Source organism: Paenibacillus sp. CB74, from assembly GCF_055687625.1.
In genome coordinates, this window is record NZ_CM146009.1 from 1,613,544 (window position 1) to 1,844,229 (window position 230,686).

Consider the following 230,686-nt stretch of genomic DNA (forward strand, 5'->3'; position numbering starts at 1 on the left):
GCTGAAAGACGAAGCACCGACACACGTACCTCTTGAGACGCCAGCGAAAGTACTGCTTCTTCCGGTTTAGTGGAACTTATAGTTAAGAGTGTTCAAGAATACTTCCTGTGCCTGGCATCTGTTTCATTATTTGAATCTCCATCCCCCATGAAGTTGTTATATAGAAAAATCCAAGAGGGCTCAGCTCTCTAACTTTAACATCAGACTGTTCTGCAAAATACTTCAAAGCCTCTTCTAAATTGGTAACTGTAATAGCTAGATGAGCTACACCGATATCACTGGGTTTTAGGTGAACATTCTGTTGATCTGGCGTCGACCATTGAACCAATTCAATCTTTCTACCCCCGTATTGTAAAAATGCTGCCCCTTCTACAACGGAATTCTCGTGAACCCCGAAGCACCTCTTTAAACTATCGTCTTCAAATTGCATTCCTTTTGGCCGGAACAAGACTTCAAAACCCAAAATGTTAGTGAAGAATTCAACTGCTACTTCAATATTGGGTACTACAAATCCCGAATGTTCTATTGTGCCTTGGAAAATTGCGTTTTTCATATCGTTAAGCCCCTTTATGCTAGCAGATTGAGTTAAATAGCGTTTACCGATATAACAAAAGGGGCAGCCGATGTCTGCCCAAATCTCTAACTTTTAATTCGTTCCGCCCCTTTCGTGTGCTTGCTTTTTTAGAATCTTGCCGCCAGTTCAGCCGTTTTTTTCAATCCGGATTCGATAATCTCCGCAGCTTGGTCCCGATATTTAGCATGTCCTTCAATAACGACGCTCTCTGGATTTTTAATACCAAACAATAATCCGATTATATTCTTGACGTAGTTTAAACCCATGTCCAACGGGGCCACTTCTTCCGATGAGAAGTCACTGCCGCGCGCATTGAGAAGAGCAAATTTTTTGTCCCCAATCAGCCCTTCGGGTTGCCCTTCTGCCGTGTATCTGAACGTTTTCCCTGCTTGCAACAAATATGAAAGATAAGTGATGAGAGGGGCCGGAACTGTTAAGTTCCATAAAGGGAATGCAAAAACGACTTTGTCCACGGACAGGAATTCGTCCAAGTAACGGTTCGCGATTTCCGCAGCCAGCCGTTCTTCGGCAGTGGCTTCCAATCCCTGAGCATTCTTATAAAGTCCCGAGATGGTCTCATTGCCGTAATACGGCAGCTCCGCACTGTAAAGGTCGAGTTCTATGATGGTGTCCTGCGGATTGCGCTCCTTGTATGTTTTCAGAAAAGTATCGTACATTTGAACGCTCACAGCTTGTTCTGCGGGTCTGTTGTTAGCTTTGATGAATAATACACTTGTCATAAGGATAACCTCCAAAATAATAATTTTTAATATCTCAAGCTTCCATCTATTTGCGAGTTAACTTGTTAAATTCCAAGTCACTTATATTTAGCTGTAAACACCTCGCTTTTTTATCACCTATTGTTTTTACAACACATGTTGTATAATTGAATTATATTATTATTCAAATATTGTTCAACCAACAGTTTTAAACCGATGTCGGATATCCGACAAATAAGCGAATATGTATAGAAAATAGTAAAAAGAAAAGGAGATTTCTTATGGCTGAAACAAAAATAGATCCACGTATTATTCGAACACGTAGATTAATCATGGATGGATTTATTCACGTTTTAAAGAACAAAGAATTTAAGGATATCACCATCCAGGATATTACGGAAGAAGCAACAGTAAATCGTGCCACCTTCTATTATCACTTCATTGATAAATATGATTTATTGGAAAAAGTAATAAAAGAGGGATTCATGACCACTGTGTATAATGAAATCGTTGAGTATAGAGAGTTAAATCAAACAACGATCATAAATGTTTTCCTGTCCATCACAAATTTTCAAGTGGATTTATCAAAACAGTGTCGAAGCGGCTTCGAGACTTTTAAGACAACAATTGAAGTCATAATACAAAAAGAACTAGAGCTTTTATTTTACCAAATGTTATTAAAACAACATTCCACAGACAGCGATGAATCACTGAGAGTTGCAGCAGTCATGTTAAGCTGGGGAATTTTCGGGGCTTCAGTTGATTGGCAACACAATAACACTGTGCCACCAGAAGAATATATAAAAACGGCTATTCCTTACGTTATGCACGGACTTGATTTCCTTCATTCAAGATGAACACCAAAAAAACAAGTTCGAAATCTCGAGTTACAAACTGAAACTCGAGATTTCGAACTTGTTGCTGTTCCCTCTAATTGTACAGATTTTAAAAGCAGATGATCTGTAAGTAAGGCTATTGGATATGTTGAAATAAGTCATCAACCACTTGTCCATTTGATCAGCCTCTTTTTTTTGCTCTTCAATTCGTTGTTCAATATTCTCTTTGACAGTTAAACGTAATTGAATATCGATAAAATACACTCCTATATTAAATAATGGATTCAATAAATTGAAGCGTTAACATCTCAGATTCTCAATTATCGTGGTAACTCAACTGAGTACCCACACTAAGATATGAACTTGCAATTATAAACCGATCGGTTTATAATAAAACAAACGGTATAGAGAGTGAGGCGATTCATGAACAAGTCCCCTTTCGTATGTCTGATCCAAATAGCTTGTGTATAAACAAAAATATAACAACTAATGGAGGTATTTTCCATGGCAAAAGTGAATGTAGGCGCTGAGAATGAACAAGCAATTGAACTCTATTATGAAGATCATGGTGCGGGAAAACCAATTATTCTGATTCATGGCTGGCCTTTGAGTGGGCGATCCTGGGAGAAGCAAGTTCCTGCCCTAATTGAAGCAGGCTACCGTGTTATCACATATGACCGTCGTGGATTCGGTCAGTCTTCTCAACCTTGGGATGGTTATGACTATGATTCATTTGCTTCGGATTTGCATAAATTGATACTTCACCTTGATCTGCGTGATGCCACATTAGTCGGATTCTCCATGGGTGGCGGCGAAGTTGCACGTTATGTGGGAACCTACGGCACAGAACGCGTTTCTAAAGCCGTATTTGCGGGAGCGGTTCCTCCCTATCTCTATATAACCGAAGACAATCCTCAAGGCGGATTGGATGATGCAACGATTGCAGAGTTCCAAAACGGGGTAAAAGCGGATCGGCTAGCATTCCTGGATGGTTTTACAAGCAACTTTTTCGCTGCTGGAGACCGCACAGATCTTGTGAGCGAACCATTCCGTATTTATAACCGTGATATTGCAGCTCTGGCTTCACCTAAAGGCACACTGGATTGTATTGCTGCCTTTGCCCTTACGGATTTCCGTCAGGATCTGGAGAAGTTCAACATTCCTACACTGGTTATCCATGGTGATTCCGATGCCATCGTGCCTTTGGAGGTGAGCGGACAACGTACTCATGAATCCATCCCTGGTAGCCGTCTGGTCGTTGTTGAAGGTGGACCACACGGTTTCAATGCGACCCATTCTGAACAATTTAATGCAGCATTGATCGAATTTTTGCAAGATTAAATTTAATTCGACTGATCATTTAGTTAAAAGAACAAAATGAAAGAACAAGCAGAACGCCTCCTATAGAGGAGAACGTCCTGCTTGTTCAAAATTTTCATAGGATATGCATATGAAGAATGAACACTCTCGTGATCATTGGTAATACACCAAAAGAGCCACTACGCATAAGATTGACGGCTACTTGGTACATTATGAATCTGAACCGATTCGAAATTTGTATTGAATTTCGGATGTAAACTTGCACTTATAAACCGATCGGTTTATACTGGTACAAACAGTTTAGAAAGCGAGGAAATCTAATGAATAATTTAACTCCCCCATTCACTCTTGAGACAGCAATCCAAAAAACGCGTATGGCTGAAGACAGCTGGAATAGCCGAGATCCTCAGCGCGTCTCACTTGTGTATACTGAGGATTGTTATTGGAGAAATCGGAGCGAATTTATAACAGGCCGCCAAGATATTGTATCTTTACTAACTCGGAAATGGGCCAAAGAACTGGAATACCGCCTGATCAAGGAACTTTGGTCATTTACGGATAACCGTATTGCCGTTAGATTTGCATATGAATGGCGTGATGATAGTGGCAATTGGTTCAGATCGTATGGAAACGAGAATTGGGAATTTGCTGAGGACGGCTTGATGCAGCGCAGATTTGCTTCGATTAATGACATGCCGATTAAGGAAGAGGAACGTAAATTTCATTGGCCTCTCGGCACGCGCCCCGCTGATCACCCAAGCCTAAGTGAGTTAAACCTATGACTCGTACTGTTTTTGAAAAAGCGGATGTCATCCCTCTCGTTGCTGAGGTATTTCGTGAATTAGGTTATGAGGGTGCATCTTTGAGTAAAATTACAGCCCGTACGCGTCTATCTAAAGGAAGCTTGTATTATTTCTTTCCGGGTGGAAAAGATGAGATGGCTGCTGAAATTCTTGCCCATATTGATCAATGGTTTATCAAGAACATTTTTGAACCGCTCGAAAAGAATGAACCCCGGGCAGCCATTGATCATATGTGGCAAGAGGTCGATACTTATTTTCAATCCGGTCAGCGTATATGCCTTATTGGTGCATTCGCTTTGGACGAAACAAGAGATCGATTCGCTGCTGTAATTCGGCAATATTTTATAAGATGGATTGAAGCCTTCAGCGCGGCACTAGTTCAAACAGGTATCTCTAAAGAGACTGCTGACCAAATTTCAGAGGAAACCATTTCCAGTATTCAAGGGGGATTAATTCTGAGTAGAGCTCTTAATGATGAATCCTTTTTTGAACGTACGTTGGCAAATCTGTCACAACGGGTCTCAACTCATGTTTCCAAAAGCAACTCTGCTAACTGACACAAAATTGTTTTAATAGGAGGTCAATATCATGAGCAATTTTGTCGCTGATCAATTGGGATTTGTTCGCCGTCAGGCAGTTGATTATGTGAGGGATATAGTTGACTCTGCCTCGGAAATCATTCCAACTGGTTTGAAAAACAATATAAAATGGAATCTAGGCCACATGTATGTAATACATGAGAAGTTCGCGTTCCAACTTTCTGGGGAAGAAACCAAATATCCTGCTCATTTTAGCAAGTTGTTTGATCCAGGAACTAAACCGTCTGACTGGAATATAGAGCCTCCAACGATGGCACAGCTAATCGACTTGTTAACTGAACAAATTGAAAGGGTTGAAACGATCCTTTTAGGCAAATTGAAAGAAGAAATCAATCCCCATTACAAGTCTTCTACAGGACTTACTTTTACAAATGTAGAACAATTACTGAGTTTTCTGATTTACCATGAAGCCATGCACTTTGCAACAATTAAAAATATCAAGAGCATTATTGACAGTTAGTAATGTCCCTTCATTAAAACAAACAAACCGACCTTACATTCTAATTAAATCGGAATAAGGTCGGTTTGTTTATAAAGTGCAAAAAGATAGTAGATTACAAACCTGGGTTAAAATTTAATGTAACGAGTTTAAGCAGCCTAAACATGATCAGGAGTTAAGAATTACGTTTGAGTGACACAATTGATCCTCCTATCAAAAAAGCAGCTCCGTCAGGAGCTGCCTCATGTTATGCCTTATCTTGTAATTGTATCTGTTTCCGCTAACCGGCCAGCTTACTCACCGTCCGGATAAGGATTGATCTTCTGAATCGTTCCGTCTTCGTTGTATTTCAGCTCGGAATATTTAACGCACCGCTTGTGGTTGACGCCTTCCGACAGGGAGCTGTCGTGATAGAACAAATACCACTTGTCTTCAACTTGCACAATGGAGTGGTGTGTTGTCCAGCCGATAACCGGAGATAGAATCTCGCCCTTGAACGTGAATGGTCCCATCGGATTCTTGCCGATCGCATATACGAGCTTATGTGTGGTGCCTGTAGAGTAGGACAGGTAGTAATATCCGTTATATTTATGCATCCACGGTCCTTCAAAATATCTCCGGTCCTCATCCCCCGCCAGAATCGGATTCCCGTCTTCATCGACAATTGATATCTCAGCAGGCTTGCCCTGGAAGGACAGCATGTCGTCGCTAAGCACGGCAACTTGCGGTCCAAGCGCCGGCTGGTCATGAGCCGGTCCTTCTGCATCTGGCACGAAGCTGCCAGTCTGCCACTTCTCCAGCTGGCCACCCCAGAGTCCGCCGAAATAGATGTATGACTGATTGTCGTCATCCACCAATACGGCCGGATCGATACTGAAGCTGCCTTCCATATAATTCGGCTGCGGCGTGAACGGGCCTGCCGGAGACTCTGATGTTGCCACACCCAGACGGAAGATGCCGTCATGGTCCCGTGCCGGGAAGAACAGGTAATAGGTATTGTTCTTGTAAGCGGCGTCCGGTGCCCAGAGCTGCTTGGAGGCCCATGGAATATCTCTCAGATGCAGTGCTTCACCGTGATCGACCACCGGGGAATCGAAGTTGTCCATTGAGAGAACATGGTAGTCTTCCATTTTATACTGGTCGCCGTTATCGTTGCTCGGCTCATCATGATCGAGGTCATGGGAAGGATAGATGTAGATTTTGCCCTCGTAGACATGGGCGGACGGGTCAGCAGTGAAGATGTGGGTTACGAGCGGCTGGTGAGGCTTAGGTAGTTGTTTTTGATTCATAAGGCATCTCCTTTGGTATTGGAATAATAGAATTACGGGGTTGAGTTAATTCATTCAATGCATCGTACCCTCTCTCAGCAATTAAAGCAAGCGCTTACAATATATGATGTAATTCTACACTCCCCGCTAGTTTTTTCCTATACACATACTAAAGGTCTTCCCCCGATAAAATATACAATTCCCACATAGAAATTAACTCTTTTTTCAATCGCAATATCTATATATCGTTCATGTGATAGATAGCAACAAAAAGTCGCCCCGCATAGCGGAGCGACTTTGAAGAAGCACTCATTAAAATTTATCGATTATATTTGGTTTAATCCATCGAATCGGTTACTGCCCCTTTGGAAGCAGATGAAACTAATTTGGCATATTTGCCCAGTACACCAGATTTTACTTTCAGTGGAGGTTGTACCCACGCTTCCGCTCGAGCGGCTAACTCTTCTTCTGACACCTCAACCTTCATCTCCTGGATGTCACTGTTAATGGTGATCATATCCCCATTTTGGAGCAAAGCGATCGGTCCACCTACCTGTGCTTCAGGTGATACATGGCCGACTACAAATCCATGCGATCCACCCGAGAATCGACCATCTGTAATGAGAGCAACTTTCCCACCGAGTCCTTTGCCTACGATGAGTGCTGTTACGGAAAGCATCTCTGGCATACCTGGTCCACCCTTCGGACCACAGTAACGTATGACCACGACATCGCCTTCTTTAATTTCATCATTCATAATCGCTACTGTCGCCTCATCTTCGCTATCATACACCTTAGTTGGGCCAGAGAACTGTTGTATCTTCATACCTGACATTTTTGCAACAGCGCCTTCAGGAGCGAGGTTTCCGCGAAGCACAACTAACGGTCCATCTGGCTTCAGCGGATTATCGAGCGGACGTATAATCTCTTGACCATTCGGAAGTGGAGCAGCTTCCGCTAAATTCTCCGCCAACGTTTTGCCTGTTACCGTGAGGCAATCCCCATGAAGTAATCCCTCAGCAAGCAATAGCTTCATTACCCCTGAAACGCCACCGATATCGTTCAAATCCTGCATTACATATTGACCACTTGGCTTCAGATCCGCCAAATGAGGAACACGCAGGCGAATGCGCTCAAAATCATCCAAAGTTAAATCGACTTCTACCGAGTGCGCAATAGCTAGCAGATGGAGAAATGCGTTAGTTGATCCCCCCAGAGCCATAACAACAGTGATCGCATTCTCAAATGCTTTCTTCGTCATAATGTCTCTTGGATAAATCTCTTGTTCAAGCAGTGAGATGACCTGTTTACCGGCTGCTTCGCATTCCGATGCTTTATCCGCTGAAATCGCTGATGTCGAAGAAGAACCAGGTAAACACATCCCCATTGCTTCTGCAGCGGCTGCCATCGTATTAGCGGTATACATGCCTCCGCAAGCGCCTGGACCTGGGCAAACACTGCATTCTACCTTATGCAACTGTTCATCTGTTATTTTGCCATCTTGATATTGACCAACGGCTTCAAAAGCGGAAACGATATCCACTTTTTTGCCGTCGAGATTACCTGGTTGAATGGTTCCCCCATATACATAAACGGAAGGAATGTTCATGCGTCCAATAGCCATCAGACATGCAGGTGTATTCTTGTCACAGCCACCGATTGCAACAACGCCGTCAAATCGCTCCGCTCCGGTCACAATTTCAATCGAATCAGCGATAGCTTCCCGACTTGGTAGCGAGAACAACATCCCGCCGTGCCCCATCGAAATTCCATCCGAAACGGTAATCGTATTAAAAATCAGTGGAGCACCACCGTTATCACGTGCGCCCTGCTTAGCTTGTACCGCCAAATCATTGATGTGCATATTACACGGCGTTACCTCACTCCACGTACTCGCTATTCCAATCATTGGCTTTTTAAAATCATCATCCTGAAAACCAACTGCACGCAGCATGGCTCTGTTCGGTACACGGTTAGCACCTTCACTGATTACCTTGCTTCGAATACGAAGATCTTTTTTATTCTCCATGTTTTTTATTCCTCATTTCAAAGTATTTCGTACAGTTCCTGCATCGGTCGGATAAAATTTTGTTTCATTAGTATGTGAGCATCATCGCTATTTTTGCCTTCAAAAGCTTTAATAATCAAATCATGCTCTTCCACTGAAGCTAGTGTAGCCGTGATGGGTTGTTTTAAAAACACATATTTAAATCGCCTAATGTGAATCTGTAGAGAGGCATTAAATGTGGCTACATAAGGATTATCTGAGAGCTCCACAATATAGTTATGAAATTGCTCATCCACCTCCATAGCCTGATAAACTTGTCCATTTTTAATGGAACTAGCAAATTCCAAATTTATGGATCTTAGTTTCTCGATCTGTTCTGAAACAATAATTTGGGCGGTGATTTCAGCAGCTAAAGCCTGAAGAGCAGCCATCGTTGAGTACATCTTGAAAATATCGTTTTTCTCAATATTCGTTACTTTTGTTTCTTTTCCTGGATGCATAGACACGAGGCCTTGAACTTCGAGCAACTGAAATGCCTCCCGAATCGGTGTCCGGCTGACTCCAAGCGATTCAGCCAATTCCGCATCCATAAGCTTTTCACCTGGTTGCAGTGTTCCATCAATAATCCATCGCTGAATCTGAGAAAACGCTCTTTCTTTTGCAGACATACGGGCGGGTAAGGCAAAATCTTTGGGAATTGGCATGGTTTTCATCCTCATTACAATTAATCTTATATGCAATATATCGCATACACGATTGAGAAGCAAATATTGTTTGATGACTAAAAGAAAAACCGTCCAATTCCAATAAGGATTTTGGGCGGTTTATGATTTTGCCTATTTCGCTTGAACTGACTATCTACACGCTGTTCTAAAATACATTGTGATTGCTCTCTCGATAATGCTTTCATAGTATCTTTGTCTTACCAATACCTGGATTTATTTATTGAGATGCTTGGTTAAGAGCTTTTAAAAATACCTCTGTTGGTTGTGCGCCGGATATCGCGTATTTTCTATCAATGACAAAGAAAGGTGCTCCTGTAATCCCTAATTGTTTTGCTGTAGCTTCATCTGAACGCACTTCGCTAGCATATTTGGAGCGGTCATGGAGAACTGCCATGGACTCATCTCTGTTCATTCCAACTGATTCTGCAATATCTGCTAATGTATCATAATCGCTAATTAACTTGGCGTCCGTATAATAAGAATAGAACAACTTCTCTGCTAATTCCTGATCTTTACCCACTGATTTGGCATATTGGGTTAAACGATGCGCATCAAACGTATTGGTGGGCTGTATTTGGTCGATATTATACACGAGCCCCATCATTGCTGCTTGTTTTTCAAGTTCAGCATGTGCCTTTTTCGCTTGCTCGATACTCATACCATGTTTCTCAGAAAGGATTTGATGCATACTTTTGCCTGAGTACATGGATGTTTGCGGATTAAGTTCAAAGCTTCTATATTCAATGACCACTTCATTTGGATGAGCGAATTGCTCCAATGCAGACTCTAATCGTCGTTTACCAATATAACAAAATGGACAAACATAATCCGACCATATCTCGATTTTCATTTTGAATTCTCCCTCACTAACCACCTTAATCGGTGAATACTTCATTTTTATTGAGTTTATTTGTTATAAATAATAGGCATTTTTCTAATCAATTGGTTGTCACGAGCAGCAGAATACATGAATTTGGCAACATTTTCTCTGGAAACAGACATTTTAGCCGATTGATCTCCAAATGAATAGTCATAAGACTGCCCTGTGTATTTAACATTGGGGTTAATAATTCGAACGACTGTCCAATCCATATTCGATGTTTTAATTATTCCTTCTATTTTCTTCATTTCTGCATAACCGTTCGGAAGGAGAACTTTGGCTAATACACCTGGAAGTATCGTGGACATGTTTTTCTTATCGTCATCTGATTGCAAAGCTGGCGTCGCAAGTGTAATGAACCTTTTTTTGTTATGTTTCTTCATAGCCTTAATTATCAGTTCGTGTCCGTCAGCAATCGGCGTGCCTTTAAGCTTTCGTGACATATCGGAGGCTGGCCCCAATGTGCTGATTACGACATCAGATTCGGCAACGGCTTTCTCGATGGTTGAGCTATTCGAAAGTTCCCCTTGTACAAGACTCAAATTTGGATGTTTGAGGCTGATTTTTTGGGGGTTTCTAACGTATGCCGTAACGAAATCTCCGTGATCTAATGCTTGTTGGGTCACAAGCTGTCCAATTGCACCAGTTGCACCAAAAACAGTGATATTCATATTCTTTCCTGTGTCTCCTCTAATATAAATTATTCAGCTTACACTTTATCTTCAGTTATAAACTCTTCTACTCTGTCTCTTTTGCTGTACATGTCGTACCAAATATCAGCGATTTTATCTTGAACTCCTGAATTTGGCTGCATCCAAATTCCGATCGAAAGGTGACCTGCATAAACTCCTTTGTCAGCTAGTTCGCTGTTCAAATTAAAGATATAATTACGAAGTCCTGAAATTGCAATGCCGACATTACCCATCATCGGTACCGGGTGTACTGAAGCACCTCCCGTTGTAAATAACAGAGCACCGCTTTGCTTATCCAACATATCCGGAAGCACTTGTTTAACACTTGATAAAGCACCTAAAACATTATATTGAAATTGGTATAATGCATTTTCTTCAGTTACATCTAGTGTTGGCGCTACTGAGTCAAAGCTCGGCGTTGGACTGTATTCAAGAACATCAATAAATCCGTATTTCTCTTTAATAGCAGCAAATGCCATCTCAATTTGTTCTTTATTTAATATGTCCGCTTGAAATGAAGCAGCTTCGATTCCCAATTGTTCTAATTCAATAACTAGTTGGTTCAACTTTTCTTCATTTCGTGCAATAAGCGCTACGCGGAATCCATTTTGTCCGAATTTCTTTGCAATGGACATCCCTAAACCTGCTCCTGCTCCAACAATCGCTATCGTTTTCATCTAAAATCTCTCCTTTAATTAAAGTTAATTATCAACCAGATAAATAATGGTCAATGTGTTGTATATTTATCTTTTGTTTATTATGATAAATAAAAGGTCAGCATTCAATGTTTAATAATTTTGATTTTGAGAGATAAAATACAGTTTCAACTTAAATGTCGTATATCTAACAAAAAAAGTTAAGGGAATGAGCCATAATGAGCAAAAAAATCGATTTACGTATCCTTCGCTCCAAACATTCGATAAAAAAGGCGTTTATAGAACTTCTTAATGAAAAAGGGTACGAAGGAATTACGATTCAAGATATAGCCGATAAGGCGATGATTAACCGAAATACCTTTTACCTTCATTATCAGAACAAACCCGATTTGTTAAACGTATCTATGGACGAATTATTAGAAGAACTAAAGAGTACACTCAATCTTTGTTCGAGCAGCAAATCTCCTATAAGCGGCTCTATGCTTGAACAACTAATGCAAACCATACTGGAGAAAATTAAAGGCAATATTCCCTTTTATAAAGCATTGTTACTTGATGAGAATAGAATTTATGGGTTTCAATCAAAGATGGAGGAAATTATAAAAAATACAGTGGAAGATGGCTTGGATAATATGCCCCTTCAGATTTCAAAGGAATTATTACTTCAATATATCGCATCTACTTTTATGGGCATTGTAATATGGTGGGTTAAAAATGATTTTTCTTATACCCCAAGTGAACTTGCTTCTCAATTCGGAAAAATTCTCACTCACGGACACTTAAAAGCCGCAGGTATTCCAATAGATGATGAGTGATAAATGCTTGCGAACAGTAGCTGGGTAGATATCACAGAAAAGGAGCCCCTCGAATGACGGCTCCTTTTCTATGACTGCACTTTTAAAAAATAATATTGTACGCTTGAAGATAAATCAAAACATCTCCGCTCTTCGCTTTACCACTATCCTGCCCGTTAGCTTAATGGAATTGATAAATTTCGTAATTAACATGTTCTGTACCTTCAACCCAGCCTTATTTCTACTCGCTCTGTACTGTAAGTTTACAATAACATTAAGCTTTGCGAAGCATTTGTCTCTCACTTAACTGTGATAGCATATCTTTCGTCATGGTCTTTAAGTCGTAGCGGGCATGAAATCCCCATTCTGTTCTCGCAGCTGTTGCATCCATGGAGTGCGGCCAACTATCGGCAATTGCCTGTCTCTTCGGATCAACATCATAATCCAGGATGAATCCGGGAATCTCTTCCCGAATCGCGGCAGCGATCGCTTCTGGATCGACGCTCATTGCGGTGACATTAAATGAGTTTCGATGTATCAAACAGGATGAATCCGCTTCCATTAAATCAATGATGGCGTTCAGCGCATCCGGCATATACATCATGTCCATATTTGAGTCTTTGGCGATATAAGATGTATACCGACCACTCGTCACAGCTGCATAGTAAATTTCCACCGCATAATCCGTCGTTCCTCCGCCGGGAGGCGTCATATAAGATATCAAACCCGGGAATCGCAGTCCCCTGGTATCAAGACCATATTTGTGAAAATAATAATCACAAAGCAGTTCGCCGGACACCTTGTTCACGCCGTACATCGTATTAGGCCTCTGGATCGTATCCTGCGGGGTATTATCTTTCGGAGTCGAAGGGCCAAAAGATCCAATGGAGCTCGGAGTGAAAAATTGGCAACTGAGCTCCCTGGATATTTCAAGTGCATTCATCAATCCGCCCATATTCAAATTCCAGGCAAGCAGGGGCTTCTCCTCTGCCGTAGCCGAGAGTAGCGCAGCCAAATGCATGACGGTATCTACTTCGTACCGCTTGGCGATTTCAAACATCGCTTTATCATTTGTCACATCCAGCAGTTCGAATGGCCCGGATCGGGTGATCTCGTGGGATGATGACCTGAGATCCGTAGCAACAACGTGATCCGCACCATAAATCTCACGTAATTTAACAACTAACTCAGAACCGATCTGGCCCAGTGCTCCGGTCACCAATATCTTCTTCATAGACATTCCTCCCGAAATAGTCTCCCGCGAATGTAGCTAAATCAGCTTCATTTCTGTGCCAACTTTCTCATAAACGGAGATCACCTGTTCGAGCATCTCCTTAGTATGGGCTGCTGTCGGCATGTTGCGTATTCTTCCGGTTCCCTTCGGGACTGTCGGAAACACGATGGCCTTAGCGTAAACGCCTTCTTCATAGAGCCGTTTGCTGAACTGTTGGGTGGTTACTTCATCGCCAATGATACAAGGGGTGATCGGTGTTTCACTTTGACCTACATTATATCCAAGCCTGCTCAATCCATTTTTCAAATGATTGCCGTTCTCCCACAGCTTTTCAATCAGCTCCTTGTCATTCATCAAAATGTCGATCGAAGCGCTACAGGAAGCGATTGCAGCCGGAGGTAGCGATGTGGAGAACAGAAACGGGCGGCTTCTCAGCTTCAACCATTCGATCAGTTGTTTTTTTCCCGCCACATAACCGCCGACAACGCCAATTGCCTTGGAAAGAGTACCTATTTGAAAGTCGATACGGTCGGACAATCCAAAATGCTTCACGGTTCCTGCACCTGCTCCGAGAACGCCCGAACCGTGGGCATCATCCACATAAGTAATCAGATCGAATTCTTCTGCTATTTTCACGATTTCGGGCAGCTTTGCTATATCACCATCCATGGAGAAAACCCCGTCGGTGATGACCATAATTTTATGGTACTGACCGGATTCCTTGGTCTCTTTCGCCAGCCGTCTTAAATCATTCATATCCGAATGCTTAAAGCGAATTACCTTGGCTCTCGACAGGCGGCAGCCATCAATAATGGAAGCGTGGTTCAGCTCATCGGATAAAATCGCATCAAGTTGGTCCATTACCGCGGATATCGCAGCCATATTGCAGTTAAATCCCGATTGATACACGATAACGGCTTCCGTTTGTTTGAAACGGGCCAGTTTTTCTTCCAGCTCAATATGAAGATCCATCGTACCATTAATTGTTCTCACAGCCCCTGCTCCTGCCCCGTATGTCTGCGCCGCCTTAACAGAAGCATCAATCAGTCGGTAATCTGTTGCCAAGCCCAAATAGTTATTAGAAGACAAATTGATTAGGGACTTTTCGTCAATACGAATAACAGGACCATTTGCACCCTGCAGTGTATCGATGGAGTTATATAGACCTTTATTCTTTAAATCTTCGATGTTCGAACTTAAAAATTGGTCCAATGCTTGACTTGACATTTGATTCCCTCCTTAATATACGTTTGTCCTTGTACAGGAGACATGTCATTATGCGAAAAAACCTTGTTGTAAATGGTGTTTTACTGATTTCAATGTAGCATCTTTTTTGTTTATTGTACACATGTGGAGGACAAAAATTAAAGAAATACGCAAATATACATAGTGATTATTCCCCCTTCACCGGAAGTAATCGCTATTAAATTTTTGTTTATATCTTTTAATTAATCGATTTTCCCCAATGCAAACGGGTCCTTAAGTGCCAACGCAATGAGATGACTTCGAAGGGAAGCGCTTGCCGAAGTTAGGCTCTCCTGACCACATAGATATTCACCTAATCGGAAAAAGGAATATATTCTTGTCCATTTCGGTAATCGGTAGAAGTTCTTGTCTTTGATTCGGGGCAAGAACTTCTACCGATAACATAAAAAAGCCGCTAAAATAGCGACTTCAATTCAATGGGATCATGTTCTTGTCCCTCGACACTTGTTTCGTTGATTTATTTCCTTTTAGTCATTGAATGATCCTGCTCGATAGTTAAAATAAAAAGCAGCCAATCACATTGATCAGCTGCTTTTTTCATATTATTGAGCTAACGTTTCCCGTCTTACTATACTCTATAACGTAAAGTTATATGGAGGCAGTACTACTCATATTCTAAAGAACTAACTGTATGGATTAAGAATCGCGAGTATCTGATGATCCTCCCATTTTCCATTAATATGAACATTCTGTCGAGCAATACCTTCTTTTTGAAAACCAACCTTCTCAAGCACTCGAATTGAGGCGATATTATGCGTCATTGCCCCTGCTTCAATTCTATGTAATTTTAATTTATTGAAGCCATAGTCAACGACTAACCGAACAGCCTCAGTTGTGTAGCCTCTACCGTTACTTTTTTGATCTAAGTCGTATCCGATGTATGCACTTTGAAGTGGGCCCCGCATCACGTGGAAAAGGCTTACCGTCCCCACTAACATATTATCGGTGTTTGTGAAGATTCCAAAATTATATGCTTGGTCATTTTTTCTAGCTTCGACCTGCTTTTGAATATACTTAAGCTGTCCTTCTATCGTATAGAAATCGTCGGTGCGTATCGGTGCGTAGATTTCAAAAAAATCACGGTTTTCTTTCTGCAACTGGAGTAGTCCAGCAGCATCATCGACGGAAATATCCCTAATATGTATGTTGACGCTTCTCAAAGTAAGCACTCCTCTTATAAATATTTGTGTAAATGATAGCATAGGTACTATTCAAATTCAAAAATATAATCCCGTTAAATTTAAAACTAACCTGCCCATTAAACTGAGAATTTTAAGAGTTTTAGAATCCAAGACATCAAGCAAATTAAGGGATTTAAATATGCTCTTGTCCATTCCGGTAATCGGTACAGATAAAATAAAAAAGCCGCTAAATTAGCGACTTAAGTGGAAACATGTTCTCGTCTCGCGACATTCGGTCAGTGCTGCCGAGTATCTTCGCTCAGTTGATTACATTTCAGCAAAACTGCAACCGATCCCCGGTCGTATTATATTCCTCTCCATTTGGTGCATTAGCTTTCTTAAGATCAGACGTTCTTCCTCAGAAATGGAGTGAAGCAATTTTGCTTGTTGCTCCCTCCATTTTTTATTGACTGGTTGCTCTAATTCTTTCCCTTTTTCGGTCAGATAAATACGCATGACTCGCGCATCTTGTACATCCCGTTTGCGATATATAAATCCATTATGCTCCAGTGATTTAACCATATTTGTTACTGTTGGAGGCTCACATTTTAAGTGTTCACATAGCTGCATCTGTGTTACGCCGTCACCTGTCCACAGACGATAGAGCAAATTATCCTGCCCTACATAAAGATTAAGTTCCCGCAGTGATTCACTATAATTACGACGCATTTGGGAGGAAATCCGATCTAAAGACTGTCGAATGTCACAGTCTACTGCATCTGTCATATATGATCCCTCCCTTTAAACTGATTAATATTAAGCAAACTAAATGTATCACGACGTTATTTTAGGAGTCAATTCACTTTCAAGTCAAACACCCAGGTGCTAAGGACATCATTTCTAGCAAATATCTCTCTGGGAACCGTACTGCATGTGACCCAAAATTTCAAAAAAACGACAGATAGACATTATTGCGTGTCCTCATCTGCCGCTTCTTCTATATTAGTATCCGAGTTATTGATTTAGGAATTATACATTTCTCTATTTAGGTTGACGATTTCTTTATGCGAATATCCACCAGAAGCCGCGATCAGCTTCTCCATAACTTTGTCCCGCAGAAATGGGGCTTGTTCTTTTTTGGCCTTTTGAAGTGCTTCACTTAATTCCTCTTGGGTTAGTTCTGTGCAATATGCTGGTGTTCCTGGCTGCTGTCTCCATGAATCATTTAAACTCCCGCTATCCACTGTATCGAAACCTAATTCACTGACTATGCTCATAATTGTTTGCTTTTGCTGAAGATCATCACCGGCAATAGCTGCCGCAATGCGATGACTGCTTCCTTCCGGTGTACCCTCATGTTCTAAAGTATAGGCTAACAAATTATTAAAAGCTTTGATAATTGATCTGCCTAATTGTTTTGTAACCCAGACACTTTCAACCATCCCATTCTCGATGTCATCAATTTTCACTCCCATTTGAGGATAGTAATTGGAAGTGTCGACTACAATAACTTCATCCGCCGCTTTTTCAACTACACTACGAATATTAGGCAGCGCATGAAGAGGAATTGATATAATGAGAACATCAATATTGGAAATGACATCCTCTACCTTTACAGGTATTGCGTTAATAGGTTTCCCTTTCAACCGTTCTATATCACGAGCATCTGCAATTTTCACATCGTGATTATTATTTACCAACTTTTTCGAAATAGATAATGCAATGGGTCCTGCTCCGATTATTCCAAATCTCATTTTTTTGCTCCCCTTTTTGATATTCCATTTTGTGAGTCATGTTACCTCATAGCATAGTTCTTCATTTTAATTGTTTGATAAGGTGTGCCGTGTTACTTTTTAGCAAATCCTTGTTTGTTCAAATAGTCCATCATTTGAGGTAGGATACTTCTTTGTAGATGATCCTGAATGTGGTCACTCCATCCTGTTACTTTTTTGACTGTGAAAGGAGCTCTTACCGGACGATTCTCATAGTATTTCAACATGGTTTCGTCATAGCTAGCCATTATATCTTGATCGAGTGCCTGATACTGATTTTCAAGTAAAACCATAGATTGAGGCAGACGAGGTTTCAGTTCAGGTTTATCTCCCGTGGGACTGCCTATGCATAATCCCACCAAGGGAATCACATAGTTCGGTAAGCCCAACAAGTCTGATAATTCCTCAATATTAGCTCTGACCGCACCAATAAAAACACCGCCTAGTCCCATGGATTCAGCCGCAGTTAATGCATTTTGTGCGTCGAGCCCGGCATCGAATGAACCAATCAAGAGGAATTCAATATATTCGATATCTACATCCGGAGCAATTTGATGGTTTCGGTTAAAATCCGCACAAAAAATCCAAAACTCTGCCGCCTCTTCAATATAAGGTTGATCAACACAAAGTTTTCTCACCTTTTTTCGTAGAACCGGATCAGTGATACGAACAATGGACACGGCCTGCAAAAGACTGAACGATGAAGTTTGATTGGCGGCCTTAAAGATCGCATCGACTTGTTCCTCTGCTAAGGGTTGCGATGTGTACGTACGATACGATGTGTGATTATGAAGCAACTCAAGTGTGTGATTCATGTAATCTCTCCTTTATTTGTTTATTTCAATACCCGCATCCCATATTCGTATGGAACGCCCATGTTCTCTCGAAGGGTTTTTCCTTCGTATTCAGTGTGAAACAAACCACGTTTCTGTAAGATAGGCACAACCAGCTCTACAAAATCCGCAACGCCATCAAAAGCTATATCGGGGACGACCGAAAAGCCGTCACAAGCTTCAGCCAAAAACCATTCTTCTAAAAAATCAGCAACTTGTGTGGGTGTTCCTGCAACGACAGGATGATAATTAATGACCCCATGGGCAAGAACATCGCGAATGGATAGCCCTTGCTGCAGTAATTGCAAAGCTTTTGGTGATCTTGGGTCCATTGGATGAGCATATGCATGTTTCAACAAGTCAGGAGGTACTGGTTTATCAATATCTATCGAGTTTACCGACAAGGCTAAACCGATCATAGAACCGAGATAACTTACCCGACTAGGAATCTCCTGAGGATTAAAGCTCATAAGCTGTTTTCGACGGTTCAAGGCTTCTTCTTCGGTAGATGCCAGCGAAAACATAAAACCAGCAAACATCTTGATATCATCAGGTTCTCGCCCAAAATGAACGGCACTTTGCCGAATCGCTTGTCTTTGTTCACGAGCAGATTCGATATCATAGGGATTCGCGTACACGCCCGAGGCATATCTCCCAGCTAATTCTAATCCCTCACCTCCTCCTCCCGCTTGGAAGATAACAGGTTGGCCTTGTGCAGAAGGGGGAATTGGCAAAGGACCACGAGATGCATAATATTGACCTTGAAGGTTTATTGGCTTGATTTTGTCCATATCAGCGAATTGCCCTCCCTCTACATCAAGTGTCCAAGCATCGGACTCCCAACTCCCCCACAAAGCCTGAACAATTTGTATACTTTCATGTGCTTTGTCATACCGCTCTTTACGGTTGGCAACTTTGGCACCAAAATTTGCAGCAGCTGAGGGGTCGGATGTTGTAACCGCATTCCACCCTACACGTCCTTGACTAATTACATCCAGTGCTTTGAACTGACGCGCAATGTTGTATGGATAGTTGAATGTCGTAGAGAGTGTAGCAACAAGTCCAATGTGTTTCGTTTCTCGGGCTACGGCCATTAGAGCCAACGTTGGATCCATTGGGAACGCAGGCGTCTGAGGGCCTAAGTTCACAGTTAATGAAGGAGTGTCGGCAATAAAAATCATTTGAAACTTCCCTTTTTCGGCTATCTTCGCCCGTTCTACATAACTATCTATATTTGTATAAGCTGCTGGGTCAGTGCCAGGCACTCTCCAAGCGCTGAATTCACCGCCGTATCCCGAAACCATCTGTAGAGCCAATTGCATCTTCTTATTTTGTTGCATATAATTCTTCTCCTTCATTCATTCCATATAAGCAAGTAGTGGATTTACAATACACAATTAATTTAATAGTCTAGCTTGCTAACGATGACATTGAAAAATATAATAATTACTTAGCATGCTAAATATATAACTAAAAAATAATATTATGTTATAAAACAAAATTAAATTGTCTTGGTTGTTGACCCAATCTTAAGTGTGTTCGTTTGTTTTGCAAAGAGGGCAATATAAATGAACATAGTACATCTTTCTGTACCTATAGAATAGGAGTGATATCAATGCGGGTTTGTAATGAAGGATTTGAGCAAGAGTTCATCGATGGAAATAGTGATATGTACGCGATAGCCTTTACGCAAAATGTTCTTTCCGGACGATGGAAGTATTTTATATTATGGTATCTAAAAGATGAAACACGTCGCTATTCGGACATCAAAAAATTCCTTGGGGATCTTTCTCAAGGCTCACTTACCAAGCAACTTAAGGAATTAGAGAATGATGGCGTTATTCAACGTGATATTTATCCGGAAGTTCCTCCACGAGTCGAGTACTCGTTGACAGAAAAGGGAATGAAGTTACTTCCAATTCTTGAAAAGATGGAGGACTTCGGTAAAGAATTCGGTTGAAATTTAGCAACTTGATCCGGTTGCCTTGAAATATACGATTGGGAATGTCTGACACCATAGCTAAAGGCTAAAGATTTTAATTTCTGTGCATGACTCTATTTTACACAATGAAAAATAAAGGATCGATTTTTAGAATTTGCGTGTTCAAATTCCCAATCGCCATATGTTTCAATTTCCGAAAACCCTGTTTGTTTCAGCGACTCATCCAATTCTCCTTGATTTCGAAATCTGATCTGCATTTTTTCATGAACTAGGACTTCGTCTGTTTTTGTATTTTTCACAGTTTCATAAAAAGTATAGATATCTCCCTCAAACCCTTCATATTCTGTATAGATTTCGAGAGGGTCTCCACTTCGCATATCTTTAGCCAAGTCAGGAGTCTTGTCCTTCTCCCACTCTTCCCACACTTTTGCCAAAGGGTTTCTAATATCAAAAATAAAGTGACCGCCAACGTTTAGGGATCGAAATACGTCTGAGATTACTTTCTTCCAACTATCATCTGTAAGAAATACCTGTGCAACATTGGCAGTCATAATAACCGCGTCATTGGTATTGATTTGTAAATTTGAGCTATCTCCTACAATCCAATTCACTTTGTCTGCATTATCTTTAATTCTCGCTACTTCAATTGCTTCTTCATGGGGATCAATAGCTGTAATTTTATAACCGTACTGAACAAGATGAGTCGTCCATCTTCCTGTTCCGCAGCCTAAGTCAACGATAGACTCTACTTTTAATATATTTGGTAAGGCAAGGAAAAACTCGTCGTCTTTTCCCCAATGGTTAATCTGGTCATATACAAATGGAATCATAGATGTTGTTCCCACTTTCTGTAGCATTTTTACTAGTTCATCAGATAAGAAATGATTTAGTCAATTAGAGTCAAAGAAATTGTTAATTGATCTATGAATTACCTCTCACTTCGTACGGATTTATGATTAAATGCGTCCACAAATAAAAAGCGCCCCGAGCAATCGCCCGGGACACTTTTATTTATAAGTTTATTTCCAATTATTTTGAAGACCACAGTTCCATACGCTGAGCATATTTCTCGTTAATGATATCTTCCACTTTCTCATCGCCAGCCTTCTTCATATCCTCCAGCATCTTGTCAAATACAGTGTTGGCTTCAGCTTCACTTGGAGCAATAATGGCTCTCGTAATACTCTGATCCATATATCCTTCACCTTCTGGGGCGGTCAGTGCTTGAGGTGTTAGCCCATCCGGATTCAGGTTATCATACTGCGCTGTATCCCGAACGGAATCGCCAAGACTCTTAATGGCCAGTTCATCCACTTCACTACGATGGAATGTGACTGCCATAACATACGGCTGTCCATTCGGCTCCAGACCATTTTTGATAAACCATAACCATTTACGAACGCAGCTTTTTTTCTAATAGGTTCGTCAAGCATATAAGGGATATGCGTAGTTCCCTCAAATAATGTCTGTTTGAACTCTTGATTAGGAACTGAGTGAAAGAGTCGAACGCCCAGCACATCTTTCCGTTCTTCTAGATCATCGTATATACCCAATAACGGAATTCGTTCCATGCTCTGGCCTCGCCGTCCTGAATGAATTCGATTCGAATATGCAGCTCCTTTTTTCCTCTGGTATAGGATTCAGGGATTACAAACTCATCATCCAACCATCGTTTATAGGGATTTCGGTCCGCCGTGTACCACGTTCTTTCTGTTACTTTCACCCCATCTACATGAACGAAGGCCCGTTGTCTGCCTGTGATCTGATCACACCGCCGCCGCATTCTTACGCCTCTGTTGTCCTCCCTGATACGGATTGTGAATTCACTATAACCATCTGTCTCATGACCTCTATCACGAATTATGATATCGTCTTGATCCCCTTCATAAGCTGAATCCAGAGTATAGTAACCGCGGCTGCCTTCTGTTTTGTAATCATGGTTCCTCTCCGATAAGGGATCGCCAATATCCATTTCGTCCGTCAGAACCATTCCCGGTTCGTCCACACCATAGTAGAACAGAATGCCTGAATGTTCGAGATACTGATTGTTATACTCGCCTGCTTCGATACCAAATACGAGCTCCGTCTGAAAGGGATACCAGTCACCGCTGCACATTCTGACCATGGACCATGGGTTGTCAGGGATTCCGTCATAGGCGCTGGATGGATTACATTCAGGCGGCGTGGGAAATCCCCAACCATAACATACCCAGCTCTCGGAACCGTCGCTTTCAACTTGTGGTGTCGCATTGCCGTCAATGTGGATACGGACATCGCCTTCACAGCTGATAGTACCTGGTTTACGGGTAAAGCCTGTTACGTGTCCAGCCACCATATGTCCTTTTCCCTTGATTTGACCGATGATGCTGTCAGACCCTTCTGTTGCCAAACGTTCATAATATTTCGATGTGCGAAAATAACCGGTTCGACCCTTCTCATAAACCGCGTTTCGCTCTGCTGTAAATTCAATGTGTAATTCGGATAACAAGGCGTCACGGTTTCCTTTGTTCACCAGTTCAATTACCGCATGCTCCCAGTACGGCATGGAGAAATAGTTATAGAATAATCCGTCCCTTCTTCTTCCATGCGACAGTACACCGACAGGATTGAATCCAAGCTCGTTGCCAAAGAATACACCTATGGGGCACCAAATATCCGGTTGTTCATGTTTATCCCAGCTTGCTTTGATCCAGAGGTGTTGCAGGTCTTCGGATGCAAAGGAGTGGGGATCGAACGCAGCGCTTATCGAGGCGATACTGCCTTGACCCACCTCTTCCAGAATGGTTCGTTTCTCTCCTGCTTTAACGGCCAGCATTTCGTAATATCGGGATTTGCATATCACGGCTGTTTTGGGATCTTCACCAACCCGAGACCACATTTCGATCAGCGGGGCATAGTTTTCTTTTCCGGTGAACGTAGATATTTGATCAGAGTCATCATAGGAATGATAAACGACATGGCCCCAACCGCCATCCCCTTTGGCTGCTCCTTTTAGTTGAATATCCGAAGTAATCCTGCATGATTTCTTGAAAGGCATAGGCACATAACTTCGAACGACGCGTATCGGTCCACGCCCATTGTCCTCGGGTCCAATATAAACGTCTGCCAGTGGAGTTACGAAAGGAAATTTACTCCCGAATTCGGAGGCCTTAATTACAAATTGGGGCGTATCTTCGCCATCAAAATAAAAAGAAAAGGTCGGTTCCGGACTCTCGGGATAACGGTGTTGGACAAAATTATAGATGCATCCTGGACCGCAATAATCAAAAATCACCCATTCCTCCTTGTCCTTATAAAGCCACCAATCCCAGTCCGCATTGCGTCCTTGCTTGTCGATGCTTCCTTCATAGTGAACCTGCACGCGGTCTTTTAGTACAGGAAGCAAGTCGAACCTCTCCATATTGCCAATCCCTTTAGGCTGTAAATGGGTCGTCATATGTCTGCAACCTCCGAGTCATTAGATGAATACCTTCCAAAGTCACTAATTATTTCCAATCCTGTCATCCTCTCTGCTCAGCCATACAACGGGCCATATGCAGCACAAGCACGATAGTCTGCACCCTCATGATCTTTTGTGCCAAATGCTGTCCAGGCGCTGGGCCGGAAAATGCGCTTTACTTCAACATTGTGCATGTTAACCGGAATGCGCAGTATGCTCGCAAGTGTAATCAAGTCGGCTCCGATATGGCCATAGCTTACAGCACAATGGTTCGAACCCCAGGCTTCCATCACGCTGTAGACGTCATCAAATATCGGATCACCTGCTACCCGATTCGGGACAAACCATGTTGTTGGCCACGTTGGTGTCGTTCGCAGATCCAGTCGTTGATGCACTTCCTCTGGCAACTCCAACGTATACCCTTCCGCAAGCTGAAGCACCGGCCCCAGCCCTGCTATGAGGTTAATGCGTACCATGGTGACGGGCATCCCCCCACGCGTTGTATAATCGGTAGAATAGCCTCCGCCTGCAAATTGGTCCATATAGGTTGGTCGCCAGCTAACCGCATTGAGGCAGGCATGAACATCCTGCTCATCAATCTCCCAGTGAGGCTTCATCGCAGGCTGATCGTCGCGAAGCTGCTCCCCCGTTCCATCAAGCGCCGCCGGTCCCGAATTGATCAAATGTATGAACCCTGCCGCAGCCAAGCCATCCGGTTGCCAGTCTGTCACGCGTTTCACAGCTTCCGGACTCCAGAATGCACGAACATCGGCAAAAATCTGGGCAGTATGCGACAAATAGTGATTGAACAACATGGTGATGGCGTTCAGATTGTCGTTTTCGGTGGCGACCATATAGGGTTCGCGAATGCCATTCCAGTCGAATGAACTGCATAGAATCGCTTCAAGCACATCTGCACTGGGAAGGTGATCGGTCCATTCACGCTGTCCCTGGAACCCGGAAGCAATGGCGTTATAACCATACGCCTCCTCTTCGTATCCCATTTCGGCCAGTTTGGGATTGCCAATCATCAGATCACGCACAATCAACGTCATGCGAATAGAAGTTTTCCAGTTCTCCTTTTTGCTCTCTGGATCAATTTGAACCGACTCCGGATTGGGATCAGGCCCTTCCTTGCAATGAAGATCGGCCCAAGCCATAGCTGAGTGGAATTCCTGCTCGTCATAGATTTGCTTCTCCAGCCTGCGCGTAACCTCAGTCATGTCCACATAGGCATTGCGCATACCCAGATAACGCTGGTAGAAATCTTCGTCTACAATACAACCTGCGATGCCCATGGAGACGGAGCCGATCGACAGATAGGATTTTCCTCGCAGCAGTGCAGCAGCCAGACCCGCACGAGTGAACCGGACCAGTTGATCCCGAACATCCTCTGGCAGTTTGCGTTCCTCCAGATCCTGAATATGTCTGCCGTAGATTTTGAAAATGGGCAGGCCTTTCTGATTATGCGCCGCATGCAGCGCAGCCAGGTAGACCGCACCGGGGCGTTCAGTGCCATTGAATCCCCAGACGGCGTGCGGCAGGGTTGGGTCCGTTTCCATCGTTTCAAGTGGATAACACCAACCGTTTGCAACTGTGACCAAGACCCCGACGCCTTCCTTCCTGAACTGTTCAGCACAACGGGCTGCTTCGCTCATTCCGGAGATGCATGTATCAAAGATGACAACCTGCACTGTTGAGCCGTCCGGGTTTCGGAGAACGGAGGTAATCGCAGCAGCAGCTTCGTGCGCCAGTTCCATCGTGCTTTCAGCCAGCGTAGCCTTTACAAGCTTGCGGCGATCCACGATTGGGCGAATGCCGATCTTTGGAAATCCGCTCTCATAACGATGCTTCATATCCGTCATCTGTATTTCCCCTTTGCTTCATATTTTATCGGATCGTATCGATAGGGACGGAGAAGATGTGTTGTCCCGGGTTCAATGTGTGAGAACGGCGTAGATTGGCGGCGTTTACCATATCAGGAGGCACGACAAATGTGGCTGTAGTTCCTTCAGGGATCGTCACCTCCATGTGCAGACCTGCCTCGTCTTTTTTCCATGCTACCGCAATGGTTCCATGTGCCGTCCTGAGCGAAGCACTCACCCTTTCCAACTTGGAGGGAATCATCGGCTCAATCCATATTTTTTCGTAACCGGGTGAGTCGGGCCTAATACCAGCCAGCCGCGTGTAAAAAGAAACGCTGATGCCCCCGAACATGGCGTGGTCATGGGAATGCATGCCACCTTTCTCGCTCCATTGCTCCCAGAGCGTCGTTGCTCCGCGCTCAATCTGGTATCCGAACCCGGGATATTCCTTTTTGCTCAGAAGCTCATAGGCAACATCGATGTATCCGTAGTCCGCCAGCACGTCAATCAGATATCTGGTGCCATAGATACCGGTATGAAGATGACCGTCGTGTTCCCCAATAGCTTCCACAAGCCGTTTTGCGGCTGAGGCCCGCTCTTTGACCGGCACCATGCCAAAAGCGAGCGGCAGAAGCTGAGCGGTCTGGGAACCGCTGCTGTAAACGCCGTTCCCCACGTCCCATTTTCGATGAAAGGCCTGGTTGATATCCCGAGCCAGCGTCGAATAATGTTCATGATCTGCGCTCAAGCCCAGGATCAACGCCGTTTCGGCAACAATGGACGTGATTTTGTAGTAAATACTTGTATTCACCAGTTCGACTTCGTGAAAGTAATTTTCCCAACCATCATCATTGGGAGGACACCAGTCCCCAAAGCCCTCCTTCACCTGATGGTCTGGCCATAAGTGATGCAGATGGTCAATATATGCTTTCATGGACGGATAACGCTGGCGTAAAATATCCAGATCGTTATAATGCTGATAGAGACGCCAAGGAAGAAACACTTTGTCCCCGCTCCAGTCCGGGTTGGTCATGCTTTCTTCAATATCTCCGAGCCATTTGCGATAATAATTCTGCATATTGAAATGGTGCATGCCGGCTTCCTCAACAACAGCAGAATCCATGAGACAAGGCGTACGTTCATCTCGCTGACAGCAGTCCGTGGGTATGCTGACCAGATTGTTGAGGTATGACCAGCGAATATTACTGTAGAGCTGATTGAGCCCTTCATCTGAACATTCAAAGCTGCCTGCCGGCTCTACGTCTGCATGAATGGGAATGGCCTGAATGGAGAGATGATCTGTTTCACCGCTGACTTCCACATAACGGAAGCCGTGATACGTGAAGCGAGGTTCATAACGTTCTTTCGCCTCTCCACGGAGAATGTATGTGTCGGTTGCTTTGGCATTTCGATTCGTCCAGGGATCAATGTTGCCTTGTTCATCGACTAGCTCGCTGTATCTCAACTGCACTTGACTGCCTTCCGCTCCTGTTACCTGAATGCGAACCCACCCTGCCATGTTCTGACCAAAATCGTATACGCCCACGCCCGGACGTGGCCTGAATACAGCGATGGGCTCGATCGGGTTGTGAGGTACAACAGGAGGTTGGATGTTCGCTTCAAGCTTGCCGACAGGTGGTTCGGCAGTTACAGCCCTCGACCAATTTCCGTTTTCAAGAAATCCCGGTTGATCCCAACCGATGTACTCCTGTCGTGCATCATAGGACTCTCCGTCATAGATATCATTCGAAAGTATCGGGCTTGACGCGAATGACCAGGATTCATCCGTTATGATGGTACGCTTGCTGCCATCCTCAAACTGGAGGTCCAATTGCAGGATAAAGGTTTTATCCTGATTCCATTTCCATCCCCACCGTGAATAATTGAAATGGTAACCATTCCCGAGCCACACGCCGAGTACGTTATCTTTGTCTTGAAGCAGATGGGTCACGTCATAGGTGTCATAGAGCATTCTGCGGGAATACGGCGAATTGGCTGGAGCCAGAACTCGGTTGTCCGCCGGGTTCCCGTTGATGCAGAGCTCATACCAACCTACCGAATAGATGCGCAATCTGGCTTCAACTGCGGACGATGGCAATTCAAATGTTTTGCGAAACAGAGGGCTGTCAACTGGAATGGGTGCCTCACAGATCGACAGCATATTTTCCTCAAGCACAAGCCCATTCCCCGAAGGGCTAATCGTATCTGTGGTAAAATGAGTCGTCTTCGGATCATAAAAGCGGTTGGAGTACAGCACGCGGCCATCACTCCCGCTGAGCTTTAGATCACGGAAGGTTGCCTTTTGCCCGTCAGTCGTCCGGAATGCAATCGTTCCTTCATAAGCTGCTGCCATGCAGCGATGCGTGTAAAGTTCATCGATGGATACTTGCCATTGCCCGGCTTCCGTACTTATCTTGAGTGATAAACGTTGAGGAAGTTTGTGCAGTGCAGGTAAAACCATCTTCCCCAGAACCTGGCGTACGTTTTCTTCAACGCGGTATATGCACACGTGCGTCTGCTGTGCATCTTCTTCAGGCTCAAGCAGTTCAATACCACAGTGATTGCCTTCGTCACGATAACCGAACAGAAATGCTGCACCGCCTTCTTCCACGCTGAGAATGACTTCCGCCTGATATGAAATCCAGTCATGAGGCTGGACTACCGGGCGTGTAATCCACTGGGCACACCATTCGTCAGATACTGATTTCTCCTTTGTTTCCGCCATGTTCTTCATGGATGTCATGTTGTCGCTCCTTCCTGTCAGTCAGCACGATTTACTTGTGATGGGCACGCCACTTCGGGATATCTCAAACGCATTCCAGGCACTTACCGTAATGCCGTCCAGCATCACGTCAGGCCCGATTTCAAACGGGATGCGTCTCTCTTCTCCCGCAAGCAGTCCAAAATCATTGTCATCCAGATAACAACTCCACTCGTCTGGAAAATGGTGAATCATCACTCGAATCGCAGGCACGTTTCCCATGTTTCGAATGACAATAAAGCCGTTCTGGTCTTGGGTCTCGACAGACCATTCAAGCGCAGTGCGCGGAAGTTCACGCAGCGGTGCATCGGAGAGTTCGGCGTACAATGCAAATGCCTGCTTGGCCTCATCGTCAGGATATTCGTTTGCTTGATGGCGGTGCTCCCTCTCAAAAGTGATCAGCTCTGGAGTCTTCGGCTGGGCATTGAACCAATACCACTGATCGGACACAAGATCTCCATTGCTTTCATGAAGCGTGACGACAATCAAGAACGGCCGAATTGCTGATTCTTCCGGCAACGTGACTTCCAGTTGATCGATGCAGCTCGCCAGCCCGGTCTTCACGGTTAGCGCCGGATAATTCCACTTCCTCACCTCGCTTAATTGACTGTCGTACATCGAGACTTGGATAGCTGCATTGATAAGGGCGTTACGCGAATCGTTCACGACGTGCAGTGCTGCGCGGAATATTTCATCTGGCTGCCACGCATCCAGTTTGGTGCAGGTGATGAAGGCATTTTGCGGACGTGAGACCTGTTTGGCACGATAATAGGAAAGCTTGGCTGTTCCGTAATAATCGATCACCGCCCACGAATGTCCGGGAAAACAATCCGTGAATTTGTAGTACCAGAAGCCGCTCTTATCTCTTCCTGTTCCCGCCCTCTGTACATCAGCGGTCAGTCGAATCGCATCACCTTGAGCAGTCTGAGAATACGTGATGTAGTCCTGCCAGTTGCGGATCGGTCCGTACGCCGCGTAGCGCATGACTTTAATGATGTCCTTCAGACCGAACTGGTGAAAATGCGCTTTCCAACCCCTGCTATCTTCCGTTGGAGGAAATGACGCCAACGCTTCTTCCGGCATATAGCGCAGACAGCTTGAAACATTGGTCTGACTTGGAATGCCGAATTCGCCGTAAAACACCGATGGCATCGCTAACGTTGCCTCATCCAGGGATTCACCCCCGTGATATACGTTCCAGTTATGCACACTTCCGCCCCATGGATCGGTTCGATGGAACGGACGGGATGGATCGTATCCACGGCATCTTTTTCCGACCAAAAATAATCCTTCATCTGCACCGCCATGATTGCCGTTCTCATTGCCTCCCCCCCACATGATCAAGGAAGGGTGGTTTCTGAGCCGTTTTACTGAAATTGTGGTCTGGCGGTCAATAACGCCAAGGTCCGTCAGTGGTGAATCGGGAGGACCCCAGCAGAGCGGGAATTCCTGATAGACCATAATGCCTTTTTCATCACACAGATTATAAAATTCGTCACTTTCCACCAAGCCGCCGCCCCATGCCCGGAGCATCTGCACATTTCCCCTGCGGGCGAGCTCCAGCAGTCGTTCATACTGCCCATTCTGCTGGTCAAGCATGGCATCAGGCCAACACCAGTTCGCGCCTTTGATGAACATGGGCTCGCCATTGATGACAAACTGCCAGCGATATTCCGTTTCCGGTGCTGCATCGTTCAGAGGACGCATTTCAATCGTACGGATGCCAAAAGACGTGTGAGCTTCGCCAACGTTAATGGGTCCAGAATTAGATCCAGATAACACAAGCTCATAGAGAGGCTGTTCCCCGTAACCCGTCGGCCACCAAACCTCGGGATCAGTCAGTCTGATTACGGTACTGAATTTGCTGCGGCCATATGGCACTTCAATGGAATACGTAAAATGGGTATCCCTTTGGCAAAGTGTCTGCTTATCAGGGTCAAATGAATCCACACTCGTTTTCGATTTCTTCGATCGGATACAGCCTTTGATGGATAATTCCACTTGCTCAACGAGATTACTCTCAGCCGTAAACTCCAAGTGAAGCACAGCTTCATCCGAGGTGTGGGACAGGGTTACAACATACGGATCAAGCAAAGCGATGTCCGGTTCGGCCACCACCCGTACATCCTTCCAGATGCCGAGTGAAATCAGGTGTCCATAATGCCAGCCAAAGCCCGGACTGGGCTTCATCAGGCCGTTCCAACTTTGAGGTGCAGGGTCCAGTCGAACAACAACCACATTGGATTTATCATGTCGAACCAAGTCTGTAATATCATGAATTGGGCCGCCAAACATGCCCTGATGATGTCCCAGTGATGCGCCATTAAAAAATACGGTGCCCGAGTAGTCGATCCCGTCGAATTGTAAGGAGAGTCGGCCTCCCACCCATTCTTCAGACAGTTCAAATGACGTAGCAAACCACCATTCCTTGCATTCCACGCGTGTCCTGCGGAACCAGACGGGGGTCTCTTCAGGCATACCGTGATTCTCCAGTTCATCGATCGTGTTGGTATTCCAGTGTGGATCATCGAGCAGTTCCTGATCAACCAGGGCTTTCTGCACCGTTGTGGGCACGCTAACTTCCAGCCAATCGCACCGATCGTGATCCGGTTCGTACCAGCGTTCCCGCATGCCTTCACTTGCCTGGGCTTTTCGTCCAAACCAGCCTGTCGCAGGCGCCGGATCTCCATGATCAGCTGCCTCGCCTCCCTTCATACGCCAGATTCCGGACAAAAGTAAAGTTTCTTTGAAGGCAGAATTGCGAGCGTTGTGGTGATTGGTATATGTGAAATCAGCTGATGGCTCTGCATCGGCATGGCGGGGTGCTATTGAAATGTGCACTTTGTCTGTCGTACAGCGGATTGGAATGTGGCTGTCCTTCTCCACCCATGCATCCCCATGCAGCGAGGAACGGACGTAGGCCTCGTCCTGAACTTCGTCCAGAAAGCGTTTACCTTCATCTGAACGGTAATATGAGATGTGTGTCATCGTGCTAACTCTCCATTCTTGATCAGTTTCGCTTTACATGTGCACTCATAATGTCCTGTGTACCAGTATTGGTCGGTATCCTTCAGGTGCTTCCATCACAATTGCAATTTCTTTCGGAGCACATACCTCCAAATGAAACGTGGACTCGCTACCTTCCTCTTCCCGAATCTCCCATTTCACGTCGATCCTTCCGTTGCCAGGCAGAGGTACAGCTCCTTTTGCCCATTGCAGATTGCAAGGCTGGGGGGCAACCTTAACTTGTGTCCAACCGTCTGCAATCGGGCGAACCCCGAGCACGGATGTTCCCAAAAAGTAACCTGGTGCTGCCGACCAGGCGTGGCAATGACTGCGTGTCAGGTATTTCGGATGGGGCCGATTCTCGGCAAATCCCGGATACATCTCCCAGCAAGTGGTCGCCTCATGTTTCACCATTTCCCCAAACTTCTCTCTCATGTCCCGGAGCATTAGATCCGTCTTGCCGTGCATCACCAGCGCTTCATAATAGAAAAACGTCATGAACGGACTGCCTATGGCTACAAAATCTTCAGGTGGCGATGTTAAATATGCGTTGAGCTTCTCCTTTCGCTCATCAACTGCAATGCCGGTAACCAGCGCCATGACCTGCGTCTGCATACTATAGGTGCTGGAAAGAGAGCCATCGGCATGAATGCAGTCCATATAAGCCTGCCGCTCCTCACTCCATAGATGATTGTTTATGGCGCGGGTTACTCTTTCCGATGCGGAACAGTAGTAAGGGCTGTCTTCTGCGCAACCTGCCAATTTGGCCAGTTGGGCCGCATCTGCCAACGTGCGCGCAAATATCGCATTTTGATGGGTGACCGTTCCGTCGTTCGGCTGCTCCAATGGTGCCCAGTCCAACAGATTCCAGGCTTCAATGAACAATAGTCCTCTGGCATCGATATGTGAGATATAGTGATCAAGCGTGAACTTTACCTTTGGCCAGATTTTCGCTGCAAAGTCCCTGCTTCCTGTATGTCGGACATATTCAAGGCAAGCGGTGCCCCAGAAAAACGTCCAGTTTGGAATCACGCTGCTCCAGCCGCTAGGTACCTGATTCACATATAGCGGCGATTGCCGGCTTGATCCCGGAACAAGCTGCAGACCATGTTGTACGATATCTGTTGCACCGAATACATAGTAGTTCACGAGCGCTTCATTACGGCTGTCGCCAACCCAAAATACCTGTTCATACGTGGGACAATCCACAAATGTATCTTCCATGCACAGTAGGGTAGTATGCTTGCTGATCTCCCAAATGTCATTCAGGATCGCGTCCGAACTATGGAATCGGCCGATCTCTGTCACCGGATAGTTGCTTTGTACAAGGCTAATGCCGAACAGCCGTACTGGTCTCGTATTTCTGTGTATGGTAAGCATGAGATAACGAAGTCCGCGCCGAATCGGCGATTCGTAGCGTTGTCTGCCTTCGCGGCATACGTAGCGAAGCGTATTATCTACACCAAAGGTATCCTGTCGCCAGTCGCCGTCCATATACTCGAAGCCATACGCGTCGATGACGGTGCCTTCCCCCGCATCGACCTCGAATCGCAGATAGCCCGACCATTCGCGGCCAAAGTCCAGAATCAGCTCCGTGCTCCTTCCGCCAGAGCTTGTCGGCACGATTGCCGGCTGCCGATTGGCGACGCATACCTGCTGCAAGTCCGCAGGAACGGGACGCGCCTGCTCCTGCATCTTCCAGATGCTGGACACAAAGATTGAAGCTTCCGAGCTAAGCCTCTCGGGAAATGGCTTCATCCAGCTGCGGAATGGAGCAAGTTCAGGGATGGAAGCCAAGCTGCGGCATCGCAGATATACCTCGGCATCCGGAAATGCCTTCTCGTCCAAAGGCCTACCGCCTCCAAAGCCCTGATATGCACGGATGGGATCATGATCCGGCTGGTGGTCGATATGCACGAGGGTGGCAAACGGACCAATCAGGACAAACGGTGTGTTGCCTATTGGCGCATCATCGAATGGCGATACAACCGTAAACGGAACATCGCAGTCGATTCCAAAGTGCAGTCCTCCGCCATGATCCTGCCCTGCCAGCTCGATTAGCAGCAGATTCTCTCCCTGCCGCAACCTAACTCGCTGAAGCCTGCGCGGCCGTTCTCCCTCCATATCTGATGCAGGGTAATATGAGCCGTTAAGCGTGATGCCGCGCAGAGCATGGAACGCGCTGAAAAATCCGACAACTGCTTCGGCTTCGCCACTTGCCCGAATGACCGCTGCGACATAACCGGCAAAGGATACCGGATTGGCGTGCATCCGACTTGTCGGCTCCATCGCTTCGCGTACATCGAGCACATGCGTCCAGGACACAAGAGATGCTTCTTTCAATGATTCCACTCGGACAGGCCATACTTCTTGCTCCGTCAGTTCCGGAATATCACTTGCGACCAAGCATTCCCATGGCGCATCGCCAGGCGTGCCAAGGATGCGGGCAGGAGTCCAGATTCCTTGCTCTTCGAGCGGCAAGGTGTCAACTTCTTGCCAACGATCATTCCAGCAGCGCGCATCCATCTGTTCGGCAAAGCCAAGCTGACAGGACATGCGTGCCGCCCTTCGTTCATATCCATCATGCAGAGCGGTCTGCCAGGATGCATCCGTACCCACGATGAATTCTTTTCTCAGGTAACTCCCATCAGCCTCATAGCGAACTGACTCCAGTTGAGCGAGAAGTCCGCCCCTTCCCGGCAGATACGCAAACGTAGCTACCCCATAGCTGATAACAAGTACAGCCAGCGTATTACGACCGGAATGCAGCAGATGGCCCACTTCATGCACGTGATAGTTAAGTTCAAAAGGCCAAGAGCGATTGGGTCCTCTTCCGCACAGCACTCCGTTGACATATAACACATATCGGGCATCTGCTGTGATGGTTACCTCGGCGCTTCCATGGTCCCCATGATGCCATTCGAATTCCCGGCGAAAACAACGCCATTCGTTGCGCGGCCAGTCCTCGCCTTCTCCCCAGATCCATGAGGCATGCCACGTGAATGCTTCCGTCTGAACAGCACTCTCTTTCCGTTCCGTCGGCAGATCCCTCCCGCCAGTCGATAAAATGTGCTCCACGGCTGTATCAACTCCCGTTTGACTGAATGTTTTAAAAGAAAAGGAGCTAAAACTTCACAGCTTTAGCTCCTCTTCGTGACGCTTGTCGTTACGAGCGAAGTCGTATTACAGCCCGTGAGCTTGACGAAGCCGCTGCACTTCGGCGTTATACCAGGCGGTAAACTCATCTGCTCCTGCTTTTTTGAATGCCGCAAGTGCAGCCTGTTTATTTGCTTCGAATGCCTGTTCATCCTTGGAAAGAATCACTTTGGCCGCTTCGCGCGCTGCCAGTTCTTTAAGTTCTGCTTCCTGTTTCTTCAATTTGTCGTCCAAGGTTACGCCTGGAACGGTGTTCCGCTGTACGATCTCCTCGTCCGTCATGCCGTCCATCCAGGTGGTGAACGTATTTAGTTTGCCTTGATCGATCCAATTTTTGAATACTTCTCCCGAGTAAGAAGCGCCATAGTGTTCTGCAAAATCTTTCTCAAGCGGGGTGGCCGCTTTGGACAGCGCCTCCTCCGAGGTAAAGAGGTCGACTGGCATCTTGTCATCGGGATTGACCATGTCGCCGCCCAGACCGATGATGTTGCGATCCAGTGAAAGTCCAGTTGCTTCGTATGGAGCTCCGCCTGCTGCTTTCAATGCGAGTGTTTCGTCCGTAAGTGTCGGTTTGCCGTCTACCATCTTCCAGTGCTTGCCTTCTACGCCGTTATACATGGTGCGTGCACCTTCATAGGAGTATATATAATCGAGGAATTCCATCGCTTTTTCAGGATGTTTGGATGTTTTGGATATGCTGTAGGCTTTATCCTGCCATCCGAGCGGATTGACTGCACCCGTCCAGGCCAGTTTGCCGGCAGGTACAACGAGATAACCTTTGCCATCCTTGGCATGCTGTGCATTGAAATCTCCCATCGCCCAGGTGGCGGGGCCAACAACGATCTGTCCTGCAGTTGCCTTAGCCATGTAGTCATTGTTCTTCATCGTCAGGGAATCCGGATCGAGCAATCCTCTGCGTTGAGCCTTGTTATAAAAGTTAAGTGCAGTCCAGAAGTTGGAGGATTCGTCGGTCAAGTTGCTGATGAAATCGCTACCGCCAACTTTGGCTGCAGTCAGGTCGCTTGTCGTGCCTACATTCTCGGTAAAGATAATTGGCGGAATCGTATAAGGCCATAATCCCCAATCTTGCCACATGGACACGCCGTACACTTTTTTGCCGTCTTCGGTCTGCGGGTGCTTTTCCACAATTTTTCCTACAACGTCCAGCAAGTCATCCATTGTGGCCATTTCCGGGGTGCCGATCTCCTTATACCAGTCCCAACGAATCGTCGGGCCTATGGTAATTGGCGCAATGGAAGTGCCCGGTTTGGATTGCACTTGGGGAGGCAGGAAATACAGGTTTCCGGTGCCGTTGCTCCAGTTCTTTTTGCTGTATTCGACCACAGTACCGATGTTCGCCGTAATGTCTTTGCCGGATGTAGCGAGCAGATCGTCGAGCGGAACGATTAGATCCCCTTCAATTAACTGTTTTTGATATTTGTTCACGTCTGTACGTACCAGGTCGGGCAGATCGCCGCCAGCAAGCAATACATTGAATTTGTTTTCGTCTGCTTCAACGTATTCAATTTTGACACCGATCTTCTCGGCAATAGCCTTGGCCACTTCGTTGTTCTGCTGCGTATTCCACTTGGAGCCGGTTTCCATGATGAGCACTCGCAGCGTCACGAGGTCTTTGTCCGAGCCGGTATCTGACGAACCGGTTTCCCCCGTGCTGGTCTGGCCTCCCGAGCCGCTGCCCGTACAAGCTGCCAGCAGCAAGGACGTCATCATGAGCAGTGCAATTACTTGGCGGAACGACTTTTTAGTTCTCATGTCATAACCCTCCTGTTTCTTCTTCTATAATTATCGGCGATTGCCGGATAATCCGGTGTGATTGCACCATATACAACCTTAACCCTTGACGGCTCCCATCATGATGCCTTTGACAAAATACCGCTGCAGCATCGGATACACCAGGACAATCGGCAGCGTGACAAGCATCGTAATGGTCATGCGAATGGACTGTGGTGTGAGCGTCCGGACAACATCGCCGCGGGTCAACTCATCTGTCGTCATGTTGGACAGGTTACTGGACTGGTTCAGGAAGTTGTAGAGTACCAGTTGCAACGTTTGCAGCTTCGGATTTTCCACCAGGAAAAAGTTGTCGAACCAGGTATTCCACTGACCTACGGCGGAGAATACGGCAATGGTGGCGATAATCGGCATCGACAGCGGGAAAATAATGCTGCGATAGATCCGGAAGTACCCGGCCCCATCGATCTTGGCCGATTCCTCCAGGGATGCGGGTAGCTGTTCGATGAACGTTTTGATCAAAATGATGTTAAAGCCCGACATCGCGCTTGGAATGATGTACAGCAGGAAATTATTCTGCAATCCATACGTTTTCATCGTCAGATACCATGGGATAAAGCCTGCATTGAAGTACATGGTGATCAGTACAAAACGGTAAATGATTTTGCGGAACGGCATCTCTTCTTTGGTAATGAGATAGGCAAAGAAGGAACAGCTGAACACCGTAATCAACGTTCCGAGCACGGTCCGGGAGACACTGACAATGGCTGCGTCCATGATACCCGGCAATTTCACCGTCGCTTGGTAAGCTTCAAGGGAGAAGCCGGCTGGCCAGAAATATACCCCTTTCTGAACCTCGATGGGATCGCTGATCGAATAGATGAAGATATAATAGAACGGATAGATGGTGATGATGACAAGCAAGGACAGCACGATGTAATTAAAAAGGGTGAACGTAAGGTCTTTCCAATCGGTATGGCGGACGGGACGAAGCGTCTGTCCTGCGGGTTGTGTGCGCATGTTTGTTTTGCTCCTTTCCCTGGGGTCAGACGATGCCTTGACCGCGAACTTTCTTGGATAGAATGTTGACGCTGAAGAGCAGCAGAACGCTAATTACCGTTTTGAAAATGCCCACAGCCGTCGAGTACGAGTAGTCACCTGTCACCAATCCGAGCCGGTACACGTAGAGGTCAAGCACTTCGATCCGGTCTGCAATCATGACGTTGCTGAATACGAGATATTGCTCAAACCCTGCGGACAGCAGGTTGCTGACAGAGAGCAGCAAAAGCACAATGAAGGTCGGCATGATGCTCGGTAGCGTAATGTGCCAGATCGTACGCATGCGCCCGGCGCCATCCACCTTGGCTGCATCATACTGTTCGCTGTCGATGCCAACGATGGCAGCTAGATAGATGATGGCGCTCCATCCTGCGGACTTCCACAGCAACAGCAAGGTTTGCACCGTCCATACCCGGTCATAGTTACCAAGAATATCCACGGGTGGACTGCCGATCCCCGTTTTCATCATGATGGAATTGACGGCTCCCTCCGTACTGAACATGCTGAATGCGAGGGAAAATACGATGATCCAGCTAATATAATTCGGTAGTGTAGAGACGGTCTGCACCAGCCTTTTGAACCAGCCGGAGCGGACTTCCGAGATCAGTATGGCAAGCAGCATCGGTACGGGAGCGGTTGCAATGGACAACAAGCTTAGTGCCAGCGTGTTCGCCAGCACGGGTCCCATCCGTGGATCATCCAGCATGTTGCGGAAATTTTCCAGCCCCAGAAAAGGGGTTTGTTGAAGTGGGATGCCTGGTTTGTAATCAAAGAATGCGTAGATCCATCCGAATAAAGGTACGTAGCTGAAGGCCAGCGTAAACAGTACAAATGGTGTAGCCAGAAGCAGGAGGTGTATGCCGTCCTTGCGATTCAGCTTGCCGGTCCTTTGGGTTACGGCTCTGTTCAGGGTCTTGGTACGTTGCATATGAATTTCTCCTTTGTACGTGTGCTTTCGTATTGGCTTATTCATATGATAACGCTTTCTTGATGGCCCTTGAATGAAAGATCCCCTGATTTGCTTGAAAAAAACAAAGCTGCCTTCCGAGCCGACTTGAACAATTTTGAGACTCCGCTTGAACGAATAAGCAGTGCTCCAATATGCAAAAAACGCCCTCATGTGCTGCCTTTCGGCGAAGCTCACGAGAGCATGGATCATTCGAAGCCGCAGCTCCTCTTCTATAATCGATGTACAGGCAAGGTAACGATGGCCTCTGCGCCCTGATCGGCCGGAACGAAATGAATGCCGAAGTCCGGTCCATAATACAAACGAATCCGTTTATTGACGTTATTCAGTCCGATTCCGCTCCCCCCAACAGTGGATTTGGGCGATTCTCCCTTAGCCAGCTTTTCGTTTAACTTTAAGATGCTCTCTGCATCCATTCCGACGCCGGAATCGGTGACCCTCAGCATCAGACGTTCCTGGTTGACTGAGGCCGTAATTCCAATCTGAATGGCAAAATCTTCACTCTGTCTGCCGGAAGCAATGGAATTTTCCAGCAGCGGTTGCAGGATAAAACGTGGCACCTGACAATCCATCCACTCTTCATCCACGTCCATTGTAAATGTAATATTATTGTTGAATCGCATATTAATGATCTTCAGATAATTGTCCAGATACGACAGTTCGTCCCGCAGAGAACACATGGAGTCTTTGCTGGAGAATACGGGGCGCAATATATTGCCCAGTGCTACAATCGTATTTACGATGTTGTCCGCCTTCACAATGACAGCCATCCAGCGGATCATGTTCAAGGTGTTATACAGAAAATGCGGATTAATCTGATACTGCAATGCCTCCAGTTCCAGCTCCCTCTTTTTCTCCTGAATCTCATTGTTTTTGTCCACCAGTTCTACCATGCTGAGCGACATCTCATTAAAGCGGCGAATGACCGTGCCCAGCTCATTATTCGGAACGTGATCGACGGTAACCCCGAGTTCACCGCGGCTCATGTCTTTCATTTTGCTAGACAATTGGTTGAGGGGTTTAATGATTTTGCGAAGCCAGAAATAGGAGGCTATGAATATCGCAAGCACACTAATCGTGAACACGAGTACAAGCATTCGTTGAACGCCCAGAATCTGGTCTGCGTATTGACTGAGCGGAATTTCCTTCAGCAGGTACCACCCGCCGTCATGGAGTTTGTAATATACAACCTGCATGCTGCGTCCGGCTTTTTCGTCATCCAGGCTTCCGTAGGCCCCGTCCGTCAATTCCGCTCCCGGTGTGAAGTGGCTCTGCGTCCCTACCCGATCCGCCTCACTGGCCGAAATGATTGTTCCGTCAGCGCTGGCGATATACATATCGCCTTCTTCACTATTGAGCGCCGTAGCGTAGATGGATGATAGATACCGTTCATCGATATTAAAAATCAGGGTGGCGCTTGTGGTTGGATCATAGATGGCACGCGTGCCACGCATCAGGCTGATCAGGTAACCATCGTCCTCTCCGGTCAGATACGGATTGTAGAATGATTTTTTGATCCCGGAATGCATAACCAGATGAGGATACTGTTCGAGCGTTTGACGGAAGGGCTCGGAAGTAAAGAAACTCTGCTGCCATGCGTCCCGATCGTAAACGAGCGTCCGCTTCTGACTGCCTCCTACTGCCCCGAGATTGTCCGCCGTAATATAAATCGAGTCAATATAGTTGTAGTTGTCGATGAAATCGGCAATGACCCGCTGCACGTCGTTTTTCGATTCGAGAAATTCCTCTTCCGTTTTCTCTGAAATTTTGTACAAAAACTGCTGAATGTGATCATCCCGCAGAAAAAGCATGGATAGGCGATCGATCTCTTTCACCAGGCCGCCTATGTTATGGTCAAGCTGTTGGAATTGCTGGTAGAGCAACCGTTCGTTCTGGATTTTGATCATGTTCTGCATAAAGGAATAAATAAAATAAGAAGCCCCCGCCAGTACGGCGAGGCTGATGACCATAATATACAGAATAAGCTGTGTTCGGAGCTGTCTGGAGACAAACAGGGATTTGACGGATGTTCTCATTCATGTCACCCTCTGTCTTTGAGCGTCGTTTGGCGCCGATATTCGTTCGGATTAAGACCCGTAATTCTTTTGAATACCTTGCTAAAATACGTATACTCGGGCGAAAAGCCGACCAGAGCCGGCACATCGGACGAGCGTAGTTGATTTTGGGCAAGCAGGTCCTTGGCACGTTCAATCCGATAACGGTTCACATAATCAATATAAGTGATCTGCAGCTCTCTCCGGAACAGGTTGCTGAGATACCCCATGCTTAGACCTACATGGTCTGCAACCATCTGGAGACTGATGTTTTCGGTATAATGACGTTTGATGTACTCAATGGCGCGGGTAATCTCATCACTCATTTGTAAGCGCTTGCGAATTAAATCAACCAACGTGTCAATATAGATAACGACCTGGTCAAGCATATCCGGCATCGTGTCACAGATTTCCAACTGTTCGGTCATGCTAAGCAGCAGCGTTTTTTCATTGTTATGATCATATACATTCGTATTAATCCATTGCACAAACTGGTAAATGGTGATCTCCATTGATTTTCGCTCTTCGTTCATGCCGCGTTCAATCTCATCCAGGAATTCGTCGTATTCTTTCTGTTTGAGCGACGGAAGCAATTCCCGAAGAGGTGTAAGGCTTCGAAGCCGTTCAAGTCGTTCAAGCACGCCCGAATGGTCTGCACGCCCTATTCCTTGATGATGTTGTCCGGGGCCGGTGATGAATTTACGCTGCAATGCGCGTTGTGCCTCGGCATATTGTCTCGGCAGCGAGTCATATCCCCCGTTGATGCTGCTGATCCCGAACGAAACAGTACTGTTGAAATAATGACGGATCGTATCCTGAACATGTTCGAGCAACTGCCGAAGTTCCTGCACGATGGATTGTTCGGACAGTATATCGGCATAATGCAATACAAGCGCGTAATGCCGATCGTTGATCTGAACCGCCTCTCCCCGTTTATAACCGGACATAATCTCGCTTAAAATGTTTAACAGCGACATCTTGACCAAGTGGCCGTGTTCATCCCGAAAACGTTCCTTGAGCGAGGCATATCGATCCACTTCCATTACACACACGACGAGACGAACGGGCGAAAGGCGCAGACCGCTCTCCGAGACGAATCTGGCGAATTCCTGCGTTGAAAAGATGCGATAGAACATAAAATCTTTAAACATCTTTTCCTTCACAAGCTCCATATCCGGAGACGCCGTCCCTGTCTTTTGCGATTGGGGTGGGATATGCTGCTGATCCAGCTCTTCCCTGACCCCTGTTAGTACCTGCTCAATCTCTTCTTCGGTCATGGTTAGTTTAAGAATATAACTGGACACATCCAGTGTCAGTGCTTTGCGAGCCAATTCAAATTCTTCCAGACATGACAGCACAATGACGCGTGTATGTTTGTCTTGCTTGCGGATGTTGGAGATCAGCTCCATGCCATCCATTCTGGGCATACTGATATCGGTAATGACCACATCGGGTTTCTCGCGCTCATAATAATCCCATGCGGCCAGGCCATCCGGGAAATCGGCCGTAACCTCCAAGCCGTATTTGCTCCATTCGACGGAATTTTTCAATCCGATGCGAACGAGCATTTCATCCTCTACGATCATCACCTTATACATGCATTAGACCCCCTTCAAAATCAAAATCCAGTCATTCCCTCTTCCGCTGGTTGGGGCTGCAAAACGTTTAATGCCTTGATTCGGTATTGTAGAATCTGAATCTGAAGAAACCTTGGTTGTATCTCCTGTTCTGGGGCAAAACCACATGGCATTTGTTTTCTTGCCCTCAATATACCCCATGACGACATCGACGTACAAGCCATTGGGTAGATAAATGTAAGCGTTATATTTACTCTGCGCAGCTACGGCATGATTTGCGCCTGCACGGTTCTGATGAATCAGATTCGAATTGGGTCTCCAATCCGGGCCCAGCTCCCCTTCGAGTAATGCACGCGCATGGCGCATCTGCTCCGCACCAGGACGATGCAGTGCTTCCCGCCAGGACATAATGAAATAATCCCCTTGGCTGTTCGATTCCATGAGATCATGCGGACCTTGGTACATTGACCATATGGAATGGTGTCCATACGTATGACCCAGCGCACCGGCAAATAAAGCGTAATACGCAGCTTTCCTCACATCTGCTGCATCGAAATAACCTTGTTCACCCCGGAAGCCGACAGGGATATCCTCGTAACATGGCTCGGCATCAAGCGTGGGTTTCGCCGGCTTACGTTCATAATCTTGCTGCACACGTCTATCATTGGTAATCTCCCGCTCCCCGTGTCCGGATTGAATCATGTTGAAATCAAGCCACGGCTCATCATGCAGTTGGCGAGAAGATGACTCGCATCCCGGTGGATGGAACGTCATTAGTTGCCGGGCACCGCCTTGTTTCAGCCCCTGTGCCATGGACGTGACAATGTCGAAATGACGCTTCGTCTCCAGAGGACGGTCTCCCCCCAGTACCCAGATAATCTGAGGATATTCAGCGTATCGCTCTCCCAGCCATTTTCCGTAATCAAAGGCCGTTTCCGGTGAAAATACTTCTGGGCCTTTCCCCCACTTCCTGTTGAACTTGTCACCCCAAGTCGGGAGCAGTGCAACATACAGACCCAGATTGCCTGCAAGTTGAAGCATAGCGTCTACATGATCCCAATAGGAATAAGGTCCATCGGTATCCGGACGGATTGGTTCAGGTTGACCGTTCTCGTCCATATGAAAAGGCAGTCTGCCTTGAGCATTGCCCGTTGTGGTACCGCTGAACTCGGCCAGCAGCACCGTTTGAATGACCGTGAAACGCTGGTTGGCCCTTGTACGAAGGTACAGTTCAGTCTCTTCCCGGTTCAAACGATGCAGAAGTTCCCAAGCCGTGTCACCAAGCCAGAAAAAAGGGACTCCTTCCGACGTTTCCAGATAGCGACCGGTGTCGGAAACCTGAAGCGCAGTGATGGTAGAGTATGGATTAGTTGACATGTTATTGGACCCTCCCTATTTTTACAGTTCCATGGGCATTGCTATGACGATCATTTTCATGTTTCTGACGAAACACTCTCTAATAAAAGCATAAAATGCACATTTGTATTCGTAAAGGGCCTTTACCAAGCAGAATCGTTCAACCCGGCTTCGTTTTGTTCAACCTCAGCCGTTATTTTTTCAACTGTATCCATGGATAATTCAAATCTTACTTATATTGTAAACGCTATCATTTTAAGTGCCGCAAGTCGACTGTCTTAAACCACCTCATGGAGTAGCCCTTGCGGTAAACCATGAAAAAGGAGAGCTGAAATGAAAAGTAGATCCGGTCGTTTAGCTTCACGATGGGCAATTCCGTTCCTTATATCCACCATGCTCGCTTCGTTTGTTCCCGCTCCTTCCCTCATTTATGCGGATCAGAACGAGAGCCAGAATCTGAACCGTACCAGCCACACAATTACGATGGATACGAGTGATGTGATTCAGGATGATTTTCTCGGCGTCGGCGTCAACACCATTCCTACGGCCCTCATGCCCGGGCAAACTCAATACGGCTATTCGGAAGCCCACTGGGAGGTAGACAACAAGCGAATTCAGACCATTCAGCCCAAGGTGGCCAGAGTGTGGTTTCAGATCGACTGGATGGAACCCGCGAAAGGAACCTATACATGGGACAGTGCCAAAATGAAAGCTTTCTACAAATATCTCGACGCCTTCAAGGCTGCCGGAACCGAAATTGAGCTAAACTTTGGTTGGAAAGTCGGATCGACTGTGCATGACTGGTTCACAATACCGGGCATTGATCCATGGACGAGTGCGCCAGCTGACTTGGATGCTTATGCCGCTTCTGCCTCTGCCCTGCTGGAGGAATTGATACTGAACCGCGGTTACGACAACGTGAAGTATTTGACGTTTTATAACGAACCGAACGGCAGTTGGGACTTTGAGGCTCCCGGTGATCAGAAAGCCTATTATGCCGAAATGGTGAATAAAACGAGTGCCAGGCTGACTGCGGATGGTCTACGCGATCTGATCGAAATCTGGGGTCCTGAAGAGACGGGCGCTCCCGCCTGGATTGAGTACATGAAACAACATGCGGATGATGCCATCGATGGATACAGCTTCCATGTATATGGGGAATCGTATGAAGGGCTCGGCAATGCCTTCGCGCTGCGGAAAGGGTATGTTGGCGACAAGCCGCTCCATCTGACCGAGTTCGGGTGGGCAGATGATCAGGCGAGCAATTGGGATGCGGGATATGCGAACTCGGTCATCCAAACCGCCAATATGGGTGTGAAATCAGCCCTCATGTGGCAGTTAAACGGGGTTTGGACCAATGATCCTACCGGCGGAACGAACGGCACATATACGATGTGGGATGCGCTTGTTCTGGGGCTGACCCCTCGCAAAACATTTTATATCGCAGGCATGCTGAACCGTTATATTCCCGAGCATAGCGAGGTTCTGGCTGTGGACACGGGCGGTTCGAACGATGTACGCGCTGCGGCGTTCAGAGGCGACGACGGCAATTATACCGTGCTTGTGGAGACCAAAGCCGGCACGGAAAAAGAAATCAAGCTGAATTTTGGCGATACTGCGGTGAATCAAACGTTCCGCAAATTTGTATACAACAACGATATTGTTCAAGAAGCCAACGCGGTTCTTCCTCCGGTTGCAGCAACTTTTCCAGGAGGGAATTCGTTGACAGACACCAACGTGGATGGAGATTACAATGTGATCATCTACACGACCCGACCAGCCGAGACCCAGGTCAAGCTGGATGAAGTTAATCCTACGGTTCGCTCAGGTGACTCCATCACGCTTGGGGCAGAAGTAATTGATAATACCGGAAGTGTGACTTGGAGCGTGGTTGGACAAAACAACGGCACCATTAACAGCAGCAGCGGCGTATATCAGGCACCTCAGGTGACGGATGAAACGTTGATTGCCGTTCGTGCAACCAGCACGGCCGATCCATCGGCGTATGGTGTCGCCCTCGTACGCGTCCTGCCTTCTTCACAGGCGGGTAAAGTTGAAGTTCCAACATTCAGTCTGGATCGGCATATATTCCCTAGCTCCGAAGTGCTCTATCTGGAGACAACGACGAGCGGAGCGCAAATACGGTACACGACAGACGGCAGCGAGCCTACAGCCCAGTCTTCCCTGTATGTCAGACCGATTGTTCTGAACGAAGGTTCGCTTGCACACTACAAAGCCAAAGCATTCAAAAATGGGTTGCAACCATCCGGCACGGTGTCCTCCCTGTATCAGATTGGACAAATCAGCAGCGCTCCGGACGGGTATAAGCTGTGCATGATCGAAAACGGCGGAGAGTGTTATTTTCAGGGGAAAGCGGTTGTCGCATACGGTGCAGACGGATTATTTAATTATTCCATTCAGGAAAACGGCGTTGCCTGTACAAGTGCCATGCTGGGCGATCCGATTCCGGGTGTAGACAAGCGATGCTTTGTTAACCTCGAAATACCGGATGAGCTTCCTGTGGTCACGTTCTTCAACGCTGGTTTTGAAAAACCGGCTACCACATCGGCCAGACCGGGACCCATGACCAACGGATGGGTGTTCGACAGCCGCTCCGGCGTACAGCATAACAACGGTCCATTCCAGGCTACTGCTGCGCCTCAAGGTGTACAGACAGGTTATCTGAAAACGGATGGCGGCGTCTCCGGCACGATAAGACAGTCGATCCATTTCAAGCCGGGAACATACCAAATGTCGTTCAAGGCGGCCAAACGCACCAGCTTTGGCGGCACGCAGTCCTTTGACATCTATTTCGATGATCAGGTTATTGGCTCGTATCGGCCTGAATCCAGCAACTTCCAAACTTTCCGAACGGAGCCCTTCGAGAGCGCTGGGGGCAAACACACGATCAAGTTTGTAGCCACAACGACGGATGGTGACAATACGGCTTTTATCGATGATGTACGAATTACGTTGCCACAGACTCCGGAAGACCCTTATATCACCAATTCGAGCTTTGAGTCACCTGGAGTTACTGATCCGTCTGGCACGGTGAGCGGCATAACTGCTGGATGGAGCTTCAATGATCAGGCGGGGATATTGCGAAGTGGCAGCAGCATGACTTCTACTCCAGCACCTGCCGGGGTTCAGGCTGCATTTGTTCGAACTCAGGATGGCGTTCATGGTTCATTTCAACAGTCGCTGACGTTTCCAGCAGGCAGCTACGTCATGAACCTGAAAGCTGCCGCTCAGAATGCAGGGCAAGCTCAACCGGTGCAGATTGAAGTGGATGGGCAAACGGTCGCAACGATTACGCCGTCTGGCAGCACCTACGAATCCTTCACTACGGATTGGTTTACCGTTGAACCTGGATCGCATACGATTCTATTTTCCGCAACAGGGACAGGCACAGGTGCAACGTTTATTGATCAGGTTTCCATAGAAAAGGTTGCCGTTCCTGACTATGCCGCTCTGCAACATGGCGGATTCGAAAGTCCAACCGTCACGTCCCAGAACGGAGTAGCTGTGGCAAGCGGTGACGGCTGGAGCTTCAAAAACAATGCAGGCCGCATTCGCAATGGCAGTGTGTTCGGTGCTTCCAACGCGCCTGAAGGCACGCAAGCTGCATACTTGCAGACCCTGAATGGCAAGCAGGGCGAGTTCAGCCAATCGCTGATTTTCCCAGCAGGCCACTACGCCATTCAATTTCAGTCTGCGAAGCGGAGCAGTTTTGGGGGGCAACAGTCCTTTGATGTCTACATGGATGATCAGTTGCTCGGTTCATTTATACCGACAAGCGGTGCTTATGCCGAGTTCACCACGAACTCCTTTCAGCTCAACAAGCCCGGAAAACATCAAATTCGGTTTGTGGCAACTTCGGGAACCGGGGACAACACAGCTTTCGTGGATGATATCGTGATTACTGCTCTTCCATAGAAACATAAGCACCAATTCATTACCTTCCATTAGGATAAGGAAAATCGTAACCACGCGCTCGGTGAGCTGTATCTTAAATTGTTGGAGGCTATCTAACGATTGGAGGTGCAGTTCATAGCGGGTGGTTTTTGACAATTCCTCACATCCACTCTGTTTGCCTGGTGACGAAGCCGTCGATTGACCTGTTCTATGAAAGAAACTATACTATTCAGCAAAGAAGGTGAGTAGATTGAAACAAATAAGTAGTCGCTTTTCGATGGCCGTCCATATTCTTTCCATGATCGCGCTGGACCCGCTTTACAGTACAGGCGATCGAATTGCGCGTAGCATCAATAGTAACCCTGTAGTCATTAGAAGGATCATGGCCCAGCTCAAGAAAGCGGGTTATATCGATACAAAACCAGGAGTTGCAGGGGCCTCTCTTCTGATATCTCCTGAAAAATTAACGCTACTGGATATCTTCCAAGCAGTCGAATCGGTGGACGGAGACCAGCTTTTCAAAATCCACAAGGATACGGACCCCAATTGTTCTGTAGGAATGAACATTGAATCCATCCTATTACCCCAATTCTCTAATGCACAGAAGGCTATGGAGCATGAACTTGCTTCTGTTACCCTAGCTCGAATTGTGGAGCAACTACGGGTAAAGGAACATACAAAATAAAGCTGCTCCTCTAATGGAGCAGCTTTATTTTGTATGTATTGATGTTGCACCAATTCAGACAGAAGCTGCCTCAGGCTCAACATATTCAATAAAACTGCCATCTGGATGTTGAACAAAAACGCTTGGACCAATAGGACCATGCTGATCTCTAACGATAAGGGTATTTTGTTTTGTTAATTCTGCCTTCAATTCGTCCATGGAATCGACATACACCACTGCTCGAAGTGATCTGGCGGGCTCCAAAGCCTCTTGACTTCCAGATACAATGACGTAAGGATATACTGTGGCTAAAGATAAGCCTGCCTCGGGAATATTCCACGTACGATCCATAGATCGATTCGCAAGAGATTCATAATATGCAACGGTTACCTCCAATTGCTCGGTAAAAACGGGTATAAAATGATTTATGATTTTCATATGAACCTCCAATTTTGATTTTTTTAAATATAACCATAATGGTTATAACTTATTTAGTTATATATAAACATTCTGACTTTGTCAAGCTTTCAACAAAGATTAACACGGTCAAAACGTGGTCGATAAAATAAAAAAAGCCGCTAAAAAAAGCGACTTTAATGAAAAACACCCTAGAGAAGTTCAAAATGAAGTTGAGTTTCAGATAAATCAGTAGTCCCTTTCGACTGATTTGCACCGTATCCCAATTCTAGAACTGCAGCAATACGCTCGTTATTCAGTACACCAAACACTTCAGTACGGCTCGATTCGTACATCCAGTCATGCAATGTACAGCGCACACCCAGACTCTGCTCATATGCTAGCAAGCGGAAATTTTGAATTAGGCAGCAGACAGCTGCAAAGTCCTCTTCCTGCTTATGTTGATCTGACTCTGCATTCACCAAGACCAGAAGATACGCAGGTGCTTGCTCCTGTAATCCCTGCATGATGTCCCCATACGGGTTATCAACAAAGATAAATCGCCACGGTTCTCGGAGTCCATCATTTGGCGCCCATACGGCGTGATTGAGCAACTCAAGAATTAGGTCCTGCGATACTGGTTGATCCAAAAACTCACTCGGGCCGCCCATGTCTCCTTCCAGATCTGACAATTTCATTTTTACAACCTCCTCTTCTATGTAGACTGCCCTCGTAATACGGTCCACTTTTGCTCGGCTGGTGTTCTTTTCCGACTTCTTGGTGCTTTGTCGAAATATCCTATATGAAGAATGCCAACGAATCTTTCATCATCACGCATGCCAATTCCTTTGAAAAAACCTTCATGCTGGATCATGGACTCTGTATCCCATAACATTCCTAAACCATGTTCCCAACCCATCAGTTGGAAGCACTGCATCATCCCGCAGGCAGCAGCATAATTGCGGTCATTGGTGAGACGATCCGGTCCTACAGTCGACATCACAATGACGTGTGCAGGAATATCGGTAACTCTCTTTTTGAACACATCCAGAAGTTTCCCGGGAATCAGTTTGCCGAGTTTGCTCTGCGACATCTGTTCGAGCATGCAGTCCACCAACCGTTTGCGCGCTTCTGGAGTTCCGGCATATACCACACGCCACGAGCCAGCCTCATCAAATGGTTGAAGCCGATTAGCCTTACGTAGTAATTCAACAACTAACTCCTGGTCCACCGGCGTAGAGTTACATTTACGAATGCTTCTGCGCTCCCTGATCAATTCCGCCAGACTCACATGCTTCACTCTCCTTCGTACGATCTGGATTCAATATTGATGCGACTGTCTTGAAGAAATTGATGGATTACGTTTAGCTCTGTTTCCGAATATTTGTCGAGCGTACGATAGAAACGTTCCGCCTCATGTACATGCAGACGTTCATGCAGTTCAAAGATCTTTTTGCCTTGCGGTGACAACCGGAAATAACTCTCCTTCTTGTTGTCATTCATTTTTGTGCGTTTGACGAATCCTTCTTCCAGCAGTTTGTTGCCAATTTTGGTGATACTTGCTTTGGATAAATTCATCGCCTCGGCAATACCTGTGTTGTTAATAGGCTCATGCTTTCCTATGCAATCTATCATATGAACGGCGGTCAAATGCTGAGGAATGTTCTCGATGCTTTCTCGCTGGGCGACACTTAGGAAATGCTCAATTTCTGTATTCTTGTGGTTCTCATATACATGTAAAAAACGGATAAATTGGTCATGAAGCAATTGTTTTGTTCGATCTTTTGAAGTCATCTTGTGATCGCTCCTTATTTACTTGTAAACAAAAATATCACTTTAATAGTATGGTGTTTAAGGATAATTAATTTTATTTTGTTTACTCGTGAACAATATAACATGAATGATAATGATTATCAAATAAATTTTCTGACCTTGCAATATCACGCTAAAGTCCGGACAGAGACCTGCCTTAAAAGGAATATCTTATCTTTTTAACCTGCCCATTCCGAACCTGGATTTCCACCCTGGTCAACAAAAATCCGCTAAACTTTTCTGATTAACGGGTTTTTAAAATTCAATCTTTTTACATACAACTGTTGTAGAATCTTATGGCGCGACATTCTTAATCTTTAAAGCTTGCATTTTTTTGTTTCACACGCTCTATGCATTCGTTGTAGCAGCTTCTAACGTCCTATTTTATATGCAGCATCAATATTTGCTTGTTTATTCCATCAAATCTGTTACTGCACCTTTTGAAGCAGAGGAAACTAATTTGGCATATTTGCCGAGTACACCGGATTTTACTTTTAGTGGAGGTTGTATCCACGCTTGCGCTCGAGCGGCTAACTCTTCTTCTGTCACCTCAACCTTACTTTCCTGAATGTCACTGTTCATGGTAATAATATCTCCATTTTGGAGCAAAGAGATTGGCCCGCATACTTGTGCTTCAGGTGATACATGGCCGACTATAAATCCATGCGAACCACCAGAGAATCTGCCTGATGTTATGAGAGCAACTTTCCCACCGAGACCTTTTCCTACAATCATCTAATCGGAAATAGAATCAGCCAGGTATTTTGGTTGTGTCCCAATGCTGTACTGATACTGATAGAAGACGACTAAATAAATCATGTGCTCCAGTAACCGATTTCTCGAAGATCTCCTGAATACACAGCATATTTGCACCTTTTCAGTAGAAGGAAACATATATACGCCAAAGAACAGCACCCTCTGCATCTACAGAATGCTGTTCTTCAAGTAACGTTCTCTAAATATTCTGAACGTTCTGTATATTTACAAAACGTGTACTACAGTTCCATCGTCATAAATGTACTAATCCCATCTAGGATATAATCTGCAAACGGCTCACAATACGTGAAACCAAAACCTTCATACAGCTTGCGAGCTGATCCCTTTGTATCCACGGCTTATGGCTGCTTCAATAATGTGAGCAAGAACATTTCTAGCTACACCTTTGCGCATATGATTCTTAGCTGTTCGCATCGATTTGAGTTCTGCATGCTCTTTGTCCAATTCCTTGATAGCCCCACAGCCAAGCAGCTTTCATCTTCCCATGCACACCAGAAATTAATTCCGGGCTTCTTCAACCCGTCCAGATTAAGGGCATGAACGCTTTCTGGTGGGAAGTCCTCTGCCATTCCTTGCAAATGTTCTGCAATTAATCCAATCACCTGTACCCCACTCAAATCATCTACACGAATATCCATTGTATCCATTCCTGCGTAATGTTAAGTATAAACTACATCCGTTAGCCTTCTGTATTTCACATTACTTACATGACAGAATCGGAACCGCGGGGGTGGTAGTCCTGTCACTGTATCGACCAAATTCAGATGTAATAATATCTGTACTATTTACCTCCAGGAAAACTCCCCAGACGGCGACTGTATGATTTCGAACTCTCTACGTCTGTCAGGGTGAAGCAGCAACCTAGCCTTGGACCAACTCAGGGATAGCCAAACAAATTAATCGGCTTCGTCATGGTTTCATTGGGCCTGCAATTTAATCCGCAATGTCTGCCCGAGAGTATCTTGCATATTAATCTTTAGCTTCACCGTGGGTGATAGCTGTAGTACCTCGATCTGATCGTCTTTACCCAGTATTCCTGCTGCTTCTGCATCCAGCTCTAGTTCAATATACCCCTGATTCTCCAGCGTAGGATCAGACACTGAAAGCTCAATCGTATCCGCCTCCGGATTTTTTCTAATCATGACAGAGGCTTGCTTATTCGAAGTAACGCCATTTACCGAAGTCAGAGTATCCGTCCAGAAATTATACCCGGCAACGTTAAGCGTATTCTCTCGGACCGCCTGAACCGTCTTAGAATTGGCGAGAACGGTGACATCCGGCGAATCGGCGTATTCTTTTGTTTCCTGTTTGCTTGCATTTGGCAAAATCATATATTCATACTGACTGTCAGCAGGATTATTCCCATGATCAATCCACATGGTCAGGAAATAATTCTGTAGCAGTTCGGTAGGTAATGTTGCAGAAGGAGGATTGCTGAGTTTAATGTCGGACCATCTTCCCTCTTGAATTTGTCTGGTCAATCTGATCGGTGAATGATTCGGGAAGATATAACCAATGTTCGAACCTATCACATTTCCCTCCAGATAAGCCCATGATGGATTCTCTATCTCTTCATTTACTATGGTCCCATTCAGAACTTCACCATCCACGTAGAAACTGTTTGAATTGTCTTCTCTCAACTTCCGCTGCTCAATGACGGTTTCTACAGGAAGGTTATCTGTGCTTGTAATGCCAGCACCTAGCGCAACAATTTCATTGTCAAAAGCGAACCAGGATTTCCGCGCCTGCATTTGTGTGCCGTTCTGAAGCAGTTCCATGCCTGTAACGCCGAAAGTATCCAACGTTGTGCCGCCCGCCCAGGAATTAAGCGGGACGGTCTCGCCATCCCCATATTGATAATTGCTAGAATTTCTTGTCCGCGAGACAACCGTTGTGCCTGGAAGTCGGCTCCAGTTCACCGTTGCCCAGAAGCTGCCTGTATACTGGGACAGATCCTGGTTGTAGAGATACGTCATCCCGTCACCAGTATACCAGCCTTTAGGATTCTCTCCGTTGGTAAGCTCATAGGTAGCAATACGCTTTGAACTTTTACTGACCCCGAACAGGAAGTCTTCGCCCCGATGTACACTACGAGCCATGCCACTCAACTCATAGTGTGCCTGAACATCGGTGGCAGGAACAATCGCAGGATCCTCCACCCAATCCCTGATCGTATCTGCCAAATCCAGTGGAAACTGATAGTATGATCCGCCCCTACTCAGCTGATACTCTACATGATATTTCACCAAGCTCTTTAATTGAAGCGATAGCTCGGCAGGAGATGTCACTGCAATTCGGGAGATACCTGCCAGAATGTTTCTGCCGGAGTAATAGGCATCTGCTGCCGGCCTGACGATTGCGCGTCCTCTTGTCATATCAATAGCCTGCCCTTTATATAATACAGGAGCAAATCCTTCGTCGATCCACCGATAGACATTACTCATTTCGGGAACAATCGGCTCCCAGGTGCTTCCGTTCAGCAGAAACATCAGGTTCCCGATCCCCTGTATCAGAACCTCCCCATAACTTCCCGTATAGGCTATCGTGCTGTGCTGCACATACGAGCCGTCTTCATAGAAGCCATCGCCTGCAGCTGTGTACTGAAATAGCTCACTCATCCCGTTCCTGGCTTGAATTAGCCGGTCGTAGTTATGTTCGACAAGCCCCATACGGACTTGAATCAGCATGATATCGGAGCGGTTGGCACCTGTCTGTGTAAAAGAAGCGGAAGTGATGTCCCCGATATAATGATCGATGCTTGCCGTATTCCTCAGAATTTGTTCCGGTGTCAACTCGTCATACATCAGGATCAGAATATCGACCAAACGATTGGGAACGCCGATATCCCAGTTCCACCAGTTCCCGAATTCGGTGCCCGTGTCCGTGTACAACTTATCCAGCATCCAGTCCATGGCTTGAAGCAGATCGTCCTTTAGCCCGGAATTATGGTATAGAGATGTTCCTCTTGTCTGATAGGCTAATGCCATTGTCTTCAATCGGGTATAGTGGTTGTTGATAAAAGTAGAATCACTGGCAGAAGCAGGCAGGTCATTCCAGAGCGTTGTGCCTCCCGATGCGAGTTGCATGCTATCCCAGTATTGTTGAGCTGCAGATGCATTGGCCTGAATAATGGTTTGCACTGCTGTTTCATTAACATCCAGAGAATTTTTGCCGATCAGAGTCTCCTTCCAACGCTGCCTGATTTCATCATATTCTTCGGGATTTTCTGGCTGGGGAGCAACCACCTCAAGTGTAACTGAATCTCCCACTCCGTTAACTGTGTTTGCGGACACCGTAGCTGTACCGACGCCAAGTGCCTGTATTTTTCCATCTGCAGCCACACTTACAATTTCCGGGTGATCCGATACCCAGCTTAGCTGTGATTCCGTTGCATTCGCCGGCTCAACATTTGCGATGAGTTGCAGGCTGTCGTATTTGGAAATTTGTGAGGGTGGAGAGGTTATGGCAACAGAGGCGACAGGAATATAGGGAGTAATAATAACGGTAACCTCTGCAGAGATCGTCGGATCGGTTTGTGATACTGCTGTAATCGCCGTCGATCCGACCGATATTCCGGTGATTTCACCAACGGCATTTACGGTGGCAACAGCTGGATTGTTGGAACTCCAGCTCAATGCCTGATTTGTTGTATTCTGGGGATTAAATACAGGCTGCAGAGTTTGCTTGCTTGTTACCGCCAGATTAATTTCATCCGGCAGTATGATGCCGAGCGGCAGCACCGGTTTGGTCACTGACACTGGAACCGCAAGCGAATAATTGCCCTCATAAGTGCTTACATTCACTGTAGTGCTACCTTCTTTGAGCGCATGGACCGTGCCATTAGTCACCGTGGCCACATCAGGGTCATTCGTACTCCAAAGTAAACGCTGGTCGGAAGCATTTTGCGGAAAGGCCGTAACCACTATATTGGTGCTGGCACTCACCGGCAGCTCAAGCTGTGCCACTGAAGTACTGATTCCCGTAATTGGAACGTATTCCGCGAGTTTCAGGTCATCGACCATCCACTCTGCCTGCATCCCACTTTGAAAATACTGATTCAGGTATATATGTCTAATATTCATCCAGACGGAAGGCAGCAAGGCTTCTCCTAAATACTGATCATTCAGGAAATAAGTTATGGAGCGTGCTGAATTGTCTATGAACATTTTTATTTTGTACCATGAATTCTTCTCGTAATGTGTTAGGAACTGGTTGCTGACATCCCTTATTTCTCCCGCAGCATTGAAGGTAAGGGCTGAAATATTGGTAGTGCTTGTAGCGGGGGAAGGCGCATTCAGGCTTCTGAACTGAATCTCCCGGCGATGTGTAGTACTGTTCATATAAACCGACGCTTCAAAAACCAGCTTTCCGGCGATGCCGGAATTGCCAGCTTCCGTTCCGCCCAGATTATTTCTTCCGGTACTCACGTTTTTGGTATTGGAAACGATTTTGAGACTGTAATCCTCGCGCTGGGGAGCATTTTCTATAGTCACATAATTTGTTTCTGCCAAAGAATTATAGATGCCCCAACTTCCGCCGACCGAGCCGCTGTATGTGGAGCCGTTATAGAGCTTTGTATTCTTGGCATTTCCGCTTTCATCATAGTTAACATTTACGTATACGGTGCCAGCGGCGAACGCCGATGGCAAGGCTGTAGGGGGAATGATAAGCGACAGAACCAGCAGCATGATGATCAAACGGAAGAAGAACGATTTAATGAATGGCTGATTATACACTTGCATACCAACCCCTCCAAATTTCTGATTTTGCGTCAAAAGCCTATAAATGCAGCAAACGAAATTCTAGCCGCTTCAAAACATCAGGAAGAATGAACATTTATCGATTTATATCCTTGAACGGAATCAGGCTTTTCCCCCGCTCATACCAATACCCGGGAATCTGCTTTTCCAGACGCATTAGCGCTTCAAGATAAAAATAATCCCCCCAGATCATATAACCATCCAGCCCGTAGCTGCCCCTGACATGATATGATCCATGATCGATAAGGCCTTCCTTTTCCTGCGCCATGCTCATTGAGGACTCGGCTAGTGCCGTCATAGTCACCAAGACCGCATCTTCTAATCGCTGCCTCTGCGGATCGTCAGGTGCTAAATGTTCCAGTAGTTCCAGCATGCCACAAGCTGCAATAGCGGAAGCGGAGCTGTCCCGACTGGTAGAGCCGGTCACGGGAACATCAAAGTCCCAATAAACGATGCCGTCAGCCGGTATTCGTTCTATGAAATAAGCAGCCAGGCGTTTCGAGGTTTCCAGAAAATTGATGTTTCCCGTGTGGCGATAAGACAGAGCAAATCCATAGATGCCCCAAGCCTGTCCACGTGTCCATGTAGACCCGTCACTGTAGCCTTGATGTGTTCCCCCTCTCAGCGAATTTCCGCTTCGGTCAAAATAAAAGGTGTGATAGGACGAGTCGTCTCCCCGCACAAGAAATTTCCTTGACAACTCGGCCTGTCGGACGGCAACCTCCGCATAGCGGGGATTGCCGGTTGCACTGGAAGCCCAGTACAGCAGCGGGAGATTCATTAAACAGTCGATGATGATACGCCCCCCATTCTCCGAATCATCTTCCGGCCCCCAAGCCTGAATGAGCCCAGATGTCTCTCGCCAACGTCCCAGTAGATGATCAGCGGCTTGCAGTGCAAGCAGTTTGTGCCGTTCATCCTCTTCAACGATCCAGCCCGCGAGTGCGGATAATCCATATAGGAAGCCAATGTCATGATGTTCAAGTGCATGTTGGGCCTGAAGCCGGCGATGAAAGCTGGCAATCTGGCTATTAGCCTGCAAACGCAGATATTCGTCACCGCTGTACTCGTAACATAGCCAGACTATGCCGGTCCAGAAGCCTTCGATCCAGTCCTCGTTATCACCCCATTCATAACACTTGTCATTGGAGATATGGGGGAACTTCTGGTTGTACCGGGACAAATTTTGTTTTGTTTTGAGGACTGCATATTCGATGGCCTCATGCCATTTTACGTTCGTTACTAGAGTTTTCTTCACAGTTCTCATCCTTTCACAGAACCGGCAGTAATGCCCGAGATAAAGTATCGTTGGAAGAATAGGAATACAGTGACTACCGGAATAAGTGACAGTACTGTACCTGCCATAATTAATTGGGTCTGCGATGTGAACTCGCCGTTTAGACTGGCCAAGCCGAGCGGCAGTGTCTTAAGGCTATCGCTGGTAAGATAAATAAGTGGAGCCTGAAAATCATTCCACACCCAGGAGAAAGCGAAGATTCCAAGCGTTGCTAACGCCGGCTTGGCCAGCGGCATGATGATTCTCGCAAAGATGCCAAATTCGTTGCAGCCGTCAATCCGCGCCGCCTCAGAGAGTTCCTTCGAGATTCCCGACAAGAACTGGCGCATTAGGAACACGCCATAGGGACTAAAGATTTCCAACAGGATCAGTGCCCAATGGCTGTCGACAAGGCCTAGCTTCTTAATAACGAAATACTGCGGAATCATAATGACCTGATAAGGGATCATAAAGGCTGCAAAATACATGATGAACAGTCGGTTCTTCCCGGGGAAATCCAATCTGGCAAAAGCGTAACCAGCCAGAGAACAGGTAATCAGCTGCCCCAAAGTAACCAGGATAGAGACCTTCAGAGAGTTGAAATAGTATAATGGAAATGGAATACTGGTCCATACCTCGACGTAATTCTCGAAGTGAAATACCTGCGGAATCCACTGTATCGGATACTGGAACACTTCCTCCTGCAACTTGAAGGAGGTGGACAGCATCCACAGAAAGGGTACGATCATAACCAGAGATATTAAGATCATGAACAGATGCGCCAGAGATTTAGGCACTGCTCGACCTAGTAGTTGACCCATCGTTTCTCCCCCTTAAATTGAACATAAGTAATCGCCAGAACGATCAGGAACAGCACGATGGCCTCAGCCGAGGCGTAACCAAATGCGGAATTGCGAAATGATTGAACGAAGATATCATAGACGAGCAGCTTCGTGGAGCGGCCCGGACCACCACCGGTCATGACATACACGAGATCAAATGACTTGAACAGATTAATAATGCAGGTAATGATGACAAAAAACGTCACTGGAGATAACATAGGCAGTGTTATATTGCGGAAGCGCTGCAGGATATTGGCACCGTCAATGTTGGCTGCCTCGTACAGCTCTTTGGAAATTCCCTGCAAGCCGGCTAGGAACAGCAGCATATAGTAGCCAGCCATCTTCCAGGCAGAGACAAGTATAATGCTGAGCAAAGCCCAATTCGAGCTGACCAGCCATCCGGGGGGCTGCTCCATAAATTTGCTGAGGAACATGTTCAGTGGTCCGAGCGTTGGATTGAAAATGGCCTGCCATACCACCGCTACTGCGATAAACGATGCAATATGTGGGAAGAAGAATGCCGCTCTGTAGAGCGACATCCCTTTCATTTTCTGGTTAACAAGCAAGGCCAATGATAGAGATGCAATGATAACGAGCAGGCAGGAGCCAAAGGTGTAGAGCAACGTATTCTGTAAAGCAATTCGAAAGTTCTCGTCCCGCACAAGCCGGAAATAATTATCCAGCCCGTTCCATTTCACCGGATTATACCCGTCCCATTCTGTGAAGCCAAGTCCGAACGCCATCACACTCGGAATAGCAATAAATAGCAAGAACCCTAGCAGATTTGGGAGCAGAAAGAGATAGGCTGTTCTCGCTTGCGGATGCATCATCCTTTGCCACAATGACGTTTTTTTGCTTTTTTCCAACAGGCTGGTTCCCTGCGTCCCTAGTGTGCTTTTATTCAAAGAAGACATTTCATCACTTCCCACTTCTTGATCTATTGAATCTCTTGCTCTCTTCTCTTCTTGATGTTTTCGATTGCTTCCTCAGGTGTCAGCTCGCCCAGCAATGCTAATTCTCCTTCTTCTGTGGCGATCGTGTTCATCTGGGTAATCCCCTTGCGCAGTTCCCGTTCCGGAACAGATATAATATTGAATATGGCATCCATGTTCACCGCATCATTGGTAAAGGTTGCTTTGTACTGATCCTTGACACGATCTGCTGAGGAAGCCGGTGTCTGATATTTTGCCACGATCTGCTGTCCTTCTTCACTGGAAATGAAGCTGATCCACTTCTTGGCTTCTTCGGGATGCTTGGACTCCGAGTTCACGGCATGAACAACGACTGCAGTCATTGTTGTGCCCTTCTGCACTCCCGGCGGATGAGGAACATACGTCATCCCCCAGTTAAAGTTGAGCTTATTGTCCTTCTGATCCTGTTCCAGCATGCCTGGGAACCAGGTTCCAGTAACAACCATGGCATATTTCCCAGTGAGGAAAGCCGTTCTGTAATGTGCATTGGTTGCTTTATTCTCGGCTACGGAAGGCTGCGCACCGCTTTCTGACAGCTCCTTGCGGAGCTTGAGTCCTTCCACATAAGGGGTCAAGTTGTCACTGTAGAGCGAGCTTCCCAGTTGCTGTCCATAGGAGTACCAGGTCTGCGGCCAGTCCGGCATAAAGGAACCGTAAATTTTATCTGTCCCGCTTCCGCTTGTCATCTTCTTGGCTAGTTCAACATATTGCTCCCAAGTCAGGTCATCGCCGGGATATGCAACTCCCGCTTGATCAAAAAGATCTTTATTGTAGTAGAGCGCCCAGCCGTCCGAACGGAATGGCAAGCCGTAAAGTCTATCGTTAATTTTCAGATCGTTAAAAAAGGATTGAACACCGGAAAGCTCTGTGTTGTCAGCAGTCGCAAGATCATCGATTGCCAGCGTGCGCCCCGACGAGGCCAGCTTGTAATATTCATCCAGACTCTTAAAAGCAAAAGCATCAACCTCGCCACCGCCTGTCAGCGTTACGGTTAGACGTTCGCTGTAGGTGTTTGCATCACTTTTGGTAAAATCAATGGTGATGCCCGGGTTCTTCGCTTCGAACGCTTGAGCCAGTTCATCATACATCCGCTCTGAGGCGCTGTCGTTCCATAGCATGAACTTGATGGCTACTGCTTGCTTCGAAGTTGATGAATTCACTGTCGTATTATCCATTGTGCTCGATCCGCATCCGGCCAGTATTATTGCACTGGTCATAATTCCAATCAAAGGTTTAAACCAATTTCTCATGTAGTCCCCTCCAAGTTCGAATGTGTGAGTATTTCTTACTTGACGTAACTATAATAGAGTTCTAAACTTTTGTCTTTGCACAAATCTCAGCACAATTGTTGAGTTATTCATATTTTTGATAGCGCTTTCTGTTAACTTAGTGTAAGTAAATATATCTTATATATAACATTTAAAAAGAAAAAAAAGGGGGGGTTCCCCTTGGTTAGTCAATTATTCAGTTTTGTGTTCTGTTTTACAGATCCCCGCGGTATTCTGAGGGCGTTTTTCCTGTCATTTTTTTGAATACCCGTGAGAAATGACTGAGATTATGCAGACCTACCTGCTCTGCAATCTCCTGTATGCTTCCTTCCCTGCGCCTGAGCAGCTCTTTTGCCTTTTCCACCCGAAAGCCAGCTACGAAGGACATAGGCGTCTCTCCAGTCTGTTCCTTAAACAGCGTGGAGAAATAATTTGGATTCAAATGAACAGCACCGGCCAAGCGCCCAAGCGTTATCTTCTCTGGATAATGTTGCTGCACATAGCGGATCGCCGATTCTACATCTATGGTCACCGAACGTTCATTATCCTGCATAACGGTCCTTAAGGCAGCTGACATACGCTCCATGAATTGTCTGGCGGTTGTACAGGAATGGGCAAGGCTGATGGTTTCCCCCCAAGCTGCAATATGCTCACGATGAAAATATCTGCCGGGAATATTCCGCGTGAGCAGCATCGTTAGCGCCTGAACCAGCCGCTTAGGATGAACGCTACGCCGCTCGGCGTCCTGCATCAACTGATCTAAATAATCCATGATGGCATTCGCATTGCCGCCCGCCAGCAAAGCAATCAGATTTTTCTCCTGTTCAGCCTGAAGTACCGTGACGGACATTTGATATATACGCTTGTGCTCATACTCGACCATATGGTTCCAGCCCGTATAGAATAAGTCCGCCTGCAATTCCTCAGCTTCACGGTATGCCTTCTCCCACTCGTTCGGTCCGGCTACTCTGGAACTGATCAGTATGCCCGTATCTTCATAGCGCTCTAGCAGCAAGTGCGGCGCTTCAATCTCGTCCTCGAGAATCAGATGCAGTCGCTGCTCGGTGTCAACGAACAATCGCCTCTCCGCAATGACGGCCGGATAGGGAAACCACTCCAGCCAAGCGTGAATATCCGTCTGCCCCCATATTTCCCGATCTATCAGCATAATAATCCATCTCCAGCCTGCGCACTCCCGCGCACTTAACCTGAACTGTTTCAGCCAGGCGGATGGAGACTGAAGCTCAAGGATCCGGACTTCAGGCCGTGATGCTACCAGTAAACTGGCCCCCCCGCGTTGCTCGGAAAGCTTCTTGTGAAAGGTATCATATAGCCGCTCTAGGCAGTGTTCAACCTCTCCAGATGATAGATTAAGTTTGTCCAAATACTCAAACACACCGTAGCGTATGCCTTGCCTAGCGAGTCCAAAGTCGGTATGACTGCTAAGTATACAAATCAGCACTGTCGGTGATATCTCGCGGATACAGCCGATCAGTTCCAGCCCGTCCATTCCCGGCATGCGAATATCCGTAATCACAACATCCGGCTGTAGCTGGATGAACATTTCGAGTGCGTCTCTTCCATTACTTGCCTGGCCCGCAATCTCAAATCCGTATTGCTCCCAGGGTACTGTTCTTAGCAGCGCCTCTCTAATTAGCCACTCATCTTCTACCAGCATCGTTCGAATGGACATGTTTTCGCCTCCTTATGAACACAACTTTTTCTAGATTATTGTCGCTTCGGCAGCGATATCTCCACCTGAGCGCCGGATCCTGGAGAGCTTTCGAATTGCAAGGTTCCTGCTCCACCGAAATACAGGGCAATGCGTTGCTGAATATTGGACAACCCAATACCGGAATATGTTTGCATCTGCTCTATGTTCTTCACTTCTACGGTCGCTTCGAGTGGACGACTGGCTGTACCGGCTCCGTTGTCGGATACGGTGATGGTGAAGGTGTCGGATATATCATAAGCCTGTATCCAGATATGAATGGCCGCCTCGCCGTACATACCGTGATAGATACTGTTCTCCACCAGCGGCTGCAAAGTAAAGCGGGGAATGTGCTGCCCAAGCAGTGCGTCTGGTACATCAATCAGGACATGAATGCGGTCCGGGTAGCGAATCCGCATAATGGTCAGGTAATGCTGCAGTGCATCCAGTTCCTCTTCAACAGTCACGAGCGGGTTCTCCGGATATATTTTTGATGATAGAAAGTATCCCAGAGCATGGACGACCTCACGGATCTGCTCCATCTGTCCGTGTAACGCCAGCCCACTGATCACCGCCAGTGTATTCTTAATCATATGGGGCTGAATTTGCGATTGCAGTGTTTGCAACTCTAGCTCTAGCTTCTGTCGCTGCTCCATCTCCATACGCTCATGCAATTCCTTCAAATCGGAGGTCATGCTTAGGAATGAACGCTGGAGCATATCAAGCTCAGGATCGGTGCGAATCAGCGGAACATGCGTCCATTCTCCTGACCCGATCCTTCTCATGACACGGACCATCTGCTTAATCGGCCGCAGAATTCGGCCGGTGAACAAGTGTCCGAGTAGGATGGAAAGTAATGCGCAGAGTCCGATGACCACTAACAGAATGTTGCGGATTTGTCCAAGTTCGGACAGGAAATTCTGATAGGGAATCTCCTTGACGACGACCCAATCATTCAGAAGCTTGGCGGATATATAGAGAGAATTATCCATGCTCTTACCCTGATTCAGTACGGTGGTGACTTTACCGTAATCCGCTGAGACCGCTTCTTGGAGGATTGCAACAGGCGCGGTTGCTTTTGGGGGAGAATATACCAGCGACCCATCCGTTTTCGCGATGATAAACTGGTTATTTGAAGCAAGATCGTCTACCAAGGCCGCCACAGAACTCGAAATCATTATCTTCCCCCACTCTGTGCCGGTCTCTATATCCGTATATCCGGCCTCATAAGTGAGCATAGGCTCAGTCGCGCTTGACGGATCGAACGCCAGATGCGGAGTTACCCACACGAACCGTTCGCTGCTTCCGGCTTGCAAAACTTTTTTGAACTCCGCCTTGCTGTCGAGATAGTCGACTAGCCTGCTGCCGTCCGCCCCCCAACTTGTGAACACTTTACGGTTATAGCCGTAAATTAGGATGGAGGGCGTTTTTTCGAATTTGGAAAAGACTAGTTTGCTCATCAATTGATTGAACATATCCCATTCCTTGATGTACCGCTTTAGATCGTCTGGTGAAGATTCTGGATCAAGCATCTGGCGGACGCTTTCCTCCTGCCCGAACGATCCAGCAAGCATCTGGTACATGGACAGCTCACTGTTTAGAGAGGCAACTGTCTGTTCGAGTAAACGAGACTGGATTTCCATAGCCTGGTGAATGATTGTACGTTTGGAGGCATTATAACCAGCCCAGCCGATAACAATCATGGGAAGCACACCAAAGAGCAGCAAGATCAAGATAAATTTGGATCGCAGGGTCCATCTGGTAATTTTTGAACTCACAACCTTCCACCCCCTGTAATACCGAGAAGTTTTTCTGTTAATCCGTGATGATTGAGTAAATAAATTTAAGTATGTGTTATATGAGCGTGGACTTCAAGGTAAAAAGAAGGAAATGGTTCAGCAATGAGAAGAACGCATTTAGCCATCTTGGGACAAGAACTTGTAACAATAAAATAAAATAAACAAAGCCGCTAAAATAGCGACTTTGTTTAGTCTTACGTACATATTAAGGATTTTAGTCTAGCTCGAACACGAGTGTATGTGAGCCAGTTGCGATTCTACCCATTTTTTATTCGTATATGGTTTGCAGGCCCCGCTATTCTATTCAGTGGCTACCCCAAGCGCTTTGTTCCGCTCTTTAAACCTCTCGTTATGTGACGATACATAAGCCATTCTCGGTGCTTCGGGATCTAAATATTGTTTGGCGCTGTTAAGGGCTAGAGCTGCATCGGTGAATGCCCCTGCAATCAGGTTGAGCTTGCTGTCGTAATTGGCAAAGTCGCCAGCCCCGAAAATGCCCGGCAAGTTGGTCTCAAGTTTTGGGCTAACAAATATGTTCCAGTCGTCCATATCCAGTCCCCAATCCTTAATCCCTGTAAAATCGGATTTCAGTCCGTGGTTGACGATGACCTCGTCAACTTCTAGCTCGTGCGAGTCCCCTGATTCGATGTGGGCAATCGTCACCCGTTCAATTGCCTTTCCATTGCCGCTATATAATTGCGTAACTTCATATGGCGTAAGCACATCGGCGGAGGACTCCTTCATTCGAACAACGTTTTTTTCGTGTCCGCCAAAGTGGTCCCGTCGATGTACGACCGTCACCTGAGCAGCGATGGACACCAGCTCGTTCGCCCAATCGACAGCGGAATTTCCCCCTCCCGAAATAAGTACTCGTTTTCCTCTAAAAGGCTCCAGTTCCTGCACCGTATAATGCAGATTGGACACCTCGTAGCGCTCAGTCCCTTCCAGTTCCAGCTTAGCCATTCGCAGAATGCCGCGACCAATCGCCAGAATGACTGTGCGTGTCCAGTGTTTCTCCCCTGTTGCCGCCTCCAGAATGTAAGTCGAATCCGCTTGTTTCTCCAATCCGACAATGTGCTGGCCGAATACAATCGTTGGGTCGAACGTTTTTGCCTGCTCCGATAATTGGGTGATTAACTTCTCGCATAGGATTGGGGTAAATCCTCCAACATCCCAGATCATTTTCTCGGGATAAATGAGCATCCGCCCTCCCAGCTCGTCTTTCGCTTCTATTAACTTCGTCTTCAAATCACGCATTCCACTGTAAAAAGCAGTATACATTCCCGCAGGACCACCGCCGATAATTGTCACATCGTATAATTCAAGCTGCTCGTTCAATTGAAGTCCTCCTCCTGAGGGCGTATGTACATGTCCGCACATATGATAATCATTATCAATACTATTTTAGCTTCTACAGTGTGACAATAACAATGGACAAAACCGACGGTTGCTTTATACAAAACAAAGAGTGCTGAGCCTTTGGCCGCGAGGAAAACAAACTTATGCTAACGATCGCAGGATATCATCTATTTTTTTGCCGTTAGAAATAATACCGTTATTCATCCAAGTTAGAAAATCTACCTCATATACGCAGTTGTTTCTTACAGCGGGAAGATCGCGCCACTCTGGCTGTTCCAGCAGGACCCTTTCCATCCCTTCTTCTTGGCTATGCCACTTATCAAAAGTAATGAACAGATGGTCCGCGGTTAACGTACTCAGTTCCTCTACAGAGAGAGTGAACATACCCGGCTTATTCGATTTTGAGGCTATACCTACTGCGGAATGGGCGCGTAAGCCAACATCACCATAGAGCACCGTTGAAACAAAACCTTGTCCTTCTTCTGTATATTGGATGATCTGGTCCGCCGAGATACGCAAAAAAGCGACTGTTTCACCTTTCATAAGCTGATTCAGCATATGGCTCGCGTTCCGTGCTTTGAAAGCATAATTTGCAATCGCATCGTCGGCCAACTCCATCCGGCCAAAATAATCGGCGACGGTACGCAGCAGCGTACGCCAATTCGTGGTCTGCTCTCGCAGGATGCACGTGTTGGATATACGTCGGTACTGAGAATATTGTTGTTGCTCGTAACGATCCGCAAGCATTATCAGATCCGGCTTATAATAGGTAAGCTCGTCAAAGTTGCCGCTATTCTCGTCGAACGTCGGAATGTGGTTTAAACCTAGATACTCTTGTTTTCCCCATTTCTCATGTCGATATTGGACGATCGGTTGCATACCCAGCGCAACGAGAAAATCCTCCAGATACGGTGCCACTACTCTAAGCTCTCCCTTGCGGCTTCGGCGGTATTGTCCGGGCGAGATGCCTACCGTCTGCTTGAAACGACGACTGAAATAATATTCATTGTTGAATCCTGCATTGAGCGCAATATCGAGCAGTCTGTCATCGGCGCATGCCAGCCACTTTTTGGCTTGACTAATCCGTACTTCATTCAAGTACTGAAGCGGTACTTGACCCGTAACCTCTTTGAACAGGCGAGTATACTTCCAGCGATCAATGCCTGCAATGGAAGCCAGCTCCTCGACGGTCAGAAGCTCACTGTAATATTCATGGATGTGCCGTATACTGCGCTCTACCCCGTGACGCTCGATATCCGTTCCTTTATCTTCAGTTGCAGGTGCATTTTGGCGGAATAGAAAGAGCAACAGCTCTTGGAATTTAACATATCGTTGGAACAGCTCCAGCTCGCCTGTCGCTCCGCTAAGTCCATATAACTCATCAAGCAGCTCCATCGCTTTCGCGAAGGGTGTGCAGGCAAGCTCTTGCTTGTCCGGCAGCAAACTTGAAGCTTCATCATTGCCGATCATTGTGAAGCACACTCGGTAATAGCTGCAGTTTATGACCTGTTGATCAATAGAGAAAGCTGTGTCAGCATCCTGTAAATAGCATTTTCCCTGACCGGTTCCATTCATGAGAAAGAAGAGTTCAAAACCTTCTTTGTCGTTTCGGTTTCGATCCTCGTCTTCGCCGTCCCAGTCACTCGTCTCTACTTGTTCGCCCACTACAAAAAAGCGGATCGATCGTAGCACATATTGAACTGAAGGAGCCGTCCACGCTTGTTTGCCCTCTTCAATATCCATTCTTACTATCCATCGCCTTTCAATTGATATTCATTCTCAATGTATATAGTGTAAATTAAAAAGAGTCACCCTTCAACCTTCGTTGAAAAGTGGCTCTTCCCTGCTCCGTTATGGGGCAAGCAATCGAAGCAAATCATCCATCTTCAGCCCGTTGGCTGTAATGGCTCCCGTCTGCCAATACGATCTCTCAACGGGATATACATGGCCGTTCTTAAATGCAGGAACCGTCTGCCATAACGAATTGGCCTTCATTTCTTCAAGCGCTTTTGCGTTACTCTCTTCCTCCCATGTTCCGTTGGACGGCAGCAAAATAATATGGTCCGCGTCAAGTTCCGGAATAACCTCATTCGACAAGACGATGTTGCCCTCCGTCATTGCCTCGGCAAATGCGGGAGCCTTCAGCCCAAGTTCCTTATACAAGATTTCTCCGACAAACGTGTTATGGATGCCGAAAATATTGATCGATTTGTCCGCGACGTTCATCCGCAGAACAACAATCTTCTCATCGCCGATCGCTGAGTTCAACTTTGCTTTTACATCGGCAATGTGAGCATCATAATCGGCAATAACCTGTTCTGCCTTCTCGCTGAGACCAAGCAAATCAGCAATTAAGGTCAATGTTTTGCGCGAATCCGAAAGTACGTCGTCCGGCAAGCGAAACGTCGGTGCAACCTTGGAATAAAGCTCGTATTGTTCTGCATCGACCTCTCCGGCGCCAATGATTAAGTCTGGCTCGGCCACGAGCAAAGCCTCGATATTTCCGGTCACATCGAACAACGGCACATCCAGCTTCAAATAATCCTGCTTGCCCCACATCGGGTTATAGTATTGCACAATAGGCGTTACCCCAAGCGCAACCAAATAATCTTCACGGTAAAGAGCCGAGACTCGCTTCGGATTGATCGGAATCTCTACCTCTCCGAAGCCATCGGTTACAACGCGTGTTTCCATCTGAGATGGAGCTTCGCTGGTGGCTGCGGTTGCCTGTCCGGCCTGATCGGTAGACACCGTAGCCGCACCCTGTTTGCTTGCCGATGCGCAACCTGTCACTGAAATTATGGCTGCTGTTATAAGCGAAATCCACCTAATTTTCATAAATACTGATCTTGCCATGTCTGCCTTCACTCCCGTAAGTTTTATGTATTGTAGCAAAAATAATGCATTCATAATGATAATCATTATCATTTTGCTTGAGTAGATTTTACCCCATATCGGATTGCATGCTCAATATACATTCTACAAGATCGGCTTTATACAAACTCGTCATTTCCCTATTCAGATACAAGATCAACTAACCCCAAAATTGTTCAACCATAGTTGATATAGAAAATTCAAATGAAACAAAAAACCGTTGATCATCACTAGATCAACGGTTTGTTCGTTGCGGAAACATCTGTTTCATTACTGTTCTTTATACACGCGTACATAATCCACTTGCATCGTCGCCGGGATATCAGATGCGTTCGGAGTGCGGCCGCCGTCAAAGTTTCCGCCGACTGCCAGGTTCATAATGAGGTAGAACGGCTCATCGAAAGGTGCATTCGGATTGTTCGGTGCAGCTGCGGAATACCACTGCTCGTTAGTGACTTTATAGTAAAACTTGCCGTCTACATACCATTTAATGTTGTCCTCTTCCCAGACTACTGAGTATACATGATAATCATTGGCAAAAGTTTGCCCTGCCGGGAAGTGATAATCGCCGCCCGAATACTGGTTCGCGGGCCATTGTCCACCAAAGTGTATGGTACCGCTTACGGATCCAGGCAGACGGCCTCTCGCTTCCATCACATCAATTTCACCTGATGCAGCCCAAGTACCATATACCGAGTTTTGTGGAAGCATCCACAGTGCTGGCCATATGCCATCACCGGTAGGAAGTTTGGCACGAAAATCGACTCTGCCGTACTTCAAGGACAGTTTATCCTTGGTGTTAATCTTTCCAGAAGAATACTGTGCATACCGATTAGGGTCCTGCGGGAAAGATTTACTGTCGTTCATAGCTTTGATATTCAGCTTTCCGTCCTGTACATATACATTTTGGGTGCTGTTCGTGTAGTGCTGTAGCTCTGCATTACCCCACCCCCATGTACCGGGATCGTTGTTGAGATAATATCCTGTTTCATAGTTCCATTTACTTGTATCCAGCGTAGTTCCGTTAAACTCATCCTGCCAGATGAGGTTCATGCCCGCGATAGCCGGGTTGGTTGGCGTTCCGATGGAGATATCCTCTTGGTCAGATATATCCGGACGCGGAGCATTGGGATTGCCGATAAAGGTATAGTTGACGAAGTTGTTGCCAATACTTCCGCCCGCCTGACCGTTCAGTGGATAGCCGATACGAATCTGCATATTTTCCTGGATCGGCTGGAACCACAGGCCATAGACGTAATCGGCCCAGTATCCCCACTGGTTGGCATCGGACATATTGTTGTACCCATTACCGGAGTATGCAAATTTGCTCTGGCTGGCGTTACTCAAATCAACCCATTGTCCATTGATGTTAATTTGGTATACAAAATTGCCCAGTTCCTTGGCGATTGGCGCCCCCCCATCAATTTTCGGAAGCGGAACCCCAATGGAACCATTCGCATCTGCTGTGAAGGTTGTTCCTTCGTATGGCGTAATGACATATGAATTTCTTGTAGGTTCATTAAACGTAATGGTATAAACAAGGTTAGCCGAAGAAGTCTTTGATTCCAATTTGACATTGATCGACTCCGTTACGTTAAACCAGTATCCACCGCCGCCATCCGTGAATTGGCCAAAATTTTGATCGTAGATCCAGCCGCTGGCTGCGTTATTGTCAATATCAATCCACGTGCTGCTGTTTACAGGTTTGACATATACCTTCAAATCATCCGCAACAGCTTCATAAGTGACCGCAGGATTATTGTTGAACGTTGGATATGTAAAACCTGCACCGCCGGTGAAGCCTGCTGTGATCTGTGGACCTTGTGTTGCATTCATCGCTGTGATGGTTGTTTTGTTGATGTTTTGAAATACAAGTTGATACTCCAGCTTCACACCATTTGCTTTGGAGTACAGTTGAATCTCGGTTGTTGCGGAGAGGGTGAACCAATAGCCATTGAATCCGCCATCGCTCCAGTGCCCCCAGTTTTGGTTATAGATATATCCGCCTGCCTGGTCGATATCAACCCAGTTGTTGCCCACTTTCACATTAACGCCTACATCACTGTAAACATCATTCCATGTCGCGGAGCCACCATTGAACTTAGGCATAACAAATCCGTAGCTGGCCTTGCCAACCCCTGATTTTGAAATGACAGGTCCGTCTGCGGGTGAGAAGTACTCCATTGAGGTTACGGTAGTTCCCGCTGCCTGAACCTTTGAAGCCGGAAGTATGCCAATACTAGCCAGCATCACAACCACAAGCAACATACCGAGTACCTTTTTCATAAACCGTTTCTCCCTAAAGTGAGATGGATTCATAATTGCCCTCCTTTAATAGAATAATAGCTTCTCCCAATCCATACGTATTAAGGTAATCGCTTACATAAGGGATATCTTTATTCTATCGAATAGGTTAATTTGCTGAAAAGGTACAATTGTTTTTGTGGTATCCCATTTTTTTGGCTTTTGATTCAATCTGCCTTCTGCCGCATCATCTGTCGGTACTCAGTGGGTTGGATCTGCATCACATGTCGGAACGCACGTGTAAAGCTTTTATAGCTTTCATATCCAACCATAGCAGCCACCACAACAATTTTATGATCAGTTTCGGCGAGAAGCCGCCGCGCTTTATCCAGACGTACATCCCGTAGGTATTCAGCAAAACCTTTACCCATATTCTTCTTAAACAGATTTGAAAAATAAGCATAATTAAGCGATACATGATTGGATACCATCGCAAGATCCAGCGGTTTATGGTAACTCTCGTGTATAAAACGAATGGCTTCATTAAGATCGTTCGAATGGCGATAGCTGCATTTATAGTCATAATAGAACTGATTCAGCCGAAGCAGCTGCTGTTGTAGTGCTTGTATATAATCACGCATCCCTGGATAATCAAAGAGATTACGCAATGATTCAAGGTCCAGCGCTTCCTCCCCCATATAAGGGCGGATAACTCGTTCGTATTCCTCCATCATTTGAATGGTGGCTGCGCAGAGCTGCTGGGTATAGCGAATAGGATAGCGTTGCAATACCTTTTTGTGAAATAGTGCAGAAATACCCTGAGTCATTATTCCACTGTTATCTGTTCCGATTGACTGGAAGAGTTCATATAAGTCTTCATAGGGAAGTTGCCACTGCTGCTCCATATGCTTAATATGTGCTGGGAAGATACTATACTGATCAGGAAACAGGTAACTGTGGCGATAGAGCTCAAGCACTTGGGTATAGCTGTGTGGTAGTTCTTTTAACCCCTGAATCGGGTTAGTCATGGCTGTTATGGCATCGATCTTTCCTTCCTTGAGTGCTGCAGAAAAAACACTTGGATCTATGGACGCATCCACCGCAAGGATCAGGTATGGGCGATGTTGCAGGCAAATACAACCTTGTCTGCCGAACACACGATAAGCAATGGCTTCCATGCTATGGACGCTGCTGGCTCCGGGCTGCTTAATGCCAACTTCTTCCTTCAGCAGGGCTAGGCGATAATTACGCCATAATACATCATTTTGTTCCTCAATCTGAAGAATCCATGTATCATCACTTAACGCACCTTGCATAAACATTCTTAATTCTTTACTCTCGGTCTCTTGGGCGAGACGGGATACATGCTGCATATTATGCGTAAGTGCCTGCCGTGTCTGGATCTCTTGCCATATATGCTCAAGGGAATTGTGCAGATCCTCTCGTTTCAAAGGTTTTAGCAAGTAGCCCTTTGCCCCAAGTCCGATCGCTTTTTGAGCATATGTAAATTCACTATAACCGCTGATAATGAGGTATTCCACATCCATGTATTCCTCTTTGCTTTGAGCCATGAGTGCCAACCCATCCATATCCGGCATCCTAATATCGGTAATAACGATGTGAATGCAATGCTGCCGCAATAGGCACAGCGCCTCCATCCCGCTCGCGGCACAATATATGTTGTTCAGCTTCAGAGGAAATTGATGCAGCATGGCCTGCAGGCCGTCACGAATGTGTTTTTGATCGTCCACAATCAGGATATTCATCATGCTCTACCACCCTCCAAGATTTTCATTTTCCCAAGGCAAGCGTATCGTTACACAGGTATATTCGCCTTGCACACTATCAATCCAAAGACCGCAATTCTTGCCATAATGAAGCTGCAACCGCTTATTCACATTTTCCAAACCAAGTCCGCTCCTGCGGGTAACCATCGGCGTATCCGATTCGCTTCGCAGTACTGCCTGAAGACGTTGTAACATCGCAGGCTCTAACCCTTCTCCGTCATCTTTTATGTTAATGAATAGTAGACAGTCATTCTCCACAGAAAACGTAATTTCTATAGATACGCTACCGCCTGAAGGTGCTCCGTGATGAACTACATTTTCAACGATGGGCTGCATACACATCTTGGGAATGGCGTAGCGAAGTATCTCCTGCGGAAGATCTGCCGTCATAATGATATTGCCACCTTCCATGAAGTTGATAAATTCAATATAACTTTGGATGTTGGCAAGCTCGTCACGAAAAGCAACAGTATCGCTGCGCCACTGCATGCTGTAACGTAGCTGGGAGCCGAGCGACACCAATGAATTGGCTATAGCAGGTTGCCTCTGTACCTCTGCCACCATTCGAATGGATTCCAGCGCATTATATAAAAAATGGGAATTGATCTGCGAATGCAGAGAGTGTAACTGTGCGTTTTTGGCAATTACCTGCTTATCCACGACCTGTGTCATCAGGCGTTTGACTTCATGTAACATTTTATTATAATTCACCGCCACCTCATCGATTTCATCTCCTCTTTCGTTCTCATCAAGGCCTGTATCAATCATTGCATCCAGCTCCCCTTTCCGTACCTGACGCATTGAAATGAGTACGCTGTCCAACCGCCGGAAAATACGCCGCGTCGTTTGGGATACAAGTAGCATAATCAGCAGTAATACACATAATGTAATCGTCACCACATATGCATACCAACTGCGTGGTCCCTTCATCAATGCCTGATGAGAAGCGATATCGACCACATAAGTGTTCAACGGAGCGATGTATCGATACAATACATAGTAACTCTGATCTCCCACCCGGACCTGAAGCGGGCTTTCCTGCGGCGATATATCGAGCTGACGATGGATACTGCCGAGGATCTCCTCCAGCCCCAGCCCGTACTTCTCCGAAAACTCATGCTGGGGGTTGTAAACATACTGGGGAGAATCGCTTGCGTTCATCAACACCGAAAAGAAGCCCCCCTTGTTCTCTTGTAGCAGGTCGCTGAAAAACATGCTGTGGGGAACGCGCACTTCCATAATGCTAGGGCGCTTTTGTTCCTGCCCTTGAAGGCGAACCAGACGATAGTAGGATAAGGTGTGCTCACCATCCCTAAAAGAAAATAAGCGGTAAGCCGCACCGCCTTCATCCCGAAGCTTTACCCAATAATCCTGTGGCGAAAATTTCTTGTAATGATAGATTTCAGGCCAGATTTCATACAAGTTTGGGTTATCGACGTAAAAATTAAGTTCACTGATCATTGCATTACTTTGAATGATATTGAGCATTTGCTCAAACTGGTTTTGCTTAAACTTCACCAGGCGCAGTCCATCCACAAGCATATTGGAATGAATAAAATCCACAAAGGACTTTTGAGTGAGGGCTGTATTGGAAGCGTTCTCAATCATGTCCATTCTTCTGCGCAATTGTTCATTCAGCCATGTAACGTGGCTGTTGCCTGTCGCCATAGCGTCCTTATATAGCTGGGTTTCTTGCATGCGGATATACACAAAGGATATCAAAATAACAGGTATGGCAATCATCAGGCTAAATGCGAGAAACAGCTTTTGGGATATACGGGCATTGCGATAAAGCTTCCTCAATCTCGTCAGTAGGTATTTCATTCGGATGTATTCACCACCTTTGTTATACCGTATATTACTAGTTATTATGTCGGTAACAATGTATTAGGGAATGGTTATCTGGCTATCTTGGATTTTCGCAGTTCCAGTTCAGCTTGGCGATATTCCATTACCTGGTTAAAGCCGTAGTTCACACGACGTATCAGAAAATTTTCGAAAATTTTGTCAAAGGCAGCTTCATCCTTCGCTGTAATCAGTTCTGGCAGCACCTCTTCCCAATTCTGAGAAATACGTGACCAGGCTAATGCTATATCGGAATCCCCTACAGGATCGAGTCCCTTATAGATGCCGCTGTCCAGATCGGCGTGTTGGTTAGCGAACGCCTCCATTTGCTTAATGGACGGAGTATGCTCGGGTCTCCACGGGTTGACGAAAGCAGGGTTTCGCAGCATCCAGTAGGTATCCATAATGCCATATTCCTTTTCCAGCCGCTCCCGATCCGTGTCATACAACTGGACCATTGCCGCTGTCAATCGGGGTTTGCCATTCTCCATCGTCCAAGTTTCACCTTCTTTGCCCAAAAATAAATCTCTTTGGCCTTCTTCGCTGGCCAGATAGGTCAAAAAACGGATGGCTCGTTCAGGGTTTTTCGTGGATTTGCTGATCATCGTAACCATCCAGCCATCCATGCTGCCAGGGAACATTTTGGCGGATTCTCCCCTGCTGCTCCGGGGTCCATCTACAGCAATATAGGTTGAATTTTGATTCGTAAGGACTTCCAATTTCGAATTGAGGTCCGATATGTCTGTCCATTCCCGAATCATCATAAAATATTGGGCATGGCTGGTTTTTTCCTGCACCTGTGCACTGGAGTCGACCAGAAAATCAACATTAATCAAGCCCTGCTCGTATGCAGTACGAAATGTTTTCAGCCACTCGATATAATCGGGATCTGTCATTCGGTCGTATACCTTTCCGTTCTGTTCATGGGGGATCGCAAGCAAATTTTGCAAGTATTCGGTCATTCCATAGGATGCATTTCCCTGTGCCCAAAACGGACTGATTAGTTGGCCTTTATAAACCGAATATTGATTCTTCAACAATCGCAATGCATTAAGAAAACCTGTCGGCGTGCTAAGATCCGGTTTGCCCATCGACTCATACAGATCTTTACGTACGAGAAAGGTTTGGTTTGCTCCCGTCAAGCCGGTTGAACGCATCTGTTCGGGACTGTACGCATCATTGGGAATGACATAGGTATGACCGTCCTCCTGCCGATACCATTGTAGAGCACCATCATCTGCTACCTTGAAAAAGTAAGGATCATACTGGTTGGCCAGCTCATCCAGGGCATAGATGAGATGACTCTCTCGAAGTTTGATAACCGCACTCTCCCAGGAGCCAATGGTTATCAAATCCGGCAGACGATCGGTCGTCAACATCCGTGATAACCTCTCGCTTGGTTCACCAGTTAATACTTCAAATTCGATATTGACCCCTGTTTTTTGGGTGACATATTTGGAAGTCAGACTCTCACCCCAAGTGTGCCCGTACCATTCGGCTCCAACGAACCACGTTAGATTGACGGGGGTGGTATCTAGCTTCCATGACGGTTCTTGCACATTCAGATTAAAATGCTGGCTATGCTCTGTGAAGTCAGCATTTGTCGTAACACCCCTATCTTCCGCTTGCTCTGACTTGGAACAAGCAGCCAAGCCCGACATCAGACACATCATCAACAAGGCTATAATAAAAGGACTTCGAAATAAGAACATTTAAGTGCCTCCTTTCTATACTGGCCATCTTCAATCCCTATCTGCACCAGCATTCATACCTAGTGGTGGTACAACCGATTTTACTATCATTGGATTAAAATGGAAATGCCTTCATGATCGATTCTCGGATCATCCGCAACATTCCCCCTAATAAAACATAACTTGTAATAATTCAATGGAAGGGAGACCAATGCGTGTATCTAATCTGGATACTTATTGTCGGTGGGCTAATTGGCTGGTTAAGTGGAAATCTGATTGGACGGGACGTGCCGGGAGGCGTACTCGGGAATATCATTGCTGGTTTTGTTGGATCTTGGTTAGGGTATGAACTGTTGGGACCGAGGGGGCCGGTGGTGGGTGGATTTCATATCATACCCGCGATCGTTGGCTCAATCATTGCTCTCTTGATTTTCTATGCTCTGGCCCGTGGTGGAGCGTTCCGAAGACGTTAACAGGCGGAGACGTAAACCTGTTGTATATTGGATAATCCTGATCAGAGATGCTGCGACATCAGCGACTTTCATCAAAAAGGCCCGAACCGATAATCTTAGAATGATTAACGATTCGGGCCAACATCAATAATAATCCTTCCATCGTTATAGCTGACTTGAAAAATATCTTCTTGATCCAAGAATTCCGTTTGAAAGCAATAATTCCTGGTGAAAAATCTATGTCATCAAACATAATTATGCCCCCCTCACGTTTGCTAGCGTATTAATGAAGAAGTCATCCGGATCGGTTTGAGTAAATTGGTCGTGAGGGCAGCCGATTAATTTGGTCGGCTGCTTCTTAGTTTTTTGTTAAACTATAATTTCGCCGTCAGTTCAATAAAAAATTTTCACCTTTAAGATATTTCCTAAAATAGTTCTGAATAACTGATGGGAAATTTTCCGCTAAGGATGGTTGTTCATTTGAATTTAGAGAGTGGAATGCAAAAGTCCTAATTATTGACCAAATAAAAAATGCTTCTAATAACTCGAAATAATTCTCTTGTAGTTGATTTACTTTGCTATACGTTGAAATAAATACTTTCCTATTCTCAGATGAAAGGTGCATAAATGTTTCAGCCATATCAAATAAATAAAAGCCATAGCCACAATTGGAAAAATCTATGGGTCGAGGAGTATCCTCATAAAAAACATAGTTACTCTCATGAAGGTCAGAATGAATAATTCCCCAGTTACTTGGCAAACGTTTATGATTTTGTATCACATTTGCTATTTTATGGGCTGACTCCTCCACATAAACAAATACCTCACTTGAGATAAGCTCCAAATTTACTAACTGTTTTAATTGATTAAGTGATGAATATAAATGATCAGAATTGTATATTGGTCTATTAAAGCCTTCAGGTGGATTCCACTGCATAGAATGTTTATGGAGAGCCGCCATTAAGAGAGCCAAATTTTCAGTTTCATTACTTGTTGGCTCTCTTCTAAGCACACTTCCATGAATCCAATGATGAATAGTCACCATGATTGTATTTTCGCTAAGATCAGTTGATATTTCTGTTACCAGATCACCTTGAAAATTTCTGACAGGGGCAGGTACGACGAGATTTGTATCTTTAACCAAAGCTTCAAGCCAAATAAGCTCTGATGCAACATCCCCTTTTGAATGAATGGAAATCGTTGAGATATGGATTTTGATAAGATACTTTTGATTATCATCGTTGGTCTGAACTTGAAATGTAACATTATCATTCTTTCCGAGATACACAAGTTTTTCCCAAATGATTGGGTATCGATGTAAAGCTTCTTTCGCTACCTTCGCATAATCTTCCTCAGAAAGCATAGTATCCACTCCAGTTAATGTGATTTTTACTCCACAATTCTACCAAGCAGACTTTATCTTCTGGTGATAAAAATTGATTGTAACTAAACTTTACTGCTCAGTAATTGAATAAAGCCGCCGATCCTGTTGATCGGCGGCCTTCTTTGATTTTATGGAACTATTGTTTCCCTTGAGTTAATGAACCGTCTGGCTAATTAAACCCACCTCGAGAATGGATGATTTGTCCGGTGATCCATTGGGAGTCATCGCTTGCCAGAAAAGCAATCAGGCGGGATACATCTTCAGGAAGACCGATCCTGCCCATCGGAAATCCCGGTAGCAAGGCTTTTTTTACTTCTTCTGACATCCAACCCGTATCAGTAGGACCGGGATCAACCGCATTCACAGTAATGTGAAACGGAGCCAGCTCAGCAGACAGACATTCGGTAAAGGTGGAGACAGCGCCTTTTGTTGCGGCATAAGCGAGATTGCCAGGCATCGGCCCCTTACCCTGACCGGATGTAAGGTTGATGATCCGGCCACCGCAAAGGACCTGCCGGCCGGCCAGTTCAGCCTCCAGCATACGCGCAAATTCGGCCGATAGCATGAACGTGCCTCGAATGTTCATAGCGCAGTGCGCATCGATCAGTGATGCATTCAATTGACGGAAATCAGCTGATACGCTGTACGTAGCGTTGTTGACGAGAATAGTCGGCAGCCCGACAGCCGACCGGCACGCATCAAGCACTCGCGCCGGAGAAGCGGGATCGGTAAGATCGACCTCCATATGCGCTGCCTTAATGCCATACGAGCGAAGTTCTTCAGCGAAGAGATCCGGCCAGTTCTTGTCGGCATCTCCCGGATTCTCTGTCTTATCGTAATCGTACAGATGGGTATAGAACACATTAGCGCCTTCTTGCGCCAACGTGCGGCAGACGGCGGTTCCGATCCCACCAGGGCGGCTTGTGCCTGTCACGATAGCCGTTTTTCCATATAGTTTGCTCATTTTATTTCCTCCGTTTAATAAGGGAGGGAGAAATCCATTTTTCGTTGGAGATGGAATTCCTGGGTAAAACAAAAAACGGATACATCAAGTATCCGCGCCCGGGTTTGATCAAACGGTTCCTCGCGTCCCTTGAATGATTGCAGATCGGCATCACAAACGAGGCGTGTGGTTATAACCAAAACACCAAGTCGAGCGATCCAGTTTAGATAATCATTACAAGGAAGTCCACATTGTCCAGCGAGTCCCCTTTCCTACATCTCCACTTCAAATATTACGAGTCAGACTCAATTACTGTCAAGATAATAAATACGTGGGATTACAGTTCCAGTGAATATGGTTGGGTGGTCAAGCATCCAGCTAACCTGCAGACTGTTTCTTTTTGGACTGTAAATTGATATTCGATTTTTACAACTTCAATTCATATCGTATATCAGGTAAATTCTCTTCATTTTCTTGTCCTCTACCAGTGATTTCAAAACCATTATTCTCATAAAATCTTTGGGCATTTTTATTAACTTCAAATGTATATAAAGTTAAGTTTCCAGTTGCTTGTGCTTTTGCTTTATTAAGCAAGGTTCGCCCTATTCCATTCCCTTGATAATCAATATGAATATAAAGTTGGCTTATCTCAGTTTCACTATAGGCAATCATTCCAACTACTTTTTCATCAATTAACGCTAAATCTATTTGATACTGTTTAGATAGGATATGATTTAAAAAATATAGATGGTTTTCGAAGCTATGGGTTTCAGCCTGGCCAATTGCCCGTTCCTTGCTATCTCTCCACATTTTCACGGTATGTTCAGCATACTTGGGATTATAGTTAGTTACTTTAATTTCAATTTTTTTCATCAATATACCGCCTTAAATAGAAAGATTTCAAATGATGAAGTATTTACTCTATTCAGTGCCAACTATCTTCATCCTATTATTTCCTTTACATATTTATAGCACTCTTGGACTAAGTTATGTAAATTATTCGAGTCTAAACATCAATAACATTCATTCTATAATTATCCCTGATTTGAAAAATATCTTTTTGATCCAAGATTTCCATTCCATTGTAAGAATAATTCCTGGTGAGAAAGCAATTTCATTAAACATGAATTATGCTCCTCTCACTTTTGTTTTAAATATTGCAGTTTTTGTATGTCTCATAATCCAAACGACCATCCCCCGGTGGAATACCGAGTAACGGTCGTAGCTTAAATCTCGCCTTTTTGTCTACTTTGACAGGGTAATGATCATAAATAGTGACTTTTACTTTTACTGAACTAATGTTCTTGTCCTTATCCAATTTTTTCTAAAGATTATATTAAATCAGTGTTCCTATGGCCCCCAGTTACCTCTGCATGCTCATCTGTTATATGCGTTCATTAATTCTGATCAATAATTTCTTTAAGATTTGCTTCTCCTCGTCATTTAGGGCTTGAACAATTTCATCCTCTACTTTTTGAAATGAGTTATTAAAGTCTTCAATCAAGTCAACCGCTTTTGGTAATACATAAATATTTTTTTGCCGTTCATTATTGGCCGGGATTTTCCGTTCGATGAAACCTTTTTGCTCTAGACCTTGAAGCATGCTTGTAACACTTGCCCCACGCAGATGAAACCGATCTGCAAGATCCTTTTGAATAATATGATTATCTTGATTCTCATAAATATAATCGATTACTTTTCCTTGTTGAGAACTTAATCCTAACTCTTTTATACTTTCATCCGCTCTTTTCTTTAACTTAAGACCGATAATTTGAAACAACTCCATATAAGGCGTATCTTCTCGGGAATGCATGACCGTCCATCGTCTCCTCTCTAATTGTTAGGAATCTAATTGTAAGTAGCTAAAATATACAGTGATCCCAATAGGCTTGTCAAACGATTATTAGACTATTGACTGTTAGATACCTAACAGTTATACTGCGAATTGTTCAGTCACAAACACATTAGGAGGATTTATGATGGAGAAATTAAATCAGAATGCTGGGTTAGAAAAAATTACTGCGATTACGAATGTACGGATCTTTGATGGATATCAAATCATTGCTCCCAGACATATTGTCATTAAAGGGGTGGCCATTATTTCAGTGGGCGGAGACATTCCAAGCGACGCAACAATTATCGATGGAGAAAATGCGACATTAATACCCGGCCTGATTGATGCACATGTCCATACCTCAATTGGCGGATTACGGGATGCCTTAAAATTCGGCGTTACAACAGAACTCGAAATGAACGGCGACTTTACTAAAAGAGGGCGCGAAATTCAGCTAAAAAATGTCGATGACATCGCAGACGTCCGATCTGCTGGTACGGCGATTACCGCTCCTGGTGGGCACCCAGATGAATTACTGCCTGATGGAGATGAAATACCTGAATTCGTATTAAAGGAACTGGAGAAGTTATCGGAGGAAGACCGGGAAGCCATGTTGGCCGCCTACGCTCACGATCACGACGAAATACCTCAAGTGACGACGGTTGAAGAAGCGATCAAACATGTGCATACCCAAGTGGAGAATGGATCCGACTATATTAAGATCATGATTGAAGAGGGGACGGTTATGGGTGCACCTGGCCTGCCTGTTCTAAGTGATGAGATCCTAAAAACAGCCGTTACTGAAGCCCACAAATTCGATAAGTTGGTTATTGCCCACGTTTTGACGGCTCTTTCATCGAAAGCAGCCATCGATTTTGGAGTCGACGGTTTGGGGCACTTGTTTATCGACAGACCCGAGTACACGTCCGAATTGGTCAAATCCATAGCTGATTCTGGAGCTTTTGTTACACCGTGCTTGGTGTTGAATTCATCGATTATAGGTAATCCGGCATCGGAATTGGCTAATGATCCACGAGTTCATTCCAAATTAAGTCCAGATTGGATCGATATCTTGAACTCAAGCTTCAATACGTTCCCACATGGAAATATGGAGAACAGCTTTAAAAATGTGATGGATCTTCACCGTGCCGGAGTTGATATTCTTGTAGGGACGGATGTCGCACCGGTTCCCGTTCCGAACCTTGGTGGCCTTGCTCATGGGGCCAGTGTTCACCACGAAATGCAGCTGCTGGTGAAGGCTGGGTTCACTCCGATCGAAGCTCTTCAGTCGGCTACTTCCAAACCGGCCCGTTGCTTTGGTCTACATGATCGTGGCCGGATTACCGAAGGTGCACGTGCTGATCTTATTCTCATAAACGGTGATCCGATCACTAATATTTCAGATACATTGTCAATCCAATCCGTGTGGTTCAATGGTTCGCGAAAACTAGGCTAAAAACTAGAAGATTATATCTTCCTAATTGTAAAATCACTAAGAAGAGGGAATGCAAAATGCAGTCCCTCTTCGACTTTAATCTACCCTCCCCCTCTACTTAAGGAGCATACAGCTTTGGATTCAACGGGACTTTGGTTTGTCTCCTACTGAGATGGCAATCCTCTTTTGCAGTATAAATAGAAAACCCATGTTATCTTAAAAGACAGCACGGGTCCTGAGAGTTGTTCAATTCGTTTCCTTGTTGAAATGATATTGTTGGATGTTACTCCATCCGCTTACATCACATTGTGCATAATCATTATCACCCACAGCAACCATCGTACCATCCGATTTCAATCCAATTGTGTGGGCACAGCCCGCTGAAATAGCTCTAATGTCATGCCAGCCCCTTACGTCGCATTGTTGATGTTTATTAGAACCCACAGCAACCATTGTACCGTCAGACTTAAGACCAACGGTATGATAACTTCCCGCTGCAACTGCGACAATATCGAGCCAACCGCTTACGTCGCATTCCCCTTCATGATTTCTACCCGTAGCCACTACCTTGCCATCCGATCTAAGCCCAACCGTATGAAGATACCCTGCCGAAACAGCCAACATGTCGCCCCAGTCGTTTACGCTACATTGGTTATATTTATTGTTACCAACTGCTGTTACCGTACCGTCTATTTTTAGACCAACTGTATGCCAGTCCCCCGTCGTGACCGATATAATATCATGCCAGCTGCTCACGTTGCATTCCCCTTCATTATTTCGCCCCACCGCAACCACGGTGCCATCTGATTTAACCCCAACAGTACGGCACCAACCTGCTGAAATGGTTACGATATCGCGCCATTCGCTTACATTGCATTGATCATGCTTATTCCAACCTATAGCTGTTACCGTACCATCAGATTTAAGACCAACGGTATGAGCATTACCTGTGTTCGTAGCCATATGAACATTACCGGCATCAACGGCGACGATATGGGACCAATCGCTTACATCACATTGACCGTATTTATTATCACCCACGGCTATGACTGTTCCGTCAGATTTAAGAGCGACGGTATGACGGCGACATGCCGCTACAGTACAGTTACGGAACCCTTCTGTCTCAAACACTGCTACCTTCCGTGAATTGTAGTCCATAACTTTCCTCCCCTCCACCCATTAAAATCCTCCGTTGTTCAACGGTGAGTCACCAATGTACTACTCTTATTCAACGTTGTATTATAATACTCCTGGCTGTCAAGATAACGGAACCATGCCGTGCTATCCAGACCATTCCTCTGAAGGATAAATTCTTGTTTCGGGTCGGAACAATATGGATAAATATGTCTATCTGTATGTAACTGAATCGTGAGTTCTCTCATTTTATATGGTTAATATGCCAATCACAAAATTTAAGACAAAAAATACCGACCCTTCAATTTCAAAGGTCGGTTTACCCAAAATCGGGAGAAGAAAACAATGGTTATAGCTGTATTATATCCACCCTATGCCGTTATATACCGTATTCTGCTCTAACTCTATGTTTATCTTGGCATATCAGTAATATCAACGCTCATATGTTCAGTAAGCATTAAGGTCACATCCACTTTCACTTTGCTCCACAATAGAGTCATTTTGTGAAGGTAACCTCTTACCGAATAATTTACTGTTAAACTCAGCTCGGATCTCTCCTCTTCAATGATTTTTATATGATGTTCCTTTAAACTTTGTTTTGACTTGTACATCTCTAAAGCAATTTTCTTTTGAGTACCGTCCAGGTAATCAATATACACCGATTTCATCTTAAAGTTTGAAGCGTATATTTTATGCTTATCTACCTCCAGAGCACCTAAAAGATACGGAAGCTCAACCAGCCTCTTGACGAGTGCAAGTTCCTCAGAAGTTTGTCTCACCGTACACACCTCCTCCTTCTTCAAACTTTACAGTGACCAGTTGATCAAAATCGACCCATTCAAATCCATTATCCATTTCAATTTTTATTTTTTTTCCAAAGGCACTGACTGAAGTGACGATCCCGTGTATATACCGATTGCCTGACTCATGAAATACTTCAAAGGTGGCTTGCAACGTATAGTTGAGGGACATATCTATATGTTGAGCAATAATCTCCCACTCATCTTCATGAATCAGAGGTTTCGCTTGAACATGAATTTGAGTACGATGCTGTATAATTCGTTCTTTATGTTGTGGAAGCATCATGCGGCTCGATTCCCATAATCCATTGGCCTCCAGTTTTTTGCTCATTTGTAATGCCCCCCAATTTTAGATGCTCGATCGATCGCTTGGCCCGCAGCCGTAATGGAGCTCGCTCGAAGAATGGCAATGTCGCCATATCGATCCTTGATGTTGTCCATCACCTGATCAATGGCTCGTTTCTGCTCTTGATCATCGAAGAAAGATAGTTGATATGTATCCGCATTGGATAATTGAGATAGGGATACGCCTACACGGCGCACAGGTTGCCCATCCCAATGTTGATGGAATATGCGTTTGGCTATTTTGCACACATCAACGGTTATGTTTGTAGGATCAGACAGTTTAACCTGCCTGTGAAAACCCGTTGGGTGATCAAAATCTGCTCCCGATACACTCACAGATATGACACTACCCATCAGCCCCTTTTTACGGGCTCTTCTGCACACTTCTGTACAGATATCGAGAATAACCACTTCAATCTCCCATGCTTCTGTGAAATCTCTGGGCAGGGTCATTCCGTTTCCGATATCCTTTTGTGTATTGTGTGTGTTGACCGTTACCGGCGAATTGTCGAGTCCATTGGCAACCCTCCAGATGACTTCTCCATTAACACCCCATTTGCTTCTTAATTTGGAAAGAGGCGTATTCGCCAGGTCTTTAATGGTTCGGATACCCATCTTCCAGAGATGTTTTTCCATTCTTGAGCCAATCCCCCACATATCGCGGATGGGCTTATCTCCAATGTGAAGATGTAACTCCTCTTTCTTTAAGTGAAAAATGCCACCTTCCGCTTTTTTAGCAATCATATCGCAGCACAATTTACTGATAATTTTGTTTTCACCAATGCCCGCTCTGGCGTAAACCCCTGTTTCGTTATAGATTTTGTCTTGAATTTGTTTGGCCAAATCGATTGGATCATTACCAAATAAATGCATAGACCCTGTAAAATCAGCGAATAATTCGTCTATACTGTATGGCTCAACCAGATCGGTGAATTCCTCAATAATGGACATGATTTGGGTGGAAACTTCAATGTATTCTTGCATGTGAGGTCTGACAATGATCAGTTCAGGGCACTTCTGAAGAGACTGCCAGAGTGGTTCTGCGGTAGATACCCCCTTAGCTTTGGCTAATGGACAAGCGGCAAGAATAATGCCAGAACGTCTTGCTGGATCGCCTGCAACGGCGAGAGGTCTATTTTTGTATTGGGGCATTTTTGCCTTTTCGACTGAAGCATAAAAACTCTGCATATCAATGAGCATGATGGTTCGCTGCTTAGTCCACACTGAAATCACTCCTGTACATTTAAGAACGTATGTTTGTATATATTATAAACCGAACATGTGTTCTTTATGCAAGAGGTAAATATTTATATTTGGCATAGGACCAAGTGAAGGATTCAGATCATACTAGGTTACGCCCGCAAAAAAAAGTCGCTAAATTAGCGACTTCAACGGGAACATTCTTATCCTTTATGAAATTTCCAGATGCAATAGCGGGAACGGATTACCAGAACCATCGAATTCGGAGCGTCCGATCTGTACAAACCCCATTTTGCTATAGAATTGTGCAGCTCCAGGATTCTGTTCGTTGACATCCACCTTTAGGTGGCGTCCTTTGATCTTGATGGTATGTTCGATCAGCAGACGACCAACTCCCTGTCCATGCTGACTTGGATCGACGAATAACATCTCAATAAAGTTATCTTGCAACCCGATAAAACCGACAGGCTGATGTTCTTTATCTAGAGTTTCCCACACCTCGACTTGCCGTTCCTGTAATACTTTGCTTACCACATCCCGATAGAATTGAATGTGTTGTTCCTCCAAAAATGTATGTGTTGCTCGAACAGCTCTCTCCCAAATCTGAACCAGTCGTTCCTGATCTTGCTCCCGATATGACACAATATCCATCTCAATCTCTCCATCTCTCTTTAGGGCGTGTCTCAAAACTCGCTGAAGTGCATCTTTCACCGCCTTTTCGCCCCCTGCTGCGTCACTTTCCCTTGACGTGCCCCGGCACGCCTGCAGAAAACTTTCTTGCTTGGAACGAAAATTCGGCAAAATCTGCTCCTTTCGGAGTTTTCAGACACGCCCTAGTTAATTTAAATCACTGTTTCTTGCTTAGCTTTTCAATAGCCAGTTCTTCCTCTGTTACGAAGAATATATCGTTCCCCATGTTGCTTTCATAGATAAAATCTCGAAGACTTTTGCTGGTATAACCGGAAAAATCACCAATAATCGCAATTTTGGTCTGGTAATTGATGAACTTTTGCAACACTTCACCTGCCAGCCGTGTTTTCAGATCAAAAAACACTTCACTGACAGCAGATTTGTTAACTATAATACGGTGACAATCGGCTTCATATCGAACCGTAGCCATAAGATCGATAGCGGATTGAACATCGGTAATTAATTCTTTATCACTCGTAACGTAAGCAATAAATACTCCATTTTCATTTATTTTTCTGATATTCATGTCTTCTTTTCCCTCATTCCTTATATTGAAGAACCCAATATCTTGATCCAGGTTCACCTTCTTCTACAATAGCTTTCCAGCCTTGCTTTTTATAAAATGTGAGTGCTTTATGATTATCCGAGACACATTTTAATGTGACAGGCGTTCCCAGTTCGACCACGGATTGCTGAAGTAACTGCTTTCCCACCCCTTTGCCGGCAGCACTTGGGTGCACAAACAAATTATGAATAAAGCGGTCAGGTACATATAGTGACGCAAATCCAAGTACTTGATCGTTGTCCTCTCCCAAAAGAATCTGTTCTTCCGATGTATCCCGGTCAAAATCTTCTAGACTCATCTCATCGGCATTGGCCCAGTGAAAGCTCTCCCGCCGGGAATCCAAATAAATATGTCTCAATTGTGGATAGTCTGCAATACGGGCTTCTCTAATGATCATCCGATCATTCCCCCATTTCCTCTGTGTCATCAATGTCGTTGTTACCTGGAGCCGATCTTTACCATTTGTTTGGCCTGCACACGACCTGCCTGTAACAAGTCATCACTGAACTTCGCATCACTAACTGCCCGTGCCAGTGCAACGGTACCTACCATACTGCTTACCAACGCATAACCATCAGCGGTATTCATCCCAGCCATAGTTGTAATAAACGCGATAAAACGTTGCAACTCCTGCGTGTAAGCTTGTCGAATATCCTCCGATAGTTGGGAAATCTCTCCCGATAAAGCTGGTAAGATACAACCGACTTCTGTCTGATCTCGGTGCAGGGAGCTTAAATAAAAATCAATGACAGCCTCAATCGACGTCAGATCTTCGTTTTTGTTTTTGTCTGCAATGCTCTGTAGCATTGCAATGGTATCACTAATGGCGAAATGACAGGTCTCCATCACAAGCTGATCTTTATTTTCAAAATGGGAGTAAAATCCCCCATGTGTCAGTCCAGCACCTTTCATAATATGTGGAAGACTAATATTCCGCACGCCATGGGTTCGAAATGCTTTGGCCGCACTGGTAATAATATGGTTCCGAACTTTGAGCTTGTGCCCTTTTGGATAAGGCATCCCTACTTCTCCCCCTTATATAAGTCTGTATCTGTGAGTGTATTTTAAAATATTATAGTTATCATATTATTTAATGTCAATTCATATATCACCATCTTCAGCAAAGGGAGAGTGATTATAAATGGAGTATTGACTCCCTTAAAATATGATGACTATAATATATTACGATCATCATATTTTAAGTTTGGAGGTACGAATCATGAATTTATTAGAAGTCGTAGATACGCTGGTCATTGGATCAGGGCCTGGCGGTTATGTGGCTGCTTTACGTTCGTCACAACTAGGCATGAAAACAGCCATTGTAGAGCGCCAACAGATGGGAGGTGTCTGTACGCATGTAGGCTGTATTCCTTCCAAAGCGCTCATTGCTGAAGCGGAGCGTCTTCATATGCGCAGACAATGGGGAGCTGTTGACGGAGCTTCTTCTTATCAGGAGGCTCAGGTGTTCAAGCAAGCTGTGGTGGATAAGCAGTCTGGAGGGGTTCGGTTTTTACTCAAAACGGCGGGTGTGACTGTTATCGAAGGAGAAGCTAGATTAACTGATGCGAATATCGCTGAAATATATCACGCTGAACAGGGGGCGCGTCGAATAAGCTTTAAGCATCTCATCCTGGCTACCGGTTCCCGTCCGATTGAAATAAGCTCTCTTCCTTACGGCGGACGGATTCTCTCTTCCACTGAGGCGCTATCGCTGCCCGACATACCGGAGCGTCTCGTTGTGGTTGGCGGCGGTTATATTGGCGTGGAACTGGGTCAGATGTTTGCGAGATTTGGAACTAACGTTACGATGCTCGAGGGCGGTGAACAGATTTTGCCGGGATTCGAAGCAGAGCTTGTTGCACCTGTCGTTCGTCAACTGAAAAAGGACGGGATAACCATCTTAACCGAAGCTAAGGTTACAGGGGCAGACCAATATACGAGTCACATCGATCTCCACTATATGCGTCAGAATGAACACCATGTTGTTCAAGCTGACTATGCATTAATTACGGTGGGCAGGAAACCGAACACAGATGGAACCTTGGGTCTCGAACATATAGGTCTGTCCCCTACTCCACAAGGCTTGATCGAGATTGACAAGCAGTGCAGAACATCCATCCCGCATATCTATGCCATTGGAGATATTGTTGAAGGCCCTGCTTTGGCTCATAAAGCTTCCTATGAAGCAAAAATTGCAGCAGAAGCTATCGTGGGTAAACCCTCTGTCATCGACTACAAAGCTATTCCGCTCGTTGTGTTTTCTCACCCGGAGATTACGAGCGTTGGTCTTAGCGAAGCGGCATGTAAGCAAAAATCAATTCCTGTTGTCGTTGGCAAATCTGTTTTCTCCATTAATGGCCGTGCACTTGCTCTGAAGGAAACCGAAGGATATGTCAAAATCGTTGCTCACGCTGAGTCTGGCCTTGTATTGGGTGCACAGATTGTCGGGGCTGAAGCATCTACTCTTATATCTGAGCTTTCCCTTGCGATTGAGATGGGAGCAACAGTAGAAGATATAACCATGACCATTCATCCGCATCCAACGCTAGGCGAAATCATCATGGAGGCCGCAGAACAGGCCCATCAGAGAATGGAAAGAAGGTAACCGGAGTCGTTTGATTACGGTTGGAAAGTTGTATGTGAACGAATTCATATCATAAAGAGAGTAATTAGATAGGGAGAGATTATCTTGAAGACTAAATGGAGATTATATATCATCATAACTTTGATCATTATTTTGGCAGGCGGTTTGTTGATCGCGAAGGGGACAGACGCCGTGAGTCAGGCTGAAAGTAAAAAGCAGGGAATATTGAATACGGAACCTAACACTGAAGGGTTTTATGTTGATCTGTATATTCCAGAATCACAGATTAACCAGCTTCAGGCAGATCAAAAGGTAAACGTTCGTTTTCCATATCTGGAGAATCTTCTTGTAAAGGAAGGTGTGGTTACGTCGATCGCCCCCTCTCCTCAATTCGCCAATCTGCGAATGACGCGGGAAAAAGGCCAAGCAGATCTAAGTATGTTTCTGATCCGGATCTCTATTCCAACAAGTACAGATTTGCTTCCGGGAATGACTGCGGAGGTGCAGCTTGATGAAATCACTGGCTGATGAATGGAAGCACATACGCGGGAGTAAGTGGATCATTATTATTTTTGCTGCCCCTCTAATTGCCGCTGTATTTTTCGGGCTTATGTTCTCCCGCAATCAGTTGAGCGAAACACCGGTTGTCGTTGTGGATGAGGATCACTCTTCCTATTCAAGGCAACTTATTGAAGAAATCAATGCTTCTCAATATATGAAAGTCACAAATGTGTTTGCCAATCGCCTCTCTCCGGATACGCTGCTGGCGAACGAGAAGGCAGTGGCAGTCATTTTCTTGCCGGAAGGAATAGAGCAACGTAAAGACCAGGGATTGCCCTCAAGTATCGGGGTATGGATGGACAACACCATGCCTTCTAGCCTGAGTGGTATTCGGCCTGCAATTCAAGAAATAATAACAACCGAAAATATGACGCTTGCTGTATCACGTCTTGCTCAAACCGGCATGGACATCGAATCAGCAAAAGCTCTGGTATCCCCGCTGTCTCAAGCGCAGCGCATGTTATATAATCCCAATTCAAGTTATATTGGTACCATGGTGATCGGATTTGTAAATATCATTATACTGATGCTCACGACGGGTGCAGCTGGCGCGATCGCTCCCCGTCTTCGGCAAGAGGGTAAGCTTATATCTGAGGGGAGTTCCCCCTTCCAGCTGTGGATTCGTGTCTTGCCCTATGTGATATTAAGCACCTGCTCTTCCCTGCTCAGTTATGGGATGTTAAAACAAGTGGGACATATGCGATTTGAAGCGGCACCGTATGTCTTTATCATTCCTTTATTGCTGTATTCGATGGCATTATGTTTGCTCGCGATGTTACTCGGTTATTCTGTTCAAAACGTGTCCAGGGTTGGTGCCAGAATGAGCTTGATCCTATATCCATCATTTCTGGTAACAGGTATTCAACTGACGCCGCTTGCATTTCCAACATTTTTTCAGGTTACAGCATGGGGTTTGCCTATGAATTGGCTCAATCGTATGATTCGTGGAATGGCCTTTAGACACGGTGAGTTGACTTTTTATAGTGTAGAGCTAGGAGCCTGTATACTGATTATTGGTTTGGCTTCATTAGGTATAGGATTATTCCTGCGAAGAGAATCACAGGTGCTAACGTCAACCCTTGAAGCAAAAGCAGTTTAGATTGGACAATCGCCGTAAGCCTGTAAAAATAATAGGCTACGGCGATTTATGTTAGAATCAAAACCAGAGAAATGAAGCCGCCACCACCTGCAAGAGAACATTACACAGAAAAAGTGAGGTTTATGATATGAAGAAATCAAACGAAGTATATTGCGTGACTGAGCGCCTTGTTATTCGCAATTTCATTTTGCAGGATGTACATTCGTTCTATCACTACCGGGCTAATCCAGATGTTTCCCGTTTTCAATCCTGGGAAAATTATACGCTCCAAGAAGCTGAAGCATTTATTAACAAACAAATAGTACATTCCCCTAACCAGCCCGGGACCTGGTTCCAATACGCCATTGCTCTAACGGAGTCGGATCAATTAATCGGCGATTGTGCCATTCATACACGTGCAGATGAACCTCAGATTGTCGAGCTCGGATTCACTCTTGCACCTGAATTTCAAGGCAAAGGATACATGAATGAGGCACTTTGTGCCCTGATGGACTATGTATTTGGCGCTCTAAATAAACATAAGCTGATCGCTTTTGCCGATGTAAGGAACACCAAGTCGATTCAAGTGTTAGAGCGATTGGGCATGAGACGTGAAGGACACCTGCTCGAAAATTACATGTCCAAAGGTTTCTGGATAGATGAGTTTCAATATGCAATGCTGCAATCGGAGTGGTTGAACAAACAACAATAAAGCTGGAGATGATCGTTCTTTTTCTACAGGAGGAAATGACATGTTGAAGGAAAAGTATGCCACAGAGAACGGCTCTATTTTTCGAAAGCTGGCACTCGGTCTAGTACTGATGTTTATGCTGATTGTACTGATCTTCTGGTGGATCTATCGATTAAATGTGGAAGATATTCAACGAGAGTTAGAAAAGAATAAATTGGGCGAAGTGCGATTCATGTCCTCCCAGCTATCAAATCAATTTGAACAGGTATTAATGAATGCGCTAACATTATCAGAGGATCAATCCGTCAGAGGTTATACATATGTTCTTCATTACGGAAATGATTTTGCTAAATACAAGGCCAAGCTGGAGCTCATTGAGAAGCTGGCTTTAAACAGTGCTTCCACCTCATGGAACAATACCATTATTTTGTATTATCCGGATCATAAGGACACGGTATCTTCTGATCCACAGTTCTCGTTTCGATCATTCTCCATGTCTCAAGACCCGCTCGATCAATGGATATTACATATGAACAAGGATGGCACAGGTTATTATTCACATCTCACCAAGGGACATCGAGGGCCGATGTATATCGAGATCAGGATCTCATTAGACGTCTTGCAGAAAATGATGTCTGATTATACATCCGGAACACCAATGCTGTATGATTCCCATTTTCAAACAGCCATTCGCGGTTCAGGCTCCCTTCAACTTGCCCAGGCGGATGCTCAGGTTGTTCCACAGCTCAGAAATGACAGTGGTTTCTTTGAAATTGCCTTTCAGGACAGGAATTACTTCATCACGTATATGAAAGCACGTATTCTGGATTTATACTTTATCGACTATCATCCAACCAATCAGCTTCAGCAATCCATTTCACGTAACAATACGTTGTTTGTGCTGGCACTTGTGGCCCTGCTGCTTCTCTCGCTTTTGTACATCATGGCTCTGCGTAATCAGATTCAACAACCCATTATTCGGTTGCGTAAAGCGATCGACCGGTTTGACCGTGGAGATTTCTCCAGCCGGGTCGACGAAACTCAGATTCTGGAATTCAAAATCCTGGGTCGATCGTTCAATCGAATGGCTGAGAATACGCAGACATTAATTGAACAAGTCCTTCTTGGCGAGCTTTCTGTCAAAGAGGCCAGACTCAAGCAGTATCAGGCTCAGATTAATCCCCATTTCCTATACAACTGTCTCAACTATATTCAGAGCAAATCGAGTGTAAAGGATTATGAATCAGTCACAGCCATGACCTTGGAACTGGCTTCCTACTGCCGTTATATTCATCGTATTGAAGATATGGATTCCACGCTAGGTGAAGAGCTACGTTTTGTGAATCATTACATGTCGATTATTCATATGCGAAAAAAAACGATTACTTTTGATATCGATGTACCCAAAGAGCTTCTCTCGGTACGTATCCCTCGTATGATTTTGCAGCCACTTGTTGAAAATGGGGTCAAACATGGGATTGAACCCTCCATGGGTCCAGGGCAAATTACGATTCGCGCGGAGCAGGACCAAGAGGTCATCCGTATCATCGTTGCAGATAATGGTGTGGGCATGCCCGAAGAGCGACTGTCGCTGATCTGCAAACACATGGATGAACTAACCCGCCCGGAGGAACAGATCGGAACTGGAGTTCGAAATGTCAATCAGCGAATCAGACTCACATATGGCAAACGGTCGGGCTTGTCCGTTCAATCTGGCCTATATGAAGGTACCCTGTGCATGATTACGATACATAAGGAGGATATTGCAGATGCATCAGATTCTGTTGGTTGACGATGAATCCTATGTGATTGACGATCTTGAGATCTCATTTCCATGGGATGAATATCGGATTGAGCGTATTCACAAAGCATATTCCGGAATGCAGGCCTTATCCATTCTGGATGAACAGACCGTAGATATCGTGATTACGGATATTTCAATGCCGGTGATGAACGGACTAGAGCTGATTCGGCAGATCAAGGCGGCTAGACCCAACCTGCCCTGTATTTTGCTTACCGGTTATGCCGAGTTCGAGTATGCGAAAGAAGCGACCAAACATGGGGTTGTTGAGTATTTGCTAAAACCGCTAGATGTCGAAAAACTGGCGGCATGTCTGGAAAAGACGGTACTTTCCATTGAGGAGCACATTCGCAGAGCCTTGTCCTATGAACAGGCGATGAACTCGTTTCGCGAGCATCTGCCTTCGTTGAAGGACAGGCTGCTGAATCAGTTGATTGAAGGTAATCGTTATGCAGAAGATGCTTTGAACGACAAGTTGGCACACTATCATCTGCCCTTCCATGCCGAAGATGAAGTTCAACTCGTTCTGGTACGGCTAGAAGAACATTTCACCAGGCATACGACGAGCAGCCTGCAACTGTTTGAATACGCTGTGACCAACATTGCATGTGAGTTATTTAATACAGCTTTTCATACCTGGCATTGCAGGGATCGTTATGATTATCTGGTTTTCTTGTTGAAGGTAAGTCACTGTAAGCAATTGCCGGCACAGGATCAGATTGAGGATCAGAATCAGGGTCTCACGCATATTTCCCTACAGCTGCATCATAACGTCAATGAATATCTGAAAGGTGGCATTTCCGTTATCCTGAGCCAAAAGGGTAAACTCCAGCATGATATCCGTGACATGTATGAGCAAGCCCTGTCCGCTCTCAAAAAGCAGGTAGGTAACGGTACAGGGTACTTCCTTTCCCTTCAGGAAAGCTATCGTCCCGTATCCATTCGTTCCTTGCATATTTTATATGAACCACCAACCTTCAATCATTTGCTTGAAACAGGACAATGGGAAGTATTCAAAGAACGTCTGCACCGAATTGAGGCAGGTTATGGCATGCTGCCTGAACAAACCGAAGAACATCTGGACGAGATTCAGATTATATTGTTGTCAGCCTTTCATTACATTGCCCACAAAAATCAAGCGCTGTTATCCGATCTGGCCGGAAACGAATGGGTTCCACGTGTGCCTTTTCGGTCCGTATCCCAGCTTACAGATTGGGCCGAGAACATGCTTGATCGACTGCGCATGAAGCTGGAAGAACAGTCTTTAGGTGAGCAACATGACGTCATTCATCAGATCAAGACGTTTGTTTCCGCCAATCTGCACTCCCTTAGCCTTCAATCGATCGCAGATCATGTATGTTTGCATCCGGTTTACGTCTCCAAGCTGTTTAAACAATTTCAAGGCATCAGCTTGAGTGAGTACATTTTAAGTGTCAAAATGGATCTTGCTCTCTACCTGCTTAACCACTCGCAGGATAAGGTATATGAGATTTCCGATAAACTGGGCTACGCCAACTCCCAATACTTCATCAAGGTGTTTCGCGATAAATTCGGTATGACGCCCCAGGATTACCGGGAGCAATAAAGCAGATTATCATGAAGAAAGTTAGCGTAAAACAAAGTAAAAAACCGCACTACATGTATACAGGTAAATAAAACTCCTTATACATGTAGTGCGGTTCGTTTTTTATTTTATCGTGTCATACCATGCGTTTACTTCTTCCGTGATCTGTTTACCGCCAGAAGACATGTACTGTTGCACGAATGCATCAAAATCCTCAACAGGTGCTTGGCCATAAATGATTTTATTCAACACTTCCTTTTCCAGCTTGCTCAGCATATCGCCTCGGGAAACTTGTGTTTTCGTGGGAACACCCGTGAACATTTCAGGCATGATGATATCCTTCTGGTCGATGACAATCTTGGCGGCCTTAATCTGTTCAGGGATGCGGTCTGCCAGGTTTTTCTCATACTGAGTGGTTGGTTCTTTCCCACCTGCAAGCTCTGCCAGGGTATTCATCATCAGGTTAGGGATAATCGCGCCGTCAAACGTCAACGTATAACGGATCGCATCAATCCAGCCACCAGGAATTTTATCGCTTTGCAGTTCTTTATAAACGGTTCCGTCTGGAGCGATGTCATAATCATAACCTTTAGCAAATCCGTGCACGAACGTTGTGCTGTCCGGATTAGCCCAGTGATCAAACAAATAGTTCTGATATACAAAGAATGCATCTTTATGTTCCATATCCTTATTAATGAGAACGGCTCCTGTACTTATTGGCGTTCCATGTCGTCCCCTCTTCCCGTCAGGGCCGGCCGGAAGTGGATATGCTTTATACTCGGCATCAGGCACGTTTTTTTGCAGATCCGGGAGCGGCCAGCCTGTCATCCAGTAAGGGCCAACGATTATACCGGACTTGCCTGCAGTAAACGCCTCCGTTGCTTTGGGCTCATCATAAAGCCCCGCTTCCTTATCAATGTATCCTTTTTCCATCCATTCTTTCATTTTCGTCAGTGCGGGTTTCATCTCAGGCTGGATGGAGCCGTAGGCAAGTGAACCGTCTGCGGCTTTGTTCCACTGATTAGGCATCGCTCCAAACATGCCAAAAATCCAGCCGGATTCCGACATCCAGGTGTTCAAGTCATTCTTGAAACCTACAGACAAAGCAATGGTATCCTTCTTGCCGTTGCCATCCGGATCTTGATTGACGAAGGCATCCATGACCGTCTCCAACTCGGCTAAGGTGGTCGGTGCTTTCAGGTTTAACTTCTTGAGCCAATCTTCGCGAATGTACATGACGGGATCATTATTGTAAGCGTTCTCCAGAATGGGAATAGCCATTCGTTTACCATCACGGACATACGGATTCCATACGTTTGGATCTTCCGCCATCGCTTTTTTGTAAACATCGGAGGCATATTTATCAAATAATTCCCCCGCATCCGTGAATTGACCCGATTCGATCAAATCACTGATTAGCGTGGAGTCACCACGGAAAGAGATAATATCCGGCATTTTCTGTCCCGAGGTTAACATGAGACGAAGTTTGGTCTGGTACGCATTATTCTGTTCACTCACCGTCCATAAGTATTTAATATCGATCCCCAGTGTATCGTGAGCCCACTTCGTATGAACGTTATTTTCAATATTTTCCCCATTTTTGAACTTCAAGCTGCTGGTGATCGGAAATACAGTCGAGATGGTAACCGGCTCAACATATTTACCATTTTCAAACGGAGCGGAATAAAATTCATTACTGTCGCTAGGCTTGTTCTCTGATGTCGATGCATTGCTGCACGCTGCGAGCACACCAGATAACATTGTAGCAGCCATCAATATGCGAAGCGGTTTTTGCCATGTTTTAAACATGTTGTCTCCCCCATATCATTCTAAATTGGTTAGATCTGAATCCGTCTTACTCTTTAACAGCACCAAGAACAATCCCTTTAACAAAAAAGCGTTGCAGTAAGGGGTATACAACCAAAATCGGTGCCATGCCAATGAATATCTGAGCGGCCTTGATCGTCCGTTGTGAGATGTTCTCCAGGTCTTCGGGCCGCACGGAAACTTTACTGAAGTCCTGCTGTACGATGATCGTCTGGAGGAAGGTGGCTAATGGATACTTTTCGTGATCCGTCAGGAAAATCAACCCATCGAACCAGGCATTCCAGTGCCCTACCATGGAGAACAAGGAGAGTGTAGCGATGGCTGGCATCGACACGGGCAAAAAGACAGAGATCAATGTTCGAAAGTAACCCGCACCATCGATGAAGGCAGCCTCCTCCAGCTCTTTGGGAACGTTGCGGAAGAAATTCAATAAAAGAATCATGTTCCAGACAGATACCGCTCCGGGAAGAATAAGCACCCACATCGTGTTGAGTAAATTGAGTTTCTGGATAAGAATGTAGAATGGAATTAATCCTCCGCTGAACAACATCGTAAATACAAAATACCAGGTGTAGATGTTACGCCGCTTGAAGCTGCGATTCTCCCGAGATAAAGGGTAGGCCGCTAACGTGACAATAACCATACTCAGGATTGTACCCAGCACAGTTCGCTGTACAGCAATCCATAGGGAACGAAGGAAGTTCTCATTGGCCAATGTTTTCTCATAAGCATCTAGCGTAAATTCTACCGGAAAGAGTCCAACCAGATTCGCATTGGCAGCTGCTTTACCGCTGAAGGAGACCGCGAGAATGTGAATCAACGGGACTATACAGAGTAGTGATAATAAAATTAAGAACGTATAGTTAAACACAGTGAATACTTTGTAAGGCTTCGTTTTGTAATACATGAGGTGAGGTCTCCTTTCTAGAAAATACGGTAGTTCGCAAATTTATACGCTGCACGGTATGCAATCACGATCAACACGAATCCAACCACCGATTTGAAAAGTCCGACTGCAGCCGAGAATCCAAACTTGCCATCGATGAGACCTACCCGATATACAAAGGTGTCGATGATATCACCCTTATCGTAAACGAGCGGGTTATACAGATTGAAAATCTGATCGAATCCTCCGTTCAGGATATTCCCGAGGGACAACGTTCCTACCACGATCATGATGGGAATGAGAGCCGGAATCGTAATGGACCAGGTTTGCTGCCAGCGACTTGCTCCGTCCACCTCAGCTGCCTCGTACAGTGCTGGATTAATGCCTGCCAGCGAGGCAAGAAAGATAATGGCACCGAACCCAAATTCCTTCCAGATATCACTTGTAACAACGACGATTCTAAACCAAGTGCCATCCCCAAGGAAAAAGATCGGTTCAATACCAAACACGGCCCCGAGAAACTGATTGATCATGCCTTTCGTTGCAAGCATGTCCAGCAAAATTCCGCCTAGAATGACCCATGACAGAAAGTGCGGCAGATAAACGAACGTTTGTATACTCTTCTTGAAGGTTTCCTTTCGTACTTCGTTAAGGAGCAAGGCAAAGATCAGCGGTGCAATCAGACCTCCAATCAGTTTCAACCCCGCAATAATCAGGGTGTTCCAGATCACCTGCACATTCTCCGGCATACTGAACAGGAATTGGAAATGCTCAAGTCCAATCCAGGAAGACTTGGCAAACCCGAGCCAGGGCTTGTAATCCTGAAAAGCAATGACCAATCCACCCATCGGTATGTACGCAAATATGAACGTCAGGATAACTGCTGGCAATAACATCAGATCCAGTGCCAGCGTTCGCCTGGAGCCTTTATTGCGTTTGGTACGCCGGGGACTCGGACGAATCACATCGGCTTGGGACGGTGTATTGGCTTTTGCATTACTCATTCGTGTGCTCCCCCTCTTTCTCTATTGGTTTCAGAGACATCAGCCAAGGTTCTGTATGATCTCTGTAGGTTTAAGTATAGATTGGCTTCCTCCAAGTCAACATGATAAAACCATAGCTTCGATAACAAATTGTTAATATGACTTGTCGTTTGCACGAAAAGAACCCTCATACCTATGGATCGTTCTCTCCACAAGTACGAGGGTTCTGACTATACAGTGATACCTAACGAAGATTTAATGTTTGTCTTTTCCTGCAAAAGAGAGAATGCCATACTGGGACGTATTTCTCCAGCTTTCATTCGTTGTATCATTCCACTTCGCTACGTTTTGCTTGCCCTCCCCCTGGTTATCATTAATTTGAAGCTCGAAACCGATCACATCTCCTGCTTTGGGTGTCAGGGACTGCAACTTGATTCTGGCTTCGACCAGATAGCCTTTTTTGGTTTTCTTCACCGCACTTGTGAACCGTCCAGGCGAGGCGCTGCCTGCGAAGGTCCCCACGTTGTCTGCGCTGACTCTGAATTGGGCGTCATCATATTGGAAATACGGTGTGCGCTGGTGATTTTCGTCCAGGAAAATCTCAACCGAATCCTGATCCCATGGATTAATACTATCCGTGATAATGTTTGGGTCTGTAACGTCGATCAGCAGATACAGATACTCATCTGACCACAGCGCACGAGCCACAGCCTCAGCGCCTGGCTCTTTATTCAACCGTTTTATTTCAAAAGGAACGGCCTTATTCCACACCGCCTCTTTATGCCCGTCAATCTGAACTTGAGCTTGCACAGCTTCTACTGATTTTGGCATAGGGTCAAGTTGAATCACGCCGTATTTGCTGGTATCTGTGTCCTGAGATTGTGTGCGGTCGTTCCAATACAGTGCTTGATTCGGTTGCTCTACACCTGCACTGCCGTCCGTCACACGGATATCGAAGCCGATTTCGGAGCCGGAATTCACCTTTACATGACTCCAAGGAATGGACAATTCTACCTGATACCCGCCTTTCGTTTCTTTTACACGAGAAGTACGTACATCCTTACCCTGATATTTGCCTTTACGTGTAATTACAATATGTCGGTCATCTCCTTCGTAGGAGGAGGTCTTGCCATTATTAAAATCAACAAAGATGTCTACGCGGTCATTCTCATCGACTTTCGCATCTTGTACATCGACCAGAAGATAGAGGTTTTTGGGGTCCCATAAGGTACGGAAGCTGGCTGTACCGGATGACTCTCCCTTCAATGATGTAGACACGGCTTTATTCCATAGTGGGTCATGAAGCGTTTTTTTGTTATCGGGTTTACCCGAAAGCGAGATGGCTCTCTGTGTCAAAACAGGCAAGCTGGACTCATCCACAAGTCCCCAGTAAGCTTTTTTGGCTTTCAGTTCTGAATCAAACAACATCGCCTGGTTGTTGTAAGACCTCTCATCCTGAAGTCCCCACAGGGTTACGGAAGAGATCTGATCTTTGTGTTTTTGATACAGATCCATTAATTCCTTGTAGCGATAAGCCTGTTGTACAGCAACTTCAACGGGCATCTCTTCACCAAACGGGATTCCGCTATCTACATCCAGTTCCGTGATCTGAATATCCAGTCCAAGTCCAGCGAACAGGTTGATGGTTTTCTCAATTTCTTCTACGGGCGGGGAAGCCAGATTATAGTGGGACTGCAAGCCCACACCATCGATCAGTCCTTTTTCTTTCAGTCGTTTGACCAACTGAACCATATGCTCTCTTTTCTCAGGGACTTCTGTGAAGTATTCGTTATAATATAGTTTGGCGTCCGGATCGGCTGCACGAGCGAATTCATAGGTTTTTTCAATATAATCCGGTCCGATGAGTTCATAAAAAGGGCTCTTACGTAAACCACTGGCATCACCATTACTATCGGCAATCGCCTCATTTACCACATCCCAGGCATCAATTTTCCCTTTATATCGGGTCATGACGGTTTCAACGTAATCCTTAATCCGGGCAAGTAATAACTCCCGGCTTGCAGGTTTGCCCTGAGCATCTTTCAGCATCCATTCTGCAGCATCAATATGCCACAGCAGCGCATGTCCGCGTACACCCATATGATGTTCCTCGGCGAACTTCACATATTGATCGGCAGCCTCGAATTCATATACTCCTTCGGAGGGCGACATGTATCTCGGTTTCATTTCATAGGTTGCAGTCAGGCTGTTAAAGTGTTTCGACAGCAGTTGTCCATATGCGCCATCCAGCTGCCAGCGATATGCCGCTGCACCAATGGGAAAATCATCTTTATACAAATCTTTCAGAGATAAAATATCTTCTTCAATCTTCGGTTGCTCGGATGGAACAAAGGATACATCATCCACATAGAACGATAACGTATCTACGCTATCCTCAGAGATGTAAGGCGTTTCAATGAATAGTTTCAGCTCAGCAGGGTCATCGCTGTACTGGAATGTTCCAGTGACCTTATGCCAAGTATTCCATTGCGCTTTAGCGATCTCCACGCTGCCGATCGAATTCCAACTTTCGGCATTCGTTTTTTTATACGCGGTGAGCTGCAACGTTTGATCGGTAGCTGGCTCTTGTGTCAGCTTGACATATGCTGTAATTACATATAATTGATTACGCTGAAGCAGCTCTTTCATCGAGAACATGGGTCCATGATAGGAGCGTTCACGATTGGTAACCAACATGCTTGACTTCCCTTCATGTGCTTCCTTTTCTGTTACTGTGAGGTTTTCCGTACCAATCCGTGCAGTCCATCCCTGAAGTGTACCATCTTCAAAATTGGTGCTGAACTGTCCTGCTTCTGTACCTGTGACTTCATTGGCTGCGTGTGAAACATTTGAAAATGGAAGGGTGGTTAAAACGAGCAGTAAAACTAAAAAACCAATATTCCATTGACGTAATTGTTTCATGTGATCCTCCTTTTCATTGATTATCCAATTTCTAGATGATTTAACAAACATCCAGATAAATGGATTATATTTCTTTTGTCATCGCTTACATATAACAAAAATCGAATAATGATAACAAAATGTTATCATCTGCTATGTAGTGCGTCATAAACTATGCTGCATCAGAATGTCTTCCGATCGTTATTACTTAGAAATCGCATCGGTGATATTTCCTCCAGCTTCAAGAACTACGGGTAATTCAACATGATCTTTGTTCTTGTTCTCGTATGTTGCAATAACCATTTTAGTTTGTTCATTTATAATGAAGCCTCCCTCTATAGCTAATCTTGGCTAGTGATCTGATTAGGGTTATTTGAGTATATAACCGTTGCATACCTTACTTCGTTGACAAATAGAATTGCAATTGTTAGCATAACCTGAGTTACAGAGACAGGAGGTTATCCCTATTCAACCCCGAGAACGCCAAGAGAATGAGCGTAGCGAGCTGCGAGAAAAACGTCGTTTAAGCATCATTGAAGCTGCCATTTCTATTTTCACACAGCAAGGATTCGAAAAGGCCACCATGCAGGAAATTGCCAAGGCTGCGAGCCTTGGCGTAGCTACTGTATTCCGCTATTTTCCCAAGAAAGAACATTTGATTGTTGCCGTTGCTTCACATATTGTTCAATCCGAAGTGATTATCTTTGAAAAGATTGTGCATGGAGAAGGAACCTGTTACGAGAAATTAAACGAAATATTCGATGCCCTGATCTTCTTTCAGCAAACAGAGCATCAACAAAACTCCAAGTTGATTGAAGCCTTTGAATGTTACGTGGCGCTTTCCAAAGAGCCTGTAGAGCATATGGAATTATATCAAACGGAATATAACAAAATCATTGGATTATTTACCGAATTGGCAGCGTTGGGAGAACAGGATCGTTCTGTCCGCACCAGTTCAAATTCCGTCAACAACCTACTTACGATGATGAATGTATTCGGAACATTTTCCAAGAAAATGTCCATGCTGGAAGGTATCGATGCATTCAACACTCGTGTAGACCCATCCGAGCAATTCAACTTACTGAAATCTCTTTTTCTAGAGTCTTTGAAACCTTGATTTCAATTCGTATGAACGTTGCAGACAGATTCATGAAATCCGACGGAGAAGGCGCTGCAGTTTGTGCAGCCCCCTCATCCTCTACCTTTTTACAGGTGAGTTCTTCCCAATAATAGGTTGATCAAAACCACTGGTATCTTTATGGTTTTCTCGCATAACCGATTCGCCTTCTACATCGATGTTAGGCAACAAGCGATCAAGCCATGCGGGGATATACCACGCGCTTTTTCCAAGAAGGGTCATTATAGCTGGCACAAGTGTCATACGCACGATGAAAGCATCGACAAGTATGCCGAATGCCAGAGCTAATCCCATGGATTTGATAATGGTATCTTCGGCAAAAATAAAGCTGGCGAACACCGCGATCATAATCAAACCTGCAGCAGTAACGACAGGTCCACTATGCTTTATCCCGCTTTTTACCGATTGTCGTGCATCTCCGGTCTTAGTGAAGTCTTCACGCATTCGGCTGACGAGGAACACCTCGTAGTCCATGGCAAGACCAAACAGAATTCCAGTGACTAGAATGGGAAGGAAACTAAGCACCGGTCCAGGCTCAGGGATACCGAACATACTGGCCAGATAACCATCCTGAATGACCCAAATAATAAAGCCGAGTGTTGAACCTAGTGTAAACAGAAAACCAAGTACAGCCTTAATCGGTACAAGCAAAGATCGGAACACGAGCATGAGTAGTACAAAGGCCAGACCCACAATCAATAAAGCGAACTTAGGTAATGCCTGTTGCAATTTCTCCGAAATATCAATGTTAACCGCAGTCCCTCCTGTAACCATAATCTCGACCTGTTTATTGTTTTGTTGATCGGCTTTTTCACGTATAGTCTCCACCAGTTCAGTCGTTCGAATATCGTGCGGGCCTGTCTCAGGTAATACTGTAATGATGGCTGCATTTCCCGATGGACTCGGTATTGCGGGTGTTGCACTAGAGACATTCGGCAGATCGTTGATGTAAGCCGTCGCTTGAGCGATTGCTGCTTGAGGATCGTCACTATGATTAGCTTTGGCGACAATCACGAGTGGGCCATTGAACCCTTCACCGAATCCCTCAGCCATGAGATCATATCCACGACGCTCAGTCGTTTCAGTCGATTTCAGGCCATTATCGGGCAAGCCAAGTTGCATATGCAGAAAAGGCAAGGTACACATCGTTAAGATTGCAATACATAGAATGGTAGTAAGCCAAGGCTTTCTTGTGACAACTCGACTCCATGCGTTTTCGCTTGTTTTCTCTTTTTTGCTCCCGGACCATTTTCTCAGCCAACGATTTTCGCGGGACGGACTGATGCGGTCTCCTGCTCCAGCCAATATGGCAGGTACGAGAATGATCGCAATGAGGACAGCTACAAATACGCTAATAGCAGCCGCAAGTCCCATCATCGTAATGAAGGGAATTTGTACGACGGATAACCCCACTAGCGCGATAATTACAGTCAGTCCTGCAAATACAACCGAGCCTCCTGCTGTTGCGTTAGCCTGAGCGATCGCTGTTTCTCTGTCATATCCTTCTGCCAACTGCTGACGGTACCGTGACATGATAAATAGTGCATAATCAATACCGACTGCTAAAGCAAGCATGACTGCTAACGTAATGGAGAATGATGACATCGATACGAAATTAGAACCAATAATGACAGTCATTAGACCAATTCCGAGTCCTATGACCGCTGTAAGTATGGGTAGTCCTGCTGCTAGAAACGAAGTAAACGTAAATGCTAGAATCATGAAGGCAATCAGGATACCAATGACTTCGGATATGCCCCCAACTTCTATTTCAGAAAAGGCAACACTGCCTCCTATCTCTGTTTGAATCCCTTCCTTACCGAGCCACTCTGCAATGTTCAACACATGCTCTTTCGAGTGCTCATCCACTTCACTGGCAGGTTTAGAATACGTAATGTCCGCATAACCAATCTTTTTATCCGCACTTAGAGTCATTGACTCAAATGGGCTAGCTACAGATTTGACTGATAAATCCGTCTTTACATCTTTCAGGGCTTGCCGAATGTAATTTTTATTTGCCTCGGAAGTCAATGAATCATTTTTCGCTTTGAAAATGAGCCTGATCTGACCACCGTCATCTGATGATGGAAACTCTGAGTTTAGTACTTTCGCGGCCTGATCCGACTTCGTCCCTGGTATAGTCATTTCACCCGTAAACGAAGTACCCATACCAAGTCCTAAAGATGCAAGCACAATAAGAAGTGTTAGTCCCATCGTAATGACCATTTTCCGTTTTCTCGTTGACCAAACCCCGAGACGATACAACCATTTTGCCATAACTTATTTCTTCCCCTTTCACTTCCACAAAAATCCAAGAGCTATCTAAGGAAATGCTCTGTATCCTCATGTTAACGAAATAAAACCAAAAAAAAATCGTACGAAAGGGCAAGCCTTTCATGTACGATGGGGCATAGAAGGGATATGTCATAACGGGCATACTATTTTTTATCTTTGATTACGAAAGGGTGCCTTACAGTTATAGGTTTACAAGTGTAAGATCCCCTTCTCGACAGCTACTGCAACAGCTTCTGATCGCGAATTCACTCCAAGTTTGTTGTAAATGTTGGTGAGATATGCTTTTACTGTTCTCTCGGCAATACCCATATCAAAAGCAATATCTCTGCTGCGTAAACCACGAGCCACGGCTTGTAAAACGAGTAACTCTCTCTCACTAATCAGAGTTGACTCCTTGTCAATTAATAGTTGTGGCTGTGTTTGGGGTTCTTGAGCAGACTTCGTATGAAACGCAAAGACTCTTGACGTTATTTCAGGTTGAAGTAGTGTTTCTCCACGAATGGCAGAATCCAACGTTCGAAATAATTGTTCTCGGCTCGTATCCTTGAGCAAGTACCCTTTGGCTCCAAGAGAAAGTCCTTCGATCATCAAGTCATCTTCGTTGTAAGTCGTTAGAATAATCACAGGTATACGAATGTGTTGCTCGTTCATACGTTTCAAGGTATCCAAGCCACTTAGTCCCCCCGGCATATTTAAGTCCAGGAGAATGACATCAAGTTTTTTGTCTAACATAATTCGGATAGCTTCTTCTCCTTCCTCAGCCTCTCCGACAATCAGATAGTTTTCACTGGTCTCCAATATTAGTTTAAGTCCTTCACGTACCACCCAATGATCATCTACGATGAGTATGTTATATTTCATTCAGACTTCTCCTTTTTCAAGTGGAACACGAAACAAAATAGTCGTTCCTTGTTTTCCGCTTTCAATCTCAATGTTGCCACCGATCAACCTGGCCCGTTCATTCATCCCGATCAAGCCATAGTGCCCGGATTGTTTTCCGATTCGGTCTACGCTAAAGCCCCTTCCGTTATCTCGTATAATAAGATGGAAATCTTCTTTCTCCATAGCCATGTGAATGATTACGCTCGTTGCCTGAGCATGTCTGGCTATGTTCATTAGCGATTCACTTAAAATGTGCAATACGTGCTCCATGCCTACTTTGGATATGAAACTCGGAGCATTCCCTTCCAAAACGACTTCAATTCCGGTCGCCTGTTGGAAACGTAGCGTCTGTTCCTGTATTGCTTCTCCAAAGGTAATAGCCGGTGTGGCCTTGGTTCGAAGGTCATCAATGGCTTTGCGTGCATCAGCCAATGTTTGGCGTGCTTGGCCCATTGAACTGCGGATAATCTCGTGGGCGCGCGGAAAACTCCCTCGATTCATGTGCTCGTCGACGGCCTCCAGCTGCATTATAATACCGGCGAGTCCTTGAGCCAATGTATCATGCAGATCTCTTGCCATACGTTGTCGCTCGCTTGTTAGCGTCAATTCCTCTACTTTTTGATGAGCCTTCTCCAGCTCATGCAGAAATGTTAATGTTCTAACACGAGCATTAACCTGACGATAGAAAAGCACCGCGTAGGATACCACAACAACGATCATCATTAACAGTAATAGAATTAACAAGGCAACATCTGTACCCGAACGTGTAAACAGGGTTACCGTGCAGAATAACAAATATAATACGAACGCAACTAACACAATTTTTGCCGTCTCATAGTATATGGCAAGGGTCTGTCCAATCAATACGGGAATTAAACCAATCAATACAGCAGGCATACCGTCTGGCATTAACATGGCACTTCCGTAAATCAACCCTGATTGAAGAAGTATGTAGAGTAATTTGGATCGTTGTATAAGTTTGTTTACTTCCCAGTACACCATGGTATGAATTAACATTGCAGCTACAAAGATAATACTGGGTACTAATATAGGGGCTGACATCGTTTGCAGGATCATAGTAGCCATGGCAACAAGCCAAAGCCAGATGATTATGGGAATACGTGAAGACGCAATCGGGTCCGTTTCTTCATTTATTCCGGCCGGATTCGTCTTCTTCCGTACTATTTTCATGGGATCACCTCTTGTATAAGTCATTATAGTCCAAATCACCACCTAAAAGATGTACGATCGTGCATGCCCTTTCGTACATCCCTTTTTATAATGAAAATCGTCCACAAGTTAGACTTATGGACGATAACTTTGAAGAATTATGCGAAACTTGCCAAAAGGGTCCTCCCTCCGGAAAGTTCCTATATTTATAGCAATTCAGAAGGTGAATTGAACCAATGATTAGAGTGTGATTCCACCATCTGCGAGGATGATTGATCCTGTCATATAACTGGAATAATCAGATGCAAGAAACGCAACGATCTGGGCGAGTTCTTCTGGCTCTGCGTAACGCCCAATCCGCATATTCGGAAACTCTTCAGGTACGTAGCCACTCTCCTGTAGCGATTGGGGAACCGCAGCCGTTAATGTTGTAGCTACCCCGCCTGGACAGATGGCATTGATACGAATACCTTTGCGTACATATTCAAGGGCCGCCGCTTTGGTCAAACCTGCAACGGCATGCTTGCTTGCGGTGTATGCAGCCAGACTGTGTTCAGCACGAATAGCCGTAGTGGACGCCGTATTAATGATATGCCCGTATCCCTGTTTATCCATAACCTGCAAGGCATATTTCATGCCTAAAAAGATCCCTTTCACATTCACATCCATGATCCATGTAAATTCTTCCTCGGAGATATCCTGGAAACGTTGGAATTTCTGGAGTATGCCCGCGTTGTTGAATGCCACGTCAATTTTTCCATAGGTTTCTACTGCTTTTTGAATATAGTTTTGAACATCGCTCTCTTTGGATACGTCAGCCTGTACAAAAGTAGCTTCGCTGCCATTTTCGCGAATCAGTGCTAACGTTTCTTTCCCTGTCTGCTCATTGAAATCAACCAGCACAAGCTTCGCTCCCCGAGATCCCATCATTACCGCGCTCGCTCTACCTATTCCACTCCCAGCTCCCGTAACAACGATCACTTTACCTTCCAGAGAAATACCTTCTTTATTTCCTGTCGGTGCAACAGGTTCTGGCTTCTGGGCTGTTGCTTCGAACGCAATGGCTGCAAGTTCCTGCTTCAAAATCTGAAGAGTAGATAAAGGAATATCTACCTGAGGCAATGCGGCTAGTTGATCCAACGTAAAGTTAGTAGCCATCTTGAACGTTGGTTCCTTCACGAATTCCGGCAAATGCTTCTCCAGTACAGCAAACGATTCTGCGTTGTTCAACAATTCACCAATTCGGATATTCTCGTCATAACTCATGAGGTTCATCTCTCCAATATATTGATTAATTTTGGTTAAATCTACTATTTCGATTAGTATACGACCGGAAAAGCTTTGAGTCCCCGGATGATCATTCCTGGCCTCCACTCCAGCAGTGCCGCATCCGTATTTAACCGGATCTCCGGCATTCGTTGAAGTAAAGCGTTGATCGCAATCTCGCCTTCAAGTCTCGCAAGTGGAGCGCCAAGACAATAATGAACTCCTTTACCAAAAGCAATGTGGTCATTAACTTTGCGAGTAATGTCAAACGCATCAGGGTTTTCATATCGACTGGAATCCCGATTCGCTGAGGATAAAGCGACCAGCATCATGTCTCCTTGGCGAATCGGGATTCCTTGAAAATCAACATTTTCCGCAGCCCATCGAACATTGCTAATTTCTGCGGGCCCGTTAAATCGCAGCACTTCCTCAACGGCCGCTTGAATCAGATCCGGTTGATCCATAAGTAGTTGCTTTTGCTGGGGATGTTCCAGCAACGCCAACATGCCATTCCCAATCAGATTCACTGTGGTTTCATGCCCTGCTATGATAAGTACGAACACAAGTGCATATAATTCCTGCTCTGTTAGTTTGTCACCTTCTTCCTCTATACCAATGAGATCGCTGATGAGGTCTTGTTGAATATGATTGCGCCGCTGCGTGATCAGTTCTTGTAAGTAATCTACAAAAGCCTTCATCACTTCATCGCTCTCCTGGTTCATCTGCGGATTGCTGACACTCTCCATAATGGTGTTGGACCAGGCTCTGAATTTGTCTTGGTCCTTCAGCGGAACACCTAACATTTCACAAATAACGATAATGGGCAGCGGGAAAGCATAGTCCTCGATCAAATCAAACTCCCGAGTGTTTCCGGCCTGAATCTTGTCCAGCAATTCATCGCTTATTTCCACAATTCGTCCCCGGAGCCTCTCAATCATGCGGGGAGTAAATGCCTTCTGAATCAAGCGCCGCAGTCGACGATGATCTTCTGGACCAACACTGATCAGATTCCGTGAGATAATCGCCTGATGCGGAGGAAGGGACTCCTCCGTTTCATCGTTCCTGTTATCGAGAACCCCGGTTACAAAGCGACTATCCTGCAAAATGTTGACGGCATTCTCATATCGGGTAACCATCCACGCAGCATGCCCACTTGGCAGTAATAGTCGATGGACAGGCTCTTCGGCACGCAGCTTTTCGTAGACTGGGAAAGGCTGCTGAATGAAAGAATGATCCATGAAATCTACTTTGGACTTGGAACGACCTTGATTTTCATTGGTAAACATCACATCACTCCTTAAAATGATAGTATTAATATCACTACAATATAAAGACTATCATATTTAACGATTCACTTTCAAATAGGTTCATTTAATCCCAGTAATACGCGATAACTTGCATCTTCCTAAGGATTTAAGCGTTCTTCCAGTTCTTTTACAATTTGAGGATACTTCTCATCCAAATCGTACTTGCGCAAGCAGAGATACGTAAGTACGAAGATCACCAAAGGAAGATATACCGTCAGAACCAGGATGCTGGTAATCGCTGAATCCGCCTGTGTTATTAACGCTCCATCGTAATTGCCCAAGGCAAGAATCCAGCCGATCATCGCGGCAGCCAGGCCCATACCAATTTTAACGCCAAAGCTGTTTGCGCTATTGACCATCCCAACTAATCGTTTACCTGTCTTCCATTCACCGTATTCCACGGTGTTGTTCACCAACACCCCGCCTACAGCCATCATTGGAATGGTTGCCAGTGTCGCGATACCGCCAAGTACTATAGCTGCAATAAAGTTATATGGCATGAAGCAACGAATAAGTGATGAAACGATCCCAAGAATCATGCCTATCCGTGCAGTTCTGGTAAGTCCGAATTTCTTGATCATGGGTCCCACCATAACAAATCCCAAAAAAACCGGGACTAATCCAACTGCCCCCATGATTCCGATCAGGTTCTCATTCCCGAGAATATACTTGGTGTAATAGATTCCTGTTGAACCATTAAGTGTATATAGCATGTTGATTAATAACTGAGCAAACAGCATGATGACCCAGTATTTGTTCTGGAATAAGAGCTTGATGCTTTCCCAGAAGGGAATGTTATCGCTTTCAACAATACTTATGCCAGCATTATTTTCTTTGGATGCTAAGAAGGTCAGGATCAAGGAAATGAAAGATACAATACCCAGAACAACCGCAACGATAATCCATGCTTTTTGATCCCCACCGAGCATATTGGTTAATGGAATTAATGCGATAGCGATAATCATTCCGATAATATATCCAAAGATGGTTCGGGTAAGGCCCATTTTACCGCGTTCTTCTACACTTCTGGTACGGATCGCCATCAAGCTTCCGAAAGGGATCGCAATTCCCGTATACACAATGGCTGAAGCAAACGCTACTGTAGCTAAAGCATAGAAGGTTTTTACCGTTGATGATGCCTCGGCGGGCACTGTGAACAGTAATATGATAGATGCCAGGGTTGGTAGAGCCATCCATAGAATCCAAGGTCTGGCCTTTCCGTATTTGGATTTTGTCGCATCAACGATTCTACCCATCAGCAAGTCTGCTATTGCATTGATAAATTTGGTGATGAGCATAATCGTACCCACTGTGGCAGCTGCAATCCCTACCTTATCTGTATAAAAATAAGTTAACATCCCAATCAGTCCGTTGATGGAGTTTAAGGCAACTTGCGCTGCTCCGTCGCCTAAGTAATGGTAAGGGCGCATTGTTTTCTGGATTCCTTGGACATCAAGGCCCAATGCCCTGGACTTCTTACTTCCCTTTACAACTGGTGGATTAAGGATTTCCCGCTCTGCTTTCATTGCTGTTCCCCCTTATTTCATTCGCTTCATGGTACCGCTTTCAAACATTATTTTAGTCCTCCGCAAAACATAAATATGGTAACTTCATTTTTTTTTTAGTAATTTTATGTTGGGACTTCGCTTTTTTTATGCGCTATAATTTCGGTATGCAAAAACGAATTTCCGTAATACAAAATGGCGCTGCTCGTTTCCAGCAGCGCCTTCTATATTCTATCCTTTCCCCTTCACACCTAGGAGGCATTGAGCATTTGAATGACTCTTCTAAATAACTGTTCAGTCTCCGGCGGAGTATTGGCCAGCATTTCGCTTACAGATAAATCATAAGCATATTGGATCATTGGGTGATCCAGCATACCGGGAGCGTGCTCGTTTAACATTCGAACTGCTGTGGGTTCTTCCACAATCTCTTTAAGTGTCGAATCCAACGTAAACCGTTCTCTTTCGAGACTGGTTTGCGTCGCATATTCGAAGCTGTAAGATCCGGAACCAACCTCCACAGGCACAGGTTTCTCAGGCAGTACAATAATGGCTGTTGTATTTGCTGGTATCGTTACATTTACAATAATGTTACCCGCCCTGCATGACCAAGAGCTTTTTATCTCTCCGTATACCGAATCAAAAGCAGCATCTACCGAACTGATTCCTCGGATGAATTGAGGTTTTATTAGAATCTTCTTATAACCTGCTTCAAGTGAATTAATTCCTGCGAGTTTTCTGTACATCCATTCACCAATAGATCCATAGGCGTAATGATTCAAGGAATTCATACCTGATGTATCGAAATCACCATTAGGCAGAATAGAATTCCACCGTTCCCATATCGTGGTAGCCCCTTTTTTTACGGCGTACAACCAAGATGGGAAATCCTCTTTCAGAAACAAGGTACCAGCAAGGTCATGCAGGTCATTGTCTGATAAGGCATGACACAGATATGGAGTACCAACAAATCCTGTCGTGAGATGGTTTTTATGTCTTGCAATATTGCTCTCAAGCGTCTTGCGGATTTGCTTCTTGTACCTTTCCTCGGCAAGGTTGAAGTGTAGCGCTAACACGCAGGCCGTTTGAGTTTCGCTGACCAGTCTGCCAGTTGAAGAGATATATTCTGCATTGAAAGCCTGTTTGATCTGGCTATGCAATTCTTCGTAACGGACGGCATCTTCGGTTATGTCCAGAAGCTTGGCTGTCTTTGCAACCAGTTCGGTCGAATATGCATAATAAGCGTTTGCTACCAGATAAACATCTGTAGCTCCTGTTCTATCGTTACTAATCTCCTCTTTGTCTAACCCTAACCAGTCCCCATATTGATAACCAGTCTGCCATAATCCATTGGTTCCACAACGTGCAGTAATATAATCGATCCACCCCTTCATGCTGTCGTATTGTTCTCGCAGCAATCGAAGATCTCCATAGGTTTGGTACATGACCCAAGGGACAATAACAGCGGCATCGCTCCAGGCAGCGGCACCTTCCTGATTTCCAAGAATGTTAGGAATGACATGGGGAACCCCATATTCCTCCGTCTGTTCAGAGGCAAGGTCGCGCAGCCATTTCTTGAAGAAGGAAGCAACATTCATATTGAAGGCAGCGGTCCCGGCAAATACTTGTGCATCTCCTGTCCACCCTAGACGCTCGTCTCTTTGAGGGCAATCCGTCGGTATATCCAAAAAGTTACCTCTTTGGCTCCACTGAATGTTGCTTTGCAACTGGTTCACCATCGCATTGGAGGTCACGAAACGGCCTGTTTCCTCCAGACTTGAATGCAGCACGCAAGCTGTGAATTGATCGAGCTGGATCTCATCTACCCCTTCTATGGCGATATACCGAAATCCATGGAAAGTGAAATGAGGGCTGAAAATTTGATCATTACCATTACAGATCAATCGATCAATCGACACTGCCTGCCTTAACGTATCCGGATAGAAATTTCCCTCCTTATCAAGAACCTCCGCATGCCGTATGGTTATCGTTTGACCTTTCCGCCCTTTGGTTCGAAGCTCTACAAACCCAGTAAGGATTTGCCCGAAATCAATGACACATTCTCCTTTAGGGGTTGTAATCAACTGAAGGGCAGGAAGCCTTTTTGTGATTTTGACAGGTTCACTTTCCTGAGCGACAAGGCGATTTTTATCGAAAGAAGCCGTTTCCACATGGAAGGACTGACTTTCATGAAAACAAGAATCATAAGTCTCGCCCATGTAAATTTCACTTGAACGGATGGGTCCGGTAGTCACCTGCCAGGTTTTGTCGGTTGCAATGATCTCTTTTGTTCCATCCGTATAGACAATGTGGATTTCCGCGAGTGCAGCAACTCTATCTCCGTAATGGTTGGGAGTACAAGTAAAACCAAATATGCCTTTATACCAGCCATTCCCCACCGTAATCTCTATTTTATTCTGGCTCTCCAGCATCCCGTCCAAACGGTAAGTCTGATACTGCAATCGCTCGTTGTAATTCGTCCATCCAGGTGCAAAGTAGTCTTCTCCTACTCTTGTCCCATTGATCGCAATTTCATAAACACCGAGGGAAGTGGTATAGATTCGGGCTTGCTGAATTTCCTTTTCGACAGAGAATTTTTTGTAGAAAACGGGTGGAGCACTTTCTTCGCTCGGGAATGGATGTGTAATCCACTCTGCCTGAAAGTTGCTGCCGTTCAGCAACCCGGTCTCAAAATGTCCTTCCATAACTGCGTGATTACCTTGGTTATCCCAAACTTCGACTTGAACCTGATACAAAGTCGAGGCCTGTAAACGAGGACCAGCATATTCCACTAAAACGGAGACGTCTTCATCCCTCTTTCCAGAATCCCAGATTTTCTGCAAATCTTGTGTGACACTTATTCGGTAAGCGGATTGCATTACGTCCTGTTCAGTAGAAACTAATTTCCATGAGAATCTTGGGTTCACTGTGTCCAGTCCAATCGGATTAAGCATGTATTCAATCCGGAAATCTTTTAATTCCATGAGATGACCACCCTTCAACATAGATCTCACACACCTAAATGTTAACGCTTACTAAAATATCATAAAGAATTTTCCTCATACAATATGGTAATATCATTGTAATTTTATAATTTTGATGTGATAAAATGATTGAAAAAAGGAGCAAACACAAAATGGATCTAAAACGTCAATGTAAACTTATTGCAGAACTTTTTGATATGTCCATCTTCTTTGTAAGCTCCACCGGAGAGGTTCAATTCGAACTGATGGGTAATCGAATACTTAATCCGCTGTATAAAAATGATAAACAATTCTTTTTTTCAGTGTTGGGGTTTGATCCATCCGTGTGTAAAGAAGATCCTTCAATTGTAAGAACGATGTTTTTTGAGAACTACATTTTAATTCGTATTGGTAACGAACTGAACGATGAAGGAACCATCATTTTAGGACCTTGCCTTCCATTTAGCTTGAGTGAACATAAAATAAATGGGCTCATTAATGACACACATCTCTTTGCCAACCGGGAACAAGTATTTCATTATTATCAATCTGTTCCTGTGATACCTCATGAGAGGCTAATCAACATCACGATCTTGGTTAATCAAATGTTTAATCACGAATTGATCGAAGCTGAGGATGTAGTACAGGACTATTTGCGCGGTATTCATATCAAGGAAAAAGAAATACAAGGTTCCATAAATTCTTCAAAAGGCTATGATGAGACGCTCCATCACAACCCGCTAAATGAAAAGAAATTGTTAACGATCGTTAAGGAAGGTAAATTGGATATGCTCAAACACTTTACACAACTTGGTCATGAAAATACAGGGGTCCTGTCCAAATCAAGTCATATCCGTTCTAAAAAGAATCTTGGCATCATCGGTATAGCACTTGCAGCCAGAGCAGCCATTGACGGGGGGCTTTATTCGGAGATTGCTTTTTCGGTAAGTGATATTTACATACAGCGCCTCGAGGATCTACGGACCGATAAAGAAATCGATCAATGTTGCTTGGAAGCATTTTTTTCGTTAACCGAGAAAGTCTCTCAGGTTAAAGAATCGCAGCATTCTAAAATCGTAACACTTTGCAAAAATTATATATATAACCACCGTTATTCCAAAATTACACACGAAGAAATTGCTGAACATGCCGGTATTAGCCCAAACTATCTATCTGTACTATTTAAAAAAGAAGTTGGGATTCCCGTGAATGAATATATTCAACAGATCAAAATTGAGGAAGCTAAACATATGATTCAATTTACCATCACTCCACTTTCTGAAATCGGGTCCTTTTTGAGTTTTACGGATCAGAGTTATTTCACCAAAATCTTCAAAAAACACACAGGTAGAACCCCGAAGCAGTATCAACAAACGCATCATATGATACAGGAATAAGCCCGACTATGAGGGCTTATTCTAATTATTCATGCATTCAACGGTTAACAGCGGATAAGATAGTCTGTAGTGTTTCTTCTGTGAACTGACCGCCGCTCATAAGTGCTGCATTGTGCAATGTGGTACCCATAACTAATTCCTGCATTCCTTCACCCAGTCCTGCTTCATTCCCGTCATATTGCCCCATCGCACCCATAATTTCAGCTCCAACGGGATGTTGCAGTAACTCTCCGAACGTGGAATGTCTGGTAATTGGTTTCGTAATCATTACGCTCGATTCTACCTCGATCGTTTCAACGAGTTCAATCTCTCTTGAAGATTTTCCGACCATAATGTCGAATTTACCTGTCTCCACATGCCAATCTTTCAGCTTAATATCGTAGTAAGCAAAGGCTCTTTTGTCCAGTTCAAAATGTACGGTAGTCTCTTCACCAGGCTGAAGTGAAACTTTGGTATACCCCTTCAATTCCTGAAGTGGCCGTGGCACCGTTGATTCCACATCACGTACATATAACTGAACGGCCTCTTTTCCCGCTCTTTCACCCGTGTTTTTAATTTTTGCAGTAACCGTTACACTGCTGGTATCTTTGATCTGTTTATGACTAACCTGTAGATCACTATATTCAAATTGGGTGTAGCTCAACCCGAAGCCAAATGGAAACAAAGGCTCCACATCTCTTGTATCGTAATGACGGTAACCTGTAAAAATACCTTCTCGATATTCGGCAGTCTCGCCGTCTCCGGGGAAATTCAAGTACGACGGATTGTGAATCAGCTTTTTAGGGAATGTCTCAGCCAGTTTTCCGCTTGGATTTACGCTTCCAAAGAGAATATCAACGATTGCACCGCCCAAAGCCTGTCCTCCAAGGTATGCCTCCAATACAGCCTTAACTTTATTCAGCCAAGGCATTTCAATAGGCCCTCCGTTGCTCAATACAACAACAATATTCTCTTGAACCTCCGCGACTGCTTCAATTAAAGTTCTGTGACTTTCCGGCAATTGAAGGTGTTTCCGGTCGAAACCTTCGGACTCATAACGTTCAGGCAGCCCGGCAAATATCACTGCAACCCGTGCATTCTTTGCGGCAGCTACTGCTTCTTGAATGAGTTCTTCGTTTACAACATCTTCGTCTAATCTATAACCGGCGGCATACGAGATGCTTGCACTGTCAGTGGCTGTTTTAAGGATTTCTTCATAGATGTTATCCAGCTTCGTCGGCATAATGTGTGAACTACCACCGCCCTGGTAGCGTGGTTGTTGCGCAAATGCTCCGATAACCGCGATGGAATCTTCAGTTTTTAGAGGGAGAATGTTCTCTTCATTCTTAAGCAGGACCATACATTCACTTGCAATCTTTCTGGCCAACTGGTGCTGTGCCTCTACATCAACCGATACTGACTTCCTCAGGCTATCTACAGCTTTGGATACAAGTGACAACAATCTCTCAACAGACTGATCCAGCACCTCTTCGCTCAGCTCTCCCGATTGAACAGCCTCAATAATTTTCTTGCATCCTATTCCGTTGCTGGAAGGCATCTCAAGGTCCAGACCGGCAGCTAGTCCCTGATCCCGTTCATTGACAGCCCCCCAATCCGACACCACTACGCCTGCAAATCCCCATTCTTCCCGAAGAATCTCAGTCAATAACCGGCTGTTTTCGGAACAAAAATCACCATTTACTCTGTTATAAGCGGCCATGACAGTCCATGGCTCACCCTCTTTCACTGCATATTCAAAGCTAGCCAGGTAGATTTCCCTTAGAGTCCGTTCATCCACCACCGCATCGACAGACATACGCTTATATTCCTGGTTATTTACAGCGAAATGTTTGATGGAAGTACCCACGCCTTGGCTTTGTACGCCTTGAATATAGCTGGCTGCCAAAGTTCCCGATAAATAAGGATCTTCAGAATAATATTCAAAATTTCGGCCGCACAGCGGGGAACGCTTGATATTCACACCTGGCCCCAAAACAATCGAAATATCCGCTGCCACTGCTTCTTGTCCGATTGCTTTCCCCATCGTATCGGCAAGTTCACGATTCCATGATGAGGCAACTCCGCTTCCGGATGGGAAGCAGGTAGCCGGTATACTTTTGTTTAAGCCTAAGTGGTCTGCGCTCCCCTCTTGTTTTCTAAGTCCGTGAGGGCCATCTGTCATCATAATAGAGGGAACCCCAAGGCGGTCGATGGATATGGTGTTCCAGAAATCTTTACCTGAGCAGAGTTCTGCTTTTTCTTCCAATGTCATTTGACTGATGATTTCTTTCAAATTAGGATTCATTCGCTCTCCTCCGTTGGTAAACGTTAATAATGTAATCGGTTACTTCATAAGAGTAGAGCAAATGACCCTGAATATATGGTAAGATCGTTTTCTTTTTGGAAAAATAATATCTTATTTATAATGTGTGAACTCCGTAAGTGCTGACCTTATTTCTGCTTCATAAACGAATTCATGATTACTCCAAAGATTAAAGGAATGGAGTGAGTCCATATTAATTTTTTGGCAAAAAAACTGCACCTCCGATCTGTTAGTTGGTGTCTAACAATTGGGGTGCAGTCACACTTTGGTCAGCAGCTTTCTTGTTTGTATTCAGTTAACGTTCTTGTCGTCTAACTTATGCAATAGGAGTGCCGTTAGGGATTTCAGTATCCGGCGTTAACAGAATAACATCTCCTTTTTCCGGGACTCCGCCCAAAACTAATACCTCCGATTTGAATCCAGCAATGCGCCGAGGAGGAAAATTGATGATTCCTACAATTTGTCTTCCTATAATGTTCTCAGCCTTGTAACGCTTCGTTATTTGTGCACTTGAGGATTTCATCCCGATCTCCGGTCCAAAATCAATCTTAAGCTTAATCGCAGGGATCTTTGCTTCTTCAAAAAACTCCGCTTCCTTAATCGTTCCCACACGAATATCTAGTGCTGTAAAATCATCGATCGTTGCCAATGTTTGACCTCCCCAATGTTCTAGTTTAATGCGCTGGACGAAACGGTTTCAGGATTCGAATCCCTTCCTCAATGGATCCCTCCATCAGTTCTAAGAGCTGAGGCACAAGTTCTTGCATCCGCGGGGCGTTCAGGTGTCGATCGAGAGCATCCCGGTTTTCCCAGCGCTCGTGGATGATGAATGTACCAGGCTGGCCTTCTACCTCGTGAGCCTCATAGTCAATGTTACCCTGGTCGTTCCGTGACGGGGTGACAGCTGCAGTCATAAACGCCTTCATCTCGGCTTCTCTCCCTGCCTTGGCTCTCGCCTCCCAGAGTACAGTAACGTAACGGTTATTGGTATCGTTCATGTTGATTCCTCCTATGTTATCAATAATGCATGTTTAAACGGTTGTTGTGACATCAGTCATACTCCCGTTACTGCAGCTTCATCTGGCTGCGGAGCATCCGGTCGAGAAGTTTATCCGGGAGAATACGAACCAGTCGGGTCAGCAGTGCCGAATCTCGGCCAGCCGTATAGCGAGTGCGCGGATTACTTGCGTGGATGGCTCGTGAAACCACTTCTGCCACTTTCTCAGGAGGAATACCGCTCGTTGCCCACGATTCAGCCTGCGCCTTCACGGCGTCAAAAAGGCGGTCATGTCGTCTGTGCTGATCGGGCGTCATCAACTTGGACAGCCGATTGGCTGTCGTAACCCCTTTCTCCGACAGGCTGGTGCTGACACCGCCCGGAGTAATCATGATAACTTTGAGTCCGAACGAGGACATCTCTCTGCGGAGGCTGTCATTGATCGCTTCCATCGCGTATTTTGCAGCTGAATAAATTCCGAAACCGGGCATTGAAATTTTGCCGCCAACGGATCCGATATTCACTACGCGTCCGCCGCTCTTCAGCAAGGCGGGAGTAAGCGCCTGAATAACCGCAACTTGCCCGATCACGCTGACTTCGATCTGACGGCGTAATTCATCCAGCGGAACCATCTCAAGAGGTGCATTAACGGCAATGCCAGCATTGTTGACCACGGCGCGCAACGGGCGACCAAGCGGATCTTGCTCCACTCGTTCGGCTAGCGTCCTTAGTGTGTCGATAGCAGTAATATCGAGAATGACCGGTTCGATATTTTTTTGTTTGATTTTGTCGGCATCTTCCTGACGGCGAACCCCAGCTAAAACGTGGAATCCTTCAGCGGCAAGCTGCTCCGCGGTAGCCCTGCCGATTCCACTTGAAGTACCTGTGACGACAACCATTTCTTGAGTTTTATATCGCATTGTAAACCTCCCGAGTTTGATAAGTTATGAATCACTGTATAGCACTGTTATACGGTCATTATAGCACCGCTATATAGAGCTGTCTATAGCGGTGCTATATATTTTTCATATTGTAATCCTCCTGCGATCTGACATCATTAATGACGGGCACAGCGTGATATACTTCGACGCTCACGACATACCGTAGCGCGAGGAATGAGCTCATCGAAACCCTTTGAAAATGAAAAAGATCGCCATCCTGCTTGGATAGGCGATCTCTCTTATGTGCTACCGTTTGTGGTTCATCATCTTTACCATGAAACAAAACAAAGCCCACATAGGGGCTTTGTCTGGAGTCTCCAAGCTTTTTCATCGATCCCTCATTTTGAAGCAGAATCCGGCATTGGGATCAAGATGATCTGCATCACGCTTTCTCGAATGAGATCAACGACGTCGGGCTGGGGTGGGGGTACCTTGCGAATTTGGGACGTCACATACAGCCATGAGGCCGTATTGGCAGAAGCCCAGACCAGATCTGCCGCAGTTTCGGCTGAAACAGCCAGTTTTCCTGCGGCGGCAACTCTTTGAACATTTTGCACCAGTGCTTGATGTGACTGATCTGCCGCCTCGATATGGGCGCCCTCTAGCAGCCGCCCCATCATTGCCGCATATATTCGAGGACGGGCTGCCGCGAAGCGGACATAGTCATCCCACCCCTGACGAAGCGCCATCTCTGGAATAGGTGACTCCACTGCGGCAATTTTGCTTTCGAATAACTGTTTGAACGCTTCCACTATAGCTGCACTCAGGAGTCCATCGGCATTACCGAAATGGTGGTAGAGTGTAGGAGCCGTAACCTGCGCGATCGAAGTGACAGCTCGCGTCGAAAATTGGGCTCCGCCCTCTTCTTCCAGTACCTTAAGAGCAGCTGCTAATATTTTGTCATATGTGCTCATAACTTCTATTATAGCAGTGCTATATACGTATGTCCATGACGCATGTTGTACTCCTGAGACTATGAATCCCGTTTGAAATCACAACAGGGTGAAACTCTGCCTCTTTAAGTTTTAATCGAATCTATTGATCAAAAGGTAGTGCAGGTAATTCATCAATTTTCATACGGAGTAAACTATACGGTTTTTGTCGCAGATCTTTTCCATAATGAAATCTTGCCTGCCTATGTAATTGATTCACAATTACATATAAGTATTGATCCGGACCAATAGAAAACGTATCTGGCCATAAAATTCGGGGATCATGGGCGATGGTTTCCATGATTCCATTCGGCAATATCTTGCGAATGCTATCATTCTCATAATCTCCAGCATACACGTTTCCTATTGCGTCCGTGATCATCCCATCCGATGCTCCCTTTTCTCCCCAATACTGCACAAGATCACTTAATTTGAAATCCGGTATCGTTCTGTCTCTTAACGATTCGGTTGAGATCGAGTATAGTTGGCGACTGGTTAATGGACAATAGAATAACATTTTCCCATCAGGGGAAATGGCTATCCCATCAGAGGCCAAGCGAAAGGGAGATGTCGAACCATCCGCGTTTCGATTCATCAAAATTTTACCTTCCACTTTCGGTATAAAATACGGGTCGGGTGAGGTTGAGCTTGCTCCATGCAACCGTCTATACGCATTGCCGTTTTCTAGATTTACGACGATAATAGCGCCTGGACCATTGGAAGAAGAATCTGTTATATATGCGTAACCTGCGTTACCTACACGAAAGTCAAATCGGACATCATTCAGATACGTTGTTGGTAAGACAACATCATCTGCAAATATATATACTTTTCTTATTGTATTTGTTTCTAAATCTACCGCGACTAATTTTGCCCCTCCTATAATTGGCTCAGAAAAATTAGGTGCAGCCGTATCCAGTACCCACAGGGTTCCTCTTCCATCTGTAACAACACTTTGCACACTAATGAAAGACATAGCGTTATTCGATGGGGTACTCAAGTTCGTTTCTAAGTTAGGATATGGCTGCAACTGACCCTCAACAATTTCCGCTACCGTAAATCTAACGTCATCTCCCCATTTCGGAAAGCAAACAAAGATACGCCCGGTTTCGGATACACTAACGCCTGTAGGCATAGCCCCGTAAAAGGAATGAACGAGTTCTAACTTACCAAAATATTCTTCCATAGGTAACATAGGCTGTATGATGTCCTCCTCAACATAGTTGGATAGATATTACCTATAATTATGTTCAAGACTTTTTCTAATGCCTGGCCCTTAATCATTCTTTTTCAACCGTGATTTTGAAATTGTCCCATACATCTAAAATACAAAAAACTTCGGCGTGAGCCGAAGCATGTGACCGTAACTATATGTGTTCTAGGAAAATTGCTTCCTCCGATCGTCAACGCAGGGTAAATCCCCATGCAGAGAGTATCGGAGAAAATACGGAATAGAAGGAAAAACACTGACAAGCTTATCAGTTCTAGGACCGTTTTATTGTTGGTCCGGGAGACGTAATGCGTTTGCGGAAGTTTGCGCTTGATCTAAAAATTCATCTGCTCGGGTCAATTGCTGCCGGGCTTTTTCCAACGCTTGTGAATCTGTTGCATTAGATTCATTTAACGAGCTTATTGCCTGATTTAAAGCTGTCTGCACTTCAGAAACCGCATTAGATGCATGCTGCTCCAGTGTATTTCCACTCGAGTTAAGGGCACCTTCTGCCGGTTTTCTTGCATTTTCGGTGGCTAGATCAATTTTGTTTTTATTGGGCACAGTGAGTCCTCCTCCCTTTTGCAAGATCATATAAAACACAAAAATAAGTATCGGATTAAGAAATTGTTTATATTCCTGCAACGGTATGGGAATATTCGGATCTTGCATCCCCCTCAATCCATTTTAGTATAAGATCCGATTCGTTGGAAAATCTAACGTTGATGAAAAAAAAGGAGGTGATCAGTTCTCCATGAACAACCCAACACTAGCGCCGCACGAATCGATGGAACTGCATGAAGCTTTAAACTTCAAAACACTGTGCATCGCCAAGTCAAAACTGATGCAAGGTCTGGTCTTTGACCAAGAGCTAAAAGCTTTAATGCAGAAAGACGTCACTGAGTCCATACAACAGATCGCCGAGCTGCAAGCCATTTATGCCAAAGCTCCTTTCCAAGCGCCTGTTCCGAGTAGTCCGACACCTATAACACATTAAGGGGAGCTCAAATGAATACCGATTATTTAGACCCGATTAATTCATTAAATATGCCGGAAATGGCAGATATGACTTTTGCCATGGACTTCCTTGTTCGTGCCAAGGAAGGTGTGCGTAATTTGTCCATCGCCCTGACGGAAACGGCTTCACCAGATGTAAGAGCCCTTCTGCACACTCAGCTTAAACAAGGAATCGCAATGCACCAGGAAATCTCGGAGCTCATGATTCGCAAAAAGTGGTTCCATCCTTACGAGCTAAACGAACAGTACCAACTCGACCAGCTTTCGGCGAACAATACGGTGATGATCGGCCAGATGAATCTGTTCCCGGGTGATACGTCGCGTAAAGGGATGTTTGATCGGACCCCAGATGAACATATTGGAGGACATAACGCATGAAGGCGGTAACGTATCAAGGGGTTAAAAATGTCGTGGTCAAAGAGGTTCCGGATGCGAAGATCGTGAAACCGGACGATATGATCGTAAAGATCACCAGTTCCGCCATTTGCGGTTCTGACCTTCATCTTATTCACGGGATGATCCCTAACCTTCAGGAGGACTATGTCATCGGACATGAGCCGATGGGAATCGTAGAAGAAGTAGGCCCTGGCGTGACAAACCTAAAAAAAGGCGACCGTGTAATCATCCCGTTCAATATCGCATGCGGAGAATGCTTTTTCTGCAAAAATCAGCTGGAAAGTCAATGTGACAACTCCAACGAACACGGGGATATGGGCGCATATTTCGGCTACTCAGGAACGACCGGTGGATATCCTGGTGGTCAAGCGGAGTATTTACGGGTTCCATTTGCCAATTTCACCCACTTCAAAATTCCTGAAAACTGCGAACAACCAGATGAAAAGCTAAGCTTGATCGCTGATGCCATGACCACGGCATTCTGGAGCGTAGATAATGCCGGCGTAAAAAATGGAGATACGGTCATCGTGCTCGGCTGCGGCCCAGTTGGACTCCTGGCCCAGAAATTCTGCTGGCTGAAAGGAGCAAAGCGGGTCATTGCCGTTGACTATGTCGATTACCGCTTGCAGCATGCGAAGCGAACGAACAACGTCGAAATCGTAAACTTCGAACAAGATCAGAACATAGGCAATACGCTCAAGGAAATGACCAAAGGCGGCGCCGATGTTGTCATTGATGCAGTAGGAATGGACGGCAAGATGAGCGATCTTGAATATTTAGCCAGCGGTTTGAAACTGCAAGGCGGTACCATGAGTGCATTTATCATTGCATCTCAGGCTGTCCGCAAAGGCGGAACCATTCAAGTCACTGGGGTATACGGTGGACGTTATAACGGATTTCCACTTGGTGACATCATGCAGCGAAACGTGAATATCCGTTCCGGACAAGCTCCGGTCATTCACTATATGCCATATATGTACGAGTTGGTTACGTCTGGCAAAGTGGATCCTGGCGACATAGTTACACACGTCATTCCCCTCAGTGATGCCAAGCGTGGTTATGAAGTGTTCGATACAAAAACGGACAATTGTATTAAAGTCATCTTAAAGCCTTAAATATGGATAGATACATGGAGGACAATTCGAATGAATTCCAAATACGCATTGCATGAGGTTCTCGAGGTACATGAAATTGCTGCATTCAAGACGGTTTGCCTGACTAAATCCCAGACCATGCAAGCTCTCGTAACCGACCCGGAGCTCAAGCAAATTTTGCAACAAGATGCGATATTATCACAACAGCAGCTTCATGAGCTTGGTGGAGTGCTGACTAAAGCGACTGTATAGGAGATAACCAAATGAACCCAATATTAGAACACATGTCAGGCCTTCATACGCTAACGGATGATGTGATTGCAATGGATTTGTTGATAAACGCCAAGAGTGGAGTCAGAAATTATGCCATGGCTGTGACCGAATGTGCCACTCCCGAAATCAAGCGAATTCTGATGAAACAGCTCGATGAAGCGATAGACTCTCATGAGAAGATATCAAATTACATGGTACAGCATGGCTTATATCATCCCTTCCATATTTCAGAGCAAATTCAGCTCGACCTGAAAAACATTCAAACGGCTATCAACATTCCGTCCTGACAGCGCCTAAGTGCTGCCGGAGATTTCTAAGTGCATAATGTACCCTGTGTCCATAATTTAGTAATGAAACAAGGGGGGGAACCATTCCACCCTTGTTTCTGCTACGTCACGATACATACTTAAAGAAACGTCCTCGACTTGATCACTCTTCCACCCTCCCTGTTTATAATCCACACATCCAACAACGTCTCATGCATTTGTTTAGTGCCAGTCTCCAATCAGCGGATCAATTTTCGTTTCCAAGCCTTCGCTGTGTTCTTTTTATATGAATTTCAATGTATACAAACTTCATAAATTCCTTCGTTTTTATACCACTCCTTCTTCATTTGCGTCCTGTAGTATGACTTACATCGGGATAACGAAGGAGCAGAACGAATGAAGAAAACGATGATGTTAAGCTTACTCATAGTCTTTACAGCAGGAATGATCTGGTGCAACTGGGGGCTTTTTAGGACAGGTCTGAATCAACCTCACTCTATAGCTGGTCCTAGCGGCTGGCAGGAAAACAGGCTTATTGCACATGCATTTGGTGGAGTTGACGGTGCCAGCTACACCAATTCTTACGAGGCATTTATAACCAATTACAATAGAGGGTACCGTTTGTTCGAGGTTGATCTTGTGCAGACGACGGACGGGAAGCTTGTAGCCAGACATGATTGGTCGCAGAAGCTACAGCCCGACTTGGCTGCTCATCGCGGACGAAACGTAACCAAGCTTCAGTTTGCGAACTCGCTTATTATGGGAAGATTCCACCCTCTTACCCTGCCGGACATCCTGCAGCTGATGCAGCAATATCCTGATTTTGACTTAATTGTGGACACGAAAGCAGGCAGCAAAGCGCAAATTCAGCAGCAGTTTGTGCATCTAGTCAATGAGGTTCGACGTACGGATCCTGCACTGCTCAACCGGGTTATACCTGAAATCTTCAGCCCGAAAATGTATGACACGGTTATGGGAATCTACCCCTTTCCAAACAAAATATATTCACTTTACAAAACTGGCGCCTCCGCCGAAAGTATTGTAGAATTCGTAAGGGACAAACAACTGACAGCCGTTGCCATGCCTGCATACCGCGTGTATCTAAACCCCAATTTAGTTCCAGCACTGAATAAGTTTGGGGTAAAAAGTTATGTTCACACGGTCAACAGCAGACCGGTTATGCAGATTCTGTCCAGGTTTGGGGTACATGGGTTTTACACAGATCAGGAAGAATCACCAGAGGAGCTGATGCTTGCAGACGCTCCCCCCGGCCATGTTGAATTTTCGGGATACATGAGTTCCGGATTAGCAAGTATAAGAAATATCGTGATGAAGGTGAGAAATAATGGCTATCAATAACATTCTTGTTGTAGACGATGAACCGGAAATTCGAGAAGCGCTCGTTATTTATTTGAAAAGCGAAGATGTGGATGTATTCACTGCCTCTAACGGATTGGAGGCGCTGGAAATTCTTGAACAAGAAACCATTCATCTTATTATTATGGACAACATGATGCCGCAGCTCGATGGAATTAAAACGACATTTAAAATTCGTGAAAACAAAAATATACCGATCATTATGCTTTCCGCCAAGTCAGAAGATAGCGACAAGATTTTAGGACTCAACGTTGGTGCTGATGACTATATTACGAAGCCGTTCAATCCTCTAGAGCTGATTGCCAGAGTCCGATCTCAGCTGCGCCGGTTTACGAATTTAGGTTCCTTTCAGTCAAACGGGGATGAGCTTATACAAGTAAGAGGACTCGTGCTGAACAAAAGCTCGAAGACTGTTGAGATAGATGGTGAGGACGTTAGATTAACCCCGAAGGAATACAAAATTCTGGAGCTGCTGATGGAGAACAAAGGCAGAGTTTTCTCCATTGAAGAGATTTATGAGCGCGTGTGGAATGAACTGATCTTCACTTCAGAGAATACGGTTGCCGTACATGTAAGAAACATCCGTGAAAAAATTGAAATCAACCCTAAAGACCCAAAATATTTAAAGGTGGTATGGGGAATTGGATACAAAATCGAGAAAAAATAAAGCCGATCGGAAGGTTCCAATCGACCTTATTGTCATCATTGTCGCCGCGATCTCATGGATCCTCATACTTATAAACTCGTATTCATACACGGGGTTGAGTATTAGCTATTCAACTTCAAGTTACATCCAGGCACTGCTTGCCTTTATTATTCTTTGCTTACTGGCAAGCAGGTTGTTTCTTTATTTTAAGGCACCCCAAGCTGGACGTTCCTTCTGGGATGGTAGCCTGCTCATGGATTACTTTCATAGCTGGAGAACCGGTCTTAGAGCCAGTTTGCAGAACTGGAGATTAACGTTTGGCATCATCATGATGTTTCTGCTAACCCCGATAGCGGGCATTTGTATTTGGCAGGCAGCCACATATTACGGTGTATACGAACAGGACTTGCTCATACTCTATGTGTTGCTGTATGTGCTGTTCCTGGTTCCGTATATCCTTTCCAAGCTTGGACGCTTTATCGCCATCATCAACGGGAGCAAAGAAATTGCTGAAGGCAATATTCAGAATACGATTCAGGTAACCGGCAAGGATGCCCTATCCAAGCTTGCTGGCTATATTAACAATATGAAAGCCGGGTATCAAAGCGCGCTGGAGAATCAAATGAAGAGTGAACGGTTAAAAACAGAGCTGATTACCAATGTATCGCATGATTTGAAAACCCCGCTTACTTCTATTATCAACTATGTTGATTTATTAAAAAAAGAAGATCTGTCTACGGAGACTACCCGAGCCTATATTGAAACCCTGGACCGGAAGGCGCTACGGATGAAGCTGTTGATTGAAGACCTGTTCGAAATCTCCAAGATGGCCAGCGGTACAGTAGAGCTGGATATTGAATACGTCGATGTCGCGACATTATTGACACAGGCGATCGCCGAGTCCAACACTGGTATGGGACAAGCGTCGGCAGTGATTCGGGAGAGGATCGCGAAATTCCCCATCCATGCACATTTGGACGGCAATAAAATTTGGCGTGTATTCGAAAATTTAATTGGCAACGCGCAGAAATATTCGCTTCCAGGAACCAGAATCTATATTTATTTGGACGAGTCTGATGATCAGGTACAATTCAAAATTCAAAATACGGCTGCGTATGAGATTGATTTTGCTGCGGAAGAGTTGTTCGAGCGTTTCAAAAGAGCAGATGAATCCCGCCAGACAGAAGGCTCTGGCCTAGGGCTGTCCATTGTGAAAAGCATCGTTGAGCTGCACGGCGGGGAGATCAACATCGAAATTCATGGCGATCAATTCAACGTTATTCTGCATTTGCCCAAGCAGCGCTTAATTTAAAAGTCCTAAAACCAAGTTAACCCTCAATGCTCCTTTTCAGGATGTATGAGGGTTAACTTTTCATTTTTATTCAGATATTGAAGGTGAATCGCATGAATGGCTTACCAACATTGCTCACTACTTATTAGTCCAGAAGACTGTAGATTTGAATGCTCTCGACCTTGGCATCCTTGATATGAAATGACATCACATCCACATAATTGGACGGCTCGTAACGGAAGTCATCCTCCTCATCTGGAGCGCCATCACCAACGAGTTTCCCCTCAGGGTAGGCGTTTTTGAGTGTATCGAGGCTATCCCCTGCTTTAATGTTTCGCACTGTGGCGTACTTAGGATCTGTGATTTCGATATGAAAGATGGAGTCTTGTTTCCCCTCAGGTATACTGATGGTTTTAATCTCCAGACCGGGATACGTGTACACTTTTTCCGTAAAACCGATTAAGTTATCCATATTGGTTCCATCGTCAGCACTGTACGTATGAGATTTCAGGTTATCCGGTTTGCCCAGCATCTGTTCCATTTGTTCTTCATTCGCTGTATCCGAAATCGCAATGGTATGCTCATTAAAGACAAAAGCAAGCTCCTTCAGTACCACATTGCCTTCCTTCTCCATCGAACCTTCCTTAATAGCTTCAGTTCCCTTTTCTTCAGTACTTTCGGAAGCAGGCGTATTAGCATTTGTTGTACCTTCGCCTGTGTTCTGTTCGTTTGCTGTGTTCTGTCCGGTTGTTGGAGATGTAGCATCACTGGATTGACAGCCCGTTAATGCCGCCGTTAGTAACGCACCTAGTACGATAAAACTTGCAGCTTTCTTTGTTAATTTCATCATGATCCCTCCATAAATGTGTGATTTGTTCTTATGAAGTGATTATAAATAAAAGATTTGTTAGTCTTATAACAGAAATGTACCAATCTTGTAACGTTACCTATTTAGGCTTGGGTTTGAAATGCAGGGCTACGCACGAGGCAAAACAATTGTAACGGTCGTCCCTTTTCCCAGTTGACTTTCAATGTCGATATATCCATTAAACCGCTCTACAATCTCTTTGCAAATGGAAAGTCCAAGACCCGACCCATTTGCTGTACTTGCATTTTTCGCTCGGTAAAAGCGTTCCTGTACTCGCTCCAGCTCATCTCCCGCGATGCCTATGCCTTGATCACGTATCCGTATAACGACCTCGCTTGGCGTATGTTCCAACTTCAATTCGATCAGCGATGGACTGCCTGAATATTTGATGGCATTGTCCACAAGATTGGCGATGGCATGGGACATCAGCATTGGATTCACGTTGGCTTGCACTCTTGTCGTACCGTCATCTTCCGGTTCTTGCTCCGCCTGACTAACTCTGATCTCGATCCCTCTATCCTTAGCCTTGGCTCCCATATTCATTGCAACTTGCTGAATCAGTTCGTTCATTTCCGTCTTCCGGGCTTCCAAATCATTAGAACCCGCCTTATCGAATCGGGATAATAATAACAGTTCATTAATCAAGCGGGTGAGTCGATCCGATTCCTGCAACAGATGAGCATAGATTTTTTGCAGTTCCTTGTTCTCAGTCTCTCCTTCGACCAAGTATTGAGAGAAACCACGAATGGCTGCCAAGGGTGTTTTTAACTCGTGAGATACGTTGGAGACAAATTGTTTCTGGTACTGAATGTAATCATGAAGCTGTCGCCCCATGGAATCCAGCCCATCTGCCAGCATGCCTAGCTCATCCTTCCGTTTTAGATGAACTCTCCGAAACTCCTGTCTGGAGAAGCTTTGCACAGAGCCAAGCAGTATCTTAATCGGCTTGGTTGTATTGCGTGCAATCCACAGACTGGATAACGTAATCAGAACAATGAAACCGCCTGCACCTGCAAACAGGATATAACGGATTTGATTCATGATCGCATAAAAGTAGGAAATGTCATCCACGAATTCATACACATAAGCGTTTTCGTAGAATTGATTCTGAATGGGCGTCGCAAAATAAAGCTGATGATCTTCCGTGACGGTGTAGGCATAACTGCCGCTCAGTGCTTTCTCTATATTTTTGTCGAAAATAAGCGGTTTGCCATCATTAATGATGATGCCATCCACAGCCAAGCCCAGTAATTGCTTGGAGCTATCGTAGATACGTACTTCCTTGCCTGAAGCTTTCAGCTTCTCCAGAGCAAGTCTGACGATTTCCTCCGTCTGCGGCTCTCCTGACGATGACCTGTGCTGTGCCAACACCTCACGGAAGGACAGCTCGGACAGATCCGCCTTCTCCATCATCTGTTTCTCAATGGTTACGAAGCTGTAGTAATCGATTGCTTTGTTCACCGCAAAAATGATGATGCCAAAGGACAGCACGGAGAAAAATAAATAATTCAGCAGTAACCGGGTTGCATACTTCAGGCCTCGCCACCTCCAAGTTGATAGCCAAATCCATAGATCGTCCTGACATACTTCGGTTCGTCCGCGTTATCCTCCAACTTCTTCCGTAATCGCATGATGGTCATATCCACACTGCGACTGTCTCCCATAAAGTCATATCCCCACCCAATCTGCAGCAATTCATCCCGGGTAAAGATTTTTTCTGGCCTTTTGAGTAACGTTTCCAGAATTTTAAACTCTTTGGCCGTTAAAGACACAGGTACATCGTTTTTCAGCACTCTTCGGCTTTCCAAGTCAAATGTCAACTCTTCATGAATGATGCGTGTAGATGTCACCTCTGTTCCTTCGCTTGATTCCTCCTTGCTCTCGTTTCTTCTCAGAATCACCTTGATGCGAGCGAGCAATTCACGATTATCAAAGGGTTTGGTCATATAATCTTCCGCGCCCAGTTCTAGTCCAAGCACCTTGTCGATTACCTCATTTTTGGCTGAGAGCATAATCACAGGAATGGCGCGTTTTCCGGTAATTTCCTTGCACAAATCATATCCGGAGCAATCTGGCAGCATCAGATCAAGTACCACTATATCGGGTTGAAAAGAGTCGAGCAGCCTCAGGCCCGTTTTGCCGTCCTCTGCGGTCTGCACATCATAGTTTTCTCGCCTTAGCACCAGCTCAATTAAATCTCGAATAGCGATTTCATCATCAATGACTAAGATTTTCTTCAAAATGTACACGCACCCCTATCTACCCTTGTTCTCCAACGTCTTCAATCCTATATTAACCCATCTTAGCACAGACGCTTTAGATTCCTCCACCGACAGGAAGATGAGGTATAATCCAACGAACCCCACATAACTTGTAATAAACCCGAAGAAAGGAGAACAATCCATGGATCTGCTCTGGGTACTCATTGTTGGTGGACTTATTGGTTGGTTAAGCGGCAACTTGATTGGGCGAGATGTACCGGGCGGTGTACTTGGGAACGTTATTGCGGGTTTTATCGGTTCCTGGTTAGGAACGGAATTGCTGGGACCAAGGGGACCGGTGATTGGCGGATTTCACATTATTCCAGCCATCGTTGGCTCCATTATTGCCCTGCTCATCTTCTTCGCTCTCGCACGTGGCGGAGCCTTCCGAAGACGTTAATCAAGAGAGACGAAGACCGATACCGTCGTTCATTAGATAAAAGGACCGAAAGCATTCATCGATGGGAGATGAACACTTACGGTCCTTTTTTTGTACTGCTTTATCCATTTTTCAAGCCTAAAAAGGCATGGAAGATCAAACATTTAGCTGCTCCAAAAATATTGCATCCGTTTATAGCCTACATCCCATACTTTTTCGTTCCCTTCGATGGTGATCTTCAGTTGGCTTCCCGGTTCGAGAGGAATCTTGAATATCAACGGGAATAGTTCAGGATCACTCCGCTGATCTTCTCCAGACCCGGTCATTATCTCGTTTCCATTGAGGGTAACACGAATTTTTCCTGAATAATCTGTTGGTTCAGGGATTCCGTAATAAAAAGAGAAAATCGTCTCTCCCTCAGACGTGTATGTAAACGTTTTAGGATCTCCGCCTTCAGCGCCGTACATATTATAGAGAATCTTTACATTTTGATCGCTTATTTTGATGCTGTCCGGTTTGTCTGCAGATGATGAATTACCCGAACTGTCCATCCATTCGTTGATTGCCACAAAAGGGCCTTCTACTTTAGTTGCTGCGTTATCTATCGCTCCGAATAATCCCCATACGACTAATAAAAGAATCATACCGGAAATAGCCGTTCTTACCAGATTGCGCCAGAGGTTCCGGGAACGGAAACCAAGTTTGTACGCCCCATAACCAATGGTTGCTCCTATCGTATTCTGAATGGCATCGTTTATATCGAAACTACCAAGTAAGGTAAGGGCCTGGATGGTTTCCAGCACAAGAATCGCTATAACAAACAAGGTAAAGAACCGGGCAAAGGTAATCCTGTACAACCATGGCATCAGGATACCAAAAGGGATAAAGGCGGCAATGTTACCCAAATCAACTAAAGTCATGAGACTGGGATGCAGGAGTTCAGATAGAGCCGGCAGTTTAAAAAAGCTATCTGGGGAGAAAAGAAAGGTATAGCCAGTCGTTGTCTCTGAAACATCTCTTCTACCGAAGGCGAGGAACATAAAATAAAGAATAAACAATGTATAGAATATGGTTAAGGTTAGAATGATTTTACGTTGTTTGGTCATGGTTAACTCCTTTGCCAGATGCATGTGCTTATCTAGGCTTATTGCCCCGTCTATTTTACCACATATTATAATTAAGCTGCTTATAGTGTTATGGAACCTCTGATCCTTCATCATTTTCGGCAACTAAAGGATAGAAAAAACAGCGGCATTTGTAGGACACAATATCCTGAAATGCCGCTGTATAGAGGAGTTAATGAACAATGAGGACTGGGCAACTTGATAACTGTGAAACCTTGTGGCTGACACTTCCAAGCATCATTTCTTTTATGCCTATTAGCCCACGGCTTCCGATAATAATAAGTTGCTGCTCGGTATCCCTTGCATAATTCAATAGTTCATGCCCAGGATCTCCCTTAAGATGAACAGTTTCCGGGTTAATTCCCGCAGACTTTAATTTAGATTTGGCTTGATGCAACTGTTCCAAACTCGCTTTCTCCATTTCGTTCATTATGTCTTCCAGAAAATTCTCTGGTAAAAACGTCATGCCGATCGGCACATAACTCTGGCTAACATGAACCAAGGTAACTTGAGCTTGTTTATTTTGTGCTATTTCAACGGTTGCATCAAGGAGTTTGTTCGTTATTTCGCCTTTATCAATGGCGACTAGAATTTTGTCAAACATAGTTATCATCCTTTCCGTGACATTTCGTAACTATTTTGACTACCCACAAAGCGGTTGTTTGCTGCTCCTATACCCACTAAAAAGAGTAAGATCGAAGCCCCTAGAAGAATGAAAAGTGGCAGGTTCCAGCTATTTGTTGCATCATGCAGATATCCTATAAGAGCTGGACCGAGTGCGGCAAGAAGATATCCGATCGATTGGGCCATACCAGATAGTTCCGCTGCTTGATGCGCATTTTCAGTGCGTAACCCGAAAAACATCATGGCCAAACTAAAGGCGAAGCCTCCACCAATTCCGAGTATGATGATCCACAACAGAATGATAGTGGAACTGCCGTAAAGAAGTCCGAGCGTCCCGCTCAAAAGCAAAATGGTTGTGATGACGACTAACAAGCGTTGACTAGACATACGCCCAGCAATCACAGGCACAATAAAGGTAAATGGAAGCATAGCTAACTGCATGATGGAGAGATACCAGCCTGATTGGTTGGATTCAATTCCTTGCTGCTTTAAAATTTCGGGCAACCATGCGATCAACACATAGAAAACCATGGACTGTATCCCCATAAAAATCGTTACTTGCCAGGCAAGTGGGGATCGCCAGACATTCACATCGTTGCTGGCCATCTGTTGACTCGTCTTGGCTGTTTGGTCCGTTTGATTTCTTAATTGGGGTAACCAACACAGGATTGATACAAAGCTTAGTATCCCCCATACCGCCAGTGCTCCCTGCCATTTTAGCCCTGCGGTTATGGCTAGCGGTACACTGATTCCCGAAGCGATTGCCCCAGATAAATTCATTGAAATAGAGTAAACTCCTGTCATGGATCCGATTTTATTTGGAAAATCCCGTTTGATTATACTCGGCAATAATACATTACATACGGCAATGGCGAATCCAAGAACTGCTGTCCCAATAAACAGATTAACTGCACCAGATAAAGATCGTATTACAATACCAACAGTCAGCAAGATTAAGGCAATCAAAATGATACGCTCAACCCCATACCTTCTCCCTAATTTGGGTACGAGAGGTGATAATAAAGCAAAGGCAAGCAAAGGTACCGTTGTGATCAGACCTGCTAATGTATTAGAAATATGAACGTCATCCCTTATAAAACCCACTAAAGGACCAACTGAGGTCAAGGGCGTGCGTAAATTAGCTGCAATAACGATAATGCCGAGAATGATCAACGCTATAGAGGATGGCACGAATTTTTTATTTTGTTTAGTCGGCATTCTTTATGTCTCCTTCCTGTATTCTTGCATATTATATTTCCTTCCTGCTGCTTAAAAACTTTGCTATAACATTCGCGCGAATAAAGAAAGTATATTATAATATACTTTATTAAACAATAAATATTTTATGATATACTAAAACCACCTAAAAAAATGCAGCTCCGAGTTTCCGTCATGGAATTCGGAGTTGCATTTAATAAGTGGCTTTTCGACTTTTAGAAACCATATTTTAAGGATATATGGAGCACTGTTTCGCTATTCGTATGATTGGTATAAGCGTGAGGGTAATCTGCACGGAAACTGATCGTATCATATTGATTCAATATGTGAATCTCTCCATTGACTTGTAACTCAATGGAACCGGTCATTACTGTCGCAATTTCAGTTGTATTCACATGATGACCTTCAGGGTAATATGAGCTGTTTGGCTGTAAATAAGCCCGGCACATTTCAATATCATTGCTTTTAAAAACGGGTTCAATGATCCAATTTTTTTCATCATTAGAAAACCGCAGTCCCTCGCCTGCCCGATACAAACTAACAGGTTTCTCTGCTGTGAACAAAGCCAATAGCGGTAAAGATATTCCCTTTGATATTTTCCATATAATGGCCAAAGTTGGATTGGTCTCGCCACGTTCTATATTTCCCAGTGTAAGTTTGCTTACGCCTGTTAATTCGGATAAGTCGTCTAAGGTCATGTTTTTTTCTTTTCTGTACTTTTTCAATGCAATGCCGATTTGTAATACAATTTGTTTTGATTCATGCATTTCATCCATTTGATATTCACCTCTACAAAAAACTATATAGCTAGTATATTGTTTATTTGGATTCTTTTCCATACTCTCCTAACGACGTTACTCAATAACGAACATCATACGTGTTATATTTGAAAAATGGTATAGGTTATGAAAGGTGGTTTGACAAATGAAGATTCTCATCGTTGGCTATTTTAGCGAGACCTCAAAATTAAATATTGCAAGGTGTTTTCCGCAAGACTGGAACGTTGTAATTGTTCCGCCTGGAAACGAAATGCTGCATCATATTAAAGATTGTCAGGTAATCATTCCTGAACATATTAAAGTGGATCATAGCCTGCTTTCTATCGCAAAAAAATTGAAATTGGTACAGACGGGTGCGGGATATGATAATGTGGATGTCCCTGCCTGTACACAGCTCGGCATTTGGGTGGCCAATGCTGCAGGAGTAAATGCACAGGCAGTGGCCGAGCACGTAATGGCACTGATATTGTCTTATTATAAAAACATACCGTTTCTGGATACTTTCATGAAAAACAAGATGGATGAACATCAATTAGACTATGCAGGGAGTGAATTAAAAGACAAAACGATTGGGATTATCGGTTTGGGCGCGATCGGAAAAAAAGTAGCTGCGTTTTGCAGGGTCTTTGATATGAATGTGCTGGCTTATGCCAGAAATGCCACTGCACAATCGGACGATTTGGTGAAAATGGTGGATTTCGATACGCTTATAAGCACATCGGACATCGTCAGTGTACATGTACCCTTGAATCAACAGACCAAACAGATGATCAACAAAGCGACATTCAAAAAAATGAAGAATACATCTCTTTTTATCAACACAGCCCGTGGCGGGATTGTCAACGAAAAGGACTTAATAGATGCATTAAAAAACGGGGATATTTCAGGTGCATGCCTGGATGTGTTTGAATCTGAACCCCTTCCTCTGGACAGTGAGCTCCGGAATCTGAGTAATGTAATACTTACTCCCCATACAGCGGGAATGCCTGATGGTCGGAAATATCATAAAACAAGATATGATTTTTTTATAAAGAATATAAAACGTGTAGAAAATGGTGAAGAGCCTGAAAGCAAGCTCAATCAGTTACCTTGCACTCCCTCCACGGATAATCTAATGTAAGAATAAAGGTCTGGGTGTAATCTGCCCAGACCTTCTTCCTGTTCTGCTTTTGAATGCCTACATATCTTCAGCATATGTTTATGCTAATTTGGCAGCCCCACCAGTGTTTTATCGATAAGCGAAATCGCAATTCGTACGGATGAGGTTGATTTTCGTTTTAAACGCCACGGGGTGCATATGCGCAAAGAAAGACACGTACCCCTTCAGTGATGATATGTTTGGTTTGTTCCGCCCCCAATGTTCCTGTTTGTCCAGGTTGATTAAAGACCAATAAAAACGTTAATGCAGTGAAATGTTTGGTAGCCATTTCAGGATCGGGCACATCAAGCAATCCGTCTTGACCAAACGCTGTAAATCTCCTGATGAGCCTTTCTTCAGTTGCCTTATCCAGCCTTTCCAAAAATGAGTCTGGCAGGTTGGCAGCTTCCACCATAACCAAACGGATCAAAGCCTTATAGTCGGATGAGCCGTTCGCAGAAGCTACTATTTGCTCGCAAAACAAGATGAGTGCCTGTTTCAGATCTGTGAATTCCGAGAGGTGGTCTGAAATCCCTTGCTCGATCATGTCAAGAACCGCAGAGCTGGAATCTTCCACAACGGTAAGCAGCAGGTTTTGTTTGTCACCATAATAATCGTAAACGGTCCGTTTGGAAACACCTGCTTTTGCTGCGATCGCATCGACACTGGAACGCTCAAAACCATCTGAAAGAAATAGATCTCTTGCTGCTGTAATAATTTTAGCTCGTTTGTCAGAAGAGCCCTTTCGGATTTTCTTGTTTTCCGTATGTTCCATTCCTCTATTCCCCCTATATGTATGCTATCAGAAAACGCTTAGAGTGAAAGCTTTGTTTACAAACTACACTGCACGGTGTAGTATAACATTTGTAACCTATCAAAACAATGATCAAGGAGGGTTCAACCATGAATACCATGCGGTCTTTTGTTGATGTTCTTATTGTCGGGGCCGGTCCCACTGGGCTTACACTTGCCTGCGATCTTGCCCGTCGAAACGTCGCCCATCGTATTATTGAACGAAGCACCTTATACAACGTTGCTTCTCGTGCTAAAGCAATCCAGCCTCGCTCGCTTGAAGTGGTCGATGACTTGGACGCCGTTCATCACATTGTTGGCACAGGTGTCGTAGATCTGCCTGTTCGTTATTATACCGCAGATGGCAGGAGTGTGGATAAGCCGTCTATTACCGTGGCAGCCAGCGTCGAACTTGAAACCCCCTATCGTGATCCGGTCTGGATTGCTCAATTTGATGTGGAAAAAGCATTGCGTGACCAATATGCAGAGCTTGGCGGGCATGTTGAGTTGGGCATGGAAGCTGCAGGGCTTGTTCAGGATGTGGATGGTGTAACGGTAACCGTAAATTCCTCACAAGGGGAAGAGCACATTCGCACTCGTTATGTCGTCGGCGCTGACGGGGGCAAAAGCAATATTCGCAAGTTTATTCAATTACCGCTGGTTGGAGAAACACACGATCATGAGCGATGGTATCTTGGCGATGTACGATTGGAAGGATTAGATCGTGACCGTATCTATATTTGGACATCTTCAGAGGGGATGGTCGGAGTGACACCGCTGCCGAAATCCGATATTTGGCAACTGCAGGCTACCATTCCAGCAGACCACGAAGAACCAGAGCAGCCGTCGCTAGAGATATATCAAGCCATGTTTGACCGGCGCGCCGGGGCTGGACGTGTTCGACTCACAGATGCTTCCTGGCTGTCCATCTACCGGGTCAACGTTCGAATGGTAGAACGTTATCGTAAAGACCGCGTTTTCCTTGCTGGCGATGCTGCCCATGTTCATTCACCGGCAGGCGGTCAAGGCATGAATACCGGCATACAGGACGCGTACAACCTGGGCTGGAAGCTCGCTGCTGTCATTCGCGGAGCGGATACCTCCTTACTCGACACGTACGATGAAGAGCGCCGTCCTGTGGCTCAAGCCGTGCTTGAGGACAGCACGAAGAAGATGGGAGCGGTTGTTGCAACGGTGACAGAAAGCGGAGAGTTGTCCCAATCTTTGAGTACCATATCCGACGATCTGACGAGTGGACTCCTCATTTCCTATCGGTCAAGTTCTCTTACTCGCCCGTATGCTTTACCCCAGACTGCCTCTCCCTTTCCTGGGGACCGTGCTCCTAATGCTACGGGCCTGCAAGGCACCGGATTTGCAGGAAGTATATTTGACCTATTGCGCGGCCCACACTGGACGCTTTTGGCTTTTGCAAACTGCGTTGATTGTATTGTTCCTTCCTTAAATAACTTCACCGACGATGAACTCCATGTGCATTATATCCTGCCATCTAACGCAGATGGGACGGAAGGCATCATAGACACAGAAGGCAATGCCTATCGAATATACAATGTAGCAAGCAAAGAACTCGTCTTGATTCGTCCCGACGGTTACATCGCACTGCGTACCTCTCTGGATGATACCGCATTAATTTCGAATTACTTGAATTCCATCTATCGCGTAAACTGATTGGGACACTATCGGAATATGGGTCTTGTCTTCGGTTTGGGACAAGAACATATTCCGAGTAATAGCCGCTAAGTTTCCAGGAAGATGAATCAACGATTTTTAATAGCATCTTCAGAATCGTAATTGAAGAATTCTACATCCGCATAGCCTTGTTCTGCTTCGTGGTTCAAGTTGTACACGCCGACCCGGTCTCCTCGATAATGCCCCCATCCAAGTGGAAGACTTAACCAAAGCTGATAAATGACTCTCCATCCAGACTGTATTGATATATGTTTTCACCAGATCATTTGAATGCAAAACCGTCATACCAGGTGAGCAATGCAACGTGGAAGAGATACCAATGTTAATCCTTAGAGGCAATATCGTTATGATAGGCATCTTCATTATAGTAATGTTCTAAATGTCTGTTCATTTTACTAGCTATGAAATGGGTTCGCCGGGAATGAACAATGGCTCTAAGGACAAAAAACAGAGTTAACAATGTAATAATCGCATATATGATATCTATAATCATCAATGAACTCCTTTCCAGAAGGTAGATGTCATTTCTTTTACCATTCAACCTGATTAAAACGCATATCTTTGTAGTAGAATTCTCGATCCTGTTCGGTAATCTCACGAAGCACTCTGCATGGATTTCCAACAGCAATTACGTTTGCAGGCACGTCCTTGGTTACAACACTGCCGGCACCAATGACACTACCCTCGCCAATTGTGACGCCTGGTAGAATAATCGCTCCGCTTCCAATCCACGCCCCATCTTCAATAACCACGGGCAATGCAAACATTCCGCCTTCTTTGCGCTTCTCAGGGTGCACAGGATGACTCGTTACAGCAATCGTTACATTTGGGCCAAACATGACATCATTCCCAATGGTTACTGTATAGTCATCCACCACGGTCAGATTGAAATTAATATATACATTATTCCCTAGGGTCGTATTTGAGCCATAGGACATCCGAAGTGGCGGCTCCATCCACACATTTTCCCCCATACTGCCAAAAAGCTGCTTCATTAACGTGTTTCGCATTTCAACATCATCTGGATGCAAATTATTTATTTCATAGCATAAGGCTTTACCTCGCTGGCGTGCTTTGGCTAATTCCGCAGCCTCTTTCGGGTAATTTGCATCATCATCTGAAAATAATTGTTTGCTTGCCATTCGTTCACGGATATTCATATCATCTTCTCCTTTATGAAAAGCTATTATTTAGTAGAGTAAGTTACATAACCCCTGGTAAGATCAGGTTTATGTAAAGTTTCTAGTTAAGTTATTGAGCCACTTAAACTGACGATAACGGGTGAAAGCAATGGGTAGTTTAATTAACTCGTCTAAGCTGATGATGACGTATAAAAAAATGGGAGATACTTGCCAAACAAAAGCGCACAGGTAACTAAGTGGTAAAATAATAAGCCACATGACAACCATGTCACACCATAATCCGAACTTCGCATCTCCACCGGCCGGGAATATACCTGCTATCGTTGTGGAGTTAAAAGACTTCGCAATACAATAATACGCACTAATGTATAACATGCCATCCAGATCGCTTTGAGCGACTGGACTCAGACTGACGATGGAGTAAACTAAAGGTTTAATAAGCAAAATGCTACAACCTGCAATGGCTCCAAAAATGAGTGCATAATAACACATGTGGTTACCCGCATACTTAGCTTTCTCCATTTCACCCTGCCCCAGATACTTTCCAATCAGTACAGAGCCCCCGGTAGCTATGCCGCCACAGAGAACAACCGCCAAGTTCTTGACTACAGATGCGATGGAGTTTGCCGCTACCATATCGGAGTTCACATGGCCTATAATGGCAGCCGTAGCGGTAAGTGCTCCTCCCCATACGATATAATTCCCCTGCACAGGCAGGGTATATCTCAGGAAATCCTTTAATAGATTACGATGCATACTGTCACGTACTGGTAAACGAAAGCGAATGGATCCCTTAGTAAAGGAATGAATCACACAACATGCCAGTTCAATTATACGTGCCAAGACCGTGGCAAGAGCCACTGCCGCAATCGCAAGTTCCGGATTGGATGGGAATAGTACAAAAATGCCAATAGCATTAAATATAATGTTTAAGACCAAGCATAATGAACTGACCCACGCACTGAGTTTTGCATTTTCCATACTTCGAACTACACTCAGATACATATGCGATAATCCCATGACGAGGTAAGAAAAGGAATTAAACTGTAAAAACCTTGAACCATATTGAATCAATTCAGGATCATTGGTGAATAAGCGCATGAGTGTATCGGGAATCAGGAAGGAAGACAAGAAAAACAGAATCGATATGCTTAGGGAGAATACACAGGCAATACTCAGAATGCGCTGTATGGTTAATGAGTCCTTCTTCCCCCAGTACTGGGCAGTGAGGATACTCGCCCCCGCTGACAATCCCATGTAAAACAATGTTAAGGTAAAGGTGATTTGTCCGGCGAGTGATACGGCTGCCATTACAGATTGACTGATCATACCCAGCATGATCACATCAACAGATATCACCGTTGCGGATATTAGATTTTGTAGTGCAATGGGGATTACAAGCGAGACTAACTCTCGATTAAAATCGCGTTTGCCGAACCCTTGAATCTGCATGCGTTTTCTCACCTGTATCTGTCCTCTCGGTTGTTCTCAATAATATAAAGATAGTACGTAATCGTTGTTGTTTCCATCAATATTGGCTATAATTTTATTAATATCGTATACATTTGTGCAAAGAAGGGATTCTCAATGACAGATTTAGAGGTGTTCTCTGATTTATCAGAACGGTTGGATTATAATCTTCCTGATGTCCCCCTTTATGTCCGCAAAGGAAGCCTTCATCAATTTGATAATCATGCCGCAGTTGCACATTGGCATGTGGATCTGGAGTTTATCTATATATTAAAGGGATCAATGGATTTCTCGGTTAATGGAAGTATCACGCGATTGCATCAAGGAGACGGACTTTTTGTGAATAGCCAACGTTTGCATTTTGGTTACGCTGCTGCGGATCACGACGATTGTTCGTTCCTGGTGGTCGTTATTCATCCCTCTATCCTTGGAGAGAAAACTTCATATCTTAAGACGTACTGGGAAGAGAAGTTCAGTTCCAATATGGCTGATTTTGTTGTACTCACAGAGCAGATGGCCTGGCAACAAGACATCGTACAGTCCATTCAGGAACTCTATCGGGAAATGCATAGGGAACATACGCCTCCCAATCCACTTCGTTTGGTATCCCAAGCGTTGTCGTTGTGCGCTACAATTGGCGATCAGTTGAAGCCTGTTTCCGGTCAACCTGGCATATTAACGCATGTTCAGGAAATGACTCAATTCATTCACCAGAACTATGATCAGAAGATAACACTTGAGGAGATCGCATCTGCCGGAGCTGTTTGCAGAAGTCGATGTTGCCAATTGTTTAACAAATATGTGGGCCAATCGCCAAACAACTATCTCACCCAATATCGACTTCAGAAAAGCTGTGAAATGTTAAAAGAAACACGGAGATCCATAAGTGAAATTGCACTTGCCTGCGGTTTTCAAAGCTCCAGTTATTTTTCGTCCATTTTCCGAAAACAGATGGGTGTAGTTCCACAGCATTATCGCAAACAAGTTACCAACAACGACTCGGACCCCAAGTAACGTTTTTATCCAATGAAAATAGGGCAATCCTAAGATTGCCCCCGTTAGATCGAACATGTAGTACCTTGTCAGACAAGGATTACTGCAAATCCAGTATTTTTTGAACCGTTAGAAGAACGCCATTCTCTTCGTTGGATTTCGTGATGAAGTTTGCTGCTTTTTTCGTATTATCACAAGCATTACTTACTGCAAAACTATATTTGGCGATGGCCATAAGCTCCACATCATTCTCACCGTCACCAAATGACATCGTCTCCTCGTATGTGACACCCAGCATGTCTTGCAGCTTCTTCACGGTCTCTCCTTTGTGTGTGTGTAATGCCGTAATATCCAGCCATCTGGCTTCCGAGTCAACAATGTAAACCTGTCCAAACATTGTACCCTCCACATGCGCTCTTAATGCTGTACTGCGTCCTTCTGTATCAAAGACCGTAATTTTGATAAATTGACTCTCGATGGTTTCGAAGGAATCTGTTTTGATTACACGTTCATAGGAGCCTTTCACGACTTCGTACATTTCTTCCGAAATGGAAGAATGAACGTAAGCAGCATCGCTTGCACATACGATAAGAGTCATCGTGTTGTCGAAATCCTGAATTCGATCAATCGCCTTCATGGCAAGTTCCTTTTCCATGCTGAACTCTTTGATGACTTCACCATCTTTTTTGATTCGAGCAGCGCTGTCACCCAGAATCCAGACTCCTTTGCCATGTTCATCAAACAGTTTTTCTACACGTTCACATTGTTTCCCGGTACAGGCTACAAAAGTAACTCCTTTTTGCTGCATCTCGGCATAAACCTTTTTGAAAAGTTCAACATCGTACGAACCCTTATTGTTCAAAAACGTTCCATCTAAATCAGTGACTACCAGTTTAATCATATTTATGCCCTCCATTGTATAATTTGTTTGCTCTTGTGCTGGAGATAATCCACTTTATTTAAACACTTTATAATGTATATTTAATAAGTGTTTAGAAAAACTCATCATGAGTTCTACATGAATGATTGTGATCTCTCGCTACAAAACAAGATTAAAATATGTAACTGGTTTCATGTCAATTTTTTTATTTTCTTATTCCAGTTGCAAGCGGCTCAAGAAATATGACGGACCGAGGGTAACTGAGAGATACAAGTGATCGCTTCATTTCACATTTCTTTTGGGTTATCCATCCAGTTCGTTCTCGATGTAATATCATTTTGACTTAAAAATTTCCTCAAATCATTGTTCAGTTGTAAAATCTCATTGTTCGCATTATTTGCATAATCCGGCAACATCATATCCCTAACCATTTTAGTTCGCAGCCATGTCATAAAAAATAGATCCAACAATAAATTCGGAAATTTAAGTACCATTTTAAAAATGGGCGGATCGAGTGAAACGCCAGCTTGTTGTATTGCCCTTAGATACGTTTTCAAAGTGACTGTTATTCGGTGGGCCGTCGTTCTGGTTCTGGCTGTTTTGTGATCAATGATCTTATGTTGAGGATGCAAAAAGCTCAACATGGCAATGTCTGATACGGAATGTGTGATGAGATACGATTGCATATCCTTTTTAATAACGTAGGGAAGCTTGGCTGTCTTAAATAATTTTGCAAGGTTCTCTATACGCTCTGTCACCACACCTTTAATTTCTCCAAATACAGTTGCAGCTATAAACTTTGGTAAAAATCGAGCATGTAATACTTCATCTTTAATCTGTCCTCCGAAGCCTGGAAAAGCTGGTAAAAGTCTATCTCCTACGATATCCAGCCACGAGGAAAATCCAATGGAGTTACTAGTCATCGTAATTATATTTTTGCTTTGATTATCTTTTAGCGCGAACAACGCTGATTCGGATCGATCATAACGAACGGTAACGAAAATAAAATCATATACATCGTCATGTTCGAGTGTATCAATGACATTCACTTTAATCGATCTAACTGCCCCTTTTTCTACATATTGCAGGCCATTTTTTCTCAATGATCTATATCTATTCGAATGTGCAAACACGGTAACATCAAATCCTGCTTCAATAAACTTAATTGCGTACATGCTCCCGATAACACCTGCACCAAAAATTAAAATTCTTTCTTGTGTGGTTGACATGATCCACCCCCCTAGGTAATAATATTTCCTTTTGATTATCAGACAACATGTTGTATGATGCGATTATAAATCTTCATTATGCCTTGATCAACCAGCAGTTTTTTAATATTTGTCGGATAATACTCGTAATCCATAACAGGAGGAAAACATGAAAAAGCAACCTCAAATAACGGAGAAAACAAGACAAAAGTTTATAGAAGTTTTCTGTGAGCTATATAGTCAAAAGCCGATTGAAAAAATTTCGGTTCAGGAAATTGCAAAAAACTCAGGATATAACCGCAGCACCTTTTATCAATACTTTACGGACATTTACGCATTGTTAGACGCTGTTGAAAATGATCTGTTGAATGACATATAACGCCATACTTAATTGAGTTTTACCTGACAACTTCCCTTGCTTTATTTCGTCTTTGGCTCCAGCGTGAAAAGGATTTATCATCAGAAGAATTTCTCAATTTAGTGCAGAACCTATACTCAAGAGGAATTACCCATCTGGATCAATACTAAGGGATAATTGATTCCTGTGGCGGTGGCATCTCATAGGCTCCTGCCTTCTGTTACATCGCTCCCTTTAAAAAAGAAAAACTCGTACAGGCAGGGTATTTACTTCCCTGCCTGTACGAGCGTCTGTGTTTAATTACACTCCAACATTTGATCCGGATGTTTTTAGCAATCGTTTTAATTCATATAGTGATATTCCAGAAGGTCCTTCAAATTTGAGATTTTCTGCTGCAGCTTCTCTCCAACATTGGTTTCCTTCACCAGTTTTCGTTCCAGTTCTTTATCCACCAGTCTTTTTACAGACAATACGTCCGTTCCGTTGCATAACACATCTTCTTTTGAATTAAATTTCTGATGGGCGACGAGCTGCATGCCAAAGGAATTAAACAGCAATGTATATCCGGCAATGCCCGTTGTGGATTGATAGGCTTTGGAAAAACCGCCGTCAATCACGATCATTTTGCCGTTTGCTTTAACAGGGCTCTCTCCACGAATTTCTTTGACTGGCGTGTGGCCGTTAATGACATGTCCATGATCCGGATTCAGATCAAACTCCTGCATGATTTTCCGGCAGACCTCTTCATTCTCACGTAAATGGTAGTAGGGATTCTTATTCTCTTTATGTGCTTCTTTATCCTGGATAAAATATCGTTCAAACGTAGTCATTTCTCTCTTTCCAAAGAGCGAGGAACATTCCCCTGTCCAGATGTACCATACCATATCCGTCGCCAGATCTTCTGTCTCCTCCGGATGCGCGAAGGCGTAGCGTAGATAATCTTCAAAAACATCAAGCAATTGACGACCCGCATATGTCTTGTCTTCAATCTGCATTTCTTCCATATTTCCTTCTTCATCCAAAGGAATACAGCCGTGGATTAACAAATTTCCGTTATATTTTAAATAAAGACTACCCTTCTTCATAAGAAAGTTCATATGTCTGGCCAGTTTTTCGGAATGCTGAACGGAGAACAGGAGCTTTTCCATTACCTGACGTTCTTCTTCCAGCAATTGCTCAGGCTGCTGCGGATTTACGGTGCTAAAACAGGTGTTTTCCAGCGTGTACGTTTTTCCGCAGATATTAATTTCATGGTTGTCGTAATCAATCTTCTCCAGCAAAAGTCTTTCAGACATATTGAAGTATGGGCGTCTCTTAATAATCGGGATTTCCAGTTTAAACTGGATCATGGCAATGGCCTGGTGAATTTTGGTGATCTGCAGAATTTCCTGCTCCGATACGTTATGGCCAGCTTGCAGTTTAGGTCTAAAGGGCAGATTGTCTTCGTAATATTTCTCCGCCAGATTTAACAGTGGGCGCAGATTGATTCCGTACACATCTTCAATGATGTCCAGATTATCGTACCTGGCGCAGATCCGGATAATATTCGCAAGGCAGACCAGAGAACCCGCATAAGCACCGATCCAGAGGACATCATGGTTCCCCCACTGAATGTCTACAGAATGGTAGTTGATTAGCGTGTCCATAATTTTATCAGGGTCCGGCCCCCGGTCATAGATATCTCCAACCACATGAAGATGGTCAACTACCAGGCGTTGGGTCGTATAAGCAAGGCCGATGATGAGCTTGTCCGCCTGGTCCAAAGATATAATTTGTCGATATATTTCCTCGTAATAAGGGTCCTTATTGTTGGTCGAATCCGTCTTATATAGAAGCTCTTCTACAATATATACATACTGCTCCGGCAGAGCTTTACGCAATTTCGAGCGCGTATACTTGGAAGAGGCATAAGAGATAAGCTTAAGCATGTGTTCAATCGTTCGTCTATACCACTGGTTCAGAGCCTGTTTATTGCTCAGTTCACCTATAACCAGCTGTATTTTTTCTTCCGGATAATAAACCAATGCGGCAAAATCATTGATTTCTTGATCTGTCCAAGCTTCCCGGAATAATTCTTTGATTTTCTCTCTGACGGTACCCGAACCGTTTCTTAGTACATGCTGAAATGCCTGGAACTCCCCATGCAAATCGCTGACAAAATGCTCGGTTCCCTTCGGGAGATTGGAGATCGCTTCAAGGTTGATGATCTCGGTTACGATCTTTTCTTCCGTATCATATTTTTCGGCCAATAAATCTAGAAACTGCTCATCCAAAACAGATGTCCCCCTCCAAAGAAGTAATGTCTTCCCCAATCATACTCCAATTCGTCGTAGATGAACAAATTTCATTGAAACTGTACGTTAATGTCTATCTTTAAACCGTTTAATCGCATCCTCAGTCACGGGCTCAAAAAGGTTAAGTAGGTTGCCATCGGGATCGCGGAACAGCATGGAACGGTTTCCCCACGGCATCATGGTCGGTTCTTTTACCCAATGATCGACAAATGACTTTAAGCGCTCATATTCGGCTTCTACATCATCGACTCGAAACTCAATAATGACAGTACGGTTATGAGCGCTCAGTACAGCATCCGTACCGAATAACTGTGCCGTCTGGGTATGTCCTATTGCAAGGGTACATGATGGCACAACGAGTTCGGCAAATACCGGTGCAGGTCGTTCTGCCGTAACCTCCAAGACTTTTTCGTAGAACTCAACGAGACGATCCACGTCGTCAGTAATGATGCGTACAGAAGAAAAATTCACAATATATCATCCTTTCTAAATCTAACTGTGTCCTATTTTTTTGTAAAACAGACATGTTACTTATCCATATCTTTTACTTTTACATATCCAATGATAAAAAAACGCTACTGACAACGTTATGTCAGTAGCGTTTTAAAATGATTGGGGCTTTCTTTCACTTCACTCTAAAGTTATTTTGAGCATATTTGGATACGACAGGTACCGCACTGAACAGACAGCCTACAGTCAATACAATTAAGATAACAGTGAGCACCCACAGAGTTGGACCTAAAAACATCGTTATAACAAAGCCTAATGAAATAAGACTGTTCACTAATGTAAAAAGAGGATTATTGGTGTCCAACTCCGTTGTGTAGGGTTAGAATACATAATATACCAATAGATGATGTACTGAGAAAAATATGGACAGTGTCATCGTCATAAACCAGATAGCAAGCAATGTACTTATATCCTTTCCTTCAGACAAAACAAGTATAGAGATACTTAGTACGGCTGCTAGACACGCAAGATAAAAGGAGTAGCGCATAAGCTGCATATCACAATGGTAAAATAGCCCCTTACAAACCTCTCGACCTATTGTCAGGCTTAGCATAGCCATAATGAGTAAAGGCGTATATCGTTCCACCGTGTTTAGAGTTACTGTTCTCATTTGCAAACATATTTAAAAGTTGTGTGGTTTTAATATAATCAGTCCTCTCATTATTTTGAGAATCGTCTTTCTTGATCGATATAGCCAATATTGGTAAAATAGACAATCCTTCATAATGTATTCTATTTTGAACGTAGAATCCCTCTCTTGGAACCACTTTATATAAAGTATATGATTTTATTAATTTCTAGATTCTTATTTTTCCGTCAGGAAACGATAAAAAAAGCCGCCAAAATAGCGACTTGAATGAGCATATGTTCTTCTTGTCCCTCGACATCTAAGACATTCCAGCTTGCTGCAAAACATCTTCTAGTTTCAATTTTCCAACAACTTGATACCCTTTATGGTCTCCCAGTGGTTTAATAATGAATGTCTCCATACTCGAGAGTTCTCCTAATCCCAGACCGCTAGGAAAAGAGTGAGCTACAATAAGCCTGTTCGAATTCGTTGGAGAGGTTTGCTCCACTTCATTTGTAAATGCTTGAATTGTACTGTTTATATTTTCTGTGTCCAGATTTTGACTGAGTTTATATATGTTTAACCAAAATGTATTTTCTTTTACATTTTGTGCACCAAACGCAATCTGAGCAGTTTGGAGAGTTCGACACAGGGGACTTGCTTCCACGGGGAAATGGACGGGGATATTTAGTTTCCGAATAGCATGACCATATTTTTCTGCCTGTTCCTTTCCAAGCGCACTTAAATTCCTCTGTGTGGAGCAATCTGTCAGACTAAAATCTGGTTGATCAACTCCAACTGTTGCATCTCCATGTCGGACATAAAGGATGTAACCCCCTTTTTGTAGATCACTAATGAGAGAAGATGTGGATATTTCTGATGCTTCGGCAGTATGATATGCTCCAAAGAACAGAAAAAGACTAATGGCTAGAACGGTTAAACGGTACATGGATTTCCCCCCCCTTTTTCTCCCTACTCTCCCCCTTCTTATCATTTTTTATTCAACATTTCTTCTCCTTGGGGGACATCAAAAATCGATAAATCCTCTCCTTTGAAAAAGAGGACTTTCTCCTCACCTGTTTCAATACACGTCGAATTGTTTTATGTTATCAACAGCTGGATTTCCGAATGATAACTAGCCGGACTAGCACATACTAAGGAAAAGTTGGATGAAGATTACATAATGGAGGTCTCATCATGGTATTTACCATCACAATTATCATCGTTGCACTGTTTGCAATATGGGGGGGCGTCGCTCCTGATCAGCTGGCGGATGCAGCAAACGTTGCCTACAACTTCTCTATTCAGAATTTTGGCTGGTTTTATTTGTTAGCGACACTGTTCTTCCTGATCTTTGCTTTTTATCTGGCATTCAGCCGATTTGGCGGGATCAGGCTGGGGGATGACGATGATGAACCGGAATATTCTACGATTTCCTGGCTGTCCATGCTGTTTAGCGCTGGTATGGGAATCGGACTGGTTTTCTGGGGAGTTGCCGAGCCCCTGTCCCACTATTTATCTGCCCCGGAAGGAGCAGAAGCCGGAACTGCGCAGGCAGCAAGACTTTCCATGCGTTATTCCTTCTTTCACTGGGGGCTGCATCCTTGGGCGATTTATACCGTTATCGGTTTGGCGCTCGCTTACTTCCAGTTCCGGAAAGGTTATAAAGGGTTGATCAGTTCTACCTTTATTCCTCTGATCGGTGAGCGTCTTGCGGCTGGCTGGCTTGGCAAGATCATTGATATTCTGGCTGTTATTGCCACCATCTTTGGTGTTGCAACCTCTCTTGGATTGGGTGCACTTCAGATTGGTGGGGGACTGAATTACTTATTCGGTATTCCTAACTCGACGTTGTCCCAGATTGTCATTATCTCAATTGTAACCGTACTGTTTCTAATCTCGGCAACCTCCGGTCTGGATAAAGGGATTAAGATTCTAAGCAACACCAACCTCGTTATAGCTGTGCTATTGATGGTGTTTGTATTAGCGACTGGACCGACTTCTTTCATATTTGACACATTCACGACAACCTTGGGCAGTTATATGCAGAATATTATTAACATGAGTTTGAGATTGACGCCGTTCTCAAGAGAAACCTGGATTGGAGCATGGACGTTATTTTACTGGGCTTGGTGGATCGCATGGGCTCCTTTTGTCGGCACTTTTATCGCAAGAGTATCCAGAGGCAGAACCATCAAGGAATTTGTAATTTACGTCATGGTTATTCCAAGCCTTTTCGGATTTATATGGTTCTCAGTCTTCGGCGGAACCGGACTTCACATGGAATTGTTCAATGCCGCTCATCTGGCGGAAGCCGTCAAGGAAGATGCGACAACCGCCCTATTCCTTATGTTGGAGCAGTTGCCTTTGGGCTCGATCGTAGCATTCATCGCAACACTCCTCATCATGACCTTCTTTATTACGTCGGCTGATTCGGCTACCTTTGTGTTAGGCATGCTGTCTTCAGATGGCAAGCTAAACCCAAGTACAAGAGTGAAATTGACTTGGGGAATCATGCAGTCCGCTATTGCGGTAGTGTTGCTGATTAGTGGGGGATTGAACGGCCTCCAGACGGCCTCCATCGTGTCTGCATTGCCGTTCGCTGTAGTCCTTATCGGGATGTGTTTCTCCCTGCTCAAGGCACTGCAGGCTGAGGACAAAGAGCGACGTCAGAAGGAAAAACGGCAGCGCCAAAAGCTGAAACGACTGCTGGAGGAACAAGAAAACTTGCAGCCTGAAGTTCCGGGCACGTAATGGAATGTAGTACAATCTTCTCCTTCTATTACATGCAAGTACATAAAAAAACCAAAGTTCCAATCGGAACTTTGGTTTTTTTTTATGTAACATTTGAAGTTTTTTGATTCCTGTTGACTTTTGCATCAGGTGCTTTGGATAGCTTTAATAACTTCAACCTTTTTATCTCCTGCCGACTTCGCTACCTCTAATGTTGTTTTACCTTGGAAAACGACGATTCCGCCAGTAGCCAGCATAGAAACGATTAAAGCTGCGCTAACGGCTGTGCAAAGTTTCTTCTTGATCATAACGATACCTCCGATTTTTTTATATGGATTCACGTCACTCAACACAATGTGCCGTGCCGATCCCGTAATCAATTTCTACTTATACTTTGTCTCGAACAATTACATTATTTCACTTTTATATTCGGTATTCCCATCGATTATTTTATTATAGCTTACTGACAATGATTGTAAAAGGTTTAATTGGAGATACAACATGAGAACAAGTCCTTTTTTCTTCAATCGAAACACGAACTTGTACAAAAAAAATAAGCCGCTGAAATAGCGATTTAATGAAAATATGTTCGTGTCCTTTGACATTTTTCCACGGCCGAGTTGTTTACGCATTATTCCAGACTGCTGAAAAATCGTTCAACAAATACATCACCATATATTTTCTTCATATGCGCCGTGTTAAAAATATATTGTTCCATATGCTCAAGCTTGCGCAGATTGCGGACGAGTACTTTCCGAACATCGTCAGATAGATCAGCGTCATCGTCTATCTTCTTCATAGCCTTTTTCACACGTGAGGATACCTGTTCAACATATACATGGTTTTTTGATTTTGGCGGAATACATTGCGTTAGGTCACAGCCTACAAAACGAACTCCGTCAAGGATGCAGTTTTCAAAATTGGCGATTAGCTTTTGTGTGCCATCTCCTTCAAACGTAATATCCACCAGCTTGCCGGTAAAGGAACAATTGACGATATTCGCCGCTTGTAGAATCCGGTCATTAAATCGGCATTTAAAAAAAGTACAGTCGATAAACGTTGCATTCTCCAATGTCATGCCTCTCAGATCGCAGGAGGGAAATTCGCAATTGGTGAAAACAGCTTCGTTCCTGGCAATGCCAACAGAGCGTAAGTCGGAACGGATAAAAGTACAATGATCAATCGTACAACCGGCAAAAAATCTCGCATTGGTAAAATCGCAGGTATCAAATACAAGATGTTTCAGGTTACAGCTCCAAAATATAGGTGAACCAATATTCGAATTTGTTATGGTTGTTTCGCTGATCGTTTCGTGTTCATACCTGACAATATCAGTGAATATTTCGTTGTCTATTGTCATGCCAGACTCCAGTCTTCTCATCCCTATCACCCTATCATTTCTTCGAAATATTCTTCCGTGCTAGAAAAAAAAAGTCCCATTCGGTGCCCCGTTTGGATAACTTCTAGGTAATTGACTATGATCTTGTACCAATAATATAAGAAAGTCGCTTAAAAAGCGACTTTAATAGATAGATGTTCTTGCATATTGCCATGACTTCTTCAATCCTAAATTTTGGCGGTCATTCTTTTGGATGTAAAGTTTCAACAAATGCAATAAACCTTTTGGCTGCTGGAGAAATATGATGATCTTCTCTCCACTTCAACCCGATTTCCCAGTACCATCCTTCATCAAGGATAGGGATCCAGACCAATTCATCTAACATTAACCCCAATGTCTTTGGCAATACTGATACACCAAGACCCGATTTGATAAAACCGGCTACAGTGATCAGGTCCTCCGCTTCATAAGCCGAAGCAAGAACAAAACCGGTATGTCGAAAACGGGACATGATCGTTTCTTTTAATCCGCAGTTGTTTTTCAATCCAATAAACGGCTCGCCAGATAGCTCTGCCAAACTAAGAGCATTACAATCTGCATAACGATGTTGGGAGGAAACAACGATATATAAAGGAACATTTTGAACCGTTTTCCAGTGATGATTGTCCAAAGTAGATTCCCTCGATGTAATCATAACATCCGAAAATCCTTGTTCTAGATGTTCATCGATATCCCCTAAATTTCCTTGTGTCAATTCGAACCGCACTTTAGGGTACTTCAATTGATAACTCCGGATTAGGTTAGGAATCAATTCAACACCAAGAATGTTTAGATAAGACAACGTAATTACACCCGTATCAGGATTGGACCACTCTTCGATTTCCCTGAGCCCATTTTCAATATTTTGTAGGGCTCTACCAATCCATTTAGAGAACATGGTACCGTTTCGGTTCAGCTTTATATTGCGTCCATTGCGCTCAAATAATGGAGCTCCTATTTCATTTTCAAGCTTGGCAATTGCATGACTTAACGCTGGCTGAGTAATACCGAGTTTTTTGGAGGCTAATGTCATATGTTCAAGCCGTGCAACGGTCATAAAGTATTCTAATTGTGTAAGTTCCATTAGGACAACCTCCTATATTAATATTATTCATCATTTTCATTATTATAATAAATTGGACGTTATGAAAGTGGCAAGTGTAGTATTAGTTCTAGCTCCTCTCTCATAACACAATGTTAAGAGACAAAGCAGTTTTTAATCATTGAATATTATTACTAGGAGGAATAATTATGCATAAAGAATTTGAGTACTCTCTATCTGAATTTAAAGGCAAAAAGGTGCTGGTAACTGGAGGAACAAAGGGAATGGGACAAGCTGTTGTAAAAAGACTTGCAAACGCCGGAGCTACAGTCCTTACTACTGCCCGTTCAGTATCCACTGACTTGCCCAATTCAGTGAAATTTGTTCAAGCAGATGTCGCCACACCTGAAGGTACAGATCAAATAATTACAGCAGTAAAAGAACAACTTGGAGGCATCGATATTATTGTCCATTGCGTAGGTGGATCAACCACACCACCTGGAGGCGCACTTGTATTGAATGATGACGATTGGCTTCATGCATTAAATTGGAATTTACTCGCAGCAGTTCGACTTGATCGTGGCTTAATTCCACTTATGTTAGAAAATAATTCAGGCGTTATTCTTCATTTCACTTCTATCCAAAGACGTTTGCCTTTATATGAAACTACACTGGCTTATGCATCTGCAAAAGCCGCGCTGGCTAATTATAGCAAGGGACTATCAAATGAATTTTCCCCTCAAGGAATTCGCATAAATACATTGTCTCCAGGGTTTATCCAGACAGAAGCGGCTGACGCACTAATTGATCGGATCGCAGCGGAAACTGGAAGTCGAGAAAGTGCTCTTGAACAACTCATGACTTCACTCGGAGGTATCCCCATTGGACGGCCAGGGTTTCCTGAAGAAGTCGCTGAGCTGGCCGCATTTCTGGTATCAGACCGAGCAGCATCTATTACAGGTAGTGAATATGTCATTGATGGGGGAACTATCCCTACCGTCTAATGCGATTTAATAAGAGGAGGAACAATATGGATCTCAATCATTTACCGTTTGTAATTAGCAAATACATTCATGCATCTAATAAACCAGACCCAGCAGTATTTGTAGATTGTTTTTCAGAAAATGCCGTTGTATTAGATGAAGGAAAAAAGCGAAATGGTAAACAGGCGATTCGGGAATGGAGTGATCAAAACCATTTCGCGGCGAATGTAACCTTAAAGCCAACAAAGGCAAAAAAAATAGGAGATGAAATTGTGCTAACATGCAAGCTCGATGGTACCTACGACAAGACTGGTCTACCCGATCCACTATTATTGAATTATCATTTTGTACTTGTTGACGATAAAATCGTCAGATTATCTATTATCTAAAGATAAACACAAAGGCCTTAGAAATTGTTTTCTAAGGCCACTTTGGAGGTCTATGATTCATCATTTCAATTCGGTTTGTTACGCTGAGCTGTTCGAACAATTCCGTCAATGACCGTTCCAAACAGCTGTTCCGGCAAATCATGTCCCATGCCTTTAAGCACCATATATTCGGAGCCCGGGATGGCTTTCGCCGTGTCTTCTCCGCATGCTGGCACAAACATGGAGTCTTCCGCTCCATGGATGACTAACGTGGGCACACCTATTTTTGCGAGTTGCGGACGCCGGTCTCCGGATACGGCAATAGCTGCAATTTGTCTTCCGATACTGCCCGGATCATACGCTCGTCGCAGTTCTTCACGAATCATGGAATGATACTCTTCCTCGTTAAACGCATAACCCGTACCTGCAATCTGTCTGGCAAAAGCCGTACTTTGAGCCAGATATCCTGCCTCATCCTCTCTCGGGTTCGGAGCTGGACGAGTCATTAACGCCATGATCTCTGGTGAAGTCTGCGGAAGTTCTGGATTGCCTGTAGTGGACATGATTGAAGTTAGCGAGATCACTCTCTCGGGATAACGGCTGGCAGTGAGTTGGGCTATCATACCACCCATGGAACGTCCAACAATATGTGCTTTCGCGATGTCCAGTGCATCTAACAATCCAATCGTATCATCAGACATATCCTCAAGCGTGTAAGGTATATGGGGGCGTTGTCCTGACATAAGTGTTCTGGCGAGTGTTTCAAAATCCAGAGGATCGTGATGACTAAAATGAGTAGATAATCCGGTGTCTCTATTGTCAAAACGAATTACCCTGTATCCTCTGGCTGCCAGCATTTCACAAAAGGGGGCCGTCCATCGGATCATTTGTGTTCCCAGCCCGGCGATCAAGAGAATGGTTTCATGCTTTTCATCGCCATAACTGTCATAAGCAAGATCAATACCATTAACGTTTAATCTATTCATTAAAATATTCTCCTTCAAATTTATATTTGTTGCATGAACGCACCTTTGGCCAAATCCTTAACATAGTCTCTGATATCTGGCGTCCAGTCATCAATCCATTCGTAAAAAAGAGCTTCATTGCCGGCATACAGTGCTCTCAGAGCCTCTTCATACTGGTCAAAGTCGCCTGCCATTGCAGTCATGAAATGATACGTCGCTTCTTGAGCGGCACGAACTTTACTTTCACTCTCACCCACACGGCGGGCTTCATCAATCAGTTTCCTCAATGTGACAGAAGCGCCTCCGGGTTGAGCTTTCAACCATTCCCATTGCCTGGGAAGTAGCGTAACTTCGCCAGATACTACGCCCAGCTTGGGACGACCAACCTTGCGAGCAGGCTGTTCATTTTCTTTTTCTGTTGTATCCGAAGTAGGCCCTTCCATACCCTCGCCGTGTAATCGGTCAAGCACTTCAACGGTGCTCCCGCGAAAATCAACGTCAACCGGTTTACCTGTCCCATCATGGAAAATAAGGATTTGTGCAAGTTGACTGTCCTCCAGATTATCTTTGGCAATACCAACAACATGTTGTAATGAGCCCTTCGCGAAGCAGGCTCGATCCACAAAAGCGGTGTAGCTGATTGGGTGTGATGAAGCTTGCATATGACTCCTCCTTCTCTGATCTTACCTTGACTCTTTTATATTACCCGGGTAAAAATATAAAGTCAATATTACCCGGGTATAATTATTTGTTTTGAAAAACGTCAAAAAACAGCAGCCCGATGAATGGACTGCTGTTATACAGCATATAGGTGGGGAATTTATTTTTTGGAAATCAATTTTTCTCTCCATGCACTTACGCCGCCTTGAAGATTAGAGATCTGAGTGTAGCCTTGCTTGCTTAATATTTTGGCTGCACTCTTGCTGCGCATGCCACTCTGGCAGTATAGAAAAACACGCTTGTTCTGTGGAATCTCGCTTAATCGCTGCTGCAGTTGCGACAAGGGGATGTTAATTGCTCCCGGAATATACCCTCTTTTATATTCAGCAGGCTCGCGCACATCCACCACCATGCCTGGAGGGTTTGTTTTGATGGCCTGTCGGAATTCATCCGGTTTTAGGTTGGTCAAGCCGGTGACCGGCTTCAGTCGAGTATAGAGGAACCATACAATCAGAAGCAAAATGGCGATATTAATAACAGTGCTTGTGTTCACTGGACTCTCCCTTTCTATTCATGGCAAAATAACAACCCTTCACTGCATACAACTGTCTGAATCCACGGCGTGCCAGTATGCGGGCTGCTTTTTGGCGGGATAGCCAATTCCGTGAAAAGATCATGACCTCCTGATCGGGTGACAGCTCCTTCATCCAGACTGCAGACAATCGGCCAATGGATATATTAATTGAACCCGGGATATGATCTTGCCAGTACTCGCTTGAGTCTCTGATATCCAGTATTCTGACGTTAGACCACCGTTTCTGTGACGGGTCCCATTCCTTGCTGTTCACATAGGTTAGGGAGGAGACCGGCCAGAGCTGAATGATTAGCCATAGGATACCAATTGTAGCTGCAATATACACCAGTGTCATTCATAACATCCTTTCTTCCACGTGCTTTCATTCCTGCAGTGAACAGGTCTTATCTAACCAATTGATCGTAATCTGTCCAGTTGCTAAGACCGCCTGTCATATTCACAATCTGGAACCCTTTCTCATGTAAAAGTTCACAGGCCAGGCCGCTACGGTTCCCGCTTCGGCAGATCACAATGATCTCTTGTGAGACTGGCAGTTCCTCAACCCGTTCCATCAACTGGCCTAGCGGAATATGTTTTGCCCCCTGTACATGTCCTTCTTCCCACTCAGCATCCTCCCGAACATCTAGCAGGTATAGCTGCTCCCCTTGTTTCAACTGCGACGATACCTCTTGAGGGGTGATTACTTTTGGAATTTGAAATGCCATCTACATCCGCTCCTTTTATAAAAAATATGGTTTTCAAGATGCTTTCTATTTATCTTCAAACCGAACATATGCTGAATGTATCCATATGCCGTCCATTATCATTTTAAACATATACCCCTATGGGTATTGTAACAACAGACTAGAACTTTCTCAAGTCTAGCCAGACTCTCCATTTTAATTCTGATTCTTGTACCTTGCCTATCGGCTTTTCACAAGAAGCTCCACCGCTTCCTTCACTAACTTACTCGTATCATTATTGCCAGCTTCTTGTTCAGCCTTGATACATTGTTGGAGATTATCTGCCACAATTTGTGCTAGAGCCCGGTCAGAAGCATTACGGACAGCGGACAACTGAGCAACAACCTCTTTACAAGGTTTATCTTCTTCCATTAGACGAAGCACACCACGGACCTGTCCTTCAATTTTGCGCAAACGTGTTTTTAAGCTATCTGAATAATGATATTCCATATCCAATCTACTCTCCTTTATAGCATACCAGTATAGGTATATTATAGAGCAAAAAAGGTTAGCTTACACCTTTAAATAAATAAGTTTACCTTTCCGTTCGATGCATCACCCAGATAAGCAGCAACACCTGCATATTGCAAACCATCGAGTAACTCTTCCTGTTTTAAACCTAGAAGATCCATGGTCATGGTACAAGCAACCAGCTTCACTCCTTGTTCTTGTGCCAATTCCATCAATTGAGGCAGGGATAAGGCATTGTGTTTTTTCATAACATGTTTAATCATTTGCGGACCCAAACCGCCAAAATTCATTTTGGAAAGACCAAGTTTGTTGGCTCCTCGTGGCATCATCCATCCAAAGGCCTTTTCCAGAAAACCTTTTTTGGTCTGGATAACCTCGTCTTTCCGAAGAGCATTCAGCCCCCAGAACGTGAAAAATATCGTTACTTCGTGATCATATGCCGCTGCTCCATTTGCAATAATGAACGCCGCGATTGCTTTATCCAGCTCCCCGCTGAATAAGACGATCGTTGATTTATCTGCCATTAATCTTAATCCCCGCTTTCTTGAATACATAAATTACAATATCTTGAGAATGTGTTTCGCTCCTCTAAAGAATTGTTGACCAAACTTTCACGGCTGTCAGCGCAATCAATACAACGAGTCCATACTGAAGCACCTTGACATTGATTTTGGAACTGATTTTGGATCCTAGAGGAGCACCGATCAAACTTCCTACGACTGTAAATAAAGTTGGCCATAAAGGAATATGTCCGCCAGTAAGCTTTCCAATTACCCCGCCGATGGCTGAGATAAAGACGATGGCAAGTGAAGAAGCGATGGTCGTACGTGTCGGTATTTTAAGAATGGTGAGCATGATGGGAATGAGAATGAACGCCCCGCCCGCACCGACAATTCCCGAGACAATACCCACGATAAACGCTGACACAACCGCGATGATTTTATTAAATTGAAGATGATCTTGTATATTATCCGAGCCCCTGCGAGGAATCAGCATCAGTATAACTGCCAACAAAGCAAGAATGCCGTAGATCAGGTTAATAACATCTCCTTGAAGCAATCCCGATATATATCCTCCGATCAGACTTCCTGCCAGAATCCCGCTTCCCATATAAACAACGAGTCCCTTATGAATGACGGGTGGCTCCAGCTTTCCTTTGCTGTTTTTCTGAAATGCCAGAACGCCTGCAAGCGAAGCAAAGAAAACCTGAAACATGCTAATTGAAGAAACCTCATGAGCTGTGAAATGAGCTACCCCGAATAGTGGAGGTACATACAGCAATAGCGGATAGTTAATAATGGCCCCACCGATCCCTAACAACCCTGAGAAAAAGGACCCGATTAAGCCAAGAGTGATCATAATGATCAACATGAGGAAATCCATAGTTCTCCTCCTTTCCCTGGCTTAATCTGAATTAAGCCAGTTTTAAACACGCGAACATTTGCCCGGCTTCCTACTGCGTGTTCGCTTATTGTAGTGATTTAGATTTTTCGAACGTAAAACGTATACACTCCATCCTTTTCCTCATGAGAAATCAATTCATGTTTCGTTTGCTTCACCCAAGCCTGAAAGTCATTAAGGGAACCTTTATCCGTAGACAGGACTTCCATGATCTGTCCGGCTTCCAGACTATCCAGTGCTTTCTTTGCTTTAACAATCGGCATAGGACATGCCAATCCTTTCGTATCTACAGTCATATCTGTTTTCATCTCATGTTCCTCCTTTTAATTGTCATGCACGGCACAGCGGTTGGGACCAATTTCCATCTCACGTTGTTTATCTTCATCGGGTGTAATTTTACCCATGTTTGTCTGCCGGATCTCCTGATACGCATTCGGTTGAGGTGGAAGATTCTTGGTCACCGTGCGACGGAAATCTTGCTCATCACCAATGTTAAGGCCCGGATTTTTTTGATACAAATCAGAAAGTTTCGCCATAACTCGGCCGCCTTCCCCGAGCTCCGTTACTTTTCCAAAGTGTGCAGGCAGGACGATAAGCTCTGAAGAAAGTACTTTATATCGTGTATAAAGTGTTTCACGAAGATCACCTACCCAATCCTCTGCAAGACCCGCCAGATCAGGACGACCAATCGATTCAATGAACAGGATATCGCCGGTCAACAGATATTGGTTATCTATAATAAAGGATGTGCTTCCGATGGTGTGTCCGGGAGAGTAAATGGGCTGAATTTGAATCGTTGTGCTGCCGACCTTGATGTCACGCCCTTCTTCAAGCTTCTCATAATTAAAAGTAACTTCCGTTGCATCTTTTGGAGGCAGCCAATAAGTGGCACCCGTATGCTCAGCTAATTTTCGTCCGCCTGAAATATGATCGGCATGCAGGTGTGTATCCAGTGTGTGTTTAATTTGTACTCCTTGCTCTCTTGCAAACTGTTCAAACACTTCCGTCATCCGCAGGGTGTCAATCACTGCGGCTTCTCCCCCCGAAATAACCATATAAGACAAACAGCCTTTCCCAACTCTTACGAACTGAAACAATGAACCTCCATCCTTCAATTCGCCAACTTTGACGGGTTCCAGATGTTCACTCCATGATTTCATGCCGCCTTCAAGGTAATAGACGTTGCTTCTGCCAGCTTCAACAATTTGTTCTGCCACAAATTTGGAAGAGCCTTCCTTTGCACAAACAACAAGCAATTTTTTCCCATCAGGAATCTTGTCGAGTGCATCATCAACGCCGTCTAACAGATCAAAATAAGGAATGTTCACGATATCTACACCGTATCCTTCAATCTTCCAATCGTTGAAATCTGTTTCATTCCGAACATCAAGGATAAATATTTCTTCTTTAGCCAAGACAATAGTAGTTAGTTCCTTTGCCGTCATTGTTCTTAATTCCATTGCTAGTTTCCCCTTTCATCCTGCAAGCTCATTAGAACGACAATGTAACATTGGCATCCTTCGCAAAATCTAGAAAAGTGACTGCTCCGCCGACCTCAATCCCATCGATAAAGTCTTCTTTGGTCAGGTTCATTACATCCATCGTCATTTGACAAGCTATAATTTTGACTCCCAACTCCTGAGCCATTTCTACGAGCTGTGGAATAGATGGAACATTTGCATTTGTAAAGCCTTCAGCAATATGTTCAGCTCCTGCCGGGAGCGGCAGCTGGTGATGGGCTTGCTTATGAATCAAGTTTAATCCTTCAAATGTGAAGAAAATGGCAACCTCTGCTTCAGTTGCTGCTGAAGCGGTAGCAATATTAAACACTTTGTATGCATCGAACATCCCACCATTGCTTGCAATAATAGCCACTTTTGTACTCATTGTTATTACCTCCGATTTTTTAATTGTTATTTATTTTTCTGTTGGCCCTGTCCAGCCAGTCATGCCTGGCTCTACATTATTTACTTTTTTGAATCCTTTTTCGGTAAGAAATTGACAAGCCAGATCACTACGATTGCCGGTTCGGCATACAACATAAATATCATCTTCCTGATTAAGCTCCTGGATTCGGTTCTCGAGTTCACCAAGCGGAATAGAAATGGCTCCCGCAATTCGATTAAATGCATATTCAGCAGGTTCACGTACGTCCAGTACAGTCACCTTCTCATGATCTGCAAGTTTTTTCTGTAATTCATCAGTTGAAATGACATATGGATGTTTCTTCTCTTCTTTGGTTTCGGTCGCACTCGCTTTGCGAACATAATGTTTAAGAACGTCATTATCCTCTAATGTTCCCAGATAATGATGACCTGTATTTTTGGCCCAGCCTTGGATGTCCGCGAGAGAACCCTTATCTGTAGCTTGTATTTCAATAACTTGACCAGCATCAAGTTGATCGATAGCCTTTTTCGTTCTTACGATCGGCATAGGACACGCAAGCCCCTTGCAATCAATGGTTTGATCTACTTTAATTTCGGACACTGTAACGACCTCCTCCAATATGATTATGAATAAGACAAGCATTAGAACAGAGCAACGAATGATATGTTTTTCTTCAGAAATGGCTCTGCACTCCGTTATAAACAGGAGATTAATACGTATACCCCTATGGGTATAATACAAAGATCATTTGTTTTTGTCAACACTTCACTAGATAGGAGATATCACTTAAATTCTGGAATAAAGGTTCTGAATATAAAAAAAACCAACCACTTAGGTGGTTGGCTAATCTCTACTCCGATATTCTGAAAAAAGCTGTCACATGGAGTTTTACAAATCGATATAACTGACAGCAATTGAACCAGGACCTGTGTGCGAGCCAATAACACACCCGCCCTCAATAAGAATAATATCTTTAAAGTGATTCGTTTGCATCAGAGATGCATACAGTTTATCCGTCATTTTCTCTGCAAAGGTTTGAGCGATAATAAGTACGTTTGGACAAATCTCATCTTTACGGCTAACAATTTTTTGAACAACTCCGTCCAGAGCCTTTTCCATTTTCCCGCGATACTTCCGAATAGAGCGCACTTCTCCCTGAATAATATTCAGCACAGGACGGACTTTAAGGACATTCCCGATCAAATGCTGTAAACTGCTCACTCGTCCACCCTTATACAGATAATCCAGACGGTCCACGAATACCTCAATATTAACCTTCTCTCGTACATTCTCAATATCCTTGATCACTTGTTCAAGCGAACAACCCTCTTCAAGTGCCCTTGCCGCACGTACCACCAGCATGGCATAGCTTGCAGACAGATGCATGGAATCCACGATATGAACCTGCCCATGCGGTAGCTCGGATGCTGCAATATGTGCATTCTGGTTAGTGGAAGACACCTTGGATGACATACTGATATATAAGATTTGTTTGCCTTCTTTGAGTGATTTTTCAAAATAATGAATGAAATCGGCTGGAGATGGCGCTGCTGTTTTGGGAATGATGCCTTCTTCATCTGAGCGACGATACAATTCTCCAGTCATGATATCTATATTATCTTTGTAGGATTGAGCGCCCATAACGACATATAAAGGTACAACGCTGATATCGTACTGGTCGAGCAGTTGCTTTGATAAATCTGAAGTGCTATCCACCATTAATTTAATGTTCGAAGGCATTTTCATAGCTGCATCCGTCCAATCTCTTCGTATTTTGTGAAAATATAAAAACTTAAATTATCATTTGATATAAAAGTATATCACTTTATGGTGTGAGTCAACTTTCCTGTGAGAAGCACAGAAAAGTTGATGCCGATATCTCCGTATGTCCTTCAATTCATCTGGGGACTAATATGATTAACCAGATCCGTAAGTCTGGCTGTAAATTCTTCAACCATTATAGGGATTGGCTCATTCACTTTTGTAATTCTACCCAGTATGGGTTTGTTATCGGAGCCGAGTTGTTGGATTGGAACCGTGACCAATTGTTCCTTATAGGTGGAGGCCAAAGCATTAACGATAAAATCGGGAGCAATTGTAATCGCATTGCCCTTAACAACCATCTGACCCAACGCATCAGTGTTATTCGTAATTAGAGATATTCGATTGCCAGCACTTGCAGACATCAGATCATGGGCAATATTTTCGATATGTTCATCTTTATATAGAACAAACACTTCGTTCTCCAAGGTTTCTGGAGATATCATTTTGAAAAAACGCAGTGGTGAGCTTGTATTCATAATGATTACAGCACTGCCCTCAACGATCGGGAACCATTCAAACGTAGAATTTTGTTGACTTTTACTGTAGGATAATAAACCCATGTTCGCGTAACCTTCCTGTACTTGCTTCATGACGGTCTGAGTATCTCCTTCAATCATCTGCACCTTAAGCGCCGGATAACTTTGCATTAGCTCTAACGTTGCCTGAACGACTTGCGGAACAAAACCGGGAATGGTTGCAATCGTAATGCTCTCCATATGATCTTCCTTTAACATGAGCAATTCTTGCTGCATACTGTCTATATTTTTTAGAATAGCTGCTGCATGTTTCAGGATCAACTCCCCTTCTGTTGTCGGAGAAACGCCCTTTTTGGTGCGGTGAAAAATGATGGTATCCATCTCTTCTTCAAGCTGTTTGATGGATTGGCTGATTGTTGGCACGGTTAGATGATGTACACTTGCTGCCTTGGTAAATGAACCGAATTGTGCAGCAGATATTAGATATTGAAGCTGGGAAATATTCATCTCATTCTTCCTATCCTTAATTAATTGTTTAGGATACTAAAATATTATTAAATATATTTGATGCTTATAATCAAGTATGATTTGTCTAAGGAGGTCGATAGTATGCGTAGTATTCGAAGTTTTCTTGTAGAATTGTTGCTCAAAATGACGAAAAGAAAAATGAATGTACATGAATTTATGGAAGAACGTAGAAAGAGTAATAGCGTCCCCTATGAAGTCCCTGTGAAGCTTAAACACAAATACAATATTACCAAGGATCAGAGCCTCCCCGTAGATACTTATATTATGAAATCCAACACTCAATCTGATGAACGGGTTGTTCTATATTTGCCTGGCGGAGGATACGTTGAGCAGCCACTGACATGGCACTGGCATTTCCTGAATCAATTGACGGAGCAATTAAATTGTACGGTGTATGCATCAGTGTATCCAAAAGCGCCAAACTATCAGTGTAGGGATGCAATTGCATGTGTGTTGAACATCTATCAGCATATCTTGAAAATAACCAAACCGCAAAATATCACCATCATGGGTGATTCTGCGGGCGGTGGCCTTACGCTGGCCTTTGCGCAATATTTGGCAGAACAAGGATTACCTCAGCCCAAGGATATCATTCTGTTATCCCCATGGCTTGACATTACATTGAGCAGTCCCGAGGTCATTGCAATGATTGATGATGAGCCCATGCTAAACTGGGACATGCTTGTTGAAGCTGGTAAATTATATGCAGGTGAACTGCCACTCTCTCACTACCTGGTCAGCCCGCTTCATGGCGAGATCAAAGATCTGGGTAAAATCTCCCTGTTTATCGGGACCCATGAATTATTCCTTCCGGATGCACGTAAATTTAAAGAAAAAGCGGCCCGGCAATCTGTAGATATCAATTATATCGAGTATCCAAAAATGAATCACGTATTCCCGGTATTCCCCATCCCTGAAGCCAAAAAGGCGCTAAAACAAATTATAGATATTATTAAAAGTTAGAACTGCTGGAATAGCATTTCGGCTGTGATCGTTTCATTATAATTAGCGGCCTTCTATAGGCTCCCACCCATTCCCCTGCTCAATGGCCTACATACAATACATTAGACTAATGAACAGGAGTGATGTGATATGACATTTTTACCTCCTTTTGGACCTGGCGGAGGGTTTGGTGGACCTGGGTTTCCCGGAGGACCTGGGGGACCAGGAGGACCCGGTGGAATGCCTGGTCCGCCATCGTTCCCCGGTGGTGGAGGCGGTGGACCACAAGGCGTGCAAGCACCTACCGGGCCGCCACCATCATTCATTCCACAGCAACCCGCATCGTTATTTGCAGTTGATCCAAGAGCCATATCTGGCTGTCTGTTTCGTTACACATATATTTGGCCGGATCGTGGTCCCGGCTTCTGGATGTACCCGGTATTTGTAGGTAGAAATTCGGTGGCTGGGTTCCGCTGGAATGGCTTCTTCTGGTTATACACCGGCATTGATCTGCAGCGAATTAGCTCGTTTAGCTGTTTCTAGAAGAAATCCCCCTGTATACGGATTAATCCGCATACAGGGGGATTTAATTTATGAACTAATTAGCTGTCTAAAGCAACTTAATCAGCTTTTCCAGCTCATCTACCAGACTTTTTGCAAGTTCAAAATTAGTATCTTTCAGAGCCATTTCGATTTTCAGTTCAACAGACTTTTTCTTTTGTTCCGTTTCAAGATAGTCTTCATTAAAATGACTCGTATATATCATCTCTCTAAATTCTTGAATACTCATTTTAGTAATCGTCTTGTCCTCGATAATCAAAACATAATCCATACCATTTACAACCGAATAGAAATCGTGAGAAATCATTAGAATCGCACCTTTGTAGTCCTCAATAGCTTTCTCCAATGCGATTTGGCTATAGATGTCCAAATGGCTTGTCGGTTCGTCAAGAAGCAATACGCTCGCTTGACTGGCAGCAACTTTAGCCAATTGGAGCATGTTTTTTTCTCCACCAGATAAAGACTCTATCTTCTGATCAAGGATTTCTCCTTCGATGCCATAGTGCACAAGATGCGATCTAATCTCATCATACGTTTGAAAACCGGCATCAATAAAGTCATTTAGTATGGTATTCGAATCCTTAAGCATTTCACCTTGAAACTGAGATAAATAAGCCACTGTAGCATCAGCATTTATTTCAATGGAATCCTGATTGTTTTGGAAGATTTCACGGAGTAAGGTCGTTTTTCCGGTACCGTTTGGACCGATCAGGGCTACTTTATCTGTCGATTTGATCTCAAAGTTCACATGGTCCAAAAGCAACTCGTCAAAGGAAACGCTATAGTTATTGACGTTAACCACAACGGTGTCTTCTATTTCCTTTTCGATGCCAAAACGGATATTCGGCTGCTTGATATCGACAAAGGGCTCTTTAATTCGACGTGCTTCCAAGCGCTCTTGAAACCTGACTCTGGCTTTTAACGCTCTGCCTCTCGAGGCTTCCGAATTATAAGTGGCGATCTCTCTAAGATTGTCAATGATGTGATCGTATCTCTCAATTTCTTCAGCTTCAGCAACTGCAATTTCTTGTAACTCGATCTTCGTCTGAAGCAGCGAGAAGTTATAGTCGATGTATCGCCCATCAAACTCTTGGATCTCCGTGTTTTCAAGGTGTATTATTTTATTGAAACAATGATTTAATAGATAGCGATTGTGCGTAACAACGAGCAGCATACCTTTGTGGGTATTAATCAATTTTTTAAGTGCGTTCAGGTTTTCAAAGTCTAAAAATACATCGGGTTCGTCCATGATCATTAAGTCTGGACGATTCAGCATTTCCTTCATTACTTGAATAAGTTTGAATTCCCCGCCGCTTAATTCGGATACATCAAGATCTTTTAGCTTCATGAGGTTAGCCAGATTTAGCTGTTTATTAATGGTGTTTTCGAAATTATCCCCGTCCATGGCTTGGAAGGCATCCAAAGCCAATTGAACTTTATCCATCAGCGAATCCATATCCGATGTAGTTGCCATTTCCGCATAAAGGGCTGTGATTTCATCTTGTATCTTGATGAATTCTTCTCCGATATATTCAAAAACAGTCATTTCTTTCGTGTTATCGACTTGCGAGAACTGACTCACATACCCGATTTTGCAATCGGGGTCTATCTCTAACTTGCCATCGAACAAATATCTTTCCGGATCCATCAATATATCGATCAGTGTACTTTTCCCACTGCCACTTGTTCCTATGAAAGCACAATGTTGTGCCTCTTCAAGCGTAAATGAAATGTCTTGATATAGTTCCTTTTGCGGGAACGAGAAGGATAGGTTATCAACTTTTATCATCATGTTACCTTTCTTTATACCTAAATTGGTGATCATCATTAAATAATTTGTCGAACACAGACTTTTAGAGTAACACTGTTTACCACCAAGCACAATCCATTTGTAGCCCTTCCTCTCACTCCCAGATTCGAATACTTTCTATATGTTCACCTCAATTGAATAAAACTTAACATGAATATGGCTCCCGTTTTCTCACCTGTAACCTATATGTATATACAAATTTAGATTTAGTCTTCATTTCCCTCTTCAATGTTACGATAAATAGTATGGGGTTATACAAATAAACCATATTGCTTTATTACATCCAAGGGGGAGCAGAACGTGAGACAGACTCGCAAAAAAAAGATGGATTTAAGGTTCAAGCTGTATTTAATCATTCTGGTTCCACTACTGACCATGGGCGGTCTAATCATGTGGACCACGATCGATTCCAGTAAAAATGCGTCACTAATGACCATGCAGCATAACAATCAACAGTTGGCAGTGAATACTGCCTCTCAACTAGGCAAGGAATCTGAATTACTCAAGACATTATCCTCTACTGCTTCAGAGGAGAGCAGCGAATACAAAAGTCTTAGAGACGAACTTGTTAAAGTTAGGCTTCAATCGGGAGCCTTATATGTTTATATGTATGAAAAAACGTCGGACGGATGGATCTACACTGTGGATGGAGCGGATTGGGACGATACGGAATATAGCCCATACGGGACTGCCATGGAATTCAACCCCCAGATTCAGGAACGTTTAGTAAGCGGTGAAGTCGTGACAACAGGTATTGTAGACGATCCAACCTGGGGACAGCTACTGTCCTCTTTTACACCAATCAAGGATTCACAAGGTGCGATTATTGGCTATTTGGGCATCGATATATCTGCTGGAGCGGTGAATCAAGTCTCCTCGATCTCCGTGAATAATGCCTATCGAACCATTATACCGATTTTCGCGGTTGTATTGATTCTATCGCTGGTCATGATGTTATTGGTGGTAAGAGGTATCCTCAGACAAGTACGGGATATTAAGTCAAGTCTGGAACAGGTTGCGGATGGGAATCTCAAAGTAGTATCCACACATATGACCAACGATCAGCTCGGTGACATCAGTGATCTGATTAACGTCATGGTTGCCCAATTGACAAACATCCTGATGGGAATACAACAAGGTTCGAATACGCTGCAGCAGTCCTCGGCCAATATTGCGGAAACGGCTCAGACGAATCAGCGTCAGACTGAAGAACTCTCCAGAGCAATCGAGGAAATTGCTATAGGCTCCATGAAACAGGCAGAAGAAACCGAACATTCCGTCCAGCATTCGGAGAATCTCGGCAAAATTATGGATGAAGTAGGTTCTTACGTGCAACAGTTTACTCATACTTCAGAGCAGCTGTCTGCCGTACAAGTACAAGTTACACGTGAACATGAGGTTCTGCTTGAGAAAGGCCGGGAGAATGCCAAGCGAGTTGAGCATCAGCAGGAAATTTCCAGGTCCCTAACCACTCAATCGGAACTCGCATCCTCCATTAGTGGACAAATCCACAACATCCTGAAACAAACCCAGATCCTATCGCTAAATGCTTCAATCGAGGCAGCTCGTGCTGGTGAGGCAGGTAAAGGTTTTGCTGTCGTTGCTGGTGAAATGGGACTGCTTGCTCAACAGTCCGAACGTTCCATCCAGGAGATTGATGTGATTCTGAGTTCATTTGTCCAAGAAACCCACCGGATGGGCAGTCATTTTGAAGCGAACATGGTGGCGGTCAAGGAACAGGAAGCACAGATCGCGGATTGCCTTCAGGCGTTCCGACAGGTTAGCCAATTATCGACTGAAGTGCATGAGCTTGCTCAGCGTTTGGAAAACCGGACGATGGATATGCATTCCATTCGACAGGAGGTGGAACAGCACCTGAGCTATATCGCGTCTGCAACCGAGGAAACTTCAGCCATGGCTGAAGAAGTCACGGCCAGTGCTGTGGAGCAGCAGCGATCCGCGAGTGAACTGTCGGACATCTCCGGGCAGCTCGCTGGCCTTGCTGGCAACCTCAAATCCTATTCCGATCAATTTCAGATTGAGGTCACTAAATCAAATCCCCCAACGTAATAGGAGTTTTGTCACGTTGACTAATTAAGGATTCCTCATTTATAATTCGGACATCGAAAGTCAGGCAGAATACTGCTTGCCAGGTAAGACTGAACTATAGATATGTAAACAAAACTCAACCGTGAAAGATGTGAGTAATTATGAGTAAACAAAAGGTATACTACGGTAAGGATATCGAGGTCATGTTTAATTCGGATGTCTGCATTCATTCCGGTATTTGCGTAAAGGGCCTCCCTGCTGTGTTTGATTTGAGCAAGCGTCCTTGGGTTGATCCTGATGGTGAGACTTCGGAGGCCATTGCCCGTCATATCGACACATGTCCAAGCGGAGCATTGACGTACAAGCTTCTGAACGATGAAGACTCAACAAAGAAAGAGGATGAACATGCATAATGTAGAACATGAAGTTGCCAATAAGAGATTTCTTATTCATGATAACGGCGACATTGCTGCGGTAATGACGTATGTAATTTCAAGTCCAGAACTATACATTATTGATCACACATTGGTTGAAAATGCATACCGGGGACAAGGGCTTGGGGATGAACTTATCAAAGCTATGGTTGAATATGCGCGGGAAAATGGTATTAAGATTTTACCTTTATGCCCTTTTGCCAAGGGACGTTTCGAACGTATCTCCGAATATGCGGATGTTCTCCATCAATAAAACTAACTTTCTCCGCTGAATTTCATGTGGCTAACCAATGTAATGGTTAATTATTGGCGAATTCCGATACTCCCGCCACACAACAATTAAAAAGCGTCTATATCATTCAGAACATGATATAGACGCTTTTTACGTTTCCTGCTTATACGTTATCGCTTAAACCAACGATTGTTTCGAACGGTCGCAACACCAGTGGCAGCATGCCACTCTCATAGTTGGTAAGCCAGATCTCCGAGAAGTTGAGGCCAAGCTCATCTTCCTCAAGCTCCACGATATGTTCGGTTAGATTGATGACAACCAGCACCTGTTGGTCTGCCAGTGTACGTGTATATGCATATACACTCGGATGATCCGGCATAAGAAGTTCATAGATACCGTAAGTCAACGTATCGTGTTTTTTTCGCAGCTGAATCATTCGTTTATAAAAGTGAAGGATGGAACGTGGTTCCTGAAGTTGTTTCTCTACATTAATATTGACGTAGTTGTTATTCACTTTTAACCATGGCGTACCGGTAGTAAACCCGGCCTCTTTGGACGAAGACCACTGCATCGGCGTTCTGGAATTATCACGACTGGAAGCCCAGATGATGTTCATAATCTCTTCATGAGACATCCCCTCTTCACTTTTAATCTGATACATATTCCGATCGGCGATGTCGTTATAATCTTCTATGGAAGGGTAAGCCACGTTGGTCATGCCTATTTCTTGCCCTTGATATATGAAAGGTGTGCCTTGCATGAAGAAGTACATGGCACCAAGCGCAGTGGCACTTTCATACCAATACGCACTGTCATTTCCCCAAGATGAAACTTTGCGGGGCTGATCATGATTTTCAATAAACAATGCATTCCAACCGACGTTTTCCAGGGATTTCTGCCACTTGGTCAAGACGTTTTTCAATTTGGGGATATCCAGTTCTCTGTCCGTACTGTTTTTCCAAAGGTCTAGATGTTCGAATTGGAAAACCATATTAAATTTCCCTCTGACTTCACAGATCCAATCCAGCAGATCTTCCTGGTCCTCTACCTTTACTCCGTTCGCTTCCCCAACAGCCACGACGTCATATCTGGACAATGTATTCTCTTTCATTTCTTGCAGATAACTCTGGATTCCCTTCACATTCATATGTTTTTCAAAAGAAGAGATGTATTTGAAGCCTTCTTTAACAGGCATGTCCAAGAGGCCCTCTTCCTTGTGAATATGGCTAATGGCATCCACACGGAACCCATCAATCCCTTTATCCAGCCACCAATTCATCATTTCATATATGGATTTACGAACATCTTTATTAGCCCAATTCAAATCCGGTTGTTTTTTGGAGAACAGATGGAGATAGTACTGTCCGGAGACTTCATCATATTCCCAGGCAGAACCGCCAAAGATGCTCTCCCAGTTATTCGGTTCCTCTCCGTTCTTCCCATCTCTCCAGATGTACCAGTCTCGTTTGGGGTTATCCAGCGAAGCTCTGGATTCAATAAACCACGGGTGTTCGTCACTTGTATGATTAATCACCAAGTCCATAATAAGTTTCATGCCACGGTGATGCACTTCATGCAGTAATTGGTCAAAGTCTGCCATCGTGCCGAATTCATCCATAATGGAACAATAATCACTGATATCATAACCATTATCATCGTTGGGTGACTTATACATTGGGCAGATCCAGATCAGATCAATACCGAGATCTTGGATATAATCCAGCTTGGATATGATCCCCTGAATATCACCAACACCATCTCCGTTGGAATCCATAAAACTTCTTGGATAGATTTGATAGGCTACTGCTTCTTTCCACCATACTCTTTTCATTGAATATAATCCTTCTTTCTTGAGAACTGACAATTATATAACATATTACGTAGTATGCTTTAATTATGAATAAGGTACATTCTTGCTTCATATGGGCGTAATATGCTCTCGGAGAGCTCACCTGTATAATTGGATATCAAAAGCTGATTGGACTTTGTTAAATGCTCCTGAAGAGAAAGTTCGGTTGTATCGCCCTCGAAATTGCACACCACCAGAATCGTAGTACCATTCAACGTGCGGGTATAGGCAAACACTTCTGGGTTCTCTGGAAAGATCAGCTCATAATCACCATATACAATGACTTCATGATCTTTTCTAAGTTGAATTAACTTCCGGTAATAATGGAATACGGATTCAGGGTTATTCAAACTTTGCTCGGCATGGATATGCTTATAATTCGGATTTACCTTAATCCAAGGTTCCCCTTGTGTAAAACCTGCGTTATCAGAAGTATCCCACTGCATAGGTGTTCGTGCGTTATCGCGGCCCTTGGCGTAGATCGACTCCATCACGCTGCTTTCAGGATAACCTCTCCCCATTCTTTCCTTATAAAAGTTCAGCAATTCAATATCTCGATAATCCTCAATCGCAAATTGTACATTCGTCATACCCAATTCTTCACCCTGATAAATATAAGGCGTGCCTTGCATGCCATGAAGAAGGGTAGCCAACATTTTAGCCGATTCGATCCTGAATTTACCATCGTTCCCCCAACGAGAGACAATTCGGGGCAGATCGTGGTTGTTCCAGAACAAACTGTTCCAGGCTTCGCCCCCTAGCTCCGTCTGCCATTTGGACAGCACTTTTTTCAATTCCAGCACATCCAAAGGTTTAAGAGCCCACTTTCCTTTGCCTTCTTGTTCATCCAAGCTGATGTGTTCAAATTGGAAGACCATAGAAAACTCGCTGCCGTCCGGGTTGCTGTACAGTTTGGCGATTTCCGGAGTGGCGCCCCATGTCTCGCCTACGGTCAGAAGGTCTTCCGCGTTTTGGAACGTCTCCTTGCTTAGTTCCCTGATATATTTATGCAAATTTGGTCCGTTGCCCGTAATCTTTGCATCCGGTTCTTTGCCAATTAAGTCGATAACGTCAAGTCGGAAACCCCCAACACCCTTGTCGATCCACCAATTGATCATGTTGTATATCTCCTGCCGGACTTTCGGGTTTTCCCAGTTGAGATCTGGCTGTTTGACGGAAAATAGATGTAAATAATATTGCCCGATCTCAGGCACCCATTCCCAAGCTGAACCACCGAAGGTTGACCCCAAGTCGTTCGGAGGTGTTCCTTCAACACCATCTCTCCAGACGTAGTAGTCATGGTATGGATTGTCTTTGCCTTTTTTAGCTTCTTGAAACCATGGGTGTTCGTCCGATGTATGGTTCAACACCAGATCCATGATGATCCGAATATCTCGTTTCTTCGCCTCAAGAATTAACGTTTCCATATCTTCCAAAGACCCAAACATCGGATCGATATCCTGATAATCTGAAATATCATAACCGTAATCATCCTGAGGGGACTTGCACACAGGTGATAACCAGATCGCACCAATGCCGAGTTCTTGCAAATAATCCAATCGGGATACAATGCCCTTCAAGTCGCCGATGCCATCTCCGTTACTATCTTGAAAGCTCCGTGGATATATTTGATACACAACGGTTTCTTTCCACCATTTTTTATTTTCCATGTTCATTAAACCTCCTTAACGTTATTCTTTGACCGATCCGACGACAATGCCAGTTACAAAGTATTTTTGCAGTAACGGATAAATCAGCAACAGCGGGATAACAGCGACCACGATTTTGGCTGCGTTCAGGTTTTTGTTCGAAATCTCAGTCAGGTTGCTGAGCTCGCTGGAATTCGTACCGGCTTGAAGCAAATCGGCAATATTCACGTTAAGGGATTGAATATAGGTCATTAGCGGATAATTGCTGACTTTCGTCATATAGATCAGACCGCTGAAGAAGTCATTCCACGTCCCCACAATACTGAACAAGGCAACTGTTGCCAGCGCTGGAATGGACACAGGAACATACACTTTGAACAAGACTTGCAGCGGATTGGCCCCATCGATGAATGCTGCTTCTTCAAGCGCTTTAGGTACAGCAGAGAAGAAGTTCATCACGAGGATGACACTGAAAATCGGAACAGCACCTGGCAGGACGAGTGCCCAGATCGTATTCAGCATATCCAGGTTTTTGATCAGCAGGTAAGTCGGAATCATACCTCCACTGAACAACATGGCAAAAATCATGATATTCATATATATGTTTCTGCCTTTGAATTCCCTCTTCGATTTGGATAACGGATAAGCCATCAAAATAATCAGAATCATATTAAGCACAAGGGCAAGTGCGACACGTAGAACAGATATGCCAAAGGAACGCCAAAACTGCGCATCATCGATAATTTTGGTATACGCGGCTGTTGTAAAATTGACCGGAACGAGACCTACTGCATTGGCAGATACCGCCTCGCTGCTGCTGAATGATATGGCAACGATATTCCATAACGGAAGAAGGCAGATCAATGCCAGCATAATCACAATGGCATAGATGACAAACCGGCCAATTCGATCTTTGAAGTTTGCAGAATAGGACACAGGTTTGGCCTCCTTAGAATATTTTTCGATCCGTATATTTTTTGGCCAACTGGTTGGCAGACATCAGCAAAACAATACCGATTACGGACTTAAACAAGCCAACAGCCGTACCGAAGCTATACTGTCGCCCAACGAGACCAATTCGATAGACATAGGTGTCCAGAATATCGCCCGACTCATAGACAACCGGATTATACAGATTATAAACTTGATCGAAACCGGCGCTCAAAATGTTGGTCAGGCTCATTACGCCCATGAGCAGAATAATAGGCAGCATGCCTGGTAAGGTGATATGCCATACTTTTCTCCACCAACTGGCTCCATCCATACCTGCCGCTTCATACAGACCGGGATCAATCGACGTGATCGCAGCCAAATAGACGATGGAACTGTAACCAAACTCTTTCCATACATCTGTACCGATAATCAGTGGCTGGAACCAGGTGTTGCTGCCAAGAAAATTAATATTTTCCAGGCCAAAGAACGCGAGCATTTGATTCACAATGCCATCCAAACTGAACATGTTGACAACGACCGATGCCAGTACAACCCAGGATAGAAAGTGCGGTAGATAAACGATCGTCTGCACCGATTTTTTAACGTATTTGACACGAATTTCATTTAACAACACGGAAAAAATGATGGCCATCATCGTTCCAAGCAAAATCTTGCCAATCGCTATCACCAACGTATTGCTGACGACTTGCGCGATATCCGGCAGCTTGAACATATAAGTAAAATGTTTCAGCCCTACAAATTCAGAGCCAAACATGCCTTTGGCCGGTATATAGTCCTGAAAAGCCGTAATGATGCCGACCATTGGAACATAGCTGAATACCAGCAAAAACAAAATGCCTGGCAGCATCATCATATGGTACATGGCACCTGGGCCAAGCCGGCCTCTCGCTTTCATATTTCCCTGTTTCATGAATGAACCCCTTTCGTTGAAGAAAGGCTGCGTATCGCAGCCCCGCTACTGTTCATAGATGTTATTGTTTGGATGCGATCTCGTCCTCAATTTCCTGAATGACTTGATCACCGCCTTGTTTTTTCCAGTTATTCACGAATGTATCGAAGTAATCCAAAGGTTCTGAACCCGTTATAATTTTGATAAACGATTCCTGTTCGAGCTTCGTCAGATTGGCCCACGTCTGTTTCATGCTTGCTGTGGTTCCAGAGAAAGCAGGTGTCATCCATTCGAATTTCTTTTCCTGTGTCAGTTTGTCGATTAGTCCAACACCGTTGATCCGTGAATGATATTTGGACCAAGCAGTCACATCATCCGTATCCATGTCGCTCAAATAAGTTTTGATGCTGCCGATATTGTTTTTCGATTCGGTTGTTCGAACCTCATCCAAACCAATCTCACCTTTGATCCCACGAACAACGTCAGAGTAATCATCCAGCAGCGATGTAGCCGAGTTGACTTCGATATTAAAAGGTCTCGTAGATCCGTCTACCCCGGTCTCCTGGTACTTGGCAGCTTCCGGCATGGTTGTAGCGGCATCTTTATCATTGGCCAGTTTATCGTAGAACAGGTTAAGAATCTTAACGGCCAGTTCAGGGTGTTCATATCCCTTTCTCACCACGATAAACTGATTGGATGGATTGGCATGCGCCACGTTAACTTTGCCACTTGCGTCCTCCAGCGTATAAGCCGAGAATTTCGCATTTTTATCCATCTGTTTGGCACTGATCAGTCCCCAGTCAGGGATATGCCACGGTCCAAAAGCAATACCGCTTTGGCCATTGGCGTAGAGTGCGGTAATATCGTCAAACGTGCGGGTTCCAAATTGCGGGTCAATGATCCCATTCTTGAACCAATCCGCCATGATACCGAGCATCTTCTTCGTTGCTTCTGTCGTGGAACCATACACGATTTTGCCGTCTTCACCATTCATCCAATATTGCGGGAAGGCTCCTTCGGTTGAGGCCACACCCAGCATCGTATATGCAGAGCCATTGTAATCTGTTGTATTCATCGTGTTCACAAAGGGGATACCTACCGGGTTTCCGGATTGGCCAGGGTCTCTTTCCAGGAATTCCTGTGCCGTTTTCTCTACTTCATCGAGCGAGATGGCACCGTCTCCGTCTGCATCAAGTTGAATCCCGAGCAGATCCAACCAATCCTGACGAACCCAAACCATCGTGGGTGCAGAATCCAGAGAAGTCGCCGGAAGTCCCATTAAACGTCCGTCAATCGTCGCATTTTCTAATGCACGGCCATCATAGGAATCGTATATCTGCTTGATATTATCCGTAGCATATTGATCATATATGGTTGTCAGATCCTCAATCAGATCATTATCCACCAGCTCTTTTAATTCATCTTTGGAATCAACACGCATCATGTCTGGCAATTCCCCGGATGCGATGGCGAGCGAAACCTGACGGCTATAATCTTCGCCATTGGCTTCAAATTGATCTGAAATCTGAGCGTTAAACGTGTCTTTGACCAGCCGAGTATACGCGTTATTCTCATAGGTATCACCACTCGGCAGTTTCGGATTGGCTGTGGTTACTCGTCCCATGGTGACGGTAATTTCGTCTTTATAGGCACTGAACGGATCTCCAGGCGTTACCTCATATTTGCCTGCTTCTTCTGCAGTAGGAGGAGTGGAAGAGTCTCCACATGCCGCCAGGGCAGCAACCATTAAGGCAGACATGGACAGCACGGCCAGACGTTTTGTCAACCGATTGCTTTTCATGGACCATTTTGTTCTCATCTAGTTCGATTCCCCTTTTTCTGATGTTTAATATTTGTGTTTGCGCTTTCATTATAAAATGGAGTGAAGCCCCATCGTGATAGGGATTACACGTCCGTTTGGATAGAGATATGATTACAATTTTTCAGTCCGCATTATGAAGTATGGTTAACTTGTGAGCATTTACCCTACTTACGGATCTACATTCGTCTAACCACCCTGACTTTTAATCAAAAACAAAAGCCGGCAGCTCCTAAAACAGGAGGCTGTCGGCTATTTATTTCCTCTACCCAGCTGCCGATATTCGCTCGGCAGCAGACCTGTCAGTTCGCGGAAAATGCGGCTGAAATACTTTTCATCCGTATACCCCACTCGCTCCGCAATCCAGAAAATCGTATTATTTGTATTGAGCAAATACTCTTTGGACTTCTCTACCCGGATATATCGGGAGTACTCATTAAAGGTTCTACCCATCAGATCTTTGAAACATTGACTGAAATAACTTCGGCTGATGTTGAGTTGTTGCGACAGACCTGAAGCTGTATAGGCGTGTTCCATATCATTTTGTACGATCCTCACTGCTTTCTTAACGGCATCGATGATTTCCTGCGAATAGGAAGTCTGGGCATCTGCTTTTTGAATGCTTGCAGCTGTCTGCTTGATCCATGCTTCAACCTCGTACCAGGACTCAAAAGAATGAATCATGGCGATTCTTCCAAGCGTAGTTTGGGCAAAAAGGTGGTTCCATTCCATAACGATCGAGTACAGCAATCCCATCAACTGACCTTTATGTAATCGTAATGATATAAACTGGTCAATGAGTTGGTTGTAGTAACTGTCGCTGTGGGTCCATGGTGTCTGGAACCAACTTTGCTTAATTCGATCGATATCTTCATCCTGCGGTTCTTTTAAACTTGTGTTGTCCTCATTCATCGAAACGGTAATGACTTGGTTATTGGGGTTGTACGCATAGAAAAATGACGTATCTGTATAATTCATAATCCAGTTTTTGATCTGTGACCATGTGCGCTCTTGTACATCAGACAAAACCAACAACGTACTATGGGCATCTTGATGCAACAATTCTTTCAATTGATGAAAGAGTTGATCCTCTTCCGATGGACGAACAGCCCACATGCAGCTATTACGCTCAACCTCCCACCTAATCTCATCTTCATGTGCAGTTATCTCCATTGGCCACTTAGGCTCTGATTTGCGATCCTGTGAAACCAGTGCATACACATGTTGATAATGGACGTTGATTTCATTCTGCGAAGGCATCTTTCTGATCGTGTTCGTCAACCCGTTGATTCGGGTATGTATCCGTTGCAAAACATGCTCGAATTGTTCTTTCTCCAGCTGGACTTTGGCTATATAGTCAATGGCTCCGAGTCTAAGTGCTTCCTGGATATAATCGAAATCCTGATGCAGGGTTAACACAACGATATGAAGTTCCGGATAGAGCTGCCTCGCAGCTCGCATCAGTTCAATCCCTGACATAACGGGCATCGCAAGATCCGTCAGCATCAGATCGACCGGTTGGGTTTTCAGGAAATCCAGTGCTTTCGCCCCGTTACTTGCCTCTCCTACAACCTCCATGTTGAACTCGTTCCATGGCATCGCAGAGCTAATGCCTTTGCGTACCAACTTATCATCATCTACAATTAATACCTTAATCATGCCGAGATATCTTCTCCTTTAATAGGCAGTACGAGCAGGATGCTTGTCCCTGTCCCCAATTCACTCTCGATCACCAGTTGTGCTTGGTCCCCGTACTGTGCCTTCAACATGCGGTGAACGTAATTGAGCCCGATGCCCATCCCTACTTTTTGTTGTTCAGCTACACGATTGTTTAGCAGATTATGAATGGTTTCTTCGGTCATGCCTGCACCATTATCTTGTATCATAATGTTCAGCGTTGCAGTGCATGTAACTTCAATCTGAATAAAACCTTCGTCACTCAATCCATGATATAACGAATTTTCAACCAGCGGTTGCAGAATAAAGCGGGGCACAGGAATTTGAAGCACTTGTTCATCTGCAGTAATGCGGACGTCAAATTCAAAGTCATAGCGAATTTGCTGCAAAATCAGATATTGTCTTAACGCATCAATCTCCTCTTCCATCGTAGATACTTGCCCTAATTTGCCCAAATTGTAATAAAGCAGCTTGTTCAATGATTGCACCAGCTTGTCGATCTCCCCTTGACCATTCATGACGGCCAACCAGTGCACTGTATCCAGTGTATTCATCAGAAAGTGCGGGTTGATCTGATAGAGCAGTTTTTCCACTTCCAGGTCTGCACGAATCTTCTCTTTCTGCTGAACTTCCTTGAAGAGGTCACCAATCTGATGCTGCATATTCGAAAATTCACCGAGCAGAAAATCAAATTCGGGAATCTGAGTACGAGCTCGGCTCCCGGTCGTTTGAGGATTCTTGGACATCCCATCGATTTCCGAATGGAACAGCCCGAGTGGTTTGTATACCATCTTCCACAGGAGCCAAGCGAGAAACACGGTAAAGCCGAGGAAAAATAAAGCGACCAGCAAAATTTGAAGCAACCACTGGTTTTTCTCCTGTTGATATTGAGCCTGCGAAATGACCGATACGACACTCCATTTCTGTGAGGAATCCTCCTTGAACCAGTGATACCCTCGGGATATTCCGTCCTTCGCAGGATCGGCTGTTAAGCTGGAGAAATTCTCGCCGACCTTCATGGCCTCCGGTATCTCACTGTACACAATGTTTCCTGTACCATCCAGGATGAGGTGAGATAATGCGCCGTTGTATTGATTGTAACCCAAGATATCCTGTGTAAGCCGAAAGCCGGACTCCACGTAAATGTACACATCGTCCCTCTTGGAGAGTTGTACTTTTCGCATAGCGGACAGAACGAGTTGGTCATCGAATCGGTTCATACTGATATGAGGGCCATAGTATTTAATGCCATAGGTTTGAAAGAGCACAGGTAAAGAGTCAAAAGACAAACGATCCTTGATTGGAAAGTTGCTAAACTGCGTTGTACCTTCTTTATCAAAGTAATATAGCGTCAGTCCGATGTTGGGATTGGTAAATGTGACCACACTTAACTCGCTCTTTAATTCGTCCCTGGCCTCAATCAATTGAAAGATATCAGAGGACGGATTCAAGAATTCATCCATGCTTTTGCCCAAAGTTCCCCTGTAGGACAATTGCTGGGTAACGTGATTCATATTGGTGATTGAATTGTCCAATGAGGACGTGACCTGCTGTAAATTGCTACGGATGCCATCATCAATTTTATTGGCGAAGATGGAGTCAATAGTATAATAAGAGATTGCAAATATGCTGATAAAAGGGATAAACGCACTGAGAAAGAACAGTAAAAATATTCTTTTTTTAAGAGTCATGGGAACCTATTCTCCTTCTGAAAATGAAACAGCAAGCTTCCTGTGTATGGAAGCTTGCTCCAAGTCCAATTTCCTTTCATCATTATAGATTGATATTCAAATATGTCAAACGCTTTCATAGTGGATGGTAAGATCTAAGAGATTAATAAATGAAGTTCTCTAAAAGGATCAAAATTTGCTCAATAAAGTGCTATCGATTTCGACATAATGAGTTCCATAAAATCATTCAGATGATTAGCCACTTTTTTAATTTCTTCAAATTCTGGTTCTTCTCCATATACGATGGCTCCTATTTCATTGGATAAGTCAATAGCATAGAAGGAATAAACACCGTTAACAGAAAGCATGATTGGTAGATAATGATTCCACCATGTCGTTATTTCTGATCTCCATTGATCGTCCTCGTTTGCTGCTTCCAAGCTGAGCAGTTCAAATTCATTCCATTGAAAATCAGCATCTGAGCTATTTTTGTATTCACTCTCACAAAGGAACCATGTCTTTTCATCAGGAGTAATGCATCGTTCCATAACACGTAAAAAATCTAAATATTCTTCAGGAATAACTTTGTATCTAGTTATGAAACTAACATCTAAATCTAAATGACAATTCGATTTCTGAGTTATGATCCAACCGTTTGACTCAGCCCAACTCATAAATTCATGGATTTTGCTGCTCAAAGTGCACCTTCTTCCCTCAAAATGGACTCTCTTTACAATTTTATCGCAAAATAAGTAGAAAGTGCTACTCCTCGAATGGATGAGGAATAGCACTTTTTTTATAAACCTAACCTACTTTATTTCATTGTGGATAATGGGATGCCTCAAACCTCTCAGTTACTCGCGCACCGTCACATTTAATTTGGCTGATCTGGTTTCCCCCGAAGGATTACGAAGCACAGCTTCATACTCATAGATTCCAGGTGCCCTTTCAGAGATTGCGGTAACCGCAGACTGTGCGCCAGGTGAGTGAGATTGCAGCGATTGTGTATCAATCTTTACACCATTTTCGTAAAGTTCGTATTCGGTTGCGTTTGTTCCCCACCATAGATTCATGGTGACATTAAAGTTGCCGTCACCGTCCCAGTTGTCATGCGACAGAACGGCTTGCCCCGGAGAAGCATCCGTGACAACAACTGTCAGCGGCGTACTCATGGTTGTACCCAGTGCATTGATTAATTCCCCCGTATAGATGTAGGTGCCATTTTTCTTACCAGTAATATCAACTTGCACAGATTGGGCAGATGGGGATTGATCCACCAGGGAAATTTCCTTAATCAATTCACCATTCTCATACAGCTTGAACTGATTGCCGTTATTTCCCCACCACAGATTCATTGTGACGGTATAGTCCCCGTCTTTGAGACCCGTGTCATAACCATTATTGTCAGACAAGACCGGAGTGCCAGGGGCCCCGTTTGCGAGTGGCGTTGCCTGATGGAGCCATTCCCCCCACTTGATTAGCACACTTGCCTGCTCATCTGTAAATACGGTTCCTCTAGCTGATTGGACGTCATTACCGTAGGATGCAAGCAATTGACGCGCTTTTGCTCCTTCACGATCGTTTGCTGCCTGTTTGGCCTGCTGTAACGTGTTTGTGAGCTGATCAGCAAGAACACCGGCATTCGGATCGATCGAATCAACTGCAAAGGCGTTGGTCAGATTGATCAGGCTGTCGAATGTAGCAATAACCGCAAAACGATATTCTACCGTCTGTTCCCACCCAGCCACATCGGAGACGGTTGCCGTAACCTGATTTAGGCCGGGTTCCAGTGTATACGCCGGAGTGTCGAGAAGCACACCCTTCGGTTCAGCCACACCGGATACCGTATCGGAAGCGGTATAGCCAATTTCCACGTGCTGATCAATGGTGTACTCGGTTTGACCATGAATTTCAATGGTTGGTGGTACGAGATCAATGGATATGGACAAAGACTGCTCACTCTCTTTGTTACCGTCAACATCGACGCTCCAGTAGGTGATCGTATGTGTACCTTCTTCAGGTAGGGTCAACTGTGTGCCACTCACCGTTTCGCCACCATTGATTTGATAATAGGTCCCTTCGATTTCGGAGTCTTCATCGGTTGCTGTAAAGGTCACTTGTACAGGAGAAGTATACCAGTCGTTCTGCGATTCCCCTTCCACAGTTGCCTTAGTATGCGGGGCTTCCTGTTCCGGTGATTCCCCTTCCAGTGTGACAAAATCAGATAAAGGGATATTTAAATCTTTGACAAGGCGTGCCACGAGTTCAGATACCTTGATTGCACCGTTCATCTGCAAATGTGTGTTGTCTTCGGTTGTACCTACCCACATGAATATCGATTTGGTTCCTTCAGTGCCAAGTTTCTGAAAATGCTCCCAACTGGCCTGATTGAGATCGATGAGGAGTGTCTCCGTTTCCTGCGCCGTTTCTTTCATCGCCTGTACGTATTCCGGGAAGCTTTTGTTCAGCACTTCTCCCGTAAAATCACGACGATTCACTGGCGTAACCAGAACCGGGATCGCCCCTCTTTGAAGAGCACCGTTAATGTATTCTTTCAGATATACCTTAAACTGCTCTGGCGTAAGATAACGCTCCGGACGTGAAGGTGTGGAATCGTTATGAGACCACTGCATGAACAGATAATCGCCTTCGTGAATGTCGAGCAGAATATCATTGAGATATCCGCCGACCAAGAAGGTCTTGCTGCTCAAACCGCCAACTGCCCGGTTATCAATGCTGACTTCATTTGCATCAAAATATCCACCCAACGTTTCGCCCCAACCTGCTTGTGGACGGTAGCTCTCCGCGTAATTGGCCACAGTTGAATCGCTCGCCAAATATATAACAGGTTTATCGCTTGCGCTGTGATCTGGCAGACGCTCCAGCTTCAGCGCATTGATCTTCGGTGCATTTCCGGTGAAGTTGAAGTTAAATACCCCATCAATCAGAGCAATATCGTACGTAATTTCTTTGAATTCGCCCTTGGCAACCGTTGTGAGCGGCAACTTGGTCATTTGCTCCACAACAACATTTGCGCTGGTTGATTCCTCTGCATCCCCGATGGTCATCGTTACCCGATAATTGGCCGGCTCCATTTCCGCCAGGAAGGAGGTGCCATTTACTCGTGTGAAATCCTCTTTGAGCGCATCCCCGGTCTCCCGGTTCTCATCTTCGGTCAGTGCAGTATCGGCAAAACCGTAACCGTTGCCTTCGATGTACGCTCTCTTGGCATCTACCTTGATGTATCCTTCGGCAGCACCGCCGGAACCAAAATCAAATCGGTATTCACTTATTTCTTCGCTCGGTTCACTTGTCAATGAATCCTTTGCCACAGTTAACATATTAAACGCATGGTCAACTTGAGCCTGAGTGGCTTCCGTATTAAATATCGCTTCCGCTGCTGTCAAAGCCCGGTTCACCACGGCCTTTGATGCATCTGTATAATCCGACAGATCCAGTGCTTTAATCTCATCGTACAGAGCGATTAATGCCGTCTGATCGCCACCATCCGAAGGAAGCTGCGTGCCTTCAATCCGCACGTTGTCGATCTGGGTAGTCCAGTTCAACGTGCCTCCACCGCCTTTTCTTGTTCCGAGGAATCGAATCGCTCTGACATTGTCGGCATATGCGATGGAACTCATAGGGATATCTTTAATTGTTTGTGTAACGGTCGGATTCGCCACATCTGTTAATGTGAGATCCAACGTTTTCTTCGCAAAATTAATGGTCGCATCCACAGTGACCCACTGGTTCTTGGAAATCTCAGTAGCCGTTCCCCCTTCGGGTATAGCTGTATCTCCTGTGCCGTAGTCCGGATTATATGCACCGATATAATAATGAATTTTGGTACTTCCGGTTTTGGTGTACAGTGTGAACAGGGCATTTTCGTTGGAATCCTGGACCGTGAGGTGACCTTCTGACGGATAGGCACTCACATTACCGGATTGCCAGTCAAAGTTTACCTTTACCTGATCGCCGTTTACGGCATCAAACAGACGGAACACCTTGGCCCGATTGCCTGATCCAGATCCTGTGACAGACAGTACCTTATTCCCGGACTGTTCAACCACCGTTCCCGCCATGGTTCCTGCAATACCCGTGGCATTGACCATCGCATACTGGTAGCCCGAAGGGTCGCCTTCAAAATCCTCCTCATAGAGCTGGGTTTCCGGCTCTGGTTCGGGTTCGGAAATATCAGGGTCAATGACCAGCGATGAGATACTCAGCCCCATGTCTTTGACCGCACCAGCAACGAGACCGGCAATTTTCTGTGCACCATAACTGCTAAAATGAGTATTATCGTTGATTCCATTCGGGTATTTTGGATATTCACCCGGATTAGCATATAGGAATACTTTTTCTGTAGCTGTATTACCAATTTTGTCGTAGTACGCAATACTTAACTTGCTAAGATCAATCAGCGGCACTTCAAGTTCCTCCGCCACTTCTTTCGCTGCCTGCACATATGCCGGGAAGCTGACATTGAATTCCTGAGTCACTGTATTGAAATCCCGGCGTCCCACCGGAGTGAGTAATACCGGGGTAGCGCCGCGCTGTTTGGCACCGTTTACATAACGAGCCAAGTAGATCTTATAGTCCTCCGGTGAGGCATACCGGTCAGGTATCCCTGCACTGGCGTCATTATGTCCAAAGGAAATGAAGAAGAAGTCCCCCGGCTTAATTCGCTGCAGGATCGTATCGAGACGACCGTCTACCATGAAGGATTTGCTGCTTCGACCACCGATCGCATCGTTCACGACGACTGCCCCATTGGAGAAATAACGTCCGAACTGCTGGCCCCATCCTTCTTGAGGAGCCTGCGCTTCACTGTAAGATTGCATGGTTGAATCACCAGCCATATAGATCGTTGTTGCCGCACCAGCCGTTTTCTCTGGGTATCTTTCGATGATGACATCCTGGATGTCTATGGCTGTACCGGTGAAGAGCAGATCAAGCTGTCCATCCACCAATGCAACATCATAGGAATACTCGAGCGGTGCTCCCGCTGTCACATTTGTTACGGCGAGCTTCTGAACGAATTCGGATTTGACCCCCACGTTGGAGTTATGCGCATCACTGCCCAATCGCAGCGTCACCTTATAGTTGGCATTTGGCAGGTCAACAGCGAATGTCGTACCTGTTACAACCGAAACCTCGTTTGTGCCTACGGTAACCCCGCTTGCATCCTTGAAGCCGTATCCCTTCTCTTGTGTATATAATGTGTCCTGTATAGCCGTACTTCCTGACGCTGTCTCTGTACCAAAATCAAAACGGTAAACCTGCTCCGGCATTTCTGCTTCGCGGGTCAGCGCCAGATCGGCTTTCGGGAATGCTGTAGCTTCTGCTCCGAGATAAAAGCCGGTGTGAGGCGGCTGATTGTAAGATACATTTTGCCATGCTACGCCAAGTCGATACACAGGGTCCTGCATCAGCGTAGGGATGCGATAATCCGAAGGAATGGTCGTTGTGTAGAGACGATATTCCGAGCTATCTTCGCTCCGCAGCAGAATTTCTTCACGCCAGTCGCCCAGAATGTCCGCCTGAAGCGCCGGATTACCTTTGGTATGATTGTTCGTTAACGTACCGGTTGCCCGGAAGATTTCATTCAGCTTTTTATTTTCGTAATCCCATTTGTAAATGAGTGGAATTCCTTTGGCGGTACTATTATCCCACTGATGGTCAAACAGCTCCCGCTGAAGATCTCCGTCCCACCAGATGGCGAAGTTGGCAGTTTTGGGCCCTTCGTCCACCGTGTAGATCGCATTTCCTGCAGCAGAATAGGTATTGGTTACAGGTACACTTTGCCCGTTGGTAACGGTCGTGGCCCATGATTCGTAGCCCGGATAGTTCGGATCGATGTCCGCCGACATCCCGCGACCGGTGTCAAAACCTGTTTTCTCACCCCAGAGGATTTCACCTGTGGAGGCATCGCGCATCTCCAGTCCGTACGCCGCATCTGAATGCTCGTGAACACTGACGACCTGATAGCCATCCCGATTCGGGTCAAGCTGACCGGCGTGCATGGCATCACCGTGTCCAAGTCCGGTGCTGTACATCAAGCTGCCGTCATCGTCTATAGCTAGGGCGCCAAACATAATCTCGTCTTTGCCGTCATGGTCAGCATCCAGTACACTCAGATTGTGGTTGCCCTGTGCTTGATATTGTGATCCTGCTTCGTTGGTGTCGAACGTCCAGCGTTTGACGAGTTCTCCACCAACATAATCATAAGCAACAAGCACAGTGCGGGTATAGTAACCCCGACTCATCACGACGCTTGGTTTCGTACCGTCCAGATAAGCAATGGCGCCAAGAAAACGGTCTACACGGTTGCCATAACCATCCCCCCAATCACTTACGTTGCCTCTTGGCGGATCATAATTCACCGTGGATACGGCTGCGCCAGTCTCACCGTCAAACAGCGTGAGATATTCCGGCCCTGACAGTATGTATCCGCCGTCATTGCGATAATCCTTCGTCCCGTCACCAATAACTGTGCCTTGGCCGTCCTTCGTGCCGTCCGCTGTCTTAACAACAACCTCGGCCTTTCCGTTGCCATCCAGGTCATACACCATTAACTGTGTGTAGTGCGCTCCGGCACGGATGTTTACGCCCAGGTCAATCCTCCACAGCTTCGTGCCATCCAGTTTGATGGCATCGATATAGACGTTGCCCGTATAACCGGCCTGCGAATTGTCCTTGGAGTTACTCGGACTCCATAAGAAGACGATTTCATATTCGCCATCCCCGTCCAAGTCAGCTACGGAAGCATCACCTGCATAATAGGAGTAGGTTCCACCGTCCTTGGTCCGTCCGTCGGCCGGTTTATCCAGCGGAATAGGCAGATAATCGTTATGCCAGACCGATACAACCTCCGGCTGCATCTGCTCCTTGCCTGAAACAACAGTGGATATCTGATATTGCGAGCTGTCGAAACCCGTGGTGTCGACATAGTTTGTCACGTCGCTTATGGGCGACGTATTCACTTTGGTTCCGTTTTTATATATATTGAAAGCGATATCATCTGGGTCGTTGTTTAAATACCTCCAGCTCAGAAAAACACCGTTGTCTACAAGAACCGCAACCAACCCCCGGTTCAGGTATTCTGCTTGGCGACCCGGCATGTTGTTTGAAGAAGACTCTGCACGCATCGGTGCTGGAGGAACAGCCAGAGAAATAACCATAAGGAGTGCTAAAAAAGATACAAACATCGATTTCTGGATGGAAACAGTTCTTCGGATCATTCGATTTACGCCTCCTTATCTAAAAATTCGTTTTTAGAATCAACAGTTCGATCCTGCCCTGCTTGTTGTCATAGGGACACAATTTACAGCCACCTCCTCTTTATGTTACCGCTTACATTTATCTTACAGGTCTAAAAAAAGACAGACAATCTAAAAAATGTGACGTATTATATAAAATAATTGACTTTTTCAGGAAGGAGATTCACGTATGGTTCATACGGTATCTTACGCTTTTCGTAATGACGATACATCAATCATGACACTGGACTCTATTGGATGGCAGATCGTTTCGAGCGAGGAATATCGTTGTCCCAGTGATGATAGACCGGACCCGGGACACGTTGTTTTTCAATACACACTTAATGGTCAAGGTTATCTGGATATTGATAATCAAACGATTCCTTTACCCAAGGGACATGCCCTACTTGTTAAAATCTCCGGAGAACATTGCTATTACTATAAACAAGAGAATAACGAACCATGGGAATTTATATGGATTAACATTCGCGGGGATGAAGCCAACCGAATTTGGGATATGATCCATGATAATGAGGGACATGTCATTCGACGAAACGCAGATTCTCCCTTGATTCAAGAGTTATGGCAAATCATCCATTTGATTCATCAGGATAAAGTCACCGACAAGTATCGTTTGTCTATGCAAATCTACCGCTGGTTGCTAATCTTGGTGCAGACGAGTCGGGATGCGGAGAGGGATATTGGTGCCCTTTCCATAACAACAATCGAGAAATGTAAAAAGTTCATCCGGGAGAATTATGCTTCTCCGTTAACGTTAGATCTGCTGGCCAGTCATTGCGATATCAATAAACACTACTTGTGCAGGTTATTTCAGAGATCGGAGAAAACATCACCGCTCGCCTATCTCAAAGACAGACGCATTGAGGTAGCAGTTAGACTTCTCCGCACAACGGAACTTCCGATTTCCCAAATTGGTCAACAATGCGGCTTTGAGAGCCCAAGCTATTTCGGCAAAGTTTTTCGGCAATATATGTCCATGTCACCCAAAGAATATCGCTTGAATAAGTTGGAGTTTCCTTATGAGGCCATCTATTATGAGTAGCTAAACGGGCTATTTGCTAGTTGTCATTGGCTCGGGAACTGCTCTTATACCAATAAAATAAAAAAAGCCGCTAGATTAGCGACTTTTAATGGAACTATGTTCTTTCTTGTGTGCTTTGACAATTGCTACACTTATTGTGCAGTGTATCCTCCATCAATGATCAGGCTGTTTCCTGTCATATAGGAAGAATCATCGCTAGCGAGGAACAGAACGGCTTTCGCCATCTCTTCTGCTTGACCAAGACGTTTCATCGGTGTTAATGCAGCAAGTGCTTGTTTGCTCTCTTCCGGGATAATCGGTGTATCGATGAAGCCTGGGCAAAGGGAGTTCACCCGAATATTCTGCTCAGCATACTCCAGCGCGAGGGAACGAGTCAGATTCACAACGCCACCTTTAGCTGCATTGTAAGCTGCTGAACCAGGCGAACCAACCCATCCGTACATGGATGCCGTGTTGACGATTGTGCCGCCGCCAATTTTCAGCATTTCGCGAATTGATTCACGAGCCACCAAGAAAACGCCGTCCAGATCAACATTGACCGTATTACGCCATTCGGCGTAGTCAAGCTCATGCGTTGGATGAACTCGTCCGATTCCCGCATTGTTGAATACGATATCCACTTGACCGAAGGCTTGGACGGTTTGTTTGAACATCTCGGCAACCTCTTCTTCACTCGTGATGTTTGCTTTGATAAAGAGAACTTCCGCATTAAGCGCTTTCAGTTCCTGTTCGAACGCCTTGCCTTTTTCTTCATTCAGATCGACCAAAACCACTTTGGCTCCCTCGGAAACGAACAGACGAGCTGTTGCTGCGCCGATTCCGGATGCTCCTCCTGTAATAATTGCTACTTTATCCTGTAGTTTGCCCATGAATAAATCCCCCAGTATAATATTTTGAATAGCGCCTATATAAATAGTGCTATATGATGTTTACAAAACTAATTCTATGCTTAAAATTGTAACATTCCAATCATTAAGATATGACCAAGTGTCTACCTCGTGGACACTTCATAAAAATATGTCTATATTTATAGGAGTTTTTTCGAATGAATAATGAACTTATTGTGACAGCTCAACATCGTAATCGAACCAAGGAGCACCTAAAAACCGCTCTGATTCAGCTCATTAAGAAAAAAGGCTTTCATGGTGTGTCTGTCAAGGACATCGTTGATCAGGCGGGTTACAATCGCAGCACGTTTTATTTACACTACCAGGACAAATATCTTCTCGCTGAAGAATTGCTGAGTACAACACTTCAAGGATTAAGAGGGGCAGTAGGTAGGCCCTATTGGCACGGTCAAAAGGTTTCAACAAACAAGCTGGACGCCGAATCTTTTCAAATCGTGGATTATATCTATGAAAACCGAGACTTCTTCGAACTGATTCAATACGATGACACGTTACCCGGTCTACATACAGGCTTCCCCCAAACTATACTCAAAATCTATCAGGAACAGTTTGTCTTTGAGACGATCAATAACTCCCCGGTGAACATGGACTATTTCAAGTACTATACCGCCTACGGTTTTTTTGGACTATTGAACAATTGGATATTAAGCGGATATCATGAATCACGTCATGTTTTTATCAAGAATGTGATCGAACTGACCAAAACTCATATTCACTCGTTTCATTATGTGGGTGAGACGTTTGATTCATGATCTCGAGTAGGTTGATTTGAAAATCACGATGAACGATATGTCTGCCTTAGATAACAACTGAATTAGTTATCAGCGGCAAAAAGTTGGAGAGGTCGATGTTTTTATCATGAAGCTGGTTCCAAGGATGGTCCAGTTATATTGTTATTACATGGGTTTCCATTCAACTTTACATTTGAGAACCTGTTCCAGGTGATTGAAGGTTTTACTCAAGCCCTATCTCTCAATAAGTATGTACTATATGTATTTGATTACGGTGCACCTGTGGGGAATAGATTGGCCGTTGCTCATCCGGAAAAGGTTTAAGCTATCATTAGTCAGAATGGGAATGCATATATGGAGGGATTTAGTGACGCATGGGGAGCCTGGGAGACGTACTGGCACTTACCGACACCGGAGAACCGTGAAGCATGTCGCGATTCCTTAAGCCCTGAAACCATTCGTGATTTTCAGTATCTGCAAGGTGCCGACGCCAGCCTGGTTTTACCTGACGGGTATACACTGGATATCGCGTACATGTCACGACCGGAATTTGTTCAGATGTGCTCATTGATTCTGTTTCAATTTCCTTATTTATTCCGATGGAATCAATACCTTATTTGGTAACCAGCCCTTTTCACCCTCTGCGGTATGAACAAAACTCCATTCATTTAGTTCAAATTCTTTTGTAACGATGATACCGGGTTTTACGGTTAATTCGTGTGCTGAATAATCTGATAATGCAGTCGCGATCTGTTCTTCATTGGGAGTGCTTAATATTTGCTTCGGTACCCAGCCGCTTTTTTTAGAATGTACGGATTCACAGAAAATCCAGTTGGGGAATTCAGTATCTTCTCTCCCATATAGGATCGTATCTCCTTTAGCTAAAACGATGGGATCGGGATAGTTTGAATTATGGGGTTGAACAACTTTATATAATTTCATAATATGCCTCCAACTATTATATTCGACCTGTTACCGACAAACATAATATCATATTATTATGTAGTTATTCATCCCTATTTTATAAAGCAGCGCCCCCTTCACAAGGGAGCGCTGCTTTATCCGAATAGAAATATTTTATCACGAGTTCACCTTATAACATTTGGGCAATATCACACAATCTTCTAATTTCTTGATAACTCTCCAGACACACCATCCGCTGAATCTATATGGCTTAATGCATTCACTTCATGCTTTGTTTCTCTATACACAAAGTAATCAAAATCGGCATGTTTTCGAGTTCCACCGAGATCCTGCACACAAAGTCCGATGTAGGTTCCCGTAAACCGAATATACTCCGGAGATTCATCGCACAGATGTGTGATATCAACCCACTCGCCTACATGATTCCAGGATGAATCCTTGTTTAACGCATAGTAAAAGCGGGCGCGATCATGATCAACCACTACTTTTAAGCGAAGCGTATTCACCGACTCTAGCGGAATATCCTCTAACAGTTCGTCATACACCCCGTACTTGGACTGAATTATTCCCAAGCACAGCCCCTTTTCTTCATGATAAGTTACACGTAAATAGAGATAGTCCTTGGTATCGTAGTACAAAATCAATCCTGCCATCTGCTGTGGATTGTCCGGCGCAAATTCCAGAGCTGTTTCGGCTTCACACTCAAACGTTTGCAATCTTCGCGCGATCATGCTTTGCCTATGCGTTGAACTCATCGACTCCATACCGTGCAAGCGCAAGTAACCGGGACGTTCCGACAAGCTGAGCCAAGTCGGGTCGGGTGGAATGCGAAGAGTATTCCAGTCATTCCGAAGCTCGGATTGATCAAAATGATCCATTTCAGCTAACGGTTCAAACGGATGTGCCGTAATCTTCGGTGCAATGACCTGGACCTCGGGATACCGGTTACCGCTCGCAAGCCTCAGCCAGCCGTCCTCGCTCCACGTACACGGCTGAAGTGCGGTCTCACGTCCAAGAATGCAATATTTTTGATGAACGGGTCGTCCAACCAGATGAGCCATGTACCATTCGCCGGTATGTGTTTCAACAAGACTGCCGTGGCCTGCCTTCTGCAGAGCCAAATCCGTTCTGCCATATGAAGTAAGGATCGGATTGGCTGGATCAACCTCGTAAGGGCCTTGTAGTGTACGGGAACGTGCTACTGTAACCGCATGCTCATAACCGGTTCCCCCTTCAGCCGTAATGAGATAATAATAGTCCTTGTGTTTATACAGATGAGGTGCTTCGGTTAATCCTAAAGCGGTTCCTTCAAAAATGTTCTTGGCTGGCCCGACCAGCTTTTGCTCCCCAACCGAGTACTCCTGCAGAACGATGCCTGCAAACCGGTTTTTGCCCTTGCGGTGATCCCACATCATATTGACCAGCCACTTCCGTCCGTCCTCATCATGAAACAGGGAAGGATCAAAACCGCTACTGTTGAGATATATCGGTTCGGACCAAGGCCCTTCAATATCGGTTGCTGTCACAAGGTAATTGTGAGTGTCTTTAAAAGCGCCTACCCGGCTTTTGACATCGGTGTAGATCAGGTAAAACACGCCGTTGTCATAACTGAGACATGGCGCCCATACACCTCCGGAGTTAATGTTGCCCTCCATGTTCAACTGCGTTGCACGAGTCAGCGGTGAAGCGATTGGTCGCCAATGAACCAGATCTCGCGAATGGTGTATGCGAACACCGGGGAACCATTCGAAGGTGGACGTGGCGATATAATAATCTTCTCCCGCCCGGCATATGGACGGATCTGGATGAAATCCGGGGAGGATGGGATTGGTGATCATTTTCTTGATACTGTTCATGGAAGAAACCTCCGGTATGAAAGTGATAATCTGTACAACAGCAGATACACGAAAGGTAGAAATCAGTACCAGCCCAGCGCTTTTTTGCCGGCTTCCAGAGCAGTTACAATTCGCTCTACATCGTATACATTGCCTCTCCATGTTCCGCCGCTGACAGATTGCAGCGCAGCCCAGAGCTTTGTATCGTCCGGCAAAGCTTCATCAGGCCGCATATCCGGATGGAAGGTCCTTTGTGCCAGGATGAGAGCACCTTCTTCCGGCGAAACCTCAATCTCTCCTTCTCCGATAAAGTTAATGCTGCCCTCCAGCGTGTTCCGATCCACCACGATGTCAATCAGGTCTCCGTTCCGCAGCTTGCCAATTGGTCCGCCTGCCAGCGCTTCGGGGCCAACATGACCAATACACGCACCGGTGGAAACACCGGAGAACCGGGCATCCGTAATCAGTGACACGTATTTGCCAAAAGACAAATGCTTAAGCGCAGAGGTTAGCTGGTACGTCTCCTCCATTCCGGTTCCGGATGGACCTCGTCCGAGCAGCACGACCACATCCCCAGCCGATATACCTCCGGTCTTAATCGCACGGATCGCCTCGCGTTCGGTGGTAAATACCTTGGCTCTGCCACGATGACGGTACACGCCATTCTCATCCAGCACAGCAGGATCAATAGAGGTGGATTTGATGACAGAACCTTCCGGAGCGATGTTTCCGGTTGGAAATGTTACGGTCGAAGAGATGCCAAGCTGTTGGGCGTGTTCTACACTCATGATGACACTGTCCGGATCGATGCCGTCCTGCTCTTTCAACTGCTTCCGCATGAGATGACGGCGTTCCGACGATTCCCACCAATCCAGCACCTGCCCCAATGACGTACCTGTAACCGTTGGTACAGACTCATCCAACAGACCAAGCTGTCTGAGGTGAAGCATAACCTCTGGTACACCTCCGGCCTGAAAGACGCGAATGGTCGGGTAAAAGATCGGACCGTTAGGCAGGGCACTAACCAGTCTTGGAACATTCTTGTTGACTTGTATCCAATCCTGTACCGTAGGCACGGTTAAACCAGCCGCATGGGCTATCGCTGGTATGTGAAGAAGCAGATTGGTCGATCCGCCAAACGCAGCGTGCACGGTCATGGCATTGCGAATGGATGCATCCGTGACGATGTCTGCCATCCTCATTCCCTGAGACTCCATATGGATGAGTGCGCGTGACGATTGGCGCGCCATTTCAATCCAGACGGGCTGCCCGGAAGGTGCAAGCGCGGCATGTGGTACTGTCATACCCATGGCCTCTGCTACGACCTGGGCTGTTGCGGCGGTACCTAGAAACTGGCAGCCTCCTCCCGGCGTAGCGCACGCGCGGCATCCTAAATCCGACGCCATTTCGAGCGAAAGTTCCCCGCTGACGTATCGTGCACCGATGGTCTGAATTTTACCGGCGTCCTCTCCATCGGTAGGTGGAAGCGTGACGCCACCGGGAACAATTACACCAGGCAATTGAGGCATACCGGCAAGCGCGAGCATCATTGCCGGAAGACCTTTGTCACAAGTAGCGACACCCAGCACCCCTTTACGTGTCGGCAGCGAGCGAATCAGTCTGCGAAATACCATGGCAGCATCGTTCCGGTAAGGAAGCGAGTCGAACATGCCGGTCGTTCCCTGTGATCTGCCGTCACACGGATCACTGACATAGCCGGCAAACGGGACTCCTCCCCGGCTTGACAGTTCTTCTGCGGCAGCTTTCATCAGTAGACCGACCTCCCAGTGACCCGTATGGTAACCGAGGGCTGTGGGACTACCATCCTCGTTGCGAATGCCGCCTTGTGTACTTAAGATCAGAAATTGTTTTCCGTTCAATTCCCCAGGTTTCCATCCCATTCCAACATTCTGGGACATGCCGAACAAGTCGCCACTTGGAGCATTTCGCAGTAAATCATCCGTTAATGGCAGCCGTCCGGCAGCCCCTGGAGCATGTGCTATGATATCGAAGCAGTTGGATGCCTTCTCCCCCATAATCGACGTAATCTGTTCGTGCATGATAGCCCCCCACAGTTTATGACTTCACGAAGACCGTTTTGATGGCGGTGAAAAACTCGATAGCCGCTTGCCCCTGTTCTCTGGAATGTGAACTTGACATCTTCATTCCACCGAACGGAGCTTGCAGCTCTACGCCGGCCGTTTCTGCATTAATTCTGACAAGTCCTGCATCCATGTCCCGGATGAAGGACAGCATCGCCCCTACGTTCTGAGTATAGATGGAAGCACTTAAGCCGTAGTCGCTGTCATTCGCCGCTTCAATCGCTTCCTCCAGGGAATCTACTGCAATTAAGGCCAGAACCGGACCGAAGATTTCTTCCCGGGCAATGGACATATGGGATTCGACCCCTTCAAATACAGTCGGTTGCACATAGAATCCCTCTTCCAGTCCGGGACCGTCTCCTCTTTTTCCGCCAGCAAGCAGAACGGCACCTTCATCCTGACCTTTTTGGATATAACTCAGCACCGTATTGAGTTGTCCTTCACTCGCACATGGCCCCATCCAGCTTCCAGCAGACATGCCGTCACCCAGCCGGATTTCCTGGATTTGCGAGAGCAGTTTTTCTTTAAAGGCATCGTATACGTTTCGTTCAATGATGACCTTACTGGTAGCTGTACATTTTTGCCCTGTTGATTTCAATCCACCACTGATGGTGGCTTCGACAGCCAAATCCAGGTCAGCGTCAGCTGCAATGATGATCGGGTTTTTGCCACCCATCTCGAGTTGATACTTGGCCCCACGTGCTAGCGCTGCAGCACCGACCCGTTTCCCCACTTCATTGGAACCCGTGAACGTTATTCCACCCACATCAGGATGCTCGGCAAGTGCTGAACCGATCACCGAGCCTCTGCCGCAAATCAGATTAAGAACGCCTGCCGGGATACCCGCCTCTTCAAAACATTCCATGACTTTAGCCGCAGTGACCGCAGTTTCCTGAGCCGGCTTCAACACAACTGTATTGCCATAGATTAAGGCCGGAGCCATTTTCCAAATCGGAATGGCTACAGGGAAATTCCAAGGGGCAATAACTCCTACTACGCCAAGGGGTACACGAGTCGTAAACATCAGCGCTTCACTGTCTGTCGAGGGGATAACGTCTCCTGTTTTTCGCATGCCTTCTCCGGCGTAATACCTTAAGATCGCTACACCGCGCATCGTCTCTCCTTTGGCTTCAGGAAGTGTTTTGCCCATTTCCCTGGTCATCGCCTCTGCAACTTCATCGGCCCGACGTTCCAGCACATTTGCTGCCTGAAATAGATAGTTGCCGCGTTCTGCACCCGATAATCTCCGCCATTTTTTTGCTGCTTCCTTCGCCGCTGCGACAGCCCGGTTCAAATCCTCTACGCCGGAAGTGGGTACATAGCCGACAACTTCCTTCCGATTTGCAGGATTGATGCTCGGTTCGGTCTCACCAGATGTGGCCTTCACCCATTCTCCGTTAATATAATTGTTGTACGTCTGCTCCACTTGAAATGCGGTCATAGCCTTATCCTCCTTATAGATTAGTTTGAAATAACAGAATTCACGAGTGTCCCGATATCACTAATGGATATTTCAATCCGGTCTCCGGGTTCAAGTGTGAATTCATTAGGGGGAACAATACTTGTACCTGTCAAAAGAACCGTACCGTCAAACAAATCATTGTCCCTTGCTAAAAAAGAGACCAATTCATCCAGCTTACGGTTTAATTCACTTGTGTTTGCCTCGCTTTTAACAACCAGTTCACCTGCGCGATAAATTTCGCAGACAATGCTGAATGCGTAGGGATTCTGCACCGTTTCTGTCAATCGGATAGCCGGACCGATGGAGCAGGAGTTGCGCCACATTTTGGCTTGTGGCAGATACAGCGGATTCTCCCCTTCAATATCACGGCAGCTCATGTCATTACCGGCAATGTATCCTACAATACTTCCGTCACCCGCAAGCACCAATCCAAGCTCAGGCTCCGGGATCTGCCACGTGGAGTCGCTTCGGAGCGTGACGGCATCATTCGGACCTACCGTTCGTGCTGCCGTGGATTTAAAGAAGATTTCGGGTCTTTCCGCATCGTATACCTTATCGTAAAAGGTCGTTGCATCCATTTTTCCATCCGTCGCTTCATAATTTCTCGCTACCCTGCTTCGTTGATACGTAACACCTGCCGCCCATACTTCCGGGGCATCCACTGGTGTGATCAGATGCAAGGTAGTCCAATCATCCGTCAGCTTGTTTAATGGTTTAAAAGCGCTTTCAATAAGTTGAACAGGTGATATCCCTTGTTCTTTTGCTTGATGGATCAAAGTCATAAAATCGGCTTGCGGCAAACGATAGGCTTTTTCATCATCCGTAACGGCTGCCAGCCACTTTTGTTGCCCGTCCAGAAATCGAATAATTCGCATTCAAGCTTGCCCCCATTCTCCCTATTGGGTTGATAATATTACCTTAGCACCAGCCAGGTTTCGTGACGATGTTCTAATCACTCCAACGAATTACCCTTTTCACGCATTTTTTTTCTGTTAAGATAAATCTAGATTAGATGAACCTAGGATGATGTACTCATCTCTCGTCCCTGTGTGTATTCTCAGTTCAGTGGATATCAACGAAATGATAAGATGTTGGAGTATAGAAGGATAAGGAGGTTGGGGTGCTGTGGCCAAGCTTTCGGAAGCCGTGTATTTGGGTCGTCTGCCTGATGTTCGCATGTCTTTTCAATTATTGGGGCTACATGCAAGAAAAGTGGATTCAACCTGGACGTATCCATCTCATGAGCATTCAATGTATGAAGTGCACTGGATGATGGACGGCCAGATGAATATGGTTGTTAACGGACAGTTATACAGTCAGACTGTAGGCGATCTTCTGTTCATTCGCCCTGGTATGACGCATTCCTGTACGGGTGCCGGACCGGAGGGGTTCACATACTTTTCCGTGCATTTCAGTGTACAGGATACGTCCTTTTGCAGAGAACTCAACCGTTGCAAAGACATCTATTATCCGGCAAATTCGAATTTGGCTCTGGGGCTGTCCTCTTCCCTGTCTACCTTGTATAATCTGGCCACAGAGCATTTGTCGAGTTCGCTATCCTCTTCCAAACAGATGAAGGTGCATGCTGCTGTGTTCGAACTGCTCGGTTCCCTGGTCGGACAGTTATCTCAGCAAGCATCCGTTACGTTGTCGAGAAAAGAAACCATTGCCCATCAGATTGCTGAGCACATTGAGGATTCGGTGAGATATATCCATCTTCATGGGGAAATTCAGGAGAGCGAGCGAACCTGGATTCAAGATATTGCCAAGTCGCTGAGCATTAGCCCGTCACAGGTTAATCGTATTTTTCGGCAGGTATACGGCATCGCTCCGCGTAAGTTTCTATCGGAAACCCTTCTGAACGAAGCGCAGCGCTTGTTAAAACAAACGGACCTGAACATAGACCATATTGCGATGATGCTGGGGTATAAGACCAATGCGCACTTCAGCCGCCAGTTCAAGCGGTGGACAGGCATCGCGCCAAGTGAATTTCGCAGTCATTCGCAGCAGAATGGTGAAGCCACACATTCAGATGACTGAGATGTAGCAATCTCTGAGCCGCATGAAGCTAACCAATACAAAAAGCAGCTACTGGATGTCCAGAAGCTGCTCTATCTTTCTCAGGTATTCGATGTTCTGTTGTAACTTTTACGCTAAAATAAATGCAGCGAGGCTCGCACTTCCCGAACCCCGATATGTAAAATACAACGCCTGTATACCATCCGGAATATTAATCTCGGCTGTATAGGGTTTCCAATGATTAGTGAAATGTACCGGTATTGTACCCAGTGCAGGACCGTCCCATACTGTTTTGACCTCGAATACCCCGTTACAATATCCACGCACCTTGATTGAGACCTGGCGAATCCCTTTGCAATCAAAATACTTAAACCCTGCCGTTGCAGATTCAACCATATTGGCAATATAACCGATCTCTTCATCACCATCTCTTCCATCCTGGGTGATCTTCGGAAATCGGCTGTCCAGCCAGGCTCCTGCCCCGAACCCCCCAGTATACCTTTGATCCTCTTGGGTAAAAAGATTGCATGCAAGATACGCAGGGTACCCGCCTCTTCCCTCCAACGGTCTACCGTTTGAGCCGCAGGAGGTCATTTCCACCTGAGGAATGCTGCCGTCCTCTTCAAATGATATCTTCTCAATACAGCCCTGGCGGTTGAATGCGTCACCATTGGTATGACGGTGATAGAAAACATACCAGTCTCCGTTGATCTCTACAATGCTGCCATGGTTATTGCCTCCATAATACATGGGTTTTTCAGCAGGTTTGTAGGAGTCGATATGGAGATCACAGTTGCTTACGATGACGCCCTGATATGTAAATCCTCTATTTGGAAACAGGCTGGTGGCATAACATAATTCATGCATAACGATAGAGGAATATACGAGGTAGTAGGTATCCCCTCTCTTGCGGATGGAAGGTGCTTCGAAAAATTCATGGCCCTCATAACCGCTGCCCTTACTGTAAGGTTCGCTCGGTGCTACGAATACGGGTTCTTCCACAATCGTTAGCATATCTGAACCTAACATCGTGGCCATCGCGCCATGTCTTGAGGGGTCTCCAGGTGCACAAAAACCGGTATACAGATAGGTATACGGTCCTTCAGTCATCACGCCGGGATCGAACTGCGGCTCATCCCCATCTCTTTCGCCGAGACGAGTGCCGTCAGCATATTGTACATACCCATAGAATTCATATTTGCCAGCAGGTGTATCACATACAGCCACCGAAACAACGGGTACCTTATCCAACACATAATACAGATAATACCGTCCATCGGGACCCCGCGTAACATCTGGCGCATACAGGCACATATGACCATTTGGATTAAGGGGGTCATCAGTTTTTTGGTAGATTACCCCTTCATTTCGCCAATCCCCAAGGTCATTCACGGGTGCAGACCAGCATACATAATCGTTCAGACAGAAGGCATGTCCGTTAAAACGGTCATGTGAACCATACACATACACTCGTTCATTGAATACATAAGGCTCGCCGTCGGGGACATATTCCCAGGATGGAAGGTATGGATTCAAACCTTGTTTATTCATTCAATGCACACTCCTTATATAAATTGATAGACCATCTATTACACTTACGATTACTTTCGTATAATAGAGAACAACTACAATGTTCCATAAGTGTCTCTATTTATTCCATAACCTGCATGGTAAAGGTGAAGAACAATGAATACGATTTTTTACGTCGAATATGATGCTGCCCATAACCATCCGTTTGTATTTGATATTCCAGAAGGACATGATTGCTGGCTGTTAGTTGTTACGCAGACTCCTGCACAGTTCTGGGTGGGCGGGAAATTGATAGATTATCCACCTCATTGTGCCGTTCTCTATCCACCTCATCAGAAAATATATTATCGCTCTTGTACGGAGCAATATGTGAATGATTGGATTCGTTTCGAAAGTGATGAGATGTATGTAACTGAAACTTCCCTACCGAAGGGCGAACCATTTCCATTAGATGATCCTGAATTTTGTCACAAGCTGTTTCAATTACTTGTTGCTGAGCATTCTTTCCAGAAAAACAACCGAGAATCAACGATAGATTATTTACTACGAACGCTGTTCAACAAGCTGTTGGAGTCTTGCGTTCAAGAGAGTATTGGCCCGCAGCATTATCCTCTGATGAAGCTTCGAACAGAGATTCACAATAATCCGAGTCACCCATGGACAGTTGCTGCCATGGCCAAAACCATGAATATTAGTCCGGGATACTTACAGCTTGTATATAAGAACTCCTTTGGGGTGTCGTGTATGGAAGATGTAATTCATAGCCGAATTCGGTTAGCTAAAGAGTACCTCAGACATCATCAATATACGGTTGCAGAGATCGCCGACAGGTGCGGGTATCGTAATGTAGAGCATTTTTGCAGGCAATTCAAACAAATGACGGGTGTATCACCCAAGCGATTCATAAACGACATAAAGAACCCGGCTGACATAACAGAATGAGAGATAAATCTCACTCTCTCGCTCTGTCCAATGGGCAGTTACACTTAACTTTTTAGCCATCCAAAAGGTATACGTCAACGAGTTTGTTAGCGTTCTCTGCTGTCATTTTAAGTTAAGGTTTTAGCCTGTATAATGCAATGACATATTCTCAAGCATAATTGATCTATTATCATATTGTGATACTTTATAATGACATCTTGTTTTTGGCATATGCAGCCGCACCAATCATCCCTGCTTGTCCGCCTAATTTCGCTTGCACTATTTTACATGCATGGGATGAAAGCTTTAGCGAATGTTTCTCAACAGTGTCACGCACCGTATTCAGCAATCGATCACCGGCTGCCGACATTCCTCCACCAATAATAATTACTTCCGGATTGAACAGATTGATTACATTGGATAGACCAAATCCGAGAATCTTACCGGTCTCATGCATAACTTCAATTGCAAGTGAATCACCAAGATCATATGCTTCCGAGATCATACGTGCAGTAATTGTCGTCCAATCCTCTCCAACCCATTTCAGAATCATACTTGATCGCCCTTCCTCAAGCTTGTCAGTAAAGGTCTTGACGATTCCTACCGCAGACACGTATCTCCCCAGACAGCCCGAACTTCCACACCGACAAGGACGACCCTCCCGGTACATATTCATATGTCCGATCTCGCCTGCACTTGATGTAGTACCGTAGAGGACTTTTCCCTCATTGACAATACCAGATCCCAGACCAGTGCCTAACGTTATCAATATCAGGTTTTTATAGTCGGTGCCTGCGCCAAACTGCCATTCACCATACAGATTTACCCGAACATCATTGTCGATGTAAACAGGAAATTCAAAATTATTTTTCATATAGTTCACGACCTGAATGTTTTCCCAACCTGGAAAATTAGGTGAAAATATGGATAGTCCCAGCTCCGGATCTAATAATCCAGGAATGCCCATACCCATGCACAGAATAGAAGCTGACTCAATCCCCTCAGAAGACAGCATTTCTTGGAAAATGTGTACAATTCGGTTTAATACATGGAACGGTCCTTTTACCGCCTCTGTAGGGTCGCTTCTTTCGTGAATTTTTTGAAACTCCAGGGTGAAAATGGAGGACTTAATATTGGTTCCACCCAAGTCAATTCCGATTATGTATTTTCGCATAATAATCTCCGCTCTCATTTAATTTGATATCCAGGAACTTAACCTACTTGATTCACTGATCATCCAACTCTGTATATGCTCAACCTGCTCCATAACTCAATCGTCTTGTCAGAGTAACTTTCTATAGTATAGGTTCCGAGCTCGAAATTGAACAAGGCTCTCTATTCAAAAAGAAGTCACTATATTAGTGACTTCTTAGGAGATAAAGTTTACTATTATCAATTTTCTTTAAGTGCAAAGGTTCTGTCGCATTAATCCTTATTCAAGGGTGCTACTGGGATGAAGTGCACGGGCCATTGCATCCATATAACCCTTAACAGCACGCTCACTCACTTCTGTTTCCGGAGCAAAAATTTCGAAAAGATGGAAGCAACCTGGATAGAGGTGAAATTCAACATCCACACCTGCTTGTGCTAATCGTGCCACATAGTCCATCGTCTCGTCCCGAAATAGATCGAGCTGACCTACACAAGTATAGGTTGGCGGCAATCCGGCCAAGTTCTCTGTTCTCGAAGGTACTGCATATGAAGAACTCCCACTGCCATCGTTCCCCTCACCAAGATACATATTCCAAGCAGCCACGTTGTCCGTTCGGTTCCAGATTAAACCCTCTTCTATAATCTCATGACTGGATGGCGTGATGTTACGATTATCTAACATCGGGTACAATGGCATTTGAAAGATAATCGACGGACCTCCTTTATCACGCGCCATCAGCGCCAGCGCTGCTGTCAGCCCGCCACCACCGCTAGCACCGGCAATGGCAACCCGATTCACATCAATGCCAAGCGTTGCTGCCTCCACCGTCATCCATACCAATCCAGCATAACAATCTTCAATCGCTGCAGGATAAGGATGCTCGGGAGCAAGCCTATAGTCGACTGATACGACAACACATCCTGCAGTCTGAACAAAACGTTCGCACAATGTGTCGTCCATATCTGGATGTCCTAACACGTATCCGCCCCCGTGAATCCATAACATGGCTGGTAGTAAATCATTCGTTCGTTCGGCCGGCTCATATATTTTGACCAGCATCTCGCCTCCTTCCCTCGGAATTTGCCGACTGGTTGTGGTAACATGCTCTGAGCTCTTCACAGAGGTAGCCGCTACTAAACTTCTGCTCCACTCTAAATTTTCCTCCAATTTAAACCCTGGAAATTGTGAATATACTTCTCTTAACTCTGGTAATATACGTGTCTCAATACTCATGATAATTCCTCCAAATATAATATTGATAATAAATTTGATCGTGTACGTTATTCAGTTCATTCTTAGCTCATTTCAGCTTCCCATTTGGAAATTTCCTCTCGTACTCGCGGTGCAACTTCTGTACCGAGCAATTCAATAGCCCGCATGACCAACTCATGTGGCATCGTGCTTAAAGGGACATACATCATGAAACGTGTAATTCCTACATGTCTGCGCAGATGAATAATTTTTTGAGCAACTGTCTCCGGATCACCTACATACAACGCACCATCAGAGCTACGGGCAGCATCATAGCTGGAACGATCATAATAGGCCCACCCTCGCTCTTTGCCAAGTTTATTCATACCGTACTGAGTGGACGGGAAAAAGAGTTCTGCGGCCTTTTCCGTATCTTCAGCAACAAATCCGATAGAATGTGAACCTACCCGAAGCTGCGATACATCATGACCGGCATGAGCTGCCGCCTTTTTATACAGTTCTACCAGCGGTGCAAATTTTGTTGGGTTACCACCGATAATTGCAAGAACCAGGGGCAGACCTAGAATTCCAGCACGTATGGCAGACTCCTGAGTGCCTCCGCTTCCGATCCAGACAGGTAAAGAATTCTGAACAGGGCGCGGGTACACCCCCAGATTATGTATCGCTGGTCGATGGCCCCCACTCCATGTTACTTTCTCGGATTCCCGTAATTTAAGGAGCAGTTCAATGTTTTCATTAAATAAATCCTCGTAGTCATTCAGGTCATAACCAAATAGCGGAAAGGATTCAATGAAGGAACCCCGGCCAGCTATAATCTCGGCACGTCCATTGGAGAGACCGTCAAGCGTGGCAAAATCCTGAAACACACGGACAGGATCTGCTGAAGATAGCACCGTCACAGCACTTGTCAATCGAATTCGTTTTGTGAGGGGCGCCGCAGCGGACAACACCATTGCTGGTGAAGAAGCTGCATAATCTTCACGGTGATGCTCACCTATGCCAAACACATCAAGCCCTACCTGATCTGCAAGAACGATTTCCTCGACGACTTCTCGCAATCGCTGAGCGTGACTCATGACAACACCGGTCTCAGTATCAGGCTTTGTTTCTACGAATGAAGTAACTCCTATTTCCATAATTAATCTCTCCTTATATTTTTCTCTCCTTAAGAGGAATGCTCAAGACAACGAATTAAAGCGGTCCAATCCAACTCACCATAACCATGAGCAATTCCTTCAGTCAGGTGTTGATGGATAAGCTGGCCTAAAGGTAGAGGAGCTTGAACGGACTTTGCTGCTTCGATAGCCAATGCAACATCCTTTAACCCGAGCTTCATTTTAAAACCGGCTGGTTCAAAGCGCTGTTCGGTCATGATCGATCCATAGTTCTGATATACCGGAGATTGAAAAAGAGCATTCACAACATCCATATATCGTGACGGCTTAATGCCGTGCTTTTCAACCATGAGCTGCGCTTCCGACAAAGCTTCTAGCATGGAAGCAATTAGAAAGTTGACGCCTATTTTCACAATGTTACCTTCTTCGCCATGATCCCCAATCTCAAATACCTCTTGACTTAATGCTGTTAACATGGGAAGTACTCGTTGTCTCGCATGTTCCGGACCAGCTAAAATAATACGTAATGTAGCTGCTTTAGCGGCATCCGGGCGCCCCATTACGGTGGCAGACACAAAATGTTGGTGTCTCTCCGCATGCAAAGCGGATAATTTTCGAGCCAGATCCACGCTGATCGTACTGGCAGATACGTGAATTCCATTTTCAGATAATCCGTTCAGTACGCCATTGGGTCCTTCAACAATCTCCTTCAAAGCAGCATCATCAGATAACATAGTAATTACAAGATTGCTTTCTTTCGCTGCTTCTAGTGGTGTTTTGGCATAGCGTGCTCCTTGTTTTAGTAAGGGTTCAACTTTTTCGGCGGTCCGATTATAGATGACTAATTCATGTCCTGCCTTCAACAGGTTTTGTGCCATTGGAAGTCCCATATTCCCAAGTCCAATAAACGATACCTTCATTGGTTGCATCTCCTTATTCATGATGGATTCTTTCAATAACGGAATGAATGTTCCAGAATGATCAAAAAAATTTTGGTCTTACGTATACTCTTCAAATGGCATCTTTAAAATAAAAGGAACTGAATAACGGAACAATCATTCCAAAATTGTCAAAAAAAATTATATACTTGCAATTACTAAGCTAATCATCTTTCTGGCACGTTCCGGATTCTGACCCGTTTTGGCCATAATATTTATGCTTTGATGTAAATTCAGCAATAAATAAGACAATGTTTGGATATCGGTTGTTTTATCTATCTCTCCCGATTGTTGACCCTTCTCCAGAAGCTCACAAAAAGCTTGTTCCAAATCCGAAAAACTAGTCTGGATCAAGACAGTGATCTGTTCATCTGGTGAATCCAATGTTGTAGCTGTATTCGTTACAAAACATCCGCCCGGCAGGCTAGTATCGTATGCAGAATTAATATGATACTCAAAAAATTGAAGAATTCCATCTCTAACGTTTGATGCTTGTTCAAGAATGGTCTGCTTATTGGAACTCCCATTTTTATAATGCTCCAGGGCATCTCTGTACAAGGTTTGCTTGTCGGAAAATGTATCATAAAGGCTGGATCGACTAATGCCCATCACATCCAGTAAATCCGGAATGCTGGCCGCCTCGTATCCTTTTTTCCAAAACAACAGCATCGCTTGGTGTAACGCTTGATTTTTGTCAAATTCTTTTGTCCTGGCGATAAGTAACACCTCCCGTTTCGGAAATATAACATATCTGAACTGATCAGTCCAGAAAAGAATATTGCAGATTGTAAAACTGTATTGAAAATTTATCCATTAAAGAAATTTATATGCTATATTTGACAGGTAACTTAAAACATATTGAGGAAAAGAGGATGTTCCATGAAAAAAGCCTTCTTATCTTGCCTTGCCATGTTTATGTTTTTGATTCCATTTGTTCCTGTGACTTCCGCTGCCAGTGGAGATCGACTGATTTATGACATTATGTATAATGTCGCAGGTGGAGGGTTAGTCTCAAACAATAACAGGTTCTCATTTCAATTTGACAATTATGGTGATGCGCAGATCTGGGATGTCAAGTCACGTACAATGATATGGAACAGCAAAACAAAAGACACAAGAATACATAAACTGCAGATTGATTATTTCAGCGGGAAATTGGTCATATCCGATCCTCAAAACACACCTTATTGGACATCGGATAACCTGGCATGGGCTAAGGCATGGTACGGAGCAGACAATGTGCCTGCTAATCTTAGAGGCAATGTGCTCATTATGCAAACTGACGGCAATCTGGTACTGTACAACAATGAAAATCCGGCCTTGGGCTGGTATCCTGTCTGGGCTTCGAATACAGGTGGACGTTAAATACTATTACAGCAATTTCTTAATGGATTCACGCTATATTTTGGCATGATGATGTGCTATGATTCTCATTATAACTTTGTCATACACCCAAAAGATCTCTTATGCAGTAAATGCTGAAGAGATCTTTTTTTATTTAACATATAATGGATGATTGCATCTCAACAAAACCAAGTACTTTAGAAGCAACAATTACCATCACTGAAATTACACTGGATCTGTTGTTTCCGTCCTGCTTCTCAAGTTCTTAAATAGTAATATGACAAGAAGTAAAGCAATGCATACAGCTCCAAAACCCAACCAATTTAAGTACAGGACTGATGTACGACTGATCACAATCCCGCCTAATCCAGATCCCAGTGCAAAACCAAATTGGATAAACGACGTATTGACGCTAAGGGCAATATCAGGATTACGAGGTGCCAGTGTAACCAGATATAGTTGCTGGGCCGGAGATATGCTCCACGTGGCTAACATAAAAATCATTAAAACCAAGATTAACATCACAAGATTAACTCCAGCTAGAGCAAACAAAAGAAGAGTTACGCCTTGTAACAGAAGGCCTAGACCAATTGTAAACTTTGATCCCTTTGCATCTGCCAATTGTCCGCCCACTTTTGATCCGACAAAGCTGCAAATTCCCGCGAGAAACAGAACACCGCTGATCTCGGTCATGGTAAGTGTGGATGTAGCTTGCAAGAACGGCGTGATATACGTGAACAGTGTTGAATAGCCGCCGATATACAATAACGTAATAAGCAAGGCCGTCAGAATGAGTGGATTTTTTAAAATGGAGAGCTGCATTCTGAGGGTGATCTTTTCTTCCTCTTTGATTACCGGAACCTTTTTGTTGATAATAAGTAATGGAAGAACACTTAACAATCCAATCAATACAAATAGAACTCTCCATCCAAACCTTTCACTAAAAAATGTACCCACTGGGACACCGAGCACTAACGAACTGCTTAGCCCCATCAAAATGATGCCGATGGCATTGCCCCGCTTTTCTTTTTCAACCATTCGTGTAGATACGGCCATCGCTACTACAGTAACCATGCCTCCGCTAGCCCCTTGAACTATTCGTACCCATAGTAAAGTTTCGTAAGAAAGGTTAAAAAGCATGAGCCCGTTACTGGCAATAAACACACTGAGGGTGGACAACAGTAACTTCTTGCGATCCATATTTATTGTAATTGCAATGAGAATCGGGGCAATAATGGCGGCTGACAGAGCGAATACAGTCACCAGTAACCCCACTTGGGAAGTAGACACGCTCAAGTCTGAGGCGATCATTTCAATGACTCCTGTAATGATGTACTCAAGCGTTCCGATCAGAAAAACAGTTAACGCCAAGATATATATGATCCATTTATTTTTCACTTTACTCCACTCCGTCTTCTTCAGTTATCTATTTAGTATTGGGATCTGTATTTCTATGAATTGTGCATCTTGTTCTTGGGATAAGGGTAAATATAGTTCCCTACCCGCTTCGTTTTCCTTGATCTGATAGTTATTTTTCTCAATCCATGTAGCTAAATGAACACAGGCTTTGCAGGCAAAGGTGGCATTGGAACGATAAGCTATGGTGGCCATCATGGGCTCTGCAGGAAGAGTCCGGAGTTGAAATGGATATGGAGGTAATTGCAGCTCACAAGTTAAGAAATAACCTATTTCCAATTCGAACTTTTCCTCTTGTCCGGGGATTTCTCTCCACAAAACAACCTGTGGCCCCTGGATCATTTGACGTATTTCTTTGGTTAATGACTGATCAAAATGACGAAATAAACTCGGAATATCCTCATCCCCCCCGTACCCAGTCTGAAAAAGAAACTGCCGAGCTCTTTCCTCTTTGATTCGGATTTCTTGCCCAGTTTCGACGTGCCCCTCTTCCTCCATAAGCTGCAAGCGTTCCTCAATTCGGACGAGTTTAGCTTGTTCTGTATCGATAATCTGCTGAATTTCGCTTTTTTTCAGTTGAAACATGCCTTGAATATTCTCCAATGTAATATGTTCCTGTAGCAATTGTGTGATTTGTGGCAACGTAAACCCCAATTCTTTATAAATGAGGATTCGGTTGAGCTCCAGAAGCTGATCTGCGGAATAGTAACGGTAACCCGTGTCGTGATCTACCTTTCTCGGTTTAAGTATGCCAATCTGGTCATAATAACGCAGTGTTTTTAACGAAACCCTACTTAGCCTGGAAAATGCACTGATTTTGAACAACATATCATCTCCAATCTATTAATATAATGCGAGTATATAGTTTCCCGTGCAGGGGAAAGTCAAGGGGAATATGCTTCTCATTTTTATAGTTAAATCAACTAAATCAACCATCATCCTTGTCTTCACTCTATGTTGGGCTTATGGGGAAGTCAAAGAACCGTTTCTGAATGAAACGTTCATTTTTTTTGAACAAAAAAATGCCACTTATCGTGGCATTCTCTCGGTATTCATTCAATTATCCTGCTCAGGCAGGGTTGTATTTATTTTCCGGTTTCAGCAAATGCTTTAATACGCTCCCCGATCTGATCACGGACCCTTTGGAATACGGCCCATTTCTCTTCATCTGTACCTTGCGCTTTGGCAGGATCATCAAATCCCCAGTGTTCCCGCTTCACATGCGGAGGCGTCATTGGACATTTATCTGCGGCATCCCCACACAATGTGACTACGAAATCAGCGTTGTTCAACAACTCTGACTCAATGATGTCCGAGGTTTGAGTCGAAATATCCAGATCAACCTCGTTCATGGCTTTAACCGCTTTTGGATTCAGACCGTGGGCCTCTATTCCTGCGCTATAGATGTCCCAGTCCTCACTCAGATATTTCTTGGCCCAGCCTTCGGCCATTTGACTCCGGCAGGAATTACCTGTGCATAGGAAGTACAGTGTTTTTTTACTCATGTTTATCTCTCCTCGTTATTTAAAGTTATAAAATGATTAACCACAGATACAGACCCACTAGGGTAATAAGCAGAGTCGGAATGGTGATTATAATACCTGTCTTGAAGTAAGTGCCCCATGATATTTTGACACCTTTGGTGCTAAGTACATGAAGCCAGAGCAGGGTCGCGAGTGAACCAATCGGGGTAATCTTGGGACCTAAGTCCGAGCCAATAATATTGGCATAGATAAGCGCCTCTCGAACAGTCCCTGTTGCTGTCGTTGCATCGATGGCAAGTGCATCAATCAACACGGTAGGCATATTGTTCATCAGGGATGAAATGATTGCCGCGATAAAGCCCATACCCATTGTTGCAGCAAACAATCCTTGATCTGCTACAGCCTGAATGACTACGGCCAACAGATCGGTCAAGCCTACATTACGTAGACCATAAATCACGACATACATGCCGATGGAGAAAAATACGATGGCCCAAGGTGCTTCTTTGACAACCAATGCGGTCGGTACAGCAGAACTCCGGGAAGCCATGATCAGGAAGAATATCGCGACAATACCTGCCACAAAGGATACGGGGATTCCGAGAAATTCACTGGTAAAGTATCCAATGAGAAGAACCGCTAATACCACCCACGACAACCGAAACATCTTCATATCCTTAAGGGCAGTTACCGGAGGTTTCAATTCACTCGCATCAAATCGTTTGGGAATACTCTTGCGGAAAAAGAGATACAGTACACCAATACTCGCCACCAGTGAGAACAGATTCGGAACAAACATTCTTCCTGCGTACTCCATAAACGTAATACCAAAGAAATCGGCAGACACAATGTTAACCAGGTTACTCACAACCAGCGGCAAGGAAGTCGTATCCGCAATAAATCCGCTGGCGATAATAAATGGAAATACTCTCTTTTCATCAAAATTCAGTGCACGTACCATGGCTAGAACAATTGGTGTCAGTATCAGTGCACCTCCATCATTGGCAAAGAAAGCAGAAACCACTGCTCCCAGGATGGAGACGTAAACAAACATTCGTACACCATTGCCATGAGCGGCTTTGGCCATATGTAAGGCAGCCCATTCAAAAAAGCCGATACGATCCAGAATTAACGAAATCAGAATGATTGCGACAAATGCAAGCGTAGCATTCCAAACGATTTGCGTTACATCCCAGACGTCATGAAGATCGACCACGCCCACAAGTAAAGCAAGAATTGCTCCGCCGCAAGCAGACCAACCAATGGACAGGTTCTTAGGCTGCCAGATGACAAGGATTAGCGTAATTAAAAAGATCATGCACGCTAGCAGCGTAGAAAACAATATATTTCCCCCTTTCAGTTCCGCCATCTGATTTATATTTGTATATAACAATATACTTATATATTGATAAAAAATTAATTACATCCGGATGTAAAGTTCTCTTTATTCAAAGACTTAAGAATCGTTGCCGTGTCCGGCATCAGTTCCAAGACAGATTTAATATAAGGTGTATTCTCTACATTTAAAGAGTAGTATACCCACTGGCCACGCTTATTCTCCTTAACCAAGCCTTGATCCTTCAGCTTGCGTAAATGCTGACTAATTCCAGGTTGTGACATGTCTAAAATCTCTACAAATTCACACACACACCATTCACGTTCTTTGAGGAGTGTAAGGATCGTAAGACGTGTTTTATCGCCCAACAATTTAATCTTTTCTGCTGCATTTTGAATGGAATCCATGTCACTTCCTCCTTCCGTTAAACATAAGTGCATGCTTATATTATAATATTAAAAATTTGAAGTCAACATAATTCATGGGATCTTTGACATGAAAAATAAGGCGAGTAACTCAGTTCGAGCTGTGTCAACTCCTGTATATGTCCTCCAAAATATGATTTATTGATATGATTGTCAAAAACGCCTGTCAACACTGCTAAAAGCGAGTTTTTGACAGGCGTTTATATTGGATCAATTATGAAATAACGATTCAAATGAATGTCTTATGTTAGAGTATAACAGGCTGAATCAATCTGTCCTTGCCGAAAAGAAGCAGATCAATACATATTTCACGGTGATAACCCTTTCCAGAGGAAAATCTGGAGAGTGGCGTGACAAAACGGTGATAGGCTATCCGGTACTGATCAGTTTCGGGCTCATTAAATATACAGTGATGACCTGTGCCCAGCATGCCTTTCTCCACATTTTTGCTCAGAATCGGGTATTGATAGGTGATTGGACCGTATAATTGCTCTGACGTACCGTAATTCACATGATAGTTCTCACTGCCCGTATCATCACAGGACCACGTAAAGTGGTATAGTCCGCCCCGCTTCAACACCGTTACCGCCTCACGAAAATCATGGAGCCCTGAGAGATTGCTCATGGTGTCCTCTAAGACACTTGTCATGTCGTCACCAAGCTCCACAATGGCAGCATGTCCATTCCCGAATAGCAAATACGATTTTCCATCCGTTTCAGTATAGATAGAAGGGTCGATAGCTTGCCCCATGGTGATACCCAGACGTCTTAACTGCTGCATTGTGATCAAAGGCTGCGACTCGGCCAGGAATGGCCCAATCGGTGTATCCGCTACAGCAACGCCGATGGCACTCTCTCCATTCAGCATTTTGCCACAGAAATAAAAATAGAACTTCCCGTTGCGGGTTGCAATGGCCGGTGCCCAGGCATTACCGGTTGCCCAGGTGACATCCTCTGTCCCCAGATCAAGGATCACACCTTCGTCTTGCCAATGCTTCAGGTCTGAAGAAGAAAACACCTTGAACTGTGTTCCCGACCACCCCTCGAAACCATCTGTTGTCGGATACATATAGTAACGATCCTCAAACTGTGCGACATCTGGATCGGCATATTGTCCAGGAAGCACTTGATGACCATCCCCGAAAGCAGCCAAAAGCCGGCTGCACTCCTCAGTTGTGATGGGCAGGACACTTCCATGACGCTTTTGGTTCTTTCCCATATCAAAATCATCATCAGGAACGATTCGGAACTCTCCGCTTCCCAGATCTGTAGTCAGCAGAGGAAGATAACCCTTGCCTTCAGCAAATCGATCAACAATCAGGCACCATTCTTCCCGGTCATTGAATTTAAATATCTGAGGTCCCTCCACACCTGCCACAGCCTCCAGAATCGGGGCTTGCAGCGGAACAAACGCTTCTTTGTCGAGAGAGTCTCCTTTTTCTACCCGTATGTTTTTGGTTGTTTCATCCTTGGAGTATCGATAGTAACAACCACCCGAAGGAAGAATCGTTGTATCAATAATATGATTATCCCGCTCAATGTATTTTTCCGATGCGGAGAACGTACGAAAGTCTTTTGTGCGAGCGCTGTATATTTTTTGCTTTCGTTCTTGCTCCTGAGGCTCTTGCGTTGCAGAAGCCCAAAATACGAGAAACTCATCTGTTGTTTCATCATACACCGCTTCGGGCGCCCAAACACAACCAGCCCCCTCAACTCCTAATGTAACGTTCCAGGGGGATGACCAATTCACGAGATTGCTGGATTCCCATATAATTACGTCCCGGCTCCCGGCATTAACGGCATGAGTCCATCCTTTGTCGCTTGCGATGCGCAGATCTGTAGCAATCAGATAGAATTTATTTTCCTTGACTGAACGAATCAGAAACGGGTCCCGTACTCCTTTTTCTCCAAGGTCAGAAAACAGCACAGGTGATCCGCCATTAAGATCCTTCCAGTGAAGACCATCCTCGCTATAGGAGAAATAAACCTGCTCTCCATCTGGTTGTTCGCCAATAAAATGTACAAATAGATACCCATTATAATTTGAAGATGATGTGGTCAATGGAAAAGCCTCCTGAAATGAGATTGAGTTTAAATGATTTACTTTAACTGAAAAATGAAAGCGTTCTACTTATGTTGTATCATACTTCAAAAATAGTGGAATGAGTATATTTTTATAATCTCGTCTGTTGTAGATCATGTGAATCTTTCGCTGGAACCCTATTGTCCAATACATCGCCTTATTTTGTTTATTTTACCTCAGGTATACAAAATTCTTGGTTTTCATTTACAATTGAATGCTAACCTTTTTAATGATGAACAAATGAATATAGATTCATGCATTCATTTTTGTTTTCGAGATATGATGAGGAGGAATCATTGTGAAATTATCCAAAAAAGTATTACCAGCGGTAGCGCTGACTCTGGCTGTATCGGCTTCTACTCTCTTGTCTGCGGGACAAGCAAGTGCCGTTCAAGCTGTAAGTGTGGAGAAAAAACAAATCAAGAACATCATCTTCCTCATTGGGGATGGCATGGGGACCTCTTATACTTCGGCCTACCGTTATATGAAGGATGATCCTTCAACGAAGGGCATGGACAAAACCGTATTTGACCCTTATCTGGTTGGGGCACAAATGACCTATCCGGATGATGATAAACAAAATGTGACGGATTCTGCTTCCGCAGCAACGGCCATGTCGGCGGGCGTGAAAACATACAATGCGGCCATTGCGGTTGACCCTGAGCAGAAGGAAGTCAAAACCGTACTTGAGCAGGCCAAAGAAAACGGTAAGTCCACCGGACTCGTGGCTACGTCGGAGATCACTCATGCCACACCAGCTGCATTTGGTGCCCATGATATCAGTCGAAAAAATATGGATGCCATTGCGGACGATTATTATGATGAGTTGATTAATGGCAAGCATAAGGTGGATGTACTTCTGGGTGGAGGGAAATCCAATTTTGTACGCGAGGGTCGGGACCTGACGAAGGAGTTCCAGAAGGCCGGATTCAGCTATGTGACGGATCGTTCCGCTCTCCTCGCTGATAAGAATCAACAAGTTCTTGGACTGTTTGCCGATGGAGGATTGGACAAGATGATAGATCGTACTGCTGCAACGCCATCATTGGCTGAGATGACCAATACAGCGATTGATCGCCTCAGTTCGAACGATAAAGGGTTCTTCCTAATGGTTGAAGGCAGCCAGATCGACTGGGCAGGACATGATAATGATATCGTTGGCGCGATGAGTGAAATGGAAGATTTCGCAGCAGCATTTCAGGCAGCTATTGATTTTGCCACAAAAGATGGTGAAACCCTTGTCGTGGCTACTGCCGATCACTCCACAGGCGGACTTACGCTTGGAAAAGACGGAGAATACAACTTTTTCGTAGACCCGATCAAAGCTGCACTGCGAACACCAGACTTTATGGCAGCACAGATTGCGAAAGGTGCTTCGGTTGAAGAAACACTGAAAAGTTATCTGAAACTGGAGTTGAAGCCGGAAGAGATTCAATCGGTGAAAGAAGCAGCCAAAAGTGCAGATGTAACGAAGATTGATAATGCCATTGAAGCCATTATTAATAGCCGTTCGTTTACGGGCTGGACCACAGGTGGACACACAGGGGAGGATGTTCCTGTATATGCCTACGGCCCGGCAAGTCATCGCTTCGCCGGTTTGATCGACAACACAGATAATGCCAAGATCATATTTGATATCCTCAGCAAGCACCAATAATTTCACCATAATTCGGTAATTTATGATCATCCCTTCTCTTCTTTCATCTGAAGAGAAGGGAATTTTTTTCATTTCTGATGGTGTCACTCGACATCAATGGGATGTTTGATTTGATCCTCATAATAATCGATATAGATCCTGCCGTCGCTTCCTTTTACAGCATAAAATACATCGTTTATGTTCTTGCTTTTCGATTCAAGCTGTTGCATTAATTGCTTATCTGATATGCCATTTAGTTCTAGATTCTTGCTTAACATCGTTCCGTCCATAATTAACTCCACAGGCATGCGTTCAGGTTTGGACTCTACCTTCCTATGAACATCCTCAACCGTAGCCGTTCTATATTTGTTTTTTTTCATGACTGAAACTTGTCCATTCACTTCGAGTAAGGCGTACTCTACTTCCTCCATATTGAAAATGTCTTTCTGTCTTAGCATTTGGTTTAAGGAATCCAATGTCAGTTTATTCTTGGCGAGATTATTTTCAAGGATTTTGCCACCTTCAATTAATACGGTAGGTGAACCTTCTGCCAGTAGACGGATTTTTCTGCTTTTCAGATTTAATTTAGATAACAGATAAGAGGTTCCGGTAAAAACAATTAGAGAAATAATCAGATGTGTGACTTCTATTTTCTCGTTAAAAGCTAGATTGGCAGCTATGGCTCCCATGATGACTGCGGTGACAAATTCATGGAAGTTCATATCAGACAACGTTTGTTTTCCCAATATGCGAGCAATTCCCAATAAAAGCATAAAGGCAAAGATACTACGGATGAAGATAATAACATGTTCGTACAATACAAGCACCCTTTCGCGTGTTAGACAATTATGGAACTCTTTTAAGTATTCACCCAATTGTCCTCAAATATGTTGCCTTATGCATTACAAAATGAAACAAAACAACATGATCCGTTAATATGAGAAAAATGATATGAACATGAAATCAGTTTGGAACAAAACGCGGACCATTTTATAGAGGGTGTGGCGATTTTATTTCCGTTTGGGTTCGTTCTCGCTCCCGTATAACCATGCATTATTTCCCATGAAGATGGGTACTCTAACTTAACCATCTATGTGTTGAAGGAGAGAAATCCGATGAATGCGGTTAACGACTGGTTGAGGCAGATTGCCCACAATTATATATTGATTGTTATTGCCGCGATACTCTTTTTTACGGTCAAAGCAATCATTGGATACTATACGTACAAGCATTATGATAAAAAATTAAATGCTCTGTCAGATCAAATGGATCGTCTTATGGAGAAGAAAACGACGGACTGATTTAAGGCATGAGAATCAATAATTGAAGTAACTAGCTTTGGAGGAAAAATAAATGTTAGGAAATTTGCTTTTGGGTATGATTCTTCCCATTCTGTTGGGCGTGTGGGTTTTGCGACGACACGTTAAAATCCTCGTTATTTATTATCCACTGGGTGTGGCTATTGCTGCTTGTATCAACAACGTGGGGTTTAATTATTTCTGGAACATACTGCCGAACACTCGCAACCAGTCTTTTGCCGCTCTCCCTATGGACCTCGGAATCTATCCAATTGCTGGATGCCTGATGATGTATGCCATTTTAGTAAAAGGGGCGAAGCCATGGGCAGCCATATTTGCGGCCTCCTTATCACTGACATTCATAGAATGGATTGCTAAAATGCTGGGGCATGTGATCTATTTTAACGGTTGGAACATCTTTTGGACTTTCTTGTCCTATCTCTTGCCATTTGTGCTGGCTTACGGGTACGGCGTGTTATTGAAACATCTACACAGCGATCAAAACCCGGTCTGAAAAGTTTAACGCGCACATACAAAACAGTTATGGGTTAACGCGGATGGGCATACGTGCATATGTTAACTCATATTCGTCTTGGAGGGATTCGTAATGTATGTGGCATATCCTTATGGTTACAGGTACACTTTTACTCCGGTATGGGCAACATCACCAGCCGAAGCACTTGAATTAATCAAATCCGCTGTGCAGGGAGAACGAAACGATGAGATGTTCTATGATTCACTGATTCAGTTATCACCTGATGCCAATCAGGCTGCCATCATCACGAGCATCCGTAATGATGAACGTGGACATAATCAAATGTATCGGCAAATGTACAAGGATCTGACAGGTCAGGAGATTTCGGGCGTAAGTAATGAGCCGGTTGAGAAGGTCACTTCTTATCTAGGCGGGCTGCAACAGGCGTTTCAAGGTGAATTGGCGGCCGTGGAAAAGTATCGGAGAATATGGTTTGGTCTCCCTTATGGCATATATAAAGACACGGTCTGGGGGATCATTCTGGACGAACAGAAACATGCGGATAAATATAACAATCTGATTACTTACAATCTGCCGAGATAGTCAGGTATGGAATAATTAACGCGTGGATTCCTTCACAGAAACACAATTGAAATCAGCAAAAAACCAGTGAATGATTAAAGCTCACTGGTTTTTTGCTTTGCTGAATTTCTCATTTAAAATCTAAATCTTATATGCATTCTTTCAACATATCAGGTTCCACATGAACGTGAACGGTGTATACGTCATGCTCCTCCATTAACTCGTTCTCCACGTCTGTACAGATATCGTGTGCTTGTTGAAGATCCAGCTCAGCATGTACGGTGATAACAACATCCACGACAGCATTATTGCCATAATTGCGTGCTCTTACGTCTTTGACCTTCTCTACACCGTTTATTCCGGCAATCGTCTTTTTGTACTCTTGAATCAGTTCAACATCAAAACCATCGGTCAGATGATGTGTGGCTTCTTTGAAAATGTCCCAAGCGGTCTTGCAGATCAGGAAACCTACGATAACAGCCGTTACGGGGTCCAACCATGGAAGGCCGAACTGGGAACCCACGATTCCAATGACCGCACCGGTACTCACCCAGGCATCGGAGATATTATCTCGCGCTGCAGCCATGACCGCCTGACTTTTGATACGTGTAGCAAGTCTCTTGTTATATCGATAGACCAGATACATAATAACCGCGCAGAAAATACCTGTGTACGCGGCGATGATATCCGGAGATTCATGTGTACCCTGGAACACAGAACTGATGGCTTCAAACAGAACTTGTAAACCTACTGCCATCATAATGAAAGAAGCAACTAGTGACGCAACGGTCTCTGCTCTCCAGTGACCATATGTATGGTCTTTGTCGGCTGGGCGTTGGGCAAGCTTCAAACCGATCAGTACAGCTATGGAGGCCACAATATCGGTAGCATTATTTAATCCATCCGCTTTAAGCGCTTCTGATCCGGCCATATTGCCAACGATCAGTTTTAATAAGGTCAAACATATGTAGGCGATAATGCTGATGATGGCTCCGCGCTCCCCCAGCTTTAGATTATCGTATTTTAGTTGATCCACAATGACATCCTCCTGCAATCTTCATTTCTAGCACGACTATGATGGTATCATTGCTGAATTGTGTGGGTCTAGAGAAACGTTTTGAGTGTTACGAAACATAATCTGTAAGCGGCAATTCTTTTAAGAGAATCCAAAAAAGTTGGATTTGGCAAACTTAAATGTTTAATGGGTACGAGGAAGGTGGCCTTTTGGCTTCCTTTCCTGTGACCACACCTTCTTGCTCCTAAACAAAAAGAGCCGAATGGATCGTATTGATCCACTCGGCTCTTAGCGTTATTTTACAATAATTTGCATAACATCACTTGCCGTTGTTTCATTTCCATTCATAATTCACTGCTCTTGTTCGGAAAGTGTCGGTTCATCTGGCGCCTCATTTGCAAGCAACTGCGAATCATCGGAATGCCGTTCGAACATAACTGCGTCAGCCCTTGTATAGATCATATCCGCAGGAAGCGTTGGCGGGTCTACCGTTGTAGGCGTAACCCTTGTTAAACGAACATACTCGCTGCCGTCTCCCGTGAAGTCAAACGTGCCCAGATTAAGCCAACCCGATGAGCCGACTGTTGCATCGATATAGGTAACCTCGGTACCCGTCTTATGCTTCACTTCCACTTTGACATTATTATCATTTCCCGTTGTATGGACGAGCTTGTAGATGGAAACGGTATATTTCCCTTCTGGAAACTGGCCTTTCCACGTTGCGGATGATCCTTGAACGGTTGAGTAGCGGGATTTAACCCCAATTTTGTATCCGGCTAAATTACTTTGGCTCCAAGACCCTTCTGTTGTGTATAACCCTGTTGTATCTGTACTGTCGACGATAATCGTTAGATCCTTAATCGTGATGTTCAAATGCGGTGTGGTTAAGGTCACTCCGTCAATCGTTACCGTGGCCCATACCTCAATGTGATCCGTGTCCCCATCGAGATTGAGAAGAGTCAACAACCCACTACTGTCCACTTCAGCCAGATCCGTACGATCAACGAAATACTGAACATCGGCCTGTGTCAGATCACCGATCAAACTGTTATCCAAATAACCGGTTACGCTTAGTTGTGCGGTTTGAGTCATCTGCAGCTCGTTTCGATCAGACTGAACTATGGCAGACTCCAATTGCGGTATCCTGTTTGGGTCCACCCACATCATTGCATCGGCTACGACTCTGGATTTGTTGGCCTTGTTCGTTAGTTCTACGTACCCGCTATCACCTGCAGCAAAAGGATAATCCCCCAGGTGCACCCAAGTACCGTTCGTCATTGTCTCATCAACAGTAACCGTATCGGAGCCTTCATTATGATAAACGGTAAACGAGGCATTGGTTGCCCAATTTTCATTCGTTGCAGTGATTTGCGGAATCTTGTAATACACACTGTACGTGACACTTTCCGGAAGCTCAGGCCGCCATCTCATTTTGCTTGTCGCTGTACCAGTCGTAGATTTGGCATACACATAGTTATCATAGTAATAGTCGTTAGCTGTTGTATCCCTTATCCAGACACCTTCTGTCTCCGCCTCCGTATTATCCACAATGATCGATGAATGATCCTGCCCATCATCGGGCTGGACTGGCGTTTCCGTTACCCGATCCGGCAGATAGAGTGTGCGCTTGCGGGTCTGTTTCCCCTCCGATTCCACGTAGTACGTGAAGGTTTGGGATAAATCATTCACCCGTATCGACCATTCCATCGGGTAGATCGTATCCGGGACGGTCGTATACGTAGCCCCGCCATCCAACGAATAATGAATGGTCGCCGGTTTTGTCGTTTTGGCCTGCACATAAGCATCATAGACCGTTTCGTCAGGCTTTACGATCAGCATACCTTTAACCGCATCAATTGGACTGTGAGTATCAAAGAAATAGCTTGCATCCGATGGTTCAGCTGTTCTGATCTGATGCAGCGGTACATCAATGTCAAGTCCCTCTACAATGATAGCCGTGATGCCCTTGCCTGAAACGGTGGCTTGAATGATTCCGCCACTCATAACGGTTTGCTCAGGTGTACCATTGTCGCGGATGATCGTTACAGTATAATCTTGTGCCGGGTTGAACCCAATGATCTGTTCATTCAATTCGATCGGAGTCTGAATTTCTTCCGACGATGCGTTGCTTAGCCCAATGTAGAATTTATCTCCACTCTCACCTGTGATCCAGTTCAATTGAGGATGATTGGTCTTAATGATCTCCTTCGGCATCCATAGCCAAACGTCGGAATTGCCATAAAATTGACCTGGTTTATTCCCATAGAGGTGATATTTGAACCATAAAAAATTCGTTTCAAATACGGAAGGAAATGTAATGCTTCCGTTCGATTTCAAGGATTGTTCGCTGATCAAATAATCCATCGTTTGCCCGAGCTGCCCCGGAATATGGTGATAATAGATGGATGTAGCCCCACTGGGGCCTTCCAGAGGGAAGTCCGGTTCAAGTTGGCTAACGGCGAATCCTTTATAATAATAACCTGGATAACTGGAATACCGACCAATAACCGCATTATGAGCAATATCCTGTAGCAGTTTATCCCCTGTATAGAGCGACAATCGCAGCATGAACGGCGCTTCCTGAGCATTCATCCGATAATAGCCGGTTGTACTTCCTGCTTCAAACGTCAATCCGCTTGGTGAAACAAGCCAACGCTCGGCTTGAACGCCTCCGGCAATATCTTCGGGAAGTTTGAGCCGAGGATATTGAAATTTACCGCTTTCCGGCCAATGGAATGACTCCGCGTAATTATATGTCTCTGGTTGAGGAATCGTAACGTTCCCTTCAGGAACTGGACGAGCAACAAACATGGTTGCATACCGTTTGGCTTCCTTATAGGCGGCATCCAAGTATTTGGAATCCTGCGTTTCTTCGTACAGCTCCAAAATCTCCATCCACAGCTTGCTATAATAATAAATGAACTCATTTTTACTCACATCGACAGATGCAGGCGTATCGATATGTTGCGTGATATAACTGTCGGCTGCATCCTTTGCAGCTTGCAAGTACTGTGTCTCTCCCGTCATACGATACATCATTAGGGGCTGAATGACAGGCCCGCGGTCTTTCTGGTCAGGATCACGCATAAGGTACTCTTCCTCTGCCAGCGCCCCAATTCCTGCCGAAGTGCCCATCATCTGATTGACAGCGGCTACGCTTGAAACATCAAAAGGCAGAGTAGCCATTTTCCATAAGGAAGGTACACCGTATACTTTCTTCTGCGTCGGCGACCAACCGATACCATTTCGCGATACGCCATACTGGACGGACGGCAATGCTCTCGTATCATAAAGTTGGTCATCCCCAGTCAAATAGTAAGCTCCCAGTAGAACCGCATTCGAGCTTGTTCTAACGCTATCCTCATTTTCAATATCAATAAAACCCTTGGCACGGCTCCACCATCCGCTGGGTGACGGGACATAGTTAATAGAGTCGTCTCCTTGCGGCTCAATCTTGAGCAAATCGATCATATTAAACATCGCGTCAGTAAGCGACTTATTTGATACATTTTCACGATATGCCGAATAATCGTACTCATTGCGAAGAATATCCGTGTAGGAACCATACAAATTAGTTTTTTGCGCGATTAACCCCATATGAAATTGATAGGTGCTTTCTGCGGTCATCTGCGAATAGGTCCCTAATTGAGGCGCATACAGGATGGGCTGCACGTTGCCTTCGTTGTTAACAAGGCTCATGCCAAGCCGTTGTTTCGTAACGCCTCCCGTCGGTTCAAATTCAACCGGAAGCTCCCCCGAGGGTACAAATATCCCATAGGTCAATGGATTCCCCGAACCATCATTCTTCTCAACCAGGCTCATCGGAGCGCTCAGCTCTCTCAAGCTTGTAGATTCCACTGTACCTACCATTTTGGCATGTGACCGGAATCCATTTAACACTTCGTTGATGCCAGAGACTGTCTCTGTTGTGAAAGACTGATATCCAATCACATAATTGCCGTCGCGGCGAGGTGTAAAGGCAAAGGAAACATCGGGTTTATCTCCTGCCATGGACCAGTTCACCTGTAAGTCGTAATCACTGCCGTGTGAGGAATCGGTTAATACCGCCGTTTGGCTGTCTGGAAAAGAGATCCCGTCAAATGTAATCCAGCGCTTATTCATCGTATCGTAGTAATTGGTTCGGCTGCCCGCATTCCCGTCCAATAGAACCCATTGTTCCTCCAATCTTTCCGCCACAGTATTGATCGGCATCCAGTCTCCAGTGTCTGTGTTCTTGTAAAACATGTCACGAACGATAGAGCTGCCCCCATCCCATGCTGCTTCATAGAAAGTTGCTTTATAGCTATTATTCTCGATACTGCCTTTTTCCGTGTAACTGAGATTCCCTAAAGTGCGGCTCCGCAGCGGGGGCAACGGCGGGGCTTTCTGCTGGATATTTCCTTCAAATTTGACTGCATCAGCCCGCGTAATAATGGTACCCGTCGAAGGTTGCGTTCGAGTCAGCCTGACAAATTCGCTATCATCACCACTAAACTCATATTCCCCCAAATCAACCCATCCAACCGATGGACCTGACGAAGGTCTTAGATCCAGAAACTTCACATCCGTAATCCCGTTATGAACAATTTCAATCTTCACATTACTATCTGCTTTGTCCGCCCAATCCAGCTTATAGAACGATATTCTCGCCGTCCCTGCTTCCAATCGCGGATTCCATGTGATCGTTCTGCCTACAGCATCCGTATATTTGGAACTGGAATTATTGTATCCCTTCACTCCCGCGCTTGTGGTCCAATACGGAGCGGAGAATCCGTTATTGGTATTGCCTGCATCAACAGTGACGACATCATCAATCGTGAGGCTTCCATCATCAATGATGATCGTCTTATGTGGCTCTTTTTGCTCAATATTTCCTTCGAACTTGACCGCATCAGCTCGTGTAAGGATCGTGTTCGTGGTGCCGGTAGACCGGGTCAATTGAACGAATTCTTCCCCAACCCCGGAAAAATAGTACTCTCCCAAATCAACCCAACCCGCCGGCGCGCCAGATGAGGGTCTTAGATCCATAAAGACTACATCTGTTGTCCCATTATGAACAATCTCAATTTTCACATTGCTATCTGCTTTATCTGCCCAATCCAGCTTATAGAACGAAATTTTCGCTGTTCCTGCTTCCAAGCGTGGATTCCATGTGATCGTTCTGCCTGCTGTACTCGTATATTTGGTGCTGGAAAGATCATACCCCTTCACCCCTGTGCTTGTGGTCCAATTTGGAGCCGAATATCCATTGTTCTCGTTACCCGCATCAGGTGCTAGAACATAATTGATCTTAATACTCCCGTCATCGATGATAATGGTCTGATAAGGTAAGGTCTCCGCATAAGCGGTCCTTATTCCAATCAGGCTGAAAGGAACTACGATCGTCAACATGAAAACGATGAAGAAAAACAGCTTCCTTTTGACCATACAATTCACAGCCTCTCCTCAAAAATGGTAACGCTTTCAATAATAGATTGCCTTTTACTCAAATGATTGTAAAAAGCTATTAACCTTATCCTTCTGCCTATTCCCGCTCTGTCGTTTTTATCTTAGCAGTCTCAACACCGTGAAATTTCTTTCATTTTAAGAATTTCTTATACGATTTTAAGTAAAAAACCTACATCTAACTGAGCGCTTATTGCAGTCAGATAGAATGCAGGTTTATCACATGTTCCAAATGTCCCTAATGTCCTTTGTCTTCCAAGTGAAACAATCCATTATAATGGCGGCTGCACCAATAACAACTTTCCAAGCTGAATGACCGTTTGATCATACCAATCCGGATGCTGCTGAACATGTGCGATACTTCTTACATTGCCACTTGCTTCAAACACGGCCGCTTTGTCTGTCTTCTCCTGATCGATCTCGAAGCGAACGGTATGTTTCCCATTCGGTAGTTCTGGCAAGAAAATATATTGATTTCGATTATGATCGTTATAGGGTGTGAACCGATCGATAACAATCGGTTCCTCTCCATCCACCGACACCTTCAATCTGCCAGAATCCGGCCCCCCGATATCAAATAAGCCGATGTGGGTTCCCTCAAATTCCACTATGATCGTCTCACCGGGATCAACTGCTCGCCACAGACCGGGGAACAACCAATCATACTCGCGCACTAAGGCAAAATCATCGGGAGTCATGTAAGACCATCCTGCGGAAAAATGAGTAAGACGATCCAGTGGCAGCATGGTTGCATACTCCCAAGGATTGGCCGGAACCAAAGTGTCTTGCGGCAAATGATGTTCCACTTTTCCCACATGATCTCGAAGTTCGCTCATTTTCTCAAATGACCGGGTGATGGTGTCCGTGTAAATCTGATGTCCTTCGGGAATCGTTGGATGGATCGAATCATGTGTAAAAATAATGGCACCGGGAATGGATACATCTGCACTTGAGGTGAAAATGAGCTTTCCACCTGAAACCAATTGACTGACCGCCACGCCCAGATGAATCGAAGGAATGTCGTAATAGTCGGCAACTTCCTCTTGCATAAGTGCACCCTTCTGGTACTCTCCGGATTGAAATAAGTTCAAATCCCGCTCCTTAATCGTATATACGAACAGGATATCGGTGAATAGGCTGTGCTTGCGGATCTGTCGGACAATACCTTCGATTCGCGCCTTGGATTCGGGGACTCCCCCATCATTGCCAACAAATTCAACAAAAACGAGATCAGGCTGATGACGCAGTACATCGGCCTGCAAACGAGCGCAGCCGAGGTCCGATCCTGTCCCATCAATGCCTGCGTTCACAGCGCGGATATCGGCATGGGGATATTGCCCTCGCAGCCAATCGGCCGTCATGACTCTGTATCCTTCAGAACGTGTATTACTGCCGCCAAAATAAACGATGGTCACAGGTTCCCCATTTTCCAACTTCTGAATGACATTAGGAAGCCCTCTCCGAGGATAAAATTCTTTCATCGCAACTTCACCCGACCTCACTTCGCATTTTTAGGAGCAAAAAATTTCACTGCAAACACTTCATAATAAGGTGAGCCATACGTTGCACAGAAATCAAACCGGATCTGGCTTACACCTTGCACATTCACCTGATGTTTATTCAACGAAAGATAATTTCCGCGGACTTTAATTTCACTCTTGATCCCGTCCTCAAACGTTAAGGTCACATCATAATCCTGAATCAGTGGCTCGATTGGATCGTCAAAATGCTCCAAATTCAGCTCCGAATTGAAGACAAGATGGATTTCATCCAGATTCTTGGGGCTTGCAAAACCAAATTCCAACCATTCCCGTCCTTCTGTACGTTCCGAAATCCAACCGTTTGGCAGACCATAAGGTCTGGAGAATCCGTTGACGACATTCGCGGGATTATACATATCCTGGGATGGTTTCAGATCCTTGAAGCAAATGCTCTTATTAAGCTTCTTCAGCCTGGATGGCTCTTCCGGTATATAAAGGAAGCTCACCGCTCCAGTCATTTTCTCATCATTGGTGTGTATCGCAAGGCTCTCAGAACCTTCCATTACGATGTAGACCTTGTCATCAGCCGGTTTCTCACAGCCCAGGTCCAGCGTAATCCAGTCATCGTAACCCGCTGAAATAAGCAAGGGATATTTTTTAAACTCGCTGGTGGGAATATAGTTTTCCTTCCGTTCCCCGCCGTACAGCTTCACTTGCAGCGTTTCTGATTGCTCGGATCTGTTTTTAATTTTGATCTGCACACTTTCAGCCACGGATGTCTGAATCGGCAAGACCAAACATAACGCTTTCTCCAAGGAGATCTCTTCGGTTGCATGAAGATGTTCATAGTTTCGCTGAGACGAGGCACGAATGGTTAATCCATCTGCGAAATAACGATCCAACGGTTCTTGAAGCCCTACAATCGTTTGTCCGTCTCGCAGCAGCTGTGCCTGAAGCTCACCCATATGGGCTTTGACGAGAGCCGCAGGGTCTGTCTCATATTTTACGCATAACGCAGCAGCCGTTCCTACTGCCTGCCCCATACAACCACAGGTTGCCATGACCCTTGTAGACCCAAAAGCCACATGGGTAGCGCTTATATTGCGGCCAGCGAACATGAGATTGGGAATGTTGCGTGAAAATAAGCTGCGAAACGGGATATTATACAATCCCGGCACAAAATTCCACGCTGTAGCTGGTCCATCATCGTAGATACCTTTATTCGCATGCAGATCCATATACCAGCCGCCGACAGATACCGCATCTTCGAAATGAGGTTTCGCTGTAAGATCGTTCTGAGACAGCATGTGTTCTCCTATAAATCGTCTCGACTCCCGCTTTCCCGGAATCGGGCACACATAATCCAGAATGAGATTGTCTACATCATCAAACTCGCCGCTGTTTTTGATGTAATCCCAGATTCCGTACACCAATTTTCGTAGTTCCAATGCAATGTCTTCATTATGCTTGATAATATCCATATGACCGCCGTATTCCAGCCACCACAATCCGCCAAGTCCGTTGATTTTCCTTGGAAAAGACCGATGGTTTAACCCTTTTCGGATACTATCGAAAAAGTCCAGCTTCGTAATATCATAGGCAAAGCCAGGCCTTTTGTAAGGAACGGCATAGTCTACGTCACGGGCTTGAAACAGAATCGTATCGCCCATGGTGTAATGATCCGCCACTTCAGGAGCCAGCTCCTCTTGGTATTCATGCTTCGCCTCTCTTCCCCATCGGAAGTGAGCGCCTGCCTGGTATCCAACAATTCCATCCCCGGAGCAATCGATGTAGATGGGGCTTTCAAAACGAAATTTTCTCTCGGAAGCCAATTGCAGGCCCTCCACCCATTGGATTCTACCGTTCTCCATACCTGTTTCATGTACGCATGTGTTCAGGAATAGAGAGATGTTGGGCTCATCATAAACCATGTCGAGTAAGACTGTATCGGAAAGCGAAAGCATCAACTTTTTGTTGTATAACGGATTGTAATGAAATATCTTCAGCTTCAGTTCTTCTATCAACCCGCCCTCTCGTGCGTAGTAGGATGGACTGTTCCCGAGATAAGCCGACCCGTTGATATGCACTCTGACCTCGCTGCTCGCGTTTCCCCCTAGAACCGGCCGATCATTAATAAGTGAAACCTGCAGACCTTGGCGTGCAGCTGCAATGGCAGCGCATATTCCTGCAATACCTCCACCTACGACGGTTACATCAGCTTTTATAGACTCCATTTTGATAACCTCCATGATTAGATGCTCCTATCATGGTAATAGTTTTGGCCCCTGTTTTTTTACAGGATTTCACGAAAAAATCATACATTTTTTGCATCCTTATTGGGATCCCTACCGTGTCATTTTGATCCGGTATTGCTTAGGTGTATCACCGGTATATTCTTTGAAAAGTTTGCAAAAGTAACCTTCATTGACAATGCCTACTTCCTCGCACAATTCCAATAAAGAATAATCCTTCACATGTAACAACTCGAGAGCGAGATTGATTTTTTTACGGTTGATGTAGCTAATCACACCTTCGTTCATTGTTTTTTTGAATAAGCTGCTAAAATACGATGGCGCTAAATTCACTTCCTCCGCAATGGCCTCCAGCGTTAAACGCTGTTTCAGGTTTTTCTCTATAAAATGAATAGCATTCATGATTTCTGCACGATGTAATCGTTGGCCTGCATGCACGTATTCAAATGTGAAGTCGCCAATATAGGCGAGCTGCTCTTGAAATGTCATATATTCCATGGGGAATTCAGCTGCTTCCATAGCCAGCTTGTTCCCTGATTTAAACTTTACGGTAATTTCTCTGTACAAGTCTCTAATCATGGGCGCCATGACGGACTTGTGGATTTTATGGTCCGAAACAAATTGCAGCAGTTCGGCAAGTGCACTGTCGAGCTCTTCCTCGGAAATCTTTCGTTTCAGCCGTATAAGAAAATCATTCACCTGCTGCTGAAAGTCTGCTTTTTTGTCATTATGGTATTGGAACCGATGCATCGGTGTTTTGACTACTTTTTCGGTATGATAATAGAAATCCTCACTTACATTTGTAGCTTCCGTGTACGCCTGTTTGATCGATTCCCATCCTCGGTGTGGACCTCCAAAAGCGACGGATACCCTTTGATTCAAATATTGATGCAAATGAGAGATGATCTGCCCTCCCAAGGATAGGCAAGCGTATTCCGTTTCCATATCACTGCGGTTATTTTCCCAGGATAAAAAGCCAATAAACCGATTATCGGACAGATCCGCAGCTACACCGCTGCCGCCACTCATCACCGTTTCTTCGATGATATTCGTAATCGCATATTTCAAGATGTTTTGATCTGCGGCAGCGTATTCGTTTCGGAAACTTTCATACGTATTCATCTCAACGATGAAGCAGCAATAGTTGGCTTGAAAGAAATGAAACTGCATACGATTGGCAAAATCCGATGCCCGATGAGAAGGAATTTCACCTCGGATCAGTTCGTTAAAAAATTGCTTACGGACTCTATATTTATTTTCAAGTACGGATACGTTTAACGAGTGAAATTCCGCTTCTTTTTTCTCAAACTCATTTAGAATTCCAGCTGCCTTATCCAATGCTCGATTCAGATCGGCTTCCCTTAGCGGAACCTTTACAATGTACTCCAATACGTTGGCTTGAATAGCTCGCTGGGCGTATTCAAAGGATGAATAGGCGGTCAAAAGTATGTACTGGGTATGGGGGAGTTCCGCCTTGAGCTGCTCAATCATGGAGATGCCGTCCATTCGCGGCATAACGATATCGGATATAACGATATCCGGCTTAAGTTTGATGATCTCCTCGATCCCATTCAGCCCATTATTTGCTTTTCCCACTAGAACAAATCGCTTATCCCTATGAGATAGCTCACTAAAAAACAATTCCAATCGTTGAATGATCAGGTCTTCATCGTCAACAATGAAGCAGGTATACTCTTTCCCCATTATGCATCTCCTTTTTGCAATTCTGCCGGGAATAATGCGCGTATGCGGGTTATTTCCTTAGGTATGCTAATGATATCCAGTCCGAATTGATCTCCGTAGTGAAGTCTTATTCGACTATGAATATTATTCAACCCGATTCTTTTTCTTTTTACTTCCTCTTCACTCGGTTCTGAGATTAAAATATGCTTTAATTGGTCGGCCGGAATTCCCTCACCTTGGTCAACAACTTCGATGATGACATAGTCTTCCTCCCTGTACGCATGAATCGTAATAGGTCCCTCAATTTCGCCTCCGTTATAACCATGGAAGATACTATTCTCCACAAGGGGCTGCAACAACATTCGGAAAACCGGAAAATCCATTAATCCTGCTTCGATATGTTCAATCAAATTGAAGTTTCGGTTATACCGAATGTTCTGGATCTCGATATAGTCCGCTACATTGCGTAATTCCTGGCGTAGGGAAACCTTCTCAGAAGCATCGTCTATCCCATACTCCAATAATGAAATGAGCGACCCGATTACCACATCGACTTTCTCTATTTGTCCAAGACGTATCACATTGCTGATCGAACCAAGCGTGTTATACAGAAAATGTGGGTTTATTTGAGACTGTAATACCTGAATTTCCAGCTTCCGCTCAAGTTCATTATGAAGCTCGGCTCGGCGAATCAGTTCAACAATTTGCTGTAACATACGATCAAATGCGCGTGAAAGATCTCCAAACTCATCGTTCCGGTTAATGGTTACTGTCGTTGTGAGGATGCCTTGTTCGACCTGTTTCATTTTTGTTTTGAGTGTATATAGTGGTTTTCTTATAAATTTGGCAACCATGAAAGAAATGAACAAACTTAACAGAAGACCTGCAGCCAGA

195 protein-coding genes and 3 pseudogenes (1 of these 198 running past the window's edge) are annotated in these 230,686 nt (G+C 44.7%); 50 read left to right on the forward strand and 148 right to left on the reverse strand.

Annotated elements, in window-relative coordinates; genetic code table 11:
• Positions 1–82 precede the first annotated feature (82 nt).
• Positions 83–553, reverse strand: a complete 471-nt coding sequence (locus ACX9NY_RS07345; protein WP_339255517.1) for a VOC family protein — start codon at positions 551–553, stop codon at positions 83–85.
• A gap of 128 nt (positions 554–681) precedes the next feature.
• Complete coding sequence (locus tag ACX9NY_RS07350; protein WP_339233964.1) at positions 682–1,314, reverse strand: FMN-dependent NADH-azoreductase; 633 nt, start codon at positions 1,312–1,314, stop codon at positions 682–684.
• A 260-nt stretch (positions 1,315–1,574) separates the two neighbouring features.
• Between ACX9NY_RS07350 and ACX9NY_RS07355 the strand changes: the two genes are divergently transcribed.
• The 5 genes from ACX9NY_RS07355 (at position 1,575) to ACX9NY_RS07375 (ending at position 5,311) form a co-directional block, all read left to right on the forward strand.
• Positions 1,575–2,150: a TetR/AcrR family transcriptional regulator gene (locus ACX9NY_RS07355; protein WP_472477865.1), complete on the forward strand. Its 576-nt coding sequence runs from the start codon at positions 1,575–1,577 to the stop codon at positions 2,148–2,150.
• 483 nt (positions 2,151–2,633) lie between these two features.
• Positions 2,634–3,470: an alpha/beta fold hydrolase gene (locus ACX9NY_RS07360; protein ID WP_472477867.1), complete on the forward strand. Its 837-nt coding sequence runs from the start codon at positions 2,634–2,636 to the stop codon at positions 3,468–3,470.
• A gap of 299 nt (positions 3,471–3,769) precedes the next feature.
• Entirely contained in the window at positions 3,770–4,231 is a 462-nt protein-coding gene (locus ACX9NY_RS07365) for a nuclear transport factor 2 family protein (protein WP_339255511.1), read from the forward strand.
• Positions 4,228–4,809 (forward strand): TetR/AcrR family transcriptional regulator, encoded by a 582-nt coding sequence (locus tag ACX9NY_RS07370; protein ID WP_472477869.1) that lies wholly within the window; start codon positions 4,228–4,230, stop codon positions 4,807–4,809. The genes ACX9NY_RS07365 and ACX9NY_RS07370 overlap by 4 nt, the downstream gene beginning before the upstream one ends.
• Before the next feature lie 31 nt (positions 4,810–4,840).
• A complete protein-coding gene (locus tag ACX9NY_RS07375; protein ID WP_342570062.1) occupies positions 4,841–5,311 on the forward strand; it encodes a DinB family protein in 471 nt (156 codons plus the stop codon).
• A 272-nt stretch (positions 5,312–5,583) separates the two neighbouring features.
• Here the strand turns inward: ACX9NY_RS07375 and ACX9NY_RS07380 are convergent, their stop codons facing one another.
• From ACX9NY_RS07380 to ACX9NY_RS07405, 6 genes are all read right to left on the reverse strand, one after another.
• A complete protein-coding gene (locus ACX9NY_RS07380; RefSeq protein WP_472477872.1) occupies positions 5,584–6,579 on the reverse strand; it encodes a glycoside hydrolase family 43 protein in 996 nt (331 codons plus the stop codon).
• Between the two features lie 316 nt (positions 6,580–6,895).
• The gene (ilvD, locus tag ACX9NY_RS07385; protein ID WP_339255505.1) at positions 6,896–8,587 is read right to left on the reverse strand and encodes a dihydroxy-acid dehydratase; all 1,692 of its coding nucleotides are present in this window, start codon (positions 8,585–8,587) and stop codon (positions 6,896–6,898) included.
• 17 nt (positions 8,588–8,604) lie between these two features.
• A complete protein-coding gene (locus ACX9NY_RS07390; RefSeq protein WP_339233947.1) occupies positions 8,605–9,270 on the reverse strand; it encodes a GntR family transcriptional regulator in 666 nt (221 codons plus the stop codon).
• A 238-nt stretch (positions 9,271–9,508) separates the two neighbouring features.
• Entirely contained in the window at positions 9,509–10,141 is a 633-nt protein-coding gene (locus ACX9NY_RS07395) for a DsbA family oxidoreductase (protein WP_472477874.1), read from the reverse strand.
• 56 nt (positions 10,142–10,197) lie between these two features.
• The gene (locus ACX9NY_RS07400) at positions 10,198–10,842 is read right to left on the reverse strand and encodes an NAD(P)H-binding protein (protein ID WP_339233942.1); all 645 of its coding nucleotides are present in this window, start codon (positions 10,840–10,842) and stop codon (positions 10,198–10,200) included.
• Between the two features lie 38 nt (positions 10,843–10,880).
• Positions 10,881–11,540 (reverse strand): SDR family NAD(P)-dependent oxidoreductase, encoded by a 660-nt coding sequence (locus tag ACX9NY_RS07405; RefSeq protein ID WP_339233940.1) that lies wholly within the window; start codon positions 11,538–11,540, stop codon positions 10,881–10,883.
• A gap of 197 nt (positions 11,541–11,737) precedes the next feature.
• Here ACX9NY_RS07405 and ACX9NY_RS07410 point away from each other — a divergent pair, with 197 nt between their 5' ends.
• On the forward strand, positions 11,738–12,334 hold the full coding sequence (locus ACX9NY_RS07410; RefSeq protein WP_472477877.1) for a TetR/AcrR family transcriptional regulator: 597 nt from the start codon (positions 11,738–11,740) through the stop codon (positions 12,332–12,334).
• Between the two features lie 253 nt (positions 12,335–12,587).
• Here ACX9NY_RS07410 and ACX9NY_RS07415 read toward each other — a convergent pair whose 3' ends face one another.
• The 7 genes from ACX9NY_RS07415 to ACX9NY_RS07445 all read right to left on the reverse strand — a co-directional run bounded on the left by ACX9NY_RS07415 (position 12,588) and on the right by ACX9NY_RS07445 (position 19,879).
• Positions 12,588–13,547, reverse strand: coding sequence for an L-threonine 3-dehydrogenase (locus ACX9NY_RS07415; protein WP_339255500.1), 960 nt, complete (start codon positions 13,545–13,547; stop codon positions 12,588–12,590).
• A 36-nt stretch (positions 13,548–13,583) separates the two neighbouring features.
• Positions 13,584–14,774 (reverse strand): glycine C-acetyltransferase, encoded by a 1,191-nt coding sequence (locus tag ACX9NY_RS07420; protein ID WP_472477879.1) that lies wholly within the window; start codon positions 14,772–14,774, stop codon positions 13,584–13,586.
• Positions 14,775–15,436: 662 nt separating this feature from the next.
• On the reverse strand, positions 15,437–15,973 hold the full coding sequence (locus ACX9NY_RS07425) for a GNAT family N-acetyltransferase (RefSeq protein ID WP_339233930.1): 537 nt from the start codon (positions 15,971–15,973) through the stop codon (positions 15,437–15,439).
• Positions 15,974–16,261: 288 nt separating this feature from the next.
• Positions 16,262–16,720, reverse strand: coding sequence for a MarR family winged helix-turn-helix transcriptional regulator (locus ACX9NY_RS07430; protein ID WP_339233928.1), 459 nt, complete (start codon positions 16,718–16,720; stop codon positions 16,262–16,264).
• 236 nt (positions 16,721–16,956) lie between these two features.
• Positions 16,957–17,688: an NADPH-dependent F420 reductase gene (locus ACX9NY_RS07435; protein WP_339233926.1), complete on the reverse strand. Its 732-nt coding sequence runs from the start codon at positions 17,686–17,688 to the stop codon at positions 16,957–16,959.
• A 92-nt stretch (positions 17,689–17,780) separates the two neighbouring features.
• On the reverse strand, positions 17,781–18,521 hold the full coding sequence (gene nfsA, locus ACX9NY_RS07440) for an oxygen-insensitive NADPH nitroreductase (protein WP_472477881.1): 741 nt from the start codon (positions 18,519–18,521) through the stop codon (positions 17,781–17,783).
• A gap of 20 nt (positions 18,522–18,541) precedes the next feature.
• Positions 18,542–19,879, reverse strand: coding sequence for an NtaA/DmoA family FMN-dependent monooxygenase (locus tag ACX9NY_RS07445; protein WP_339233922.1), 1,338 nt, complete (start codon positions 19,877–19,879; stop codon positions 18,542–18,544).
• 275 nt (positions 19,880–20,154) lie between these two features.
• On the opposite strand from ACX9NY_RS07445, the gene ACX9NY_RS07450 reads away from it, so the two are divergent.
• Entirely contained in the window at positions 20,155–20,499 is a 345-nt protein-coding gene (locus tag ACX9NY_RS07450; protein WP_339233920.1) for a winged helix-turn-helix transcriptional regulator, read from the forward strand.
• 95 nt (positions 20,500–20,594) lie between these two features.
• Here ACX9NY_RS07450 and ACX9NY_RS07455 read toward each other — a convergent pair whose 3' ends face one another.
• The 14 genes and pseudogenes from ACX9NY_RS07455 to ACX9NY_RS07520 all read right to left on the reverse strand — a co-directional run bounded on the left by ACX9NY_RS07455 (position 20,595) and on the right by ACX9NY_RS07520 (position 43,494).
• Entirely contained in the window at positions 20,595–21,311 is a 717-nt protein-coding gene (locus tag ACX9NY_RS07455) for a class I SAM-dependent methyltransferase (RefSeq protein WP_472477883.1), read from the reverse strand.
• A gap of 199 nt (positions 21,312–21,510) precedes the next feature.
• The gene (locus ACX9NY_RS07460) at positions 21,511–21,822 is read right to left on the reverse strand and encodes a hypothetical protein (RefSeq protein WP_339233916.1); all 312 of its coding nucleotides are present in this window, start codon (positions 21,820–21,822) and stop codon (positions 21,511–21,513) included.
• A 71-nt stretch (positions 21,823–21,893) separates the two neighbouring features.
• Positions 21,894–21,992, reverse strand: a pseudogene (locus ACX9NY_RS07465) (LysR family transcriptional regulator); the annotation flags it as partial.
• A 20-nt stretch (positions 21,993–22,012) separates the two neighbouring features.
• On the reverse strand, positions 22,013–23,917 hold the full coding sequence (locus ACX9NY_RS07470; RefSeq protein WP_472477885.1) for a DUF2961 domain-containing protein: 1,905 nt from the start codon (positions 23,915–23,917) through the stop codon (positions 22,013–22,015).
• Between the two features lie 77 nt (positions 23,918–23,994).
• Positions 23,995–25,785, reverse strand: coding sequence for an L-fucose isomerase (locus ACX9NY_RS07475; protein ID WP_472477887.1), 1,791 nt, complete (start codon positions 25,783–25,785; stop codon positions 23,995–23,997).
• A gap of 25 nt (positions 25,786–25,810) precedes the next feature.
• Positions 25,811–28,528 (reverse strand): family 78 glycoside hydrolase catalytic domain, encoded by a 2,718-nt coding sequence (locus ACX9NY_RS07480; RefSeq protein WP_472477889.1) that lies wholly within the window; start codon positions 28,526–28,528, stop codon positions 25,811–25,813.
• Between the two features lie 21 nt (positions 28,529–28,549).
• Complete coding sequence (locus ACX9NY_RS07485) at positions 28,550–31,534, reverse strand: glycoside hydrolase family 2 protein (protein ID WP_472477891.1); 2,985 nt, start codon at positions 31,532–31,534, stop codon at positions 28,550–28,552.
• 45 nt (positions 31,535–31,579) lie between these two features.
• Positions 31,580–34,630 (reverse strand): family 78 glycoside hydrolase catalytic domain, encoded by a 3,051-nt coding sequence (locus tag ACX9NY_RS07490; RefSeq protein ID WP_472477893.1) that lies wholly within the window; start codon positions 34,628–34,630, stop codon positions 31,580–31,582.
• Positions 34,631–34,735: 105 nt separating this feature from the next.
• Entirely contained in the window at positions 34,736–36,481 is a 1,746-nt protein-coding gene (locus tag ACX9NY_RS07495; protein ID WP_472477895.1) for an extracellular solute-binding protein, read from the reverse strand.
• Positions 36,482–36,559: 78 nt separating this feature from the next.
• Positions 36,560–37,480, reverse strand: coding sequence for a carbohydrate ABC transporter permease (locus tag ACX9NY_RS07500; protein WP_253436444.1), 921 nt, complete (start codon positions 37,478–37,480; stop codon positions 36,560–36,562).
• A 25-nt stretch (positions 37,481–37,505) separates the two neighbouring features.
• Complete coding sequence (locus tag ACX9NY_RS07505; RefSeq protein WP_253436441.1) at positions 37,506–38,447, reverse strand: ABC transporter permease; 942 nt, start codon at positions 38,445–38,447, stop codon at positions 37,506–37,508.
• A 251-nt stretch (positions 38,448–38,698) separates the two neighbouring features.
• Complete coding sequence (locus ACX9NY_RS07510; protein WP_472477898.1) at positions 38,699–40,522, reverse strand: cache domain-containing sensor histidine kinase; 1,824 nt, start codon at positions 40,520–40,522, stop codon at positions 38,699–38,701.
• A gap of 5 nt (positions 40,523–40,527) precedes the next feature.
• Positions 40,528–42,138 carry a response regulator gene (locus ACX9NY_RS07515; RefSeq protein ID WP_472477900.1) on the reverse strand — a complete coding sequence of 537 codons (1,611 nt, stop codon included), beginning with the start codon at positions 42,136–42,138 and terminating at the stop codon, positions 40,528–40,530.
• Between the two features lie 3 nt (positions 42,139–42,141).
• Entirely contained in the window at positions 42,142–43,494 is a 1,353-nt protein-coding gene (locus tag ACX9NY_RS07520; protein ID WP_472477903.1) for a glycoside hydrolase family 140 protein, read from the reverse strand.
• Positions 43,495–43,806: 312 nt separating this feature from the next.
• On the opposite strand from ACX9NY_RS07520, the gene ACX9NY_RS07525 reads away from it, so the two are divergent.
• The gene (locus ACX9NY_RS07525) at positions 43,807–47,409 is read left to right on the forward strand and encodes a chitobiase/beta-hexosaminidase C-terminal domain-containing protein (protein ID WP_472477905.1); all 3,603 of its coding nucleotides are present in this window, start codon (positions 43,807–43,809) and stop codon (positions 47,407–47,409) included.
• Between the two features lie 229 nt (positions 47,410–47,638).
• Positions 47,639–48,073 (forward strand): Rrf2 family transcriptional regulator, encoded by a 435-nt coding sequence (locus ACX9NY_RS07530; protein WP_472477907.1) that lies wholly within the window; start codon positions 47,639–47,641, stop codon positions 48,071–48,073.
• A gap of 54 nt (positions 48,074–48,127) precedes the next feature.
• On the opposite strand, the gene ACX9NY_RS07535 is transcribed toward ACX9NY_RS07530, so the two are convergent.
• The 20 genes and pseudogenes from ACX9NY_RS07535 to ACX9NY_RS07630 form a co-directional block, all read right to left on the reverse strand.
• Positions 48,128–48,490, reverse strand: a complete 363-nt coding sequence (locus ACX9NY_RS07535) for a VOC family protein (RefSeq protein WP_472477909.1) — start codon at positions 48,488–48,490, stop codon at positions 48,128–48,130.
• A gap of 170 nt (positions 48,491–48,660) precedes the next feature.
• Complete coding sequence (locus tag ACX9NY_RS07540; protein WP_339255452.1) at positions 48,661–49,146, reverse strand: nitroreductase family protein; 486 nt, start codon at positions 49,144–49,146, stop codon at positions 48,661–48,663.
• A gap of 17 nt (positions 49,147–49,163) precedes the next feature.
• Positions 49,164–49,739, reverse strand: coding sequence for a nitroreductase family protein (locus ACX9NY_RS07545; protein ID WP_472477911.1), 576 nt, complete (start codon positions 49,737–49,739; stop codon positions 49,164–49,166).
• Between the two features lie 5 nt (positions 49,740–49,744).
• Entirely contained in the window at positions 49,745–50,242 is a 498-nt protein-coding gene (locus tag ACX9NY_RS07550) for a MarR family transcriptional regulator (protein ID WP_472477913.1), read from the reverse strand.
• Positions 50,243–50,671: 429 nt separating this feature from the next.
• A pseudogene (locus tag ACX9NY_RS07555) lies at positions 50,672–50,995 on the reverse strand (dihydroxy-acid dehydratase); the annotation flags it as partial.
• 260 nt (positions 50,996–51,255) lie between these two features.
• Positions 51,256–51,675: pseudogene (locus ACX9NY_RS07560) on the reverse strand (GNAT family N-acetyltransferase).
• Between the two features lie 279 nt (positions 51,676–51,954).
• Entirely contained in the window at positions 51,955–55,779 is a 3,825-nt protein-coding gene (locus ACX9NY_RS07565; RefSeq protein WP_472477914.1) for a polysaccharide lyase family 8 super-sandwich domain-containing protein, read from the reverse strand.
• A gap of 94 nt (positions 55,780–55,873) precedes the next feature.
• On the reverse strand, positions 55,874–57,055 hold the full coding sequence (locus tag ACX9NY_RS07570) for a glycoside hydrolase family 88 protein (protein WP_472477916.1): 1,182 nt from the start codon (positions 57,053–57,055) through the stop codon (positions 55,874–55,876).
• A 5-nt stretch (positions 57,056–57,060) separates the two neighbouring features.
• Positions 57,061–57,894, reverse strand: a complete 834-nt coding sequence (locus ACX9NY_RS07575; protein WP_145402123.1) for a carbohydrate ABC transporter permease — start codon at positions 57,892–57,894, stop codon at positions 57,061–57,063.
• On the reverse strand, positions 57,879–58,829 hold the full coding sequence (locus ACX9NY_RS07580) for a carbohydrate ABC transporter permease (protein ID WP_339233861.1): 951 nt from the start codon (positions 58,827–58,829) through the stop codon (positions 57,879–57,881). Before ACX9NY_RS07580 ends, ACX9NY_RS07575 begins: the two co-directional genes overlap by 16 nt.
• Before the next feature lie 23 nt (positions 58,830–58,852).
• A complete protein-coding gene (locus tag ACX9NY_RS07585; RefSeq protein WP_472477918.1) occupies positions 58,853–60,136 on the reverse strand; it encodes an ABC transporter substrate-binding protein in 1,284 nt (427 codons plus the stop codon).
• 232 nt (positions 60,137–60,368) lie between these two features.
• Positions 60,369–61,847 carry a helix-turn-helix domain-containing protein gene (locus ACX9NY_RS07590; RefSeq protein WP_472477920.1) on the reverse strand — a complete coding sequence of 493 codons (1,479 nt, stop codon included), beginning with the start codon at positions 61,845–61,847 and terminating at the stop codon, positions 60,369–60,371.
• Positions 61,848–61,882: 35 nt separating this feature from the next.
• The gene (locus ACX9NY_RS07595) at positions 61,883–63,643 is read right to left on the reverse strand and encodes a sensor histidine kinase (protein WP_339233853.1); all 1,761 of its coding nucleotides are present in this window, start codon (positions 63,641–63,643) and stop codon (positions 61,883–61,885) included.
• Positions 63,644–63,964: 321 nt separating this feature from the next.
• Positions 63,965–65,002, reverse strand: coding sequence for an NAD(P)/FAD-dependent oxidoreductase (locus ACX9NY_RS07600; protein ID WP_472477922.1), 1,038 nt, complete (start codon positions 65,000–65,002; stop codon positions 63,965–63,967).
• A 162-nt stretch (positions 65,003–65,164) separates the two neighbouring features.
• Positions 65,165–66,766 carry an AraC family transcriptional regulator gene (locus ACX9NY_RS07605; RefSeq protein WP_342570020.1) on the reverse strand — a complete coding sequence of 534 codons (1,602 nt, stop codon included), beginning with the start codon at positions 66,764–66,766 and terminating at the stop codon, positions 65,165–65,167.
• 108 nt (positions 66,767–66,874) lie between these two features.
• Positions 66,875–67,879: an ABC transporter substrate-binding protein gene (locus tag ACX9NY_RS07610; RefSeq protein WP_472477924.1), complete on the reverse strand. Its 1,005-nt coding sequence runs from the start codon at positions 67,877–67,879 to the stop codon at positions 66,875–66,877.
• Between the two features lie 288 nt (positions 67,880–68,167).
• Complete coding sequence (locus tag ACX9NY_RS07615; protein WP_339255446.1) at positions 68,168–70,216, reverse strand: glycoside hydrolase family 16 protein; 2,049 nt, start codon at positions 70,214–70,216, stop codon at positions 68,168–68,170.
• Between the two features lie 152 nt (positions 70,217–70,368).
• Positions 70,369–71,910: a response regulator gene (locus tag ACX9NY_RS07620; RefSeq protein WP_472477926.1), complete on the reverse strand. Its 1,542-nt coding sequence runs from the start codon at positions 71,908–71,910 to the stop codon at positions 70,369–70,371.
• Between the two features lie 3 nt (positions 71,911–71,913).
• Positions 71,914–73,752: a sensor histidine kinase gene (locus tag ACX9NY_RS07625; protein WP_472477928.1), complete on the reverse strand. Its 1,839-nt coding sequence runs from the start codon at positions 73,750–73,752 to the stop codon at positions 71,914–71,916.
• 74 nt (positions 73,753–73,826) lie between these two features.
• On the reverse strand, positions 73,827–75,485 hold the full coding sequence (locus tag ACX9NY_RS07630) for an extracellular solute-binding protein (RefSeq protein ID WP_472477930.1): 1,659 nt from the start codon (positions 75,483–75,485) through the stop codon (positions 73,827–73,829).
• Between the two features lie 194 nt (positions 75,486–75,679).
• Between ACX9NY_RS07630 and ACX9NY_RS07635 the strand changes: the two genes are divergently transcribed.
• Positions 75,680–75,937, forward strand: a complete 258-nt coding sequence (locus tag ACX9NY_RS07635; RefSeq protein WP_074095306.1) for a GlsB/YeaQ/YmgE family stress response membrane protein — start codon at positions 75,680–75,682, stop codon at positions 75,935–75,937.
• Positions 75,938–75,995: 58 nt separating this feature from the next.
• Here the strand turns inward: ACX9NY_RS07635 and ACX9NY_RS07640 are convergent, their stop codons facing one another.
• The 5 genes from ACX9NY_RS07640 to ACX9NY_RS07660 form a co-directional block, all read right to left on the reverse strand.
• Positions 75,996–76,169, reverse strand: a complete 174-nt coding sequence (locus ACX9NY_RS07640; RefSeq protein WP_472477933.1) for a hypothetical protein — start codon at positions 76,167–76,169, stop codon at positions 75,996–75,998.
• A 135-nt stretch (positions 76,170–76,304) separates the two neighbouring features.
• On the reverse strand, positions 76,305–77,279 hold the full coding sequence (locus tag ACX9NY_RS07645; protein WP_472477935.1) for a phosphotransferase enzyme family protein: 975 nt from the start codon (positions 77,277–77,279) through the stop codon (positions 76,305–76,307).
• Between the two features lie 190 nt (positions 77,280–77,469).
• Positions 77,470–78,264, reverse strand: a complete 795-nt coding sequence (locus ACX9NY_RS07650) for an SDR family oxidoreductase (protein WP_342570011.1) — start codon at positions 78,262–78,264, stop codon at positions 77,470–77,472.
• A 405-nt stretch (positions 78,265–78,669) separates the two neighbouring features.
• Positions 78,670–79,116, reverse strand: a complete 447-nt coding sequence (locus tag ACX9NY_RS07655) for a GNAT family N-acetyltransferase (RefSeq protein WP_472477937.1) — start codon at positions 79,114–79,116, stop codon at positions 78,670–78,672.
• Between the two features lie 511 nt (positions 79,117–79,627).
• A complete protein-coding gene (locus ACX9NY_RS07660; RefSeq protein ID WP_047843226.1) occupies positions 79,628–80,056 on the reverse strand; it encodes a MarR family winged helix-turn-helix transcriptional regulator in 429 nt (142 codons plus the stop codon).
• A 166-nt stretch (positions 80,057–80,222) separates the two neighbouring features.
• On the opposite strand from ACX9NY_RS07660, the gene ACX9NY_RS07665 reads away from it, so the two are divergent.
• Entirely contained in the window at positions 80,223–81,533 is a 1,311-nt protein-coding gene (locus ACX9NY_RS07665; RefSeq protein WP_472479234.1) for an amidohydrolase family protein, read from the forward strand.
• Between the two features lie 225 nt (positions 81,534–81,758).
• Here ACX9NY_RS07665 and ACX9NY_RS07670 read toward each other — a convergent pair whose 3' ends face one another.
• The 8 genes from ACX9NY_RS07670 to ACX9NY_RS07705 form a co-directional block, all read right to left on the reverse strand.
• Positions 81,759–82,670: an RCC1 domain-containing protein gene (locus tag ACX9NY_RS07670; RefSeq protein WP_472477940.1), complete on the reverse strand. Its 912-nt coding sequence runs from the start codon at positions 82,668–82,670 to the stop codon at positions 81,759–81,761.
• A 386-nt stretch (positions 82,671–83,056) separates the two neighbouring features.
• Complete coding sequence (locus ACX9NY_RS07675) at positions 83,057–83,425, reverse strand: YhjD family protein (RefSeq protein WP_339233825.1); 369 nt, start codon at positions 83,423–83,425, stop codon at positions 83,057–83,059.
• The gene (locus tag ACX9NY_RS07680; protein ID WP_339255430.1) at positions 83,409–83,777 is read right to left on the reverse strand and encodes a YolD-like family protein; all 369 of its coding nucleotides are present in this window, start codon (positions 83,775–83,777) and stop codon (positions 83,409–83,411) included. The genes ACX9NY_RS07675 and ACX9NY_RS07680 overlap by 17 nt, the downstream gene beginning before the upstream one ends.
• Entirely contained in the window at positions 83,774–84,991 is a 1,218-nt protein-coding gene (locus ACX9NY_RS07685) for a DNA polymerase IV (protein WP_253442607.1), read from the reverse strand. The genes ACX9NY_RS07680 and ACX9NY_RS07685 overlap by 4 nt, the downstream gene beginning before the upstream one ends.
• Before the next feature lie 210 nt (positions 84,992–85,201).
• The gene (locus ACX9NY_RS07690; RefSeq protein WP_472479236.1) at positions 85,202–85,642 is read right to left on the reverse strand and encodes an acetyltransferase; all 441 of its coding nucleotides are present in this window, start codon (positions 85,640–85,642) and stop codon (positions 85,202–85,204) included.
• Between the two features lie 196 nt (positions 85,643–85,838).
• On the reverse strand, positions 85,839–86,207 hold the full coding sequence (locus ACX9NY_RS07695) for a DUF4180 domain-containing protein (protein WP_472477943.1): 369 nt from the start codon (positions 86,205–86,207) through the stop codon (positions 85,839–85,841).
• 13 nt (positions 86,208–86,220) lie between these two features.
• The gene (locus ACX9NY_RS07700) at positions 86,221–86,643 is read right to left on the reverse strand and encodes a GNAT family N-acetyltransferase (protein WP_472477945.1); all 423 of its coding nucleotides are present in this window, start codon (positions 86,641–86,643) and stop codon (positions 86,221–86,223) included.
• 41 nt (positions 86,644–86,684) lie between these two features.
• Complete coding sequence (locus ACX9NY_RS07705; protein WP_472477947.1) at positions 86,685–87,266, reverse strand: TetR/AcrR family transcriptional regulator; 582 nt, start codon at positions 87,264–87,266, stop codon at positions 86,685–86,687.
• 199 nt (positions 87,267–87,465) lie between these two features.
• On the opposite strand from ACX9NY_RS07705, the gene lpdA reads away from it, so the two are divergent.
• From lpdA to ACX9NY_RS07735, 6 genes are all read left to right on the forward strand, one after another.
• Positions 87,466–88,851 carry a dihydrolipoyl dehydrogenase gene (lpdA, locus tag ACX9NY_RS07710; protein ID WP_472477949.1) on the forward strand — a complete coding sequence of 462 codons (1,386 nt, stop codon included), beginning with the start codon at positions 87,466–87,468 and terminating at the stop codon, positions 88,849–88,851.
• 84 nt (positions 88,852–88,935) lie between these two features.
• Complete coding sequence (locus tag ACX9NY_RS07715) at positions 88,936–89,358, forward strand: HlyD family secretion protein (RefSeq protein ID WP_339255422.1); 423 nt, start codon at positions 88,936–88,938, stop codon at positions 89,356–89,358.
• A complete protein-coding gene (locus ACX9NY_RS07720; RefSeq protein WP_342570000.1) occupies positions 89,342–90,490 on the forward strand; it encodes an ABC transporter permease in 1,149 nt (382 codons plus the stop codon). The genes ACX9NY_RS07715 and ACX9NY_RS07720 overlap by 17 nt, the downstream gene beginning before the upstream one ends.
• A gap of 127 nt (positions 90,491–90,617) precedes the next feature.
• Complete coding sequence (locus ACX9NY_RS07725) at positions 90,618–91,181, forward strand: GNAT family N-acetyltransferase (RefSeq protein WP_342569998.1); 564 nt, start codon at positions 90,618–90,620, stop codon at positions 91,179–91,181.
• Between the two features lie 40 nt (positions 91,182–91,221).
• Positions 91,222–92,952, forward strand: a complete 1,731-nt coding sequence (locus ACX9NY_RS07730) for a sensor histidine kinase (protein ID WP_472477952.1) — start codon at positions 91,222–91,224, stop codon at positions 92,950–92,952.
• Positions 92,930–94,546, forward strand: coding sequence for a response regulator (locus ACX9NY_RS07735; RefSeq protein ID WP_342569996.1), 1,617 nt, complete (start codon positions 92,930–92,932; stop codon positions 94,544–94,546). The genes ACX9NY_RS07730 and ACX9NY_RS07735 overlap by 23 nt, the downstream gene beginning before the upstream one ends.
• Positions 94,547–94,648: 102 nt before the next feature.
• On the opposite strand, the gene ACX9NY_RS07740 is transcribed toward ACX9NY_RS07735, so the two are convergent.
• From ACX9NY_RS07740 to ACX9NY_RS07755, 4 genes are all read right to left on the reverse strand, one after another.
• On the reverse strand, positions 94,649–96,334 hold the full coding sequence (locus tag ACX9NY_RS07740) for an extracellular solute-binding protein (RefSeq protein ID WP_472477954.1): 1,686 nt from the start codon (positions 96,332–96,334) through the stop codon (positions 94,649–94,651).
• 46 nt (positions 96,335–96,380) lie between these two features.
• The gene (locus tag ACX9NY_RS07745) at positions 96,381–97,259 is read right to left on the reverse strand and encodes a carbohydrate ABC transporter permease (protein WP_472477956.1); all 879 of its coding nucleotides are present in this window, start codon (positions 97,257–97,259) and stop codon (positions 96,381–96,383) included.
• Between the two features lie 17 nt (positions 97,260–97,276).
• Complete coding sequence (locus ACX9NY_RS07750) at positions 97,277–98,242, reverse strand: ABC transporter permease (RefSeq protein ID WP_472477958.1); 966 nt, start codon at positions 98,240–98,242, stop codon at positions 97,277–97,279.
• 234 nt (positions 98,243–98,476) lie between these two features.
• A complete protein-coding gene (locus tag ACX9NY_RS07755; protein ID WP_472477960.1) occupies positions 98,477–101,143 on the reverse strand; it encodes an endo-1,4-beta-xylanase in 2,667 nt (888 codons plus the stop codon).
• A gap of 511 nt (positions 101,144–101,654) precedes the next feature.
• Here ACX9NY_RS07755 and ACX9NY_RS07760 point away from each other — a divergent pair.
• Positions 101,655–102,239, forward strand: coding sequence for a TetR/AcrR family transcriptional regulator (locus tag ACX9NY_RS07760; protein WP_472479238.1), 585 nt, complete (start codon positions 101,655–101,657; stop codon positions 102,237–102,239).
• 81 nt (positions 102,240–102,320) lie between these two features.
• On the opposite strand, the gene ACX9NY_RS07765 is transcribed toward ACX9NY_RS07760, so the two are convergent.
• The 7 genes from ACX9NY_RS07765 to ACX9NY_RS07795 all read right to left on the reverse strand — a co-directional run bounded on the left by ACX9NY_RS07765 (position 102,321) and on the right by ACX9NY_RS07795 (position 113,666).
• Positions 102,321–104,537 carry an MMPL family transporter gene (locus ACX9NY_RS07765; protein WP_472477962.1) on the reverse strand — a complete coding sequence of 739 codons (2,217 nt, stop codon included), beginning with the start codon at positions 104,535–104,537 and terminating at the stop codon, positions 102,321–102,323.
• Positions 104,538–104,744: 207 nt separating this feature from the next.
• Positions 104,745–105,416, reverse strand: a complete 672-nt coding sequence (locus tag ACX9NY_RS07770; protein ID WP_342569990.1) for a response regulator transcription factor — start codon at positions 105,414–105,416, stop codon at positions 104,745–104,747.
• Positions 105,417–106,628, reverse strand: a complete 1,212-nt coding sequence (locus tag ACX9NY_RS07775; protein WP_342569988.1) for a sensor histidine kinase — start codon at positions 106,626–106,628, stop codon at positions 105,417–105,419.
• 219 nt (positions 106,629–106,847) lie between these two features.
• Positions 106,848–107,606, reverse strand: coding sequence for an SDR family NAD(P)-dependent oxidoreductase (locus ACX9NY_RS07780; RefSeq protein ID WP_472479240.1), 759 nt, complete (start codon positions 107,604–107,606; stop codon positions 106,848–106,850).
• Between the two features lie 320 nt (positions 107,607–107,926).
• Positions 107,927–109,159 carry a cytochrome P450 family protein gene (locus tag ACX9NY_RS07785; protein WP_472477964.1) on the reverse strand — a complete coding sequence of 411 codons (1,233 nt, stop codon included), beginning with the start codon at positions 109,157–109,159 and terminating at the stop codon, positions 107,927–107,929.
• Positions 109,160–109,278: 119 nt separating this feature from the next.
• The gene (locus tag ACX9NY_RS07790) at positions 109,279–110,706 is read right to left on the reverse strand and encodes an MFS transporter (protein WP_472477966.1); all 1,428 of its coding nucleotides are present in this window, start codon (positions 110,704–110,706) and stop codon (positions 109,279–109,281) included.
• Positions 110,707–110,936: 230 nt separating this feature from the next.
• Positions 110,937–113,666, reverse strand: coding sequence for a glycoside hydrolase family 78 protein (locus ACX9NY_RS07795; RefSeq protein WP_472477968.1), 2,730 nt, complete (start codon positions 113,664–113,666; stop codon positions 110,937–110,939).
• A gap of 152 nt (positions 113,667–113,818) precedes the next feature.
• Here ACX9NY_RS07795 and ACX9NY_RS07800 point away from each other — a divergent pair, with 152 nt between their 5' ends.
• The gene (locus tag ACX9NY_RS07800) at positions 113,819–115,042 is read left to right on the forward strand and encodes a helix-turn-helix domain-containing protein (protein ID WP_472477970.1); all 1,224 of its coding nucleotides are present in this window, start codon (positions 113,819–113,821) and stop codon (positions 115,040–115,042) included.
• Positions 115,043–115,079: 37 nt separating this feature from the next.
• On the opposite strand, the gene ACX9NY_RS07805 is transcribed toward ACX9NY_RS07800, so the two are convergent.
• From ACX9NY_RS07805 to ACX9NY_RS07840, 8 genes are all read right to left on the reverse strand, one after another.
• Positions 115,080–117,326: a glycoside hydrolase family 3 C-terminal domain-containing protein gene (locus ACX9NY_RS07805; protein ID WP_472477972.1), complete on the reverse strand. Its 2,247-nt coding sequence runs from the start codon at positions 117,324–117,326 to the stop codon at positions 115,080–115,082.
• Between the two features lie 334 nt (positions 117,327–117,660).
• Positions 117,661–117,993, reverse strand: coding sequence for a chaperone CsaA (csaA, locus tag ACX9NY_RS07810; RefSeq protein ID WP_339255390.1), 333 nt, complete (start codon positions 117,991–117,993; stop codon positions 117,661–117,663).
• A gap of 25 nt (positions 117,994–118,018) precedes the next feature.
• A complete protein-coding gene (locus ACX9NY_RS07815) occupies positions 118,019–118,342 on the reverse strand; it encodes a putative quinol monooxygenase (RefSeq protein WP_339255388.1) in 324 nt (107 codons plus the stop codon).
• Between the two features lie 67 nt (positions 118,343–118,409).
• Entirely contained in the window at positions 118,410–119,261 is an 852-nt protein-coding gene (locus ACX9NY_RS07820) for an SDR family oxidoreductase (protein WP_339255386.1), read from the reverse strand.
• A gap of 94 nt (positions 119,262–119,355) precedes the next feature.
• Positions 119,356–119,613 carry a hypothetical protein gene (locus tag ACX9NY_RS07825; RefSeq protein WP_472477975.1) on the reverse strand — a complete coding sequence of 86 codons (258 nt, stop codon included), beginning with the start codon at positions 119,611–119,613 and terminating at the stop codon, positions 119,356–119,358.
• Between the two features lie 7 nt (positions 119,614–119,620).
• Positions 119,621–120,196: a TetR/AcrR family transcriptional regulator gene (locus ACX9NY_RS07830; RefSeq protein WP_339255385.1), complete on the reverse strand. Its 576-nt coding sequence runs from the start codon at positions 120,194–120,196 to the stop codon at positions 119,621–119,623.
• A gap of 121 nt (positions 120,197–120,317) precedes the next feature.
• Positions 120,318–121,418 carry an L-dopachrome tautomerase-related protein gene (locus tag ACX9NY_RS07835; RefSeq protein ID WP_339261444.1) on the reverse strand — a complete coding sequence of 367 codons (1,101 nt, stop codon included), beginning with the start codon at positions 121,416–121,418 and terminating at the stop codon, positions 120,318–120,320.
• A gap of 291 nt (positions 121,419–121,709) precedes the next feature.
• Complete coding sequence (locus tag ACX9NY_RS07840) at positions 121,710–122,096, reverse strand: hypothetical protein (protein WP_339255383.1); 387 nt, start codon at positions 122,094–122,096, stop codon at positions 121,710–121,712.
• An 82-nt stretch (positions 122,097–122,178) separates the two neighbouring features.
• Between ACX9NY_RS07840 and ACX9NY_RS07845 the strand changes: the two genes are divergently transcribed.
• The 8 genes from ACX9NY_RS07845 (at position 122,179) to ACX9NY_RS07880 (ending at position 127,805) form a co-directional block, all read left to right on the forward strand.
• The gene (locus tag ACX9NY_RS07845; protein ID WP_253436288.1) at positions 122,179–122,421 is read left to right on the forward strand and encodes a spore gernimation protein GerQ; all 243 of its coding nucleotides are present in this window, start codon (positions 122,179–122,181) and stop codon (positions 122,419–122,421) included.
• A gap of 11 nt (positions 122,422–122,432) precedes the next feature.
• Positions 122,433–122,819 carry a spore coat protein gene (locus ACX9NY_RS07850; protein ID WP_339255381.1) on the forward strand — a complete coding sequence of 129 codons (387 nt, stop codon included), beginning with the start codon at positions 122,433–122,435 and terminating at the stop codon, positions 122,817–122,819.
• The gene (locus ACX9NY_RS07855) at positions 122,816–123,952 is read left to right on the forward strand and encodes a zinc-dependent alcohol dehydrogenase (RefSeq protein ID WP_339255379.1); all 1,137 of its coding nucleotides are present in this window, start codon (positions 122,816–122,818) and stop codon (positions 123,950–123,952) included. The genes ACX9NY_RS07850 and ACX9NY_RS07855 overlap by 4 nt, the downstream gene beginning before the upstream one ends.
• Positions 123,953–123,982: 30 nt before the next feature.
• The gene (locus ACX9NY_RS07860; RefSeq protein ID WP_472477979.1) at positions 123,983–124,183 is read left to right on the forward strand and encodes a hypothetical protein; all 201 of its coding nucleotides are present in this window, start codon (positions 123,983–123,985) and stop codon (positions 124,181–124,183) included.
• Between the two features lie 11 nt (positions 124,184–124,194).
• The gene (locus ACX9NY_RS07865) at positions 124,195–124,491 is read left to right on the forward strand and encodes a spore coat protein (protein ID WP_472477981.1); all 297 of its coding nucleotides are present in this window, start codon (positions 124,195–124,197) and stop codon (positions 124,489–124,491) included.
• Between the two features lie 375 nt (positions 124,492–124,866).
• Entirely contained in the window at positions 124,867–125,829 is a 963-nt protein-coding gene (locus tag ACX9NY_RS07870) for a phosphatidylinositol-specific phospholipase C/glycerophosphodiester phosphodiesterase family protein (RefSeq protein WP_472477983.1), read from the forward strand.
• Positions 125,816–126,514, forward strand: coding sequence for a response regulator transcription factor (locus ACX9NY_RS07875; protein WP_339233788.1), 699 nt, complete (start codon positions 125,816–125,818; stop codon positions 126,512–126,514). The genes ACX9NY_RS07870 and ACX9NY_RS07875 overlap by 14 nt, the downstream gene beginning before the upstream one ends.
• Positions 126,489–127,805 carry a sensor histidine kinase gene (locus tag ACX9NY_RS07880; protein WP_339255372.1) on the forward strand — a complete coding sequence of 439 codons (1,317 nt, stop codon included), beginning with the start codon at positions 126,489–126,491 and terminating at the stop codon, positions 127,803–127,805. Before ACX9NY_RS07875 ends, ACX9NY_RS07880 begins: the two co-directional genes overlap by 26 nt.
• Positions 127,806–127,929: 124 nt before the next feature.
• Here the strand turns inward: ACX9NY_RS07880 and ACX9NY_RS07885 are convergent, their stop codons facing one another.
• From ACX9NY_RS07885 to ACX9NY_RS07895, 3 genes are all read right to left on the reverse strand, one after another.
• Entirely contained in the window at positions 127,930–128,634 is a 705-nt protein-coding gene (locus ACX9NY_RS07885) for a hypothetical protein (protein WP_472477985.1), read from the reverse strand.
• Positions 128,635–128,760: 126 nt separating this feature from the next.
• The gene (locus tag ACX9NY_RS07890) at positions 128,761–130,113 is read right to left on the reverse strand and encodes a sensor histidine kinase (RefSeq protein WP_472477987.1); all 1,353 of its coding nucleotides are present in this window, start codon (positions 130,111–130,113) and stop codon (positions 128,761–128,763) included.
• A 71-nt stretch (positions 130,114–130,184) separates the two neighbouring features.
• Positions 130,185–130,892: a response regulator transcription factor gene (locus ACX9NY_RS07895; protein WP_301289956.1), complete on the reverse strand. Its 708-nt coding sequence runs from the start codon at positions 130,890–130,892 to the stop codon at positions 130,185–130,187.
• Positions 130,893–131,055: 163 nt separating this feature from the next.
• On the opposite strand from ACX9NY_RS07895, the gene ACX9NY_RS07900 reads away from it, so the two are divergent.
• Positions 131,056–131,313, forward strand: coding sequence for a GlsB/YeaQ/YmgE family stress response membrane protein (locus ACX9NY_RS07900; protein ID WP_091029919.1), 258 nt, complete (start codon positions 131,056–131,058; stop codon positions 131,311–131,313).
• A gap of 143 nt (positions 131,314–131,456) precedes the next feature.
• Here the strand turns inward: ACX9NY_RS07900 and ACX9NY_RS07905 are convergent, their stop codons facing one another.
• From ACX9NY_RS07905 to ACX9NY_RS07920, 4 genes are all read right to left on the reverse strand, one after another.
• Positions 131,457–132,398 (reverse strand): VanZ family protein, encoded by a 942-nt coding sequence (locus tag ACX9NY_RS07905; RefSeq protein ID WP_472477990.1) that lies wholly within the window; start codon positions 132,396–132,398, stop codon positions 131,457–131,459.
• A 190-nt stretch (positions 132,399–132,588) separates the two neighbouring features.
• On the reverse strand, positions 132,589–133,020 hold the full coding sequence (locus tag ACX9NY_RS07910) for a universal stress protein (protein WP_339233773.1): 432 nt from the start codon (positions 133,018–133,020) through the stop codon (positions 132,589–132,591).
• Between the two features lie 5 nt (positions 133,021–133,025).
• On the reverse strand, positions 133,026–134,258 hold the full coding sequence (locus ACX9NY_RS07915) for a CynX/NimT family MFS transporter (protein WP_339233771.1): 1,233 nt from the start codon (positions 134,256–134,258) through the stop codon (positions 133,026–133,028).
• 215 nt (positions 134,259–134,473) lie between these two features.
• The gene (locus tag ACX9NY_RS07920) at positions 134,474–135,034 is read right to left on the reverse strand and encodes a helix-turn-helix domain-containing protein (protein ID WP_339255367.1); all 561 of its coding nucleotides are present in this window, start codon (positions 135,032–135,034) and stop codon (positions 134,474–134,476) included.
• Between the two features lie 148 nt (positions 135,035–135,182).
• On the opposite strand from ACX9NY_RS07920, the gene ACX9NY_RS07925 reads away from it, so the two are divergent.
• Positions 135,183–136,157, forward strand: a complete 975-nt coding sequence (locus ACX9NY_RS07925) for an NAD(P)-dependent oxidoreductase (protein ID WP_339255365.1) — start codon at positions 135,183–135,185, stop codon at positions 136,155–136,157.
• A 157-nt stretch (positions 136,158–136,314) separates the two neighbouring features.
• Here ACX9NY_RS07925 and ACX9NY_RS07930 read toward each other — a convergent pair whose 3' ends face one another.
• Positions 136,315–136,950, reverse strand: a complete 636-nt coding sequence (locus tag ACX9NY_RS07930; RefSeq protein WP_339255363.1) for a TetR/AcrR family transcriptional regulator — start codon at positions 136,948–136,950, stop codon at positions 136,315–136,317.
• Between the two features lie 128 nt (positions 136,951–137,078).
• Between ACX9NY_RS07930 and ACX9NY_RS07935 the strand changes: the two genes are divergently transcribed.
• Positions 137,079–138,653 carry an FAD-dependent monooxygenase gene (locus ACX9NY_RS07935; protein ID WP_472477993.1) on the forward strand — a complete coding sequence of 525 codons (1,575 nt, stop codon included), beginning with the start codon at positions 137,079–137,081 and terminating at the stop codon, positions 138,651–138,653.
• Between the two features lie 551 nt (positions 138,654–139,204).
• Here the strand turns inward: ACX9NY_RS07935 and ACX9NY_RS07940 are convergent.
• Both ACX9NY_RS07940 and ACX9NY_RS07945 read right to left on the reverse strand, forming a co-directional pair.
• Positions 139,205–139,834 (reverse strand): sugar O-acetyltransferase, encoded by a 630-nt coding sequence (locus ACX9NY_RS07940; protein WP_342569967.1) that lies wholly within the window; start codon positions 139,832–139,834, stop codon positions 139,205–139,207.
• A gap of 69 nt (positions 139,835–139,903) precedes the next feature.
• Positions 139,904–141,280, reverse strand: a complete 1,377-nt coding sequence (locus ACX9NY_RS07945; RefSeq protein WP_472477995.1) for an MATE family efflux transporter — start codon at positions 141,278–141,280, stop codon at positions 139,904–139,906.
• Between the two features lie 123 nt (positions 141,281–141,403).
• Between ACX9NY_RS07945 and ACX9NY_RS07950 the strand changes: the two genes are divergently transcribed.
• Positions 141,404–142,300 (forward strand): AraC family transcriptional regulator, encoded by an 897-nt coding sequence (locus tag ACX9NY_RS07950; RefSeq protein ID WP_472477997.1) that lies wholly within the window; start codon positions 141,404–141,406, stop codon positions 142,298–142,300.
• A gap of 79 nt (positions 142,301–142,379) precedes the next feature.
• Here the strand turns inward: ACX9NY_RS07950 and ACX9NY_RS07955 are convergent, their stop codons facing one another.
• Positions 142,380–143,180 carry a Cof-type HAD-IIB family hydrolase gene (locus tag ACX9NY_RS07955; protein ID WP_472477999.1) on the reverse strand — a complete coding sequence of 267 codons (801 nt, stop codon included), beginning with the start codon at positions 143,178–143,180 and terminating at the stop codon, positions 142,380–142,382.
• A gap of 266 nt (positions 143,181–143,446) precedes the next feature.
• Positions 143,447–144,388, reverse strand: a complete 942-nt coding sequence (locus tag ACX9NY_RS07960) for a ketopantoate reductase family protein (RefSeq protein WP_472478001.1) — start codon at positions 144,386–144,388, stop codon at positions 143,447–143,449.
• 148 nt (positions 144,389–144,536) lie between these two features.
• Between ACX9NY_RS07960 and ACX9NY_RS07965 the strand changes: the two genes are divergently transcribed.
• Positions 144,537–144,746 carry a TetR/AcrR family transcriptional regulator gene (locus ACX9NY_RS07965; RefSeq protein WP_472478003.1) on the forward strand — a complete coding sequence of 70 codons (210 nt, stop codon included), beginning with the start codon at positions 144,537–144,539 and terminating at the stop codon, positions 144,744–144,746.
• A 320-nt stretch (positions 144,747–145,066) separates the two neighbouring features.
• Here the strand turns inward: ACX9NY_RS07965 and ACX9NY_RS07970 are convergent, their stop codons facing one another.
• The 3 genes from ACX9NY_RS07970 to ACX9NY_RS07980 form a co-directional block, all read right to left on the reverse strand.
• Complete coding sequence (locus ACX9NY_RS07970; protein WP_339233684.1) at positions 145,067–146,998, reverse strand: fructose-1,6-bisphosphatase; 1,932 nt, start codon at positions 146,996–146,998, stop codon at positions 145,067–145,069.
• Positions 146,999–147,085: 87 nt separating this feature from the next.
• A complete protein-coding gene (locus tag ACX9NY_RS07975) occupies positions 147,086–147,490 on the reverse strand; it encodes a VOC family protein (protein ID WP_339233681.1) in 405 nt (134 codons plus the stop codon).
• Between the two features lie 926 nt (positions 147,491–148,416).
• The gene (locus tag ACX9NY_RS07980; RefSeq protein ID WP_339233679.1) at positions 148,417–149,046 is read right to left on the reverse strand and encodes a histidine phosphatase family protein; all 630 of its coding nucleotides are present in this window, start codon (positions 149,044–149,046) and stop codon (positions 148,417–148,419) included.
• Positions 149,047–149,294: 248 nt separating this feature from the next.
• On the opposite strand from ACX9NY_RS07980, the gene ACX9NY_RS07985 reads away from it, so the two are divergent.
• Entirely contained in the window at positions 149,295–150,851 is a 1,557-nt protein-coding gene (locus ACX9NY_RS07985; protein WP_339233677.1) for a glycine betaine uptake BCCT transporter, read from the forward strand.
• Positions 150,852–150,976: 125 nt separating this feature from the next.
• Here ACX9NY_RS07985 and ACX9NY_RS07990 read toward each other — a convergent pair whose 3' ends face one another.
• From ACX9NY_RS07990 to ACX9NY_RS08000, 3 genes are all read right to left on the reverse strand, one after another.
• On the reverse strand, positions 150,977–151,138 hold the full coding sequence (locus tag ACX9NY_RS07990; protein ID WP_339233675.1) for a hypothetical protein: 162 nt from the start codon (positions 151,136–151,138) through the stop codon (positions 150,977–150,979).
• Positions 151,139–151,461: 323 nt separating this feature from the next.
• The gene (locus tag ACX9NY_RS07995) at positions 151,462–152,190 is read right to left on the reverse strand and encodes a pentapeptide repeat-containing protein (protein WP_339243093.1); all 729 of its coding nucleotides are present in this window, start codon (positions 152,188–152,190) and stop codon (positions 151,462–151,464) included.
• 220 nt (positions 152,191–152,410) lie between these two features.
• Positions 152,411–153,292, reverse strand: a complete 882-nt coding sequence (locus tag ACX9NY_RS08000; protein ID WP_339233673.1) for a LysR family transcriptional regulator — start codon at positions 153,290–153,292, stop codon at positions 152,411–152,413.
• A 167-nt stretch (positions 153,293–153,459) separates the two neighbouring features.
• On the opposite strand from ACX9NY_RS08000, the gene ACX9NY_RS08005 reads away from it, so the two are divergent.
• The gene (locus ACX9NY_RS08005) at positions 153,460–154,254 is read left to right on the forward strand and encodes an SDR family oxidoreductase (RefSeq protein WP_339233671.1); all 795 of its coding nucleotides are present in this window, start codon (positions 153,460–153,462) and stop codon (positions 154,252–154,254) included.
• Between the two features lie 26 nt (positions 154,255–154,280).
• On the forward strand, positions 154,281–154,622 hold the full coding sequence (locus tag ACX9NY_RS08010; protein ID WP_339233669.1) for a nuclear transport factor 2 family protein: 342 nt from the start codon (positions 154,281–154,283) through the stop codon (positions 154,620–154,622).
• A gap of 65 nt (positions 154,623–154,687) precedes the next feature.
• Here the strand turns inward: ACX9NY_RS08010 and ACX9NY_RS08015 are convergent, their stop codons facing one another.
• The 14 genes from ACX9NY_RS08015 to ACX9NY_RS08080 form a co-directional block, all read right to left on the reverse strand.
• Complete coding sequence (locus ACX9NY_RS08015) at positions 154,688–155,587, reverse strand: alpha/beta fold hydrolase (protein ID WP_339233666.1); 900 nt, start codon at positions 155,585–155,587, stop codon at positions 154,688–154,690.
• A gap of 20 nt (positions 155,588–155,607) precedes the next feature.
• A complete protein-coding gene (locus ACX9NY_RS08020; RefSeq protein ID WP_339233664.1) occupies positions 155,608–156,228 on the reverse strand; it encodes a DUF2239 family protein in 621 nt (206 codons plus the stop codon).
• A 158-nt stretch (positions 156,229–156,386) separates the two neighbouring features.
• Entirely contained in the window at positions 156,387–156,779 is a 393-nt protein-coding gene (locus ACX9NY_RS08025; RefSeq protein ID WP_339233662.1) for a rhodanese-like domain-containing protein, read from the reverse strand.
• The gene (locus tag ACX9NY_RS08030) at positions 156,757–157,155 is read right to left on the reverse strand and encodes a rhodanese-like domain-containing protein (RefSeq protein ID WP_339233660.1); all 399 of its coding nucleotides are present in this window, start codon (positions 157,153–157,155) and stop codon (positions 156,757–156,759) included. Before ACX9NY_RS08030 ends, ACX9NY_RS08025 begins: the two co-directional genes overlap by 23 nt.
• Positions 157,156–157,204: 49 nt before the next feature.
• Positions 157,205–157,525: a rhodanese-like domain-containing protein gene (locus ACX9NY_RS08035; protein WP_339233658.1), complete on the reverse strand. Its 321-nt coding sequence runs from the start codon at positions 157,523–157,525 to the stop codon at positions 157,205–157,207.
• Positions 157,526–157,723: 198 nt separating this feature from the next.
• A complete protein-coding gene (locus ACX9NY_RS08040; protein WP_339233656.1) occupies positions 157,724–157,993 on the reverse strand; it encodes a metal-sensitive transcriptional regulator in 270 nt (89 codons plus the stop codon).
• Positions 157,994–158,064: 71 nt separating this feature from the next.
• The gene (locus tag ACX9NY_RS08045) at positions 158,065–158,538 is read right to left on the reverse strand and encodes a DsrE/DsrF/DrsH-like family protein (RefSeq protein ID WP_339233654.1); all 474 of its coding nucleotides are present in this window, start codon (positions 158,536–158,538) and stop codon (positions 158,065–158,067) included.
• Positions 158,539–158,602: 64 nt separating this feature from the next.
• On the reverse strand, positions 158,603–159,397 hold the full coding sequence (locus tag ACX9NY_RS08050; protein WP_339233652.1) for a sulfite exporter TauE/SafE family protein: 795 nt from the start codon (positions 159,395–159,397) through the stop codon (positions 158,603–158,605).
• 98 nt (positions 159,398–159,495) lie between these two features.
• On the reverse strand, positions 159,496–159,723 hold the full coding sequence (locus ACX9NY_RS08055) for a sulfurtransferase TusA family protein (RefSeq protein WP_339233650.1): 228 nt from the start codon (positions 159,721–159,723) through the stop codon (positions 159,496–159,498).
• 15 nt (positions 159,724–159,738) lie between these two features.
• The gene (locus ACX9NY_RS08060) at positions 159,739–160,875 is read right to left on the reverse strand and encodes an MBL fold metallo-hydrolase (RefSeq protein ID WP_339233648.1); all 1,137 of its coding nucleotides are present in this window, start codon (positions 160,873–160,875) and stop codon (positions 159,739–159,741) included.
• 31 nt (positions 160,876–160,906) lie between these two features.
• The gene (locus ACX9NY_RS08065; protein WP_339233646.1) at positions 160,907–161,302 is read right to left on the reverse strand and encodes a DsrE/DsrF/DrsH-like family protein; all 396 of its coding nucleotides are present in this window, start codon (positions 161,300–161,302) and stop codon (positions 160,907–160,909) included.
• A gap of 30 nt (positions 161,303–161,332) precedes the next feature.
• Positions 161,333–161,902 carry a sulfurtransferase TusA family protein gene (locus ACX9NY_RS08070; protein ID WP_445252739.1) on the reverse strand — a complete coding sequence of 190 codons (570 nt, stop codon included), beginning with the start codon at positions 161,900–161,902 and terminating at the stop codon, positions 161,333–161,335.
• 288 nt (positions 161,903–162,190) lie between these two features.
• Positions 162,191–163,048 (reverse strand): DegV family protein, encoded by an 858-nt coding sequence (locus tag ACX9NY_RS08075; RefSeq protein ID WP_339233639.1) that lies wholly within the window; start codon positions 163,046–163,048, stop codon positions 162,191–162,193.
• Between the two features lie 146 nt (positions 163,049–163,194).
• Positions 163,195–164,109: a LysR family transcriptional regulator gene (locus tag ACX9NY_RS08080; RefSeq protein WP_339233636.1), complete on the reverse strand. Its 915-nt coding sequence runs from the start codon at positions 164,107–164,109 to the stop codon at positions 163,195–163,197.
• A 102-nt stretch (positions 164,110–164,211) separates the two neighbouring features.
• Here ACX9NY_RS08080 and ACX9NY_RS08085 point away from each other — a divergent pair, with 102 nt between their 5' ends.
• Complete coding sequence (locus ACX9NY_RS08085) at positions 164,212–165,093, forward strand: alpha/beta hydrolase (protein ID WP_339233634.1); 882 nt, start codon at positions 164,212–164,214, stop codon at positions 165,091–165,093.
• Between the two features lie 129 nt (positions 165,094–165,222).
• Entirely contained in the window at positions 165,223–165,615 is a 393-nt protein-coding gene (locus ACX9NY_RS08090; protein WP_339233633.1) for a collagen-like protein, read from the forward strand.
• A gap of 67 nt (positions 165,616–165,682) precedes the next feature.
• Here ACX9NY_RS08090 and ACX9NY_RS08095 read toward each other — a convergent pair whose 3' ends face one another.
• Positions 165,683–167,422, reverse strand: coding sequence for an ATP-binding cassette domain-containing protein (locus tag ACX9NY_RS08095; RefSeq protein ID WP_339261440.1), 1,740 nt, complete (start codon positions 167,420–167,422; stop codon positions 165,683–165,685).
• A gap of 321 nt (positions 167,423–167,743) precedes the next feature.
• On the opposite strand from ACX9NY_RS08095, the gene ACX9NY_RS08100 reads away from it, so the two are divergent.
• From ACX9NY_RS08100 to ACX9NY_RS08110, 3 genes are all read left to right on the forward strand, one after another.
• Positions 167,744–169,513: a methyl-accepting chemotaxis protein gene (locus ACX9NY_RS08100; RefSeq protein WP_339255323.1), complete on the forward strand. Its 1,770-nt coding sequence runs from the start codon at positions 167,744–167,746 to the stop codon at positions 169,511–169,513.
• Between the two features lie 140 nt (positions 169,514–169,653).
• The gene (locus ACX9NY_RS08105; protein ID WP_339255322.1) at positions 169,654–169,905 is read left to right on the forward strand and encodes a (4Fe-4S)-binding protein; all 252 of its coding nucleotides are present in this window, start codon (positions 169,654–169,656) and stop codon (positions 169,903–169,905) included.
• Positions 169,898–170,179 carry a GNAT family N-acetyltransferase gene (locus ACX9NY_RS08110; RefSeq protein WP_339255320.1) on the forward strand — a complete coding sequence of 94 codons (282 nt, stop codon included), beginning with the start codon at positions 169,898–169,900 and terminating at the stop codon, positions 170,177–170,179. The genes ACX9NY_RS08105 and ACX9NY_RS08110 overlap by 8 nt, the downstream gene beginning before the upstream one ends.
• Positions 170,180–170,321: 142 nt before the next feature.
• Here ACX9NY_RS08110 and ACX9NY_RS08115 read toward each other — a convergent pair whose 3' ends face one another.
• From ACX9NY_RS08115 to ACX9NY_RS08155, 9 genes are all read right to left on the reverse strand, one after another.
• Positions 170,322–171,989 carry a glycoside hydrolase family 13 protein gene (locus ACX9NY_RS08115; RefSeq protein WP_472478012.1) on the reverse strand — a complete coding sequence of 556 codons (1,668 nt, stop codon included), beginning with the start codon at positions 171,987–171,989 and terminating at the stop codon, positions 170,322–170,324.
• Between the two features lie 59 nt (positions 171,990–172,048).
• Positions 172,049–173,677 carry a glycoside hydrolase family 13 protein gene (locus tag ACX9NY_RS08120; RefSeq protein ID WP_472478014.1) on the reverse strand — a complete coding sequence of 543 codons (1,629 nt, stop codon included), beginning with the start codon at positions 173,675–173,677 and terminating at the stop codon, positions 172,049–172,051.
• Positions 173,678–173,698: 21 nt separating this feature from the next.
• Positions 173,699–174,592, reverse strand: a complete 894-nt coding sequence (locus tag ACX9NY_RS08125) for a carbohydrate ABC transporter permease (RefSeq protein WP_472478016.1) — start codon at positions 174,590–174,592, stop codon at positions 173,699–173,701.
• Positions 174,593–174,605: 13 nt separating this feature from the next.
• Positions 174,606–175,520, reverse strand: coding sequence for an ABC transporter permease (locus ACX9NY_RS08130; protein ID WP_339233618.1), 915 nt, complete (start codon positions 175,518–175,520; stop codon positions 174,606–174,608).
• 61 nt (positions 175,521–175,581) lie between these two features.
• Entirely contained in the window at positions 175,582–177,318 is a 1,737-nt protein-coding gene (locus ACX9NY_RS08135) for an extracellular solute-binding protein (RefSeq protein ID WP_339233616.1), read from the reverse strand.
• Positions 177,319–177,570: 252 nt separating this feature from the next.
• On the reverse strand, positions 177,571–178,977 hold the full coding sequence (locus tag ACX9NY_RS08140) for a response regulator (RefSeq protein WP_342569944.1): 1,407 nt from the start codon (positions 178,975–178,977) through the stop codon (positions 177,571–177,573).
• Positions 178,974–180,686 (reverse strand): sensor histidine kinase, encoded by a 1,713-nt coding sequence (locus tag ACX9NY_RS08145; RefSeq protein WP_339233611.1) that lies wholly within the window; start codon positions 180,684–180,686, stop codon positions 178,974–178,976. The genes ACX9NY_RS08140 and ACX9NY_RS08145 overlap by 4 nt, the downstream gene beginning before the upstream one ends.
• Positions 180,687–180,865: 179 nt before the next feature.
• Positions 180,866–181,363, reverse strand: a complete 498-nt coding sequence (locus ACX9NY_RS08150; RefSeq protein WP_472478019.1) for an SMI1/KNR4 family protein — start codon at positions 181,361–181,363, stop codon at positions 180,866–180,868.
• Between the two features lie 156 nt (positions 181,364–181,519).
• A complete protein-coding gene (locus ACX9NY_RS08155) occupies positions 181,520–187,906 on the reverse strand; it encodes a rhamnogalacturonan lyase family protein (protein WP_472478021.1) in 6,387 nt (2,128 codons plus the stop codon).
• A gap of 208 nt (positions 187,907–188,114) precedes the next feature.
• Between ACX9NY_RS08155 and ACX9NY_RS08160 the strand changes: the two genes are divergently transcribed.
• Positions 188,115–188,987: a helix-turn-helix transcriptional regulator gene (locus ACX9NY_RS08160; RefSeq protein WP_339255308.1), complete on the forward strand. Its 873-nt coding sequence runs from the start codon at positions 188,115–188,117 to the stop codon at positions 188,985–188,987.
• Between the two features lie 131 nt (positions 188,988–189,118).
• Here ACX9NY_RS08160 and ACX9NY_RS08165 read toward each other — a convergent pair whose 3' ends face one another.
• Complete coding sequence (locus ACX9NY_RS08165) at positions 189,119–189,856, reverse strand: SDR family NAD(P)-dependent oxidoreductase (RefSeq protein ID WP_472478023.1); 738 nt, start codon at positions 189,854–189,856, stop codon at positions 189,119–189,121.
• Positions 189,857–190,032: 176 nt separating this feature from the next.
• Here ACX9NY_RS08165 and ACX9NY_RS08170 point away from each other — a divergent pair, with 176 nt between their 5' ends.
• Positions 190,033–190,647, forward strand: a complete 615-nt coding sequence (locus ACX9NY_RS08170) for a TetR/AcrR family transcriptional regulator (RefSeq protein WP_472478025.1) — start codon at positions 190,033–190,035, stop codon at positions 190,645–190,647.
• A gap of 333 nt (positions 190,648–190,980) precedes the next feature.
• On the forward strand, positions 190,981–191,250 hold the full coding sequence (locus tag ACX9NY_RS08175; RefSeq protein ID WP_472478027.1) for a hypothetical protein: 270 nt from the start codon (positions 190,981–190,983) through the stop codon (positions 191,248–191,250).
• On the opposite strand, the gene ACX9NY_RS08180 is transcribed toward ACX9NY_RS08175, so the two are convergent.
• The 5 genes from ACX9NY_RS08180 to ACX9NY_RS08200 form a co-directional block, all read right to left on the reverse strand.
• Positions 191,218–191,568, reverse strand: coding sequence for an SH3 domain-containing protein (locus ACX9NY_RS08180; protein WP_339233598.1), 351 nt, complete (start codon positions 191,566–191,568; stop codon positions 191,218–191,220). The two genes, ACX9NY_RS08175 and ACX9NY_RS08180, sit on opposite strands and share 33 nt — an antisense overlap.
• Before the next feature lie 182 nt (positions 191,569–191,750).
• On the reverse strand, positions 191,751–193,406 hold the full coding sequence (locus tag ACX9NY_RS08185; RefSeq protein WP_472478029.1) for a glycoside hydrolase family 43 protein: 1,656 nt from the start codon (positions 193,404–193,406) through the stop codon (positions 191,751–191,753).
• A gap of 62 nt (positions 193,407–193,468) precedes the next feature.
• Positions 193,469–195,445, reverse strand: coding sequence for a YjhG/YagF family D-xylonate dehydratase (locus ACX9NY_RS08190; protein WP_339233594.1), 1,977 nt, complete (start codon positions 195,443–195,445; stop codon positions 193,469–193,471).
• Between the two features lie 16 nt (positions 195,446–195,461).
• Positions 195,462–196,928: an alpha-ketoglutaric semialdehyde dehydrogenase GucD gene (gene gucD, locus ACX9NY_RS08195; protein WP_472478031.1), complete on the reverse strand. Its 1,467-nt coding sequence runs from the start codon at positions 196,926–196,928 to the stop codon at positions 195,462–195,464.
• 20 nt (positions 196,929–196,948) lie between these two features.
• Positions 196,949–197,824, reverse strand: a complete 876-nt coding sequence (locus ACX9NY_RS08200; protein WP_339233589.1) for a fumarylacetoacetate hydrolase family protein — start codon at positions 197,822–197,824, stop codon at positions 196,949–196,951.
• A 250-nt stretch (positions 197,825–198,074) separates the two neighbouring features.
• Between ACX9NY_RS08200 and ACX9NY_RS08205 the strand changes: the two genes are divergently transcribed.
• A complete protein-coding gene (locus ACX9NY_RS08205; RefSeq protein ID WP_339233587.1) occupies positions 198,075–198,989 on the forward strand; it encodes an AraC family transcriptional regulator in 915 nt (304 codons plus the stop codon).
• A gap of 108 nt (positions 198,990–199,097) precedes the next feature.
• Here ACX9NY_RS08205 and ACX9NY_RS08210 read toward each other — a convergent pair whose 3' ends face one another.
• A complete protein-coding gene (locus ACX9NY_RS08210) occupies positions 199,098–200,519 on the reverse strand; it encodes a family 43 glycosylhydrolase (RefSeq protein WP_472478032.1) in 1,422 nt (473 codons plus the stop codon).
• A 135-nt stretch (positions 200,520–200,654) separates the two neighbouring features.
• Here ACX9NY_RS08210 and ACX9NY_RS08215 point away from each other — a divergent pair, with 135 nt between their 5' ends.
• Complete coding sequence (locus ACX9NY_RS08215; RefSeq protein WP_472478034.1) at positions 200,655–201,440, forward strand: AraC family transcriptional regulator; 786 nt, start codon at positions 200,655–200,657, stop codon at positions 201,438–201,440.
• A gap of 184 nt (positions 201,441–201,624) precedes the next feature.
• Here ACX9NY_RS08215 and ACX9NY_RS08220 read toward each other — a convergent pair whose 3' ends face one another.
• The 5 genes from ACX9NY_RS08220 to ACX9NY_RS08240 form a co-directional block, all read right to left on the reverse strand.
• The gene (locus tag ACX9NY_RS08220; protein ID WP_472478036.1) at positions 201,625–202,593 is read right to left on the reverse strand and encodes an ROK family protein; all 969 of its coding nucleotides are present in this window, start codon (positions 202,591–202,593) and stop codon (positions 201,625–201,627) included.
• Between the two features lie 258 nt (positions 202,594–202,851).
• Positions 202,852–203,805 carry an alpha/beta hydrolase gene (locus tag ACX9NY_RS08225; protein WP_472478038.1) on the reverse strand — a complete coding sequence of 318 codons (954 nt, stop codon included), beginning with the start codon at positions 203,803–203,805 and terminating at the stop codon, positions 202,852–202,854.
• A 62-nt stretch (positions 203,806–203,867) separates the two neighbouring features.
• A complete protein-coding gene (locus ACX9NY_RS08230) occupies positions 203,868–204,920 on the reverse strand; it encodes an LLM class flavin-dependent oxidoreductase (protein WP_472478040.1) in 1,053 nt (350 codons plus the stop codon).
• A gap of 29 nt (positions 204,921–204,949) precedes the next feature.
• The gene (locus tag ACX9NY_RS08235) at positions 204,950–205,828 is read right to left on the reverse strand and encodes an NAD(P)-dependent oxidoreductase (protein ID WP_472479243.1); all 879 of its coding nucleotides are present in this window, start codon (positions 205,826–205,828) and stop codon (positions 204,950–204,952) included.
• Between the two features lie 150 nt (positions 205,829–205,978).
• Positions 205,979–206,563: a TetR/AcrR family transcriptional regulator gene (locus ACX9NY_RS08240; protein WP_472478042.1), complete on the reverse strand. Its 585-nt coding sequence runs from the start codon at positions 206,561–206,563 to the stop codon at positions 205,979–205,981.
• A gap of 153 nt (positions 206,564–206,716) precedes the next feature.
• Here ACX9NY_RS08240 and ACX9NY_RS08245 point away from each other — a divergent pair, with 153 nt between their 5' ends.
• On the forward strand, positions 206,717–207,202 hold the full coding sequence (locus ACX9NY_RS08245; RefSeq protein ID WP_472478044.1) for a hypothetical protein: 486 nt from the start codon (positions 206,717–206,719) through the stop codon (positions 207,200–207,202).
• Positions 207,203–207,406: 204 nt separating this feature from the next.
• On the opposite strand, the gene ACX9NY_RS08250 is transcribed toward ACX9NY_RS08245, so the two are convergent.
• From ACX9NY_RS08250 to ACX9NY_RS08275, 6 genes are all read right to left on the reverse strand, one after another.
• The gene (locus tag ACX9NY_RS08250; protein WP_342569920.1) at positions 207,407–208,579 is read right to left on the reverse strand and encodes an MFS transporter; all 1,173 of its coding nucleotides are present in this window, start codon (positions 208,577–208,579) and stop codon (positions 207,407–207,409) included.
• 24 nt (positions 208,580–208,603) lie between these two features.
• On the reverse strand, positions 208,604–209,422 hold the full coding sequence (locus tag ACX9NY_RS08255) for a MerR family transcriptional regulator (protein WP_342573389.1): 819 nt from the start codon (positions 209,420–209,422) through the stop codon (positions 208,604–208,606).
• A gap of 260 nt (positions 209,423–209,682) precedes the next feature.
• Positions 209,683–210,102 carry an arsenate reductase (thioredoxin) gene (arsC, locus tag ACX9NY_RS08260; RefSeq protein WP_342569918.1) on the reverse strand — a complete coding sequence of 140 codons (420 nt, stop codon included), beginning with the start codon at positions 210,100–210,102 and terminating at the stop codon, positions 209,683–209,685.
• A 25-nt stretch (positions 210,103–210,127) separates the two neighbouring features.
• A complete protein-coding gene (locus ACX9NY_RS08265) occupies positions 210,128–211,423 on the reverse strand; it encodes an arsenic transporter (RefSeq protein ID WP_472478047.1) in 1,296 nt (431 codons plus the stop codon).
• A gap of 74 nt (positions 211,424–211,497) precedes the next feature.
• Positions 211,498–211,824, reverse strand: coding sequence for an ArsR/SmtB family transcription factor (locus ACX9NY_RS08270; protein ID WP_339255268.1), 327 nt, complete (start codon positions 211,822–211,824; stop codon positions 211,498–211,500).
• Between the two features lie 265 nt (positions 211,825–212,089).
• The gene (locus ACX9NY_RS08275; RefSeq protein WP_342569913.1) at positions 212,090–213,904 is read right to left on the reverse strand and encodes a glycoside hydrolase family 43 protein; all 1,815 of its coding nucleotides are present in this window, start codon (positions 213,902–213,904) and stop codon (positions 212,090–212,092) included.
• Positions 213,905–214,220: 316 nt separating this feature from the next.
• Between ACX9NY_RS08275 and ACX9NY_RS08280 the strand changes: the two genes are divergently transcribed.
• A complete protein-coding gene (locus tag ACX9NY_RS08280) occupies positions 214,221–215,582 on the forward strand; it encodes an alkaline phosphatase (protein WP_472479245.1) in 1,362 nt (453 codons plus the stop codon).
• 83 nt (positions 215,583–215,665) lie between these two features.
• Here ACX9NY_RS08280 and ACX9NY_RS08285 read toward each other — a convergent pair whose 3' ends face one another.
• Positions 215,666–216,379: a DUF421 domain-containing protein gene (locus ACX9NY_RS08285; RefSeq protein WP_442029664.1), complete on the reverse strand. Its 714-nt coding sequence runs from the start codon at positions 216,377–216,379 to the stop codon at positions 215,666–215,668.
• Between the two features lie 297 nt (positions 216,380–216,676).
• On the opposite strand from ACX9NY_RS08285, the gene ACX9NY_RS08290 reads away from it, so the two are divergent.
• From ACX9NY_RS08290 to ACX9NY_RS08300, 3 genes are all read left to right on the forward strand, one after another.
• A complete protein-coding gene (locus ACX9NY_RS08290; protein ID WP_124114832.1) occupies positions 216,677–216,862 on the forward strand; it encodes a hypothetical protein in 186 nt (61 codons plus the stop codon).
• A gap of 52 nt (positions 216,863–216,914) precedes the next feature.
• On the forward strand, positions 216,915–217,373 hold the full coding sequence (locus tag ACX9NY_RS08295) for a hypothetical protein (protein ID WP_339242853.1): 459 nt from the start codon (positions 216,915–216,917) through the stop codon (positions 217,371–217,373).
• 93 nt (positions 217,374–217,466) lie between these two features.
• Positions 217,467–217,937, forward strand: a complete 471-nt coding sequence (locus tag ACX9NY_RS08300; RefSeq protein ID WP_472478051.1) for a ferritin family protein — start codon at positions 217,467–217,469, stop codon at positions 217,935–217,937.
• Between the two features lie 127 nt (positions 217,938–218,064).
• Here ACX9NY_RS08300 and ACX9NY_RS08305 read toward each other — a convergent pair whose 3' ends face one another.
• The 6 genes from ACX9NY_RS08305 to ACX9NY_RS08330 form a co-directional block, all read right to left on the reverse strand.
• A complete protein-coding gene (locus ACX9NY_RS08305) occupies positions 218,065–218,952 on the reverse strand; it encodes a cation diffusion facilitator family transporter (protein ID WP_339242850.1) in 888 nt (295 codons plus the stop codon).
• A gap of 330 nt (positions 218,953–219,282) precedes the next feature.
• Complete coding sequence (locus ACX9NY_RS08310; RefSeq protein ID WP_472478053.1) at positions 219,283–224,358, reverse strand: golvesin C-terminal-like domain-containing protein; 5,076 nt, start codon at positions 224,356–224,358, stop codon at positions 219,283–219,285.
• A 290-nt stretch (positions 224,359–224,648) separates the two neighbouring features.
• Positions 224,649–225,857, reverse strand: a complete 1,209-nt coding sequence (locus ACX9NY_RS08315; protein WP_472478055.1) for a GDSL-type esterase/lipase family protein — start codon at positions 225,855–225,857, stop codon at positions 224,649–224,651.
• 17 nt (positions 225,858–225,874) lie between these two features.
• Complete coding sequence (locus ACX9NY_RS08320) at positions 225,875–228,091, reverse strand: FAD-dependent oxidoreductase (protein ID WP_472478057.1); 2,217 nt, start codon at positions 228,089–228,091, stop codon at positions 225,875–225,877.
• A gap of 111 nt (positions 228,092–228,202) precedes the next feature.
• On the reverse strand, positions 228,203–229,813 hold the full coding sequence (locus ACX9NY_RS08325) for a response regulator (protein WP_472478059.1): 1,611 nt from the start codon (positions 229,811–229,813) through the stop codon (positions 228,203–228,205).
• Positions 229,813–230,686, reverse strand: partial view of a sensor histidine kinase gene (locus ACX9NY_RS08330; RefSeq protein ID WP_339242842.1) — the 3' portion only. It continues 866 nt past the right edge of the window; only the last 874 of its 1,740 coding nucleotides appear in the window; its start codon lies beyond the right edge, outside the window; it ends in the stop codon at positions 229,813–229,815. The genes ACX9NY_RS08325 and ACX9NY_RS08330 overlap by 1 nt, the downstream gene beginning before the upstream one ends.

Bases quoted from the DNA above. Each gene is read 5' to 3' on its own strand.
- ACX9NY_RS07345 (WP_339255517.1), bottom strand. From the start codon at position 553: ATGAAAAACGCAATTTTCCAAGGCACAATAGAACATTCGGGATTTGTA.
- ACX9NY_RS07350 (WP_339233964.1), bottom strand. From the start codon at position 1,314: ATGACAAGTGTATTATTCATCAAAGCTAACAACAGACCCGCAGAACAA.
- ACX9NY_RS07355 (WP_472477865.1), top strand. From the start codon at position 1,575: ATGGCTGAAACAAAAATAGATCCACGTATTATTCGAACACGTAGATTA.
- ACX9NY_RS07360 (WP_472477867.1), top strand. From the start codon at position 2,634: ATGGCAAAAGTGAATGTAGGCGCTGAGAATGAACAAGCAATTGAACTC.
- ACX9NY_RS07365 (WP_339255511.1), top strand. From the start codon at position 3,770: ATGAATAATTTAACTCCCCCATTCACTCTTGAGACAGCAATCCAAAAA.
- ACX9NY_RS07370 (WP_472477869.1), top strand. From the start codon at position 4,228: ATGACTCGTACTGTTTTTGAAAAAGCGGATGTCATCCCTCTCGTTGCT.
- ACX9NY_RS07375 (WP_342570062.1), top strand. From the start codon at position 4,841: ATGAGCAATTTTGTCGCTGATCAATTGGGATTTGTTCGCCGTCAGGCA.
- ACX9NY_RS07380 (WP_472477872.1), bottom strand. From the start codon at position 6,579: ATGAATCAAAAACAACTACCTAAGCCTCACCAGCCGCTCGTAACCCAC.
- ilvD (WP_339255505.1), bottom strand. From the start codon at position 8,587: ATGGAGAATAAAAAAGATCTTCGTATTCGAAGCAAGGTAATCAGTGAA.
- ACX9NY_RS07390 (WP_339233947.1), bottom strand. From the start codon at position 9,270: ATGCCAATTCCCAAAGATTTTGCCTTACCCGCCCGTATGTCTGCAAAA.
- ACX9NY_RS07395 (WP_472477874.1), bottom strand. From the start codon at position 10,141: ATGAAAATCGAGATATGGTCGGATTATGTTTGTCCATTTTGTTATATT.
- ACX9NY_RS07400 (WP_339233942.1), bottom strand. From the start codon at position 10,842: ATGAATATCACTGTTTTTGGTGCAACTGGTGCAATTGGACAGCTTGTG.
- ACX9NY_RS07405 (WP_339233940.1), bottom strand. From the start codon at position 11,540: ATGAAAACGATAGCGATTGTTGGAGCAGGAGCAGGTTTAGGGATGTCC.
- ACX9NY_RS07410 (WP_472477877.1), top strand. From the start codon at position 11,738: ATGAGCAAAAAAATCGATTTACGTATCCTTCGCTCCAAACATTCGATA.
- ACX9NY_RS07415 (WP_339255500.1), bottom strand. From the start codon at position 13,547: ATGAAGAAGATATTGGTGACCGGAGCACTGGGCCAGATCGGTTCTGAG.
- ACX9NY_RS07420 (WP_472477879.1), bottom strand. From the start codon at position 14,774: ATGTCAAGTCAAGCATTGGACCAATTTTTAAGTTCGAACATCGAAGAT.
- ACX9NY_RS07430 (WP_339233928.1), bottom strand. From the start codon at position 16,720: ATGACAGATGCAGTAGACTGTGACATTCGACAGTCTTTAGATCGGATT.
- ACX9NY_RS07435 (WP_339233926.1), bottom strand. From the start codon at position 17,688: ATGAGATTTGGAATAATCGGAGCAGGACCCATTGCATTATCTATTTCG.
- nfsA (WP_472477881.1), bottom strand. From the start codon at position 18,521: ATGAATCACACACTTGAGTTGCTTCATAATCACACATCGTATCGTACG.
- ACX9NY_RS07445 (WP_339233922.1), bottom strand. From the start codon at position 19,879: ATGCAACAAAATAAGAAGATGCAATTGGCTCTACAGATGGTTTCGGGA.
- ACX9NY_RS07450 (WP_339233920.1), top strand. From the start codon at position 20,155: ATGCGGGTTTGTAATGAAGGATTTGAGCAAGAGTTCATCGATGGAAAT.
- ACX9NY_RS07455 (WP_472477883.1), bottom strand. From the start codon at position 21,311: ATGATTCCATTTGTATATGACCAGATTAACCATTGGGGAAAAGACGAC.
- ACX9NY_RS07460 (WP_339233916.1), bottom strand. From the start codon at position 21,822: ATGGCAGTCACATTCCATCGTAGTGAAGTGGATGAACTGGCCATTAAG.
- ACX9NY_RS07470 (WP_472477885.1), bottom strand. From the start codon at position 23,917: ATGACGACCCATTTACAGCCTAAAGGGATTGGCAATATGGAGAGGTTC.
- ACX9NY_RS07475 (WP_472477887.1), bottom strand. From the start codon at position 25,785: ATGACGGATATGAAGCATCGTTATGAGAGCGGATTTCCAAAGATCGGC.
- ACX9NY_RS07480 (WP_472477889.1), bottom strand. From the start codon at position 28,528: ATGACATCCATGAAGAACATGGCGGAAACAAAGGAGAAATCAGTATCT.
- ACX9NY_RS07485 (WP_472477891.1), bottom strand. From the start codon at position 31,534: ATGACACACATCTCATATTACCGTTCAGATGAAGGTAAACGCTTTCTG.
- ACX9NY_RS07495 (WP_472477895.1), bottom strand. From the start codon at position 36,481: ATGAGAACTAAAAAGTCGTTCCGCCAAGTAATTGCACTGCTCATGATG.
- ACX9NY_RS07500 (WP_253436444.1), bottom strand. From the start codon at position 37,480: ATGCGCACACAACCCGCAGGACAGACGCTTCGTCCCGTCCGCCATACC.
- ACX9NY_RS07505 (WP_253436441.1), bottom strand. From the start codon at position 38,447: ATGCAACGTACCAAGACCCTGAACAGAGCCGTAACCCAAAGGACCGGC.
- ACX9NY_RS07510 (WP_472477898.1), bottom strand. From the start codon at position 40,522: ATGAGAACATCCGTCAAATCCCTGTTTGTCTCCAGACAGCTCCGAACA.
- ACX9NY_RS07515 (WP_472477900.1), bottom strand. From the start codon at position 42,138: ATGTATAAGGTGATGATCGTAGAGGATGAAATGCTCGTTCGCATCGGA.
- ACX9NY_RS07520 (WP_472477903.1), bottom strand. From the start codon at position 43,494: ATGTCAACTAATCCATACTCTACCATCACTGCGCTTCAGGTTTCCGAC.
- ACX9NY_RS07525 (WP_472477905.1), top strand. From the start codon at position 43,807: ATGAAAAGTAGATCCGGTCGTTTAGCTTCACGATGGGCAATTCCGTTC.
- ACX9NY_RS07535 (WP_472477909.1), bottom strand. From the start codon at position 48,490: ATGAAAATCATAAATCATTTTATACCCGTTTTTACCGAGCAATTGGAG.
- ACX9NY_RS07540 (WP_339255452.1), bottom strand. From the start codon at position 49,146: ATGAAATTGTCAGATCTGGAAGGAGACATGGGCGGCCCGAGTGAGTTT.
- ACX9NY_RS07550 (WP_472477913.1), bottom strand. From the start codon at position 50,242: ATGACTTCAAAAGATCGAACAAAACAATTGCTTCATGACCAATTTATC.
- ACX9NY_RS07565 (WP_472477914.1), bottom strand. From the start codon at position 55,779: ATGCAAGTGTATAATCAGCCATTCATTAAATCGTTCTTCTTCCGTTTG.
- ACX9NY_RS07575 (WP_145402123.1), bottom strand. From the start codon at position 57,894: ATGGGTCAACTACTAGGTCGAGCAGTGCCTAAATCTCTGGCGCATCTG.
- ACX9NY_RS07580 (WP_339233861.1), bottom strand. From the start codon at position 58,829: ATGTCTTCTTTGAATAAAAGCACACTAGGGACGCAGGGAACCAGCCTG.
- ACX9NY_RS07585 (WP_472477918.1), bottom strand. From the start codon at position 60,136: ATGAGAAATTGGTTTAAACCTTTGATTGGAATTATGACCAGTGCAATA.
- ACX9NY_RS07590 (WP_472477920.1), bottom strand. From the start codon at position 61,847: ATGTCCATTCGAACGATGCTGGTAGAAGATGAGTGGCTAATTAGAGAG.
- ACX9NY_RS07605 (WP_342570020.1), bottom strand. From the start codon at position 66,766: ATGGATATTGAAGAGGGCAAACAAGCGTGGACGGCTCCTTCAGTTCAA.
- ACX9NY_RS07610 (WP_472477924.1), bottom strand. From the start codon at position 67,879: ATGGCAAGATCAGTATTTATGAAAATTAGGTGGATTTCGCTTATAACA.
- ACX9NY_RS07615 (WP_339255446.1), bottom strand. From the start codon at position 70,216: ATGAATCCATCTCACTTTAGGGAGAAACGGTTTATGAAAAAGGTACTC.
- ACX9NY_RS07620 (WP_472477926.1), bottom strand. From the start codon at position 71,910: ATGATGAATATCCTGATTGTGGACGATCAAAAACACATTCGTGACGGC.
- ACX9NY_RS07625 (WP_472477928.1), bottom strand. From the start codon at position 73,752: ATGAAATACCTACTGACGAGATTGAGGAAGCTTTATCGCAATGCCCGT.
- ACX9NY_RS07630 (WP_472477930.1), bottom strand. From the start codon at position 75,485: ATGTTCTTATTTCGAAGTCCTTTTATTATAGCCTTGTTGATGATGTGT.
- ACX9NY_RS07640 (WP_472477933.1), bottom strand. From the start codon at position 76,169: ATGTTTGATGACATAGATTTTTCACCAGGAATTATTGCTTTCAAACGG.
- ACX9NY_RS07645 (WP_472477935.1), bottom strand. From the start codon at position 77,279: ATGCTTTCTGAGGAAGATTATGCGAAGGTAGCGAAAGAAGCTTTACAT.
- ACX9NY_RS07650 (WP_342570011.1), bottom strand. From the start codon at position 78,264: ATGAGCAAACTATATGGAAAAACGGCTATCGTGACAGGCACAAGCCGC.
- ACX9NY_RS07655 (WP_472477937.1), bottom strand. From the start codon at position 79,116: ATGAAAAAAATTGAAATTAAAGTAACTAACTATAATCCCAAGTATGCT.
- ACX9NY_RS07660 (WP_047843226.1), bottom strand. From the start codon at position 80,056: ATGCATTCCCGAGAAGATACGCCTTATATGGAGTTGTTTCAAATTATC.
- ACX9NY_RS07665 (WP_472479234.1), top strand. From the start codon at position 80,223: ATGGAGAAATTAAATCAGAATGCTGGGTTAGAAAAAATTACTGCGATT.
- ACX9NY_RS07670 (WP_472477940.1), bottom strand. From the start codon at position 82,670: ATGGACTACAATTCACGGAAGGTAGCAGTGTTTGAGACAGAAGGGTTC.
- ACX9NY_RS07680 (WP_339255430.1), bottom strand. From the start codon at position 83,777: ATGAGCAAAAAACTGGAGGCCAATGGATTATGGGAATCGAGCCGCATG.
- ACX9NY_RS07685 (WP_253442607.1), bottom strand. From the start codon at position 84,991: ATGCTCATTGATATGCAGAGTTTTTATGCTTCAGTCGAAAAGGCAAAA.
- ACX9NY_RS07690 (WP_472479236.1), bottom strand. From the start codon at position 85,642: ATGGATATTGTGTCATATCGGGAGCAAGATCAGGAACGACTGGTTCAG.
- ACX9NY_RS07695 (WP_472477943.1), bottom strand. From the start codon at position 86,207: ATGAATATCAGAAAAATAAATGAAAATGGAGTATTTATTGCTTACGTT.
- ACX9NY_RS07700 (WP_472477945.1), bottom strand. From the start codon at position 86,643: ATGATCATTAGAGAAGCCCGTATTGCAGACTATCCACAATTGAGACAT.
- ACX9NY_RS07705 (WP_472477947.1), bottom strand. From the start codon at position 87,266: ATGCCTTATCCAAAAGGGCACAAGCTCAAAGTTCGGAACCATATTATT.
- lpdA (WP_472477949.1), top strand. From the start codon at position 87,466: ATGAATTTATTAGAAGTCGTAGATACGCTGGTCATTGGATCAGGGCCT.
- ACX9NY_RS07720 (WP_342570000.1), top strand. From the start codon at position 89,342: ATGAAATCACTGGCTGATGAATGGAAGCACATACGCGGGAGTAAGTGG.
- ACX9NY_RS07725 (WP_342569998.1), top strand. From the start codon at position 90,618: ATGAAGAAATCAAACGAAGTATATTGCGTGACTGAGCGCCTTGTTATT.
- ACX9NY_RS07730 (WP_472477952.1), top strand. From the start codon at position 91,222: ATGTTGAAGGAAAAGTATGCCACAGAGAACGGCTCTATTTTTCGAAAG.
- ACX9NY_RS07735 (WP_342569996.1), top strand. From the start codon at position 92,930: ATGCATCAGATTCTGTTGGTTGACGATGAATCCTATGTGATTGACGAT.
- ACX9NY_RS07740 (WP_472477954.1), bottom strand. From the start codon at position 96,334: ATGTTTAAAACATGGCAAAAACCGCTTCGCATATTGATGGCTGCTACA.
- ACX9NY_RS07745 (WP_472477956.1), bottom strand. From the start codon at position 97,259: ATGTATTACAAAACGAAGCCTTACAAAGTATTCACTGTGTTTAACTAT.
- ACX9NY_RS07750 (WP_472477958.1), bottom strand. From the start codon at position 98,242: ATGAGTAATGCAAAAGCCAATACACCGTCCCAAGCCGATGTGATTCGT.
- ACX9NY_RS07755 (WP_472477960.1), bottom strand. From the start codon at position 101,143: ATGAAACAATTACGTCAATGGAATATTGGTTTTTTAGTTTTACTGCTC.
- ACX9NY_RS07765 (WP_472477962.1), bottom strand. From the start codon at position 104,537: ATGGCAAAATGGTTGTATCGTCTCGGGGTTTGGTCAACGAGAAAACGG.
- ACX9NY_RS07770 (WP_342569990.1), bottom strand. From the start codon at position 105,416: ATGAAATATAACATACTCATCGTAGATGATCATTGGGTGGTACGTGAA.
- ACX9NY_RS07775 (WP_342569988.1), bottom strand. From the start codon at position 106,628: ATGAAAATAGTACGGAAGAAGACGAATCCGGCCGGAATAAATGAAGAA.
- ACX9NY_RS07785 (WP_472477964.1), bottom strand. From the start codon at position 109,159: ATGTTTACCAATGAAAATCAAGGTCGTTCCAAGTCCAAAGTAGATTTC.
- ACX9NY_RS07790 (WP_472477966.1), bottom strand. From the start codon at position 110,706: ATGAAAGCAGAGCGGGAAATCCTTAATCCACCAGTTGTAAAGGGAAGT.
- ACX9NY_RS07795 (WP_472477968.1), bottom strand. From the start codon at position 113,666: ATGGAATTAAAAGATTTCCGGATTGAATACATGCTTAATCCGATTGGA.
- ACX9NY_RS07800 (WP_472477970.1), top strand. From the start codon at position 113,819: ATGGATCTAAAACGTCAATGTAAACTTATTGCAGAACTTTTTGATATG.
- ACX9NY_RS07805 (WP_472477972.1), bottom strand. From the start codon at position 117,326: ATGAATCCTAATTTGAAAGAAATCATCAGTCAAATGACATTGGAAGAA.
- ACX9NY_RS07815 (WP_339255388.1), bottom strand. From the start codon at position 118,342: ATGAACGATACCAATAACCGTTACGTTACTGTACTCTGGGAGGCGAGA.
- ACX9NY_RS07820 (WP_339255386.1), bottom strand. From the start codon at position 119,261: ATGCGATATAAAACTCAAGAAATGGTTGTCGTCACAGGTACTTCAAGT.
- ACX9NY_RS07825 (WP_472477975.1), bottom strand. From the start codon at position 119,613: ATGAAAAAGCTTGGAGACTCCAGACAAAGCCCCTATGTGGGCTTTGTT.
- ACX9NY_RS07830 (WP_339255385.1), bottom strand. From the start codon at position 120,196: ATGAGCACATATGACAAAATATTAGCAGCTGCTCTTAAGGTACTGGAA.
- ACX9NY_RS07840 (WP_339255383.1), bottom strand. From the start codon at position 122,096: ATGCAAGATCCGAATATTCCCATACCGTTGCAGGAATATAAACAATTT.
- ACX9NY_RS07845 (WP_253436288.1), top strand. From the start codon at position 122,179: ATGAACAACCCAACACTAGCGCCGCACGAATCGATGGAACTGCATGAA.
- ACX9NY_RS07850 (WP_339255381.1), top strand. From the start codon at position 122,433: ATGAATACCGATTATTTAGACCCGATTAATTCATTAAATATGCCGGAA.
- ACX9NY_RS07855 (WP_339255379.1), top strand. From the start codon at position 122,816: ATGAAGGCGGTAACGTATCAAGGGGTTAAAAATGTCGTGGTCAAAGAG.
- ACX9NY_RS07860 (WP_472477979.1), top strand. From the start codon at position 123,983: ATGAATTCCAAATACGCATTGCATGAGGTTCTCGAGGTACATGAAATT.
- ACX9NY_RS07865 (WP_472477981.1), top strand. From the start codon at position 124,195: ATGAACCCAATATTAGAACACATGTCAGGCCTTCATACGCTAACGGAT.
- ACX9NY_RS07870 (WP_472477983.1), top strand. From the start codon at position 124,867: ATGAAGAAAACGATGATGTTAAGCTTACTCATAGTCTTTACAGCAGGA.
- ACX9NY_RS07875 (WP_339233788.1), top strand. From the start codon at position 125,816: ATGGCTATCAATAACATTCTTGTTGTAGACGATGAACCGGAAATTCGA.
- ACX9NY_RS07885 (WP_472477985.1), bottom strand. From the start codon at position 128,634: ATGATGAAATTAACAAAGAAAGCTGCAAGTTTTATCGTACTAGGTGCG.
- ACX9NY_RS07900 (WP_091029919.1), top strand. From the start codon at position 131,056: ATGGATCTGCTCTGGGTACTCATTGTTGGTGGACTTATTGGTTGGTTA.
- ACX9NY_RS07905 (WP_472477990.1), bottom strand. From the start codon at position 132,398: ATGACCAAACAACGTAAAATCATTCTAACCTTAACCATATTCTATACA.
- ACX9NY_RS07910 (WP_339233773.1), bottom strand. From the start codon at position 133,020: ATGTTTGACAAAATTCTAGTCGCCATTGATAAAGGCGAAATAACGAAC.
- ACX9NY_RS07915 (WP_339233771.1), bottom strand. From the start codon at position 134,258: ATGCCGACTAAACAAAATAAAAAATTCGTGCCATCCTCTATAGCGTTG.
- ACX9NY_RS07920 (WP_339255367.1), bottom strand. From the start codon at position 135,034: ATGGATGAAATGCATGAATCAAAACAAATTGTATTACAAATCGGCATT.
- ACX9NY_RS07925 (WP_339255365.1), top strand. From the start codon at position 135,183: ATGAAGATTCTCATCGTTGGCTATTTTAGCGAGACCTCAAAATTAAAT.
- ACX9NY_RS07930 (WP_339255363.1), bottom strand. From the start codon at position 136,950: ATGGAACATACGGAAAACAAGAAAATCCGAAAGGGCTCTTCTGACAAA.
- ACX9NY_RS07935 (WP_472477993.1), top strand. From the start codon at position 137,079: ATGAATACCATGCGGTCTTTTGTTGATGTTCTTATTGTCGGGGCCGGT.
- ACX9NY_RS07940 (WP_342569967.1), bottom strand. From the start codon at position 139,834: ATGAATATCCGTGAACGAATGGCAAGCAAACAATTATTTTCAGATGAT.
- ACX9NY_RS07950 (WP_472477997.1), top strand. From the start codon at position 141,404: ATGACAGATTTAGAGGTGTTCTCTGATTTATCAGAACGGTTGGATTAT.
- ACX9NY_RS07955 (WP_472477999.1), bottom strand. From the start codon at position 143,180: ATGATTAAACTGGTAGTCACTGATTTAGATGGAACGTTTTTGAACAAT.
- ACX9NY_RS07960 (WP_472478001.1), bottom strand. From the start codon at position 144,388: ATGTCAACCACACAAGAAAGAATTTTAATTTTTGGTGCAGGTGTTATC.
- ACX9NY_RS07965 (WP_472478003.1), top strand. From the start codon at position 144,537: ATGAAAAAGCAACCTCAAATAACGGAGAAAACAAGACAAAAGTTTATA.
- ACX9NY_RS07980 (WP_339233679.1), bottom strand. From the start codon at position 149,046: ATGTACCGTTTAACCGTTCTAGCCATTAGTCTTTTTCTGTTCTTTGGA.
- ACX9NY_RS07985 (WP_339233677.1), top strand. From the start codon at position 149,295: ATGGTATTTACCATCACAATTATCATCGTTGCACTGTTTGCAATATGG.
- ACX9NY_RS07990 (WP_339233675.1), bottom strand. From the start codon at position 151,138: ATGATCAAGAAGAAACTTTGCACAGCCGTTAGCGCAGCTTTAATCGTT.
- ACX9NY_RS07995 (WP_339243093.1), bottom strand. From the start codon at position 152,190: ATGACAATAGACAACGAAATATTCACTGATATTGTCAGGTATGAACAC.
- ACX9NY_RS08000 (WP_339233673.1), bottom strand. From the start codon at position 153,292: ATGGAACTTACACAATTAGAATACTTTATGACCGTTGCACGGCTTGAA.
- ACX9NY_RS08005 (WP_339233671.1), top strand. From the start codon at position 153,460: ATGCATAAAGAATTTGAGTACTCTCTATCTGAATTTAAAGGCAAAAAG.
- ACX9NY_RS08010 (WP_339233669.1), top strand. From the start codon at position 154,281: ATGGATCTCAATCATTTACCGTTTGTAATTAGCAAATACATTCATGCA.
- ACX9NY_RS08015 (WP_339233666.1), bottom strand. From the start codon at position 155,587: ATGAATAGATTAAACGTTAATGGTATTGATCTTGCTTATGACAGTTAT.
- ACX9NY_RS08020 (WP_339233664.1), bottom strand. From the start codon at position 156,228: ATGCAAGCTTCATCACACCCAATCAGCTACACCGCTTTTGTGGATCGA.
- ACX9NY_RS08030 (WP_339233660.1), bottom strand. From the start codon at position 157,155: ATGACACTGGTGTATATTGCAGCTACAATTGGTATCCTATGGCTAATC.
- ACX9NY_RS08035 (WP_339233658.1), bottom strand. From the start codon at position 157,525: ATGGCATTTCAAATTCCAAAAGTAATCACCCCTCAAGAGGTATCGTCG.
- ACX9NY_RS08040 (WP_339233656.1), bottom strand. From the start codon at position 157,993: ATGGAATATCATTATTCAGATAGCTTAAAAACACGTTTGCGCAAAATT.
- ACX9NY_RS08045 (WP_339233654.1), bottom strand. From the start codon at position 158,538: ATGGCAGATAAATCAACGATCGTCTTATTCAGCGGGGAGCTGGATAAA.
- ACX9NY_RS08050 (WP_339233652.1), bottom strand. From the start codon at position 159,397: ATGGATTTCCTCATGTTGATCATTATGATCACTCTTGGCTTAATCGGG.
- ACX9NY_RS08055 (WP_339233650.1), bottom strand. From the start codon at position 159,723: ATGAAAACAGATATGACTGTAGATACGAAAGGATTGGCATGTCCTATG.
- ACX9NY_RS08060 (WP_339233648.1), bottom strand. From the start codon at position 160,875: ATGGAATTAAGAACAATGACGGCAAAGGAACTAACTACTATTGTCTTG.
- ACX9NY_RS08065 (WP_339233646.1), bottom strand. From the start codon at position 161,302: ATGAGTACAAAAGTGGCTATTATTGCAAGCAATGGTGGGATGTTCGAT.
- ACX9NY_RS08075 (WP_339233639.1), bottom strand. From the start codon at position 163,048: ATGAAAATGCCTTCGAACATTAAATTAATGGTGGATAGCACTTCAGAT.
- ACX9NY_RS08080 (WP_339233636.1), bottom strand. From the start codon at position 164,109: ATGAATATTTCCCAGCTTCAATATCTAATATCTGCTGCACAATTCGGT.
- ACX9NY_RS08085 (WP_339233634.1), top strand. From the start codon at position 164,212: ATGCGTAGTATTCGAAGTTTTCTTGTAGAATTGTTGCTCAAAATGACG.
- ACX9NY_RS08090 (WP_339233633.1), top strand. From the start codon at position 165,223: ATGACATTTTTACCTCCTTTTGGACCTGGCGGAGGGTTTGGTGGACCT.
- ACX9NY_RS08095 (WP_339261440.1), bottom strand. From the start codon at position 167,422: ATGATAAAAGTTGATAACCTATCCTTCTCGTTCCCGCAAAAGGAACTA.
- ACX9NY_RS08105 (WP_339255322.1), top strand. From the start codon at position 169,654: ATGAGTAAACAAAAGGTATACTACGGTAAGGATATCGAGGTCATGTTT.
- ACX9NY_RS08110 (WP_339255320.1), top strand. From the start codon at position 169,898: ATGCATAATGTAGAACATGAAGTTGCCAATAAGAGATTTCTTATTCAT.
- ACX9NY_RS08115 (WP_472478012.1), bottom strand. From the start codon at position 171,989: ATGAAAAGAGTATGGTGGAAAGAAGCAGTAGCCTATCAAATCTATCCA.
- ACX9NY_RS08120 (WP_472478014.1), bottom strand. From the start codon at position 173,677: ATGGAAAATAAAAAATGGTGGAAAGAAACCGTTGTGTATCAAATATAT.
- ACX9NY_RS08130 (WP_339233618.1), bottom strand. From the start codon at position 175,520: ATGAAACAGGGAAATATGAAAGCGAGAGGCCGGCTTGGCCCAGGTGCC.
- ACX9NY_RS08135 (WP_339233616.1), bottom strand. From the start codon at position 177,318: ATGAGAACAAAATGGTCCATGAAAAGCAATCGGTTGACAAAACGTCTG.
- ACX9NY_RS08140 (WP_342569944.1), bottom strand. From the start codon at position 178,977: ATGATTAAGGTATTAATTGTAGATGATGATAAGTTGGTACGCAAAGGC.
- ACX9NY_RS08145 (WP_339233611.1), bottom strand. From the start codon at position 180,686: ATGACTCTTAAAAAAAGAATATTTTTACTGTTCTTTCTCAGTGCGTTT.
- ACX9NY_RS08155 (WP_472478021.1), bottom strand. From the start codon at position 187,906: ATGATCCGAAGAACTGTTTCCATCCAGAAATCGATGTTTGTATCTTTT.
- ACX9NY_RS08160 (WP_339255308.1), top strand. From the start codon at position 188,115: ATGGTTCATACGGTATCTTACGCTTTTCGTAATGACGATACATCAATC.
- ACX9NY_RS08165 (WP_472478023.1), bottom strand. From the start codon at position 189,856: ATGGGCAAACTACAGGATAAAGTAGCAATTATTACAGGAGGAGCATCC.
- ACX9NY_RS08170 (WP_472478025.1), top strand. From the start codon at position 190,033: ATGAATAATGAACTTATTGTGACAGCTCAACATCGTAATCGAACCAAG.
- ACX9NY_RS08175 (WP_472478027.1), top strand. From the start codon at position 190,981: ATGGAGGGATTTAGTGACGCATGGGGAGCCTGGGAGACGTACTGGCAC.
- ACX9NY_RS08180 (WP_339233598.1), bottom strand. From the start codon at position 191,568: ATGAAATTATATAAAGTTGTTCAACCCCATAATTCAAACTATCCCGAT.
- ACX9NY_RS08185 (WP_472478029.1), bottom strand. From the start codon at position 193,406: ATGAACAGTATCAAGAAAATGATCACCAATCCCATCCTCCCCGGATTT.
- ACX9NY_RS08190 (WP_339233594.1), bottom strand. From the start codon at position 195,445: ATGCACGAACAGATTACGTCGATTATGGGGGAGAAGGCATCCAACTGC.
- gucD (WP_472478031.1), bottom strand. From the start codon at position 196,928: ATGACCGCATTTCAAGTGGAGCAGACGTACAACAATTATATTAACGGA.
- ACX9NY_RS08200 (WP_339233589.1), bottom strand. From the start codon at position 197,824: ATGCGAATTATTCGATTTCTGGACGGGCAACAAAAGTGGCTGGCAGCC.
- ACX9NY_RS08210 (WP_472478032.1), bottom strand. From the start codon at position 200,519: ATGAATAAACAAGGTTTGAATCCATACCTTCCATCCTGGGAATATGTC.
- ACX9NY_RS08215 (WP_472478034.1), top strand. From the start codon at position 200,655: ATGAATACGATTTTTTACGTCGAATATGATGCTGCCCATAACCATCCG.
- ACX9NY_RS08220 (WP_472478036.1), bottom strand. From the start codon at position 202,593: ATGCGAAAATACATAATCGGAATTGACTTGGGTGGAACCAATATTAAG.
- ACX9NY_RS08225 (WP_472478038.1), bottom strand. From the start codon at position 203,805: ATGAGTATTGAGACACGTATATTACCAGAGTTAAGAGAAGTATATTCA.
- ACX9NY_RS08230 (WP_472478040.1), bottom strand. From the start codon at position 204,920: ATGGAAATAGGAGTTACTTCATTCGTAGAAACAAAGCCTGATACTGAG.
- ACX9NY_RS08235 (WP_472479243.1), bottom strand. From the start codon at position 205,828: ATGCAACCAATGAAGGTATCGTTTATTGGACTTGGGAATATGGGACTT.
- ACX9NY_RS08245 (WP_472478044.1), top strand. From the start codon at position 206,717: ATGAAAAAAGCCTTCTTATCTTGCCTTGCCATGTTTATGTTTTTGATT.
- arsC (WP_342569918.1), bottom strand. From the start codon at position 210,102: ATGAGTAAAAAAACACTGTACTTCCTATGCACAGGTAATTCCTGCCGG.
- ACX9NY_RS08270 (WP_339255268.1), bottom strand. From the start codon at position 211,824: ATGGATTCCATTCAAAATGCAGCAGAAAAGATTAAATTGTTGGGCGAT.
- ACX9NY_RS08290 (WP_124114832.1), top strand. From the start codon at position 216,677: ATGAATGCGGTTAACGACTGGTTGAGGCAGATTGCCCACAATTATATA.
- ACX9NY_RS08295 (WP_339242853.1), top strand. From the start codon at position 216,915: ATGTTAGGAAATTTGCTTTTGGGTATGATTCTTCCCATTCTGTTGGGC.
- ACX9NY_RS08300 (WP_472478051.1), top strand. From the start codon at position 217,467: ATGTATGTGGCATATCCTTATGGTTACAGGTACACTTTTACTCCGGTA.
- ACX9NY_RS08310 (WP_472478053.1), bottom strand. From the start codon at position 224,358: ATGGTCAAAAGGAAGCTGTTTTTCTTCATCGTTTTCATGTTGACGATC.
- ACX9NY_RS08315 (WP_472478055.1), bottom strand. From the start codon at position 225,857: ATGAAAGAATTTTATCCTCGGAGAGGGCTTCCTAATGTCATTCAGAAG.
- ACX9NY_RS08320 (WP_472478057.1), bottom strand. From the start codon at position 228,091: ATGGAGTCTATAAAAGCTGATGTAACCGTCGTAGGTGGAGGTATTGCA.
- ACX9NY_RS08325 (WP_472478059.1), bottom strand. From the start codon at position 229,813: ATGGGGAAAGAGTATACCTGCTTCATTGTTGACGATGAAGACCTGATC.